The sequence below is a fragment of the Flavobacterium sp. 102 genome (assembly GCF_003634615.1).
GTDB lineage: Bacteria > Bacteroidota > Bacteroidia > Flavobacteriales > Flavobacteriaceae > Flavobacterium.
The window spans coordinates 115,344-346,029 of the sequence record NZ_RBKX01000001.1 but is presented as its reverse complement, the minus strand read 5'-3'; the positions used below and the strand labels follow the sequence as shown (position 1 = coordinate 346,029).

Annotated in this window: 197 protein-coding genes and 6 tRNA genes (1 of these 203 running past the window's edge); 118 read left to right on the top strand and 85 right to left on the bottom strand. The window is 36.1% G+C overall.

The features are described from left to right. From C8C84_RS01600 to C8C84_RS01555, 10 genes are all read right to left on the bottom strand, one after another. On the bottom strand, positions 1 to 174 hold the beginning of the coding sequence (locus tag C8C84_RS01600; RefSeq protein ID WP_121311860.1) for an NADPH-dependent FMN reductase. The gene continues 354 nt to the left of window position 1, outside the view; only the first 174 of its 528 coding nucleotides appear in the window; its start codon is at positions 172 to 174; the stop codon falls past the left edge of the window. Continuing rightward, on the bottom strand, positions 167 to 403 hold the full coding sequence (locus C8C84_RS01595; RefSeq protein ID WP_121311859.1) for a (4Fe-4S)-binding protein: 237 nt from the start codon (positions 401 to 403) through the stop codon (positions 167 to 169). Before C8C84_RS01595 ends, C8C84_RS01600 begins: the two co-directional genes overlap by 8 nt. 1 nt (position 404) lies before the next feature. Further along, positions 405 to 812, bottom strand: a complete 408-nt coding sequence (locus C8C84_RS01590) for an OsmC family protein (protein ID WP_158592541.1) — start codon at positions 810 to 812, stop codon at positions 405 to 407. Between the two features lie 10 nt (positions 813 to 822). Then, positions 823 to 1,107 (bottom strand): GNAT family N-acetyltransferase, encoded by a 285-nt coding sequence (locus C8C84_RS01585; protein WP_121311857.1) that lies wholly within the window; start codon positions 1,105 to 1,107, stop codon positions 823 to 825. 90 nt (positions 1,108 to 1,197) lie between these two features. Further along, complete coding sequence (locus C8C84_RS01580; protein WP_121311856.1) at positions 1,198 to 1,914, bottom strand: pirin family protein; 717 nt, start codon at positions 1,912 to 1,914, stop codon at positions 1,198 to 1,200. A 427-nt stretch (positions 1,915 to 2,341) separates the two neighbouring features. Then, positions 2,342 to 2,917: a Crp/Fnr family transcriptional regulator gene (locus tag C8C84_RS01575; protein WP_121311855.1), complete on the bottom strand. Its 576-nt coding sequence runs from the start codon at positions 2,915 to 2,917 to the stop codon at positions 2,342 to 2,344. Positions 2,918 to 2,996: 79 nt separating this feature from the next. Continuing rightward, a complete protein-coding gene (locus C8C84_RS01570; protein WP_121311854.1) occupies positions 2,997 to 3,356 on the bottom strand; it encodes a DUF6370 family protein in 360 nt (119 codons plus the stop codon). Between the two features lie 2 nt (positions 3,357 to 3,358). After that, positions 3,359 to 4,525 carry a formate-dependent phosphoribosylglycinamide formyltransferase gene (gene purT / locus C8C84_RS01565; protein WP_121311853.1) on the bottom strand — a complete coding sequence of 389 codons (1,167 nt, stop codon included), beginning with the start codon at positions 4,523 to 4,525 and terminating at the stop codon, positions 3,359 to 3,361. Positions 4,526 to 4,654: 129 nt separating this feature from the next. Then, complete coding sequence (locus C8C84_RS01560; RefSeq protein WP_121311852.1) at positions 4,655 to 5,839, bottom strand: pyridoxal phosphate-dependent aminotransferase; 1,185 nt, start codon at positions 5,837 to 5,839, stop codon at positions 4,655 to 4,657. Between the two features lie 57 nt (positions 5,840 to 5,896). After that, the gene (locus tag C8C84_RS01555) at positions 5,897 to 6,991 is read right to left on the bottom strand and encodes an acyl-CoA desaturase (protein ID WP_121311851.1); all 1,095 of its coding nucleotides are present in this window, start codon (positions 6,989 to 6,991) and stop codon (positions 5,897 to 5,899) included. A 107-nt stretch (positions 6,992 to 7,098) separates the two neighbouring features. On the opposite strand from C8C84_RS01555, the gene rsmG reads away from it, so the two are divergent. Next, entirely contained in the window at positions 7,099 to 7,728 is a 630-nt protein-coding gene (rsmG, locus tag C8C84_RS01550; protein WP_121311850.1) for a 16S rRNA (guanine(527)-N(7))-methyltransferase RsmG, read from the top strand. Positions 7,729 to 7,757: 29 nt separating this feature from the next. Here the strand turns inward: rsmG and C8C84_RS01545 are convergent, their stop codons facing one another. The 4 genes from C8C84_RS01545 to C8C84_RS01530 all read right to left on the bottom strand — a co-directional run bounded on the left by C8C84_RS01545 (position 7,758) and on the right by C8C84_RS01530 (position 13,637). Then, a complete protein-coding gene (locus C8C84_RS01545) occupies positions 7,758 to 10,052 on the bottom strand; it encodes a T9SS type A sorting domain-containing protein (RefSeq protein ID WP_121311849.1) in 2,295 nt (764 codons plus the stop codon). Between the two features lie 120 nt (positions 10,053 to 10,172). Next, the gene (gene pruA, locus C8C84_RS01540) at positions 10,173 to 11,801 is read right to left on the bottom strand and encodes an L-glutamate gamma-semialdehyde dehydrogenase (protein WP_121311848.1); all 1,629 of its coding nucleotides are present in this window, start codon (positions 11,799 to 11,801) and stop codon (positions 10,173 to 10,175) included. Between the two features lie 122 nt (positions 11,802 to 11,923). Then, positions 11,924 to 12,310 carry a Co2+/Mg2+ efflux protein ApaG gene (gene apaG, locus C8C84_RS01535; protein WP_121311847.1) on the bottom strand — a complete coding sequence of 129 codons (387 nt, stop codon included), beginning with the start codon at positions 12,308 to 12,310 and terminating at the stop codon, positions 11,924 to 11,926. A 73-nt stretch (positions 12,311 to 12,383) separates the two neighbouring features. Further along, positions 12,384 to 13,637 carry a DUF5103 domain-containing protein gene (locus C8C84_RS01530; RefSeq protein ID WP_121314937.1) on the bottom strand — a complete coding sequence of 418 codons (1,254 nt, stop codon included), beginning with the start codon at positions 13,635 to 13,637 and terminating at the stop codon, positions 12,384 to 12,386. A 188-nt stretch (positions 13,638 to 13,825) separates the two neighbouring features. On the opposite strand from C8C84_RS01530, the gene C8C84_RS01525 reads away from it, so the two are divergent. Then, positions 13,826 to 16,630: a pitrilysin family protein gene (locus C8C84_RS01525; protein ID WP_121311846.1), complete on the top strand. Its 2,805-nt coding sequence runs from the start codon at positions 13,826 to 13,828 to the stop codon at positions 16,628 to 16,630. A gap of 54 nt (positions 16,631 to 16,684) precedes the next feature. Here C8C84_RS01525 and C8C84_RS01520 read toward each other — a convergent pair whose 3' ends face one another. From C8C84_RS01520 to C8C84_RS01490, 7 genes are all read right to left on the bottom strand, one after another. After that, positions 16,685 to 17,455, bottom strand: coding sequence for a class I SAM-dependent methyltransferase (locus tag C8C84_RS01520; RefSeq protein ID WP_121311845.1), 771 nt, complete (start codon positions 17,453 to 17,455; stop codon positions 16,685 to 16,687). A 48-nt stretch (positions 17,456 to 17,503) separates the two neighbouring features. Then, positions 17,504 to 17,881 carry a GxxExxY protein gene (locus C8C84_RS01515; RefSeq protein WP_121311844.1) on the bottom strand — a complete coding sequence of 126 codons (378 nt, stop codon included), beginning with the start codon at positions 17,879 to 17,881 and terminating at the stop codon, positions 17,504 to 17,506. A gap of 45 nt (positions 17,882 to 17,926) precedes the next feature. Next, a complete protein-coding gene (map, locus tag C8C84_RS01510; RefSeq protein WP_121311843.1) occupies positions 17,927 to 18,745 on the bottom strand; it encodes a type I methionyl aminopeptidase in 819 nt (272 codons plus the stop codon). 75 nt (positions 18,746 to 18,820) lie between these two features. Next, a complete protein-coding gene (locus C8C84_RS01505) occupies positions 18,821 to 20,206 on the bottom strand; it encodes a TolC family protein (protein WP_121314936.1) in 1,386 nt (461 codons plus the stop codon). After that, entirely contained in the window at positions 20,206 to 21,552 is a 1,347-nt protein-coding gene (locus C8C84_RS01500; RefSeq protein WP_121311842.1) for an HlyD family secretion protein, read from the bottom strand. The genes C8C84_RS01505 and C8C84_RS01500 overlap by 1 nt, the downstream gene beginning before the upstream one ends. Positions 21,553 to 21,557: 5 nt before the next feature. After that, positions 21,558 to 23,222 (bottom strand): peptidase domain-containing ABC transporter, encoded by a 1,665-nt coding sequence (locus C8C84_RS01495; protein WP_121311841.1) that lies wholly within the window; start codon positions 23,220 to 23,222, stop codon positions 21,558 to 21,560. 2 nt (positions 23,223 to 23,224) lie between these two features. Beyond that, positions 23,225 to 23,899: a TetR/AcrR family transcriptional regulator gene (locus C8C84_RS01490; protein WP_121311840.1), complete on the bottom strand. Its 675-nt coding sequence runs from the start codon at positions 23,897 to 23,899 to the stop codon at positions 23,225 to 23,227. Between the two features lie 146 nt (positions 23,900 to 24,045). Between C8C84_RS01490 and C8C84_RS01485 the strand changes: the two genes are divergently transcribed. Further along, a complete protein-coding gene (locus C8C84_RS01485; RefSeq protein ID WP_121311839.1) occupies positions 24,046 to 25,314 on the top strand; it encodes an acetyl-CoA hydrolase/transferase family protein in 1,269 nt (422 codons plus the stop codon). A 24-nt stretch (positions 25,315 to 25,338) separates the two neighbouring features. Here the strand turns inward: C8C84_RS01485 and gpmI are convergent, their stop codons facing one another. Beyond that, a complete protein-coding gene (gpmI, locus tag C8C84_RS01480) occupies positions 25,339 to 26,865 on the bottom strand; it encodes a 2,3-bisphosphoglycerate-independent phosphoglycerate mutase (RefSeq protein WP_121311838.1) in 1,527 nt (508 codons plus the stop codon). Between the two features lie 44 nt (positions 26,866 to 26,909). Beyond that, a complete protein-coding gene (locus C8C84_RS01475) occupies positions 26,910 to 29,366 on the bottom strand; it encodes a DUF5916 domain-containing protein (RefSeq protein WP_121311837.1) in 2,457 nt (818 codons plus the stop codon). A 191-nt stretch (positions 29,367 to 29,557) separates the two neighbouring features. Here C8C84_RS01475 and C8C84_RS01470 point away from each other — a divergent pair, with 191 nt between their 5' ends. Next, positions 29,558 to 30,265 (top strand): murein L,D-transpeptidase catalytic domain family protein, encoded by a 708-nt coding sequence (locus C8C84_RS01470; protein ID WP_121311836.1) that lies wholly within the window; start codon positions 29,558 to 29,560, stop codon positions 30,263 to 30,265. Here C8C84_RS01470 and C8C84_RS01465 read toward each other — a convergent pair. Next, positions 30,254 to 30,697 (bottom strand): GNAT family N-acetyltransferase, encoded by a 444-nt coding sequence (locus C8C84_RS01465; RefSeq protein WP_121311835.1) that lies wholly within the window; start codon positions 30,695 to 30,697, stop codon positions 30,254 to 30,256. The genes C8C84_RS01470 and C8C84_RS01465 overlap by 12 nt on opposite strands. A 166-nt stretch (positions 30,698 to 30,863) precedes the next feature. Here C8C84_RS01465 and C8C84_RS01460 point away from each other — a divergent pair. Further along, a tRNA-Gly gene (locus C8C84_RS01460) sits at positions 30,864 to 30,936 on the top strand. A 65-nt stretch (positions 30,937 to 31,001) separates the two neighbouring features. Here C8C84_RS01460 and pepE read toward each other — a convergent pair. Then, the gene (gene pepE, locus C8C84_RS01455) at positions 31,002 to 31,712 is read right to left on the bottom strand and encodes a dipeptidase PepE (protein WP_121311834.1); all 711 of its coding nucleotides are present in this window, start codon (positions 31,710 to 31,712) and stop codon (positions 31,002 to 31,004) included. 158 nt (positions 31,713 to 31,870) lie between these two features. Between pepE and C8C84_RS01450 the strand changes: the two genes are divergently transcribed. Genes C8C84_RS01450 through C8C84_RS01420 form a run of 7 tightly spaced genes read left to right on the top strand, consistent with a single transcriptional unit; the run spans position 31,871 to position 38,111 of the window. Next, positions 31,871 to 32,638, top strand: coding sequence for a hypothetical protein (locus C8C84_RS01450; protein ID WP_121311833.1), 768 nt, complete (start codon positions 31,871 to 31,873; stop codon positions 32,636 to 32,638). 36 nt (positions 32,639 to 32,674) lie between these two features. Next, the gene (locus C8C84_RS01445; RefSeq protein ID WP_121311832.1) at positions 32,675 to 33,436 is read left to right on the top strand and encodes a hypothetical protein; all 762 of its coding nucleotides are present in this window, start codon (positions 32,675 to 32,677) and stop codon (positions 33,434 to 33,436) included. Between the two features lies 1 nt (position 33,437). Next, entirely contained in the window at positions 33,438 to 33,938 is a 501-nt protein-coding gene (locus C8C84_RS01440) for a DUF6702 family protein (protein ID WP_121311831.1), read from the top strand. 60 nt (positions 33,939 to 33,998) lie between these two features. Next, the gene (locus tag C8C84_RS01435; protein WP_199717084.1) at positions 33,999 to 36,248 is read left to right on the top strand and encodes a M1 family metallopeptidase; all 2,250 of its coding nucleotides are present in this window, start codon (positions 33,999 to 34,001) and stop codon (positions 36,246 to 36,248) included. Positions 36,249 to 36,293: 45 nt separating this feature from the next. Next, on the top strand, positions 36,294 to 36,617 hold the full coding sequence (locus tag C8C84_RS01430) for a twin-arginine translocase TatA/TatE family subunit (protein WP_121311830.1): 324 nt from the start codon (positions 36,294 to 36,296) through the stop codon (positions 36,615 to 36,617). Continuing rightward, positions 36,617 to 37,186 carry a phosphatase PAP2 family protein gene (locus tag C8C84_RS01425; RefSeq protein ID WP_121311829.1) on the top strand — a complete coding sequence of 190 codons (570 nt, stop codon included), beginning with the start codon at positions 36,617 to 36,619 and terminating at the stop codon, positions 37,184 to 37,186. The genes C8C84_RS01430 and C8C84_RS01425 overlap by 1 nt, the downstream gene beginning before the upstream one ends. A 22-nt stretch (positions 37,187 to 37,208) precedes the next feature. Continuing rightward, complete coding sequence (locus tag C8C84_RS01420; protein ID WP_121311828.1) at positions 37,209 to 38,111, top strand: phospholipase A; 903 nt, start codon at positions 37,209 to 37,211, stop codon at positions 38,109 to 38,111. Here C8C84_RS01420 and C8C84_RS01415 read toward each other — a convergent pair whose 3' ends face one another. Beyond that, positions 38,112 to 38,753: an O-methyltransferase gene (locus tag C8C84_RS01415; protein WP_121311827.1), complete on the bottom strand. Its 642-nt coding sequence runs from the start codon at positions 38,751 to 38,753 to the stop codon at positions 38,112 to 38,114. It abuts the gene before it with no gap. 60 nt (positions 38,754 to 38,813) lie between these two features. On the opposite strand from C8C84_RS01415, the gene rlmN reads away from it, so the two are divergent. Next, entirely contained in the window at positions 38,814 to 39,854 is a 1,041-nt protein-coding gene (rlmN, locus tag C8C84_RS01410; protein ID WP_121311826.1) for a 23S rRNA (adenine(2503)-C(2))-methyltransferase RlmN, read from the top strand. A gap of 54 nt (positions 39,855 to 39,908) precedes the next feature. On the opposite strand, the gene C8C84_RS01405 is transcribed toward rlmN, so the two are convergent. Further along, complete coding sequence (locus C8C84_RS01405; RefSeq protein ID WP_121311825.1) at positions 39,909 to 40,739, bottom strand: hypothetical protein; 831 nt, start codon at positions 40,737 to 40,739, stop codon at positions 39,909 to 39,911. Between the two features lie 129 nt (positions 40,740 to 40,868). Between C8C84_RS01405 and C8C84_RS01400 the strand changes: the two genes are divergently transcribed. The 5 genes from C8C84_RS01400 (at position 40,869) to dnaG (ending at position 46,534) form a co-directional block, all read left to right on the top strand. Further along, positions 40,869 to 41,849 (top strand): polyprenyl synthetase family protein, encoded by a 981-nt coding sequence (locus C8C84_RS01400; protein WP_121311824.1) that lies wholly within the window; start codon positions 40,869 to 40,871, stop codon positions 41,847 to 41,849. A gap of 182 nt (positions 41,850 to 42,031) precedes the next feature. Beyond that, positions 42,032 to 42,592 carry an RNA polymerase sigma factor gene (locus tag C8C84_RS01395; RefSeq protein WP_121311823.1) on the top strand — a complete coding sequence of 187 codons (561 nt, stop codon included), beginning with the start codon at positions 42,032 to 42,034 and terminating at the stop codon, positions 42,590 to 42,592. Then, positions 42,579 to 43,313, top strand: a complete 735-nt coding sequence (locus C8C84_RS01390; RefSeq protein WP_121311822.1) for a hypothetical protein — start codon at positions 42,579 to 42,581, stop codon at positions 43,311 to 43,313. The genes C8C84_RS01395 and C8C84_RS01390 overlap by 14 nt, the downstream gene beginning before the upstream one ends. A 31-nt stretch (positions 43,314 to 43,344) precedes the next feature. After that, positions 43,345 to 44,403 (top strand): hypothetical protein, encoded by a 1,059-nt coding sequence (locus C8C84_RS01385; RefSeq protein WP_121311821.1) that lies wholly within the window; start codon positions 43,345 to 43,347, stop codon positions 44,401 to 44,403. Between the two features lie 139 nt (positions 44,404 to 44,542). Beyond that, positions 44,543 to 46,534: a DNA primase gene (gene dnaG / locus C8C84_RS01380; protein WP_121311820.1), complete on the top strand. Its 1,992-nt coding sequence runs from the start codon at positions 44,543 to 44,545 to the stop codon at positions 46,532 to 46,534. 29 nt (positions 46,535 to 46,563) lie between these two features. Here the strand turns inward: dnaG and C8C84_RS01375 are convergent, their stop codons facing one another. Together C8C84_RS01375 and nadE are read right to left on the bottom strand one after the other, a co-directional pair. Beyond that, positions 46,564 to 47,193 (bottom strand): response regulator transcription factor, encoded by a 630-nt coding sequence (locus C8C84_RS01375; RefSeq protein ID WP_121311819.1) that lies wholly within the window; start codon positions 47,191 to 47,193, stop codon positions 46,564 to 46,566. Between the two features lie 81 nt (positions 47,194 to 47,274). Continuing rightward, positions 47,275 to 48,081 carry an NAD(+) synthase gene (nadE, locus tag C8C84_RS01370; RefSeq protein WP_121314934.1) on the bottom strand — a complete coding sequence of 269 codons (807 nt, stop codon included), beginning with the start codon at positions 48,079 to 48,081 and terminating at the stop codon, positions 47,275 to 47,277. 97 nt (positions 48,082 to 48,178) lie between these two features. On the opposite strand from nadE, the gene gldB reads away from it, so the two are divergent. Both gldB and gldC read left to right on the top strand, forming a co-directional pair. After that, positions 48,179 to 49,141, top strand: a complete 963-nt coding sequence (gene gldB / locus C8C84_RS01365) for a gliding motility lipoprotein GldB (protein WP_121311818.1) — start codon at positions 48,179 to 48,181, stop codon at positions 49,139 to 49,141. Next, positions 49,134 to 49,469, top strand: coding sequence for a gliding motility protein GldC (gene gldC / locus C8C84_RS01360; RefSeq protein WP_199717082.1), 336 nt, complete (start codon positions 49,134 to 49,136; stop codon positions 49,467 to 49,469). The genes gldB and gldC overlap by 8 nt, the downstream gene beginning before the upstream one ends. Positions 49,470 to 49,474: 5 nt before the next feature. On the opposite strand, the gene C8C84_RS01355 is transcribed toward gldC, so the two are convergent. From C8C84_RS01355 to C8C84_RS01345, 3 genes are read right to left on the bottom strand one after another with little or no spacing between them, the layout of a single operon-like run. Then, positions 49,475 to 50,053, bottom strand: coding sequence for a hypothetical protein (locus tag C8C84_RS01355; RefSeq protein ID WP_121311817.1), 579 nt, complete (start codon positions 50,051 to 50,053; stop codon positions 49,475 to 49,477). A gap of 3 nt (positions 50,054 to 50,056) precedes the next feature. After that, on the bottom strand, positions 50,057 to 50,674 hold the full coding sequence (gene yihA / locus C8C84_RS01350) for a ribosome biogenesis GTP-binding protein YihA/YsxC (RefSeq protein WP_121311816.1): 618 nt from the start codon (positions 50,672 to 50,674) through the stop codon (positions 50,057 to 50,059). 41 nt (positions 50,675 to 50,715) lie between these two features. Further along, complete coding sequence (locus C8C84_RS01345; protein WP_121311815.1) at positions 50,716 to 51,480, bottom strand: alpha/beta fold hydrolase; 765 nt, start codon at positions 51,478 to 51,480, stop codon at positions 50,716 to 50,718. A gap of 391 nt (positions 51,481 to 51,871) precedes the next feature. Here C8C84_RS01345 and mraZ point away from each other — a divergent pair, with 391 nt between their 5' ends. The 15 genes from mraZ to C8C84_RS01270 all read left to right on the top strand — a co-directional run bounded on the left by mraZ (position 51,872) and on the right by C8C84_RS01270 (position 68,309). Continuing rightward, positions 51,872 to 52,345 carry a division/cell wall cluster transcriptional repressor MraZ gene (mraZ, locus tag C8C84_RS01340; RefSeq protein ID WP_121311814.1) on the top strand — a complete coding sequence of 158 codons (474 nt, stop codon included), beginning with the start codon at positions 51,872 to 51,874 and terminating at the stop codon, positions 52,343 to 52,345. Then, positions 52,320 to 53,228: a 16S rRNA (cytosine(1402)-N(4))-methyltransferase RsmH gene (rsmH, locus tag C8C84_RS01335; RefSeq protein ID WP_199717080.1), complete on the top strand. Its 909-nt coding sequence runs from the start codon at positions 52,320 to 52,322 to the stop codon at positions 53,226 to 53,228. Before mraZ ends, rsmH begins: the two co-directional genes overlap by 26 nt. Next, complete coding sequence (locus C8C84_RS01330) at positions 53,225 to 53,572, top strand: FtsL-like putative cell division protein (RefSeq protein ID WP_121311813.1); 348 nt, start codon at positions 53,225 to 53,227, stop codon at positions 53,570 to 53,572. Before rsmH ends, C8C84_RS01330 begins: the two co-directional genes overlap by 4 nt. After that, positions 53,563 to 55,572 carry a penicillin-binding protein gene (locus C8C84_RS01325; protein ID WP_121311812.1) on the top strand — a complete coding sequence of 670 codons (2,010 nt, stop codon included), beginning with the start codon at positions 53,563 to 53,565 and terminating at the stop codon, positions 55,570 to 55,572. The genes C8C84_RS01330 and C8C84_RS01325 overlap by 10 nt, the downstream gene beginning before the upstream one ends. Next, positions 55,569 to 57,032 carry a UDP-N-acetylmuramoyl-L-alanyl-D-glutamate--2,6-diaminopimelate ligase gene (locus C8C84_RS01320; RefSeq protein WP_199717078.1) on the top strand — a complete coding sequence of 488 codons (1,464 nt, stop codon included), beginning with the start codon at positions 55,569 to 55,571 and terminating at the stop codon, positions 57,030 to 57,032. The genes C8C84_RS01325 and C8C84_RS01320 overlap by 4 nt, the downstream gene beginning before the upstream one ends. A gap of 4 nt (positions 57,033 to 57,036) precedes the next feature. Then, a complete protein-coding gene (gene mraY / locus C8C84_RS01315; protein ID WP_121311811.1) occupies positions 57,037 to 58,257 on the top strand; it encodes a phospho-N-acetylmuramoyl-pentapeptide-transferase in 1,221 nt (406 codons plus the stop codon). Then, a complete protein-coding gene (gene murD, locus C8C84_RS01310) occupies positions 58,257 to 59,591 on the top strand; it encodes a UDP-N-acetylmuramoyl-L-alanine--D-glutamate ligase (protein ID WP_121311810.1) in 1,335 nt (444 codons plus the stop codon). The genes mraY and murD overlap by 1 nt, the downstream gene beginning before the upstream one ends. Before the next feature lie 7 nt (positions 59,592 to 59,598). Continuing rightward, positions 59,599 to 60,924 carry an FtsW/RodA/SpoVE family cell cycle protein gene (locus tag C8C84_RS01305; protein WP_121311809.1) on the top strand — a complete coding sequence of 442 codons (1,326 nt, stop codon included), beginning with the start codon at positions 59,599 to 59,601 and terminating at the stop codon, positions 60,922 to 60,924. 3 nt (positions 60,925 to 60,927) lie between these two features. Continuing rightward, positions 60,928 to 62,022 carry an undecaprenyldiphospho-muramoylpentapeptide beta-N-acetylglucosaminyltransferase gene (murG, locus tag C8C84_RS01300; protein WP_121311808.1) on the top strand — a complete coding sequence of 365 codons (1,095 nt, stop codon included), beginning with the start codon at positions 60,928 to 60,930 and terminating at the stop codon, positions 62,020 to 62,022. Between the two features lie 24 nt (positions 62,023 to 62,046). Continuing rightward, positions 62,047 to 63,387, top strand: coding sequence for a UDP-N-acetylmuramate--L-alanine ligase (gene murC / locus C8C84_RS01295; RefSeq protein WP_121311807.1), 1,341 nt, complete (start codon positions 62,047 to 62,049; stop codon positions 63,385 to 63,387). Beyond that, positions 63,384 to 64,106: a cell division protein FtsQ/DivIB gene (locus C8C84_RS01290; protein ID WP_121311806.1), complete on the top strand. Its 723-nt coding sequence runs from the start codon at positions 63,384 to 63,386 to the stop codon at positions 64,104 to 64,106. The genes murC and C8C84_RS01290 overlap by 4 nt, the downstream gene beginning before the upstream one ends. 6 nt (positions 64,107 to 64,112) lie before the next feature. Continuing rightward, complete coding sequence (gene ftsA, locus C8C84_RS01285; protein WP_121311805.1) at positions 64,113 to 65,492, top strand: cell division protein FtsA; 1,380 nt, start codon at positions 64,113 to 64,115, stop codon at positions 65,490 to 65,492. Between the two features lie 25 nt (positions 65,493 to 65,517). Next, positions 65,518 to 67,515: a cell division protein FtsZ gene (gene ftsZ, locus C8C84_RS01280; RefSeq protein ID WP_121311804.1), complete on the top strand. Its 1,998-nt coding sequence runs from the start codon at positions 65,518 to 65,520 to the stop codon at positions 67,513 to 67,515. 249 nt (positions 67,516 to 67,764) lie between these two features. Next, a complete protein-coding gene (locus tag C8C84_RS01275; protein WP_121311803.1) occupies positions 67,765 to 68,214 on the top strand; it encodes a GatB/YqeY domain-containing protein in 450 nt (149 codons plus the stop codon). A gap of 21 nt (positions 68,215 to 68,235) precedes the next feature. After that, positions 68,236 to 68,309 (top strand) — tRNA-Arg (locus tag C8C84_RS01270). Between the two features lie 125 nt (positions 68,310 to 68,434). On the opposite strand, the gene C8C84_RS01265 is transcribed toward C8C84_RS01270, so the two are convergent. Beyond that, positions 68,435 to 68,932 (bottom strand): hypothetical protein, encoded by a 498-nt coding sequence (locus C8C84_RS01265; protein WP_121311802.1) that lies wholly within the window; start codon positions 68,930 to 68,932, stop codon positions 68,435 to 68,437. 191 nt (positions 68,933 to 69,123) lie between these two features. On the opposite strand from C8C84_RS01265, the gene C8C84_RS01260 reads away from it, so the two are divergent. After that, complete coding sequence (locus C8C84_RS01260) at positions 69,124 to 69,927, top strand: zinc-dependent peptidase (RefSeq protein ID WP_121311801.1); 804 nt, start codon at positions 69,124 to 69,126, stop codon at positions 69,925 to 69,927. 3 nt (positions 69,928 to 69,930) lie between these two features. Here C8C84_RS01260 and C8C84_RS01255 read toward each other — a convergent pair whose 3' ends face one another. The 7 genes from C8C84_RS01255 to C8C84_RS01225 are packed head-to-tail and all read right to left on the bottom strand — an operon-like array spanning position 69,931 to position 79,406. Further along, the gene (locus tag C8C84_RS01255; protein WP_121311800.1) at positions 69,931 to 71,592 is read right to left on the bottom strand and encodes a sodium/sugar symporter; all 1,662 of its coding nucleotides are present in this window, start codon (positions 71,590 to 71,592) and stop codon (positions 69,931 to 69,933) included. 10 nt (positions 71,593 to 71,602) lie between these two features. Next, positions 71,603 to 72,652 (bottom strand): UDP-glucose--hexose-1-phosphate uridylyltransferase, encoded by a 1,050-nt coding sequence (locus tag C8C84_RS01250; protein ID WP_121311799.1) that lies wholly within the window; start codon positions 72,650 to 72,652, stop codon positions 71,603 to 71,605. Then, the gene (gene galK / locus C8C84_RS01245; RefSeq protein WP_121311798.1) at positions 72,633 to 73,820 is read right to left on the bottom strand and encodes a galactokinase; all 1,188 of its coding nucleotides are present in this window, start codon (positions 73,818 to 73,820) and stop codon (positions 72,633 to 72,635) included. The genes C8C84_RS01250 and galK overlap by 20 nt, the downstream gene beginning before the upstream one ends. 19 nt (positions 73,821 to 73,839) lie before the next feature. Then, positions 73,840 to 76,266 (bottom strand): beta-galactosidase GalA, encoded by a 2,427-nt coding sequence (galA, locus tag C8C84_RS01240; protein WP_121311797.1) that lies wholly within the window; start codon positions 76,264 to 76,266, stop codon positions 73,840 to 73,842. 4 nt (positions 76,267 to 76,270) lie between these two features. Next, positions 76,271 to 77,284, bottom strand: coding sequence for a glycosyl hydrolase 53 family protein (locus tag C8C84_RS01235; protein WP_233549696.1), 1,014 nt, complete (start codon positions 77,282 to 77,284; stop codon positions 76,271 to 76,273). A gap of 2 nt (positions 77,285 to 77,286) precedes the next feature. Further along, positions 77,287 to 78,357, bottom strand: a complete 1,071-nt coding sequence (locus C8C84_RS01230) for a glycosyl hydrolase 53 family protein (RefSeq protein ID WP_121311796.1) — start codon at positions 78,355 to 78,357, stop codon at positions 77,287 to 77,289. A gap of 2 nt (positions 78,358 to 78,359) precedes the next feature. Further along, positions 78,360 to 79,406 (bottom strand): aldose epimerase family protein, encoded by a 1,047-nt coding sequence (locus tag C8C84_RS01225; protein ID WP_121311795.1) that lies wholly within the window; start codon positions 79,404 to 79,406, stop codon positions 78,360 to 78,362. A 103-nt stretch (positions 79,407 to 79,509) separates the two neighbouring features. On the opposite strand from C8C84_RS01225, the gene C8C84_RS01220 reads away from it, so the two are divergent. Beyond that, the gene (locus tag C8C84_RS01220) at positions 79,510 to 80,508 is read left to right on the top strand and encodes a GntR family transcriptional regulator (protein ID WP_121311794.1); all 999 of its coding nucleotides are present in this window, start codon (positions 79,510 to 79,512) and stop codon (positions 80,506 to 80,508) included. A 6-nt stretch (positions 80,509 to 80,514) separates the two neighbouring features. Here C8C84_RS01220 and rpe read toward each other — a convergent pair whose 3' ends face one another. The 4 genes from rpe to C8C84_RS01200 all read right to left on the bottom strand — a co-directional run bounded on the left by rpe (position 80,515) and on the right by C8C84_RS01200 (position 87,126). Further along, a complete protein-coding gene (gene rpe / locus C8C84_RS01215) occupies positions 80,515 to 81,180 on the bottom strand; it encodes a ribulose-phosphate 3-epimerase (protein WP_121311793.1) in 666 nt (221 codons plus the stop codon). Positions 81,181 to 81,596: 416 nt separating this feature from the next. Continuing rightward, on the bottom strand, positions 81,597 to 82,460 hold the full coding sequence (locus C8C84_RS01210; protein ID WP_121311792.1) for an RNA polymerase sigma factor RpoD/SigA: 864 nt from the start codon (positions 82,458 to 82,460) through the stop codon (positions 81,597 to 81,599). 82 nt (positions 82,461 to 82,542) lie between these two features. After that, a complete protein-coding gene (locus tag C8C84_RS01205) occupies positions 82,543 to 86,139 on the bottom strand; it encodes a hypothetical protein (RefSeq protein WP_121311791.1) in 3,597 nt (1,198 codons plus the stop codon). A 24-nt stretch (positions 86,140 to 86,163) separates the two neighbouring features. Continuing rightward, positions 86,164 to 87,126 (bottom strand): hypothetical protein, encoded by a 963-nt coding sequence (locus tag C8C84_RS01200; protein WP_121311790.1) that lies wholly within the window; start codon positions 87,124 to 87,126, stop codon positions 86,164 to 86,166. 103 nt (positions 87,127 to 87,229) lie between these two features. On the opposite strand from C8C84_RS01200, the gene C8C84_RS01195 reads away from it, so the two are divergent. Beyond that, entirely contained in the window at positions 87,230 to 87,985 is a 756-nt protein-coding gene (locus tag C8C84_RS01195; RefSeq protein WP_121311789.1) for a hypothetical protein, read from the top strand. Positions 87,986 to 88,047: 62 nt separating this feature from the next. Here the strand turns inward: C8C84_RS01195 and C8C84_RS01190 are convergent, their stop codons facing one another. From C8C84_RS01190 to C8C84_RS01165, 6 genes are all read right to left on the bottom strand, one after another. Next, complete coding sequence (locus C8C84_RS01190; protein ID WP_121311788.1) at positions 88,048 to 89,496, bottom strand: outer membrane beta-barrel protein; 1,449 nt, start codon at positions 89,494 to 89,496, stop codon at positions 88,048 to 88,050. After that, positions 89,486 to 90,040, bottom strand: a complete 555-nt coding sequence (locus C8C84_RS01185) for an RNA polymerase sigma factor (protein ID WP_121311787.1) — start codon at positions 90,038 to 90,040, stop codon at positions 89,486 to 89,488. The genes C8C84_RS01190 and C8C84_RS01185 overlap by 11 nt, the downstream gene beginning before the upstream one ends. Before the next feature lie 34 nt (positions 90,041 to 90,074). Further along, entirely contained in the window at positions 90,075 to 90,461 is a 387-nt protein-coding gene (locus C8C84_RS01180; RefSeq protein ID WP_147406799.1) for a DUF1566 domain-containing protein, read from the bottom strand. Positions 90,462 to 90,577: 116 nt separating this feature from the next. Beyond that, the gene (locus C8C84_RS01175) at positions 90,578 to 92,725 is read right to left on the bottom strand and encodes a polyribonucleotide nucleotidyltransferase (RefSeq protein WP_121314929.1); all 2,148 of its coding nucleotides are present in this window, start codon (positions 92,723 to 92,725) and stop codon (positions 90,578 to 90,580) included. Between the two features lie 153 nt (positions 92,726 to 92,878). Beyond that, entirely contained in the window at positions 92,879 to 93,148 is a 270-nt protein-coding gene (gene rpsO, locus C8C84_RS01170; protein WP_121311785.1) for a 30S ribosomal protein S15, read from the bottom strand. Between the two features lie 105 nt (positions 93,149 to 93,253). Further along, on the bottom strand, positions 93,254 to 93,709 hold the full coding sequence (locus C8C84_RS01165; protein ID WP_121311784.1) for a GAF domain-containing protein: 456 nt from the start codon (positions 93,707 to 93,709) through the stop codon (positions 93,254 to 93,256). Between the two features lie 70 nt (positions 93,710 to 93,779). On the opposite strand from C8C84_RS01165, the gene xrtF reads away from it, so the two are divergent. The 9 genes from xrtF (at position 93,780) to C8C84_RS01120 (ending at position 101,523) form a co-directional block, all read left to right on the top strand. Further along, a complete protein-coding gene (gene xrtF / locus C8C84_RS01160) occupies positions 93,780 to 94,337 on the top strand; it encodes an exosortase family protein XrtF (protein WP_121311783.1) in 558 nt (185 codons plus the stop codon). Then, a complete protein-coding gene (locus C8C84_RS01155; protein WP_121311782.1) occupies positions 94,312 to 94,758 on the top strand; it encodes an exosortase F system-associated protein in 447 nt (148 codons plus the stop codon). The genes xrtF and C8C84_RS01155 overlap by 26 nt, the downstream gene beginning before the upstream one ends. A gap of 60 nt (positions 94,759 to 94,818) precedes the next feature. Continuing rightward, complete coding sequence (locus C8C84_RS01150) at positions 94,819 to 95,649, top strand: ATP cone domain-containing protein (protein WP_121311781.1); 831 nt, start codon at positions 94,819 to 94,821, stop codon at positions 95,647 to 95,649. Position 95,650: 1 nt separating this feature from the next. Beyond that, positions 95,651 to 97,006: an MBL fold metallo-hydrolase RNA specificity domain-containing protein gene (locus C8C84_RS01145; RefSeq protein WP_121311780.1), complete on the top strand. Its 1,356-nt coding sequence runs from the start codon at positions 95,651 to 95,653 to the stop codon at positions 97,004 to 97,006. A gap of 52 nt (positions 97,007 to 97,058) precedes the next feature. After that, positions 97,059 to 97,478, top strand: coding sequence for a hypothetical protein (locus C8C84_RS01140; protein WP_121311779.1), 420 nt, complete (start codon positions 97,059 to 97,061; stop codon positions 97,476 to 97,478). 79 nt (positions 97,479 to 97,557) lie between these two features. Beyond that, positions 97,558 to 99,579, top strand: coding sequence for a TonB-dependent siderophore receptor (locus C8C84_RS01135; protein WP_121311778.1), 2,022 nt, complete (start codon positions 97,558 to 97,560; stop codon positions 99,577 to 99,579). A 42-nt stretch (positions 99,580 to 99,621) separates the two neighbouring features. Continuing rightward, on the top strand, positions 99,622 to 99,963 hold the full coding sequence (locus C8C84_RS01130) for a heavy-metal-associated domain-containing protein (RefSeq protein ID WP_121311777.1): 342 nt from the start codon (positions 99,622 to 99,624) through the stop codon (positions 99,961 to 99,963). A gap of 60 nt (positions 99,964 to 100,023) precedes the next feature. Then, on the top strand, positions 100,024 to 100,761 hold the full coding sequence (locus C8C84_RS01125) for a DUF2490 domain-containing protein (RefSeq protein ID WP_158592540.1): 738 nt from the start codon (positions 100,024 to 100,026) through the stop codon (positions 100,759 to 100,761). 72 nt (positions 100,762 to 100,833) lie between these two features. Continuing rightward, positions 100,834 to 101,523, top strand: a complete 690-nt coding sequence (locus C8C84_RS01120; RefSeq protein ID WP_121311775.1) for a DedA family protein — start codon at positions 100,834 to 100,836, stop codon at positions 101,521 to 101,523. A 17-nt stretch (positions 101,524 to 101,540) separates the two neighbouring features. On the opposite strand, the gene C8C84_RS01115 is transcribed toward C8C84_RS01120, so the two are convergent. The 8 genes from C8C84_RS01115 to miaB all read right to left on the bottom strand — a co-directional run bounded on the left by C8C84_RS01115 (position 101,541) and on the right by miaB (position 110,695). Beyond that, entirely contained in the window at positions 101,541 to 103,907 is a 2,367-nt protein-coding gene (locus C8C84_RS01115; protein ID WP_121311774.1) for a hypothetical protein, read from the bottom strand. A gap of 131 nt (positions 103,908 to 104,038) precedes the next feature. Further along, positions 104,039 to 105,670: a chaperonin GroEL gene (groL, locus tag C8C84_RS01110; RefSeq protein WP_121311773.1), complete on the bottom strand. Its 1,632-nt coding sequence runs from the start codon at positions 105,668 to 105,670 to the stop codon at positions 104,039 to 104,041. A 56-nt stretch (positions 105,671 to 105,726) separates the two neighbouring features. Further along, positions 105,727 to 106,002 (bottom strand): co-chaperone GroES, encoded by a 276-nt coding sequence (groES, locus tag C8C84_RS01105; RefSeq protein ID WP_121311772.1) that lies wholly within the window; start codon positions 106,000 to 106,002, stop codon positions 105,727 to 105,729. 137 nt (positions 106,003 to 106,139) lie between these two features. Continuing rightward, positions 106,140 to 106,478 carry a preprotein translocase subunit SecG gene (secG, locus tag C8C84_RS01100; protein WP_121311771.1) on the bottom strand — a complete coding sequence of 113 codons (339 nt, stop codon included), beginning with the start codon at positions 106,476 to 106,478 and terminating at the stop codon, positions 106,140 to 106,142. Positions 106,479 to 106,490: 12 nt separating this feature from the next. Then, on the bottom strand, positions 106,491 to 107,315 hold the full coding sequence (locus tag C8C84_RS01095) for a tetratricopeptide repeat protein (protein WP_121311770.1): 825 nt from the start codon (positions 107,313 to 107,315) through the stop codon (positions 106,491 to 106,493). Between the two features lie 92 nt (positions 107,316 to 107,407). Beyond that, positions 107,408 to 107,914, bottom strand: coding sequence for an LPS assembly lipoprotein LptE (gene lptE, locus C8C84_RS01090; RefSeq protein ID WP_121311769.1), 507 nt, complete (start codon positions 107,912 to 107,914; stop codon positions 107,408 to 107,410). 59 nt (positions 107,915 to 107,973) lie between these two features. Next, positions 107,974 to 109,236, bottom strand: a complete 1,263-nt coding sequence (locus C8C84_RS01085; RefSeq protein ID WP_121311768.1) for a sigma-54-dependent Fis family transcriptional regulator — start codon at positions 109,234 to 109,236, stop codon at positions 107,974 to 107,976. Positions 109,237 to 109,246: 10 nt separating this feature from the next. Then, positions 109,247 to 110,695 (bottom strand): tRNA (N6-isopentenyl adenosine(37)-C2)-methylthiotransferase MiaB, encoded by a 1,449-nt coding sequence (gene miaB, locus C8C84_RS01080; protein ID WP_121311767.1) that lies wholly within the window; start codon positions 110,693 to 110,695, stop codon positions 109,247 to 109,249. Between the two features lie 367 nt (positions 110,696 to 111,062). Here miaB and topA point away from each other — a divergent pair, with 367 nt between their 5' ends. The 7 genes from topA (at position 111,063) to C8C84_RS01045 (ending at position 120,782) form a co-directional block, all read left to right on the top strand. Further along, positions 111,063 to 113,579 carry a type I DNA topoisomerase gene (gene topA / locus C8C84_RS01075; protein ID WP_121311766.1) on the top strand — a complete coding sequence of 839 codons (2,517 nt, stop codon included), beginning with the start codon at positions 111,063 to 111,065 and terminating at the stop codon, positions 113,577 to 113,579. A 3-nt stretch (positions 113,580 to 113,582) separates the two neighbouring features. Continuing rightward, entirely contained in the window at positions 113,583 to 114,734 is a 1,152-nt protein-coding gene (locus C8C84_RS01070) for a formimidoylglutamase (protein WP_121311765.1), read from the top strand. A gap of 270 nt (positions 114,735 to 115,004) precedes the next feature. Further along, positions 115,005 to 116,423, top strand: coding sequence for a gliding motility lipoprotein GldK (gene gldK / locus C8C84_RS01065; RefSeq protein ID WP_121311764.1), 1,419 nt, complete (start codon positions 115,005 to 115,007; stop codon positions 116,421 to 116,423). 53 nt (positions 116,424 to 116,476) lie between these two features. Next, positions 116,477 to 117,109: a gliding motility protein GldL gene (gldL, locus tag C8C84_RS01060; protein WP_121311763.1), complete on the top strand. Its 633-nt coding sequence runs from the start codon at positions 116,477 to 116,479 to the stop codon at positions 117,107 to 117,109. A gap of 51 nt (positions 117,110 to 117,160) precedes the next feature. After that, positions 117,161 to 118,705, top strand: coding sequence for a gliding motility protein GldM (gene gldM, locus C8C84_RS01055; RefSeq protein ID WP_121311762.1), 1,545 nt, complete (start codon positions 117,161 to 117,163; stop codon positions 118,703 to 118,705). A 48-nt stretch (positions 118,706 to 118,753) separates the two neighbouring features. Continuing rightward, a complete protein-coding gene (gene gldN, locus C8C84_RS01050; RefSeq protein WP_121311761.1) occupies positions 118,754 to 119,668 on the top strand; it encodes a gliding motility protein GldN in 915 nt (304 codons plus the stop codon). A gap of 67 nt (positions 119,669 to 119,735) precedes the next feature. Continuing rightward, positions 119,736 to 120,782 (top strand): FAD-binding oxidoreductase, encoded by a 1,047-nt coding sequence (locus tag C8C84_RS01045; protein ID WP_121311760.1) that lies wholly within the window; start codon positions 119,736 to 119,738, stop codon positions 120,780 to 120,782. A 117-nt stretch (positions 120,783 to 120,899) separates the two neighbouring features. On the opposite strand, the gene C8C84_RS01040 is transcribed toward C8C84_RS01045, so the two are convergent. Next, the gene (locus C8C84_RS01040; RefSeq protein WP_121311759.1) at positions 120,900 to 121,283 is read right to left on the bottom strand and encodes a DUF983 domain-containing protein; all 384 of its coding nucleotides are present in this window, start codon (positions 121,281 to 121,283) and stop codon (positions 120,900 to 120,902) included. 101 nt (positions 121,284 to 121,384) lie between these two features. On the opposite strand from C8C84_RS01040, the gene C8C84_RS01035 reads away from it, so the two are divergent. Beyond that, positions 121,385 to 123,295, top strand: a complete 1,911-nt coding sequence (locus tag C8C84_RS01035) for an ABC-F family ATP-binding cassette domain-containing protein (RefSeq protein WP_121311758.1) — start codon at positions 121,385 to 121,387, stop codon at positions 123,293 to 123,295. A 200-nt stretch (positions 123,296 to 123,495) separates the two neighbouring features. Here the strand turns inward: C8C84_RS01035 and C8C84_RS01030 are convergent, their stop codons facing one another. After that, positions 123,496 to 124,464: an App1 family protein gene (locus tag C8C84_RS01030; protein WP_121311757.1), complete on the bottom strand. Its 969-nt coding sequence runs from the start codon at positions 124,462 to 124,464 to the stop codon at positions 123,496 to 123,498. Between the two features lie 65 nt (positions 124,465 to 124,529). On the opposite strand from C8C84_RS01030, the gene C8C84_RS01025 reads away from it, so the two are divergent. Next, a complete protein-coding gene (locus C8C84_RS01025; RefSeq protein ID WP_121311756.1) occupies positions 124,530 to 125,399 on the top strand; it encodes a diacylglycerol kinase family protein in 870 nt (289 codons plus the stop codon). A 5-nt stretch (positions 125,400 to 125,404) separates the two neighbouring features. Here the strand turns inward: C8C84_RS01025 and C8C84_RS01020 are convergent, their stop codons facing one another. Together C8C84_RS01020 and C8C84_RS01015 are read right to left on the bottom strand one after the other, a co-directional pair. Then, positions 125,405 to 126,550 (bottom strand): peptidogalycan biosysnthesis protein, encoded by a 1,146-nt coding sequence (locus C8C84_RS01020; protein ID WP_121311755.1) that lies wholly within the window; start codon positions 126,548 to 126,550, stop codon positions 125,405 to 125,407. 56 nt (positions 126,551 to 126,606) lie between these two features. Then, a complete protein-coding gene (locus C8C84_RS01015; protein ID WP_121311754.1) occupies positions 126,607 to 127,095 on the bottom strand; it encodes a DUF1761 domain-containing protein in 489 nt (162 codons plus the stop codon). Between the two features lie 216 nt (positions 127,096 to 127,311). Here C8C84_RS01015 and C8C84_RS01010 point away from each other — a divergent pair, with 216 nt between their 5' ends. Then, on the top strand, positions 127,312 to 128,166 hold the full coding sequence (locus C8C84_RS01010) for a Two component regulator three Y domain protein (RefSeq protein ID WP_121311753.1): 855 nt from the start codon (positions 127,312 to 127,314) through the stop codon (positions 128,164 to 128,166). Positions 128,167 to 128,234: 68 nt separating this feature from the next. Here the strand turns inward: C8C84_RS01010 and C8C84_RS01005 are convergent, their stop codons facing one another. Continuing rightward, entirely contained in the window at positions 128,235 to 128,681 is a 447-nt protein-coding gene (locus C8C84_RS01005; RefSeq protein ID WP_121311752.1) for a KTSC domain-containing protein, read from the bottom strand. A gap of 323 nt (positions 128,682 to 129,004) precedes the next feature. On the opposite strand from C8C84_RS01005, the gene C8C84_RS01000 reads away from it, so the two are divergent. The 3 genes from C8C84_RS01000 (at position 129,005) to C8C84_RS00995 (ending at position 130,696) form a co-directional block, all read left to right on the top strand. Then, entirely contained in the window at positions 129,005 to 129,589 is a 585-nt protein-coding gene (locus C8C84_RS01000; protein WP_121311751.1) for a zeta toxin family protein, read from the top strand. Further along, complete coding sequence (locus tag C8C84_RS17095) at positions 129,576 to 129,722, top strand: hypothetical protein (RefSeq protein ID WP_199717076.1); 147 nt, start codon at positions 129,576 to 129,578, stop codon at positions 129,720 to 129,722. Before C8C84_RS01000 ends, C8C84_RS17095 begins: the two co-directional genes overlap by 14 nt. Before the next feature lie 278 nt (positions 129,723 to 130,000). Then, the gene (locus C8C84_RS00995) at positions 130,001 to 130,696 is read left to right on the top strand and encodes an IS1 family transposase (RefSeq protein WP_121311750.1); all 696 of its coding nucleotides are present in this window, start codon (positions 130,001 to 130,003) and stop codon (positions 130,694 to 130,696) included. A 61-nt stretch (positions 130,697 to 130,757) separates the two neighbouring features. On the opposite strand, the gene C8C84_RS00990 is transcribed toward C8C84_RS00995, so the two are convergent. Further along, positions 130,758 to 131,000: a hypothetical protein gene (locus tag C8C84_RS00990; protein ID WP_147406798.1), complete on the bottom strand. Its 243-nt coding sequence runs from the start codon at positions 130,998 to 131,000 to the stop codon at positions 130,758 to 130,760. A gap of 513 nt (positions 131,001 to 131,513) precedes the next feature. On the opposite strand from C8C84_RS00990, the gene C8C84_RS17005 reads away from it, so the two are divergent. Further along, entirely contained in the window at positions 131,514 to 131,765 is a 252-nt protein-coding gene (locus C8C84_RS17005; RefSeq protein ID WP_147406797.1) for a hypothetical protein, read from the top strand. Positions 131,766 to 132,286: 521 nt separating this feature from the next. Here C8C84_RS17005 and C8C84_RS00980 read toward each other — a convergent pair. Continuing rightward, positions 132,287 to 133,129: a hypothetical protein gene (locus C8C84_RS00980; RefSeq protein WP_121311747.1), complete on the bottom strand. Its 843-nt coding sequence runs from the start codon at positions 133,127 to 133,129 to the stop codon at positions 132,287 to 132,289. A 337-nt stretch (positions 133,130 to 133,466) separates the two neighbouring features. Here C8C84_RS00980 and C8C84_RS17000 point away from each other — a divergent pair, with 337 nt between their 5' ends. From C8C84_RS17000 to C8C84_RS00895, 17 genes are all read left to right on the top strand, one after another. Then, positions 133,467 to 133,655, top strand: a complete 189-nt coding sequence (locus C8C84_RS17000) for a hypothetical protein (protein WP_147406796.1) — start codon at positions 133,467 to 133,469, stop codon at positions 133,653 to 133,655. A 47-nt stretch (positions 133,656 to 133,702) separates the two neighbouring features. Continuing rightward, positions 133,703 to 135,346 carry a hypothetical protein gene (locus tag C8C84_RS00975; protein WP_121311746.1) on the top strand — a complete coding sequence of 548 codons (1,644 nt, stop codon included), beginning with the start codon at positions 133,703 to 133,705 and terminating at the stop codon, positions 135,344 to 135,346. Between the two features lie 7 nt (positions 135,347 to 135,353). Beyond that, positions 135,354 to 136,022: a response regulator transcription factor gene (locus C8C84_RS00970; protein ID WP_121311745.1), complete on the top strand. Its 669-nt coding sequence runs from the start codon at positions 135,354 to 135,356 to the stop codon at positions 136,020 to 136,022. A 130-nt stretch (positions 136,023 to 136,152) separates the two neighbouring features. Beyond that, positions 136,153 to 136,368, top strand: a complete 216-nt coding sequence (locus tag C8C84_RS17220) for an HTH domain-containing protein (RefSeq protein WP_121311744.1) — start codon at positions 136,153 to 136,155, stop codon at positions 136,366 to 136,368. Between the two features lie 114 nt (positions 136,369 to 136,482). Continuing rightward, on the top strand, positions 136,483 to 143,400 hold the full coding sequence (locus C8C84_RS00960) for a PKD domain-containing protein (RefSeq protein WP_121311743.1): 6,918 nt from the start codon (positions 136,483 to 136,485) through the stop codon (positions 143,398 to 143,400). Positions 143,401 to 143,411: 11 nt separating this feature from the next. After that, positions 143,412 to 144,443 (top strand): PorP/SprF family type IX secretion system membrane protein, encoded by a 1,032-nt coding sequence (locus C8C84_RS00955; RefSeq protein WP_158592539.1) that lies wholly within the window; start codon positions 143,412 to 143,414, stop codon positions 144,441 to 144,443. 117 nt (positions 144,444 to 144,560) lie between these two features. Next, positions 144,561 to 145,616: a type I restriction endonuclease gene (locus tag C8C84_RS00950; RefSeq protein WP_121311741.1), complete on the top strand. Its 1,056-nt coding sequence runs from the start codon at positions 144,561 to 144,563 to the stop codon at positions 145,614 to 145,616. Between the two features lie 295 nt (positions 145,617 to 145,911). Next, the gene (locus C8C84_RS00945) at positions 145,912 to 146,772 is read left to right on the top strand and encodes a CsgG/HfaB family protein (RefSeq protein WP_158592538.1); all 861 of its coding nucleotides are present in this window, start codon (positions 145,912 to 145,914) and stop codon (positions 146,770 to 146,772) included. A 4-nt stretch (positions 146,773 to 146,776) separates the two neighbouring features. Next, a complete protein-coding gene (locus C8C84_RS00940; RefSeq protein WP_121311739.1) occupies positions 146,777 to 147,640 on the top strand; it encodes a DUF6175 family protein in 864 nt (287 codons plus the stop codon). Between the two features lie 2 nt (positions 147,641 to 147,642). Further along, positions 147,643 to 148,539 (top strand): hypothetical protein, encoded by an 897-nt coding sequence (locus tag C8C84_RS00935; RefSeq protein ID WP_121311738.1) that lies wholly within the window; start codon positions 147,643 to 147,645, stop codon positions 148,537 to 148,539. 399 nt (positions 148,540 to 148,938) lie between these two features. After that, on the top strand, positions 148,939 to 149,442 hold the full coding sequence (locus tag C8C84_RS00930) for a DUF805 domain-containing protein (RefSeq protein WP_121311737.1): 504 nt from the start codon (positions 148,939 to 148,941) through the stop codon (positions 149,440 to 149,442). A 12-nt stretch (positions 149,443 to 149,454) separates the two neighbouring features. Beyond that, positions 149,455 to 150,258: a vWA domain-containing protein gene (locus C8C84_RS00925; protein WP_147406795.1), complete on the top strand. Its 804-nt coding sequence runs from the start codon at positions 149,455 to 149,457 to the stop codon at positions 150,256 to 150,258. Next, positions 150,258 to 151,547, top strand: coding sequence for a hypothetical protein (locus C8C84_RS00920; RefSeq protein WP_121311735.1), 1,290 nt, complete (start codon positions 150,258 to 150,260; stop codon positions 151,545 to 151,547). The genes C8C84_RS00925 and C8C84_RS00920 overlap by 1 nt, the downstream gene beginning before the upstream one ends. Before the next feature lie 4 nt (positions 151,548 to 151,551). After that, entirely contained in the window at positions 151,552 to 153,330 is a 1,779-nt protein-coding gene (locus C8C84_RS00915; protein ID WP_121311734.1) for a protein kinase family protein, read from the top strand. A gap of 602 nt (positions 153,331 to 153,932) precedes the next feature. Further along, positions 153,933 to 154,736 carry an endonuclease/exonuclease/phosphatase family protein gene (locus C8C84_RS00905; protein WP_121311732.1) on the top strand — a complete coding sequence of 268 codons (804 nt, stop codon included), beginning with the start codon at positions 153,933 to 153,935 and terminating at the stop codon, positions 154,734 to 154,736. Between the two features lie 11 nt (positions 154,737 to 154,747). Next, complete coding sequence (locus tag C8C84_RS17090; protein ID WP_199717074.1) at positions 154,748 to 155,152, top strand: hypothetical protein; 405 nt, start codon at positions 154,748 to 154,750, stop codon at positions 155,150 to 155,152. Positions 155,153 to 155,188: 36 nt separating this feature from the next. Beyond that, a complete protein-coding gene (locus tag C8C84_RS00895) occupies positions 155,189 to 155,401 on the top strand; it encodes a hypothetical protein (protein ID WP_121311731.1) in 213 nt (70 codons plus the stop codon). Here C8C84_RS00895 and C8C84_RS00890 read toward each other — a convergent pair. Next, positions 155,398 to 156,654, bottom strand: a complete 1,257-nt coding sequence (locus tag C8C84_RS00890) for a site-specific integrase (RefSeq protein ID WP_121311730.1) — start codon at positions 156,652 to 156,654, stop codon at positions 155,398 to 155,400. The two genes, C8C84_RS00895 and C8C84_RS00890, sit on opposite strands and share 4 nt — an antisense overlap. Before the next feature lie 56 nt (positions 156,655 to 156,710). After that, a tRNA-Met gene (locus C8C84_RS00885) sits at positions 156,711 to 156,783 on the bottom strand. A 116-nt stretch (positions 156,784 to 156,899) separates the two neighbouring features. Between C8C84_RS00885 and era the strand changes: the two genes are divergently transcribed. Next, the gene (gene era / locus C8C84_RS00880; protein WP_121311729.1) at positions 156,900 to 157,784 is read left to right on the top strand and encodes a GTPase Era; all 885 of its coding nucleotides are present in this window, start codon (positions 156,900 to 156,902) and stop codon (positions 157,782 to 157,784) included. Here era and C8C84_RS00875 read toward each other — a convergent pair whose 3' ends face one another. Beyond that, positions 157,785 to 158,294 carry a hypothetical protein gene (locus C8C84_RS00875; protein ID WP_121311728.1) on the bottom strand — a complete coding sequence of 170 codons (510 nt, stop codon included), beginning with the start codon at positions 158,292 to 158,294 and terminating at the stop codon, positions 157,785 to 157,787. 97 nt (positions 158,295 to 158,391) lie between these two features. Here C8C84_RS00875 and der point away from each other — a divergent pair, with 97 nt between their 5' ends. Beyond that, a complete protein-coding gene (der, locus tag C8C84_RS00870) occupies positions 158,392 to 159,702 on the top strand; it encodes a ribosome biogenesis GTPase Der (RefSeq protein ID WP_121311727.1) in 1,311 nt (436 codons plus the stop codon). Between the two features lie 140 nt (positions 159,703 to 159,842). After that, entirely contained in the window at positions 159,843 to 162,614 is a 2,772-nt protein-coding gene (locus tag C8C84_RS00865; protein ID WP_121311726.1) for an outer membrane beta-barrel protein, read from the top strand. Between the two features lie 75 nt (positions 162,615 to 162,689). On the opposite strand, the gene C8C84_RS00860 is transcribed toward C8C84_RS00865, so the two are convergent. The 5 genes from C8C84_RS00860 to C8C84_RS00840 form a co-directional block, all read right to left on the bottom strand. Further along, positions 162,690 to 163,493 carry a YgcG family protein gene (locus C8C84_RS00860; protein ID WP_121311725.1) on the bottom strand — a complete coding sequence of 268 codons (804 nt, stop codon included), beginning with the start codon at positions 163,491 to 163,493 and terminating at the stop codon, positions 162,690 to 162,692. Beyond that, entirely contained in the window at positions 163,490 to 163,930 is a 441-nt protein-coding gene (locus C8C84_RS00855) for a TPM domain-containing protein (protein ID WP_121311724.1), read from the bottom strand. The genes C8C84_RS00860 and C8C84_RS00855 overlap by 4 nt, the downstream gene beginning before the upstream one ends. A gap of 86 nt (positions 163,931 to 164,016) precedes the next feature. Then, entirely contained in the window at positions 164,017 to 164,610 is a 594-nt protein-coding gene (locus C8C84_RS00850; protein WP_121311723.1) for a LemA family protein, read from the bottom strand. A 65-nt stretch (positions 164,611 to 164,675) separates the two neighbouring features. Next, positions 164,676 to 165,008, bottom strand: coding sequence for a MerR family transcriptional regulator (locus C8C84_RS00845; protein WP_121311722.1), 333 nt, complete (start codon positions 165,006 to 165,008; stop codon positions 164,676 to 164,678). A gap of 55 nt (positions 165,009 to 165,063) precedes the next feature. After that, on the bottom strand, positions 165,064 to 166,044 hold the full coding sequence (locus C8C84_RS00840; protein ID WP_121311721.1) for a M23 family metallopeptidase: 981 nt from the start codon (positions 166,042 to 166,044) through the stop codon (positions 165,064 to 165,066). A gap of 325 nt (positions 166,045 to 166,369) precedes the next feature. Between C8C84_RS00840 and alaS the strand changes: the two genes are divergently transcribed. From alaS to C8C84_RS00775, 13 genes are all read left to right on the top strand, one after another. Beyond that, complete coding sequence (gene alaS / locus C8C84_RS00835) at positions 166,370 to 169,006, top strand: alanine--tRNA ligase (RefSeq protein WP_121311720.1); 2,637 nt, start codon at positions 166,370 to 166,372, stop codon at positions 169,004 to 169,006. A gap of 200 nt (positions 169,007 to 169,206) precedes the next feature. Next, positions 169,207 to 170,004, top strand: coding sequence for a hypothetical protein (locus tag C8C84_RS00830; protein WP_121311719.1), 798 nt, complete (start codon positions 169,207 to 169,209; stop codon positions 170,002 to 170,004). A gap of 126 nt (positions 170,005 to 170,130) precedes the next feature. Beyond that, entirely contained in the window at positions 170,131 to 171,087 is a 957-nt protein-coding gene (locus tag C8C84_RS00825) for a GSCFA domain-containing protein (RefSeq protein ID WP_121311718.1), read from the top strand. 76 nt (positions 171,088 to 171,163) lie between these two features. Then, positions 171,164 to 171,535 (top strand): hypothetical protein, encoded by a 372-nt coding sequence (locus C8C84_RS00820; RefSeq protein WP_121311717.1) that lies wholly within the window; start codon positions 171,164 to 171,166, stop codon positions 171,533 to 171,535. A gap of 26 nt (positions 171,536 to 171,561) precedes the next feature. Continuing rightward, positions 171,562 to 173,403 (top strand): PQQ-binding-like beta-propeller repeat protein, encoded by a 1,842-nt coding sequence (locus C8C84_RS00815; protein WP_121311716.1) that lies wholly within the window; start codon positions 171,562 to 171,564, stop codon positions 173,401 to 173,403. Between the two features lie 67 nt (positions 173,404 to 173,470). Further along, entirely contained in the window at positions 173,471 to 174,898 is a 1,428-nt protein-coding gene (locus tag C8C84_RS00810; RefSeq protein WP_121311715.1) for a hypothetical protein, read from the top strand. 75 nt (positions 174,899 to 174,973) lie between these two features. Next, entirely contained in the window at positions 174,974 to 175,504 is a 531-nt protein-coding gene (locus tag C8C84_RS00805; RefSeq protein WP_121311714.1) for a DUF6252 family protein, read from the top strand. A gap of 158 nt (positions 175,505 to 175,662) precedes the next feature. Continuing rightward, positions 175,663 to 175,878, top strand: a complete 216-nt coding sequence (locus C8C84_RS00800) for a hypothetical protein (RefSeq protein WP_147406794.1) — start codon at positions 175,663 to 175,665, stop codon at positions 175,876 to 175,878. A gap of 50 nt (positions 175,879 to 175,928) precedes the next feature. Next, positions 175,929 to 177,818: a tetratricopeptide repeat-containing sensor histidine kinase gene (locus C8C84_RS00795; RefSeq protein WP_158592537.1), complete on the top strand. Its 1,890-nt coding sequence runs from the start codon at positions 175,929 to 175,931 to the stop codon at positions 177,816 to 177,818. Continuing rightward, positions 177,760 to 179,781: a sensor histidine kinase gene (locus C8C84_RS00790; protein ID WP_158592536.1), complete on the top strand. Its 2,022-nt coding sequence runs from the start codon at positions 177,760 to 177,762 to the stop codon at positions 179,779 to 179,781. The genes C8C84_RS00795 and C8C84_RS00790 overlap by 59 nt, the downstream gene beginning before the upstream one ends. Before the next feature lie 248 nt (positions 179,782 to 180,029). Beyond that, a complete protein-coding gene (locus C8C84_RS00785) occupies positions 180,030 to 180,677 on the top strand; it encodes a response regulator transcription factor (protein WP_121311710.1) in 648 nt (215 codons plus the stop codon). A 102-nt stretch (positions 180,678 to 180,779) separates the two neighbouring features. Beyond that, a complete protein-coding gene (locus C8C84_RS00780; RefSeq protein WP_121311709.1) occupies positions 180,780 to 182,228 on the top strand; it encodes an SUMF1/EgtB/PvdO family nonheme iron enzyme in 1,449 nt (482 codons plus the stop codon). A 73-nt stretch (positions 182,229 to 182,301) separates the two neighbouring features. Further along, positions 182,302 to 185,415: a T9SS type A sorting domain-containing protein gene (locus C8C84_RS00775; RefSeq protein WP_121311708.1), complete on the top strand. Its 3,114-nt coding sequence runs from the start codon at positions 182,302 to 182,304 to the stop codon at positions 185,413 to 185,415. Positions 185,416 to 185,458: 43 nt separating this feature from the next. Here C8C84_RS00775 and C8C84_RS00770 read toward each other — a convergent pair whose 3' ends face one another. From C8C84_RS00770 to C8C84_RS00750, 5 genes are all read right to left on the bottom strand, one after another. Then, positions 185,459 to 185,767 (bottom strand): rhodanese-like domain-containing protein, encoded by a 309-nt coding sequence (locus tag C8C84_RS00770; protein ID WP_121311707.1) that lies wholly within the window; start codon positions 185,765 to 185,767, stop codon positions 185,459 to 185,461. A 61-nt stretch (positions 185,768 to 185,828) separates the two neighbouring features. Continuing rightward, positions 185,829 to 187,592, bottom strand: coding sequence for an aromatic amino acid hydroxylase (locus C8C84_RS00765; protein WP_121311706.1), 1,764 nt, complete (start codon positions 187,590 to 187,592; stop codon positions 185,829 to 185,831). Positions 187,593 to 187,838: 246 nt separating this feature from the next. Further along, positions 187,839 to 188,372 (bottom strand): DUF4136 domain-containing protein, encoded by a 534-nt coding sequence (locus tag C8C84_RS00760; RefSeq protein ID WP_121311705.1) that lies wholly within the window; start codon positions 188,370 to 188,372, stop codon positions 187,839 to 187,841. A 117-nt stretch (positions 188,373 to 188,489) separates the two neighbouring features. Further along, complete coding sequence (locus C8C84_RS00755) at positions 188,490 to 190,472, bottom strand: urocanate hydratase (RefSeq protein ID WP_121311704.1); 1,983 nt, start codon at positions 190,470 to 190,472, stop codon at positions 188,490 to 188,492. Between the two features lie 167 nt (positions 190,473 to 190,639). After that, on the bottom strand, positions 190,640 to 190,819 hold the full coding sequence (locus C8C84_RS00750; RefSeq protein WP_121311703.1) for a DUF5522 domain-containing protein: 180 nt from the start codon (positions 190,817 to 190,819) through the stop codon (positions 190,640 to 190,642). A 719-nt stretch (positions 190,820 to 191,538) separates the two neighbouring features. Between C8C84_RS00750 and C8C84_RS00740 the strand changes: the two genes are divergently transcribed. Both C8C84_RS00740 and C8C84_RS00735 read left to right on the top strand, forming a co-directional pair. Beyond that, positions 191,539 to 192,300, top strand: coding sequence for a hypothetical protein (locus C8C84_RS00740; RefSeq protein ID WP_121311701.1), 762 nt, complete (start codon positions 191,539 to 191,541; stop codon positions 192,298 to 192,300). Positions 192,301 to 192,362: 62 nt separating this feature from the next. Continuing rightward, positions 192,363 to 194,135 (top strand): T9SS type A sorting domain-containing protein, encoded by a 1,773-nt coding sequence (locus tag C8C84_RS00735; protein WP_121311700.1) that lies wholly within the window; start codon positions 192,363 to 192,365, stop codon positions 194,133 to 194,135. 56 nt (positions 194,136 to 194,191) lie between these two features. On the opposite strand, the gene C8C84_RS00730 is transcribed toward C8C84_RS00735, so the two are convergent. Next, positions 194,192 to 199,447 (bottom strand): GEVED domain-containing protein, encoded by a 5,256-nt coding sequence (locus tag C8C84_RS00730; protein ID WP_158592535.1) that lies wholly within the window; start codon positions 199,445 to 199,447, stop codon positions 194,192 to 194,194. 630 nt (positions 199,448 to 200,077) lie between these two features. Between C8C84_RS00730 and C8C84_RS00725 the strand changes: the two genes are divergently transcribed. From C8C84_RS00725 to hemL, 4 genes are all read left to right on the top strand, one after another. After that, positions 200,078 to 201,877 carry a T9SS type A sorting domain-containing protein gene (locus C8C84_RS00725; RefSeq protein WP_121314928.1) on the top strand — a complete coding sequence of 600 codons (1,800 nt, stop codon included), beginning with the start codon at positions 200,078 to 200,080 and terminating at the stop codon, positions 201,875 to 201,877. 110 nt (positions 201,878 to 201,987) lie between these two features. Next, positions 201,988 to 202,890: a 1-aminocyclopropane-1-carboxylate deaminase/D-cysteine desulfhydrase gene (locus tag C8C84_RS00720; protein WP_121311698.1), complete on the top strand. Its 903-nt coding sequence runs from the start codon at positions 201,988 to 201,990 to the stop codon at positions 202,888 to 202,890. Beyond that, entirely contained in the window at positions 202,883 to 203,782 is a 900-nt protein-coding gene (locus C8C84_RS00715) for a glucosaminidase domain-containing protein (RefSeq protein WP_121311697.1), read from the top strand. The genes C8C84_RS00720 and C8C84_RS00715 overlap by 8 nt, the downstream gene beginning before the upstream one ends. 27 nt (positions 203,783 to 203,809) lie before the next feature. After that, the gene (hemL, locus tag C8C84_RS00710; RefSeq protein ID WP_121311696.1) at positions 203,810 to 205,096 is read left to right on the top strand and encodes a glutamate-1-semialdehyde 2,1-aminomutase; all 1,287 of its coding nucleotides are present in this window, start codon (positions 203,810 to 203,812) and stop codon (positions 205,094 to 205,096) included. 53 nt (positions 205,097 to 205,149) lie between these two features. Here hemL and C8C84_RS00705 read toward each other — a convergent pair whose 3' ends face one another. The 3 genes from C8C84_RS00705 to lysS form a co-directional block, all read right to left on the bottom strand. Next, positions 205,150 to 205,521 carry a hypothetical protein gene (locus C8C84_RS00705; protein ID WP_121311695.1) on the bottom strand — a complete coding sequence of 124 codons (372 nt, stop codon included), beginning with the start codon at positions 205,519 to 205,521 and terminating at the stop codon, positions 205,150 to 205,152. A 75-nt stretch (positions 205,522 to 205,596) separates the two neighbouring features. Further along, positions 205,597 to 206,043 carry a hypothetical protein gene (locus tag C8C84_RS00700; protein WP_147406793.1) on the bottom strand — a complete coding sequence of 149 codons (447 nt, stop codon included), beginning with the start codon at positions 206,041 to 206,043 and terminating at the stop codon, positions 205,597 to 205,599. 151 nt (positions 206,044 to 206,194) lie between these two features. Continuing rightward, positions 206,195 to 207,886, bottom strand: a complete 1,692-nt coding sequence (gene lysS / locus C8C84_RS00695; protein WP_121311693.1) for a lysine--tRNA ligase — start codon at positions 207,884 to 207,886, stop codon at positions 206,195 to 206,197. Positions 207,887 to 208,127: 241 nt separating this feature from the next. Here lysS and C8C84_RS00690 point away from each other — a divergent pair, with 241 nt between their 5' ends. Both C8C84_RS00690 and lipB read left to right on the top strand, forming a co-directional pair. Continuing rightward, positions 208,128 to 208,949, top strand: a complete 822-nt coding sequence (locus C8C84_RS00690; protein ID WP_121311692.1) for a hypothetical protein — start codon at positions 208,128 to 208,130, stop codon at positions 208,947 to 208,949. Between the two features lie 2 nt (positions 208,950 to 208,951). After that, positions 208,952 to 209,644: a lipoyl(octanoyl) transferase LipB gene (gene lipB / locus C8C84_RS00685; protein WP_121311691.1), complete on the top strand. Its 693-nt coding sequence runs from the start codon at positions 208,952 to 208,954 to the stop codon at positions 209,642 to 209,644. A gap of 13 nt (positions 209,645 to 209,657) precedes the next feature. Here the strand turns inward: lipB and C8C84_RS00680 are convergent, their stop codons facing one another. Next, positions 209,658 to 210,257: a ribonuclease HII gene (locus C8C84_RS00680; protein ID WP_121311690.1), complete on the bottom strand. Its 600-nt coding sequence runs from the start codon at positions 210,255 to 210,257 to the stop codon at positions 209,658 to 209,660. Between the two features lie 197 nt (positions 210,258 to 210,454). Between C8C84_RS00680 and C8C84_RS00675 the strand changes: the two genes are divergently transcribed. The 5 genes from C8C84_RS00675 (at position 210,455) to C8C84_RS00655 (ending at position 220,888) form a co-directional block, all read left to right on the top strand. Then, entirely contained in the window at positions 210,455 to 213,502 is a 3,048-nt protein-coding gene (locus tag C8C84_RS00675) for a SusC/RagA family TonB-linked outer membrane protein (protein WP_121311689.1), read from the top strand. Positions 213,503 to 213,524: 22 nt separating this feature from the next. After that, positions 213,525 to 215,318, top strand: a complete 1,794-nt coding sequence (locus C8C84_RS00670) for a RagB/SusD family nutrient uptake outer membrane protein (protein WP_121311688.1) — start codon at positions 213,525 to 213,527, stop codon at positions 215,316 to 215,318. 98 nt (positions 215,319 to 215,416) lie between these two features. Continuing rightward, positions 215,417 to 217,273, top strand: a complete 1,857-nt coding sequence (locus tag C8C84_RS00665; RefSeq protein ID WP_121311687.1) for a S8 family serine peptidase — start codon at positions 215,417 to 215,419, stop codon at positions 217,271 to 217,273. 103 nt (positions 217,274 to 217,376) lie between these two features. After that, positions 217,377 to 219,314 carry a putative porin gene (locus tag C8C84_RS00660; protein ID WP_121314927.1) on the top strand — a complete coding sequence of 646 codons (1,938 nt, stop codon included), beginning with the start codon at positions 217,377 to 217,379 and terminating at the stop codon, positions 219,312 to 219,314. A 212-nt stretch (positions 219,315 to 219,526) separates the two neighbouring features. Further along, positions 219,527 to 220,888 (top strand): pyridoxal-phosphate dependent enzyme, encoded by a 1,362-nt coding sequence (locus C8C84_RS00655; protein ID WP_121311686.1) that lies wholly within the window; start codon positions 219,527 to 219,529, stop codon positions 220,886 to 220,888. Between the two features lie 56 nt (positions 220,889 to 220,944). Here the strand turns inward: C8C84_RS00655 and C8C84_RS00650 are convergent, their stop codons facing one another. Both C8C84_RS00650 and C8C84_RS00645 read right to left on the bottom strand, forming a co-directional pair. Further along, entirely contained in the window at positions 220,945 to 221,748 is an 804-nt protein-coding gene (locus C8C84_RS00650; protein WP_121311685.1) for a T9SS-dependent choice-of-anchor J family protein, read from the bottom strand. Positions 221,749 to 221,929: 181 nt separating this feature from the next. Beyond that, positions 221,930 to 223,582 carry a PNGase F N-terminal domain-containing protein gene (locus C8C84_RS00645; protein WP_121311684.1) on the bottom strand — a complete coding sequence of 551 codons (1,653 nt, stop codon included), beginning with the start codon at positions 223,580 to 223,582 and terminating at the stop codon, positions 221,930 to 221,932. Between the two features lie 56 nt (positions 223,583 to 223,638). Here C8C84_RS00645 and C8C84_RS00640 point away from each other — a divergent pair, with 56 nt between their 5' ends. From C8C84_RS00640 to tuf, 11 genes are all read left to right on the top strand, one after another. Further along, positions 223,639 to 224,907: a DUF2851 family protein gene (locus tag C8C84_RS00640; protein WP_121311683.1), complete on the top strand. Its 1,269-nt coding sequence runs from the start codon at positions 223,639 to 223,641 to the stop codon at positions 224,905 to 224,907. 3 nt (positions 224,908 to 224,910) lie between these two features. Next, on the top strand, positions 224,911 to 225,138 hold the full coding sequence (locus C8C84_RS00635; protein WP_121311682.1) for a PspC domain-containing protein: 228 nt from the start codon (positions 224,911 to 224,913) through the stop codon (positions 225,136 to 225,138). Between the two features lie 2 nt (positions 225,139 to 225,140). Further along, positions 225,141 to 226,022, top strand: a complete 882-nt coding sequence (locus tag C8C84_RS00630) for a helix-hairpin-helix domain-containing protein (protein ID WP_121311681.1) — start codon at positions 225,141 to 225,143, stop codon at positions 226,020 to 226,022. Between the two features lie 31 nt (positions 226,023 to 226,053). Beyond that, positions 226,054 to 227,223, top strand: coding sequence for an acyl-CoA dehydrogenase family protein (locus C8C84_RS00625; RefSeq protein WP_121311680.1), 1,170 nt, complete (start codon positions 226,054 to 226,056; stop codon positions 227,221 to 227,223). 186 nt (positions 227,224 to 227,409) lie between these two features. Beyond that, a complete protein-coding gene (gene rpsU, locus C8C84_RS00620) occupies positions 227,410 to 227,604 on the top strand; it encodes a 30S ribosomal protein S21 (protein WP_121311679.1) in 195 nt (64 codons plus the stop codon). A 68-nt stretch (positions 227,605 to 227,672) separates the two neighbouring features. Further along, complete coding sequence (locus C8C84_RS00615) at positions 227,673 to 228,569, top strand: tyrosine-type recombinase/integrase (protein WP_121311678.1); 897 nt, start codon at positions 227,673 to 227,675, stop codon at positions 228,567 to 228,569. 32 nt (positions 228,570 to 228,601) lie between these two features. Beyond that, positions 228,602 to 228,904 carry a ribosome hibernation-promoting factor, HPF/YfiA family gene (hpf, locus tag C8C84_RS00610; protein WP_121311677.1) on the top strand — a complete coding sequence of 101 codons (303 nt, stop codon included), beginning with the start codon at positions 228,602 to 228,604 and terminating at the stop codon, positions 228,902 to 228,904. Positions 228,905 to 228,995: 91 nt separating this feature from the next. Further along, positions 228,996 to 229,069 (top strand) — tRNA-Thr (locus C8C84_RS00605). A 30-nt stretch (positions 229,070 to 229,099) separates the two neighbouring features. After that, positions 229,100 to 229,181 (top strand) — tRNA-Tyr (locus C8C84_RS00600). Positions 229,182 to 229,345: 164 nt separating this feature from the next. Beyond that, a tRNA-Thr gene (locus C8C84_RS00595) sits at positions 229,346 to 229,417 on the top strand. A 55-nt stretch (positions 229,418 to 229,472) separates the two neighbouring features. After that, positions 229,473 to 230,660 (top strand): elongation factor Tu, encoded by a 1,188-nt coding sequence (gene tuf, locus C8C84_RS00590; protein ID WP_121311676.1) that lies wholly within the window; start codon positions 229,473 to 229,475, stop codon positions 230,658 to 230,660. The last annotated feature ends 26 nt before the right edge of the window (positions 230,661 to 230,686 follow it).

Sequence of the window (230,686 nt, the reverse complement as noted above, 5' to 3'; positions counted from 1 at the left end):
CGGAAAGCCGTCTTTCTTTTCGCGGTCTTTGGAATAAATAGGCATTTCGTAATCGTTTAAATCTAAAAGATCAACACTTGCATTTTTAAACTGTTTCGAAGCATAAGAAGCCAATTGTTTATTGATAGAGTCGCTGCTGTTTGAAGCGCCAAAAGCCAGTATTTTTTTAGTCATCTTGTGGTTTATTTAAGTAATAGGTTAAAGCGCCCGACGGGCATTTTTTGATAGTTTCAATAATCTTCTCAGTAGTTGAGTTTTCGGCAATAATCCACGGTTTTTCCTTAGGTTTAAAGACATCAGGATTGTTGCGAACACAATTGGCAGAATGTATGCATTTTCCCGATTGCCACACGATAGTCACTTCGCCATTAGTGTATTCTTTGGTCAGGTTGTTGGCATCCATTTTATATTGTCGTATTAATGGTTATTTTGTTTTTCAGAATCTTCGAAATCGGACATTTTTCCGCAATGACCAATAAACGTTCTTTTTGTTCTTCACTAATGTTAGTTGAAAAAGTGATGGTTCTTGAAATACTGGTTTCCAATTCGGGAGTCATTTCCTGAGCTAAGTTTAGGGAAATATTGATTTCAGGAATATCCCAACCTTTGCGGTCAATGTACATTCGCAAAGTTGATAAAGTACAACCGGCTAGTGAAGCCAAGAATGTTGAAAACGGATCGGGACCAATATTATTTCCGCCAACGCTTTCCGGTTCGTCCATTAATAAGGTTCCGTTACGCCAAGAAATGGTGCATAAATATTTTTGGGTACCAATTTTTCCTTCTACGTTATTTTCTAAAAGATTTGCCATGACTCTACTATTATAAAACGTCTCTAAATTCAGGAACTTTGTCAAAAACGCTTTTCGCAAACGGACAAAGCGGAATAATTTTGATGCCGTTTTCGCGCGCATATTCTACGGCTTTGGTGACCATTTTTTTACCAAAACCTTTGCCTTCATTTCCCGGATTGACTTCAGTATGGTCGATAATGATTTTATCTTCTCCTGCAAAAATAAAAGTCATCATCGCTTCTTGTTTGCCATCAACATCGATGTAAAAAAAGCCTTTTTTACCCTCGATTTTAAGTTGTACTTCGTTGTTCATAGTTTGTGTTTTTTGTCATTTCGACAAAGGAGAAATCTCATCAAATTATTATCATTATGTGATTTCTCCCGTTGGTCGAAATGACAATGATTATTGAATCATTGGAACTTCCATTAATAATATTTCTGCATCCGTAGTAGCTTCAAAAGTTACTTTGTCAAAGTCGGTGATGCCTAAGCCATCTCGTTCTCCTAAATCTTGTCCGTCTACTTTTACGCTTCCTTTGATTACAAAAACATAAAGTCCATTGCCTTCTTTGTTGCGATTGTAATCCAAAACAATTCCTTTATCCAAATTACCCATGTGAAACCATGCGTCTTGGTGAATCCAAACGCCGTCATCGTCTGCATTTGGAGAAAGAATTTGTTGTAATTTATTGTGACGATCGCTAGTGTCTAACGTAATTTGTTGGTAACGAGGTTCTACATTTCTGTATTTCGGGAATACCCAAATCTGCAACAAATTGGTTCTTTTGTCCGGATTCGGATTGAATTCAGAGTGTTGAATTCCGGTACCGGCGCTCATCACTTGCACGTCTCCAAATTTAATCACTTCGGTATTTCCCATACTGTCTTTATGCGCCAAATCGCCTTCCAAAGGAATCGTGATAATTTCCATGTTATCATGCGGATGTGTTCCGAAGCCCATACCAGAGGCAACAATGTCATCATTCAAAACTCTTAAGACGCCAAACTGAACTCTTTCCGGGTTATAATAGCTGGCAAAACTAAAAGTATGGTGTGCGTTTAACCAACCGTGATCGGCATGTCCGCGAGTGTGTGCTTTGTGTAAAACGGTATTTTTCATTTGTATTTAATATTTGCTTTTTAATTGTCAAATGCAGCCGAAACAAGTTTCGGTGTCATCATGTATAAATTTACTGATTATTATGATACAAATTTACAATCATGAAGAGCGTAGCGCACTTAATGTAGATTAAGAAATGTTTTGAGCAGCAATGGCAAAGCAATAAAGTAAGTTTGAAGCTCGTTTGAAAGGCTCCTAAGCTCAATTTCTTATGTACGTAGAGTGTTTGAAGGGGTCAGAAAAGGGTTTGAAGGAGTCCGAAGCTTTTTCTTGTGAGTCCGAAGTATATTTACATCAGTCCGAAGATCGTTTGAGTGAGTCCGAAGCTCATTTGCGTGAGTCCGAAGCTCGTTTGAGGGCTGGGAAGACTTGAAAATGCTCGAAAATTGTTTTTTTGAATTAAATTTACCTCTTTATAATTTTGGCTCTACTTCTTTAGCATCCGTGCTTTCATTTTACTAAAGAATTCCGGCGTGACGCCAATAAAAGAAGCAATTTGTTTTTGAGGCACTTTTTGAATCAATGTTGGGTATTTTTTGCAGAACTTGTCAAATCGTTCTTCGGCAGTTAGGCTTAGGTTGTCCATTAATCTTTCTTGGTTGGCTACCAAAGAATTTTCGATAAGGATTCTGAAAAAACGTTCCAGTTTCGGAATTTCCAAATACAGTTGCTCTTGGTTTTCTTTAGTTAATACAACCACTTCGGCATCTTCTAAGACTTCGATAAAGAGATTGCCCGGTTTTTGAGACAGCAAACTGTACATGTCGCTAATCCACCAATCTTCGCAGGCAAAACTCAGTACGTGTTCGACTATATTGTCATTGATATTGAAACTTCGAAGTAAGCCCGAATTGACAAAATAACCTTCTTTGCAGACTTGACCGGCGTGTTGAAGAATGGTTTTGGCTTTGAAGTGTTTGGTCTCGGTTTTAGAAAGAAAAAGCAACTCTTCTTCAGGAGTTAAAGAGATGTGTTTGGAAATATTTTGTAGAATCAGACTCATGTTTCAAAAATACTATAAAAGTTACTTCCACGAAAGCATAAAAAAAGCGTCCTGATTCAATCGGGACGCTTATCTATTTTTAATGTTTGTGACCATCATGGTCATTATGATTGTGCTTTTCTATTGGAAGTAGTTTGAAATTAGAAGCTACAAATCGGCCATTTTTAACTTCGCCAACTACTTCTGCTTTTCTGATGGTAGAACAAAAACCATCTTCGGCATGGGCATCACCGTGTTTGTTGATGTCGGTTCCGTCTACAAAATACGATTTTCCATCGATACGAACGGCCAAGTCACAGCCGCCTTTTTCTTTCATCCCAAATTGACATTGGCCACAAGAAGCTTCCACGATTTTTGGTTTTTGTTCTTGCTTTTTTTCTTGTGCATTCGTTGCTGTTACTCCTAATGTAAGGAAAGCAACTAAAAGTAATTTCTTCATAATTATAAATTTACGGTTACTAATTTTGCTGTTTCTTTAGCTTTTTCAACTATGGTTTCAATGGGTGTGTTCAAAGAGTCATTTGTCAAAACAACGCCCATTCTTCGGTAAGGTCTGGAGGTTGGTTTTCCAAAGATACGAAAATCAGTTTTAGGTAACGAAGCTACATCCGAAATTCCTGTGTAAGTTAGATTGGTCGAATTGCCATGGGCCAAAATCACCGCACTTGCCCCGGCTTTTTCTAAAGTAATTTCAAAGATGGGTAAACTTAAAATGGCACGCAAATGCAATTCAAATTCGTTAAAATTTTGGGTGCCGGCTAAAGTAACCATTCCGGTATCATGTGGTCTTGGCGATAATTCTGAGAAGTAAACGCCTTCATTAGTCAGGAAAAACTCAACACCGAAAAGTCCGGCACCGCCAATGGCTTCAGTAATTTTTTCGGCCATATCTTGTGCTTCAAATAAGTCTTTATCAGAAACCTGAGCCGGTTGCCAACTTTCCTGATAATCGCCACGTTCTTGACGGTGACCGATTGGAGCGCAGAACAACGTTGGATTGTTATTTTGGGTAACCGTTAGCAAAGTGATTTCAGAATTGAAATTAACGAAAGCTTCAACGATTACTTCAATAATATCGCCACGAGAACCTTCTTCGGCATATTGCCAAGCTTTTGCAATATCGGCTTCAGATTTGATGGTCGATTGTCCTTTCCCGGAAGAACTCATCAATGGTTTTACGACACAAGGAAGGCCAACTTCGGTAACGGCTTTTTGCAATTCTTCAGCCGAAGTAGCATAGCGATAATTGGCCGTTCTTAAACCTAAATCTTTGGCGGCTAAATCGCGAATCGCTTTTCTGTTCATGGTAAAATTGGCCGCTTTTGCTGATGGTACAACTGTGATGCCTTGTTTTTCATAATCGTAAAAACGTTCGGTGCGAATGGCTTCGATTTCGGGAACGATAAAATCGGGTTGGTGTTTGGATACGATTCGGTCTAATTCTGCGCCATCTAACATATTGATGACTTCAAATCCGTGAGCGACTTGCATCGCCGGAGCGTTTTCATAACTATCGACAGCGATGACGGTTTGCCCAATTCTTTGTGCAGCGATGACGAATTCTTTTCCTAATTCGCCGGAACCGAGTAATAATATTTTTTTTGTCATGGTTTGTGATTAGCAGGGATTGCGCGAAGGATTGGAGCAAGTACCGCGTACTGCGGAAAGCCTGGCCCAAGGGGCGCGCCCAAATTATTTATAAAAAAGCCCCAAGTTTCCTTGAGGCATAATATTATATTAAACTAGTGCTTCTTTGATTCTTTTGAATGCTTCGGTTAGTAATGCTTCGCTGGTAGCATACGAAAGGCGAATGCAATTTGGGTTTCCGAAAGCGTCTCCGGTTACGGTCGCCACATTGGCTTCTGACAACAAATACATCGAGAAATCATCGGCATTGGCGATTAATTTTCCGCGCAAAGTTTTTCCGAAGTAGGCTGAAACATCCGGGAACAAATAAAAAGCACCTTCAGGAACATTGATTTTGAATCCAGGAATTTCTTTGGCTAACTCAACTACCAAGTTTCTTCGGTTTTTGAAAGCTGCCACCATTTCGTTTAAAACGCTTGGATCAGCATCAACCGCAGTAATCGTAGCTCTTTGCGCAATGGAATTGGCACCTGAAGTTACTTGGCCTTGCATTTTGGTACAAGCTTTGGCGATAAATTCCGGAGCGCCGATATAACCGATTCTCCATCCGGTCATCGCGAAAGCTTTGGCCACACCATTCACTGTTATGGTTCTGTCGAATAGTCCGGGAATAGAAGCAATGCTGCAGAAGGTTCCCGAGAAATTGATGTGTTCGTAGATTTCGTCAGAAACGATATAAATGTTTGGGTATTTTTCTAAAACTTTACCAATGGCTGTTAGTTCCTCACGATTGTAAACTGAACCACTTGGGTTACAAGGCGAACTGAACCACATCATTTTGGTTTTTGGCGTGATGGCTTTTTCTAATTCTGCTGCGGTCATTTTGAAATTACTTTCTACAGAAGTTGGTACTTCAATTGGAACGCCACCGGACAATCTGATGATTTCGTAATAAGAAACCCAATATGGTGCAGGCAAAATTACTTCATCACCATCGTTCAACATCACTTGCGCAATGTTGTATAGAGATTGTTTTGCACCTGTAGAAACTACGATGTTAGCCGGTTTGTAATCTAAATTATTATCTCTTTTGAATTTTCTGCAAATGGCTTCTTTCAGTTCTCCGTAACCGTCGACCGGAGAGTAAGTGCTGTAATTTTCATCGATGGCTTTTTTCGCAGCTTCTTTGATAAAATCGGGTGTATTGAAATCAGGTTCGCCTAAACTTAAACTGATAATATCTTTTCCTTGGGCTTTTAATTCTCTGGCCAAAGCCGCCATAGCCAATGTTTGTGAAGTAGATAAATTGTTGATTCTGTCTGATAAAATGCTCATTGTGTTGCTGTTATGGTGTTAAATAAAGAGACGCCAATAAAGGCGTCTGTTTTTATGTTATGCTAATTGAGGTTGTCTTCCTAATTCCCTTAAGTGCTTGAAATGCGAGGCAATAGCCGCTCGGGTTGTTTTGAATTCGTAATAAGGCAGTTCACATTCTTTAGCTGTTTGTTTTACGATGTCTGCAATTTTGTCGTAATGAACGTGACTGATATTGGGGAATAAATGATGTTCCACTTGGTGATTTAAACCACCGGTGTAATAATTAACCAACCAGTTTTTAGGAGCGAAGTTAGCAGTAGTAAACAATTGGTGAATTGCCCAAGTATTTTCTATTTCACCATTTTCATCCGGAATTGGGTTTTCGGTTTCTTCAACTACGTGAGCTAATTGGAATACCACACTTAAGATAACTCCGGCAGTGTAATGCATTACCAAAAATCCTAAAACTACTTTCCACCAAGTCACGCCTAAAACAATAGGAATTACTATCCAAATAGAGAAATAAATGATTTTAGTGATGATTAAAGTAGTCCAACGAATTACCGGTTTTTTGAATTCGCCGTAAGATAAGTTTCTTTTCAAATAACGTTTCATTTGAAGGAAATCGGTTGTGATTGCCCAATTGAAAGTCAATAATCCGTACAAGAACACAGAGTAATAATGTTGGAATTTATGGAATTTATACCATTTGGCTTCTTTGGTGAAACGCATGATTCTTCCGGCTTCTAAATCTTCATCGTGCCCTAAAATATTGGTGTAAGTATGATGTAAAACATTGTGTTGTACTTGCCAATTGTAAACGTTTCCGGCCAAAATGTAGATACTTCCGCCCATGATTTTATTGACCCATGATTTAGAAGAATAAGCGCCGTGATTACCATCGTGCATTACGTTCATTCCAACGCCTGCCATTCCGATACCAATTACAACGTTAAGTAAAAGGTAAGCCCAAATAGGCATTTGCATTGCCAATAAAATAAAATAAGGTGTTAGGAAAATAGAAAACATAACGAAAGTTTTCAAATGTAGTTTCCAGTTTCCGGTTCGGTCAAGATTGTTTTCTTTGAAATAGTTGTTTACTCTTGAATTTAGGGTTCTAAAGAATTTTAAACTATCAGTTTTAGAAAAAATGGGTGTTGTGGTATTCATTATAGTATTTCAAATTTTGCCCAAAGATAATTATTATAATTTTTTAAAGATTATAAACAAATCATAATTATTAACCAAAAGCACTATTTTTGTTGAAAAATCAACTTATGGAAGAAATTATCAAACAATTTCCTAATCTTACTGAAAATCAACTCTTACAGTTTCAAAAATTAGAAGCTTTATACCAAGATTGGAATGCGAAAATCAATGTAATTTCCCGAAAAGATATAGACGAATTGTATACCAAACACGTTTTGCATTCTTTGGCTATTGCCAAAATTCAACCTTTTGAACCCGGAACTTATATTTTAGACGTAGGAACCGGTGGTGGATTTCCCGGAATTCCATTGGCGATTTTGTTCCCGGAAACGCGTTTTTATCTGATTGATGTGATTGCCAAAAAGATAAAAGTTGTCAAAGCTGTTGCTGATGATTTGGGGTTAAAAAATGTTAAAGCCGAACAAATGCGTGCTGAAAATGTCAAAGGAGATTATGATTTTATCATTAGTCGTGCCGTGACCAATATGCCCGATTTTGTGTCTTGGATTAAAGACAAAATCAAAAAGCAAAACAAACACGAATTGAAAAACGGAATTCTGTATTTAAAAGGTGGTGATTTAACTGAAGAGTTAAAAGATTTTCTGAAAGCAACAGAATACAACATAGCGGAATTCTTCAAGGATGAATTCTTCGAAACCAAAAAAGTAGTTCATTTGCCTTTGAAGTTTAAAGCATAAAAAAAGCCTCTCGATTGAGAGGCTTTTTTTTAATTTTTTACAATTTTCTTAGTTATGCTTCCTTTTTCATTGCCAATGGTAATCAAATAGACACCTTTGGTCAATGTCACTGGGATTTCTAAAGTTCCGCTGATGGTTTGATTTTTAGTTGTGTAAATGGATTTGCCTAACATATCAGTAACAGTGATATTGGCATTCTCAATAGTATATGACGTATTGATTTCAATATTATCTGCCAAAGGATTTTTGACCCAAAGTGTTTCCAAAGCGGGATTATTTGTGGACAAAACACCATTTATAATTTCATTCAAAGCAAAAGTCACATTATTTTGGTTTAAAGTAACGTGATTTTCATTGACTGTCGGAATAGAAGAGGCAACAAATGGCGTTACCGAAGTTCCGGTTACCGATGAATATAGATTATTCGTATTTGAAATCGCCATTGAACTCCAAGTCGGAATGAAAGTGAAATAATCAGCGTTTAAGTTGGTGAAAAATTCGGTTAATAAAGGATCAGTGCCTAAATCCGCTTCAAAACCTGCCATGTCAAATCTTCCTCCCGGCGCCGAATCTAAACCATCTGTGTCACTAGGTGACTTTGATTCAGCTAAGCTTTCATAGCCAGTAATCCAAACAAAAAACCACTGTTGACCACGAAAACGACTGACTTGATTGGTTTGACTGGCGGCAGGTGTAAATCTCAAATTAATGATGGCTCGTTGTGTTGAGGTTACATTAAAAGTATGATTCATCACTTCAAAATTTGGCGAATAATTCATGGTTCCGTTTCCCGCACCGTTTGAAATAGATACGTTTCGTACTGTTGTTGGGAAACCCATAGTATTTAACTCGTTTTGAAATGCTGCTCTGAAATTAGGAGCGCCGGTCGGAACTAACGATGCTGAAGCGGTGTTAAATTCAAAAGCACTTCCACTTTGCAAATGCCCGTCCATGTGGTCGATTAGCATTTGTCTTGCCGCCGGACTTTTAATCAAGCCGTCGACAATAGGTTGTACTGCCGCACTTCCTAATGGTCCGTATGCCATATAATTGAATAAATGTTGGAAACCAATTGGCACATTCGCCCCTTGATGAGGAGAATCAAAAGAAATGTACAAACGGGTATCGTGGTTTAAATTGTTTATTTCCATATACCGCAAAGCGTATCTTGAAATCAATCCGCCCATGCTTGGACCAATGACTACATTTTTTTGATTGCCCACTTTTTGAGCGTTGATTTGATTGATTACTTCTACTAATATAAAAGCATTTCTTTGGATAAAATCAACACCACCGTCAACAATAGTCGTTGTATTTGGTCTGGTATAAGTCGGGAAGTTTACCAAGACTATATCAAATCCTTGCGATCTTAAATAGTCGGCTAAATTTTGTCCGCTTCCATAATTCAATCCGGCATAAATAGTCGCAATATTTCTTGTGTCTCCAGGATCAAAACCATCTATTAAAAAAACCGGTTTGTCTAAGATGCCATCAACGGTATCCGGAAAAATTTCGTATTGGCCTTGTCCAAAATATGGAGCAGTTTCGCCAAAACCTTGATACGGAATCGTCGCTGTGATTGAAGTTGTTGCATTAGGCTGGAAGTTGTTTTGAGAATTTCTATGGACAACACCGCTGTTTTGGTTATCGATTTCAATTGCAAATGATTGGATGATTGTTTCTCCATTGGTAAACTGAATTTTGCAATTCACGATTTGTTTTCCGGCAGTTTCAAAATCAATTCTGAATGGACTATTTCTTGAAATCGTTTTCCAAGTTTCTTCATCTTTAGTTTGAATAGCGATATTTTGAATTACTCTGTCCGTCGTATTGAAAATCAATTCATTTTTCAGTACAAAATGAACTTGGTTACTTTCTACTTTTGGAAGCAAAGACGAAATCAAACTAATAGAGTGTTTTGTAAATACATTTTGAGCATTGGGTTTCAACTGAAATTGATTATTGGAGCCTAAAAATAAATCACCGTTTTCAGTAGCGGCCGAATTAATTTTTTCAAAATCAGTAATCAAAATACCCAATGGCACTTGATTTTGAATTTTTCCTAAACTTGCCGCTTCACGAAGTTTTTCCAATTTTGGTAAGCGTTGCAAAAAATCGGCACGCTGTATTTCGTGGTAAGCTTGCAAGAAATAGGTTGTGGTTACTTCAGAATTTTTCGGTTCAGAAGCATTTGAAATTCCGAAAACGCGGTCGTACAAAATATTGGTTTCCGTTTTGGCTTTCAATAAATCATAAGATTTGTCTTGAGCAAAAGTGTAAATGGAAAAAAAGGAAAATAATAAAAGGGTAATTTTTCTTTTCATAGTTTTAAGGTTGTTGGTTTTTTGACACCCGAAGATACAAAAAATTCATTTTCAACGGAATAAAAAAGTCCGAGCACAAACTCGGACTTTAGATTTTTTATCAAAATTGAAAAATCGGTATTATTCGCCTAAAAAAGGATAACGATAATCTTCCGGAGTAACCATGGTTTCTTTGATGGTTCTTGGAGAAACCCAACGCAATAAATTCTGCATTGAACCTGCTTTGTCATTCGTTCCTGAAGCTCTGGCGCCACCAAATGGTTGCATTCCAACAACAGCTCCGGTTGGTTTGTCATTGATATAGAAATTACCAGCGCTGTTTTGTAACGCTAAAGTGGCTTCTTGAATGGCGTATCTGTCTTGACTGAAAATCGCTCCGGTCAAAGCATATTCTGAAGTTTCGTCAACCAATCGTAAAGTTTCAGCCCATTTGGCATCTTCATAAACATAAATTGTCATCACCGGTCCGAAAAGTTCAGTTTCCATCGTGGCATATTTTGGGTTTGTAGTAACAATCACAGTTGGTTCAATGAAGTAACCTTTAGATTTATCATAGTTACCGCCAATAATAATTTCTGCATCCGCATCTTTTTTTGCTTGTTCAATATAACGAGCTAGTTTGTCGAATGAAGCTTCAGATATTACTGCGGTAATAAAGTTGGACATATCTTCCGGTGAACCCATTTTCATGGATTTTACATCGGTAATCAATAGGTCTTTAACTGCCGGCCATAAACTTTGTGGAATATAACCTCTTGAAGCCGCTGAACATTTTTGTCCTTGGAATTCAAAGGCACCACGTGCAATTCCGGTTACAACTTGTTTTACATTGGCACTTGGGTGTGCGATGATAAAATCCTTTCCGCCTGTTTCTCCAACAATTTTAGGATACGATTTATAGTTACTGATATTGGTTCCAATTTTTGCCCAAATATCATTGAATACTTCTGTTGAACCAGTGAAGTGAACACCAGCTAAATGCGGACTGTTTAACAACACTTCCGAAATCATACCAGAATCACCCATAACCATATTGATGACTCCATCCGGTAAGCCGGCTTCTTTGAAAATTTGCATAATTACATTGGCCGAATATACTTGTGTTGCCGCTGGTTTCCATACGACAACATTTCCCATTAACGCGGCACATGATGGTAAGTTACCAGCAATTGCTGTAAAGTTAAACGGCGTAATGGCATACACAAATCCTTCTAACGGACGATATTCTACTCGGTTCCAAACGTCTGAAACTGATTTGGGTTGGTCGTTGTAAATTTGTGTCATGAATTCTACGTTGTAGCGTAAAAAGTCAATCAATTCACAAGAAGCATCAATTTCTGCTTGATAGATGGTTTTGGATTGCGCAATCATAGTGGCTGCGTTGATTTTGGCTCGGTATGGTCCGGCGATTAGTTCGGCCGCTTTTAAAAAGATAGCCGCACGTTGTTCCCAAGCCATATTAGCCCATTTTTTTCTAGCTTCCAAAGCAGAGACAATCGCTTTTTCTACATGTACTTTTTCAGCTAAATGGTATTTTCCCACAACGTGTTGGTGGTCGTGAGGCGCCGTCATATTTCGGGTATTTCCGGTGCGAATTTCTTCGGTGCCTATGTAATTTGGAACCTCAATAGTCTCGTTCCACATTTTTTGATAAGCCGCTAATACAGCTGCTTTTTCGGGCGAATTTGGTGCGTATGACTTTACGGGTTCATTAACCGCTTTTGGGACATGAAAAAAACCTTTTGGCATGATATTGAAAGATTAAAAATTTGACAATTGAATAGCTAAAGAGATTCTTTTTTAAGAATTTCTAAATGCGACACAAAAGTACAAAGGAAAATTTGAATTTTTGACAAGAAGTCATTTCAAAATTAATTCAAAGCAAAAGGTGCGCTTAATTTAAATGTTGGCACAATCACTTTAAACGTTTTTGTCGAAGTAAAATTAATCATGTTGAAGTAACCGCTCATCGCTCCAAATGGTGAAGATAGTAAACAGCCTGAATTATAAGTGTGTTTTTCGCCGGGTTTTAAAACCGGTTTTTTGCCAATCACGCCTTCACCGTCAACGATTTCTTTATCATTAAGCGAATCTAAGATTTCCCAATGGCGAGAATTTAATTGAACCGAATCTTTACTGTGGTTTTCGATGGTGATTTCATAACTAAAGGCAAAATGAATCTTGTAGTTTTTGAAGTAAGTACCTTCAAAACTAGTCAAGACCGAAATCTTTATACCTCTTGTTATTTGTGAAACCATGTAGAATTCATTCTATTACGCTGTCAAATTTACAAAAAATACAAATTGATGCGTCAATTCAGTGTTAAATTTTCTAGTTAGTTATATCGATTGAGCTGGCTATTCCTTTTCCGATAATTCTATCGTATCGTTGGTTGTTTTCTCTATAATATACTAAGGCAAAATAATTGTTTTCGGTTTGGATAAAATTGCCATCGATGGCATTTTCTTCATCTACAACACCTTTGCTGTCTGCGATTACATATTGGAAATTGGTAAAACCTTGCTTAATCATAATGGCTTTTTCATAAATTCCTTTTTCGGCATTGTATTCCATTTTGTTTTCTTCACTGATGGCGTAATTGTTAAACATACCATTAACATATATCGGTTTTTTGCCATAATAGTTTGGCGCCGAAAGGCTAAAAAACACCCAAGCATAATCGGCTTCAATCTCGCTGTTTTGAGCCCCGATATTTTTCACAATAAAATTACCGTTGATGTCAGGATAGTAAGTGTAAGGCATATTGGCTCTGGCTTCGGCCCGATATAGATAAGCGTTGTAAATATTGCCTTTTGAATCAATTTTGGCGATACTGTTATTGGCGGCACGAATGTCTTTATTTTCAAAAAACAGAAATTCATTCCCTGCCCAAAATTGGGTTTCCGCATCATATTTATAAATCAAATCGTTGCCAATGGTGTATTGAGGAACAATATTGGTAATCGCATTGTCAAATTTACCGTTTTGTAATAATAAAACTTTGACATTCTTCAGAGGGCTTTGGAAATTTATAGTAGCCGATTTTATGGCAAAATCTAAATTGTGTTTTTGATTGGTTACCGACAAATTTCTGGGTCTTCTGACTTGCATCGGAACACTGACCAGTTCTTCATAGAGAATAAATTTTTTAGTAAAAACGACTTCTTTATCATCGTTTAAAATTTTGATAACATAATTACCGCTGACTCTGAATTGTGTAAATCTATTGGGGAAAGACAGTCGGTAATGGGAATAGAGTTGAAGCGTTGTCAACGAATTGGTATAATCTTGAATTCTTTGGTCGTCAAAACCATTGATGTACTCGGCTTTGGCTAATTGTGAAGGTTTCCAATCATAATCACAATGCGTTATCGTATAAAAATAATTGGCTTCATTGCCATATAAGTCATCAAATTGGACTTCAAAGTTATCGCCCAATCTAAAAATAGGAATCGCATTTTGTCCGTTTTGAACAAAACTAACGGTTTTGATATTGTAAGGTGGTGCGATTTCTTTTTCGACTTGAGAAAAAATATTTCCTGAAATAAGAATAAATATAAAAATGAGTAGGCTCTTTTTAAACATAATTTTCATTTTTTCGAATGGTAAATATAACAATTATTAATACATGAATTGTGCCGTTTGTTTCTCTAAAGATATAGTAACGCTAATATTTCGTTAAATATATTTTTGTAGGTGTTTATTTTATTAGTTTCACAATAAATGTAATCTTTATCCGTTATTATTTTTTATAAACCACAAAACTAATTTTTATGAAACAAATTTTAAAATCGGTACTGTTTCTTTTAGTATTCCCAGCGGTAAGTTTGGCGCAGGATTTAAAAGGGACAGATGCAATTCCTTTTGATGCTGCTGTGAGAAAAGGAACCCTAAAAAATGGCCTGACTTATTACATCAGAAAGAATAGTAAACCTGAAAACAAAGTCGATTTAAGACTGGTCATTAATGCAGGTTCTATTTTGGAAAACGACGACCAACAAGGATTGGCGCATTTTATGGAGCACATGTGTTTCAACGGAACGAAACGTTTTCCGAAAAATCAATTGGTGGATTATTTACAAAGTATCGGGGTTAAATTTGGTCAACATTTAAATGCTTACACCGGTTTTGATGAAACGGTTTATTTTCTTCCAATTCCGTCAGACGATGCTGAAAAAGTGGAAAAAGGATTCCAGATTATTGAAGATTGGGCTTTCAACGCCAATTTAACGCCGGAAGAAATCGACAAAGAAAGAGGCGTTGTTTTGGAAGAATACCGTCTTGGATTAGGTGCCGATAAAAGAATGGAAGACAAATACATCCCAAAAATGATGTACAACTCGCAATATGCTAATCGTCTTCCTATTGGTAAAAAAGAAATCTTGGAAAACTTCACTCATGATAAGTTAACGAGTTTTTACAAAGATTGGTACCGACCGAATTTGATGAGCGTAATTGTGGTTGGAGATATTGATGTCGCTGCAATGGAACAAAAAATCAAAGACCATTTTGAAAAATACCAAAACCCAAAAAACGAAAAGCCGAGAAAAACTTTTGAAGTTCCTAATCACAAAGAAACTTTTGTAGCTATTGAGAGCGATAAAGAAGCAGCTCAAACACAAATTCAATTGCTTTATAAAGATTATGGTGTGCGAAAACCCAAAAAAACCATTAACGATTTGAAAGAACACGTGGTAGAAACCTTGTTTTCAACCATGCTCAACAACCGATTAAATGAATTGGCCAATTCACCAACACCGCCATTTACCTACGGATTTACTTATCACGGCGGAACTTTTGCTCGTGATAAAGAAGCTTTCCAGTCTTTTGCCATGATAGACGAAAAGAAACAATTAGAAGCTTTGAGAGTATTGGTTTCAGAAAATGAAAGAGTGAAAAAATTTGGTTTCACTACCGGAGAATTTGAAAGAGCCAAAAGCGAAATTTTATCCAGATCGGAAAGCCAATTCAAAGACAGAGACAAAAACAATTCAGAAAATTTCGTTTGGGAATGTCAGTCAAACTTCTTGGATCAAAGTCCAATGCCCGGAATAGAATGGGAATATGCTAATATTCAAAAAATATTATCAAGTATCAATTTGGCGCAAGTTAATGGCTTTATCAAAGATTTTATCAAAGATGATAACCGAGTGGTTGTGATTACTTCGCCTGAAAAAGAAGGGCTTAAAAAGGTAACCGAGAAAGAAGTATTGGCGGCAATAACCGTTAATGCCAACGATTTAAAACCTTATGAAGACAAAGCGGTAGCTAGTAGTTTATTGCGTAATCCGGTTAAAGCGGGTTCAATTGTCAAAAAAGAAACCAATGATAAAATTGGTGCTACTACTTTAACTTTATCTAACGGTGCCAAAGTAACTTACAAGAAAACCGACTTCAAAAACGATGAAATTTTATTGGAAGCAGTAAGTTTTGGTGGTACCAATTTGTATTCGAATGAAGAAATCAAGAAAACACAATTTGCCAATGGTGGATTAGCTGAAGCCGGTTTTTCGGGCTTAGATCAAAATGATATCGACAAGTTTATGGCCGGAAAAATCGCCAATGTAATGCCTTATATCAGTAATACTACTGAAGGTTTTAGGGGAAGCACAACACCTAAAGATTTAGAATATGCATTCCAAATGTTGCATGCCTATTTTACAGATTTGAACTTTGATGCAGCCGCTTTTGATGGCTTTAAGCAAAAGCAGTCTAACTTTACAGAAAACATGATGTCGCAACCGAATTTCTATTTCCAACAAGAGTTTTACACTTATTTGAATAAAGAAAACCCAAGATGGAACGGATTGGTTCCAACGGCTGAAAAATGGGCTACGACCGATTACCAATTGGCTTACAATAAATACAAAGAACGTTTTGCTAATGCTGCTGATTTTGAATTTTTCTTCGTAGGTAATGTAGATGATGCTGCCATGGAAGATTTTGCCAAAAAATATATCGCTTCCTTACCTTCAAACGGTACGAAAGAAACCGCTAAAGATTTAGGTTACCGACTGTTGAAAGGTAATCTCAAAAAAGTAGTCAACAAAGGAAAAGACCCAAAAAGTAACGTAACTATTATGTTCTATGGTGATGCCACTTATACCCCAAAAGAAGCAGTGGCTATGACGGCTTTGGGTGAAGTTTTAAGTATAAAATTGATAGAAGAGTTAAGAGAAAACGAAAGTGGTGTTTATGGTGTAAGTGCTCGGGGAAGCATGAATAAAGTGCCGAATGGCTCCTATAATTTCAATATTGGTTTCCCTTGCGGACCGGAGAATGCTGAGAAATTGACTGCTTCGGCTTTGGCGGAGTTAGATAAAATCATCAAAAACGGACCGGAAGAAAAAGATGTAAATAAATACAAAGAAGCTGAGGCTTTAGACTATAAAAAGAAGATTAAAGAAAACCGTTATTGGATGACCAATTTCACCAGATCTTTTATGAATGGTTCAAGCCCGGATGAGATTTTAATGGCTTCTGAGAAGGTAAAAGCGGTAACTGCTAAAGAAATTCAGGAGGTTGCGAAGAAATACTTAACAAAAGATAAAACTATCGGAATTTTAATGCCGGAATAATTTTCGTTGAATTATGCCTGAAAAGCCATCATGCTGAAAAGTATGGTGGTTTTTTTATTTAAAGCAAACCGGAATAATCTCGCCTTTGGCCAAACAATATTTCTCGACCAATTCAGGAGCAATTTTGTTAGTGTAATCTTCTTCGATTACAGTAAAGCCGATGCTTCTCAGTTTGTCAAAATAATCTCGACCATAAACTCTAACGTGGTCATATTGCCCGAAAATCTTAGCGCGCTCTTTTTGATCTACAATTGAATCATCTGAAAAAGTCGTCGCTCTCGATAAATCTTGTGGAATTTGAAAGATTCCCATTCCGCCCGGTTTTAAAACTCTGTATAATTCCTGCATGGCTTTAGTATCATCCGGAATGTGTTCTAAAACGTGGTTGCAAAGAATTAAGTCATACGCATTGTCCTCAAAAGGCAAGTTGCAAATATCCGCTTTCACATCCGCTAATGGCGAAAGTAAATCGGTTGTAGTATAATCGATATTGGTTTGTTTTTTGAAACGCTTGTAAAATTCTTGTTCCGGCGCAAAGTGCAATACTTTTTTCTTGGTGGTTGCCGTAAAAAAATCAGTTTCATTTTGCAAATACAACCAAAGCAAACGGTGTCTTTCTAACGAAAGTGTACTCGGTGACAAAACGTTGTTTCTTTGATTTCCATAACCATAAGGCAAAAACATGCGGAAACTTTTCCCATCAATCGGATCAGTGAATCGGCTTCCTTTTAACAAAAAAGCTAAAATGGGACGAACCACAATACTCAAACGAATTAGGATTGGTCTTGGAATGGTATTTAAGATAAACTTGAATATTTTTTTCATGGTTGTTTCACAAAGATTCGCAGAGTATCGCAAAGGATCACAGAGAATTTAATTGTTGTTAATAAATCGTTTAATGTTGTTTTTCAGAATCTTACTGTCAAAATTCATTAGCAGTCCAATAGGATAATTTCCTAATTTGAGATAAGTTAATACTTGGGCAAAATGAACGTCAGTAAAGTTCTCTACTGTTTTGATTTCGATGACTAATGAGTTCTCAATCAATAAATCAATTCGGTAACCATGGTCTAGTTTTACTTCTTTGTAAACGATAGGTAATGATTTTTCCTTCTCAACTTGTAATCCGGCATTTTTCAACTCATAAAAAAGACATTCCTGATAAGCAGACTCTAGTAACCCGGGACCAAGTTCTTTATGAACTTCAATAGCTAAACCAATAACTTTATATGTCAATTCGTTTATTTCCATCTTTGTGTATCTCTGCGTCTTCTTTGTGTATCTCCGTGTTATAGCTTATAGTGCCAAAGGCTGTTTCCTAAACTCATCTTCTTCATTACTCACAATGCCCAAAGCTTTATAAATGTAAGCGAATGTCGAAAGCAATTCAGGTTTGCCGTCAATCAAAGCTACGTCATGTTCGAAATGCGCGCTTGGTTTTCCATCAGCAGTTAGGATTGTCCATCCGTCTTTGAGTTGTTTGATATTTTTGGTTCCCATATTAATCATCGGTTCAATGGCAACCACCATTCCTTCTACAAATAATTTTCCGCGACCGCGTTTACCGTAATTCGGCATTTCCGGGTCTTCATGCATCTTTTGACCCAAACCATGTCCGACTAATTCGCGAACTACCCCATAACCATGCGCTTCGGTATATTTTTGAATCGCGTTCCCAACATCTTCTACACGGTTTCCGATTTTGAATTCACGAATCCCAACGTACAGACTTTCTTTGGTGACTTGCAATAATTTCTTAACATCTGGCGCAACTTCACCAATTTCAAAAGAATAGGCGTGGTCTCCATAAAATCCGTTTTTCAACGCACCGCAATCTACCGAAATTACATCGCCTTCTTGCAAAGGAACATTGTTAGGAATGCCGTGAACAACTTGCGCATTCGGACTCATGCAAAGTGAATTCGGAAAACCATACATGCCCAGAAATCCCGGTTCAGCACCGTGGTCTCTGATGAAGGCTTCCGCCAATTTGTCTAAATATAAAGTGGTTACTCCGGGTTTGATTTCGGAGGCTATCATGCCTAAGGTTTTGGAAACAATTAAGGCACTTTCGCGCATCAATTCAATTTCTTCTCTTGTTTTTTGGATAATCATGTACTGTAATTTAACTTCTTTCCGATTGGTCTATGACCTCGAATGAGTTTGCAAAAGTAATTATTTTAGCCATACTTACTCAGGATTGGCCATGATTTTAAACAAAGTGGCATTCGAATCCAAAAAGCGATTCTCTAATTGTAATTTTGATAACTGAGCGGCAACCAAGTTGTTTTCGCGTGTATTGATTAAAAAGATAGAGCTTTCGCCAAAAGAAAATAGTCGTTCTTCAGAAGACAACATTGTACTGTAATCGTTCACTAGACTTTCGATTAACTGTTGTTGTCTTTCTAATGAAGCTATTTCGGTTTGTTGCGCTTTTATTTTGTTTTTCAATTGAACTCGTTCCAGATCCAAATCGAATTTCACTTCTTGTAATTTGTATTTAGCTAATTCTAAACTTCCGCGTTCTTTTCGTAAAAACACGGGAAAAGAAAAGTTCAAGCCGACTTTGTAATCCTGAAATCGGTAATTGTCAAAATAACTCGGTTCGGATAAATAGGAATAACCCAAATCTATTTTCGGCAGAAGCATATTGGCTTTGAGTTTTCGTTCTACTTCAAGCATTTCGATTTTGTTTTCCAAGGCATTGATTTTGGGATGGTTTTCTAAGGATGGATTTTCCAACATCAAATCGTTAGTACGCAAGGTTTCTTTGATGGTCGCGGCCAAATTTTCCTCAGGAACAATATCGTCCTGCAATTCGAGAGGCAAGTTGTTTTCCAGCCAAAGGAAGTTAGACAATTCCAATTGGGCTTTCGCCAATTTCAAGCGGGATTCTTCTAAACTCAACTTTCTGTTTCTTACGATGATTCCGGCTTCAACACTGTCAATCGCCGGTTTATCTCCTTGTTCGATGGATTTTGTGATTCCGTTGTAACGGACTTCGGCATTGGTCAAATAATTTTGATACAAGGTAACTTCGTTAAAATTTCGCTTCCAGTTGAAATAAGCCACCGAAGCATCATACAAAACTGAAACCGCCATTAAATTTCTTTCGGCCTGACTTAAATTGAGTTGGATTTTGGCTTTTCGCAAATCGGCCATACGTTGGTTAATAAACAATCCTTGACCCAATGGAATTGAAATGCCCAATGAAGTCAATCCTTGATTCGGAACCGTATTTTCAGGATTCAAATAAATACCATCGTTATTGTCAAATCCGGCTTTGATTTCTACGCCATACCAAGTCGGAATTTTGAAACTGCTGTTCAGTATCGAATAATATTCGTTGTCTTTGAATTTTTTCTGTTCAAAATCGACTTCAATTTTAGGATCAAAGCCACCTCGCGCCATCATCAAATTGGCTTGCGCCTGATTGAGTTCTAAATTAGCGCTTTTTACCAAGGGATGGTATTTTTTAACAAAACCTAAATACTCATTATAGGTGAGTTCTTTAGAGGCGTTTTGACTCCAAACCGACATCCCGAAAAATAAAAAGCTTAAAACGATTAATTTCATTACTTTTTGTCTTTTTGAAGGTTGTTTTTTGGTTGGTAATAATTCGGTGGAAAACCGTTTAGTGTTCGCCAAATTTCAAACCAAACCGGAACATTGTCTAACAACGCCAGAGTTTGCGCTCCGGAACCGATACTGATTTGTTTTGGCCAAGGAATATCATTTTCATCAGGAGCAATTAAGACTCTGAATTTTCCGTTATCGCTGATAAAATTTTCGATAGCTACAATTTTTCCGCCAAAAGTGCCGTAAGACATATTGGGCCAACCCGAAAAAACGATGGTAGGCCAACCGTCGAACCAAATTCTCACTTTTTCCCCTTTATGCAATAGCGGTAAGTCGGTTGGTGTAACAAAAGTTTCAACCGCAATATCATATTTCGCCGGCATGATACTGACGATTTGCGTGCCTTCTTTAATCGTTTCACCAATACCCGATTGCAGTGCTCGATTGACATAACCGCTTTGTGGCGCTTTGATGTAATACATGCCGTTTCGTATTTGGTAATTGGTGTATTGGTTTTTGAGTTTGTTGACTTGTGCTTCCGTGTCATACTGACTGCTAAGTGCTGTGTATTGGTCGCTTCGGGCTTTTTGTTCTTTTTCGTTGTATTCTGCGATGAGGCGATTGATTTCTACTTTGGCGTTGATCAACTCGTTTTCACTGGCTAAAAATTTGTTTTCTTGGGTGATGATTTTGGCCTCGGTTTCTTGTAATTTCAAGCGTTTTTCTTCTACATCGGTCATGGGTTTTAAACCTTCTTTGTTTAAAGCTACCGAACGATTGAATTGTGTGGTCGCGATTTTAATTTGGGTTCTCACGGCAACCAAATCCATACTGTCGCTTTTGACTTTTAACCTTGATTGCTTGATTTTATTTTGGGCTTGTTGCAATTTTAATTGGCGTTCGCTTTGAATGGCAGCAATTTGCGCTTCGAGCGAAGTTACTTTTCCGCCATAAGATTTTCCGGCTTGTTCTTTCGCTTTGAGTTGGCTTTCGGTGTTTTTGACCAAGTTGGGATCAAGGTAATCTTCTTTGGTTTCCGAAATAAAAAGAATGGTATCGCCTTTTTGCACAAAATCACCTTCTTTGACATACCATTTTTCAATTCTTCCGGCTATGGCAGAATGAATAGTTTGCGGTCTTTGGTCGGGTTTTAAAGTAGTAACGGCACCGGTTCCGGAGATGTTTTGTGTCCATGGCAAAAACAATATTAATAAACCCAAGAGAGAAACGCCCACAATTATTTTATTCAAAATTTTGTAATGTGGTCGGTTGCTCAGCGTTTTAAAAGTGCTGTATTTTTCTATGCTATCGCCAATTCGGTTGTTGTTTGAAATGTTCAGCATCTTAGTTATTGTTTGGTGTCTTTAATGATTTTTCCTTCGCTCATGGTAATTTTACGTGAACATTTTTCTTTCCAATACTCATTTTTAGAAGAAACGATTAACGTCCATTTGTTCTCTTTAGAAGTGATAAAATTGATAACTTCCTCAGCGGCATCAGTGTCCATTTTATCTAAAGCATCTTCGTAAAATAGAATTTTAGGTCGGTTGATAATGCTACGTGCCAAAAGAACTTTTTGAGCATTTGACGATGACAGTTGTTTACCTTCGGGATAAATTTTGGTATCCAAACCTTTGGGTAAAGACTTGATAAAATCACCCAAGTTCACACTTTCAATTGCCCATTTCAAATCTTCTTGAGAAATCAACGGATTGTTGAAAGTGATGTTTTCTAAAATTGTCCCTTCAAACGGTGTTTCACCAATGATAATGGTGCTGATTTGTGAGCGGTATTGTTCCAAATCAATTTTTCGGTAAGTATCATCATTAATGTATAACGAACCGGAAGTAGGTTGTAACAATCCGGAAAGTATTCGAATCAGTGTTGTTTTGCCGGAACCGTTTAATCCTTCTAAATATATTTTCTCTGATTGTTCGATGGTTAGGTTTATTTTTTCCAAGACATAATCATTGGCATCGGGAAATTTGTAACTCAGATTTTCTGCCGCCAATTGAATATTGGTATAACAGTAATCTGCCGCCTTTGTGCTAGTTTCTTCAATTTCTAAATCGGTTATCTGGCCAATTTTCTCCACGGCTGTCAAAACATCATAAAGCGTTTCTAAACCGATAATGATTTTTTCTACCGAATTGATGACCAATAATATGATGATTTCTGCTGCTACGAACTGACCGATATTCATTTTTTGGTTCAATACCAAATAACCACCAATCAATAGTAAACCGGCAGTAATGATGATTTTAAAAACAATCAATTGAGTGAATTGTCTTTTGATTACGCCAAAATGTCTTTCCCGATAAGCCAAGTATTCTGAAACCAATCGGTCATTTTTAGTCAACGCAAAATCGAAGTTGGAAGATTTTTTAAAACTGAAATTGTTTCGGGCCATTTCTTGTAGCCAGCTCACCACTTTGTACTTGTATTTAGATTCTTTTAAGCTGCTCGATAAACCGGAATTATAAGAAAATCTAAAGATTACATACAATAAAACAATCAGGAAAATGCCAAAGAAGATAAAAAACGGATGATAAAGCGACAGCAATATAATACCGAAAGCAATTTGTAACAACGCTGAAGAAAAGTCAATCAATAATTTGGATGCGCCTTTTTGTATGGTTAACGTGTCAAAAAACCGGTTGGCCAATTCGGGTGGATATTGGTTGTGCAATGCATCGGTTTTGATTCTAGGCAAACGGAAACCAAATTCAAAAGAAGAACGGATAAATATTTTTTGTTGCAAATTCTCTGTGATACGCAACTGCATTAAGGATAAAATCCCTACCAATGCCACTCCGGCAATAACGATAAATACTAAAACGATCCAAGAAACACTTACTCTACCCGATTGAATGAGGTTGATAATCGCTTGGATGCCCAATGGTAGAGACAAACTCACTAATCCGGCGAAAATGGCGTAAAAAAATACCTGAGAAATGTCTTTTCGGTCTAGTTTTAATAGGTTGATTAATCTTTGAGACGCAGTTAGTGCCATAGTTATTTGCTTAAAGTTTTTTGGGCCAAATCAATGTAAAATTGAGTTGGTGAATTGTTTTCGTTACAATTGGTAATGGTTTTCAAATGGTCTTTTAAAAAGTGTTGGTGGAGCGAACCTTCTACAATAGAAGAAGCGAGGCTTTTAGCATAACCATACTCCGGATTCACTTCTTGAATAATTTCAATGATTCGGTTAATCACTCTTTTGTAAACTAAAAAGAAGCCTTCTCTGTTTTCTTCATCCACCTCTTTGGTCAAAAAAGTTTTGGTAAATTCGGCAATGATGATTTTATTCAAAATCGATTCATTGATGTGAAGCGTGGTTGAATCGTCTTCAATTTTTTCGGTAACCATAGTTATGGCTCTTTTGAGTTTCTCCATCGGGTCGACTATGTTAGAAGTAGAAAACACCAATCGGTATTCCATCCATCCCCAATACCAAGAGGACAAGTAAACTAAAAGTTTGTGTTTGCTTTCAAAATAGCGATAAATTGAACTCTCATTGGAATTAATTCTTTCGCCTAGTTTTTTAAAGGTGAAAACTTCAAATCCAATCTCGTCAATCAGGACGATGCTTTCTTGGATAATTTTCTTTCCAAGGGTTGAAGTTTCCGGGTCTTTCACGTAAATCTTTTCGTTTACTTGAATTTTTATGTTAGAAAGTATAGAGTTCATGTTGATAATATTTTAGGCAAAAATAATAGTAATACTATTGAAAATGAAATTTTAACTTTTATTTATAATAATTTGATGGTTGTCTCATGAGAAATGTCATATTTTTATACAGGTTTCCAATATAATTTTGAGCAAAATTTTAAGTTATGAGCAAATATGTTACGGCTGCAGAAGCAGTCAAAGTAGTAAAATCAAACGATAGGGTTTACGTTCAAGCGGCTGCTGCTACACCGACCATTTTAACCAAAGCACTAGCCGACAGAGCTTCAGAGCTTCGCAATGTTGAGGTTTGTCACTTGCACACAGAAGGTCCGGCACCTTATGCCAACCCTGAGTTGGTAGATAGCTTTCATGTGAATTCGTTTTTTATTGGCGCCAATGTTCGCCATACTTTATCAGCCGGAAACGGTTCTTACACACCGGTTTTTTTGAGTGAGTTGCCGCATTTGTTTCGCAAAAAGGTATTGCTGATTGATGTGGCTTTCATCCATGTTTCGCTGCCCGATAAACACGGATATTGTTCGTTAGGGGTTTCCGTAGAAGCAACTGTGGCAGCGATTGAAAATGCCAAAATTGTCATTGCCCAAGTCAATCCGCAAATGCCGAGAACTTTTGGTGATGGTATTCTTCATGTGTCTGAAATTGATTATTTGGTAGAAGTTAACGAACCGATTTTTGGTCACGCGCCAACCCCTTTTTCCAAAGAAGAAGAAAAAATAGGTGAGTATGTCGCTTCATTAATTGAAGATCGAAGTACTTTGCAAATGGGTATCGGCTCGATTCCGAATGCGGCATTAAGTAAATTGACTAACCACAAAGATTTAGGTTTGCACACCGAAATGTTTTCCGATGGCGTGATCGATTTGATTGAGAGCGATGTTATTAATTGTAATTATAAAGGCACCTTGCGCGGCAGAGTTTTAGCCACTTTCTTAATTGGTTCCAAGCGCTTGTATGACTTTGTCAATGACAATCCGTTTATAGAAATGAAGGAATCTTCGATGGTGAACGATACGGCTCGAATTCGTAAAAATCCAAAAATGGTAGCTATCAATTCTGCTATTGAAGTAGATGTTACCGGACAAGTTTGTGCCGATTCTATTGGTGCTAAAATGTATTCCGGTGTTGGTGGTCAAATGGATTTCATTCGTGGCGCGTCTTTAAGCGAAGGTGGAAAAGCCATTATTGCCTTACCATCCATAACTAAAAGAGGCGAAAGCAGAATTGTGCCTTATTTAAAGCAAGGTGCCGGTGTTGTCTCAACCCGTTCCCACGTGCAATACATCATCACCGAAAACGGCATCGCTGACTTGTATGGCAAAACTTTAAAACAAAGACTCAACGAAATGGTGCGAATTGCGCATCCAACGCATCAGGAAAGTATTGAAAGAAGTTATTATGAACTGTTGAAATAAAAAAGCCCTCGAACGAGGGCTTTTTTATAATCTAACTAAAAGCGATTTTCCGGTCATAACCTCAGGTTTTGGAATGCCCATGAGTTCTAAAATAGTCGGAGCCAAATCACCCAAAACACCATCATGAACTCTAATGTGATCTTTATCAACCATAATAATCGGCACCGGATTTGTCGTGTGTGCGGTGTTTGGTGAACCATCAGGATTTATCATGGTTTCGCAGTTGCCGTGATCGGCTATGATAATGGTGGTATAATCATTGGCTAAAGCCGTTTCGACTACTTCTTTGACGCAAACATCTACTGCTTCGCAAGCTTTGATGGCGGCTTCCATTACACCTGTATGTCCAACCATATCGCCGTTGGCAAAATTCAGACAGACGAAATCTACTTCGCCTTTTTGCAATTCGGGAACCAAAGCGTCTTTTAATTCAAAAGCACTCATTTCGGGTTGTAAATCATAAGTGGCCACTTTAGGAGAGTTTCTTAAAATTCGGGTTTCTCCTTCAAATGGTTCTTCACGTCCACCGGAAAAGAAAAAGGTAACGTGTGGATATTTCTCCGTTTCGGCTATGCGTATTTGTTTTTTGTGGTGTTTTTCTAATACTTCGCCTAAAGTTTCATTAAGATTGTCTTTGTCGAAAATTCTGTAGATATTGTTGAAAGTATCATCATAATTGGTCATTGTAACATAATACAAATTCATTTTGTGCATGTTGAAATCGAGGTGGTCTTTTTGCGAAAGGACTTCGGTCAATTGTCGGCCGCGATCTGTTCGGAAGTTGAAGAAAATAACCACATCGCCTTCTCTAATAGTAGCAATCGGTTCGTCGTTTTCATTGGTCATTACCATTGGCGGAAGAAACTCATCGGTCACATTATTAGCATAGTATTCCTGAATGCTTTTGACAGCATTTTTGGAATGAGCACCATTTCCGTTTACAATTAAATCATAAGCCAACTTTACACGTTCCCAACGTTTGTCGCGATCCATGGCATAATAGCGTCCAATTACAGTAGCCAGTTTGACCGATGTGCCTTTAATATGATTGGCGATATCGGCGATAAAACCCGCGCCTGATTTAGGATCAACATCACGACCATCGGTAAAAGCATGGATGTAAACTTTGGAAAGTCCACCATCATAAGCGGCATCCACTAATCCTTTGAGATGATTGATGTGAGAATGTACGCCGCCATCGGAAACAAGTCCGAGAAAATGCACTGCTTTGTCATATTCTTTAGCGTATTGAAAAGCATCGGCGATGGATTTTTCTTTATTGAAAGTTTTGTTTTCTACCGCCAAATTGATTTTGGCCAAATCCTGATACACGATTCGGCCGGCGCCAAGATTCATGTGACCGACTTCGGAATTACCCATTTGACCTTCGGGTAAACCTACGTTTAGACCGTCAGTTCTTAATTGAGCATTTGGGTATTGTTTATATAAGCCGTTAATAAACGGAACATTGGCATTGTCAATGGCGGATACTTTGGGGTCAGGTGATTTTCCCCAACCGTCTAAAATCATCAGGATTACTTTCTTGTTCATGAGTATAATTTTGAACCACAAAGATAAAGCTAAAAATTTGTTTTTTAGAAGCGCTCTCTGGTTTTGGGTTTGGTAAACGAATTGTAAAAGCGAGAATTTTTCACCGAGTTGTAATCAATAAAATAGCGAATACTAATAGAGAAAACATGATTCAGGTTTTCACTGTCGAGGACATCGTTGAGGTTGCTTTCATATTGGCGACTGAATTCTCTGCTGAAAAGAGAACTGTTGTTTCGGTATAAAATACTCACTTGACTTCCGGGAGCAAACCACCAGGAATAGGTAAGATCGAGATTCCATAAATTCAGGTTTGAATTTTTATTGGTAGTATAAGTCGCGTTGTTTACATAGCTACCGTCATTCATTAGCGTTAAGATTTCATGATTGGTGACATACGACCAATAATGGCGAACATTTAAATTAAAGTTCATCTTGTTGTTGATGGAATATTTACCTTGTAGGGTATTGATATACGTAATTCTGTTTCTTCTGGCGAAAATGGTATTGTCATCGGTGTCAAAATCAATCCAGCCAACATTGTTGTTTTGCCTGTTGGCGCTAAAAACATAGATTAAGGAAAAACGATCATTGAAACGGTATCTGGGACTTATGGAAACACCATAATTCCTTCGGTCTTTTTCATCAAAAACAGTTAGGTAGGGATTAATATCAATGGCAAATTTTCGATTGTAATTGGTAGACCATAAAAAGTAAGTCCTGACGTTTCTCGGAATAGCTACAAAACGTTGTTCTTCAAAAGATCTAGGCTCATAAAAATCGTATACTTTTAAAGGATTGGAGTATATTCCAAAGCCATAAAAATCATTTTGTTTGTCGAAGGCATTAAAATATAAATTCAGGTTTCCGGCTTGAATTCTTCCGGTTCTGTTGTCAAATTCTGTGTAAGAGTTAAGAAAGGCTTGAAAAGAATTGAATATTTTATTCGGATTAACTGTTCTATAGTTTGAATTAATATAAAAACCGTGATAATGTGTCATAAAATTGATGCCCAAATCATTGTTGTCAAAGTCTTTTGAAGCATAAACACTACCAATGCTATAACGGTAATTGCCATTAGTTTCTCCTAAATTAATATTAGCAGCAATTCCTTTTTTGTCTTCAATATCAAAGATGTTGTTAACATAGCTGTATTTAAAAGCTCCCGATAAATTATAAGTATTTTTCTTGGTGTTTAAATCCCAAACCAACGCAGAAACATTAGCGTCTCTGAACTCTCCATTTCGAGTTACATTGGTGTTGATTAGTGAAATAGAAGAGTTTTTTCTGAAGCGTTGGTCTAAAACAAAAACATTGTAATTGGCTAATGGCGCAATATTTTCAATTCGAGTTTCTCCAGTATCGTTGTTTTTGATTAAAATGCTGGTATTCTCTGTTACAGCATTTAAAACCCCGATTCCCAGTCCTTTTTTGGTTCTCCCGGAAACTTTTAAAGCATTGATTAATCTTATGGAACCGGGTTGGTCAATAACGGTTTCATTATCAGCTATGTTAATTTCAGGAGTTTCTCCAATTCTTCGCGTGTAAAGCAAACTTCCTTTGCTGAACAAATCTGTTCCTTCGGTAAAAAAAGGTCGGTTTTCGCTAAATTGTTGTTCGAAAGCGGTGAGGTTTAATTCGACATTGTCAAATTTGGTTTGTCCAAAATCAGGTATTAAAATCGCGTCTAAAGTAAATGCATCGTTGATGCCATATTTTATGTCCATACCGCCTTTAAATTCACCCACTGTTTTTTGAGATTTACTCGAATACAAATATTGTGAAGCATACGGAATTAAGAATAATCGAGTAGGTGTTTCAATATTTTCTATACCTTCTAAAATACCCGCTTGTGTACTTTCGTTTGCGATTTTTCTGTCGAGCATTGACCAAGAATACTGTTGTCTGAAACGGCGAACTTCACGGTAAAAATTTATACCCCAAGTTTGTTTTTTTTCCGATGGAAATCTCAATGCGGCATAAGGTATTTTCATTTCAACACGCCATCCGAAATTGGTCACATCAACATGACTGTCCCAAATAGCGTCCCATGAAAAATCTTCTCCATTGGCTTCGGTATAGACCCCATCTTGTTGAACACCAGACGCACTTACAAAAAAGCGAAACTCTTGTTGCCCATCATTGTAGCCATTCAGAAGAACGCCAAAATGATCTGCGGTAGCGAAAATATCTCTTAAGGTAAGCTCTTTTAAAATTTTTTGAGGTTCGTCATCATACAAGGTTGCGGCAACATAAATAGCCGTGTTGTCGTACACTATTTTTACTTCGGTTCTTCTTTCATTGGGAGCAGGTTTTCCATTGTCAGGTTCAATCATCACAAAATCAGTAGCAATGGCCGCATCCTTCCAAGCCAATTCATCAAACTTACCGTCAATAGTGATTTTGGTATCAGTAGAACGGGTTTGAAGCGTTTTTTTTTGACCAAAAACCAGGCCGGACAAAAGCAAAAAAACATATAGAAATAAGTAGGAAAATTTAGGCATTGATGATTTTGTTAGACAAACAAAAATAACTATTTAATTGATATTTACAATCTTTAGCTCATTAAAAGCTATTGATTTAGATGGAATTAAGAAAATTAAAATTAGCTTAATAAAAGTCAAATAATTTGGTTTTATATAAATATAATATATATTTGCTCAACCCACGTCTAATATTAAACCTATAACAATCAATGAATTATAAAACCTTCTCTTTGTTGTTTTTTGTGTTGTTGATGTCTTTCAACAGCTTACCGGACAAAACAAACCCGACCATTGCAAGCCCTGAAAAAATCGTAAAAACGGTTTCTGAAAATGTATCTGTTTACAGTCAAATAGACGCTAACTCTTTTGCGTTGCCTAGTTTTGAGAGCTTTAATCTGGCGTTAGACGGATTTAATCATCTTAAAGAAAAAGGACTGATTCAAAAAAATATACTGACGATTGTTGATTTTAGTTTGTCTTCCAATGCCAAAAGACTTTGGGTGATAGATTTAGACAAAAATATTGTTTTGTTTCAAACCTTAGTGGCTCATGGTAGAAATACCGGTGAAGAATTTGCCCAAGCTTTCTCTAATCAAGCCGAATCTTTTAAAAGCAGTGTTGGTTTTTATGCCACAGCTGAAATCTACAAAGGCAAACACGGCATGTCCTTGAAATTAGATGGTTTGCAAAAAGGTTTGAATGACAAAGCCAGAGAAAGAGCCGTAGTAATGCACGGCGCTGACTATGTTTCGGAGTCTTTTATCAAGCAACACAGCAGATTGGGTAGGAGTTTAGGTTGTCCGGCTGTTCCGGTTGAACTTAATCAGAAAATCATCAATGTGATTAAAGACAAATCTTGTTTGTTTATTTACCATCCGGCGGCCAAACAAGAAATTGTTTCCAAGTTAGCTTCTTAGTTTTTTCCACATTACATAATGTACACCAACATCAGGAATATCAAAAGGTTTTCCAATGATTTCGTAGCCCATTTTTTCGTAAAATCCTACTGCATTTTCACGCGCATTGAACCAAATTAAAGACACGTTTTGAGTCTCGAGTATCTTTTCAGAATGTTCAACCAATAGACGTCCAAATCCTTTTCCCTGATTGTTTTCTAAAACCGCCATGCCTCTGATTTGGCTTTGGGCTTTATCTTCAAAAAGAGAGTTGTTATTTTCAAAAAGCGAAATTACGCCTTCAATTTTACCCTGTTCATACAAACCAAAATGTTGTGTTGAAACGAAATCATCACCTTCAAAGTGACAACTTTCAAGTGGTTTTCCTTTTCGGAGCACCGGATGGCGCACGGAAAAAGTTTCTTGGGCTGAAATTTTTCTAATATCTAACATTGTTGTTTTTTATAACTTAATGGTTTTCTATGGTTTATCAATCGTAAAAAAATCTTTGGCTTTTTTCTTGAAAAAAATTTGCATCAAAAGAAACTTATTCTTTATATTTGCACTCGCAAACAAGTTCACGGAACATCTTATTTAAATAAGTGCTTTGCGAAGTAATGCGGAAGTAGCTCAGTTGGTAGAGCTCCAGCCTTCCAAGCTGGTTGTCGCGAGTTCGAGCCTCGTCTTCCGCTCTTAAGTTAAAACCTCTAATTAACGTTAGAGGTTTTTTTATGCAAAAAAAAGAGTGGTTTTAATTTTATTCTCCTAAATAAGCCAAATCTGTTTCCGGTGCTAATTCTTCCGGAGTTTGATTCTGCTGAAACAATCTTGCTGTCAAACTTCCTTTTAAAATTATCTTTTCACCGGTAACTTCCAGCCAACTACCTTCTCGCAATCCTAAAACCGGAGTAGTGTTGAAGGCGTGGAATTCTTTGATTCTCGTTTCGCGGGTTTCGCCCATGTGTTTGCTATTCAAATCCGGATCTAAATAATGCGGATTTAAATTAAACGGAATCAATCCCAAAGTTTTAAAACTTGGCGGATAAATAATCGGCATGTCATTCGTTGTTTGCATCGTCAAACCGGTAATGTTGCTTCCGGCGCTTGAACCTAAGTAAGGCGTTCCGTTTTCGACCGTTTTGGCTAAAACTTCCATGACATCATTTTGATACAATTGGGTAACCAATAAAAAAGTATTCCCACCACCGGTAAAAATTCCTTGGGCTTTTTGAATCGCAACTGTAGGATTTTCAAATTCATGTAACCCTTTTACAGTCTTATTAATTTTGGCGAAAGCCAAACGAACATTCGCCGTATAATCATCATGAGAAATTCCTCCCGGGCGGGCATAAGGAATAAAAAGGATTTCACTACAGTCTTTGAAGTGATTTTCCAAGGTTGGCAACAAATAGTCTAAATAACTTCCTCCGTGTACCGTTGATGTGCTGGCTATAATTGCTTTTTTCATTTTTAATTCATTTTACCTGACTGCCACTGGCCGTCCTACTCTTAATATCAAATCTCAAAAGTAGTGTTTTTGCTAATTTTATTTAACAAAAAATTACCAAGACGTTGGCATTTATTTAGGATAGCGGTAAGATATTTTTACCAAATCTAAATCTTGACATGAAACTTTTTATTAAAATAGTATTATTACTTCTGACCGTTAATACCTTTTATGCTCAAAATGTTGAGACAAAAAGTGTAAAGGGAAAAGTGGTTTGCGAGTCTGTTGATTTAGATGGAATTTACATTATCAATTTGAGTAGCGATACTTCTACGGCTACTGAAAAAGAAGGGTATTTCACGATTAATGTTAGTGTTGGTGATACTTTACTGTTTTCTGCGCTACAAATAAAAGGCAAAAAAATAGTGATTTCGGAAATGGATTTTAATTCCGAATTGCTTTTGGTGAAGTTGGAACCGATGATTAACAAATTAGATGAATTAGTCATCAAACAATACAAAAATATCAATGCTGTTTCTCTCGGGATTATTTCTCCCAACACCAAACATTATACTCCGGCAGAAAGAAAATTAAAAACAGCTTCAGGTGTCGATATAGCCGGAAATACTGATGGTTCTAGTGGAGCTTCGGCAGGTCTTGACCCTTTGTTTAATTGGATGTCAGGACGAACAAGTTTGCTTAAGAAAGAATTGGAAGTTGAGCAAAAAGAAACATTACTCAAGAAATTAGAAAGTCAATATGGTCTTGATTATTTTATTCAAAAATTAAAAATACCCGAGGATTATGTCAAAGGATTTTGGTATTATGTGGTTGAAGATACAAAATTTTCTGTAGCGCTAAATGCCAAAAATAGAACGTTGGCAACCTTTATCTTAACCGAGTTAGCAGTAAAATATATCGATCTATTGAAAGTTGAAGATAAATAGTTACTACTTTTGAATAGTAATAAAAAACAATCCAAAATGAAGTGCCTGATACTGATTTTACTTTTTTGTATTCAAAATATCGGATTTTCACAATCTACAGAATTGGTTTTTCTGAAAGGTAAAATTGTTTGTTCTATCAAAGAACTCAACCAAATAAATGTTTTCAATCTTCGCTCAGAATCATCAACAACAACCAATGAGACAGGAGATTATTCGATGTTTGTAAAAGTAGGTGACACGCTTCGATTTAAAAGTTTACAAACAGAAACCAAGGACATTGTTATTCAGCAGGATGATTTAACCAAAAAGCTTTTGGCAACCACACTTATTCCAAAAGTGATTGCGTTGGCAGAAGTTGAAATCAAAGAATACAAAAACATTAATGCCGTGTCTCTTGGTATTTTAGACAAACCGGCTAAAAAATATACTCCGGCCGAAAGAAGATTAGCCGCCGCAGAAGAATTCCATTGGTACAGTCCATTGTTAATTCCGTTAGGCGGGATGAGTTTTGACGGGTTAATCAATTCAATCAGTGGAAGAACGGCTATGTTGAAAAAAGAACTCGAAGTAGAGAAAAAAGAGCTGTTAATGATTAAAATCGAAAACCAATTCGAAACCAACTATTTTACCGAAAAATTAAAAATCCCTGAAGAGAATGTAAAAGGTTTTTTGTTTTATGCGGTTGAGGATTCAAAATTAATGGAATTAATTAATGACAAAAATAAAGAGATGTCAAAATTCAGGATGAGCGAATTGGCAACTAACTATTTAGCCTTGCTAAAGCCTGAGAAAGAATAATATGAAAAGATTACTAAAAATATTTCTTTTGTTTTTGATTTTTGTCGGACTTACGTCGGCTGATTCGCATCGGTTTTACGTGTCAATTTACCAAATAGATTTTGTGCTTCAGAAAAAAAGGATTGAAATCACTACCAGAATTTTCGTGGATGATTTGAATGATGCGGTCACCAAAGCCTATAAAAAACACACCAACATCGGCACTGAAAAAGAAACGCCTGAAGATGTTGTTTTGCTAAAAAAATACCTTGCTGAAAATTTTAAGCTCTCCATAAATGGCAAACCAAAAGCCTATAATTATTTGAGTAGCGAAGTCGAAACCAATGTCGTTATTTGTTATTTAAGCATCAAAGATGTTACTAAAGTTACTTCGCTCGGTGTTGAAAATTCTATCCTTATTGATGTGCATTCCGAGCAACAAAATATTATTCAATTCAACAATAACGGCAAGAAGCAGAACCTTTTATTGTCTTCAGCAATCACTAAAGGAATGTTAAAATAATTTTCGATTTTATTCCTTAAAGTAAATTTATATACATTTATAACCTTAAAAGAAAAGGCTATGAATCCTAAAACTAAGGTTTTATCAATGTTAGTGTTGTTTGTTATGGGTTTAGCCCAAGCCCAAGAAGCGCCAAAAACTACTAAATCAGAAGAGAGAAATCCGGATAAATTCAAGCAAATGTATGATTTATTGGCAACGCCCAATATGTATCGTACAGCATCCGGTGCGCCCGGACCTGAATATTATCAGCAACAAGCCGATTATAAAATCGATGTAGAATTGGATGACAAAAACCAAAAGTTGTATGGTTCAGAAACCATTACTTACACAAATAATGCTAAGGAATCTCTAGATTATTTGTGGGTTCAATTAGACCAAAACGAAAAAGCGAGAAACTCCAATTCGCCTTTGGTAGAAAATAAAAAAACCGATCCGGCGATTTCGGCCCAAGCCTTTTCCAGAAAATATTTAGAAGAAGATTTTGACGGTGGCTTCAGAATCGAATATGTAAAAGATGCGCAAGGAAAGCTGATGAATTATACCATCAACCAAACTATGATGCGTATTGAATTGCCTAAACTTTTAAAACACAAAGAAAAAATTACTTTTTCCATCAAATGGTGGTACAATATTAATAATTACACTATTGATGGCGGTCGTTCGGGTTACGAGCATTTTGAAAAAGATGGTAATAATCTTTATATTTTAGCTCAGTTTTATCCAAGAATGGCGGTTTACAGCGATGTTGAAGGTTGGCAAAATATGCAATTTTGGGGTTCGGGCGAGTTTGCTTTGACTTTTGGAAATTATGAAGTAAATATCACCGTTCCGTCCGATCATATTATGGAAGCGACAGGTTCATTGATGAATAGAAGTGAAGTTTTTACGCCGGAACAATTAAAAAGATACGCCGAAGCCGAAAAATCTTTTGACAAACCAATTGTTGTAGTAACCCAAGCCGAAGCCGAAGCCGCAGAAAAAGGGTTTTCAGACAAGAAGAAAACCTGGAAATTCAAAGCGGAAAATGTTCGTGATTTTGGTATTTCAACGTCAAGAAAATTCATTTATGATGCAATGGCGGTAAAAACAGGCAGCACGACTTCTATGGCAATTTCGTTGTATCCAAAAGAAGGCAATCCGCTTTGGGGTGAATATTCTACCCGAATTGTGGCGCATACACTTAAGAGTTATTCCTATTATACTTTCGATTATCCTTATCCAAAAGCAGTGTCAATCAACGCTAGAGACCAAGGTATGGAATACCCAATGATTTGTTGGAATTATGGTCGTCCTGATGAAAATGGGAAATATTCCGACCAAACTAAATACGGCATGTTAGGGGTGATTTGTCACGAAGTGGGACATAATTTCTTTCCAATGATTGTCAATTCCGACGAGCGTCAATGGACATGGATGGATGAAGGTTTGAATTCATTTATGGAATATTTAGCTGAAAAATCATTTGATCCTAATTTCCCAACGCGTCGTGGTCCGGCCAAAAATATTATCCCTTACATGAGCGGTGACCAAACCGGTCTAGAGCCGATTATGACCAATTCAGAGAGTTTGCGTCAATTTGGAAATAACGCTTACGGAAAACCGGCAACAGCCTTAAATATCTTGCGCGAAACGATTATGGGCCACGATTTATTTGATTATGCATTTAAAACGTATGCGAATCGTTGGAAATTCAAACATCCAACACCGGAAGACTTTTTCAGAACCATGGAAGACGCTTCAGCAGTCGATTTAGATTGGTTTTGGAGAGGTTGGTTTTATACTACTGATTATACTGATATCGGTATTAAAGAAGTTAAAAAATATTTTGTGTCCAATGAAGCTTCGAAAGAAGTCAGCGATTTTTTAAAGACCAGACGTCGTCGTGATTCAAGAAACGGTGCCATGGTTTATATGATTGCCGAAGGAAGTGAAGATTTTAAACCAGAATTGAATAAACCTTTCAAAGTTCAGGATTTTCAAGCTTTGGATGATTATGTAAACAAACAATTCACCGCTGAAGAGAAAGCCAAATTAAATGAACCGAAGTACTTTTACCAAGTTACTTTTGACAAACCCGGCGGATTGGTGATGCCAATTATTGTCGAAATTACTTTTGAAGACGGCACGACGGAGAACCATTATTTTCCGGCTCAGATTTGGAGAATGAATGACAAAGAAGTCATAAGAACTTTCGCCACAAAAAAAGCCATTACTAAAATTGTAGTCGATCCAAAGCAAGAAACAGCCGATATTGATACATCGAATAATTCTTGGCCAAAAACAACCGAAAAATCAAAATTTGATTAGTAGAACTTTGTAACTTTGCAACTTCATAATTAAGCTTTTCAAAATATGTTTGGAATAGGTGGCGGCGAATTAATTTTTATCATTTTTATAGCGTTAATGCTTTTTGGTTCCGATAAAGTTCCGGAAATCGCACGAACTTTGGGTAAAATAATGGCACAGCTGAAAAATGCAACCAACGATATTAAATCTGAAATTCAAAAAAGTGCCGATGTACAAGAAATCAATGAATCAGTTAAAGGTTTGACGGCTACTTTTACCGATGAAGTAGAGAAAGTCAAAAGCAATGTCACAGAAAATATATTGCCGGAAGTCAACAAAGCCGCAGAAGATTTAGATTCCTTAACCGGTCCTATAAAACGCCAATTTTAATGCTTGAAAAAATAATCGATCTCGACAAGGAATTACTGGTATTTCTTAATAGTTTAGGTTCTGAACGATGGGATGGATTATGGATTATTATTACCAAGCAAGCCTATTGGACTCCGATTTTTTTATTCATTTTTTATCTTTTACAAAAGAAAATAGGCTGGAAAAATTTTGGTTATTATGTCCTTTTCACCGCAGTGATGATTCTTATTTGTGATCAAACCGTGAATCTTTTCAAATACAGTTTTGAACGTTTGCGACCTTGCAACGACGAAGAAATCAAAGGCATTATCAGATTGGTAAAAACCAGTAGTTCGTTTAGTTTTTTTTCCGGACATGCGACCAATTCGATGGCGTCAGCCGTTTTTGCTTATATGATTTTAAAGCGATATTACAGACATGCTTATTTGTTGTTTTTATTTCCTTTAATCTTTGCTTACAGCAGAATTTACTTAGGGTTACACTTTCCAACAGATATCATAACAGGCTATACTTTCGGGGCCATTTCCGGATATTTGGTCTTCAAAGGATATCAGAAATTTTTAAAGAATAACTTTTCCAAGGATAACTAAAACCTTCTAAAAAAGACTTAATATGGGTTTACATTTTAAAAAATCGATTTTGGGTCTAAGCTTTTTTTTGTTGTTGTCACCATTGGTATTTTCACAAAATCCATTAGAAACAAAACACGAAATCATCAAAAAAAGCTTTTCGCAGCAATGGGAACTCGACAGTATTGACCGATGCGGAACTTTTAGATTAGTTTCCTACAAACCGATTTATGTTACCGCAGGAAGATGGTCAAGCAAGCCCAATCAGTTTCCGGTAAGTGAAAATCCTGAAAATTCTTCTACAGTTTCTCAAGACTATAACAACTACGAAGCTAAATTCCAATTGAGTTTTAAGACCAAAGTAATGCAATCTATATTTTGGGGCAAAGGCGATTTGTGGTTGGCTTATACTCAAAAAGCACATTGGCAAATTTACAATTCAACTTTGTCTCGTGCCTTTAGAGAGTTGAATTATGAACCCGAATTTATCTTAAATTTTCCTCTCAACATTGAACTCTTTGGCGGAAGATTGAAAAGAACCGGAATGGCCTTCAATCACCAATCCAACGGAAGAGCTTTGCCGCTTTCCAGAAGTTGGAACCGAATCATTTTTAATGTTGGCTACGAAGCCGGCAATTGGCAAGTTGAATTAAAACCTTGGATTCGAATTTCTGATGAAGAAGATGAAAACCCGGAAATTACCAAATATGTCGGAAATGGCGAACTTGAATTAGCCTATGAATACAACAGGCATGAGTTTTATGTCATAGTGACGCACCCGTTTAATACCATGAAATATGGCAGTTTACAACTAAATTATGTGTTTCCAATTGAAGGACATATTAGAGGTCATGTGCAATTCTTCCATGGTTATGGAGAAACTATGATTGATTACAATCACGAGCAAACCACCTTAGGAATCGGAATTTCTTTCGCGAATTGGTAATTATTTTATTCGGCTAACCGTTAAGCCATCGCGAATAGGTAATAAAACGGTTTCTACTCTCGAATCATTTTTCAGGAGTTCGTTATATTCTAAAAGGATTTTGGTGGTAATGTCCTTAGGATTTACTTCTTCCAAAACTTTTCCACTCCATAAAACATTGTCGGAAAGTATGATACCGCCTTTATTCATCATCGGAACAATCATATGAAAATAGTTGATGTAGTTTTCTTTATCGGCATCAATAAAAACCAAATCATATTTTTTATTTAAAGTCGGAATAATTTTCAAAGCTTCGCCAAGATGTTGCGTAATTTGGTTTGACCATTGGCTTCTGTTAAAGTATTTTCTTTGAAAATCGACTAATTCTTCTTCAATGTCTAAGGTGTCAATCATTCCGTTTTCGGCTAAACCTTCGGCCAAACATAAAGTGGCATAACCTGTATATGTTCCAATTTCCAAGATATTCGTTGGATGAATAATTTTGGACAACATACTCAAAACTCGGCCTTGAAAATGACCACTCAACATTCTGGGTTGCAGTATTTTTTGATACGTTTCTTTATTAAGCTGTGCTAACAACTCAGGTTCGTCTTGGGAATGTTGCGTTACATACTGATCTAATTCGTCGGAAAGGAAATGCATGATATTATTTTTTACAAAAATACAAATTAACAACTAACCAAAATACCCTAAATTTGCGCCATGGAAATCGAGAAAAAAGACATCCGAAGTTTGACTAAAGCACAATTGCGTGATTTTTTTGTGGCCAATGGCGACAAAGCATTTCGTGGTAATCAAGTCTATGAATGGTTGTGGAGTAAAGCCTCGCATAGTTTTGAAGACATGACTAATGTGTCAAAAGAAACCAGATTAATGCTAGAAAACAATTTCGTAATCAATCATATCAAAGTCGATACCATGCAACGTAGCGAAGACGGAACGGTCAAAAATGCGGTTCGTTTGCACGATGGTTTAATCGTAGAAAGTGTTTTGATTCCGACCGATACCAGAACAACAGCTTGTGTTTCGAGTCAGGTGGGTTGTAGTTTGGATTGTAATTTTTGTGCGACAGCGCGTTTGAAAAGAATGCGAAATTTGGAACCGGGAGAAATTTACGACCAAGTTGTTGCCATTGATAGAGAAAGTCGTTTGTATTACAATCGCCCGCTTTCCAATATAGTTTTTATGGGAATGGGCGAACCGTTGATGAATTATAACAATGTGATGAAAGCCATTGATATGATTACATCGGAAGAAGGTTTAGGTATGTCACCCAAAAGAATTACGGTTTCTACTTCAGGTGTTTCCAAAATGATTAAAAAAATGGCTGATGATGAAGTGAAATTCAAATTGGCGGTTTCATTGCATTCCGCTATTGAAGAAACCCGAAATCATATTATGCCATTCACCAAGAATTTTCAGTTGCCCGAATTGAAAGATGCTTTGCAATATTGGTACCAAAAAACCAAAAGCAAAGTCACTTATGAATATGTGGTTTGGAAAGGCATCAATGACGATAAAGCTTCGATTGACGCTTTGGTGAAATTTTGTAAATATGTGCCTTGTAAAGTCAATTTAATTGAATACAATCCCATCGATGACGGTGAATTCCAACAAGCGTCAGACGAAGCGATTGACAATTACATCAAAGCTTTGAGTAAATATGATATCGTGGCGAAAGTGCGTCGAAGTCGCGGAAAAGATATCGATGCAGCTTGCGGCCAATTGGCTAATAAATCATAAAAAAAGCTCTCTATTAGAGAGCTTTTTCTTTTTATAACTAAGTCAAAAATAAAACTAATTTCCTAAAGTAATGGTTGTCGTGTTACCATTAATGGTTAAAGTTGCTTGGTTGTCACAATCACCATCTCCGTAATCTAATGTCGCTGTGTTGTCGTTTCTAACAGTAGTTACAACGCCACTAACAATATATGGGCAATTGGCTTCCACTCTCAATGGAGTTGTGATAGTGGAAGTTCTGTTTCCGGCCGGGAAAGTTGTTGACCAACTTCCGGAGATTGAAAATACATTGTCCATCCAAATTATAGGTGTACTAAATCCTTCAATCATTTCTCTTACTCTGTTGCCTTCTCTGTGGTAAACATTTCCGTTTGGAAAAGTCACTGTCATGTCAATTGTCATATTAGCAACAGGATGAACAGCGGTTAAAGTCGCCGTGCTTTGTAATGATCTCACAATAGTCTTGTTGCCTTCGATTAAGATATTGTTATGGTGGAAATCAACAAAACTATAACTTATAGTATGTGAAGGTGTGTCAAAATTCAAACTTCCGCTTACAATGATGGTTCCGTCTAAAACATTGCCGTTTGGTAAAGTGCAATTGTCAAAAACTACCATTCTGGTCCAGGTTGTTGCAGTTAATGCTACGGTTACAGTTGCGCATTCAGGAAGGTCTTGTGTTTCAAGGTCATTTTTTCCGGCACCTGGATTGGCTTGCAGTGCGTATTGGTCTTCTGCAATTTTGGCCACGTCTTCAGTTACCAAATCGATTTTGGCACTTACTTGGGCTTCACTCAATTCCGATGATGGTGAACTGTTATCATCTTTGCTACAGCTTAAGATAAACATAGATAATGCCAATCCTAATACAAGGTTTTTAGTTTTCATAATGGTTATTTTTTGATTCGAATGTTGGAATGTAAAATTTACAAAAGGTTTAATGAAATGTAAATATTTTTTTCAAACGATGGCTTTATTGTATCTTTGAAGACCCGATGGAATTCGGTTGTTATTTTAATGAATATCACTTCGCAAATAAAAAAGCCTATACAAGATGAAATGGAACTTTTCGAGAAAAAGTTCTACGAATCAATGACTTCAAAAGTAGCGCTTTTAAACAGAATCACTTATTATATAGTCAACCGCAAAGGAAAGCAAATGCGTCCGATGTTTGTTTTTTTGGTCGCTAAAATGCTCTCGGAAAATCAGAAAGTCAACGAAAGAACGTATCGCGGTGCTTCGGTAATCGAATTAATTCACACCGCCACTTTAGTTCATGACGATGTTGTTGATGACAGTAATCGCCGTCGCGGATTTTTCTCCATCAATGCATTGTGGAAAAACAAAATAGCGGTTTTGGTTGGTGATTATTTATTGTCGAAAGGATTGTTGCTTTCTATTGATCATGGCGATTTTGATTTGCTTCGAATTATTTCCGTAGCGGTGCGCGAAATGAGTGAAGGCGAATTGTTGCAAATAGAAAAAGCCCGAAGATTAGATATAGTAGAAGAGGTCTATTATGAAATTATCCGCAAAAAAACCGCAACCTTAATCGCTTCTTGTTGTGCGCTGGGTGCCAAATCGGTTTCGGAAGATGAAACTCAAGTTGAAGCGATGCGAAAATTTGGAGAACTCATCGGAATGGCTTTCCAAATTAAAGATGATTTATTTGATTATACCGATGATGCCATTGGTAAACCAACCGGAATCGACATCAAAGAGCAAAAAATGACTTTGCCTTTGATTTATGCTTTGAACAATTGTACCAATAAAGAAAAGAGTTGGTGTATCAATTCGATTAAGAATCACAACAAAGACAAAAAACGCGTTAAGGAAGTCATTCAATTTGTAAAAGACAAAAACGGTTTGCACTATGCCGAACAAAAAATGGTACAATTTCAAGGAGAAGCACTCCAAATCCTCCAAAATTTTCCCCAATCTGATTACAGAGAGTCACTTTCGCTGATGGTAAATTATGTAATTGAACGAAAAAAGTAATTTTTTTTAAAAATAGTTCCTGCTGTAAAGCATTGATTTTACTGACTTTTTTCTTTTTTAAATCTCCAAATTGATTTTTTTTCAAATCATCATGCAACCATTTTTTAACGACTTTCGTCTATGCTAATAGAAATCAATTATTAATCTAACATTCTAAAGATCTAAGCAATCTAACAATCTAAATGAAGGTAATCAACTTACATAAAGATGAAAAAGAATTAATCGAATTGGCTGTCGAAAACAATCGTCACGCGCAGCATCAGATTTATTCCAAATTCGCTCCAAGAATGTTGAGTGTTTGCCGTCAGTACATCAAAGATGTGCATCAAGCGGAAGACATTATGATCACGGCTTTTATGAAAGTGTTTACCCATTTGAAAAATTTTGAAGACAAAGGCAGTTTTGAAGGTTGGATTAGAAGAATTATGGTAAACGAATGTATCTCTTTCATAAGAGTTCAGAAAAAAGTAAAATTTATTGAAGACGAAAATTATTTTGAAGAAAGATATAACAACATCGAAAGCCAGTTTTCGGTTGAAGACATTCAGTTTTTGATTGACAGTTTACCCGATGGATACAAAATGATTTTCAATTTATATGCGATTGAAGGCTTTAAACACCAAGAAATTGCAACCATGTTAGGTATAAGCGAAGGTACTTCGAAATCTCAATTATCACACGCGCGAAAAATGTTGCAGGAGAATGTTAAAAAATTAAAAAATTACAGCAATGGAACCGAATAATATAGAAAAACAGTTCAGAGACAAGTTGAATGCAAGAGAAATTCAACCATCGGCACAAGCTTGGGACCGATTAGATGCGATGCTTTCAGTAGCGGAAGAAAAAAAAACAAGAAAACCTTTTGGCTTTTTGTTTATTGCTGCCAGCATTTTGGTCTTCGTAACACTTGGTTTGTTTTTGTTCAATCAAAATGGGACAGAAGTTAATCCTCAAAACACAATTGTTGGAACAGAAACTAAAATCGATACCGTTCAAAAGGGCATAGAGAAAAATCAAAATCCAATAATAGAAAAAAGTCAAGAACAACAAGTAGTAATCAATAAGTTTCAATCATCACCCGAGACGGAGCCGAACAGTTTGGAGCGTAGCGGAAAAAATCAAAAAACGAATACCAATCAAAATCAAATCATCAAAGACAAACCTATTGAATTTCAAAATTCATCAGATGTGGCTCAAAAAGACCTGCCAAGAATCGCAGAACAAAAGGAAATTATTGTAAAAAAACCGATTGTTCTAAAATCTGACGAAAGTTTGTTAGCCGATTTAGATAAATCAGCCAAACAATCTACAAACCAAAAATCAAGTTTAAAAGTGGATGCCAAAAGCTTACTTTCTCAAGTCGACGGAGAAGTAGAATATACATTCAGAGAAAAAATGCTCCAAAAAATTAATAAAAACTATCAGGAAGTTAAAGTGGCTTTGGCCAATCGAAACAACGAATAATCATTAATCACATTTTTAAATCACAATCAACATGAAGAATTTTATTATTTATGCGTCACTATTGCTATGCTTTTTGGTAAGCAAAGTATCAGCACAGGAAACAGTGAAAGTGTCAAAAGAAGAAACAACTTTTGAATTTCGAGTAAAACTTATTGCCAATAAAATAGAAGCAATAACCAAAGAAGAAAAATCGGCTTTAAAAGCTGAAATCGAATCGGTTAACAAAGAATTGGAAGCCGGTACAATTACCAAAGAACAAGCGGACGAAAAGAAATTGAAGTTTGCTGAAATTCGTTCAAAAAACATCGAAACAAGAGTCGGACAAGCACAAGAAGAGTTAAAAGAATTGGTGAACCAAAAGGTTGACGGCAAAATCAAAGATAATAGAGAGCATTTTGGGATTCATTTTAACTGGGTTAATAAAAACGATTCCATCAGAAAAAGCAAAGGCGAAAGAAGAACTACATCCCAATTTGTTTTCGCGGCCGGTGTAAACAATTTAGTTACGGACAAAGCAGTGGCTCATTCCGATTACAGATATTGGGGTTCGCATTTTTACGAATGGGGTTTTACTTCAAATACCCGACTTTTCAAAAACGACAATTTATTACATTTGAAATACGGAATGTCGGTTATGTACAACAACTTGCGCCCAACGGACAATCGTTTATTTGTTGTTAACGGAAACCAAACCAATCTTGAAACCAGTGCGGTGAATTTGAAAGATTCTCGTTTCAGAAATGTTTATTTAACGGTACCGCTTCACTTAGAATTTGATTTTACAAAATCAAAAGATAAAGATGGAAAAAAAATATTCAGAACCCATGAAAGCGTTCGTTTCGGAATCGGAGGTTATGCCGGAGTTAGAGTAAAATCGAAACAAAAAACAAAATACGAGTTAAATGGGAATGACTTCTCCATCAAAGAAAAAGGCGATTTCAACGCGAATGATTTTATTTATGGTGTCAGTACTTATATTGGATTTAAAGAAACCAGTATTTATTTGAAATACGACTTGAATCCGTTATTCAAAGACAACGCTATCAAACAAAACAACATTTCATTGGGTGTTCGATTTGATTTGAATTAAAAAAAATGTTTAGGTTAGTTTATACTTCGAAAAGATGTTTCCGTAATGGAGCATCTTTTTTTATTTTAAATTTTAAATTATGTATTTTTACGCTCATTCATTTTAGATTTCTAACAATCTAACAATCTAACAATCTATTGTGATTACCCGCGAAACTATAGACAAAGTATTTGAAACCGCACGTGTGGAAGAAGTTATTGGTGATTTCGTCCAACTCAAACGCGCGGGAAGTAATTACAAAGGTTTGAGTCCGTTTTCGGATGAGCGCTCACCGTCGTTTATGGTGTCGCCTGTAAAGCAAATTTGGAAAGACTTTAGTTCGGGAAAAGGCGGAAGTGTCGTGACTTTCCTGATGGAACACGAGCATTTCACTTATCCGGAAGCGATTCGTTTTTTGGCCAATAAATACAATATCGAAATCGAAGAAACCGAAGTTTCTCAAGAAGATAAAATCGAAGCCAATGAAAAGGAAAGTCTTTATTTGGTGTCTGAATTTGCCAAAACCTATTTCCACGAAACCCTTTTAAATACTGAAGAAGGCAAAGCCATTGGGTTGTCTTATTTCAAAGAAAGAGGTTTTACCAATGAAACGATTGCCAAATTTGGGTTAGGTTATTCGCCTGAATCTTGGGATGCTTTTACTAAAGAAGCGTTAACCAAAGGTTACCAATTAGAATTTTTAGAAAAAGTCGGATTGACCATCACCAGAGAAGACGGAAAGCACTTCGACCGATTCAAAGGCAGAGTGATGTTTCCGATTCAAAGTTTGTCAGGTAGAAATTTAGGTTTCGGCGGCAGAATTTTGACCAATGATAAAAAAGCAGCCAAATATCTCAATTCACCCGAAAGTGATATTTACCATAAGAGTAAAGTTTTGTATGGAATTTTCCATGCCAAACAAGCCATTGCCAAGCAAAATAACTGTTATTTAGTTGAGGGTTATACCGATGTGATTCAGTTGCATCAAGCCGGAATTGAAAATGTCGTTGCTTCTTCGGGAACTGCTTTAACACCGGATCAAATACGATTAATCAATCGATTGACTAAAAATATCACGGTGCTTTTTGACGGCGATGCAGCAGGTTTACGAGCTTCTGTTCGTGGAATCGATTTGATTTTGGAGGAAGGTATGAACGTCAAAGTCTGTACTTTCCCCGATGGTGATGATCCCGATAGTTTTGCCAGAAAGAATTCTTATGAGGATTTGGTGCACTATTTAGAGAACGATGCCAAAGATTTTATTCAGTTCAAGGCCTCGCTTTTGATGAATGAAGCCAATAATGATCCAATCAAGAAAGCCGAATTGATTCGCGATATGGTCGTCAGTATTTCCAAAATTCCGGACCGAATCAAAAGAGAAATCTACATTCAGGAAACGGCCCGAATCATGGATATTTCTGAGCAGGTAATTCGTGATACTTTGGCTCAAATAATGCAAAAAGACATTTCGGAAGCAGGCAAAAAGCTCAAAAATTCTGAGACTTCGGGACAAACCGCTTTTGAAGTTGTTAAGAATGAACCAAAAGTTATTCAGGACAAAGTTGATATTATCTATGATTTGGAACGAAAAATAATTGAGATGTTGTTGCTTTATGGTTCGCATGAAGCCGATTTTGATGACTTTATTCTAAAAGCTAATGAGGAAGGTGAAATGTTAGAAGAAAAGGAAACCAACACCTTTAAAGTGTTCCAGCGAATCTATCTGAGTTTGCAAGAAGACGAAGTAGAATTGGCAAATCCAATGTTTCAAGGAATTTATACCGATTTGATTAACTATTACAACCAAAACGAAGAGTTCAATGTTGAGCATTATTTAATGCAATTGTCTCCGGAACATTCTCAAATGGTAACTGATATTTTAATGTCGGAAGAAAGAGAACTGTTGCACAATTGGGAAACCAAACATATTTACGTCAAAACCAAAACCCAAAACGTAAGTCAGTATGTTTCCGAAACCATTATTTCACTACGCGAATATTTAATCAATAAACTGATATTAGACTTGATGAATAATTTCAGCAAAGAAGAAGAAAGTGATTCTGGAGAAATTATGGCAACCATTAATGATTACAACAAATTAAAAGTCAGTTTAACCAATAAAATAGGCAGAATACGGTCAACTTACATATAAAAAAACCCGCATTTTGCGGGTTTTTAGTTTTAAACGATTTCCAAAGTCTTAGCTTTATTAACAAGGTCTACCAAGTTAGTCACATTTAGCTTCGTCAATAAACGAAGTTTATAAGTACTGATGGTTTTCTCATTAAGCGTTAAGATTTTTGCAATCTCGTTGTTTTTCTTGCCGTCGCTTAAGAAACGCAATACCTCAATCTCTCTGTTCGAAAGTTTTCGGTACAAACGCTCTGATTTGTTCTGCTTAGCAATCAACGCTAGGTTTCTCTTGATCTCTTCATTTAGGATAATCTGTCCTTGACTTACTTTGACAATGGTGATCCCTAAATTTTCAAGCTTTGATGTCTTATGAACATATCCTGCACAACCTGCTTTAATAGCGTTAGGCGCATAAATGTGTTCTGACAAACTACTGAAGACGACAACTTTAGTTTTTGGAAAATTTCTGATGATTGACTTGAGTTCATAAATACTCTTTAATCCTTCAAGCTCTAAATCGATGATTAAGACGTCAATTTCTTTGTTTCTTAAAGCATCGGGAACCATAAAAAAATTTCCTACGTTGGAAACGATGCTTATTTCAGGGTGATCCTTGAAGTAGGCTTTCATTCCAAAGTGTACAACCGGAAAGTTATCCGCAATACATACATTTATCATAATTGTGGTATTTGATAAAAATTAATAGAAATTACTGTAAAGTTAAAAAATTATATTCAAAAAATGTTAACAAAATTGATATTATTTTAAAAAAATTGGGATTATACATACAGGAATTGGATTCATTTTGTGTTGATTTATTGTATTTAACTTCTTATAAATCTCAAAAACTTCTTTCTCTCTTCCTGAAAAATCCTCATTTTTTTTGTTGTTTTCTGTTTCTAACATCGCCCATTCTAATTCGTCATAACTCGCTCCCAATTGGTCTTCATCGGTTCTTGAATCGCCAAACAAACCGTCGGTTGGTGCTGCATTTTGTATCGACTTCGGTATTTCTAAATATTCTCCCAAAGCATATACATCACTCTTCATTAAATCGGCAATCGGACTCAAATCAACACCGCCATCGCCATATTTGGTGTAAAACCCAACCCCAAAATCCTCAACTTTATTTCCTGTCCCGGCAACTAACAAGCCATGAATTCCGGCAAAATAATATAACGTTGTCATTCGCAATCGTGCTCTTGTATTGGCTAACGAGAGATTAAACTTGGTTTCATTATCCGAATGAGGGAAGGCTTTCTTGAATGCTTCAAAAACTTCAGTTAAATTGGTTTCTGCATTTTGAACATTCGGAAAACGCTCTTTCAACTGTTCAATGTGTTCTCTACCACGGCTTACTTGATTTGGGTCTTGGTGAATCGGCATTTCGATACACAAAGTTGTTAATCCGGTTTGGGCGCACAATGTTGAGGTTACGGCCGAATCAATACCACCTGAAATACCAATCACAAAACCATTTACTTTTGCTTTTGTAGCATAATCCTTTAACCATGTAACAATATGGGTATTAGTTTCCCCTACTTTGATTTTACTTTTTTTAGCCATTTTTTTATGAAAGTTTTTAGAAACGGAAATGTATATTTGCAAATGTAAAAAAATCACAAACTTTTCAGTCCCATTTTGGTCATATAAATTCTCTGTAATGAAAAAGTATTTTGCAATAATAACGTTGGTTTTTCTGCTGGTTTCTTGTGATAAGAAATCTAAAGTAGAAAAAGCAGTTGAAGAAATTCCGGTGGCTTTAAAAGTCAATCGATTTGATCAAGCTTTCTTTGAAGCTTCTCCAAAAGACCTGCCTAATTTAAAAGCCGAATACCCATTTTTCTTTCCGGAAGGATTTGATGATAAGGTTTGGATTGAAAAAATGCAAAACAAAGATTGGAAAGATCTGTATGCGGAAGTGCAAAAAAAATACCCGGATTTCGGCAAACAAACATCCGAAATTGAAGATTTGTTCAAACACCTCAAATACTATTTTCCGGAAACTGTTTTGCCTAGAGTCTACACTGTAATTGGTGAAATGGATTATAACAGTAAAGCGATTTATGCCAATGATAAATTGATAATTGCTTTGGAATTGTATCTCGGGAAAGATGTTAAATTTTATACTTTTCCGGAATATTTGAGACAGAATTTTGAAGAGCGACAAATGATGCCGGATATCGTAACAAGTTACGCCATGAGAAAAATTCCGCCACCTACTGACAAAACATTATTGTCTGAAATGATTTATTATGGTAAAGAATTATATTTAAAAGATTTAGTACTTCCCAATCATACAGATGCTGAAAAAATTGGTTACTTGCCTGAGAAAATCACTTGGTGTCAGGAAAACGAAAGTTACATTTGGCGCTTTTTTATAGAAGAAGATTTGCTTTTCAGTTCTGATTCACGATTGGCAAATCGCTTTATTAATTTGGCACCGTTTTCTAAATTCTTTCTTGAAATTGATAACGAATCTCCCGGCAGAGTTGGGCAATGGATTGGTTGGCAAATTGTTCGTTCTTTCATGGAAAATAACGAAGTAAGTTTGCAAGACATGCTGAAAATGGACGCTAAAGAATTATTTGAAAAATCAAAATACAAACCTAAAAAGAATGAGTAATACCATAAAATCCGAAATAAAATTCAATGTCGAATTAGATGAAAACCGCGTACCCGAAAAACTAACATGGACAGCCCAAGATGGCGGCGTTGATGAAGAAGAGGCGAAAGCGATGATGCTTTCCATTTGGGACAGCAAAGCGCAAGAAACACTTCGCATTGATTTGTGGACCAAAGACATGCCGGTAGACGAAATGAAATTGTTTTTTCACCAAACCTTAGTGGCCATGGCGGATACTTTTCAACGTGCAACTGCCGATGAAAAAATGGCGGATACGATGAAAGATTTCTGTGATTATTTTGCGGAGAAATTGGAGTTGAAGAAATAAAAATGCTAATGAATAGATTTGCTCGCAATATCTTCCCAAATCTTTTTATAACATCCCATAATTACATTATAAATTGGCCTTGAAGTTGCGCTCATATGTTCGTCAATATTTCCTCTGGCTGTTTGGGTGTAGACTATTTTTTCAAGTTTTAAATCATAAACTTCTAATGTTATTTCGGCAAAAGACATTTGCTTGAGATAATAGTCGTGTTCAATTAATTTGAAATTACTGATATCGTTCCTGTTACTTTTGCATTTAACATTGACAAAGTAATCGTAATTGGTTCCAATCTTCAGCTTTTTGAGTTCCTCTTTACTTGGATTTAGATCAATTTTGACCGGAATCAGTAAAGATTTTTCTTGTGAAACAAGTTTCACTCTTTCACTTAAGCGCGAATTAAAATTGGTGTAGACCAATTCTGTTAGTTTGTCTTTATAAAACGGATTGATTTCGATGTTTCCGATTAACCATTTTCCTTCTTGAAAATCTAGGCCATTTGTTCTATCGCTGTTGTATAAAGTAAAATGATTCAAGTTGCAACCTGTTGAAATAACAAGTGTTAACAGAATGAATATTTTTTTCATAAATTATAAATCCCCACTTTTAAACATTTCTTCATTTACACTGTCAATAAAGCCCAAAACAGCATCTCTACCAGTGGTTTCAGTTGCTGAGGTTACAAAGTGTTGCGGCATTTCTTCCCAGTTATTGGCCAAAAGTGCTTTTCTATACGCAGCAATGTGAGAATCAATTTTGCCTCTACTGATTTTATCGGCTTTGGTAAAAATGATGCAAAACGGTATTTCAATTTCACCTAAATAGGTAATGAATTCCAAATCAATTTTCTGTGCTTCCAATCGGATGTCGATTAAAACAAACGCGCAAACCAATTGTTCTCTTTTTTCAAAATAATCGGTGATAAACTCTTGAAAAACTTCTTTGGTTTTTTTGGAAACTCGAGCATATCCATAACCCGGTAAATCGACTAAGAACCAATTCAAATTGATTTTAAAGTGATTGATTAACTGAGTTTTTCCCGGTTTTCCGGAGGTTTTAGCCAAATTTTTATGGTTGGTCAACATGTTAATCAAAGACGATTTTCCCACATTGGAACGACCAATAAAAGCGTATTCCGGCAAAGGTTCTTTCGGACATTTGCTCACGTCAGAATTACTGATGATAAATTCGGCACTGGTAATTTTCATTGGATTTTATTAAAATAAAAAAGTCCCAAAAGGACTTTTGTTTATAAATGAACTTCTTTTAACCATTCATGTAATAATCGGTTAAATTCGTCCGGATGTTCCATCATTGCAGCATGACCACATTTGTCAATCCAATACAATTCAGAATTGGGCATTAATTTGTGGAATTCTTCAGCTACTTCCGGTGGCGTAACTTGGTCGTTTTTACCCCAAATGATACAAGTTTTTACATGCATTTTAGGTAAATCTTTAGCCATATTGTGGCGAATCGCACTTTTGGCAATCGTCAAGGTTTTAATCACTTTGATACGGTCATTCACCACCGAAAAAACTTCGTCAACAATTTCTTTTGTGGCTACATTTGGGTCGTAAAAAACCGCTTCAGCTTTCTTTTTGATATACTCATAATCACCGCGCTTTGGGTAACTGTCACCCATGGCGCTTTCGTAAAGGCCTGAACTTCCTGTAATTACTAATCCTGCAACTTTTTCTGGGTACATTTTGGAATGGTACAAAGCAATATGTCCGCCAAGCGAATTTCCAAGAAGAATAACGCGGTCAAAACCTTTAAAAGTAATAAAATCTTTTACATATCTGGCAAAAGCCTTGACATTGGTTTTTAAGATGTTTTGGGTGTAAATGGGCAACTCGGGAATAACTACTTTATAACCTAGTGAGGAAAAGTAATTGGCAACACCGCTAAAATTACTCAATCCGCCCATCAATCCATGTAAAACAACGATTGGCGTACCTTCTCCAGCTTCGAAATAGGAATACTTGCCCTCTTTTTTAAAATTTCCTTCCATGTAATTTTTTTGACTTTTTACCTTGGCAACAAATATATGATTTTAAAGATAAAAATAGCTTCATGTCAGGAATATTTACTACTAAAATGTAGTTTTTCATCAACAAATTTTAAAAAAATCAGCTTGTTAATTATAAAAATTTACCCATCTATTCTCAAGCCAATAAAATCAATTTTATGCAATAAAAACCCTTAAAATGAGTTTTTTATATTTTATTTTCTTCTCAAATCTAAATTCATTAAACATTCATCAAGAATTCGTTGAGGATGAATTTATTGCGTTTTTGACCGAAAAGGGAATGAAGTGGTAAAACTTATCAACAAAGTGGTATTTTGTGGTAAATTGTGGTAATTATTTTTATATTTTTGCTGATAACCAAAATTAACTGCAATTGAACTCCATAATCGGAACATATGAGTGCAAAGTTGACGCCAAAGGAAGGTTGATGATTCCTTCGGCTTTAAAGAAGCAACTGGCTAATTCTCTTCAAGATGGCTTCGTCTTGAAGCGTTCTGTGTTTCAACCGTGTTTGGAATTATATCCGATGATTGAATGGAATTTGATGATGCAAAAGATCAACAAACTCAATCGATTTGTAAAGAAAAACAATGATTTCATTCGTCGTTTTACGGCCGGAGTGAAAGTAGTGGAAGTTGACGATTTGGGCCGATTGTTAATTCCGAAAGATTTAGTGGCTTTTGGTCACATTTCAAAAGATATAGTGCTTTCGTCAGCGGTGAACATCGTTGAGATTTGGGATAAAGATTTATACGAGAAATCAATTGCAGGCGATGATATCGATTTTGCTGATTTGGCAGAAGATGTAATGGGAAATATAAATGATGATGACAATGGAATATCATAATCCGGTTTTGTTGAAGGAAACTGTCGATGGCTTGAATATCAAGCCCGATGGAATTTATGTTGATGTGACTTTTGGCGGTGGCGGACATTCAAAAGAAATTCTGAGTCGCTTAGGACCAAACGGAAGATTGTTCGGATTTGACCAAGATGAAGATGCGTTGGCCAATACTTTACCCGATGAAAGATTCACTTTGATTCACGAGAATTTCAGGTATATCAAGCGTTTTTTGAGATTTCACGGGGTGAAAAGTGTCGATGGTATTTTAGCCGATTTAGGGGTTTCGTCTCACCAATTTGATGTTCCTGAAAGAGGTTTTTCTACGCGTTTTGATGCCGATTTGGATATGAGAATGAGCAAAAGAAATGAACTCGATGCGCATAAAGTGATTAATGAGTATGATGATGCCAATTTAAAAAGAGTGTTTTTGGATTATGGCGAATTAAAAGCAGCGCCGGCCATTGCCAGAACCATTATCGAAGCCAGAGAATACAAAAAAATCAATACAACTGACGAATTAAAAATGGTTTTGGCCAAATTTTTACCGGATCAGTTTAAAAATAAAATCTTGGCTCAGATTTATCAAGCGATTAGAATTGAAGTAAACCAGGAGATGGAAGTGTTGAAAGAGTTTTTGGAACAATCACTTGAAATATTAAAACCGGAAGGAAGATTAAGCGTGATTTCCTATCATTCTTTAGAAGATAGATTGGTAAAACGCTTTATGAAAAATGGCTTATTTGAAGGAGAACCGGAACGCGATTTCTTTGGAAATTTTTCAGTACCGTTCAAGTTGGTTGGAAAACTAATTGTTCCTGACGATGCTGAAATCAAAATCAACAACAGAGCGCGTAGTGCCAAATTAAGAATAGCAGAAAAGCGATGAAAAAAGGAGTTTACAGCATATTAAAAGCCCGATTTCTAGTCAATGAAGACGCTACCAAAAACTGGCGATTCATACTGTTTTTGATTCTGTTAGCGATTTTGATGATTGCTAACGAACACAGGTACGATCAAAAGATTTTTAGAATTGCCGAGTTAACCAATGAAGTGAAAGAATTGCGCTCAGAGTTTGTTGACAACCGCTCCGAATTAATGAAATTAAAAATGGAATCGACCGTTTCCGAGAAAATGAAAGAAAGAAATATTTTCCCTTCATCGGTTCCGCCACAAAAAATAAAAATTAAAAAACCGGTAGAAAAAACTTTCTTCCAAAAATTATGGCAGTAGAAGATAAACATATCTCTTACCGAATTTACTTAGTTGCTTTCTGTCTTTTTCTGATGGCTTTCGCAATTGCTTTCAAACTCACCAAAATTCAGTGGGTTGAAGGTGACTATTATAGAAAATTAGCCAAAGAAAGAACAGTGAAGAACTTCGTGATTCCAGCGAATAAAGGGAATATTTATTCCGCTGACGGAAGTTTGCTCGCTACTTCTATTCCGAATTATAATATCAGATTTGATGCAATCGCACCAAAAGTTGAAGATTTTAAAGAAAATGTAAAGCCATTGGCAGATTCATTGGCTAAAATGTTAGGTAAGCCCAGCAGTTTTTACCATTCTCAATTGACTATGGCCAGAAACAACAAAAATCGATATTTACTGATTGCGCGCGATTTAAGTTATACACAATACATAAAAATTAAGAGTTTTCCCTTATTCAATTTAGGAGCTAATAAAGGCGGAATGATTACCGAACAAGAAACGGTTCGCGAACATCCTATAGGGAAAATTGCGGAAAGAACCATTGGTTACGAAAGAATCACTCCTGATGGAAAACCGGACGGAAAAGGAATTGAATGGTCTTTTAGAAAATATTTAAATGGAAAAGACGGCAAAGTTTTAAAGCAAAAAATTGCCAAAGGACAATGGAAGCCTATTCGTGATGTAAATGAAGTTGATCCGCAAGATGGTTATGATGTGATTTCTACGATTGATGTTTATATACAAGACATTGCGCATCATGCTTTGTTAAAGCAATTACAAGAATTCAAGGCAGAACACGGTTGCGTAATTGTGATGGAAACCAAAACGGGTAAAATCCGAGCGATTTCCAATTTGGGAAAACTAAAAGAAAGCGATTCAACTTATTTTGAAACCACCAATTACGCCATAGCGGAATCACACGAACCGGGTTCGACCTTCAAATTGGTTGATATGATAGCCTTGTTAGATGACGGTAAAGTGGATACGAGTAAAGTGTACGATAGCCGCGGCGGTATTGTGGAATATAGAGGGAAAAAAGTACGCGATTCACACGAAGGCGGTTATGGAAAAATTTCTTTAGGAAGAGGTTTTGAGGTTTCTTCCAACACAGTTTTGGTACAAGCCGTTTATGAAAATTATAAAAACAACCCAAAAGAGTTCGTTGACAGAATTGATAGAATGGGTTTAAACAAGCCGTTAGGATTGCCATTCCAAGGAGAAGGCAAACCTTATATACCGCAACCCGGCGACAAACATTGGAGTGCAATTTCACTGCCATGGATGGCTTTTGGATATGGTGTTTCGGTAACGCCTTTGCAGACTTTGACCTTGTATAATGCCGTTGCCAATAATGGTGAAATGGTAAAGCCACAATTTGTTTCAGAAATCAAAGAGTGGAATAAAGTCATCAAAAAATACAACAAAGAAGTCATCAACCCAAAAATCTGTTCGGATGAAACGGTTAAGAAACTAAAAGCGGTTTTAGAAAATGTAGTCAAAAGAGGAACAGGTTCCAAATTGTATTCCAAAGATTTTTCGATGGCAGGAAAGACCGGAACAGCGCAAGCCAATTACGGTAAAAACAGTGGAAACGACAAACATTATATTTCTTCTTTCGTTGGGTTTTTTCCAGCGGAAAACCCTAAATATTCTTGTATAGTTGTCGTTCACAAACCAAATACTTCAGGCAATAATTATTACGGAGCCGATGTGGCCGGACCGGTTTTCAAACGCGTAGCTCAAAAGATTTTTACCGATGCGCCATCAACGAATGAAGTCAAAAATCTGAACCAAAAAATCGCCAAGCAAGAGAAAGCCTATAAGGTTTACGAAGACAAGTCAAACATAGATGGAAAAACGATTCCAAATGTAAAAGGGATGAGCGGCATGGACGCTGTGGCACTTTTGGAAAACATGAAAGTGAAAGTAAAAGTCATTGGGTTTGGAAAAGTGAAAAGACAATCCATTCAACCCGGTTCCGCTTTAAGTAAAAATCAAATCATCATACTCGAATTATCGTGATTATTTTAAAAGACATATTATACAAAGTTGCTATCGAAGTCGTAAAAGGTTCGACCGAAATGACTATTGGCAAAATAGAATTCGACTCGCGAAAAGTTCAAGAGAATGATATTTTTGTGGCGATTCGCGGTTCGGTTTCAAATGGTCATGATTTTATTGAGAAAGCCATAAATCTTGGTGCCACCGTTATCGTTTGTGATACTTTGCCGGAAGTTATTGTGACCGGAGTGACTTACATTCAAGTAAAAGATACTAATTCGGCTTTAGCATTTTTAGCTTCTAATTATTACGGCAATCCGTCACAAAATTTAAAATTAGTCGGAATTACCGGAACAAATGGTAAAACAACAATCGCTTCTCTTTTGTTCCAATTGTTTAAAAAAGCGGGTTACAAAGTTGGCTTGTTATCGACCGTAAAAATCATGGTCGATGAGACGGAATACAAAGCCACACACACAACTCCGGATTCCTTAACCATCAATTATTATTTGGCGGAAATGAATGCGGTTGGTGTTGAATTTTGCTTCATGGAAGTGAGTTCACACGGTATTCACCAAAAGCGTACCGAAGGGTTACATTTTTCAGGTGGAGTTTTTACCAATTTGTCGCACGACCATTTAGATTATCATCCAACCTTTGCAGAATACAGAGACGTAAAAAAATCATTTTTTGACCATTTGCCAAAAACGGCTTTTGCCTTGACCAATATCGATGACAAAAACGGTCTGGTAATGTTGCAAAATACCTTTGCCAGAAAATTGACTTATGCCTTAAAATCCTATGCCGATTACAAAGCTCAAATCTTAGAAAATCAATTGTCAGGTTTGTTATTGAAAATCAATGAAAATGAAGTTTGGGTTAGGCTGATTGGGACTTTCAATGCTTATAATTTATTGGCAATTTTCGGAACAGCGGTTGAATTAGGATTGGACAAATTAGAAGTATTGCGTTTGCTTTCTGAATTAGAAAGTGTTTCGGGTCGTTTCCAGTTTATCGTTTCCAACCAAAAAATCACAGCGATTGTAGATTATGCTCATACGCCGGATGCTTTGGAAAATGTGTTGAGCACCATAAATGATATTCGTACGAACAACGAAAAATTGATAACCGTAGTGGGTTGTGGTGGCGACAGAGACAAAGCCAAAAGGCCAATCATGGCGAACATTGCAACAAAACTGAGCAATCAGGTCATCATAACTTCTGATAATCCTAGATCCGAAGATCCAATTGATATTATTGCGGATATGGAAAAGGGCGTTGAGCCTCAAAATCACAAAAAAACCTTGTCGATTGTCGATAGAAAACAAGCCATCAAAACCGCTTGTCAATTGGCTAGCCCAAATGATATTATCCTAATTGCAGGAAAAGGCCACGAAACGTATCAGGAAATTCAAGGCGTCCGCCATGATTTTGACGATATGAAAATTGTAAAAGAACTATTAGAACAGCTAAACAAATAAACCTATGTTATATTATTTATTTGAATACCTCGACAAAACCATGGATGTACCGGGAACAGGAGTTTTCCAGTACATTACCTTTCGTTCTGCTCTAGCCATTCTTTTATCGCTGATGATTTCGACCATTTATGGTAAAAAAATTATCAACTTCTTGAGAAACCAACAAGTAGGCGAAACGGTTAGAGAACTTGGATTACAAGGACAAAATGAAAAAGCGGGAACACCAACAATGGGTGGATTAATCATCATTATCGCCACATTGATTCCGGTAATTTTGTTGACCAAACTGAATAATATTTACATCATCCTTTTGATAGTGACCACACTTTGGATGGGAACTATCGGATTTATTGACGATTACATCAAGATTTTCAAAAAGGACAAACAAGGTTTAAAAGGTATTTTCAAAGTAATTGGACAAGTTGGTTTAGGACTAATTGTAGGTTCGGTGCTGTATTTTCATCCGGGCGTAACCGTTAGAGAAAAAGCCACAATTGTTACTAACCAAACAGAGAATGTTATTTCTCAAGTGCCGGTTGAACACAAATCAACTACGACAACTATTCCATTCACTAAAAATAATGAGTTGGATTATGCCAAATTCATCGAATGGACGGGCGAAGGTTATGAAAATTGGGCATGGTTAATATTTATTCCAATTGTGATTTTTATCATCACTGCGGTTTCTAATGGTGCCAATTTAACCGATGGAATCGATGGATTAGCGGCTGGAACTTCGGCTATTTCGGTACTCGCATTGGGTATTTTTACTTTCGTTTCGGGTAACGTTATTCTCTCAGGTTATTTGAATATCATGTACATCCCAAATTCAGGGGAAATGACGGTTTTTATTTCGGCATTCGTCGGAGCGTTAATCGGGTTTCTTTGGTACAATTCTTATCCGGCATCGGTATTTATGGGCGATACCGGAAGTTTGACCATTGGCGGAATTATAGCCGTTTTGGCGATTTCAGTTCGTAAAGAAATGTTGCTACCGGTATTGTGTGCCATCTTTTTTGCCGAAAACTTATCCGTGATTATGCAGGTTTCCTATTTCAAATACACCAAAAAACGCTTTGGCGAAGGGAAACGAATTTTCCTCATGTCGCCATTGCACCATCATTACCAGAAGAAAGGCTATCACGAAAGTAAAATCGTAACCCGTTTTTGGATTGTAGCCATACTGTTAGCAATCGTTTCCATAGTGACTTTAAAATTAAGATAATGCAAAGATTGGTAATACTTGGTGGAGGAGAAAGTGGTGTGGGAACCGCCATTTTAGGAAAGAAAGAAGGATTCGAAGTTTTCGTGTCCGATATGGGAAAAATAAAAGAAAAATACAAAGACGTTCTTAATCAATATGAAATTAAATGGGAAGACGAACAGCACACAGAAGATTTGATTCTGAATGCCGATGTCGTTATGAAAAGTCCCGGAATTCCCGATAAATCGCCACTGGTAAAAAAACTGTTGGAAAATGGAATTTCAGTCATTTCCGAAATAGAATTTGCTTATCCGTTTACCAAAGCCAAAACCATCGGAATCACCGGAAGTAACGGGAAAACAACAACAACAATGTTGACTTACCACTTGCTAAAAGAAGGTGGATTGAATGTTGGATTGGGCGGAAATATTGGTAAAAGTTTTGCTTGGCAAGTGGCCGAAGAAAACTACGATTGCTATGTGTTGGAATTGAGCAGTTTTCAATTAGACGGAATAATACGTTACAAACCTGACATAGCGATTCTGACCAACATTAGTCCTGATCATTTAGACAGATATGAGTACAAATATGAAAATTATATCGCGTCAAAATTTAGAATAACAATGAACCAAACTGAAGATGATTTTTTCATCTATGACGCCGATGACGAGGCGATTTCAGAGTGGTTACAAAACAATAAAACAAAAGCACAATTAATTCCTTTTTCACTATTACAAACTTTTGAAAACGGAGCCTTTATAAAAAACAATATTATGGACATCATCATCAACAACGAGGAATTTGAAATGAAAACAGCGGACATTTCTTTAGAAGGAAAACACAACATGAAAAACGCTATGGCTGCCACTTCTGTCGCCCAATTGATGAAAATCAGAAAGCAAACCATTCGAGAGAGTTTGTCCAATTTTCAAGGGGTAGAACACCGTTTGGAAAAAGTACTGAAAATTCAAAATGTTCAATACATCAACGACAGCAAAGCAACCAATGTAAACGCAACTTTCTTCGCATTAGACAGCATGACAGTGCCAACGGTTTGGATTGTCGGTGGTGTCGATAAAGGAAACGATTACAGTGAGTTGATGCCGTTAGTGCGCGAAAAAGTTAAAGCAATTATTTGTCTTGGTTTAGATAACAAAAAAATCATCGATGCCTTTAGTGATGTAGTAGATATGATGGTGGAAGTGGACAACATGCGCGATGCCGTAAATACTGCGAAACATTTAACCGAAAAAGGTGATGCAGTTTTATTGTCTCCAGCTTGTGCCAGTTTTGATTTGTTCCAAAATTACGAAGACAGAGGAAACCAATTTAAAGTAGCAGTTCAAAATTTGTAATAGTAACATGAAAGAGCTAATTCACAGTTTAAAAGGAGATAAAGTCATCTGGGCATTCGTTGCCTTGTTGGCGTTATTTTCGTTTATGCCGGTGTTTAGTGCGAGTAGTAATTTAGCTTACATGCGTCACGGTTCCGGAAATGCTTTGACGTATTTGTTAAAACACGGAGCGCAAGTTTTAGTAGGGTTTTTTATTTTATACAAAATTCACAAAGTACCGTATCACTATTTCCGAACGATTTCACGACTATTGTTGCCGGTCGTTTGGGTGTTGTTAATTTATACATTGCTTAAAGGAACCATTATCGATGGTGCCAATGCCAGCCGCTGGATCCAAATTCCGTTTATCGGAATAACGTTTCAAACGTCAACTTTAGCCTCAATAGTATTGTATGTTTTTGTTGCGCGCTATTTGTCCAAAAGCCGTGAAACACCAATCACATTTCAAAATTCATTGTGGGATTTATGGACACCGGTTTTTATAACGGTAGTTTTAATTTTACCCGCCAATTTATCCACGGCAGCTTTGATCTTTTCAATGGTTTTGATGTTGACGTTTATTGGTAAATATCCATTAAAATATATCGGAATTATTCTGGGCGCTGGAATCATCGGCTTGACCTTTTTTATTTTGGTAGCCAAACAATTCCCTGAAGCTTTTCCAAATCGTGTAGATACTTGGATTAACCGTATTGATAATTTCACCACAGACAAACCCGATGAAGATGATTACCAAATCGAAAAGGCCAAAATCGCTATCGCGTCAGGTGGTGTTTATGGATTAGGTCCGGGGAAAAGTGTGCAGAAAAATTTTTTGCCACAATCTTCTTCCGATTTCATTTATGCCATTATTGTTGAAGAATACGGATTGTTCGGAGGTATTTTGGTATTGTGTATGTACTTGCTTTTGTTGTTCCGATTTGTCGTTGCGGCTCACAAATCCAATTCGCTTTTCGGAAAACTCGTCGTCATCGGTTTAGGGTTTCCAATTATTTTTCAAGCGATGACCAATATGGCTGTCGCAGTAGAATTATTACCGGTAACCGGACAAACATTACCCTTGATTAGTAGTGGAGGAAGTTCCATTTGGATGACTTGTATCGCACTCGGAATTATTTTAAGTGTGACCAAGAAAGAAGAAGAAATTGCAGAAGAATTAGCTGAAAAACAAAAGAGAGAAGATGCTTTACAACGCATGATTGACAAGCAATTGCAAGAAGAGGAAGAAGCTGACTCGAGCCAGAATGGCGAACAGGCGAAGCAAAAAATAGAACTGGAAGGTTTTTCAATCGAAGACAAAGCCAATCCATTGGAACCAATTTTGAAGAAATAACAAATGAGCAAATTAAAATTCATATTAAGCGGCGGCGGAACAGGCGGACACATTTATCCGGCGGTTGCGATTGCCAATGAATTAAAGTCTCGATTTCCGGAAGCGGAATTTCTTTTTGTAGGCGCCAAAGATAAAATGGAAATGCAAAAAGTGCCTCAAGCTGGATATAAAATCAATGGTCTTTGGATTGCCGGTTTGCAACGAAAATTGACCTTACAAAACGCCATGTTTCCCTTAAAATTGGTAAGTAGTCTTTTGACTTCGCGCCAAATTTTAAAAAGTTTCAAACCCGATGTGGTCATCGGAACTGGTGGTTTTGCCAGCGGACCGTTATTGCAAATGGCCAATAGTATGGATATTCCAACCGTGATTCAAGAACAAAATTCGTTTCCCGGAATTACCAACAAACTGTTGAGCAAAAGAGCCAATGCGATTTGTGTGGCGTATGAAAATTTGGAACGATTTTTTCCAAAAGAGAAGATTGTTTTCACAGGAAATCCCGTTCGTCAGGATTTGCTGGATGTGGAAACCAAGACAGAAGAAGGAATAGCTTATTTCAAATTAGATACCCATAAAAAAACCTTGTTGGTTTTGGGTGGGAGTCTCGGGGCAAGAAGAATAAACCAATTAATCGCAAAAGAACTCGATTTTCTTTTAGAAAGCGGTGTTCAGGTTTTTTGGCAATGCGGTAAATTGTATTTCGATGAATACCAACATTTCAACGAAAGAGAGAATGTTCAAGTGGTTGATTTCATTGACAGAATGGATTTGATTTATGCGGCAGCCGATTTCGTGATTTCGCGTGCCGGAGCATCGTCAGTTTCTGAGTTGTGTTTGGTGGGAAAACCAACCATTTTTATTCCGTCACCCAATGTGGCCGAAGACCATCAAACCAAAAATGCGAAAGCCATTGTAGATAAAAATGGCGCCATCCTTTTGAGAGAAAGCGAATTGGATTCAACGTTTGAAACCACCTTTTCAGATTTAATTTCCAATGAAGATTTGCAGCTAACATTAAGCCAAAACATAAAAAAATTAGCCAAGCCAAACGCTACAAAAGACATAGTAGAACAAATAATAAAATTGATAAAAACATAGTATCTCAGCTACTCAGTAAATAAAATGAATCTAAACCAAATCCATAACGTATATTTCATCGGCATCGGAGGCATCGGAATGAGCGCCTTGGCTCGTTATTTCCAAAACATCGGTAAAAATGTTTCGGGTTACGACAAGACGCCAACCATGTTGACCAACGAGTTGATTGCGGGCGGAATGAACATTCACTTTGAAGACAGTATTGGTTTAATTCCAGAAGAGTATTATGTTGAAAATACGTTAGTAATTATCACGCCGGCTGTTCCCGTTTCGCACTCGGAATGGAATTACTTTTTGGAAAGAAATTATACAGTAAAAAAACGTGCGGAAGTGTTGGGAATCATCACCAAAGACACGTTTTGTTTCGCCGTGGCCGGAACACACGGAAAAACAACAACGTCCAGTATTTTGGGTCATATTCTTTATGAAAGTGGTGCAGATGTCACTGCTTTTTTAGGCGGAATTGTAGAAAATTATCATTCCAATTTAATCGGAAACGGAAAAACAGTTACCGTTGTTGAAGCAGACGAATTTGATCGCTCATTTCTGCATTTGCATCCGGATATTGCTTGCGTAACCTCGATGGATGCGGATCATTTGGATATTTATGGCGATGCAAACGCCATCGAAGATTCATTCAGGGAATTCGCAGACAAAGTAGAAAATAAAAATAATTTATTCGTGCCAAAAGGTTTGCCACTCGAGGGCTTAACCATTGGAATCGATGAAGAATCAACCTATAAAGCTTTCAACATCCGAATCGAAAACGGATTTTATGTTTTTGATGTGCAAACGCCCTCAGAAACGATTCGCGATTTGAAATTCGGTTTGCCGGGAAGACACAATTTAATGAATGCCTTGATGGCTTTAGCAATGTCTAAGACTTATGGTACCCCAACCGAGTCCATTGCCAAAGCCTTGGCTTCATTCAAAGGAATCCAACGCAGATTTTCCTATCAAATTAAGACAAACGACTTGGTTTATATAGATGATTATGCGCATCATCCGACAGAAATTAACGCTGTGCATCAAGCCGTTCGTGAGTTATATCCGAACCAAAAAGTACTCGCCATTTTCCAGCCGCATTTGTTTAGCAGAACCAAAGATTTTGCTGATGATTTTGCCAAAAGTTTGTCGCAGTTCGACGAAATTTTGTTGTTGGATATTTATCCGGCAAGAGAATTACCGATGGAAGGAATTACGTCAAGTTGGTTGCTTTCCAAAATGGAAAATTCAAATAAAAAATGGGTTGCAAAAGGCGATTTAATTCCGTCAATTTTGGAAAGCAGCGCTAAAATAATTGTCACCATCGGTGCCGGAGACATTGGTGAATTAGTTCCGAAAATTAAATTGGCTTTATCATGAAAGTTTTTACTTGGATAAATATCAGATTAGTATTGATGATTACCCTCGTAATCTTCCTGTTTTCGTTCACTTCGCACCGAAATGCCATGCGGAAAGTAAAGAAAACAGAGGTTGTTTTTGTGGGTGAAAACAGTCTTTTTTTGAAGTCTGAAACGGTTAATAAATTGTTAATAGAAAAAAATCAGGACCTAAAAACTATCAATAAAGATGGGTTAGATTTGAATAAATTGGAAAAGTCTATCAACAATCATCAGATGATTCAAAAAGCTGATGTTTTTGTGAGTGTTGATGGTGTTTTAAAAGCAGTGGTGGAACAAAAAACACCAGTCGGCAGAGTGTTTGACGAAACAGGTTCTTTCTATATTGATTATGAGGGAAATAAAATGCCTTTATCAGATAATTACACCGCCAGAGTGCCACTGTTATCGGGGGAAATTACAGCAGTAAAAAAAGAAAAATTGTCTGAAGTTTTGAAGAGAATAGCCGAGGATGATTTTTTGAAAAAAAATATCATTGGTGTACAAGTTTTGCCTAACGGTAGCTTAATTATGGCGAACAGAAATTACGATTATCAAATCGATTTCGGTATAACAATTAACATCGAAAGAAAATTTAAGAATTATAAAGCCTTTTTTCAGAAGGCGGTTTTAGATAGCACTTTGGACCAGTACCGAAGAATTAATTTGAAGTTTACCAAGCAAGTGGTGTGCATTAAATAGAAGATTATGGAAAAAGAGAATATTGCAGTCGGATTAGACATTGGGACAACCAAGATTGTGGCCATGATTGGCAAGAAGAATGAGTATGGAAAGTTGGAAATTTTAGGTGTCGGTAAATCGAAAAGTCTCGGAGTGGCTCGTGGTGTTGTAAATAATATTACCCAAACGATTCAGTCAATTCAACAAGCAGTTCTTGAAGCAGAAAATAATTCAGGTTACAAAATAAACGATGTGGTAGTGGGCATTGCCGGACAACACATTCGCAGCATACAACACACCGATTACGTTATCAGAACAAATCCTGAAGAAGTAATCAGCGGAAGAGATATCCAATTGCTAATCGACCAAGTTAACAAATTAGCGATGCTTCCGGGAGAAGAGATTATCCACGTTTTGCCACAAGAATTCAAAATCGACGGGCAGTCGGAAATCAAAGAGCCTATCGGAATGTACGGCGGAAGATTGGAAGCGAGTTTCCATGTAGTAGTTGGACAAGCATCATCCATCAGAAACGTTGGAAGATGTATTCAAAGTTCGGGTATTGAATTATCAGGATTGACTTTAGAACCATTGGCTTCAGCAGATGCTGTTTTAAGTCAGGAAGAAAAAGAAGCCGGCGTTGCCTTAATTGACATCGGTGGCGGAACAACAGATTTGGCCATTTTTAAAGATGGAATCATTCGTCACACCGCGGTTGTGCCTTTTGGCGGAAACGTAATTACAGATGATATCAAAGAAGGTTGTTCGATTATCGAAAAACAGGCAGAGTTATTGAAGGTAAAATTCGGTTCAGCTTGGCCGGGGGAAAATAAAGACAACGAAATTGTATCCATTCCCGGTTTGAGAGGAAGAGATCCAAAAGAGATATCGCTTAAGAATTTGTCGAAAATCATTCACGCAAGAGTAGTGGAGATTATCGAACAAGTGTTCACCGAAATCAAAGCTTACGGCCACGAAGATCCGCGCAAAAAATTAATTGCCGGAATCGTATTAACCGGCGGTGGTTCACAATTGAAACACATCAAACAATTGGTGGAATACATCACGGGAATGGACACCAGAATTGGTTATCCAAACGAACATTTGGCAGGCAATTCGGGAGAAGAAATTTCAAGTCCGTTATTTGCCACCGCAGTTGGATTGGTAATGAACAGCATCGAAAACAATTCGAATAGTGCTTACAAAATTGAATTAAAAGAGGTAGCTCAGGAAGCGCCGAAACCAATAGCACAACAACCGGTTTTTGAACCAAAAGAAGAAGAGGTTTCGAATGAAGTAGTAGTAGAAGAAAAACCCGAGCCAGAGACTACTGAAAGTAAAATCAGGCGCTCGTTTTTTGACCGCTATGTAGACAAGATTAAAGATTTTTTAGATAACGCAGAATAGAATAAATACCTAACACCAAAATAGTATGATAAGCAACTCAGAATTTGGAAGCATCTCATTTGATTTACCAAAGAATCAATCAAATGTGATCAAAGTAATCGGTGTTGGTGGCGGCGGAAGTAACGCTATCAATCACATGTTCAAACAGGGAATCAAAGGTGTAGATTTCATCGTTTGTAATACCGACTCACAAGCACTTCAAAACAGTCCGGTGCCGAATAAAATTCAGTTGGGTGTAAACTTAACCGAAGGACTTGGCGCAGGCGCAAATCCCGATGTAGGACAACAATCCGCATTAGAAAGTGTGGGCGACATTGAAAAAATGTTGGACAGCAATACCAAAATGGTCTTCATCACAGCCGGAATGGGCGGTGGGACAGGAACCGGTGCTGCTCCGGTAATCGCACAATTAGCGAAAGAAAGAGATATTCTAACCGTTGGTATCGTTACGATTCCTTTCCAGTTTGAAGGTAAAGTACGTTCGGAACAAGCGTTGTTGGGTGTTGAGAAATTAAGAAAACAAGTAGATTCTTTGATTGTTATCAATAACAATAAATTGAGAGAAGTGTACGGAAACTTAGGTTTCAAAGCAGGTTTCTCTAAAGCTGATGAAGTGTTGGCTACTGCTTCTCGTGGTATCGCAGAAGTAATTACACACCACTACACACAAAATATCGATTTAAAAGACGCAAAAACCGTATTGGAAAATAGTGGAAGAGCCATCATGGGTTCTGCTACTGCTAATGGCGAAAATAGAGCAAAAGATGCTATAATTTCTGCCTTAGATTCTCCATTATTAAATGATAATAAGATCTCCGGTGCCAAAAACGTATTGTTGCTTATCGTTTCTGGTAATAATGAAATCACCATTGATGAAATCGGAGAAATCAACGACCATATCCAATCGGAAGCCGGTCACAATGCCAATATCATCATGGGTGTTGGTGAAGACGAAACGTTAGGAGATTCAATTGCCGTAACTATCATTGCTACAGGTTTTAATCAAGAACAACAAAATGGACTTTTAAACATAGAAGCCAAGAAAATTGTTCACGCTTTAGAAGACGATCAAAAATTGGTGCGCGACTTAACCCAAAAAACGGTAGAAGTTTTCCAAACCAACACTGACTCGCCAACCCGAGGCGAAGCCGAATTGAACGGAGCTAAAGCGGAAGTAAAAGAAGAAAAAATCGTATTCGAATTAATAGAAGAAGAAGTAGAAACACCAACTGCTCCGACTGCTATTGATGATAACGAATTAATTGCAATGAATCAATTCATCCGCAACTTAGATGTGACTTTCGAAATCGTATCGCCTATCATGGACATCGATTACAAAGTAACAACACCAGAAGTACGTGAGATGAGAGTGGTTGAGCCACAAAATATCATTGAAGAAGAGCAAATCACTTTCACCTTCGATATGCCGGCTGCAACGCCAGTATTTGAGAGAGTAGAAGTTGTTGAAGCTGTTCAACCAGTAGAAGAAAGCCGAATTGTTTTCGACCTTTCTGACGCCAATGACATTGTGGTAAACGAGCCTGTACAGTTTGTTCCGGTAACGGAGTTGAACGAAGGTGGTGTGATTAAATATTCTTTGGAAGAATACATGGAGTTGGAAAACGACTTGCTAAACTCAAAACCGGTTGCTAAAATCGTTGAAGAGCCAATCGCTGAGGAATTAAACATCACCATGAAACCGGTTGCCGAAACCGAAAAACCACAAACAGCTTCAGTAAACTATTTTGACGATGCTTCTCCGGTAGAAATGACCATTGAAGAAACTTTGAAACACAGAGCTGATGAACGCAGAAGAAAATTAAAAGAGTTCAATTACAAATTCCACAACAATCCGTCAAGAATTGAGGAAATGGAAAAAGAACCAGCTTATAAAAGATTAGGGGTTGACCTGTCAAACAACGCCGGCAATACTTCAAATTCAAGAATGTCTTTGGGAACTGATAGTAACGACGATTTGCAAATCAGAACCAATAATTCCTTCTTGCACGATAATGTAGATTAGTCTGCCATTTTTCTAATCAGATGACCCGAAAATTGCTTTGCGATTTTCGGGTTATTTTTTTAACTTCGCAGTGCTTTTTGACTAGTCCTGATTTTAATTGGGAGCGAAAGGTTCGGGCTGTTTCAGTAATCCGTATTCCCGCTTTCCGCAGTATCTCTTCGAGGATACTTGCTACAATCGGGGCTAAAAAGTCATAATTTTTAGAAAAATCTAAAAATCTAATAAGTCTAACAATCTAATAATCTAAATATGAGTTTAGAAACACAAATCATGGACGAAATGAAAAACGCCATGAGAGCCAAAGATACAGTCGCTTTAGAAGCGTTAAGAGCGATTAAATCGGGTATTATTTTAGCCAAAACCGAAGCCGGTGCCAGCGAAACTTTATCTTCTGAAGACGAAATCAAATTATTGCAACGTTTGGTAAAACAAAGAAAAGACAGCGCTAATATTTATACTGAGCAAAATCGCGCCGACTTAGCTGAACCTGAATTAGCGCAAGTAGCCGTAATCGAAAAGTTCCTGCCGGCACAATTATCAGAAGCAGAAGTGGAAGCAATCGTTTCGAAAATCATCACTGAAGGTGGGTTTTCAGGTATGGCTTCCATGGGACAAGTTATGGGGAAAGCCTCAGCAGCCTTGGCCGGAAAAACGGATGGTAAAACCGTTTCGACTATCGTTAAAAAATTATTAACATAATATAGTCTAACTCTCTAAAATGGCTCCGTAGTTCAACTGGATAGAATATCAGATTTCGGCTCTGATGGTTGCAGGTTCGAACCCTGCCGGGGTCACACATAAATAGAATAGCCGATAAAATGTCCAAGTTTACTTGAGCATTTTATTGGCTGTTTTATTTTCAAAGCGGAGCTTTGTCTGGGAAGACGAAGTCAACCCTGCGTATTTTCAAAACGTAAATTTATAATTTGTTGAATAACTTATCAATTTGCTTTTGGGTTAACCATACTGTTGTTCCGCCTTCTTCGCCATTGTTATAACTTATCTTCATCTTCACGCTGGCAATATTCATGGCTTTTGTGAATTGAAGGCTCACTGTTTCATTGGGCAATTCAATCTTAATATCTTCTTTCGGTTGAGCTGTAAGACCATCTTTGATAACAGAATAAAATCCTTCTAAGGCATCATCAATATCTTTAAAGCTGAAGGTTTTGAATTCAGCTATTTGGGGCTTATTGTTATTCTGGTATTTAAAGGTAACTAAGTCACCAGTCTTCGTAATTTCTACGGTACTCAAAGTCGGTGTTCCCACCTTACCGATAAGAACTGGTTTTGCTTCAGTCTTGGCAACCTTTATTTGGGCGTTGGTTGCAAGGACAATAAATAGAAACGATAATAATAGTATCTTTTTACTCACAAGAGTTGATTTTTTTTGGTGTTCGTGAATCTTCGATTTCATAGTGTAGTAAGTTTTGATAAAAGTAAAAAAAAAATCTTATTTGTTGAAATAAGATTCTTTAGTGTTTCATTTTGTTACACGACAGCCGAATCAATCCAATATAAAATTTAAAGTATATTGTTCGGTAGAAACCCTTCGCGTTCATATTAAAAGCTAAAGAATTTCTTGAGCTTTTTTTATATCTTTAGCCAATGGGTATTCTTATTATGGTTTTTGTCTTAGGAGCAGGTTTCCTATATTCTTTCATGTTTATCATGAGTTTTTTGGATGATATTTCGATTGCTATTTTGAATCGACCGCTTTATGTTCATTTGTATATGAATACCAAAAAGATAAACGATGATGAGGAATTTTTCCTAAGGCAGAATTTTCCTTTCTACAGCAAACTTTCAGACAAGCACAAAGTATATTTTCACCACCGCTTGGCCTCTTTTAAGGAGAAATATGAATTTATTCCCAGAGAAGATATTGTAATTACAAGAGAAATGCAAACGCTGATTGCCGGAACTTATGTGATGCTGACTTTCGGAATGCGACGTTACTTGATTGATACTTTTGACAAAATAATAATCTATCCCGAAGAATATTATTCAAATAATACGGAACAATACCATAAAGGAGAATTCAATCCGAGAATGAAGGCGGTGGTTTTTTCATGGAAAGATTTTATTGCAGGATACGAAATCGATAATGACAATTTAAACTTAGGAATCCATGAGTTCTCTCATGTTATTCATCACCATAGTTTGCGAAGCGACGATGGTAGCTCGTTGGCTTTTCGAAAACAGCATAGTCGACTTCATAAAGAAGTAAATCATCCGCCTAACCGACAAAAATTAATAGATTCCGAGTACTTTCGAATTTATGCTTACACCAATCATTTTGAATTCATTTCAGTGATTATTGAGCATTATTTTGAAACACCTAATGAATTTAAGATGCAATTTCCGGAATTATTCCAACATGTCAGTAAAATGCTGAATCATAAACATTAATGGTTACCAAAACTTAGCATATAAAAACACCAAAATCAACATAATGGCAAAAGCACTAATATTAAAAGAAGCACTTGTTTTAAAAGTGTTTTTGTGCAATATGAAACCTTTCGAGTCATCCTCGCCTTTGTTTTGTATCCAACTTATAGCCATAATAATGAGTATAGTAATTAATGTGGTGTAACCCATTTGGTCTAAGAATGGAATGTTGGGAAATACCGATTCTAATGAAGTGCCATTAGCCCAACCTTTTGGCCCGACTTTGAAAAACATTGCCACCGGAATCGATAGTAGAGCACCCCAAATAGCTGCTTGGTTAGTGGTTCTCTTCCAAAATAATCCCAAAAGGAAAATGGCTAAGATGCCCGGACTGACTACTCCGGTATATTCTTGGATGAATTGAAATGCTTGGTTGATTCCGCCTAAAAGTGGCGCTACAATCGCTCCAATCGCCAAAGCTACCGCAGAAGTTATCCGCCCAACTTTAACCGTGTTCTTGTCATCAGAATTTTTGTTGATGTATTGTTTGTAAATATCCATGGTAAAAATAGTGGAAGTGGAATTCAACATAGAAGCAAGTGAAGAAACTATCGCCGCTGTTAAAGCTACAAAAGCCAATCCTTTTAAACCGGCAGGCAAAAATTGAATTAACCAAGGGTAAGCCTTGTCAGCAGCGCCATCACTCGGAATGTTTAACAAACCTTCGGTTCCCAATCGGGCTAACATCTCAGGATCATTAACAATCACAAAGGCGGCAATCCCCGGAATTACTACGATAAATGGGATGATTAACTTTAAGAAAGCGGCTAACACAATTCCTTTTTGTGCTTCTTTTAAAGATTTTGCTGCCAAAGCTCTCTGAATAATATATTGGTTAAAACCCCAATAATAAAGATTGGCAACCCAAAGTCCGCCAACTAAAACTCCAATTCCCGGAAGATTGATATATTGTGGATTTGATTCGTCCAATATCATGGAAAATTTTTGTGGTGCTTTGTCGTAGATGATGCCCAATCCATCTAACATTCCGTTTCCGTTAGAAACAGTATCTAAGGCTAAATAGGTGGTTGCCAATCCGCCAAAAATTAGAAAAATCACTTGTATGGCATCGGTCCAAGCAATGGAGGCCAAACCTCCGTAAATAGAATAAGCTGCCGCAAACAAGGATAATCCTAAAATCGCATAAAACATATCAACACCCATGATGGTATTCATAGCCAAAGCACCTAAATACAATACCGAAGTGATATTTACAAAGACATACAAAGCCACCCAAAATACGGCTAAAATGGTTTTTAAATTAGTGGAAAATCGCTTTTCAACAAACTCCGGAATGGTATACAATCCTTTCTCAATAAAAATAGGTAAAAAGAATTTTCCAACTATGATTAAAGTGATTGCAGCCATCCATTCGTAAGAAGCAATTGCCAAACCAACAGCATAACCAGAACCAGACATACCAATAAATTGTTCAGCCGATATGTTTGCAGCAATCAAAGAAGTTCCGATTGCCCACCATGGAAGTGATTTACTGGCTAAAAAATAATCCTCCGCATTTTTTTGATGTCCTTTTTTATCTCTCGACATCCAAAGACCAACGCCTAGGATTAAAAGTGCATAAGCGATAAATACGATATAGTCAATGGTTTCAAATCCTGTGTTCATATCTGGTTTTTTAGTGGTTTTGTTTGTAGTGAATGTTTGGTAAGTCTCTTAAAATCTTGGCACTTTGTTCCGGTGAAATATCGCGTTGTGCTTCGCCGAGCATTTCGTAGCCCACCATAAATTTCTTTACAGTCGCACTGCGTAATAATGGCGGATAAAAATGCATATGAAAATGCCATTCGGGATGCGAAACCCTGTCGGTTGGCGCTTGGTGAATACCGGAAGAATAAGGAAAAGACATTTCAAAAAGATTGTCGTATTTCACCGTAATCCCTTTGATGATTTCGGCAAAAGCTCTAGTTTCTTCATTACTCATCGCGATGATATTGCCAAAATGCCTTTTGCTGATAATAATCGTTTCATACGGCCAAGTTGCCCAAAAAGGAACCAAAACTACAAAGTGCTCGTTCTCTAAAACGATGCGTTCCTGTTTTTTTAATTCTTGTTCTAAATAATCTTTAAGTAAACTAGTTCTGTTTTTTTCGTGATAGATACGAAGGTTTTTTTGTGTTTTTTCTACTTGTGTCGGTAAAGAAGATTGCGCCCAAATTTGTCCATGCGGATGCGGATTACTGCAACCCATAACGCTTCCTTTGTTTTCGAAAATTTGAACATAATTGATAAAATCGTGGCTGCCCAACTCGATGTATTGTGCTGCCCAGGTTTGGACTACTTTTTCAATAGCTTCGACTTCCATCTCGGGTAATGTCAGGTTGTGTTTGGGGGAAAAACAAACGACTTTATTAATGCCGCGTTCCGGTTTTAATTGGAACAGCGATTGTTCTTTGCTTTCAAAATTTACTTCTTCTTTAAGCAAAGCCGAAAAGTCATTTTCAAAGACATAACAATCGGCGTAATCTGGGTTTTTTATGCCATTGGCACGAACATTTCCGGCGCACAAATAGCAAGCTGTGTCGTGTTCAGGTCGATTGTCTTCATGAACGGTTTCTTTCTGGCCTTGCCACGGACGCTTGGCGCGATGCGGCGAAACCAATATCCATTCGTCAAGCAAAGGATTGTATCTTCGGTGTGGATGCTCGTTATGGTTGAATTGTGTCATTTTCGGTTTTGTAAAGCGAGGTGCCTTTTGATATTTTTACTTTGTAAGCTTTTAATTCGATGCCAAAAGCGTTGCGGTATTGGGCTGAAATTTTTTCGATGAGTTCTTTTTCTGAACCTTTTTCAATTAAATTAATCGAACAACCCCCAAATCCACCGCCCATCATTCTTGATCCTAAGACTGATTTTTCATGCTGAACCGCATCGACTAAAAAGTCAATTTCATCACAACTTACTTCATAGTCTTTGGACAAACCTTGATGGGTTTTCAACATCAATTGGCCTAATCTTTTAAAATCTGAATTCGCTAATGAATCCGCAGCATCTAAAACACGTTGGATTTCTTTGACCACAAAATGACAACGTCTGAAAATAACTTCTCCCAAAGTTGCTTTCAGTCTTAAAACCATGTCTTCCGTACAATCTCTGAAGGTGTTTACTTGTGGAAAATGTTGTTTTATAATCGCTAATCCTTGTTCCACTTCTTGTCTTCTGACATTGTAGCCCGAAGTCAAATGGGTGTGTTTTACATTGCTGTCCAATAAAAGTAACGAATATTTCTTGAAATCAGCTTTGTAATATTGATATTCCAAAGTATTGCAATCGAGTTTGATGACGCTGTTTTTTTTGCCAAAAACCGAGGCGAATTGGTCCATAATACCACAATTCACACCGACAAAAGTGTGTTCCGATTTTTGACCGATAAGTGCGATTTCTTCTTTGGTTAAACCCAAATTGAACAGTTTGTTCATTGCGTAACCAATACCACATTCTAAAGCGGCTGAGGAAGAAAGTCCCGCGCCCATTGGGATTGTGCTGCTGAATACGATGTTGAAACCTTTGGTCAAGCCTTTGCCTTTCAATTGGTGCAATACGCCTAAAATGTAGTTGACCCACATTTTGTCAATAGGTTTTAATAGGTCGTTTAAATCAAATTGGTAAGCTTCGTTTAAATCTTTGGCTACCAGTGTACATTCTGAATTGTTATTTTTTGAAATCGCAAAACAGATGTATTTATTGATAGCGGCGGGCATTACAAAACCATCATTGTAATCAACGTGTTCGCCAATGATATTGATTCTTCCCGGTGACAGGAAGATGGTTTCGGGTGTTTTTTGAAAGATCTTTTCAAAATGTTCCGTTGTATGTTGGATTAATTTCTTCTTCATGAATATTGAAACGAATTTTTTATTTAAGTGTGATTGTGACTGAAGCTGATTTTAAGCCGTTGGCTTTTGCTTCTAAAGTTACTTTCCCTGATGTTTTTCCAGCTAAAATGATTACTTGACATTTTCCGTTGAACGTACTTCTTTGCCAAGCGCCATCTCGGCATTTATCCGGTTCGTGAGAACTTGGATCACCATTGCCCACGCCAATGATTTTCGCATCTCCGGTAAGGTAAAATTTTACCATATTATCGGCAATAGGCACTTCGCGTCCTTTGTCATCCGTAATAGAAATGTTGACTACTGTAGCATCTTTTCCATCGGCGGTTAAAATGGTTTTGTCTGGTGTCAACACTACATTGTAGGCAGTTCCGGTGGTTTCTACTTTTGATGTTATTTTTTTACCTTTTTTGTAGCCAATTGCTTCCAGTGTTCCAGGTTCGTAATTGACTTGCCATTTCAAGTGGCTGTTTCTTGGCATTGTTTTTTTGCCTAAAGTTTTTCCGTTAAGAAATAATTCAACTTCCTCTGCATTTGAATTTACCCAAACATCGATTGGTTTACCCATTTTTTCCGGCCAGTTCCAATGAGGAGAAATGTGTAAAACATCTTCTTTTGTCCACCAACTTTTATAGTAGTAATAAATGTTTTTCGGGAAACCGCAAACATCCATAATTCCGAAATGCGAACTGATATTTGGCCATTTATAAGGTGTTGGTTCCCCGCGATAATCGAATCCTGTCCATACATAACCGCCCAACCAAAAATCATTTTCGGCGGCTAATTTCCACCAGGTTTCGGCTTTACTTGCCCACCATGGATGGGTGATGTCTTGATCGGGTACATAAGCTCTAATGCTGTCTTTTTCATAAATGCCACGAGTCGTTACCGTGCTTCCCATTTCGGTTCCGAGTAAAGGTTGGTTGGGATGATCACGATGGTAATCAGCTACAGCATATTCACGATAATTGAAACCGCGAATTGGAATTACTTCGTTTACTCCTTTGTAATCATTGGCCATATCCGCGGCATAAGTACTGGTTCTTGTTGGGTCTAAATCTTGTTGAATGGCTAAAAGGGTTTGTGCAATTTTTTTACCGTAGTCGTTACCTTGAATATTTTGTTCTTCATTTCCTATGGACCATAAAAATACGGATGGATGATTTCTATCGCGTTTGATTAATCGTTTGAATTGGTCTACATATTCCGGACTACTATTTAACAAACGTTGCTCATCTATAACCAACATTCCTAAGCTATCACAAGCGTCCAAAAGTTCCGGAGTTGGTGCATTGTGGCTTGCTCTATAACTGTTTGAACCCATTTCTTTCAATAACTTTATGCGATAATATTGCATGTAATCGGGTAATGCGCTCCCAATTCCGGCGTGGTCTTGGTGGTTGTTGGTGCCTTGAATTTTGAGGTGTTTTCCGTTCAAGAAAAACCCTTTATTGGCATCGAATTTTACGGTTTTGATTCCGAAACGCGTTTTGGTTTGGTGTATAATTTGGTTTCCTGATTTTACCACTGAAATCACTCGGTACAAATAGGGATCTTCTAACGACCAAAGGCGAGCATTATTCAAATTTAATTTTTGTTTAACGGTTGTGTTTTTATGAATGCCCAAAGCAATTTTTTGCTCTGAAGTTTTGGCTAAAACTTTTCCGTTTCTATCAGTAATATAGGCGTAAACCGAACCGTTTAAAGTTTTTAAATTGTTGTTTTGAACGGTAGTTTCAATGTTTACTATTGCATTTTTTCCTTTTACTTCGGAATGTACAAAAATACCGTCTTCCGGGATAAAAACTTTATCGGTTATGTTTAACCAAACATGTCTGTAAATTCCGGCGCCTTCGTAGAACCAGCCTTCATATTGTGTGGCATCAACTCGAACAACCAATACATTATCGCCTTCAAAATTGATATAATCAGTTACATCATAAGAATTGCCAACGTAACCGCTAAAATTGGTGCCGACATAAAATCCGTTAATCCAAATTTCGGCATTTCTGTAAATTCCATCAAATTGAACTTCGAAGCGTTTGTTGCTTTTTGATTTATCTACTGTGAAATGTTTGCGATACCAACCAATACTAGTTTCTGTATAGATTCCGCCAACTGGTTTGTAACCATGACTGTCCATTTCTACTTGAGGAGAATTTACAAAAGGAAGTTCCACAACCCAATCGTGAGGAACGTTTACTGAAGTCCATGTAGTATCAACAAATTTGGGATTGACCACTGTGGTAGCAAAGACATTTGATTTATGCAACAAAGCAGTTTTACTGTAATCAAAATCTTTTTCCGGATTAGCGGAATGACCAAAATGGAACTTCCAATCTTCGTCAAGACTTATTTTTTCTTGTGCTTTTACAGTTGAAAAATTTAATATCAAACAAGAAATCGATAAGAATACTTTTCCTAAAGTAGGGGATAAAATATTTTTCATATTTTTAATTTTCTTTAAAAGCATCCAAAGCTGGTGAAGGTTTGCCATCCGCTTGCCAAGCACTTAAGGCGTAATGACTCCAGCTTCTGGCACCTTGTGGTTCCCAATATAGAACGCCAATTCCTTTGTTGTTTGGTACATTTTTTACGGCTTTAATGGTAGCTGCTAAAAGTTCGTAGGTGTTTTGCACTTTGTCATCTTCGCCACCAACTTCTACAATCATTACTTCTTTTCCGTAGCGTTTGGCCATATCGTTTAGGTTGAATTGTAAATCGGCTATGGTTTCACTATAATCTTTTTTAATCCAATACGGATAGTAAGACAATCCAATTACGTCATATCGCACTTTTTGTTCCGTAGCATTGTCGAAAAATTTTCTGAATTTGGCGTTGTTGTTTCCTTCATCGACATGCACAATTACTTTGATGTTTTTGTCAACGGCTTTGACAGCATCGTAGCCTTTGTTTAATAACTGTCCGAGTTGTTTCCAATTGTCTGTGCTGCCTTCCGGCCACATCATACCGCCGGGAATTTCGTTTCCGACTTGTACCCATTCCGGGGTAACACCGGCGACTTTTAGAGCATTGATAACGTCAAAAGTATGATTGTAAACATCGTTTAATAATTCAGGGAAAGAATGTTTTTCCCAAGCTTTTGGTTTGAATTGTTTCGCCGGATCAGCCCAAGAATCAGAGTAGTGGAAGTTAATCATAATTCGGAAGCCCATTTTTTGGGCGCGTAATGCCATAACTACCGTTTCTGCTGCACTGCAATGACCGCTGGCTTTGTCATCATTTGGATTCACCCAAACACGTAAGCGAATGGAGTTCATCCCACGGTCTTTTAGTAATTGCAAGCAGTCTTTCTCACTTCCGTCGGAGTCATAAAACTTATAACCAGTAGCTTCCATTTGCGGTAACCAACCGACATCGGCGCCTTTAGCAAAATTGTTGTCTTGAGAATTTCCAGTCACTGTAAATAGTAATGTTACAGCTATGATTTGAAATATCATTTTCATAATTAATTGGCATTAAACACCTCCATAACCGGAAGTGAATTGTTGTTGAAATCCCATAAGGCTTGGTTTTCCCATGAAGAACCATTGGTTGATGTTGGTCCTCTGAAAGCTATCCATTCGCTTCCCCAATAGCAAAACCCAATGCCGTGAGTACTTTGATTTACTGTATTTTTTATAGTGGAAAGGAATCCTTTTTGGCCAGTTTCTGTTGCCGGAAAAGCAGGTAGAATTTGACTTGGTAATCCGATAATGTTGTTGGTATAATCATTGTATCCGAAAGTAAACGGGTAAGCGGTCTCGGCTATTATTACTTTTTTATCATACAATTGACCCAAAGTATTCATGGTATTTTGTAAAGTAACCAAACTGGTTCCGTGCCAAATAGGATAATAAGAAAGACCAATATAGTCATAATCAATGTTGGCTACTTTACTGAAATACCAATCTGAACCTGAAATTCCGGCGTGGTGTAACATGATTTTTGTGGTTGTAGATTTGCTTCTTATGGCTGAACTTGCGCTTGAAACGAGTTCTAAATATTGACTTTCGTTAGTTGATAATCTGCCTTCCGGCCAAAGCATACCGTCATTGGTTTCGTTTCCGATTTGGATTATGTCGGGATTAATTTCGGTCATCACCAAATTGGTGTAATCCGTAACGGCTGTTTTAAGATTGGTAAATGTCATGCTTTGCCAAGCCACTGGTTTGGTTTGATTTCCCGGATCAGCCCAAGTGTCAGAGTAATGAACGGTTAGCCAAACTTTTAAACCTGCGGCTTTTACTCTTAGAGCAAAGGCTTTTACTTCTGCCATGCCACAATGAGCATCTGACGGGTTTTGCCAAAGGCGCATTCGGATTGCATTACAGCCTGCATTTTTTAAAGTGGTAATTGCATCTTCGTTTACTCCGTTGTGTTTGTAAACGGTGCCTTCGCTTTCGATTAAGGGTAAATAAGACATATCGGCACCACGAATAAATTCGTCTTCCACAACAGGCAGTTCCTGTTCTGAGTTGCTGTCAGAGGAACAAGAAAATAACGAGATGGAGAATAAAATAAAAAGTAACTTTTTCATAATTATAGATTTTGAAATTTGAATGTCGTTTGGTGTAAATATTCTTCGTTCTTTCTCAAGACTGAGTTTGGAAAATGATTATGATTTGGTGCGTCGGGAAAATTTTGTGTTTCAAAACAAATAGCACTGGTTGGATGATAATCGGTGTTTTCTTTTCCTTTTATTTGGCCAAAACAATTGCCGCCAACATAAATGTGAACTCCGGGTTGATTGGTGGAAACTATCATTTTTATGTTAGAGTTTTCGCTGTAAAGTGTAGCCGCTTCTTTGCTTTCTAGAACAAAAGTGTTGTCAATGGATGTTGGACAATTTTTAAGACTTGAGAAGTCGAAAGCGTGATTTTTTAAATTAATATAATTTCCGGTTGGGATTAATTCTTTTGTGGTTTCCAGTATGTTTTTGGCATTGATAAAAAGCTTTTGATTGGCTATGTCCTTTGAATGTCCGTCAAGGTTGAAATAACTGTGTTGGGTTAAGTTGATTATAGTGTCTTCGGTTGATTTGGCCTGAAAAGTCACTTTTAGTTCGTTGTTTTCGGTTAAAGTACAAGTAACTTTTACATTTAATTCTCCCGGAAAATTCTCTTCGTTATCAGCACTTGTATATTCTAATGTGATTGAAGGGTTTAATTCTGTTTTAATTGAGCTTATTTCCCAAAGTTTTTGGCTAAAGCCATTTAATCCACCATGAATTTGATGCGAATTGTGATTCTTGGTTAGCTGTATTTTTTCTCCATTCAATTTAAAAGCAGCATTGTTAATCCTGCCGGCATATCTTCCCACAACGCTTCCCAGATATGGAGCACTAGGTAAATCAAATGAATCGATATATTTTTCCAAGGTGTCAAAGCCCAAAACGACATCGATTTTTTCTCCGTTTAAAGTAGGAATTTTTAATGACGTAATCGTTGCGCCATAATTGATTACCGAACATTCCATGCCTTTTTTATTGACCAAAGTATAGCAAAGAACCTCTTTATTGTCAGGAGTTAATCCAAACAATTTCGCATTTTTATTATTGTAAATTTGTGAATAACGATTTTTTATCATAATTTTTTTATCAATCCGATAACGAAATTATTGTTTTATCTTTTTCGTCCATACCACTACCTACCAGTTTTTTTGTAACTTACCACCAGTTAATTGTATTTAGATGAAAATCATTAATATAAACAGTCAATCAGCCCAGCCAAAATACAAACAGATAGTGTTGTCTGTTGAAATGGCTATTGCCGAAACACGATTGAAACGCGATGACAAATTGCCTTCGGTGAATAAAGTAAGTTTAGAGTTTTCTATTTCTCGTGACACGGTTTTATTGGCCTATGACGAACTGAAAAAAAGAGGTATTATTTATGCGGTTTTAGGTAAAGGTTATTATGTGAAAAGTGTTGAGTTTACTCTAGAACAAAGGATTTTTTTGCTATTTGATGAGTTAAATGCGTTTAAGGAAGATTTGTATACTTCCTTTATTTATCATGTGAATAAGAACTTTCAGATTGACATTTTCTTTCATCATTTCAATTTGGAGATGTTTAAAAAATTGGTCAATGATAGTAAAGGCAATTATTCGAAATACATCATAATGCCATCCAATCTTGAAATTCCGAATGATGTTATTAAGGCATTGCCTTTGAACGATACATACATTTTAGACCAAACCAATGAGGCTTTGAGTGAATATCCTACAGTTTATCAGGATTTTGTAACGGATATGTATGATGGACTAATGGATGGATTAGAGAAAATAAAAAACTATGACGAGTTGATATTGATCTTTCCCGGAAATAAAGAACCGGTTGGAATGGTTGCCGGTTTTTACAAGTTTTGTTCTGAAAATAAATTCCAAAATTCAGTTGTGTCGACTTTTGAAAATGACGAGATTAAAAAAGGGAGTTTGTTTATTATTCCAAGTGACAGGCATTTGGTGAATGTCATTGAGCAAGCTAAAACTCAGAGTTTGGTTTTAGGGATTGATTACGGAATTATATCCTACAATGATACTTCGTTGAAAAAGGTAGTAGAAAATGGCATTACTACCATTTCAACTGATTTTAATGAAATGGGAAAAATTTTGGCCGAAATGATTAATACTAATTTGAAGTCGCACATAAAGAACAACTCCAAATTAATATTGCGGCATTCTATTTAAGAAATTTTATAACGTTGTGATTTTTTTCAAATCGGCTATGGTTTGAATAGGATGTTCTGCTTTGAAAACAAAGTTTCCAGCGACTAAAACATCGGCTCCGGCTTGCACCAATTGTTTCGCATTTTTATCAGTAACACCACCATCAATTTCAATGATGGTTGACGCATTTTTGCGGATGATAAGTTCTTTCAACTTCTCAATTTTAGAGTAAGTGTTTTCAATAAAAGATTGTCCGCCAAAACCCGGATTTACACTCATGAGGCAAACCATATCAATGTCTTTGATGATATCTTCCAAAAGCGCCACATTCGTATGCGGATTCAAAGCAACACCGGCTTTCATGCCTTCGGCTTTGATGGCTTGTAAAGTTCGGTGTAAATGCGGGCAAGCTTCGTAGTGAACGGTTAAAATATTAGCGCCTATACCAGCGAAAGTTTTGATATATCGGTCAGGATCAACAATCATTAAGTGGACATCTATTGTTTTTTTTGCGTGTTTAGAAATGGCTTCCAAAACCGGCATTCCAAAAGAGATGTTCGGAACAAAAACACCATCCATAATATCGATGTGGAACCAATCGGCTTCACTGGCATTGATCATTTCGATATCACGTTGCAGGTTGGCAAAATCGGCTGCGAGCACTGATGGTGCAATAATTGTGTTTTTACTCATAGTAGTTATTTTTTTATTAGCATTCGTGAATCGCATAAAAGCGATTTCATTTTAAGAATGATGTTGTGTTGTTGATGCAAAATTAGTTTTTTAACCGCAAAGTTCGCAAGGTTTTTTCGCGAATCCCGAAGTTTCGGGACACAAAGAAAGTTTGGATTGAATTTTAGCAGGGTTTGCGTGAAGGATTGAGCCTTTGTTTGAGCTCTTTTTAGTTATGGAATAACTAAAAAAGCGAGTGGTGAAAGCCTGACCTGAAAGGGCACGCCATAAAAAATAAAACTCCGGAAACCCGAGCGTAGCGAACAGACTGGAGTTTTATTTGCCACGCAAAAAATAAAACTCCGGTAATCAGCCGGAGTTTCAATCATCAATCAAAAAACGAACAGTTAATCAGACTGTTGTTGTCGTTATTAGGATTATCCTAAATATGTTTTTAAAATTTTACTTCTTGAAGTATGTTTTAATCTTCTAATGGCTTTTTCTTTAATTTGACGCACACGCTCACGAGTTAAATCGAAAGTTTCTCCAATCTCTTCTAGAGTCATTGGATGTTGATCGCCTAAACCAAAGTACAAACGTACAACGTCTGCTTCTCTTGGCGTTAAGGTTTCTAGAGAACGTTCAATTTCAGTACGCAATGATTCGTGAATTAATTCTCTGTCCGGATTTGGCGATTCGCCTGAACGTAAAACGTCGTAAAGGTTAGAATCTTCTCCTTCTACAAGTGGTGCATCCATAGATAAGTGACGGCCGGAGTTTTTCATAGACTCTTTTACATCATTTACGGTCATGTCTAATTCTTTGGCAATTTCTTCAGCAGAAGGTGCACGTTCGTTAGATTGCTCTAATAAGGCGTACATTTTGTTGATTTTATTGATAGAACCAATTTTATTCAGAGGCAAACGTACAATACGAGATTGTTCCGCTAAAGCTTGAAGTATAGATTGACGAATCCACCATACGGCATATGAAATGAATTTAAAACCACGCGTTTCATCAAAACGTTGCGCTGCTTTTATCAAGCCTAAGTTACCTTCATTAATCAAATCGGGAAGAGTCAAACCTTGATTTTGGTATTGTTTTGCTACAGAAACCACAAAACGCAAATTAGCTTTGGTCAATTTTTCCAAGGCTCTTTGATCTCCGGCTTTAATTTTCTGTGCTAATTCAACTTCTTCATCGGCAGTAATTAAATCTACTTTTCCAATTTCTTGTAGGTACTTGTCTAAGGAAGCAGTTTCACGATTGGTTACCTGCTTGGTGATTTTGAGTTGTCTCATTTAATGTATCTCCTTTACTTTAAAGTGTTCAAGTGGTTGTACGTGTAAAAAAACAAAAAAGTTACAAAACCATAATGTTTTTTTAATCAAACCGGTCTTTGTACTTCTTGAACAGACTGTTCATTACCAATAATACGACCCCGACACCCAATAAAACCAAGGCTCTAATCAAAAAATCAGTGTTAGATAAATCAAAGAACATTAATCTTACAATACAAAGGCCAACTAAGGATAAAGAAACATAACGGAAATATTTTTCCTTGAGCATGATGCCCAAAATCAACAATCCTAAGGCTTCTAAAATCCAGAAGAAAGTCAGTATGCCTTTGTCGAATGAAAGATATAAGAAACAACCAATACTTAACGTTGCCGGATAGATCATCAGGCTGTTTTTGAGATTGAAATTTTCCATCCATTTGTAAGCTAAATAAATATAAATGCCCAAAAGCACGAATATTAAAAGATAAACCGGCAAGAAGTTAGGTTCGTAAAAATGGAAACTGATGATGCCCAAATGTACATTGGCCAATAAATAATACACAATGCTGATGTTCTTTTGCGGACTGATTTTTCGAAAATGCAAATACAGATTTAAGATAGCAGTTGTTGCCCAAAATACCGGAAGCCATTTGTGTTCTAATTGAGAAAACATGATGATGGATAGCCAAATATTAAGTACAATTTGGTAATTGGATTTTAAGGTTTCAATAGCTTCTTTTTTACTTAAAAGAATAACAAACAAGATTCCCATGACAACACTTCCTAATTGAAGCGTCCAATCGATTACTTCAAAATTGTTGAGTTTGTTAATGCTAAAGAATACGGAAGTTATGATTCCTAATAAACCAATTCCGGTAGCGAAATGAAGTTCTGTTTTGATTTTATTAGAAGTGATTAACCAGAAATTCAGTAACGCCAATCCCATAAATAAGACCGCAAGATATTTGAATTCGACTTGGATGAATAATAAAACTATTATCCAAAGGTTTTGGAGGTAAGGCAATAGTTTTGTGAAAAGTTTGCTTTCTTCTTTTTCGGTTTTTAATAATAAATAGTAATAGCCAATTGATATCAAAATACTAGCGGCTTGAGTGATATAAAGAATAGTTTTGTCAGTCGAATCAATATGGTCAATCGCTTGATGAATAGAGAATGCAACACCTACAATCATTAGTATAAAAGCATAGTTTTTATAGCGTTTAAACTCAATGAATTTTTGGAACGAAAGGAAGCTAATTATAGCTAAAACTGATAAAAGCACCGAACTGTATTCGATTTGTAAACAACAAAAACCAAATAACAGCGAATTGAAAAGTAATAATTCTGAATTCAAAAGATTAAAATGGTTCCAATTGGTAAGCGTTTGCTTCGCCTGTTCGCTAACGCTCGAGTCAGCCGTTTTGTTTTTGATTCTTTTGGCAAACAAAACATAAACTTCGACAATGGAAATTCCTAAACAGGTTAAACCGATTTCAGTATTGGTGAGTTTCCAAGAATGCCACAGCAATGTAAAGCTTCCTAAAAAGGCCAAGAAATAATAGAAAAGATAGAGTAATGTTTCATTTTCGACTACCAAATACTTCTTTTTGAAATTGAACCACAAAAATTCATGATTGAGTAAAGCAATGCCAAACAAACTAAAAATATGCAGTAGGTAATAATCTGATAAATATTTGAAAGACAACACCACCAAAACCGCATTGGAACCCAAAATACACAAGAACGGAATGAGAAAGACATTGTTGTAAAAGCGTTTTAGCGACCAGTTGAAACCAACAACAGCGAACAAACCTAAAGCAAACACTAAATCTGTGTATGATTGCTCTTGAGTGTTTAGTAAAAGTATTCCCGTGAATAAGCTCAATCCTAAAAAGAAGAGTCGTCCAATGTCAAATGTTTTAGAATCATAGGTTCGTTTCAGCAAACACCAAAGGAATCCCAAACCAATTACAATATAATAGAAGGAATTGCCAAATGCATCATCCATTTTCAGAATGACAAACATCGAAAACACTATTGAAAGCAATCCGTTTAAACTCAAACTCTTTTCGCCAAAAAATGAATCGACCGTTAAATATTCTTTCTTAATTACCGAGAAAATCGGTACAGCAAGTGAAATGATGGTCAGGGCAATTAAACTGGCTAAAGCACTCGTGATTTGGGTTTGTTCCAATGAACTACTGTATAGTAAGGCGGAAAAAATGATTAAAGCAAACGCCATAAAATGATTAATGCCGAGGAATATTTTATACAGCAAAGCTTCTTTTTGTTGGTAAACCGCAAACAAGCAAGCAATCGTAATTAGATATAAAATACAAGCAATAATATCAACACCAACATTCCAATCATTCAGCATGATAATACTTAGCGAAAAAAGGATAAAAGCGACCATTCCGTCTAAGTTATAAAGCCAAAATATCTTTTTCTTACGCGCTTTAATCGCCATAAAGAAACAAATAATCGCTCCGGCAAACAAAATAAAAGTTTTAAAATGACTTCCCGTAGAATGTAGAATTAAGCCAATGGCGAATAAAATCCAATTGGTTAAATGTGTAATAAAAGCAGCTTTGTCAAAATGCGTGTTTTCGTAAACACTTCTATATTGCATAAACATGCAACTAGTCGAGACCATTACGATTCCCAGAATAGCAAAGATGTTTTGTGTTGTGGTTAAAGTTGTTCCTTCGGCATTGAACCAAATATCGAAAATGATGAAAGCAATAATCACAATCAGCAAATGATATTCCCATTTTTCTTTATAAGACAACACAATTCCGATGGTTGATGTAATGGCTGCTAAGATAAAAGTGACCAATAATTTTTCGGGAATGACGCATAAAATCAGTAAGCTCAAAACCACATGAAGTGACAAAAATGTTTGCTGCTTGATGATGTAACCAACGTACAAATTGAGCGCAATTCCGAGTCCGATTAAAGAATAACCAAAGCCATTGTTATCAATAAATGTCAAGGCTTCTATTTGTGAAGCACCATAACAACCAAACAAAAACAAACTCGCGCCGGCACTTCGCAACCAAAGTCCGGTTTTGTTCCATTTTTCTTTTTTGGCCAAAATGTAATATGAACCAATGAGTAAACCGGCGTACAACCACAAGATTAAAACCCTGAAAATCGGCTCGACTTTTAATGCCGTATAAATACTCAAATAGCCAATGCCAAGCACCATAATGGCGGTTCCGAGAATTCCGGTCCAATTGTCGGCAAATTGCTTTTCCGCTTTTTTTAACAATAGAGAAAAAGTACTTTCTTGATAGATTTTCTCTTCAATAACTTTTTCAGGATAAACTTCTTCAACAATTGCTTTTGGCTTTTCAAATTTTGGTAATGGATGGCTTTCGTAGTTTAGTACCGGTAATTCAGGAATTTTTATTTCCTCAATTATCGGTTGTGGTTTGGGAACGGGAATGTCAATTGGAGTAATGGTTGTTATTACTTCTTCAGTTACAATTTCCGCTATTGGCTGAATAATAGTGTCAGTGGAAAGGGTTTGGCTTTCAATTGGGTTTTTAAGTGCTGAGACTTCTTTTTTTAAATCAGCGAGGTCTACAGAATATTTCTCCAGAATTGATTTTAAAAACTTATGGTCTCTTCTTAAATTATAGAAATTATTGAATAAGAAAAAAATACAGATTACTAAAATGAAAATGATAAACCCCATAATTCACAAAATTTAGGTTAGTTTTTAGAATAACAAATCGATTTGATTGTTTAATCGTTGCAAATAATAGTCAACTTTTTGATTTGCTTTGTTGAAAAAGAGCTTTCGGTCACGCGTTCCGGAAAGATTGAGTGACTTTGAGTTTTTCATTTGGTATTTAAAATATTCGGAAGCATTTTTGGTGGTATCCAAATCCTCCGTAATGAAATAGCCTAACAACGTATAAGGAATGAAAAGCTTACTTTTGACCTCATTTTTGACCAATACGCTATTGTTTAAAATCAATAAATCATTTTGGTACAAATGGTATTGAATGTCGTTTTGACTCGATTTTTCTTCAATATTGAGCAGCATTCTTTTAACATCCTGATAGAGTTCGGTCGCGTTGTTAATGCTGAGTAAACCTGATTCAAAAAAGTATAATATTTGTTGAATCGTACTGTTAATCGTAGTTTCATTCCAAATTTCATGAACTGTAGCTTTGGCAAAAACGTTTTGAATTAGTGAGGAATGTTCTTGAAGTTGACTGGAAATGGTAAAGCTTTCAAAAGAAGGAATATTCTCTTTTCCGATTAAAAGATTAAGCCATACATACAATTTGAATTTGGAAAGCAAGCTTCCACCAATAGTGTAAAACAACGGAATGTCTTTGGCTGAATAAAAAATGGAGAGATTTTCGGTATTGTTAAACTCACTCAAATGCGCCGCAGAATCTCGGAAGTACTGAACCAAATCGGCTTCCGAATTGACTTCTTTGGTTTTTTCAACGACCATTTTCTTTTCATTGTTGAAAATTGTGTCTAGCGACAAGTTATAATGTTGGCAAAGTAAAATAGTTTCGTCAATAGAAAACTTACTTTTTCCCGAAACCCTTCTGTGTGCCGCATCATAACTAATGTCTAATGCAACAGCAACAGCATCGTTTAAAGAACTCGATGTGGAAATCTGTTTTCGAATCTCGTTAAGAAGTGTTTCTTGGTTGTTCATATTTGCGATAATCACAAATGTAAAAATTATTTTAATTGCTTTTCGTTAAAATTATTGTAAATATCACAATAGTTTTGATTTGAATTTTAAAAATCAAATTATCATGAAAACAAGAATTTTATTGCTTTTGATTTTAACAACTAAAATCATTTATGCTCAAGACACCATTGTTCAACAAAACAGCATTTACCAACAACGATTTACTCCGGTCGAACAACACGCGCAATTTTTTGGCTTTACGCCAATGTCAAAAAAAATAAACAAAGTAAATTTTGCCTTCGGATTTGGCCATGTAGAAAACAGACGAATTGCCAATCAAACAATTAATGGCTTAAATTTAGAAGTAAATCCAGCGCCAATTGCCGGTGTTTTTGTGGCTTTTTTGGCAATTTTGCATTTACCGGATGTCATCGGAAATGCGGATTTGTCATCCCGTGGCGGCGGAGAAGGATTAAGAATAAAAAATTGGGAGCATACGCCACATGTAAAAGTCAACGGTTTAAATCTGAGTACAGGTTGCTTTTTTACGACGGCTAGTATGAATGGTTTGAATATTTCATTAGCCAATAAATTCAATGATTTCAATGGGGTTTCCGTTACTGTTTTGGGTACTATCATAGACCATCAAAACGGTGTTTCTGTTGGGGTATATAATGCTAATAATTCTTTAAAAGGAGCAACTGTTGGTCTTTTTAATCAATCTTACGAATTAAAAGGAGTTCATGTAGGTTTGATAAATGCAACCAAATACAATCGAGGTTTGCAAGTTGGTGTTTATAACCGTTCGTATTCCAAAGGATTTCAAATTGGTGTTTGGAATAAAAATGCCAAGCGTTCGTTTCCGATATTGAACTGGTAAAAATCAAAAACCCCGATTTCAAATTAGAATCGGGGTTTTATCAAATTAACTAACTACCACAATCATTTATTTAAAATGGTATACCGAATGCCCGTATGAATTCCGAAGAAATAAGGTTTCGGATTGCTGTTGTCAAAGGACATGATTTGATAATTGAACATAGGTTCGGCAAAAATCTTAGCGTTTTTGAAGATTTCATAGTCAAGTCCAAATCCGATGTTGGTTGAAGCAGAAGTGTCCATAATGTTATTCATTTTACCAATCTGTTGGCTGTAACCGTTATTTGTTTTGATGGAAACGGAATTTTTATCAAGTATTAAATAACTGAAACCCGCAATACCATACAGTCCTATTTTTTTGTCCCAAAACTTATATTTCAGTTCCAATGGAATTTCGGTATAACTTATTTCTTGTGTGATATCCATTTTCTCGGCATTATTTGAAGCGATGTAGATGGTTTGATTCGTTAAGGTTGGATGGTATTTTATACCGGAATAATTTTGAGTATTAACCGCAACGTTTTTGGTGGTTGACTCCAAAGCAATTTTGCTGTAACCCATACGAATACTCAGTTTTTCGCCTATTTGATAAGTCAATCCCAAACCATAGCTCATCGTAATTGTAGAACTTTTAGAAATACCATCTAATCGACGGTCTAATGTTGATTTTTTGGCAAAATGACCATAAATAGTTGGCGATACAAAAGCATCTATGTCAAACTTTCGATACGTTTTTGCGCTGTCCGTTTCCTTTTTGTCTTCAGGATACATATTGATGTTTTTCGTTTTTTCTTTGTCTTTTTTGGATGCAAGTGAATCCGTTTTTTTAAGATTTATTTCCTGAGTTTGATCTACTGAACTTTTGTTTTGTAATAATGTTGGGTCAAAAAGGACAGTGGAGTTTGGTTCAGTATTGACTTCGTTTGGGTTTAAGGTTTCTTGGGTGGTTTTAGATGCTACTTTTGTTTTTTTAATAGGTTTTTTACTTTTTACATTTGAAAACTGATTTGACTTATTTTTAGACAATCCAGAATTCTTTGAAGCCGAATGGCTATTTTGGCTGTTTTTTACAGAACCTTTTTTGCTTTTGGCACTAGTCGAATTGCTGTTTTTAGGATTTTTTTTATTCCCGACAGTATGAATGTTATTTTCGTCTTCAACGACATTTCGATTGTTTAAATTGGAGTTTAAATTGTCATTATCTGCATTTCTTTCATTAGAATTGTTGGTATTTGTTTCTCTGTTATTGCCATTTACAATGATAGGTTCGTTTGAATCTTCTGGAGATAAAGTATTAAAATCCACATTTTGATTATAGACATATAAAGCCGCAATCGCTCCAACAAGAAGTAATCCGATGGTTTTTGTCCAAAAGAAAAAGAAACCCATTCTTCGCTTTTTTTTCTTTTGAAGTTCGTAACTAATGCCATTCCAAACATTTTCTCTTGGCGTTTTTTCCAGAGAATTCAGTTTATCGCTAATGGCTTTTCCGATATCTTTTCTATTTTCCATATTTCATATTCATATTATGGATTGGGGCAATTGCCTTAATTTGTTCTTTTAAAATCATTTTGGCTCTGTACAAATTTGATTTTGAAGTACCAACCGTGATGTTTAGCATTTCGGCTATCTCGTTGTGCGAATAGTTATCCAATTCATACAAGTTAAAAACCAGACGATATTGATTAGGTAAGTTTTGAATTATAGAAAGAATTTGGTCTAACGTAAATTCTTCTAACTGATTTTCTGTTACATCAGTATCTTGAAAGTCAGTATCTTTAATCGGTGATAGTTGATATGATTTTTTGTAACTGTCAATGGCTTTGTTGATGGTGATTCGTTTGACCCAACCTTCAAAAGTGCCTTTGCCTTTATATTGTTTGATGTTGGTGAAAATCTCAATAAATGCATTGTGCAGATTGTCTTCCGCTTCCGCTTCGTTTTGGCAATACTTTAAACATAGTGCAAAAAGAGTGTTCTTATACAAATGGTATAATTCTTCTTGCGCTTTGCTGTTTTGCTTTTGGCAGGCCTTTATTAAATCTTCTAAATTCAAAAGTGTTTTTTTAAAATAACGAATGCATCTTACTTTATACAGTTTTTGGAGTCGAAACTTTTGAACTCACTACATTTTGCCCATTTGAAAAATCAATAGTTTTTATTGGGATGACATCAATCTCGGTTGAATCCCAATATACAACATTTGTAAAGTTGCCAGGGTTTTGTTGGTGTAAATTGGTATAAAGCAAAGCTAGTTCATTTTCGCTGGGCAAAAACCAATCTTTTTTACCGTTTAATTGATAGCCTAGCGCTTCTTTGGCTATTCGTTCAATCAAGCAGAACAACTTATCGTCTTTATGAATTAAATCTTTAGCATTTGGAATGACAATACTGTCATCGAGGTCTTTGTAACTATTGATGATAAGCATTATAAATAGCAAAGTGGCTATTTTTGAGAGTTGTATTATTTTTTTCATAATAATAGGTTTTTATCTAAAGTCATTAAAAAATGAAAAGGTTGCGTTAGCTACTAAAAATAAAAAACCCAACTCATTACTGAGCTGGGTTTTAGTATGAATTAATATATTCTGAATTAACCTTGTGGAGCGTCTTTTTTCTCTTCTCTTGGAGGTCTTGGTAAAAGTGCTTTTTTCGACACTTTTTCTTTTCTGGTTTTTGGGTCAACACCTAAGTATTTCACCATAAACACATCGCCCATTTTTACAACGTCGGCAACGTTTTCTGTTCTTTCCCAAGCCAATTCTGAAACGTGTAATAACACTTCGTTTCCAGGTGCTGCAGTATATTCTACTACGGCTCCAAAGTCGAGCATCTTAATTACTTTCACTTCGTAGGATTCGCCCATAGTTGGTTTGAAAATGATAGAATCAATTTTCGCCAATACTGCTGCAATTCCGTCCGGATCAGTTCCTAAGATTTCAACAACACCTTGTTCGTCTACTTCATTAATAACGATTGTAGTTCCCGTAGCTTTTTGTAATTCTTGAATCACTTTTCCACCAGGTCCAATCAAAGCACCGATGAAAGCACCAGGAATAGTTCTCATGATGATTTTCGGAGCGTGAACTTTAACTTCAGTTCTTGGTTGTGCTAACGTTTCAGTCAATTTTCCTAAGATATGCAAACGGCCATCACGAGCTTGAGCCAATGCTTGCTCCATGATTTCATATTTCAATCCGTCAATTTTGATGTCCATTTGACAAGCCGTAATTCCTTCAGAAGTTCCGGTTACTTTGAAATCCATATCGCCTAAGTGATCTTCATCACCTAAGATGTCAGATAAAACCGCGAAACGATCACCATCTGTAATCAATCCCATAGCAATTCCTGAAACAGGACGAATCATTTGAACTCCGGCATCCATTAAGGCTAATGTTCCGGCACAAACCGTTGCCATAGAAGACGAACCGTTTGATTCTAATACTTCAGAAACTATTCTGATAGTATATGGATTTTCAGCAGGAATCATGTTTTTCAAAGCTCTTTGAGCCAAGTTTCCGTGACCAACTTCTCTTCTTGAAGTTCCTCTTAACGGACGAGCTTCTCCGGTTGAAAATGGCGGGAAATTATAGTGTAAATAGAATTTTTCTTCTCCTTGTTCTGATGGTGAATCAATTTGGTTGGCTTCTCTGGAAGTTCCTAGAGTAGCTGTTGCCAATGCTTGAGTTTCTCCACGGGTAAATAAAGCCGAACCGTGAACAGATGGTAAATAATCTACTTCACACCAGATTGGTCTGATTTCAGTAGTTTTTCTTCCGTCTAAACGAGTTCCTAAATCTAAAGTTACATTACGAACTGCTTCTTTATTGGTTTTGTAGAAGTATTTAGAAACTAAATCTCCATTTTCTTCCAATTCTTCTTCTGTAAATAATGCTTTTACTTCTTCTTTTACCGCGTCAAAAGCCGCTGAACGTTCGTGTTTAGCCGAACCTTTGCTTGCAATAGCGTAAATTTTATCATAAGCCGCTGCTTTTACTTTAGCGTAAATAGCTTCGTCTTCTTTTTCTTGTTCATACGTACGTACTTCTTTTTTGCCAAAAGCTGTAGCCAATCTTTCTTGAGCGGCAATTTGTACTTTAATATGTTCGTGAGCAAATTTGATAGCTTCTACCATTTCGGCTTCTGAAATCTCTTTCATTTCTCCTTCTACCATTGCGATAGAATCAGTAGAAGCACCAATCATCATGTCGATATCAGACAATTCTAATTGGGCACGAGATGGATTGATGATAAATTTACCGTCAATTCTTCCTACTCTGGCTTCAGAAATTAAAGTTTCAAACGGAATGTCAGACAGCGCCAACGCTGCCGAAGCGGCTAAACCAGCTAATGCATCCGGCATAACATCATCATCATGAGACATTAGCTGAATCATCACTTGAACTTCTGCATGGTAATCACTTGGGAAAAGCGGACGCAAAACACGGTCAACTAATCTCATGGTTAATACTTCATTGTCGCTTGGACGTGCTTCTCTTTTAAAGAAACCACCAGGAAAACGACCTGCTGCGGCAAATTTTTCACGATAATCTACCGTTAACGGTAAAAAGTCGATACCCGGACTTGCTTTTCTTGCGGATACTACTGTTCCTAAAATAACAGTTTTTCCAATTCTTACTACTACAGAACCGTCAGCTTGTTTGGCCAAACGCCCTGTCTCGATTGTGATGCTTCTGCCATCACCTAAATCGATAGTTTCTACAAATAATTGTGGAATCATAAATTTTCCTTTTTTAATTTTACATTGGTCTCCGCCTGTCGACAGAATTAGTTGTGTTGTTGTAGTTGTTGTGTGTAACCCAATGAAAAACCAAAACTTTCTTCGTTGTTTATAAAACAAAAAGAGGCGCGCAAGCACCTCTTTAGATATGTATTATTTTCTAATACCTAATTCTTTGATAATCTCACGATATCTGTTAATCTCTTTTTTCTTCAAGTAGTCAAGAAGGCTTCTTCTTTTACCTACTAAAAGAACTAACGAACGCTCAGTGTTGTAATCGTGACGATTTTTTTTCAAGTGCTCAGTTAAGTGAGAGATTCTGAAAGTGAACAAAGCGATTTGCCCTTCAGCAGATCCCGTGTTTTCAGCTTTTCCTCCGTGTTTAGCGAAGATTTCAGCTTTTGTTTCTTTACTTAAATACATTCCAATATTATTTTAAATGATTATTATGTATGAAATGAGGTTTTCTCAATTCGTGTGCAAAGGTAAAAATAATTATTAATTATGAGTTATGAGTTATGAATTATTTTAAAAAAGTTTGGCAACTTCCTCATTTACAAACTCTAAAAATCTTTCGTCAGCTTTAGTAAAAGGATCAATCACATGGCTGTCGATGTCGATTTGACCTATGTTTACACCGTTCACAAAAAGCGGCACCACGATTTCCGATTTCACCGTAAAGCTACAAGCAATATAATTGTCTTGAGCGGATACATCCGGAACCACAAAGTTCGCATTGGATTCAGCCACTTGTCCGCAAATGCCTTTTCCAAACGGAATTACCGTATGATCTGTTTCAGCGCCAACGTATGGTCCGAGATGCAACGTTTTGTTTTCATGATTGGCAAAATAAAATCCAACCCAATTGTAGTAATCTACATTATCTGATAGGAATTGACAAAGGTTTTTTAATTTCAACTCTCTTTCCGAATTTGCTTCAGAAAGAATTGCAATTACTTGTAGTTTTAAATTTTCGAAATTCATTTTCAATTTTTTATGCAAAAGTAACGACTGCGCTTTTTTTATTTTATATAAATTTGTTAAAAATTCTATTTTGAAGAATCTGCTACAGCAATACAAACCGTTTTTACTTTTTTTGGGGAAATTTTTGCTGACGTATTTGGTGTTGACCATCATTTATCAATCATATTTAAATCGATTCGATGTTTCAAAAAACGAAGTAGATTCTTTTACTCAACTTGTGGCTAATCAAACGAAATCAGTCTTGACTTTATTTGATGCAACAGCTTATAATGAACAACATCCAAAAGAACCCAGTATAAAAATCATTTACAAAGGCCAATACATTTCCCGAATTATTGAAGGTTGTAATGCTTTGAGTGTGATTGTTTTGTTTGTTTCATTTGTGATTGCGTTTACCGGTAAATGGAAACAAACGCTTGTTTTTATTCTCTTGGGAAGCATTTTAATTCATATTCTTAATATCGCCCGAATCGCTTTGTTGTGTATGGCTTTGTATAGTTTTCCGCAGTATGAACATATTTTGCACGGTGTCATTTTTCCGTTAATCATTTACGGAGTGGTGTTTTTATTATGGGTTATTTGGGTCAATAAATTTTCTTTACATGCTACAACTACTGCTAAAAAATAAATCAAAGGTGTTTTGGTCTTTGTTTCTGATTGGATTGTTAATTGGAATCAGACTTTTTGAAGACCATTTGTTTTACGATCCGTTTTTGAACTATTTCAAAAGTGAATACGCTCATGCGAAATTGCCGCAATTCAATGTGTTTAAACTGTTTTTTAGTTTAGGGATTCGATTTTATATCAATTCGGTCATTTCGTTGTTTTTGCTGTATGTGATTTTCGAAGACACCAAAATCGTTAAGTTTTCGATGTTGCTGTATATGATTTTAGGCTCAATTCTAATGATAAGCTTTATTTTTGTGTTGACTTTCTTTGGCGAAGAAAATAAAATGACACTTTTTTATATCAGAAGATTTTTAATCCAGCCGATTTTTATATTGCTTTTTATCCCGGGATTTTATTACCAAAAACAAGTCAAAAAGTAAGCGATTATTCGTAACTTTACTATGGTTCGGCATAGCTGAAATTTAATTTCGTTTATCATCATGAAAATAGTAAAGCATTCCGGAAATATTGTTGATTTCAATCGGGACAAACTTAAAAGTTCTCTACTTAAATCAGGCGCCAACAAGCATGTTGTAGAAGATATTCTGCAAGAGATTGATAAACAAATCTACGAAGGCATTTCCACCAAAAAAATCTACAAATTGGCTTTTGGTTTGCTCAAAAAAGTTTCCAATGCTAACGCAGCGCGCTACAATCTCAAAACGGCGATTCAAATGCTCGGTCCGGCGGGTTTTTTCTTTGAAAAATACATTGCCCGATTATTTCTCTCTGAAGGTTATTTGGTACAAACCAATCTCCTTTTGTCCGGAAAATGTGTTGGACACGAAGTAGACGTTGTTATTAATAAAAACGATTATATAGAAATGGTCGAATGTAAATTTCATCCCAAAAGCGAAACCAATTCGGATGTAAAAGTGCCGATGTACATACTTTCCCGTTTCAACGATTTAAAAGATAAAAATCATATCATTTTTACTCGAAAAGATATAATTTCGGGCTGTTGGATTGTGACCAATAACCGATTTACGGGTGATGCGATGGCTTTTGCCCATTGCTCCGGATTACAATTGCTGAGTTGGGATTATCCTGAAAAATCAAGCTTGAGAAAAACAATTGATGAAGGACAATTGTATCCGGTCACTTGTTTGACTTCTTTGACTCTGGCAGAAAAAGACAAATTATTGGTGCAAGATATTATTTTGGCCAAAGAAATCATAAACAATGTAAGTGTGCTCGAAGAAATTGGCATAAGCCCAATTCGGATAAAAAATGTGATTAAAGAAGCTTCCGAGCTTTGTAAATATATTTAAAATGAAAATCAAATTCTTAGGTGGTGCAGGAACAGTAACCGGTTCCAAAACCTTGATTGAAAGTAACGGCATCCGAATTCTGATTGATTGCGGATTATTTCAAGGGATTAAGCCTTTGCGCGAACTCAATTGGGAACCGTTGCCGATTTTGCCCAACACCATCGATGTTGTATTGTTGACTCATGGACATTTAGACCATTGCGGTTGGTTGCCCAGACTAGTCAAACAAGGATTTGAAGGTAAAATTTATTGTACGAGTCCAACCAAAGACATCACCAAATTGATTTTGTTAGACAGTGCCAAAATTCAAGAAGAAGAAGCGGAACGAGCTAATAAAGAACATTATTCCAAACACGATAAGGCCGAACCTTTATACGATTTGGCCCAAACCGAAAAAGTATTTCCGTTGTTCCGAGTCATAAAACCGAATGAAGTAGTGGCTTTGGATGCGGAAATTTCGGCTAAGTTTACCAATGCAGGACATATCATTGGCGCTTGTTCCATCGAATTGACATTGGAAAATAAAACTTTAGTTTTTTCCGGTGATATTGGTCGTGATGACGACGTGTTGATGTATGCGCCACTGAAACCAAAACGAGCAGATTATGTGTTTTTAGAGAGTACTTATGGCAATCGAATTCATCCTGAAGAAGATGTCAAATTGCTGTTGGAAACCTACATCAACAATACCGTTCAAAATAACGGAACTGTCATTATTCCGAGTTTTGCGGTTGAACGCGCGCAGACTTTGATGTATCTGCTTTGGCAACTGAAAAAAGAAGACAGAATTCCCGATATTCCTTATGTGATTGACACGCCAATGGGCATCAGTGTTTTGGAAGTTTTTATGGATAACCGAAAATGGCACAAATTATCCGAACAGGAATGTGTAGACATGTGTAAAATGTTTACTATGAATTCGGACTATCAGGAAACCATCGTCACTATTTTTGACAAACAACCTAAAGTGATTATTGCCGCCAGCGGAATGATAACCGGAGGAAGAGTATTAAGTTATCTAGAGCATTATATTGGCTTGCCCGAAACTACCGTAATTATTGTTGGTTATCAAGCCGAAGGAACCAGAGGAAGAAAACTACTCGAAGGCGCAACTGATATTAAAATTTATGGTAAATATTATTCGGTTTTGGCGAAGATTATAGAGATAGAAGGTTTGTCGGCTCACGGAGACCAAACTGATTTATTGAATTGGCTTTCGGAATTAAAAAACAAACCAAAAAAAGTGTTTTTAGTTCATGGAGAAAATGAACCTGCAGATGAATTGCGCATCAAAATACACGAAAAATACGGTTTCGACTGTTCGGTTCCCATGATGGGGCAAGAGTTTGAGTTGTAAGTTTTAAGAGCATTTTAAGTTATTGGTATCTGAATATTATTAACTTTGCGCTATGAATTTTAAAAAGCACATTAGTCTTTTAACCGCCTTACTGATATTGGTTTCCAATTCGGGCTTGGCGTTTAGTGTGCATTATTGTGAAGGTAAAATTGCTTCAATATCTTCTGTTTTTTCAGATGAAGAAGTTTGTGATGAGCCTGTTGTAGTCGAAAAAACTTGCTGTGCCAAAGTTGAAACTACTCACAAAGACTGTTGCTCTGATAAGAAAGTAGACTTAAAAAATAAAACCGAAAAAATCATCATTAAGACCATTTCTCTTGATTTTGAACCGGCTTTTTTCTCTGAATATAATAGTCACATTTTTGCGGTAGCTGAAACTCCTAAATTTGTGGATGAAAAAGTGGCATTCTATTGCGATTCAAATGCGCCGCCGCTTTATAAACTCTATTGCCAATACACTTTTTACGCCTGATTTAATCTGAATTCCGTTCTGGTTCTCTTTATTTCTACTGAGAATCATTTGAAATCGAATTAATTTTAAATCAACATCAATGAAAAATATACCGTTATTCCTAACGTTGTTATTTTCTGCTTTGGGATTTTCACAAGAATCTTTGAAACAAGACACTCTGAAAACCGTAACAGTTGAAGGTAGCCGAAAGGGAATAAAAAAATCAATAAAAGGCGCTGCCAATACTACTTTGGTTACTAGCAAAGAATTGCTAAAAGCCGCTTGCTGTAATTTGGCCGAAAGTTTCGAAACCAATCCGTCAATCGATGTGAATTTTTCGGATGCTTTGACCGGAACCAAACAAATCAAAATGCTTGGACTGACGAGTCCATATATCATGATTACCGAGGAAAACATTCCTTCGGTTCGAGGTGCTTCACAAGCTTATGGTTTGTCCTTTACACCAGGAACTTGGGTAGAAAGCATCCAAATCACTAAAGGCGCCGGAAGCGTTGTCAATGGCTACGAGAGTATTTCGGGTCAAATTAACACTGAATTAATCAAGCCTTTGGGCGACATTCCATTCTTCTTAAATGCTTATGGCGATACCGGAAGTCGTTTTGAAGTGAATACGCATTTTAATAAAAAAATTTCTGATAAATGGTCGACGAGCTTATTTGTTCACGGCAATGCTCGTGTTTCTAAAAACGACATGAATGACGATGGTTTTATGGACAATCCTTTGGGAAAACAATTGAATGTAGCCAATCGTTGGCAGTATTACAATCCTGAATCGGGTTGGGTTTCTTTTTTAAATGTTCGTTATATGAATGATCAAAAACAAACCGGAGAACTTGATTTTGATCCCGACAGAGATAAATTGACCACCAATTATTGGGGTTCAGAAATTAACACCGAACGTTTGGATTTCTCTTCTAAAATAGGTTATGTTTTCAAAGACATGCCTTACCAAAGTATTGGTTTTCAAAATGCCTTTACGACACACAATCAAGAATCGTATTTTGGTTTGAACCAATATGATATCAAACAGCAAAGCTATTATTCGAACCTGATTTTCAATTCGATTATCAGCAATACGATGCATAAGTTTGCTACAGGTTTAAACTTTTCATATGACAAATATGCTGAATTCGTAAACTTGTCTGATGTGAGTCGAATTGACAATTCCGTTGGCGCATTCTTTGAATATACTTTTGATGACAATGACAAGTTCAGTTATATTTTAGGCGGGCGAATGGATTATCACAATAGGTTAGGAGCCTTTTTTACCCCAAGATTACACGTGAAATATAATCCTTGGGACAAATCAGTGATTAGGTTTTCTGCCGGAAGAGGCAAACGTGCGGCGAATATTTTTGCCGAAAATCAAAATCTTTTTGCCAGTTCCAGAACGTTTTCAGTTTTGGATACCAATGGAAAAATCTATGGTTTAGATGCTGAAATTGCTTGGAATTATGGATTAAGTTTTACGCAAAACTTTATGCTTTTCGGGTTGAAAGCCGATACAACCATTGACTTCTACAGAACCGATTTTCAAAACCAAGCGGTAGTTGACGTAATGAATTCACCGCAACAAGTTTTGTTTTACAATTTGGATGGAAAGTCATACGCCAATAGTTTGCAATTGGATTTTAACTTAGAAATTATTAAGCACTTGAATTTGAGAACGGCTTATAAATATTATGATATTTCTACCGATTATCTTTCGGGCAGTTATCAAAGACCTTTGCAAGCGAAGCACCGTTTCTTTGGTAACCTGGAATTTGAAACCCACATCAAAGAAAAAGGACAGCAATGGAAATTTGATTACACATGGAATTGGTTAGGCAAACAACAATTGCCCAACACGTCAACCAATCCGCATCACGACCGATTGCCGGAGTTTTCGCCTTCGTTCTCGACAATGAATGCGCAAATTACCAGAACCTTTTCCAGTACTTTTGAAGTCTATGTTGGTGGAGAAAACATTGGAAATTACACGCAACACAAAGCAGTTTTGGGAGCAGAAAATCCTTTTGGACCCACTTTTGATACGTCAATTGTTTATGCGCCGGTTTTCGGTGCTATGTATTATGCCGGATTGAGATTTAAGATAAAATAACAATAGAATCTGAAACAAGTTTAGATTAAAAATTCAACATAAATGAAAAATATAATAATTGGAATGATGTTATTAGTAGTAACATTTTCGGCGCAAGCTCAAGATAAAAAAAGCAAGAATGCCAAACACGATATTGAAGTCAATGGCAATTGCGAAATGTGTAAAAAACGAATAGAGAAAGCGGCTTTTTCCGTTTCTGGTGTTAAAAGTGCAGAATGGCATATTGATGACAGTATTTTACATTTAATCATAAATGAAGAAAAATGTTCTATAACTGATGTGAAAAAAGCGATTGCCAAAGTTGGTCACGACACCGATGATGTAAAAGCAACAGAAGAAGATTATAATAAACTTCATGGTTGTTGCATGTATGAAAGAAAATAATTTTAAAAACTCCTTAACTTTTAAGGAGTTTTTTTATGCTTATTTTTGCAAAAAAAACTTTTGAAAACACTTTACACTTTTATTTGCTTAGCATTTTATGCAGTTGGATTTTCGCAACAAACCACACAAGACCAAAGAGTTTGGTTTGCCTATACCGGTCAGTATAAAGTTTCAGATCATTGGGGTTTTCATTTAGAAGCGCAATTTCGAATGGACAACCAATTGGAACAAAACCAACAAAATTTATTCAGAATAGGAACAATTTACCATCTTTCGGACACTAAAAATATTACGGCAGGTTATGCTTTGGTCAATACTTTTAGTGCTTCAGCAGATGATTTTTTTAAAGAGCATCGATTTTGGGAACAATACCAAGTCAATAAAAAATGGAGCAACGGGAAAAATGCTATTTTGCATCGATTTCGATTGGAACAACGTTGGGTTGAAAAGATTGGTTTAATTGACGGCGATGTGGTTTCTTTCGGAAGCAATTACCAAAATCGATTGCGTTATTTGAATCGAAATTTGTTTCGTTTGGTAAGTTTAAAATCCAATCAAGAAGAAATTTATGCTGTTTTACAAAACGAAGTTTTTTTAAACTTGGGCAATAATGAGGTTAACAATAAGTTCTTTGACCAAAATCGCTTTTTAATCGGACTTGGATTTAACCATAATAACAACACAAGATTTGAAGTTGGGTATCTAAATCATTACCTAACTTCTTCATCTTCAAACAACACGATGAATCATACGGTATCGGTTTCTTTAATTCAAAATCTAGTGTTGCAAAAACCTTAAAATTGGATGTTATCCCAAAAAAAAGCACTAATTTCACGCTCGAATTTTTTACCCATTTTAATTTTATAATCCATGAGTGATTTTGATTGGATGCAATTATTGAATCCTGAGTTTTACATAACCATGACAGTTGGTGGTGTGAAAATTGGGCTTTGGATTGTATTGTTTATTGTATTTGCCGAAACCGGTTTATTCGCAGGTTTCTTTTTACCCGGAGACAGTTTGTTGTTTTTGGCCGGAATTTACAGCCGTGATTTAGTTGAGAATTTCACTATTATCGAAAGTGATTTGATTAATGTAACCTTATTGGCTTTTTTAGTAGCTGTTGCCGGAATTTTAGGGAATATGATTGGCTATTGGTTTGGTTCCAAAAGTGGCTATTATTTATATAAAAAAGAAGATAGTTTTTTTTGGAAGAAAAAATACTTAATCCAATCGAAAGACTTCTTTGAAAGATATGGTGGGAAAGCCATCATCTTTGCTCGTTTTTTACCTGTAGTAAGAACTTTTGCGCCAATTGTGGCCGGAATTGTTACGATGGATAAAAAGAAATTTATGTTCTACAACGTGTTAAGTTCTTTCCTTTGGTCATTTATCTTGATCTTTGCCGGACATTATTTATATGGTTTGTTTTTAGAGAAGTTTGATATCGATTTGAAACACCACATTGAGAAAATTATAATTATTATTATATTGGTTTCTACTTTGCCGGTAGTGCTTAAAATGATTAAAAAACATCCAAAAGAGGAAACGGAAAACTAACTAAAGATAGTTTTGAATTAATCAACAGCCATTTTAAATTCTTTATTGATTAGTTTGCCATCAATGGTAAAACCTTGAATGACGATTTTGTAATTTTTGATGTTGGCGTCTTGAAATTCAAATAAAAAATTGCCTTTTTCGTCAGTCAGAATGGTTTGACACCAATCTACAATTCCGTAATTTTCAAATCCTTTATTGGCAAAACTTTGATACTCATTATTCATAAAACTCGAATTGCTTTCGAAACCTTCTTTAATTAAAAAAGGAACCGATTTTACCATTGATTTTGAAGTAAAGTTTTTTCTCCTGTAAATTTTGATAATTCCTTGTTTGTTTCTGGTTGAAGGCACGATGGCATTTGCGTTGATGTAGATTTCATCAATCTCGACCATGTCCATCATGTCGAGTTCTGCAAACGAAAACAAAACCCTGTCATCAATAAATACTTCGGGTGTTGGTCTGGCTCCTAAAAGGGAAGATACTTGTCTAGTGGTTATGGAAACTTCTCCCGTAGCGGTTCTGTTTACATTAAAACCATTTTGTTCAATAAAAACCAACAAACTGGTGGTGTCATTTTCATCTATTTTGTATCCACGTAGATAAGAATTTCCAAATTTATTTTCATTTACTAAGGTTTTTTTGGGTTTGGCTTTGACCACAACATCTTTTAAATTGATGATTTCTCCGTTGAATTTCGGTAAATCAAACGAAGTGTCATAATCATAAACTTGAGGTTTAGGACAATCACTGAATGGTGCTACAAAAGGTTTTTTAAAGGGTTTATTTCTGTTCAAAACTTGTGTTGCAAAGTTGGTTGAAATAACATTTAATTCAGGAGATTTTAATAGTGATAATTCGACAACAGTAGAGTCACCAACAGCTATGTTGTCAAATTGATATTCGTTTTTCTTATTTACCTCAGACAACACTAAAATAAAGTCTTTAACAGAATATAACCTCACTTTGTAGTCTTCATTATTTTTCAATTCTTGATTTATGGTTCCTTTTAGGGTTAAACCAATATCAAAACTGTAGTTAGATTTCGGCGGGTTTGAAAGAATGTTTTCCCAATCATATTTAGGCTTACTTTGATTTAGTAAAACCAAGTCTAATTCATAATTTTTTTTTCTTGAGGGTTCGGTGAAATAATAGTTTGGGTTTGTAAAATTTTCACTGATGTATGGGTTGATAGTTGAAGAATAAATAAGGTTGTCTTCAATGTCTTGTGCTTTGGTTTCCTCCGGTAATATGGAAATACTTAAGTTCGCATTGGCATATTCTGAATAGCCGGCCATTTTTATTTTACCATCTTTCTTAAAGTTTGACATTATACTCAAAGGTTTATTTTCCTTTTGATGAACATAAGTGATTCTTTCGCACCATTGTTTTGAATCGTTGTCAATTATTCTGATGGTATTGATGCCTTCAAAGAGATATTTGTTGGCAATTGACATAGTTTGTTCATAATTGTCATTATTCAATTGTAACGGTATAATGGATTTTTTATCATCTTGATGAACAACGACATAAAGCTTTTTGTTCTTTAACTGAGAAATAGTTTCCAAATTAGTTTTTACTTTAATAATAGCTTGATCTGCATAAGAAAAATTGTTGACTTCAAGTGCGATACCAATATTTGACGCGATGGATAATTGGGTTTCAATTTTTTTATTGTTTGAATGAAATACCACTTTTATTGGATTATTTGAAGGTATAATTTCAAATTTTCCGTAACCAAACTGATTCAATTTTATGGTTTGTAAAATAATGTCATTGTTGTCTTGAATTGCAATCTCCGCATTTTCAAAAGTTCTTCCGTGACAATCGGCTAATTTGACTCCTACTACATTATTGACGCCTTTAATTAAAGTGCCGCCTTCGGGGTTTAGTGTTATGGTAAGAGATTCGTTGGGATTTTTATTTTCTAAAATAGCGCCTTCAGTTGGATTGATGATTTTTATTTTTTGAATTGTTGATTCGTTTTCCAAAAAATTATTCATGCAATTGGTGTAAACTTGAATATAATAATCACCGGAATGAAAGTTTTTGTCGAGTTCGAAATTCCCTGTAAATGTTCCATTATTGGCAAAAAATAATTTTTCAAACAATTTGTTCCCTTTGTCATCATACAGCAGCGCAAAAACATTGGTGGTGTTAAAAAAGGGTTGCTGTGTTTTTCTATTGACTATGTATCCTTTTAGCCAAATTTTTTCATTGGATAAGAAAGTAGTTTTGTTAAGATGAAGATTGATGTTTTCTCTTTCTAAAAAGAAATATTTTTCAAGAGCTGTTGAGATTTTAGAAACGGTTTCATCATGGGCTTCTTGGCTTTGAAGAGTATTTGAAATAAACAGTATAATCAGTAAAAGCAAATTTTTATACATTTCCAAAAGATTAGAATTTTACTCTCAAAAATATAAAATTTTATTTACAAAAGGGCTAAAAAAAACGTCCCGAAATATCGAGACGTTTTTGGTAGGTGTATTTTGAATATTGGAACTTATTCCAAGGAATTTTACATCATTCCCGGCATTCCGCCACCCATTGGCATTCCGCCACCGGCATTTTCTTCTTTGATTTCCACTAAAGCACATTCGGTAGTTAAAATCATTCCGGCAACTGAAGCCGCATTTTCAAGCGCTACACGAGTTACTTTTTTAGGATCGATGATTCCGGCTTTTAACATGTCAACGTATTCGTCAGTTTTGGCGTTGTAACCAAAATTAGCTTTGCCTTCTGAAACTTTTGCCACAACTACAGAACCTTCTAAGCCTGCATTTTCAACAATAGTTCTCAATGGCGATTCTACAGCGCGAGATACAATTTGGATTCCGGTTGCTTCGTCAGCATTGTCAGATTTTAAATCGGCTAAAACACTTTTGGCTCTTAAAAGGGCAACACCACCACCGGCAACGATTCCTTCTTCTACAGCAGCTCTTGTGGCGTGTAATGCATCGTCAACACGGTCTTTTTTCTCTTTCATTTCTACTTCTGACGCAGCGCCAACATAAAGTACAGCTACACCGCCAGCCAATTTAGCCAAACGCTCTTGTAATTTTTCTTTGTCGTAGTCCGAAGTTGTAGTTTCCATTTGGGCTTTGATTTGGTTGACACGATTTTTAATCATGTCCGCCTCACCAGCTCCGTTTACAATGGTTGTATTGTCTTTGTCGATGGTTACTTTTTCAGCAGTTCCCAACATTTCCAAGGTAGTATTTTCTAAGGTATAACCGCTTTCTTCGGCAATTACCGTTCCTCCGGTTAAGATGGCAATATCCTCTAACATTGCTTTTCTTCGGTCACCAAATCCCGGAGCTTTCACGGCGGCAATTTTCAAGGCACCACGCAACTTGTTTACTACTAAAGTAGATAATGCTTCTCCGTCAACATCTTCAGCAATAATTAATAAGGGTTTCCCAGATTGGGCTACCGGTTCTAATATTGGTAATAATTCTTTTAAAGAAGATACTTTTTTGTCGTACAAAAGAATGTAAGGTCTTTCAAGTTCAACCTCCATTTTTTCTGGATTGGTAACGAAATACGGAGATAAATAACCTCTGTCGAATTGCATTCCTTCTACTACATCAACGTAAGTATCCGTTCCTTTAGCTTCTTCAACAGTGATTACGCCTTCTTTTCCAACTTTCCCAAAAGCAGTAGCGATTAATTCGCCAATTACTTCATCATTATTTGCTGAAATAGAGGCAATTTGCTTGATTTTTTCAGAATCGCTTCCAACTACTTGAGCTTGTTTGCCAAGGTCAGCTACAATAGCTTCAACCGCTTTGTCAATACCGCGTTTTAAATCCATTGGATTAGCGCCGGCCGCTACGTTTTTTAAGCCTTCTTTTACGATAGCTTGCGCTAAAACGGTTGCAGTTGTGGTTCCGTCACCAGCCAAGTCATTGGTTTTAGAAGCTACTTCTTTCACCATTTGAGCACCCATATTTTCTAATGGATCTTTCAATTCGATTTCTTTGGCTACGGTAACACCGTCTTTGGTAACGTTTGGTCCACCAAATGATTTTCCGATGATTACGTTTCTTCCTTTTGGACCTAAAGTCACTTTTACTGCATTCGCTAAGGCATCAACACCACGTTTTAAACCGTCGCGAGCTTCAATGTCGAATTTTATATCTTTTGCCATAATGTTTTGTGTTTGTTTTTAGTCTTAATACTTACTTTTTTAAATCTTAATACTAATTAGATAATTGCTAAGATGTCATCTTCGCGCATGATTAAATAATCTTTGCCATCGAACTTTAAATCGGTTCCGGCATATTTTCCGTATAAAACCGTATCGCCAACTTTAACCGTTAAAGGTTCGTCTTTTTTACCGTTTCCTACTGCTACCACTTTTCCTTTTTGTGGCTTTTCTTTAGCAGTATCGGGAATAATAATTCCGGAAGCCGTTTGTGTTTCAGCGGCAGCCGGTTCCACAATCACTCTGTCTGAAAGAGGTTTAATATTTAATGCCATAATGCTATGTTATTTGTGTTATTATGATTTTGTTTTTCGTCATTTCAGAAATTGTGCCAAGCCTTAAAAACTGTCATTTTTTCCTAAAAAAAATGCCAGCATGTCAGCGCTGGCATTAGGATAAAGATATGTCTTTATTATTTTTTCTCTTCCGCCGGTTTCGCCGGAGTAGTAGTTGCTGGTGTTGTTGGTGCAGCTGTTTTTGGAGCAATTTCTGTTTGGTCAATTACTTTTGAATCTGATTGGCCAACCATACTTGGGAAGCTGATACTTGACAATAAAATCAAAACGATTAAAGTTCCGGCTAAAAACCAAGTACTTTTATCTAAAAAGTCTGTAGTTTTTTGAACGCCACCCAACATTTGAGTTCCGCCTAATGAAGAAGATAAACCGCCACCTTTAGGGTTTTGCACCATCACAGCGATGATTAATAAGAAACAAACTAAAGTTATTGCTGCTAAAAAAATAGTAAACATGATATATTGTAATTAATTGTTATTCTGTTGTAAAATTTTAATATCCGAAATTCGGTCTGCAAAGAAACTACTTTTTTCCGGATATTTCAAAATTAATATTTCATAAGCTTGTATTGCTTTCGAATATTTTTTTTGTTCTAAATAAACTCTGGCCAAAGTTTCGGTCATTAAATAAGAAGTGTCTTCTGCAATTGGCGCTATTACTGGTACTGTAGTGTCTTTGGCGATAGGCGTAATCTTCGGGTTGTTCTCGATGAATTTGTCGATTAAATCGATTTTTTTCTTTTTGTCTTCTTCTGCAGTGGATATATTTTTTGACGATTCTTCTCTAACGATTGGTTTAAATCTCGATAATTGTAACCATTCCTGAAAAGAGTGCTTTTCGTCTTTAGAAAATTCTAAGGGTTTGCCAATGGCTAATTTTTCTTCGGCTTTTTGTTCCTCCGAAGGTAATGATTCTTTAATTGACGTAAGAATTGATTGTTCCAATGGGTCAATGGGTAACGGTTTATAGTCAACAATAACTTCCTCGAGACCAACGACATTCATATTCATTAACTCTTCGAGTTTCTTTTCATACAAACCTTTTTGCACTGAAACAAAAGAATCTGAAGTGATAAAATCAAACAAAATACTTCTATCCGTTGTGTAAGCTGCCGAAATTTTCAGGGCGTAATTATAACTGAAACTATCCTGATTGTACAAATGCTTTAACTTCAACACACGTGCACTTTGAAAATACGGGAAAGCGCTCAGTACATTGTCTAAGGTTTCCGCATACCTATCATTGATGGCTTCGGGTTTGTTGAGTAAGTATGTGTAATCGGTTAAATTCAAATTTGTTCAGTGTTTAGTGTTCAGTGTTCAGTTTCGGTTGGATTGTAAAGTTACAAGAGCTGCCAACTGCGACTGAATACGGTCAACTATTTCTACCATTTGGCTAATGTTTCGTTGAAAATATCTTGAGTGATTCGTTCAAAAATGACATCAAGTGCTTCTGTTAGTTGCGAGCCAACCAATTGGTTTTGTCCGCTGTAATCATAGAAGAAAGAAAATCTTTTTTCGAAGTTATCCGCTTCCTTGTTTTTATTGGTAAAACGAACCATAACCGCAATAGTCAATCGACTTTGTGCTGCTTTTTGATCCGCTGTTGCTGTCATAGGCGTAATTCGGTAATCGGTAATTTCACCCTCATACAACAAATCACCATTGGAATTCGTCAGATTTAAATTGGTTTGATTCTGAATTAAATCCTGCAAGCGCAAAGTGAATGTTCTTTCAATTCCGGGTTCTACTAAATCGGAAGCATTTTGGAAATAATTCACCTGAAAGGTTTTGGCGTTGATGTTTCCGCTAGTTCCGGTAAAATTGTATACCGAACAACTGTTGATGCTGAAAGCGATAAGTAAAAGTAAAATGTAATGTATATTTTTCATAGAAGCTTCAAAGATATATTTTTCAATTGTTAATTATCAATTTTCAATTATCAATTGAGTTACAAATCAAACTGCTTAATCTTTCGGTACAAAGTTCTCTCTGAAATGCCTAATTCATCAGCTGCAGCTTTTCGTTTGCCTTTGTGGCGTTCCAATGATTTTTTAATGAGTTCGATTTCTTTTTGTTCCAATTTCAATACTTCTTCCTCTTCAACGGTTTCGGCATCTAAATAATTTTGATCCTCTTCATCGTCAAATTCTTCTTGTTGTGTTTGATTTTGTGTTGGAATTACATTAACTCTTGGAGATTCTTCAAACGAAATTTCGCTTTCTGTTTCTTTAGCTCCGTAAACTTTCTGAATCAAACTCGGATTAATGTCTTGCACTTTCGCCCCGTTTTTCATCAGTTCCAAAGTCAGTTTTTTCAAATCATTCAAGTCACTTTTCATGTCAAAAAGTACTTTGTATAAAATATCTCTCTCAGTGGCAAAATCACTATCGGATTTCTTTCCGCTAATTACTGAAGGTAAATTGCTTCCTTCAACAGGAAGATAAGATTGTAAAGTCGACAGAGAAATATCACGATTGGTTTCCAAAACCGAAATCTGTTCGGCTACATTTCGCAACTGACGAATGTTACCACTCCAACGGTATTTTTGTAAAAACTGAACCGCATCATCACTCAATCTGATTGGCGGCATTTTGTATTTGTGCGCAAAATCGGCAGCAAATTTTCTGAATAATAAATGAATATCGTCTTTTCTATCGCGTAATGGCGGTAAAGGAATATCTACGGTGCTCAATCGATAATACAAATCCTCACGGAATTTTCCTTTTTCTATCGCGTCAAACATATTGACATTAGTAGCCGCTACAATTCGAACATTCGTTTTTTGTACTTGTGAGGAACCAACTTTAATAAACTCACCATTTTCCAAAACACGCAACAAACGAACTTGTGTTGTCAGTGGCAATTCGCCTACTTCATCCAAGAAAATGGTTCCGCCATCGGCTACTTCAAAATAACCATCTCGAGCATTATTGGCACCCGTAAAAGCGCCTTTTTCGTGACCAAAAAGTTCACTGTCAATGGTTCCTTCCGGAATCGCACCACAGTTTACAGCGATGTATTTGCCATGTTTTCTATGCGAAAGCGAATGGATAATTCTCGGAATACTTTCTTTACCAACACCACTTTCACCTACAACCAATACCGAAATATCCGTTGGAGCCACTTGTATCGCTTTCTCAATGGCACGATTGAGTTTCGGGTCGTTCCCGATAATCTCAAAGCGTTGTTTTATGTTTTGAACTGATTCCATTTTTTAATTGTTAATTCATGTCAGAATAGCCAACTGCTTCTCCAATCAAAGTTGCGGTAGTACAATCACTTATTTTAACCATTACGAAATCACCTACTTTGTAATCGCCTTTCGGGAAAACAGTCACCATATTTTCAGAGTTTCTGCCGCTCCAGTGTTTGTCTGATTTTTTAGATTCTTTTTCAATCAAAATTTCCACCGTTTGACCTAAGAAACGTTTGGTTCTTTTCTCGCTTAATATTTGTTGTAAGTCTACAATGTCTTGTAAACGTCTTTTCTTAACTTCTTCCGGAACATCATCTTCCATTTTTCTAGCAGCCAAAGTTCCAGGTCTTTCTGAATACGCAAACATATAACCGAAATCATACTCTACATATTCCATCAAAGTCAAAGTGTCTTGGTGATCTTCTTCAGTCTCCGTTGGGAAACCTGAAATCATGTCCTGAGAAATCGAACAGTTCGGAATTATTCTTTTGATTTTATCCACCAATTCCATGTATTCTTCACGAGTGTGTTGGCGGTTCATTTCTTTCAATATTCGGGTACTTCCGCTTTGAACCGGTAAGTGAATATAGTTGCAAACGTTGTCATATTTGGCAATCACATGCAATACCTCTTCATGCATATCTTGCGGGTTTGAAGTCGAAAAACGGAAACGCATTTTCGGGAAAGCAATCGCACATTGTTCTAACAACTGCGCAAAATCTGTCGCTGTGGCTTTTTGCATTTCAGTGGCTTTGTCAAAATCTTTCTTCAAACCGCCGCCATACCAAAGGTAACTGTCGACATTTTGACCTAAAAGACAAACTTCTTTGAAACCTCTGTTCCACAAATCCTGAATTTCTTCCATAATACTTTGCGGCTCACGACTGCGTTCACGTCCGCGGGTAAAAGGAACTACACAAAACGTACACATATTGTCGCAACCACGCGTAATCGAAACAAACGCATTTACACCGTTGCTGTTCAAACGAACCGGTGAAATATCGCCATAAGTTTCATCTTTGGAAAGGATAACATTAATCGCATCGCGACCTTCATCTACTTCTTTCAACAGATTCGGTAAGTCCTTGTAAGCATCAGGACCAACAACCATGTCAACGATTTTTTCTTGTACCAAAAATTGGTCTTTCAAGCGTTCCGCCATACAGCCCAAAACACCCACTTTCATCCCCGGATTGATACTGCGTTTTACCGCATTGTATTTCTCCAAACGCTTTCGTACGGTTTGCTCTGCTTTGTCTCGGATAGAACAAGTGTTCACCAAAACCAAGTCGGCTTCCTCTAAATTCTGAGTCGTATTATAACCTTGCTCGGTCAAAATAGACGCTACAATTTCACTGTCCGAAAAATTCATCGCACAGCCATAGCTTTCTATAAATAGTTTTTTAGTATTGCCTTCTTTGTATTCCAGCACCATACTAGTGCCTTGTTTTTTCTCGTCAATTTCCTTTTCCATATCTAATGTTTCGCTTTCGGGACAGCAAAGATAATACTAAATTATAAAATATGACAAGATGGCAGAGGTGGTTTAACAAAAGTTTTGGAGCGAATAACTTGAGCGCACTTAGAATCCTTGTTCCCGCTTTCCGTTACAATAACTTTGTCAAAGTTTAAAACTTTGATAAAGTTGATTTCCACTGCAATCGGGGCTAAAGAGTTGGCGTCTTTTGTGTTGGGAATTTAGGATTCAAAATAACATCCAAAATATATATTATATATTAAGGTATAAATTAAATTTTTTTAAGTCAATCATCGTTAAAAAACTACACTAAATCGGTATTTTAAAAAAAACGTTTACTTTTGTCCGCAGAAACAAACCGAATATGGCAAAGAATTTAGTTATCGTGGAGTCGCCGGCAAAGGCAAAAACAATCGAAAAATTTCTGGGAAGTGATTATCAGGTAGAGTCGAGTTATGGGCACATTGCCGACTTGCCATCAAAAGAAATTGGAGTAGATGTTTTGAATGGTTTTAAACCCAAATATGAAGTCTCCGCAGATAAAAAAGCTTTGGTCACCAAATTAAAAGGATTAGCCAAAAACGCCGAAATGGTGTGGTTAGCTTCCGATGAGGACCGCGAAGGAGAAGCCATTTCTTGGCACTTGGCGGAAGAATTAAAATTAGACAAAAACAAAACCAAGAGAATTGTTTTCCACGAAATTACCAAAACCGCGATTCAAAAAGCGATTGAAAATCCACGCGGCATCGATTACAATTTAGTCAATGCCCAACAAGCTCGTAGAGTTTTAGACCGATTAGTTGGTTACGAACTTTCTCCCGTGCTTTGGAAAAAAGTAAAAGGCGGTTTGTCTGCCGGACGTGTACAATCGGTATCGGTTAGATTAATTGTAGAACGCGAAAGAGAAATACAAGAGTTCAAAGCAGTCGCTTCTTATTCTGTTACAGCAGAATTTACCAACGAAGCCGGAAAAGTGGTGAAAGCCAAATTGCCAAAAAACTTCGCCACCAAAAAAGAAGCAGAAGATTTTTTGCAAAAAAATATCGGTTCCACTTATAAAGTAGCCGATTTAGAAACCAAACCTACTAAGAAAACACCGGCTGCACCGTTTACAACTTCCACTTTGCAACAGGAAGCGGCTCGTAAATTATATTTACCCGTTGGAATCACCATGCAAATCGCGCAACGTTTATATGAAGCCGGATTGATTACCTATATGAGAACGGATAGTGTGAACTTGTCTCAAGAAGCGCAAGCCGCAGCACAAGCCGAAATTACCAGTTACTACGGTGCTGAATTCAGTAAGCCAAGAAATTTCAACACCAAATCAAAAGGTGCTCAGGAAGCTCACGAGGCGATTCGCCCAACCGATATGTCACGTCACACAGTGAATGTAGAAAGAGACCAAGCCCGTTTATACGAATTGATTTGGAAAAGAACTTTGGCTTCGCAAATGAGCGATGCCGAATTGGAAAGAACCAACGTTAAGATTGAAGCTAATAATCATTCTGAAGTTTTTCAGGCCACAGGAGAAGTAATCAAGTTTGAAGGTTTCTTGAAAGTATACTTAGAAGGAAGTGACGACGATGAAGAAGAGCAAGAAGGGATGTTGCCTGCGTTGAAAGTTAATGAGAAGTTGACCAACAATAATATCACTGCAACAGAAAGATACACGCGTGCAGCCTCTAGATATACAGAAGCTTCATTAGTAAAGAAATTGGAAGAATTGGGAATCGGTCGTCCATCGACTTATGCACCAACGATTTCTACTATTATCAATAGAAACTATGTTGAAAAAGGAAACTTGGAAGGCGTAGAAAGAAAATATGTTCAGCTTACTTTGAAAGACAGTAAAGTGGACGAAAAGATTTTAAAAGAAAATACCGGTTCCGATAAAGGGAAATTGGTACCCACAGATATCGGAACCATCGTTAATGATTTCTTGGTTAAAAACTTTGCTGCTATTTTGGATTATAATTTTACTGCGAAAGTAGAACAAGATTTTGACGAAATTGCGGAAGGAAATATCGATTGGGCGACAATGATGCAGGATTTTTACAATAAATTCCATCCGAATGTTGTTGAAGTCGAGAAAAACGCAGATCGTGAAAGCGGTGAAAGAATATTAGGAATCGACCCAAAATCAGGCAAACCGGTTTCGGTTCGTTTAGGAAAATTTGGTCCTATGGCTCAAATTGGCGATGCCGAAGATGAAGAAAAACAGTTTGCAAGTTTGCGTCAGGAGCAGAATATCGGAAACATTACTTTAGAAGAAGCGTTGAATTTATTTTTGTTGCCAAAAAATCTTGGTGAATACAAAGGTGAAGAAGTGGAAGTGAGCAATGGTCGTTTCGGACCGTATGTTCGTTTCGGAAAACAATTCATTTCCTTGCCAAGAGGCGAAGATCCATTGGATGTAACGATGGTTCGTGCACAGGAATTGATTGATGAAAAAGCAAAAGCCGATGCCCCTATTGCGGTTTATAAAGATATGGATGTTCAAAAAGGCGTTGGTCGTTTTGGGCCATTCTTAAAATGGAACGGAATGTTCATTAATGTCAATAAAAAATACAACTTCGATAATTTATCACAATCTGATGTAGCAGAATTGATTGAAGAGAAACTGCAAAAAGACATCGACAAAGTAATCCACAATTGGACAGCGGAAGGCATTTTGGTTGAGAAAGCCCGTTGGGGAAAATCAGTCATTACCAAAGGCAAAATCAAAATCGAATTGAATAAAGATGTTGATGCTACGAAATTGACTTTGGAACAAGTCCAAGAAATGATTGCCAAGAAAACGCCTGAAAAGAAAACTGCTGTTAAAAAACCTGCTACCAAAAAAGCCACTGCTAAAAAAACGCCTGCTAAAAAGAAATAAATTATGGAATTCGATTTTCTGTCGCCGATCAATCAAGAGATGCTACAATTTATAAACGGATTGTCTTCTCAACACTTGGGAAGTAAAGTCGCATTTCATACTGAGAAAGATTTTCCGGATACTGATAAAGTAAAGATTGCTGTTATTGGTGTTTTAGAAAACCGCGGTGATTTAAAAGCTTTTGAAGAGGTTAAGCTGAATGCTATTCGGAAAGAATTGTACAGCTTGTTTCCGGGGAATTGGCAGAGTTCTATAGCTGATTTAGGGGATATACTTCCCGGAAATTCATTGGAAGACACTTTTTTTGCTTTACAGAAAGTTTGTGCCAAATTAATCCGAAAAGGTGTAATTCCCATCATTATTGGTGGAACTCAAGACCTGACTTATCCTTTGTACAGAGCTTACGACAGTTTAGAGCAGATGGTCAATTTGGTTTCTATAGACAGTAAGTTTGATATTGGTAAACAGGAAGAAGGAATCACTTCCAATTCTTATTTGTCAAAGATAATATTGGATGAGCCAAATAACCTTTTTAACTTCAGTAATATTGGCTATCAAACCTATTACAATTCACAGGAAGAAATTGATTTGATTGAAAAATTATATTTCGATGCTTACAGATTAGGAGAAATTTCAAATAACATAGCTCTATCTGAACCGGTTTTTAGAGATGCCGATATTGTTTGTGTAGATTTAAATTCTGTAAAGTCCTCAGATTCAGGAAATTTAATTAACTTTACTCCAAATGGATTTGACGGAAAAGAAATTTGTAGTCTGTCAAGATATGCCGGTATAAGCGATAAGGTTAGTTCTTTCGGACTGTTTAACCACAATAATAGTAAAGAGGAATCTGTGCTGATTGCTCAGATGATTTGGTATTTTATAGAAGGTGTAAATTATCGCTCTAATGAATATCCTTTTGGAACCAAAGAAAATTATCTGAAGTACATCGTTCCTTTGGAGAACGAAGAATTGGTTTTTTATAAAAGCAATAAAACAGATCGTTGGTGGATTGAAATAAACTTTTTTGCAGGGCAACACAATAAACTGAAAAAAAACTCGTTATTACCTTGTTCGCATGATGAGTATTTAGCTGCTTGCAATCATGAAATACCTGAAAGATGGTGGAAAGCACAAAGAAAAAACAGTATTTAGTAGAAAAACAAAATAGATTACAAAATAAAAGTGTACAAAAATATAGTTTATAACTTACAAAAAAACATAAAAAAGGTATTTTAACAGATAAAAAGTGCTTTTTATCGATAAAAAGTTTTTTTAATAACTTTTAAAATTCTATTTTTGAAAAGTCAAATTATACATAGGAGGCAAGCATAATAAAATTTAGTATTATTTAATTGCTTTTTTGAAAAATAATAAATAGGTTTACGCCCTTAAAAATAAAACATTCAAATAACCCCAATTTATATGAAGAAGGTCATTGTATTCGCATCAGTTTTAGCTTTATTAACGAGCTGTGGACGATCAAGCGACAAAGGTGAGTTAGTAGGAGTTAAAGGAAAGAAATGGCATCCTGAGAAGCCGTTTGGTATGACTTTGATTCCGGGTGGAGCATACATTATGGGTAAATCCGATGACGATTTAGCCAATGTACAAGACGCCCCAACTAAAACGGTAACTGTTAGAGCATTTTATATGGACGAAACAGAAATCACAAATAGCGAATACCGTCAGTTTGTGGAATGGGTAAAAGACTCTACAATTAGGGTTCGTTTGGCTATACTCGCAGATGAGGTAGGGCAAACTTCGGGATCAGGTGGAAAAGGAAAGGGTAAAACTGCCGGAAGTATTGGTGATTTTGCTTTCAATGACGCTGATCCTGCGAAAATGACGCCTTACGACAAGTATATGTATGAGAATTATTACAGTGTTGGGACTGACGATGATCCTTATGCGGGAAGAAGATTAAACAGAAAAGTTAAATTGATAAAAGATACTAGTAAATATCCTGATGAGTATTACTCAGAGGTTATGGATACTATGTATTTGCCGGTAGCAGAGTCTTTCAACGGTTTAAGGACTGTTGATGTTAAAAAATTAAAGTTCAGATATTCTTGGATGGATATTCAAGCGGCAGCAAAAGCTAAAGTAGGGAAAAGAAGTTCGTTTATTAGAACAGAACAACAAGAAGTTTATCCTGATACAACGGTTTGGATTAAAGATTTTGAGTATTCTTATAATGAGCCAATGCACAATGATTATTTCTGGCACCAAGCCTATGGAGAATATCCTGTAGTCGGTGTGTCTTGGAAACAAGCAAAAGCATTTTGTGCTTGGAGAACACTAAACAAAAACTCTTATATCAAATCTAAAAAGAAAAAGAATAGGACAGATTTGATCAATTCTTTCAGATTGCCTACTGAAGCAGAATGGGAATATGCAGCTAGAGGTGGTTTAGAATCTGCTACTTTTCCTTGGGGTGGTCCTTATGCTAAAAATGACAGAGGTTGTTTCTTGGCTAACTTTAAACCAAACAGAGGAGATTATGCAGCTGACCAGGCGTTATATACAGTAGAAGCAAAATCATACGAGCCAAACGGTTACAATTTATATAACATGGCAGGAAACGTTGCAGAATGGACAGACTCATCTTATGATGCAGCAGCCTATGAGTATGTTTCTTCCATGAATCCAACAGTACAAGATAACAAAAACATGCGAAAAGTGGTTCGCGGTGGATCTTGGAAAGATGTTGATTACTTCCTTGAGAATGGAACCAGGGATTTCGAATATGCTGACACAGCCAGAAGTTATATCGGCTTCAGAACAGTACAAGATTATATGGGAACTCAAGTGACCAAAAACGGAAAAGCACCTAGAAAGTAATTTCAAAACCAACTTAATTATATTTAACTTAACTAACTAAAATTTTTATTATTATGGCATTATTAAGCAAAAAAGCAATGAATTTCGCTTACGGGATGGGAGCGGCGGTTGTAATCATCGGAGCACTATTCAAAATACAACACTGGACCGGAGCAAGTGAAATGCTTATTATTGGACTTTCAGTTGAGGCATTAATCTTCGGTTTATCGGCTTTTGATCCGGTAGATAATGAATTAGATTGGTCATTGGTATATCCTGAATTAGCAGGAGGAGAAGCAAAAGAAAGAGGGAAAAAAGAAGATCCAAAGGATGCTCAAGGTTTATTGTCTCAAAAATTGGATAACATGTTGAAAGAAGCAAAAATTGATGGTCAATTAATGGAAAGCTTAGGAAACAGTATCAAAAATTTCGAAGGAGCTGCAAAAGCAATTTCTCCAACTGTTGATTCTGTTGCTTCAACTAAAAAATATGCTGAAGAAATGACTAAAGCAGCAACTCAATTAGAAACTTTGAATGGTTTGTACTTAGTACAATTACAAAGTGCTGAAAGAAACGCAAAAATCAACGACGAAGTTGCTGAAAACAACCTTAAATTAAAAGATCAAATGCAATCTTTAACATCTAACTTGTCTACATTGAACAATGTATACGGTGGTATGTTATCTGCTATGAGTAACAAAGGATAATTAGTTTTTGAACTATATTTTTATTAACAAAACAATAACTAATTAGAAAAAATGGCAGGAGGAAAACTAACCCCTAGACAGAAGATGATTAACCTAATGTATTTGGTTTTCATCGCGATGTTGGCATTAAACATGTCCAAAGAAGTATTGACTGCTTTTGGATTGATGAACGAAAAATTTGAAGGCGTAAATAAATTTTCTGAAGATTATAACAACAGTTTATTAGAATCTTTGGAACTGAAAGCAAGTGATGAGCCAAAACGTTATGGCGAGCCTTTTCAGGCCGCTAAAAAAGTGGAGGCTATTTCTAAAGAATTGTACACTTATTTAGGTACAATAAAAACCGATGTTTCTAAGGATTTCGAAAGAGAAGAAAACGGTAAATTACCTTACGAAGCAATGGATAAAGGTTCTTACATAGACGAAAATTGGTTTGAAGGAGATAGATATTCAAAAAAGGGTGATGAAATCATTGCAAAAATTGAAAAATACAAAAAAGACGTAATTGCCGCTTTAGGAAAAGATGTTAAATATCAACCGGTAATTGAAAACATCAAAACGAAATTTAATTTAGATAACGTAAAAGACAAAGAAGGTGTTTCGAAAAAATATCTGTCTTATCACTTTGAAGGTTTTCCAGCGATTGCTTCAATTGCTAAATTGACAAGTATGCAAAATGATGTAAAAGCTACTGAGCTTGATATTTACAATGCGATAATTGGTAATACAGTAACAAAAGCAGCTTCGTTAAAAAATTTCCAAGCAATGGTGATTTTAGAAAAAAATGTTTATTTTGAAGGAGAAACGGTAAAAGGTAAAGTTGTTTTAGGGAAATATGATGCTAATACTGTGCCAACAGATTTCGATGGTCCTGGTAAAATCGAAAACGGACAAGCTGTTATCTCGATGACTGCAGGTGGTGTTGGAGAAAAGACGATCAACGGTACGTTCTCATTTATGGAAGACGGAAAACCTTTGCCATTAAAATTCGAAGGAAAATATGTGGTAGTGCCTCGTCCAAAAACTGCAAATATATCAGCTGATAAAATGAATGTAGTATACAGAGGATTACCAAATCCAATGACAATTTCATTTGCAGGTATACCAGATAGTAATGTTTCTGCTTCTGCTGCCGGTTTAACAAAAGCAGGTGGGAATGGGAAGTATAATCTAAACCCTGGTTCTGGTACTGAAGTAACAGTTTCTGTAACAGCAAAAATGCCTGATGGTTCTTCTGCTTCGGATAAAAAAGTATTCAGAATCAAGAATATTCCTGCTCCTGCCGGTGCAATTGCTGGTCAGGTTGGAATTATCAAAGGTGCCAAATCACGTTTAGAAGTTTCTCAAATTAGCGCAGTATTGCAAGATTTCTTGTATGATTTGAATTTTGAAGTTACTCGTTTCAGTTTTAAAGTGCCAGGTCAAGCTGCTGTTATTGTTAGTGGAAACAGAGTTAATGCTCAATGTAAAGCTGCTTTGGCGAGAGCAACAAAAGGTGATCAAATTTCTATTTTTGATATCAAGTCGAAAATTGTTGGAAATGACGCAAGAATAGAGATTAAAACAGCTGCACCAGTTATTTACGAAATTCAATAATAATTTAAGTTGATAGAAACCTACTTAAATAACTTATATTATAATATTATGAAAATTAAAAATCTTTTATCAGTAGTTTTTGCAGTAGCAATTGGCGCTTCAACTTTTGCTCAGTCAAACTTGTTGAATTCCAAAACTCCGGATGAGATTGGAAAGAAAACGCCTGCTCAGTTAATTTCTGACAATGACAAACCATTGCCTTATGGTTATGTTCACGACAGAGACGTATTGATGGGTAAAACCATTTGGGAGTTTGTGGATGTGGATGAAAGAATTAATTTTCCTTTGTATTATCCTATCGATACTGCGTTTGTGGGTAAAGAGAGAAGGTCTTTATTTGATGTACTTGTTAAAAATATCAAGAACGGAAAAATAACAGAAGTTTATGTAGATGACTATTTCAATACAAAGAAAACTTTCAAAGATATGGAGTCTTCATTTACTTATGTTGACACGATTGAAGCTGGAAAAGACGAGATTAATAATTATTATGACGAATACAAATCAGGTGCTAAAGTATTAGATCCACAGTTTATCAATAAAAAAGAATTGGATGCCAGTTATATTTCTGGCTACAAGATAAAAGGATATTGGTATTTTGACAAACGTCAAGGTGAATTGAAATACAGATTATTGGCACTTTGTCCGGTAACTCCGGAGGCAAGAGATGCCGGAAATGACAATGCAGATGTTATTGATTTATTCTGGGTTTATTTCCCTGCTGTAAGAGACATATTGCATGATGCTAAAGCTTTCAATGATAAGAATTCAGCCATGCCTATTACCTTTGACCACTTATTGAATTCCCGTAGATTTAATGGGGTGATTTATAAAGAAGAAAATGTATACGGTGACAGAGAAATTCAACAATACATGAAAGAGAACTCTCAAATGCAACTTCTTGAATCGGAACGTATCAAAGAAAAGATTCGTAGTTTCGAGTCTGATATGTGGAATTACTAAGAAAAATTTCTAATTACAATATAAAAACTCTCATCTTTACGGTGAGAGTTTTTTTTAGTTTAACATTATGCTTGATTATATAATAGTTGGTTCAGGTTTGGCCGGAATTGCTTTTGCAGAAACCCTTTTGCAAAACAATAAATCTTTCGTGGTTTTTGACAACCATTCTCAAAACTCTTCTAAAATAGCCGGCGGCTTATACAATCCTGTAATTCTTAAAAGATTCAGTCAGGTTTGGAACGCTAATGAACAACTCAATTTAGCCGAAGTGTTTTATAAAAAAATAGAAACTAAACTAAATACACAAGTCGATTTTAAAATACCCATTTACAGAAAGTTTTTTTCAGTTGAAGAGCAAAATAATTGGTTCGCCGCTTCGGATAAACCCAATTTAGCGCCATTTCTCTCAACTGAAATAGTTCACAAAAAGTATACTGCTATCGATTCTCCTTTTGGCTATGGTCAAGTTTTGCATACAGGTTATGTTGATACAGAAGCATTGTTAAATCTTTATCATACTTATTTGAAAAGTCTGGCTTCATTTGTGGAAGAAGCTTTTGTTCACAGTGATTTGAATTTCTTTGAAGATTATTTAGTGTATCAAAATCTAAAAGCCAAACACATTGTATTTGCTGAAGGCTTTGGAATGCATGCTAACCCATTTTTTAAACATTTGCCACTCGATGGAACAAAAGGTGAATTATTCATCATTAAAGCGCCCGATTTGGATTTGGATGTCATTGTCAATACCAGTGTCTTTATTTTGCCTTTGGATAATAATCTTTTTAAAGTTGGTGCAACCTACAACTGGGAAGATAAAACTGATTTGCCAACAGCAGAAGGGAAACAAGAACTCATCGACAGAATCAAAGAAATTCTGACTTGTGATTTCGAAATTATAGATCATTTTGCAGGAGTTCGCCCAACGGTGAAAGACAGAAGACCGCTTTTAGGGTCGCATCATTTGCATCAAAATATCCATATTCTAAACGGACTCGGAACACGCGGTGTAATGCTCGCACCGGCTATGGCTTTAGATTTGTACGATTATATAGAGAACAGTAAGCCTTTGGATAAGACTACGGATATTAAAAGATATGGTTTAGCAAAGTAGTGTTTTGAATGATTGATTTCACACAAGACAAAACCTAATTAGCCCCGATGGCAGTGGCACGAAGTATAACGAACAGCGGGAATAGGGTTGCTCAAAAAATGCCCAAACCATTCGCTCCTACTTCTTAACCGCATTCTTATCAAAATGCACAAAAATATTGATGTAAATATTTCGAGCCAGCCTTGCTGTTATAGGCATCAACGCAATTAAAGCTACTATAATAGCAATAAATGAAGCAATTAAATCTAAACCAATAAATACTTTTGCAATGATAAAAGCGGCAACGCCGATGGCAACCGTTAGCGCATAACTTACATACATCGCACCATAAAAAAAGGAAGGTTCAATTTGATAATGCAATCCGCAATGGCTGCAATTCTCATGCATATTGTAAATATTTTTCAGATTGTACGGATTTGGGTCAACATACATGCTTTCTTCTTGACATTTCGGACAACTTCCTGTTAAAATGCTATTTAATTTGGATCCTTTTTTTAACATTTGCAAAAATTTTATTTTTATTAGTATAAACACTCTAGCTTCGGGTTTACAAAGGTACTTTTTAGAAATCTTTTAACCTGTAACTTTTGTAACAATTCATTATGTTAAACATACACAATTTATCGGTTTCGTTTGGTGGTACATATCTTTTTGAAGAGGTAACTTTTCGATTAGGTTCAGGTGATAGAGTAGGATTAGTGGGAAAAAACGGTGCCGGAAAATCGACCATGCTCAAAATTTTAGCCGGTGATTTCAAACCTGATAGCGGCCAAATTGCTACCGAGAAAGAAGTAAAGATGGGTTTTCTTCGTCAGGATATCGATTTTGAACAAGGAAGAACTGTATTAGAAGAAGCTTATGAAGCGTTTGTGGACATAAAAGTGGTGGAGAAAAAGTTGGAAAAAATCAACCATCTTTTGGTCACCAGAACCGATTATGAAAGTGAGGAATACGCCCAAATCATTGAAGATTTATCCGATTACACGCATCGTTTTGAATTGCTTGGCGGTTACAATTATGTAGGCGATACCGAAAAAATCCTTTTAGGCTTAGGTTTTAAAAGAGAAGATTTCGAAAATCAAACTGATACTTTTTCGGGCGGATGGCGCATGCGTATCGAATTGGCCAAATTGTTATTGCAATCTAACGACATTCTTCTACTAGATGAGCCGACGAATCACTTGGATATCGAAAGTATCATTTGGTTAGAAGGTTTTTTAAGAAATTTTCCGGGCGTAGTCGTAATCGTTTCGCACGATAAAATGTTTTTAGATAATGTAACTAACAGAACCATCGAGATTTCCCTTGGGAAAGCTTACGATTTCAACAAACCGTATTCTCAATATTTAGTATTGCGTGAAGAAATTAGGGAAAAGCAATTGGCTACCCAAAAAAATCAAGCCAAGAAAATTGAAGAAACCGAAAAACTAATCGAAAAATTCCGTGCCAAAGCTTCTAAAGCTTCGATGGCGCAATCGTTGATTAAAAAATTAGATAAAGTAGAACGTATTGAAGTCGATGAAGATGACAATTCAGTAATGAATATTTCGTTTCCGGTTTCCATGACACCGGGAAGAGTTGTGATTGAAGCCGAACATGTAACCAAAGCCTATGGCGATAAAGTGATTTTAAAAGACATTTCGCTTTTGGTGGAAAGAGGTAGTAAAATTGCTTTCGTTGGACAAAATGGTCAAGGAAAATCGACTTTCATCAAAGCCATTGTAAACGAATTCAAGTACCAAGGTTCGATAAAAATGGGACATAATGTGCAAGTTGGTTATTTTGCCCAAAATCAAGCCGAATATTTAGACGGAGAAATTACGTTGTTAGAAACCATGACCAATGCCGCAACGGATACCAATCGTTCGAAAGTGCGTGATATGTTGGGTTCATTTTTATTCCGTGGAGATGATGTTGAAAAGAAAGTTAAAGTGCTTTCCGGAGGCGAAAGAAACCGTTTGGCGTTGTGTAAACTATTATTGCAACCCATCAACGTGTTGCTGATGGATGAGCCAACGAACCACTTAGACATCAAATCGAAGAATGTTTTGAAAGCCGCATTGCAGAAATATGAGGGCACATTGCTGTTAGTTTCGCACGACAGGGATTTTCTTCAAGGCATGTCGAATTTGGTTTACGAATTCAAAGACCAAAAAATCAAAGAATATTTAGGTGATATCAACTATTTCTTAGAACAGCGTAACGCAGCCAACATGCGTGAAATTGAGAAAAAAGACGTAGTGGTGAATAACAATTCGAATAAAGAAAACAAAAGCTTGTCTTATGATGACCAAAAGAAAAGCAAATCGTTGCAAAATCGTCTAAGCAAAATAGAAAGTCAAATCAAACAACTCGAAATCGACATTCAAAATGATGACAAAGAATTGGCTTCCAATTATGACAAACACATCGAAAACGCAAATTTCTTCACGGCTTACAACAAAAAGAAAGCAGAATTAGACAAGCTACTCGAAGATTGGGAAATTGTGCAAGGCGAAATTGATTCGTTGTAAATTACGAATTGCGAATTTGGTAGCGGTTTCAGGCTTGACGTTCTGCTTTGTCATTTCGACCAAAGGGAGAAATCACATAAACCAAGGCTACTCCATGATTTTAAGTTATAAATAGGTCGTTGTTAGAGATTACGAAATGATGTTGTGAATAACATTATGTGATTTCTCCTTCGTCGAAATGACAAAAAATTTTAGTTTTTCTACGAAATCAAGCCTATGCTTTTAGAATGCGCAATGGCCTCTGAACTTTTCTTGAAGTAACACACTTTTACGTTTAGGCTTTCTAAATTTTTTAAAGCCAATACTGCTTTTTCTTTTTTAGAATTACCGGTTTGTCTGATGTAAACCGCTTTGACATTTACCGGGAAAATTTTGCAGATATTTTCATATAAATAGGGGTCGTGTTGCGAGTCATCACCCAAAAGCGTGTATTGCAAATTGGGATAAAATTCTAAAATGTGTTTGATTTTATCAAACTTATGGTTGTGATCGCCGCGTCCGGTTATGAATAAATCAGTTAAACTGGTTTTAATGTCTTTTAGTAACAATACCGCTTTGGGTAATTGATTGATTTCGGCAAATTGGGTAATAAATCGATACAAATTCCATTCACTACTCGAGACATAAAAAAAGGCATTTTTTTCGGTCTTGTCTTTTTTTCCTGCATTACTTAAGGCATGATAATGTTCAGCGACATCTTCAAAAACTTTTCGGTCATAAACATTTTTAAACAACAAAATGTATAATTTTTTTAACGGATTTCTGGTATGCGACACCAAAAAAGTATCGTCAATGTCTGATATAAATCCGTAATCTCCTTTATGAGGTTTTATAAAACTGGCGGTTTCTTGGATTTCTTCGTTATTATAAAAAATACTTACACTATAATTTATCCAACCAAAATCTGATTTTTCGGTAAGCGGAATGCAAAATTTAAAATAACCATCGTCCAATGTTTTGGTATGGATTTTTTCTCCGTTATGCTCGAGATAAACATCTGCATTGGCTTGTGTTTTAATCCGAAACATTTTGATTACTGAAGTGGCATTTTTAAAATTCTTCTTTTGAAAATCGTAATCTTCTTTAGAAGTAGGTTTAAAAACATGACCCATGACAATTAATTCTTGGTCATTGGCATATCCGCGATATAATTTCAGGATGGGCTTCATTAATTGTCTACATTTGAGTTTCGATTGACAAATTACAAATTATTTAGAGAATACCCTTTAGGGCCATGAAGAAGAAGTATATTTTAGTGATAAATCCAATTTCTGGAGATGTAGATAAAAGTGAGATTTTGAATAAAACTTTGGCTTTCGCCGAAGAGTTTCAGGTTGAGATTATAGTTTATGAAACGTCTGGTGAAAATGATGGCGAAGTCATAAAAACACTTTATAATTTGCACAAACCGGAACGTATTTTAATTGCAGGTGGCGATGGAACTATCAAAATGGTTGGCGAAGCTTTAGAAAAACAAGATGTAATTTTCGGAATTCTTCCGGCCGGTTCAGCCAATGGATTGGCAGTAGATTTGAATTTGCCTGCGACTATGGAAGAAAATCTTGCGGTGGCATTTCACAATCATTTTATGGAAATGGACATGATTTCTATAAACGGAAGAAAAAGTATTCATTTAAGCGATTTGGGTTTGAATGCCGAATTGGTGAGAAACTATGAAAACGGTTCAACACGCGGAAAGTTAGGTTACGCTTTACAAATAATTACGACTTTAACGGAACTGGAAGAGCCTTTTACGGCCAAAATTACAGCCAATCATCAAACAATAGAATGTACGGCAAGAATGATTGTAATAGCCAATTCTCAAAAATATGGAACCGGAGTTACCATAAATCCAAACGGTATAATGAATGATGGGAAATTTGAGATTGTCATTTTAAAAAATCTCGATTTAATGGTTTTCGGAAAAATAATTACGGGGAATATGCCCGTTGATTTAGAAGATGTTGAAATTATTTCTACTGATAAAGCCACTATTACTACAACTTCTCCGGTTAGTTTTCAAATTGATGGCGAATATATAGGCGAAGAAACCCATTTGGACATTAGAATTTTACCTTCTCAAATGAAAGTGGCTATTCCTTAAAATCTTTATTTAAAAGGATGACGCTGTTGCCAAGCCAAAGTAGGCTCTAATTGTGGGAATATTTTAGGCATTAATTTATTCACCCATTTATTAGTGTGATAAATAAAACCCGACATCAAAATAGGCTCGGCGCCAATAGAACTCTTGATTTCTAATGCGGTTCTTCCAAAGATAATTTTTTCAAATCGGTTTTCAATACCAAATTTGGTCATGTTGTACAGCATATTCAAATACAGCATTTTTTCCTTTTGGACTTGGTTGTCATAACCTAAGAAATAAGTTTCTAACACATTGCCATTCAAAAGCAGTGTGTGAAATCCAATTAATTCTTCGTTTAAAAAATAACCTACCAATTTAAATCGGTCACCACATTGTTTCTTAAAAGAGGAGAAATGATTTTTGGACAAGAAAAAAGTATTAAAGGGCGCATTTTTGGCAACATGATGATACAATTCGTAGATGCGTTTTTCGCTCTGAATTATTTCTTCCAATGACAATTCTTTAATCGTAATTCCTTCCGCTTTTTTATGGGAGCGTTTGTATTGATCTCGGTATTTTTTGGAAAAGGCGGCAATATAATCTTCATTGGTTTGCCAATTATTCTTCAGCTCAAAAATCATATTAGGTTGCGTGTTGAACTCGTATATATTTGAAAACTGGTGTTTTTTTAATTCGTCTGCACAATGTTGGTAGAAGTCTTTAAAGGAAACAATGTGTATTTTGATTTTTTGCTCTTTAAAGTATTTCGTGATGGCATTGGCACATTCTAATAGTAAATCGCCAATATCTTTAAAATCGATTTCTTTAGTGAACTCATAACCGTTTTGCCCGGTAATCATGTTGTTACCTAAGAATAAAACGTGAGAAGCAAAATTTTTAAAGACAAAATTCCGAGCATAAGTTTTGAAACACTGATCTCTTTCGCCAAACGATTCCAGTTGGTTCAAATTGAGATATTGTGCCAGCGCCACGCCAATAAGTACTGACTTTTCATAAATACCAATGTAAAAACACTGCATGTTTGTAGGTGCAGAATCTTCAAGCACTTTTAAATAATGGGTTTGCAAAAAAATATTCTCGTGAGCAACCTTGTCCCAGGAATCTGGGAGTTGAGTTGCAGAAGAGTAAATCTTAAATGAATGTGTGTCCAAAGTAAAAAAAATCGCTCCACAAATGTAGAGCGATTGGTTTATAATAAAATGTTAAACTATTTCCAGCCACAGATGATAGCGCCCATAATCGTCATCGATACAATCCAATAACCGGCATTTACCAGAATGTATTTCCATGATTTTTGTTCGAATAAACCGTTTATGGCAGTAATCGGCAAGGCTAAAAATAATCCCGACATAAAGCCGTGTAAAGCACCGTGTTTGAAAGTTCTGAATTCATTACCATAATCCGCTAAGAAAGCAGCGTAAGAGGGTTTTGCTGTAGTTACAAATTCTGGTCCGCCAATCATTCCTAGTGCACCAAGCTGATGAACTACCAAAGCCGGCATAAGAAAGGCCAACATTAAGGAATAAAAAATAGTCAAGCCGAAAACTTTTAACATGTTCGATTGTTTGGCTTTTTCTTCGGTCATTCCGGTTTCATTCATCCAAATGGTTCCGAATACTTTCGGGTTGTACCATACAAATCCAACTACAAGTGTAACTAGTGCTGAGACAAAAACTGCGTAAAAATTAAATGGCATAATGTTAGTTTTTAATTGGTTAGTGTTTCAAATGTATAAAATATTTTTTAATCTCATTTCCTCTGTAAGGAATTGTGATGGATTGTTAAATTTCAATAGTATTTGTAAGATAAGTATATTAAAATTAAAACATAAAGTGCATTTCATCGATTATATTTGTTTTTAAACGACAGTTCTTATAGTTTTACGTCGTCATTAACCTCAAATCTAAGTGATATGAAATCTATTTTTACTTGTTTAGCTGTGCTTTTGGTTTCAACCTCAGTATTCGCCGAAATATCTTCAACAGAAAAAAATGCTTTGATCAAATTATACAAAGCGACCAAAGGTTCACAATGGACCAACAAATGGGATTTAAAATCACCAACCACAACTTGGTACGGTGTTGAAATCAAAAACGATAAAGTTATAGGGATAAAATTAATGAACAATAACCTTGTAGGAGAGTTGCCAACAGAAATAGGTGATTTGACTTCCCTAGAAGTTTTAAATTTGTTCAGAAATGATATTTCTGGTGTTTTACCTGAATCTATAGGTAATTTAAAAAGTTTGACTAAATTGAATGTTGCTTTCAATAAAGTAACAGGTGCTTTGCCGGAAACATTAGGTAATGCTTCTCAATTGAAATCAATCGAAATGCATATGAACAGACTGACAGGTGTTTTGCCGGTAAATATTGGAACTTTAACAAATCTTGAAACGCTTTCTTTATTTAATAATGAAATCGAAGGTGCGATTCCAACTTCTTATTACCAGTTGAAATCTTTAAAAGTGTTGTTACTAAACAGTAATAAATTGACTGGGAAATTAGAGAAAGAAGTATCAAACCTTTCTTCTTTAGAAACCTTAAGTTTATTTGAAAACAAAATGGACGGACAAGTACCTTTCGATTTAGAAAAACTACACAACTTGAAAGAGATGAATATTTCTTACAATATGTTCAACGGTTTTGTTTCAAGAAATTTAGCTAAACTGGATACTTTAAATATGACGATGGTCAATGAGCAAGGTGTTGCTACTACTTTAAAAGTGAGTATAGATAAAAACTCAGCATTTGCTGCAGATGAATAAGATGTTTTGTGTTGGTTTATTAAGAAGAAAAAGGTCTCAACTTATTGTTTGAGACCTTTTTTTATGATTTATTCCGCAGCTACTAGTTTGGAAGTGCTTCGGTAAATGAATTCATTATAAATATGTCTTCGGGCAAAACGACTTGGTGATTCAGCGTTTACCATTTTAATGTAAATAGGTCTAAGAACACCAAAGTATTCAAAAGAATTGCCGTCTAAGAAAGTAATATACAAAACACTATTTTCATAATAAAAATCAGCAATGTTAGTGCTTGTAGTGATTCGTGTATACTCAGCTTTGTCTTTTTCCAAAGTTTCAGGGGCTATACTTACCAAGAAATGATAAGCCGCAATGATTTCTTTACTTTTTTCTTCTGCTGCCAGACGTTCAGCATCATCTGTAATAGCATCCGGATGTGAATCTTTCATGCTGTTTCTGTAAATGGTCTTTAACTCTTTAAGAGTTGCTGTCTTTGTAACACCAAGTAACGCTCTGTACTCGACAATTTTTTTCATGTTCATAAGAATACTTTTGATAAAAAAAGAAAGCCACTCTTTTCAGAATGGCTTCTCTTCGTAGCGGGAACAGGACTCGAACCTGTGACCTTCGGGTTATGAGTTGATTTCACAATCAAAAACCCCTCAAAAACAACCATTTTCCGCTCATCCGAAGAGTAAGTTCATTAAAACGTATGCAATTTAGTATGCAATCAGATTAATAAAATTATTCCTGTTTCAGTTGCAAAGATAGCATTTTTATTTTGATTTCTATTTTTGTATTATTTCGAATTGTAAAACGGGATTACTTATAAAAATTGAATTTGCTTATATTTGTTGTAATGAATAAAAACCTATACATAATTGCAGGCTGCAATGGAGCAGGAAAAACCACAGCTTCTTTTACTATTTTACCAGAAATATTAGACTGCAAAGAGTTTGTCAACGCAGATGAGATTGCAAAAGGGTTGTCTCCATTTCAACCTGAGAAGGTTTCATTTGAAGCAGGAAGAATAATGCTTCATAGAATCAATGAGCTTTTTGAGCTTAATCAAAACTTTGCTTTTGAAACAACTTTGGCAACAAAGAGTTATAAGTCAAAGGTAATTAAGGCGCAAAAACAAGGCTATACTGTTACGCTTCTTTTCTTTTGGTTGCAAAATGTTGAATTGGCTATCGAAAGGGTCAAAACAAGAGTTCAAGAAGGCGGTCATAATATTCCAACAGAGGTGATAAAGCGAAGATACCGAAATGGTATAATAAATTTATTTGATATATATTTGCCATTAGTTAACGAGGCTATGATTTTTGACAACTCAGAGGGAAAGCCTGTACTAATAGCAGAGAAAACCTTTGAAACAGAAATAGATGTTATTGAAAATGTTAAATTCGATAAACTAAAAAAATATTACTATGAAAACTTATAAAAGAACACCAACTCAGATTAAAATTTTGGAGGGAATGGATAAGGTTTACGAAAAGTTAATCGAATTCAAAAAGAAGATGAATAGTGATTTAGTTATTTTAAAAGACGATAAAATTGTTAGAATTAAACCATGATTTTTTTTAATATAAATTAATAGCTCTCAATTTGGGAGCTTTTTTATTTTTAGAGATAGCATTCTTTCAGTTAAAAAAATTAGCCCCAAAAATAAATTTTTAAAATTGCTTTAAGAATCACTAAACTTTTGGAGAAACGGTAATGTTCCAAAGTTAGTGATGAACCATTATCCATCGCTTAACAATTTGTAAATCAAAATACATACAAAAATTAATCCCGAAAAGGAGTGCACTATTGCACTCCTTTTTACATTTGAAAATGTCTTAAAACGAATAAAATGATTAAAAATGACACCTCTTGTTTCAGAATTAGTGATGCAGGAATTTGTCCTAATTGTAAATCAAAAAGTATCATTAAAAATGGCTTTGCTAAAAACCAAAAGCAGCAATACGTTTGCAAAAGCTGTGGCAAACGAAGTATTGATTTTTATTGTTATAATTCTTATCAAGTTAAAGATGAGACTATTATTAAATTCATAAAAGAAGGATTAGGAATTAGAAGCACAGCAAGAATATTGCAAATATCAACAACAACACTTTTGAAACGAATTGTTGCCATTGCAAGGCGAATTTCAAACCCAATAATTACAAGTGATAAAACATATGAAGTAGATGAAATGAGAAGTTTTATAACGAGAAAGGATAATTTGGTTTGGATTGTTTATGCGCTAGAACGAAAAACAAAAAGAGTTGTCAGTTTTTCAATAGGAAAAAGAACCAAACGCACATTGAAAAATGTCATTGATTTACTTTTGCTATCAAGACCTAAAGCGATTTATACGGATGGCTTAAGACAATATAAATCAATTATTGATTCAAAGATTCACAAGGTAAAAAGATTTGGAACTAACCGCATTGAAAGAAATAATCTCTCTTTAAGAACACACTTAAAAAGGTTGAACAGAAAGACAATTTGCTTCTCACGAAGTTTTAGTATTCTACTCTGTATTTTGAAAATTTACTTTTGGAGTTGATTATCAAAATGAGATTTATTGGTTTTCATACTTGCAATTAACCATTATACTTTTGCAAAACCTAAACACCAATCTTAAAAACAGTTTTTAATATATATTTCCTAGCTTCCTCATCGGTGATCAATTTCTTTCTAATGGTCTTGCAAGACTTAATTGGTCTCTTGCAAACTCTCTTTTCGAGTAAAGTATATAATCGTTCCAATTCTTTTTCAGGAAGATGGATGGCGATGTTATATACTTCTTCTGCTCTCATTATAATTTTTTGACCAACAAATGGTATAAAATGTATTTTGTCAATTTCCATTTGATTGGGTTTGATGGCGTTTGATTGTGTTTTGTGCCATTTAACTTCGTTTGATGGGATTTGTTTGCATTTTAAAACTTAAGTCAAATGTAGAACAGTGGAAAATATAAGAAATAGGATTTCATCGCTTTTCACCGCATTCCGACACATTTCATAGCTTTTCGGAGGATTTAGGAGGATTTCGAAGCTTTTGCAATGCTAATATAACGAGCGTTGCATTAGCGTTGTACCGTTTTCAACTGGTCGTTGATATAGCGTTGCTCGATTCGTTGAATTAACATTGCATGAGAATGCAACAGTACCGTTAAGTTTACGTTGAAGGTGCGTTGTTAGCGTTGAAGTGGATCTAAATAAAATGATTTATTGATTGCAATTGTACTTATTTAACGTTGTAAGAATGCTGCGGTTATATTCACATTTTATTATTGCAAGACTGAAATATCAATTTTGAAAACAGTTTTCAATATATACAATCTAGCTTCTTGATCTGTTATCAATTTTTTTTTAGTGGTCTTGCAAGATTTAGTTGGTTTCTTGCAAACCCTCTTTTCGAGTAAAGTATACAGTCGCTCCAATTCCTTTTCGGGAAGATGGATGGCGATGTTATATACTTCTTCTGCTCTCATTTATAATCATTTGATTGACAAATGTTATAAATTCGATTTTATCAATTCCGGTTTGCTTGGATTTGCTTGGGTTTACTTGTATTTAATTGTATTTAACTTCATTTGTTCAGGTTTGCTTCGAGCTGAACAAGTTCATTAAAGTTGATTCAAATGTAGAAGAGAGCAAAAAATAAAAAATAGGATTCCACCGCTTTCGTGAGCATTTCATCGCTTTTCATCGCATTCGTGAGCATTTCGGAGGATTCGTGAGGATTTTGCAACGCTCATTGCAATAGCGTTGTTTTACCGTTACATGGCTTTTATGGTAACGTTTACTTAGCGTTGAATGGTTATTGCGGTCACCGTTGATTTACCGTTGCAAAAGTTTCAACGCTACCGTGGAATTTACGTTGATAGAACGTTGTTAGCGTTGAGTAGGTTGTAAAAGGATGGTTTTATTGATGTAAGTGCGTTGAATTAATGCCGCAAAGTGATTTACGGTTATATTATTACAAGACTGATATAAGTTTAAGAAAGAGATTTTAATAAAATTTATAAATTAATACATTCATGATTATTTTTTTAATGTCTTTCTTGCATAACTTCTTTTGAGTTAAGTATGAAGTTATTTTGATTCATTTTCATGAAGATGGATGACAATGTTATATACTTCTTCAGTTCTCATCTACAAGGGTCAACATGATTATGAATCATATGTTGGGTTATCCGTTTTAGTTCTTTTCCATTAATAGGATCAATACCGTCCATATTGTAAAACGCAACTACATTATTTTCTTTGCTGTACCAGATAATAGCTTTTCCATTTTTAAAAAAAGTTGTGGTATCACAGACCTTTAACTTTCTGCGGTTAAATTCAATTTCATTATAGGGTATTGGCTCATTAAACTTTCTTATTCCCAATATCTGACTTTCACATGCTAACTCCACATAATGATCGTCTTGCCATTGCATACATTCCTTTTCAGGCAGCACCAAATCTTTTGCAGTATAACCTATAGAAAAAAGAGCTGTAAAACCAAGTAGACCTAAAATCAGTTTCTTTTTTTTTCTTGGCTCTTTTCCCAGAGGTAAAGCCGAAGTTATTCCTGTCTTAGCTTCATCCTTTTCTACTACAATATCTGTTGTGGCATTTTTTTCGCCGTTATTGGATCTTACAAACTTCAAAAAAGGTCTTGGTGAAAAATCAACTAAAATTGCAGTCAGATTTATGGTTTCAAGATCATTACTGTCTGTACTTCCTTTTAAAAAATTCTCAATAGCTCTGAAACGATCTGTTTCATTTTTAAGCTTATTCATGTTTTCAGGTTTGAATTCAAATCCCATGAATATTTTAAAAGTGTTTGGGTCATCATAAGCTGCATTCTCTTTCAAACGTTCTACACATAACTTTCTCAAATTGGCTCTACTCGGTTGCAATAAAAAACTCGAGTAATTGCCTTTTTTTTCTTTCTCATAATGCTGTTTTATAGCCTTTTTATAAGCTTCAAAGTCATCTTGTTTCATATTGGTTCAGGATTTTTTAGGAAAAGTCAGGAAACATCGGAAATACCGGAATTCCCTATAAACACTCATACAAAAACCACATTCCTTTGCTTCAGAATTAGTTCTTGTTCTATTTCGCGATAAGAACAAATGTACAAAACTACTTCTTAAAAAGTGACGCTTAGCAGGACTGAATTTTTATTCGGGAAGTATAATCAAACGGTTCTGTAACAGCGCACTTCACTTCCCAAAAAGGTATTTCAAATACTTAAAAATCCGCATCGGTTTTAGCCTTTGCAAGGGCTTCGGGCAGTACCCGAATAGCCACAACTATGTCCAATTTTAAAATGTCAAAATCATGAAAAAAATACTTTTATTTTCGTTTTTTATCTTGTCGTCAATCGCGATGACATCTTGTACTGCTGATGAAATGCAGGTACCAACTCAAAACCAAACAGCCGATGATACCGGAGGTCAACATGGTATTCCAACACCACCACCGCCACCACCACCGCCACCGGCAATGGGAGGTGGTAAAACGATGTAATTTAAAGATTTGCATTGCAACTTAAAATTATTTAATAACTTCGGGAAATGATACGTGAAAAGGTACATTTCCCGATTTTGTTTTTATTACTACTCGCATTTACAGGTTCCTGTATAGATTCACCTGTAAGGAACACCGAAAAGTATTATACAGCAAAGGATGAGGCAGAAGCTTTTTACGCTAGAGCACAATTGGATAGTGCCTATCTTTATTACAATCAGGCAAAAGAAGCCAGCCGAGACAAAACCGGTGATGAATATGGGTATGTTTTGCTTCAGATGGCAACTGTTCAACAATATATAGGTGATTTTAGTGGTGCAGAGGAAACCATAACAGAAGGTTTGGCGAATTATTCCGGCGCAACATACCAACCGTATTTTTACCAACTTTTGGCCATTATTTATGATAAGCAGAAAAAGTATGCTGATGCTCTTCCTTATTATGAGAAAGCCTTTGCTACCTTTAAGGACGAAACCGCAAAAGCCATTACAAAAAATAACATCGGGCTGAATTATCTGGAAAGAAAGCAATATCATAAAGCCCTTGAAGTGTTGAAACCGCAATTGAAAGATCCTTTCCTTCAAAATAAAAAAAATGAAATAGCACGTGTTTTGGATAACCTCGGATATGCACAATTCAAACTAAATTCTCCCGATGCCAACGATAATCTTATGAAAGCATTACAATTACGGGATAGTTTACAGGATTATAACGGCTTAATGGCTTCAAACATTCATTTGTCAGAATACTTTCAAAACGATAAGTCAAAATCTAAAAAATATGCGGCAGATGCTCTTCTTGCGGCAAAAAAAAGGAATAGTCCCGATGACAAACTTCAGGCATTACGATGGTTGGCTGAAAGCAGCGATTTTGCTAAGGCTAATAATTATGCCATTGATTACATTAAATTAAATGACAGTTTAAATTTAGCAAGAACATTGGCTAAAAACCAGTTTGCTAAAATTAAGTATGATGCAACAACAGCATTGAAAGATGTTGAGATTCAAAAAGGACAAAAGCAACTCTATTTTATCCTTTTTATTTCAGCAATTATACTGAGTACACTTTTATATTTTTTAATCCGTTCCCGAAACAAAAACCGATTAAAGTTTATTTCCTATGAAACAGAAACACGTCTTGCCAAGAAAATACATGACGAATTGGCTAACGATGTTTTCCAAACCATGACGTATGCCGAAACTCAGAATTTGCAGGATTCCGATAAAAGAGAATTTTTATTGGAAAGTCTGGACAATATTTATACACGAACACGCAATATATCAAGACAGAACAGCGAAATCCCGACTGACGAAAAATACAACACTGCCCTATTGGATTTGCTCAACAGCTTTAATAGTGAAAAGGTGAATGTTATTGTCAATAATTTCCAAAACGTTGATTGGACTTCGATAAAAAAAGAATCCAAGATTACACTTTATAGAGTATTGCAGGAACTGATGGTCAATATGAAAAAGCACAGCCAAAGTTCCTTGGTTGTTATTGGCTTTACTTCATCAGAGAAAATGATTGAAATCAAGTATTCTGATAACGGTCTGGGAACAGAACATTTATCCATTTCAAAAAAAGGACTTCAAAATGTGGAAAACCGTATTCATGACATTAAGGGAACGATTATTTTTGAACCGGAGACTACAAAAGGATTCAGAGTAACTATTGCCATACCCAAATAATCAGATGATGTTCCAAAAAGTTCTAATTGCCGAAGATATAGACAGTATCAATATAGCCGTAAGCCAAACCCTTAGTGAGTTGGGCATTATACAAGTTGACCATGTCAAATATTGTGATGATGCGGTACTGAAAATAAAAAAAGCGATACTGGATAATGTACCATATGATTTATTGGTTTCCGATCTTTCCTTTGAACAGGATCATCGGGAAGTCAAAATCAAATCGGGAGAAGAAGGCATAACTGCCATTCGAAAATTACAACCCGAATTGAAAATTATCGTTTATTCCATAGAAGATAAAAGCTTTCGGGTAAAATCATTATTCGAAGATTTGCATGTTAATGCCTTTGTACATAAAGGAAGGAACAGTATTGAACATTTGAAAACAGCAATACATAGGATTCAAGAAGAGAACGGAACTTACATATCTCCGCATCTTCAACACATTTTCAAAGGAGATGTCACTCGGGAAATCGATGCTTTTGATGTACAGATTATCCAACAATTAGCCCTCGGAATCAAACAAGGCGAAATGGAATCCCGTTTCAAGGAATTAGGCATCACGCCGAACAGTAAAAGTTCTATCGAAAAGCGCATCAGTAAACTCAAAGATTACTTTAAGGCTGCTAATACGGTTCAGCTTATTGTGTTTGCCAAGGACTTTGGCATAATTTAAATTCACTATTTTTTCAATTATTTACTGGCTTTACGGTTTTCCGTAAGGACAGAGGCTATAATGCCTTTATGTTTACAAAATAGTAGTACTGCATTTTGATTGCAGAGTTAATGTTTAAAATTGTACTGTTTTGGATATACGAATCATCATAAAGATACACGACCTCATTAAGGCGAAGCGTGCAGGAAATTCAGAAGATCTCGCTGAAAGATTGGGAATTTCTGTCCGTACCGTGTACAACTATATTACATTCATGAAAACAGAACTAAATGCTCCGATAGCCTATGATTCGCAAAACAAGAAGTACAATTATGAAAGAGAATGCGAATTAAATTTTAGAGGATAAAATTAAGAAAATTTTAACTATGTTTGTCAGACAAGTTAGCTTAAAATTAATTTTAGTTCGTCATCAGTCCCCAAAGCTTTAAGAAATTAAAAATGATAATCATAAAAATACATTATGAAACAGATTTATTTTGTCCTTTTGCTGCTGTTTGGGGTTCAATCCGGATTTGCTAATGAAAACCCGATTGCCGCTTCGGCTACTATTTCCGGACCTTCAACGATTTGTCAGAATGCGACAGGACAGGTTATAACATTTACAGGTGCCGGAGGAACTGGAACTTACACATTTACCTATACACTAAATGGAAATGCCCAACCGCCTATAAGTACTACTAGCGGAAGTGTTGTAACATTACCAATAGTTACTTCCGCAACAGGACAATTTACTTATAATTTGGTTAGTGTACAAGATTCGTCTGGTATTCAGAATCTGACTTTGGCGCCTGTAGTGGTGAATGTAATTCCACTCCCAAATTTGGATTTTAGTTTTAACAACAATAATTCCTGCTCAGGTACATCTATACAATTTACATCATTGGTAACCGGAGGTCCATATACTTATTCTTGGGATTTTGGAGATTCTTCTGCCTTGTCGACACAACAGAATCCAATCCATTCATTTGTATCGTTGGGATGTGGTATAGCTACTTTTAATGTAACATTAACCATTACTGGTGGAGGAGGATGTATAGTAAGTAAAACAAATGTAATTACTGTAAAGCAAAAACCAAATATTAATTTCATCGATGTAATTAATCCCTTTTCAGATCCATTTAATAACTGTTCAGGAGCATCTTCTAATCCTATATATTCAATTACAGTAGGTAATGACGTCAGTACAACATCTTCGTGCATCACATCATTTTCAATAAATTGGGGAGATGGAAATAGCGAGAATAACATAAATTTTCCAATTTCACATACATATCCTTTGATTGGAGCTTATTCTATGGTTATAACTGCTGTAGGTAGTAATGGCTGTGTTAATACAAAAACTTATATAATAAAGAATGTTTCTAATCCTCTCGGTGGCTTAAATAGTCCTGGTTCAACACAAAACTTGTGTGCGCCGACTGCTAATCTTCAATTTTCAATATCAAATTGGGGTGCTAACTCTTTAGATACTACATATTCCGTCGATTATGGAGATGGTACACCAATACTGCTTTTAACTCAAAACCAATTGATAAGTTCCAGTTACTATAATTCAGGTTCTCCTGCTAATTCTGCTAATTATCCTATTCCGCACATTTATACAGCCAGTAGTTGTCCAGCTGCTAGTTATGAAGTAAAGTTGAATGTAACAAATGCATGTGGTACAACACCATTTACACTAGGTAATATATCTATTTTAACAAAACCAACAGCAAATTTTACAGCTCCATTAAATGGCTGTATCAACACAAATATATTATTTACAAATACGACTGTAGCTGGTTATGGTCAAAACTGTGTTCTAAGTTCTATTTATACGTGGAATTTCGGAGATGGAACACCAATTATTACAACACCGCTTTCGCCTCCTCAAAATATCAGTCATACATTTACTACTCCAGGTACATATACGGTAACTTTAACAGCACAAAACTTTTGTGGAATAACAACTAAAACTCAACAAATTTGTATTGAACCACCATTAACACCTCTATTTATTCTAAGTAACACTAGTGGATGCGCACCTTTTGCAATCACTACTAATAACACTACCAGCACAGCAAATCAATGTTCTCCTCCAACTTATAATTGGCAAGTTACTTACGCTAGCGGTAATTGCGGAACTACTTCAAATTACACATTTACTGGAGGAACTAATGCCAGTTCAATAAATCCCTCTTTTAATTTTACAGAATCAGGAACCTATACCATAACACTCACTGCTACAAACTCCTGTGCACCTCCACAAACATCAACCCAGACCGTTACCGTCAAAAAACCACCCACAGTAACCATTGCTTCAATACCGAATGCTTGTGGTTCCGCAACTATAACCCCTACGACAAATGTTACTAATTGTGCCCCAACAGGAGGAGCTTTAACCTATGCATGGACATTCACCGGAGGGATACCTGCAACAGCCAATACCTTAAACCCAGGTACAATAACATATCCATCAGGAGGTCCTTACTCAGTAACCTTACAGGTTACAAATGAATGTGGTGTTTCCAATACCGCAACGCAAAGCTTTTCCGTTGGGACAGCTCCAACATTAACCAACACGACGTTAAATCAAACTATCTGTTCAGGCTCACAAACTACTTTAGTCAACTTAACAGCCAACCAACCGGGAACAACATTTTCATGGAATGCTACAGCAACGGCAGGAATTACGGGTTTCACACCATCAGGGACAACCAATACCATTCCGGTTCAGACCATATCAACAACCAATGCCAATCCGGGTACGGTTACCTATGTGATTACGCCAACTTTTAATGGTTGTGCTGGGCCAACCGTCAATTATGTAATTAATGTAAATCCGGCACCGTCCATTACAGCACAACCGGCTTCAAGTTCCGTTTGCTTAAATGGTTCGGCAACAATCTTATCGGTGACCCTAAGCAACACATCAGTAACGCCAACCTACCAATGGTATTCTAACAGCAGTAATAGCAATTCGGGCGGAACATTAATTAATGGAGCCACTTCAAGTACGTACAATCCTCCAACAAATACACCAGGAACACTCTATTATTATTGCGTCATCACATTGTCATCCGGTGGATGTTTCGGTTTATCTACATTGGCAGCTTCTGTTACTGTCAATCCTTTACCAACAATTACGACTCATCCATTATCAACACAAAATTTATGTGTGGGAAGTACAATCCCTTCAGCGTTATCAATCGTCTCTTCAGGAGGAATAGGCACAGCAACCTATCAATGGTTTTCCAATACGGTTAATACAACCTCAGGCGGAACAGCAATTTCGGGAGCTACAAACGCAACCTATACACCACCAGTTTTTACTGTTGCAACAACTTATTATTTTTATGCTACAGTAACTTTAACTGGGAATGGTTGTGGTTCAGTTACAAGCAACATAGCGGAAATAGTTGTTTTTAGTGATCCCATCATAACGGCACAACCATTAGTAACACAAACCTTATGTCAAGGAGCTACAGCAACAAACCTTGAAGTAACTGCTTCCGGAGGTAATGGTAGTTTTACCTACCAATGGTATAGCAATGCGAACAACAATACGACTTCGGGTACTTTAATTAGCGGAGCTACTAATGCGACTTACAATCCACCAACAACATCAGTAGGAACTGTATACTATTACTGCATCGTTTCTCAGGCTACGCAGGGATGTAGCGCTACTAGTGCAACGGCGGCAGTAATCATAAATGCATCGCCTACCATTCTTACCCAACCGCAATCAAGTACTGTCTGTTCGGGCGGAACGCCAACAGTATTGTCCCTAACGTATAGCAATGGCGCCGGGACGCCAACGTATCAATGGTATTCCAATACGAACAACGATACTACTTCTGGTACACCAATATCAGGCGAAACAAATCCAACATACACACCACCCGCTAATACGGTAGGAATAATGTATTATTATTGTTTGCTTACTTTCCCAAATATTACCGGCAGCTGTGCTACGATTGCCACTAATACAGCAGCCATAAACGTTACCGCAGGAGCAACTATCAATCAACAACCCGTAATTTCACAAAATTTATGTGTGGGTGGAACTATTACTACGCCGCTAAGCGTAAGTTATACCGGAGGAACCGGAACGCCTTCGTACCAATGGTATTCCAATACTTCAAGCTCCAATACAGGAGGAGCATTGATCAACGGAGCCGCAAATGCAAACTACACACCACCTGCTTTTACTTCTGCTGGAAATGCTTATTATTATGTAATAATTAGCTTTTCTGGAAGTGGTTGTGGAACTATTACAAGTGATGTGGCAACAGTAGTTGTAGTTGATGATCCGATAATAACTGTACAGCCAACTCCAACCCAAACTTTATGTCAAAATGCAACTGCAAATACGCTGTCAGTATCAGTCACAGGAGGGATAGGTGGTAATTATACCTATCAATGGTATGTTTCTTCAGTTAACAATACTTCATCCGGTACTGCAATTGTAGGAGAAACTAATCCTATGTATATCCCAACAAACAATAGCCCAGGAACATTATATTACTATTGTATAATTTCTCAACCAAATGGAGCTGGGTGTAGCGTAACAAGTAATATATCAGCTATAACATTTAATTTAGCACCAGCTATTACCAATCAACCAATATCAAGTACTATTTGTCTTGGTCAAAGTCCAAACCTACTATCATTTACAATTACTAATGGTGTTGGGACTCCATCTTATCAATGGTACTCCAACACAACCAACTCAAATTCAGGAGGAACTTTACTTTTAGGAGCTACAAATGCCACCTATAATCCTCCCGCAGCGGTTTCAGGAACAACGTATTATTATTGCGTAGTGACTTTTTCGGCAATAACCGGCGGATGTTCCGTCATTGCTACAAATGCTACCGAAGTAACCATAAACCAAAATCCGGTTATAGCTTCTGAAAGCCTAACCATTTGCAGTGGCGCTTCGTTTACCGTTACACCAACGAATGCCGGAAGCAATATTGTTCCTACTGGCACAACCTACATTTGGTCAGCGCCTACTATAAATCCAATCGGTTCGATTACTGGCGCCACTTCCGAAACTACACCACAAACCACCATTAGCCAAACGTTAATCAATACCACTACAAGTCCCGCGACAGTTGTTTACACGGTCACTCCTACTTCCGGAACTTGTATAGGAAATAATTTCACCATATCGGTAACAGTCAACCCAGCCATAAATCCAAATGTGGTGGTAAATAACAATACTTGTTTTGGAGTCAATAATGCTTCCATTACAACGAACATCACTGGCGGAATTCCTTTTACAACCGGAACGCCGTATGTGATAAATTGGACTGGTCCAAACGGCTTTACATCGTCTGCAGCCAGCATTGGGAATCTGGCTCCAGGAACTTATAATGTAACCATTAACGATGCCGGAGGTTGTCCGTTTTCTAATTCCTACACCATTACAGAACCAACAGATATTGTGATTACTGTAGATGATGAAAACGACATTACCTGTTTCGGCAGTGCCAACGGAAGTATTAACTTGACCGTTAGCGGTGGAACCGGCACTTATTTTTACACTTGGACGCACAATGGAAATCCGCACGCAACAAGCGAAGACATCTCTGGTTTAAGTCCGGGAACTTATGTCGTTTCGGTGACAGATGCCAATAATTGTGGCCCAAAAACAGCGACTTTTACGATTACAGAACCACCGCTTTTGGTAATCACTTTGGTTAATCAAACGAACGTACTGTGCTATGGGGCTTCAACCGGTGCCATAAACGTAAATGTTATCGGAGGAAATCCGGGTACTGGCTATAATTTCTTTTGGACAGGCCCGAATACGTTTACAAGTTCGAATCAAAATGTAAATGCTATTCCGGCAGGAACCTATAATCTTACGGTTACCGATTCAAATGGCTGTGTCAAGAATCTGTCTGTAGTGATAACACAATCTACTGAAATCATTATTGCTTACACAACAACACCCATAACCTGTTACGGTGCAAATAATGCCTCGTTAACCGCTACGATTTCAGGTGGAAACGCTCCATACCAATACCAATGGAATAACTTGGCTACTACATTAACCCAAACAAATCTATCGGCAGGAACATACATCATAACAGTCACCGACAATGTAGGATGTATCAAAACGCAAACGATAATTATTCCGGATGCGCCTGTGTTTACGGTGAATCCTATAGTCGTTCAGGTTTCGTGCTTTGGGGCAAACAACGGAAGCATAAACTTAAACTTAACCGGAGGTATTGCGCCTGTCGCTTTATCATGGAGCGATGGAAGCACTTCGGGTTTGATTCGGAATAATTTAGCACCCGGAACCTACACAGCAACAATTTCAGACGGAACGCCATGTTTTATCGTGCGAACATTTACTATTGTACAACCACAGCCATTGGTCGCAGCTGTCAACATTTCCAATCCTATTAATTGTACCAATACCAATAGTGGAGCCATTGATTTAATAGTGTCAGGTGGAACGCTTCCCTACTCTTATTCATGGTCAAACGGTGCAACCACCGAAGATTTGAGCAATCTGACTTCCGGAAATTATGCAGTAACAGTAACCGACGCCAAAGGATGTACAACAACAGGACAATATACTTTGATTAGGCCAAATCCACTTCAGATCGCAGTCAATACGCAAACTACGTTTAATTGTACAACACACGAAGTAAATCAGAGTTTTATAGCGCAGGGTTCAGGCGGAGTGCCACCTTATAATTACCAATGGTCAAGCGGCAATGTCAGCGGAACCAACAACGAAATAATGAATTCCAATACAAACGGAACAGTAATCCTTACCTTAACCGACTCTATCGGATGCACCACAACCTATTCCGTCAACGTTGATAATCTTGAAATAGGATATGCATCGTTTGAGCCAACATCGTTTGGCTATACAACTTACGGTATCTATTCCATTGGCGACCCTATTCAGTTTAACAGTACCATTACAGGTGATTATGTTTCAGTATCTTGGGATTTTGGAGATGGTACTTTTTCAACTGAATTAAATCCGGAACATACTTATCTTATCCCTAGAGATTATGTGGTAACACAAACAGTTACTTATCCATTTGGCTGTGTGTATGTGCAGACCATAACATTAATAGTTGAAAAAGGATATTTATTAGTGGTGCCAACAGCATTTACACCTAACAACGACACTGTAAACGACACTTACCGTCCAGTAGCCAAAAGACTTAAGGAGGTTCAGTTAGATATTTATGATACTTGGGGTTCCCTCATTTATACAGAGAAAGGTGAAGTTCTTGTAGGATGGGATGGAAAAATAAAAGGCTTCAATGCGGAAAACGGAAACTATTACAGTAAAGTGACTGCTGAAACGTTTTATGGAACTATCGTAAATGAGAATCAAACTTTTGTTTTAATCAAGTAATGCCTAATCCTATGAAATTCAAATTTATCCTGATTGCAGCATTCACTTTGATGACAACGTTCAGTAATGCTCAAGACCCAATATTCACTCAATTTTATCTTGTTCCGGAAACATTAAATCCGGCATTTACAGGAGTTTCCAATACATGGAATGCAGGGTTAATTCACAGACGCCAATGGCCCGATGGGAATCGAAAAATGGATACTCAATTTGGATTCGCTAACAATTTAGTTAGTGACGAAATCGGTGTCGGCATGACAGTTTTAAACCATAGTGAAGTATTTACAGGGTACAATTACTTCAAGTTCAATGGCGCTTTTTCTTATCGAATAGATTTAGACTATGACTGGAGATTACGGTTAGGGCTCGAAGCTGGTTACGGCCGCAAAGATTTTAATTTTAATAACTTATTATTAGAAGACCAAATTAATATTAATACTGGCGCCATTAGCCCCGGAAGTATTGATCCGGGCGTGATGAACTACAGCAACAAAATCAACTTTATGGATTTTTCTGCCGGTTTTGTATTAGACCAGGAAGATACGTGGTTTGGCGTAGCCGTAAAACACTTAAACAGACCTGACATTTCCTTCCGCGAAAATGCTAATGTGCCGTTAGATTTGTTTTTAACGGTACATGGCGGCTATTATATTGAGTTCTTTAATTCGCCATCCAAACTGATTCCCGAAGGGACTAACCTGTTACTGACCGCCAACTACATGCGTCAGGGACAATACAACCGTTTGGATGTTGGAACCGTAATGGAATACAGCCGGATAAGTTTTGGACTTATAGCGGTAACCAACCCCGAAGGAAGAGCCACCAACAGCCATCTGATTACTTCTATAAATCCGGTGTTTTCATTCAAAACCGATGAGTTTACTTTTGGCTATTCCTATGATTGGAACACCTCCAAAATCGGAAGGACACAAGGCGTACACGAATTATCCCTAACGTGGCAATCCAGTTACCGTTGTGACCGCTGCGATAACTATAAAGTTAAATTAAAACGCAACGGAGAATCAGGTTATCAGAAGATGTAACACTCAAGCAGTTATTATATAAACACCCTTTGGGGTGTTTTTTTATGGCTTTACGGAAAACCGTAAAGAACACATTTTTAATGGTTTTAAGTTTGTTCTACATCTAATTCAAGACAAATGGAACTACAAATACAACTCAAAACCCTAGCCGATAAAATCAATCAGCTAAAAGACAAAATCGGTACGGAAGAATCAACGAAGCATGCCTTTGTTTTACCTTTTATAAACATATTAGGTTACGACACCTTCAATCCTACAGAAGTAGTTCCTGAATTCACAGCCGATTTAGGACTAAAAAAAGGAGAAAAAGTGGACTATGCTATTTTTCAGAATGATGAGCCCATTCTAATCATTGAATGTAAAAACTGGAAAGATAACCTATCGATTCATGGGTCACAATTGTTCAGATATTTCCATGTCACCAAAACACGTTTTACTTTATTGACCAACGGTATTTTCTATCAATTCTTTACCGACTTAGACGAGAAAAATAAAATGGATCAAAAGCCATTTCTGGAATTTGACATCACCAATTTAAAGGATAATAGCATCAATGAAATAGCCAAGTTCCATAAATCAAGTTTTGATGTCAATAATATTGTTACCAACGCAAGTTCCTTAAAGTATATCAGGGAAATTAGAAAGCAAATTGATAACGAATTGACCAATCCATCTTTTGATTTTGTAAAGCTTTTTGCTAATAAAGTTTATTCAGGGAGATTAACCGAAAAAGTAATGGAAGAATTCAAAGAGCTTGTTAGCAAAGGATTTAATCAATTCATCAATGAGAAAATCAACGACCGACTAAATGCGGCGCTGAACAAAGAAGCCCAAAATCAAAGAGCCGATCAAATTGAAACTATTGAAGACGAAAGTAAAATTTTCACTAGCGATGAAGAAATGGAAGGATATAGAATTGTTGTTGCCATTTTACGTAGAAAGTTATCAGTAAATAGAATAATTTGTCGTGATACACAATCCTATTTTGGAATTCTTTTAGATGATAATAACCGTAAACCCTTGTGTCGTTTACACTTTAATGGTGGTAAAAAATACATAGGTCTTTTTAATAATGATAAAAATGAAAAGAAAGAACCTATTCAATCTGTTGATGATATTTATATGTTTGAAAAAGAGTTATTGGCAACTGTGAGTTTATATGAAGTGGATTAAATCATCTACATAGTATGGTAAGAGTTTATAATACAGGCGGCAAGGGTGCCTTGGCCACAAGATATTAAAGAAACAATGTGAAAAATGCGAATCCATTCCCAAATTATGCGCCCGAATTTTGGAGAAGAGATATTTGTCGCTTTGCCATACGGTATATCGATTATGGTGATAGATTCTATATATGGTTGGGGAATTGATCATATCTATTCTAATAGTTAGCGTTAAGATTTCCGAACTATCTGCAAAAAAGAGAGAAAACAAAACAGAAATAATCAATAAATTAAAACCAAGAACAATGAGAAACGCTTACTTAACAATTTTAGCATTAATAACATTTACAGGATTTTCGCAAACGAAAACTATTGTTGGTATAATGCCATTCAATACAACTTCAAGCAACAATAGCAATTATTACAATCGAGGAAGTCAAAATCAAAGTGCTAACGTAATTGCAATACAAGATGCAGTTTCTGATGCCTTTTTAAATGCCAAAAGATTCACACTTGTGGAAAGAGAAAAAATGGCTTTAATTAAAGGAGAAAAGAAAACTCAGCAAAGTGAAGATTATATCGATGGTCAAACTGTTGAGCAATCAAAATCAATGGGTGCGAGTTATATCGTAACAGGAAACATAACAGAAGCATCTTTTGAAGAAAAGTCAAGCGCAGTTGGAAGTTTCAATATTCCTAGTAGAAAAGCAAAAATCTCTTTTAATATAAAAGTAATTGATGTTTCTACAGGAGAAATTATGGCTTCAGAAAAATTTTCTGCGGAAGCTAATGGGAAAAATGGTTTTGATGACGCTTTAAAAATTATAAAACCAAACATCGAAAAGTTTATAAAAGACAACTTCAAAATAACTGCTTCAATTGCAAGTATTGAAGAAAAAACCACATCAAATGAAGCTACAAAAGTTTTAATTTCAGGAGGAACAGGAATAGGATTAAAACCACTAACAACTTTAAAAGTTTATGAACTAACTACTTTAATGGTTGATGGTAAAAAAATACCTAGAAAAAAAGAAATTGGACAAATTGTGGTTGAAAAAGTAGAAGATGAAAATTTTTCAATTTGTAATGTTGTTACAGGTGGCTTAGCAATAGCAACTAAATCAGAAGCCGGTGCAAATTTAAAATGTGAAATAATTAGCGAATAAGTATATGAAAAAAATATTTTTATTGTTTGTTGTCTGCTTTTCAACAGCAGTTAATTTCGCTCAAACATCACAACAATTACCAAAAATAATGGTAATTCCATTTACAAAAGATGGTGAAGATTTAAGAACGATTTTAGATCAAAATATAAATCGCCGAATTGCTATTACAAAAATAAAAGAAGGCTTTGACAGTCGTGGTTTTACAACTGTTGACTTTATTGGAAAACTAAAAGCTGCAAAAGACAATCAAATTTTCACTTCTGATAATCAAAGTGATATTAAGTCAAAAGTTATTGAAATGTCAGGTTGCGATGTTTATGTAGTTGCAGAAGTAGATGTGAAAAAAGATAACACAGGTGCAAGCGCCAGCGTTATTATTTCTTCTTACGATACATCAACAGGCAATTCACTTTCAAATAAAGTTAGCAATTCAGGGAAATTTGAGACTGATGATGTTGGAAGACTTGTCTCTAAAGCTGTTGATAAATCAATGGAAGAATTTATTGCTACAATGAATCTGAAATTTGCAGACATTCTAAAAAATGGTCGTTCTGTTTTGGTAGATTTTTCTTTTTCTGAAAATTCAAGTTATGATATGACAACTCCAGTTGGAAATGACAAATTAGCATTATCTGATGTGCTTGAAGAATGGTTTTCTACAAATTCTTTTAACAATAATTATCATATTCAAGGAACAACAAACTTAAAGATGATTTTTGATGATGTTAAAATTCCAGTAAAAGACAAAAATCAAAACAATTACACTACAAATAAATTTGCACTCGAAATTTTCAAATATTTAAAATCTATTGGATTAGAACCAAACAAAGAAATTAAGGGAAGTACAATTTATATAACAATCAATTAGAGATGAAAAATGCAATTTTATTATTATCAATAATTCTGTCAAACTATGGCTTTGCTCAATCTACTGATTTCACAATTGGTTTAATACTTCCCGAGCCAAGTCTTAAAATTAGTGAATCTCAAATTACAAAATTAGAGAGCAAATTATCCAATTTAATAAATAAATCAGGTGTTGTGACTTACGGTTACAATAATGATTTTGTAATTTTTCCAATCATAAATATTGACGACACGAGTGTTGTTCAAGGCGGAATGGAAAACATCACTGTTACGACAATTGATTTAACCTTAAATATTAAGCAAGTTTCATCAAACAAATTCTTTAATATTGTTTCAAAGAAATTGAAAGGAAGCGGAAAAACTGAACAACTTGCTATAACTAATGCATTTTCTTTGATTAAAGTTACTGACAAAGATTTAATTGAATTTATAACAAAAGGTAAAGAAAGTATTTATAAATATTTTAACGAAACCTGTTTGAGTACTCAAAATAAAGCAGCTAATCTTTATACAAAACAAGATTTTGAACAGGCAATAAGTTTGCTTCAATCAATACCAGAAACAGGAAACAATTGTTTTGAAGAAGCTCAAAAAAGTGCCATTGTTTATTATATAGGTTATCAATCAAAACTTTGCAAAGAGAATATAAATAGGGCTAAATCTGAAATAGCTATTAAAAATTATGAAAGTGCTTTATCGTATTTAAATATGATTGACAACAGTTCAAGTTGTTATGTAGAAGTTGAAAAACTAATTAATCAGATTTCTGACAAAATTGAGAAAAATGAAAAGAAAGAGCTTGATTTAGAAATCAGAAGAATCAATGCTATAAAAGAAATCGCAAAGGCATATTATTCTAATTCTGTAAGAACGGTAAAATACAATGTCATAATTAGATAAAATCCTACTGCCAACATCAGTTTGTAGCAATTGCAAGGCTCAGGTTAATTACCGAAGTTTCGCTGAAAATTCAAAAATGAGTTTTGTACTTGGAATCGTCAGTGATGAATCATTGCAACTGCTAAAGCTGAGGAACGTTCGCTATGGGTGGAAATGATTATACAAACAATTTTCAAGTGCTCAATTGTAAAAAAATAATGTAGAAAAGGAGATAGCCTTATTTGGTCTTGTCCAAGATAAAATAATTGTGGTAGTATTTGCACCGGAACGGTATTGTATACAGCTGTTCCGGAAGCAAATGCTTGATAGCTACAATTGTTAATAAAAACCAATGAAATGCATTTTGATTGCAGTGGGAAATGTTAAAATTGTATTAATTATTAATTAAAAAGTTGATTTATGTTTGAAAATGTATTTTCCTTCGATGGAAGAATTAGGCGGACTGAATATGGTATATCTATTATTATATATACAATTTTAGCAGTGATAATAAATTTGATATTACAAGAGAGCAGAGACGCTAGCTTTTTAGCATTCGCATATATTCCTATGTTATGGTTTCTTTGGTCACAAGGCGCAAAAAGATGTCATGATGTAGGCAATAGTGGATGGTGGCAATTAATCCCTTTTTATGGTCTTTGGTTATTATTTCAAGAAGGTGAACCGGGTCAAAATCAATATGGTGATAATCCAAAAGGAAAACAGCAAAATACCTATACTCATAATTCAACAAATACAAGCCATCAACAACCCACTAACTCTTCTGGAGGATATAACCAAGGGAATTATAGTGGTGGACATAATAATAACAATAATTTAGATTATTTAAATAATCAATCTAATCCTAACTACAACAAAAATAATTCATCGGGGGAATATAATAGTGGAGAATTATACAAATAACAATTAAATAGCATGACAGATTTAAGAAATTTTACCATAAGCAGTACAAATCCATGTCTAATAATATTTCTAATTGACCAAAGCGGTTCTATGGGAGAAAATTTTGGGAACGAAACTCATACAAAATCTAAAGAAGTTGCAAACGCAATAAATGAATTATTATATGAAGTTGGTTTGCGATGTTATTCTGGGGATGATATAAAAAATAGATTTGAAATTGGAATAATTGGATATGGCAAAGAAAATAATGTGCAATCTGGTTGGGAAGGTGCTTTATTAAACAAATGGGTAGTTTCAATTAAAAATATTTTTGAGTATCCATTAAGAGAAGAAGATGATAAGCCAGTATGGATTACTCCTATCGCAAGTGGCTCAACACCAATGAAAAGAGCTTTTGAAAATGCAAAACGATTATGTCAAGACTGGATTAATTGGGGGAATCATAGAGAATGTCATCCGCCAATTATTATTAATATTACAGATGGTGAAGCGACAGATGGCGGAAATAATTATCAAAATTTGATAAACGAAGTAAACAAACTAAAACAATTAAGAACTAATTATGGTTTAGTAAATATTTTAAACATTCATATTTCTGAAAAAATTTCTGAAAGAGTATTATTTCCTAATGAAGTTGACAACCTAAATAATAAATTTTCAAGATTATTATTTGATATTTCTACACCATTAAACGAAAATATGGTTAGAATCGCAATACAAAAAGGCTATAATATTTCTAACAATCCTAAAGGATATATTTATAACGGAAATGCAGTTGATTTAATAAATTTCTTAAATATAGGAACTCCACAATAATGGAATTAAAAGTTCTGCAATTACACAAAAAAGCTTCAATCGAATATAAACATATTCAGGATAAGTATAATTTTTCAAATTTCAACAAATGTATTGCACTTTCAGACGGAACAACTCAAAGTTTTAAATCTGAATTATGGGCGAGAATATTGGTGGATAATTTCGTTAACAATCCATTGTTTGATGTTAATTTACTTAAGAAAAATTTAAAAAACTTAGCTGCCGAATTTAAAAGCACAGATTTTGAATTCAGTTCCAACTTTGCTAAAGCATCTTTAGAAAAAGCAAAAAAAAATAAAGGTGGCACAGCCACATTCATAGGTTTGCAGTTCATTAATGATACCTCGATTAAGGTTTTGAATTGTGGAGACACTTGTTTATTTGTATTAAGAAGTAATAAAATCAATTCATTTCCATTCAAAACGCTTGAGGAATTGGATAATAACAACTATTTCATAAACACTAATAAATTGTTAGAAGATGAAATAGAAAATGAATACTTCAGTTTCGCTGAAATTAACATTTTACAAGATGACATAATTATTTTAGCAACAGATGCTATTAGTAGATTTATCTTCAGAAAACCGGAAAGTATTTCCTTGCTACTAAAATGCAATAATTTTGAAGACTTTAAAAGTTTTTGCGAAACAAGTTGGGAAAACAATGAATTAGAAGAAGATGATATTTCGATTCTTATAGTTTCTCCAATTTCCTCAAATAACATTATAGAAATAATTCCGCCAAAAGATTTCTCTTTTCCGCCCATAGTCGAAAATGAATTTATTCCCTCCGCAGAAAATCAAAACTTTATCAACAACATAGATAATTTAGAAATGGAACAATTACACCGGATGATACAACAACTCTCTACAGAAACCAATTTTTTAAAGAACAAATTAAAGCTTACACAAGCCCTATTGATTAGCACATTAGTAATACTAATTTTAAACACTTTACTCCTGTTTTATTTCATAGATAAGAAAAATTCAATTGTTTCAGAAGATAAAATTTCAACACAGTATGAAGAGAAAGAGCCGATTGAAGAGCTTGAAACTGTGAATACAAAAACAGATAAAGAACTAAATGAAACAACAACTGTTGAGAAAACAACTGTTGAAAAGGAAACCGAGAAAAAGGTGAAGACCGAAACGGAAATTACAAAGCCAAATACTATCAAAGAGAAGAAAATTACAAATAGTAAGCTCGAAAATACAATTTCAAAAACAGTAGAGGAAATAAAAAATAATATACCACAAGCTGAAACTAAAAAAGACAGTATTAAACAATAATTTTATGTTTCCAACATTATCAGAATACAATAAAACAATACAAGCACAAGGAGTGAATGCTTTTCGCACTTTAAATAATATATTTTTTATTCCTGCTCGAACTTCACCAATTAAAATTTATAGTTTTGGTTCAGGTTCTTTTGCTGTTGTTTTTAAAGCATTAGAAAATGACAAAGAAATTGCAATTAGATGTTTTATAGGAACTGATATTGATTATGTCGAACGATACAGAAAAATAGATAATTATCTTAAAACTATCAAAGAAAATTGGAAAACTAATATTCAATTTTTAGATAATGAAATTGAAATCAATGGGAAGTTATTTCCAGTTGTAAAAATGGATTGGGTTGAGGGTAAACTATTAGATAGATTTTTAAATATCAACCTTCAAAATAATGAAGTATTATCAGAACTTCAAAAGCAAATATTTAAAACAAGTAGAAATCTTGAAAAAAATAGAATTGCACATGGTGACATACAATGTGGTAATATTATCATTAAAGAAGTTAACGGAAAACCAAAAATCAAATTAATTGATTATGACGGAATGTATATTCCGGATTTTATAGGAGAAAAACAGATTGAAAGAGGAAGGTCAGAATTTCAACATCCTAACAGAAATTCCTTTGCATTTAATGAAAAAATTGACCGTTTCTCGTTTTGGGTAATTTTATGTGCACTTGAAGCATTAAAATTTGACAAAACCCTTTGGAAAGAAATAATGCAAGGAGGATTTAATACCTTGGATAATTTGTTATTTGTTGCAAGTGATTTCAACGATCCAAATCAATCAAAGTTATTTAATAGGCTTGAAAATTTAAACCAACCGTCTTTAAATTTTTATCTTGAACAAATTAAAAATTCATTAATTACTTCAACAGTTGGGCTAGTAAAATTATTTGGACAAATTGAAAATGTAGATGAAGAATTACAAATTATTGAAAATGAACAGCAATTCGATAAATCTACACCTCTAAATATTAGAAGTTCGAATCAAGTTGAACACATCAATATTACAAGCATCCCAAATAGTGCTTCTGTGCGAAATAAGAATTATATAAATATTGGAAAAACACCAATTAAAATTGATAGGAGCAGATATTTAAATGAAGAGATAAAAATCATTTTTGGTACAAAATCAAAAAGTATAATTATTGATGAATTCTCAAATGACATTAACGTTGATTTTGATAAAATTATACTCAGCAAACCAATCATTAAAAAGACAGAGCCAATTATTACACCAATAATTGAAGAAAATCAAAGTAATTCTAATAATCCAATTATTTGGATTGGTCTGATACTAATAGTAATGATAATTTGTGGAGCTATTTATGAGAACGATAAGAATAATTATAATAATGATTATTCAAGTGAAGCTGTAGCAGATAGTACAGCAGCTATTATTGATACTTCAGCAGCCTTTATTGATTCAGATTCAATTCCAACTTTAATACAAGAAGAGGCTGTTGATAGTGCAGCTGCTCCAATTACAAATCACATAGATGTTGCTACAAATTTGTACAGAAATTATTTTGTTGGACGCTGGTCAGATGAAAACTCAACTTTTGTTTTTTATGATGATGGGGATTATTTTATAAAGTGGGATAATGGAAATTCAAAATGGACAAAATGGGAATATTATGACGGGAAATTGTATTTTGGCACAGGCTATAATAATTCAATGATTAGACAGTATGTGTTATCTTTTGAATCCAATTCATTTAGATATATCGAGGATGGTACTGAAACAGTATATAGTGCTTATAGAATCGGAAATTAAAAAGGAATTAGTATGTATAAATATTTACTTTCCATTTTATTATTTTATAATTTTTCATTTTGTCAAACAAACTGGAAAAGCGTGAAATATAATTATCAAGTTGAAATTCCAAAAGGGTTTAAAATTAAAGAAGCAATCGGAGTAAATGTTGATTTCAAAGTTTGTAACAACTTTGGAAGTTCAATTGTTATAGTTGTAAAAAAATACCTATTGAATATAAGAATCAAACAATTTATCAAGTATTAGGAAATTTAGAAGATTATGCAAATTATTGGAAACAAGGAGCAAATGAAATATTTAATACTCCTAAATTAATAAAATATGGTAAAACAAAAATCAATAACTATGATGCATTTTGGTTAGATTATACGACTGATAATGATGCTTATTATTATAAAAATTATTCTATTAAAAACGGGCATTTAGTTTTTGCAATTACCTTTTTTTCAACGAAAGCAGAATGGAATTATTACTCTGCGATTTGGTTTAGGTTTAAAGAGCAAATGAAATTATTAATATGAACTACATCTTAGGATCTCTTCATTAATACCTAATCATCGATTATTTTATCCATAGTGTACACTTTTTAATGATTAAAAGCAATGAAATCTAAACTCCTTTTAATTTTCCTTTCATTAACCACGATACTCAACGCCCAAGTCAAAACCCTAACCTGGAACGTCGAAAACCTCGGTAACTCTAAATCAGACAGTACCATCACTTACATCGCCAACACCGTCAAAGCCTATGATATAGTAGCCCTGCAAGAAGTTGTTGCAGGAGAAGGTGGCGCCCAAGCCGTAGCCAAACTAGCAGCCGAACTCAACCGCAAAGGAGCCAAATGGGACTATGCCATCAGCGACCCAACAAGCAGCTCTGCCTATAAAACAGAGCGTTACGCTTTCCTCTGGAAAACCGCAAAAGTAAGATTGGTCAACAAACCTTGGTTGGAAAAAAAATACAGTTTACTAATTGACCGCGAACCCTATTATGCCACGTTTGAATACAATAAAAAGCAATTCACCTTAGCCAATTTCCACGCCATCACCAAAAGCAAGCAACCCGAAACCGAAATCAAACACTTCAAAAACCTTCCTGCTCAATATCCAAATCTAAATATTGTTTTTCTCGGAGATTTTAATTGTCCACAATCACATACTGTATTCAATCCTCTAAAAAAGATGGGTTATAAGCCAGCTTTTATTGACCAAAAGACTTCACTAAAACGAAGCTGCGAAAATGACAATTGTCTTTCCAATGAATTTGATAATGTCTGGTATAATAGTGATAAGATATTGGTAAAGAATCCTAAAGCAATTCACTTCTACAATGATTTTAATGACTTTGCCAAGGCCAAAGAAGTTTCAGACCACATTCCTTTAACAATAGAATTAGAACTTAAATAAGGTGATAAGTTATGATGAAAAAACTACTAAAATCAATACGAGTAATTCTAATTATTGCACTTCTTAGTTTAAACAGCTGTAGAGAAAAGGAGCAACAACCACCACAAAACTTTGTCCCGGCTAACGCAGAGGATTTAACAGAAGAAGAATTAAAAAAGGTTCATACAGACACTAATTACAAATACGAATACAGAACCGGAACAAGTGGTGATTATGGTTACAGTTATAATGTTTCAGGTTATGATGACAATGGAAATGAAGTTACCGGTAATGTGAGTATGGAAGACAAATACGGAACAGGAACAATTACTAACTCAGATGGTGAAGAAGTCGATATTAATGTTGAATGGATTGGTTATGGTGAATTAAAAGCAACGGACCAAGACGGAAACGAATACGAACTCGCGGTTGATTAAATTTATCTATCTTTATAAAACTTTAAAAGTCGTCCAATGAAAAAAGCCGCATTACTTTTGGTCTTCATGACCTTGACATCATTTGTTGAAATGGCTGATAAGGTATATATCTGCAATAGTAAGGGTGCCAAGAAATACCATCTTAAGGAATTCTGCCGAGGATTAAGCGCATGCAAACATGAAGTTATCAAAGTAACGGTAAAAGTAGCCAAGGAAAAAGGATTGGATTTATGCGGCTGGGAGGATTAATCCAAAAACTTTGAATAATCCTCCGGCAGTACAGCATCAATGTCTCTTAAGTATTTTTCCAATGCATCCATAGTATTATGACCTGTTATTAGCATCAATTTGCTTTTAGCTTCATTAGGTGTCATGGCTTTTGCAAACTCACTATACAGTTTCGTGATGAAAGTATGTCTAAAACTATATAAACCATAATCTTTCCCTAGTTTGAAATGGTCTTTTACCTTTTTAAATCGTTTAGAAAAATAATCTCTTTTATCGGTTTCGGCGGTTTCCCATTCACCACCTATTGCAAGAGGAGTAAACAAGTAATGTTTTTTATCCATTTTGGATAAATCAGGCAAATCATTAATCAAAATCTCAGGGATTATTTTGGTTTTTACCGGACTGTTTTTTGCTCTAACATATAGTTTTCTATCTACCAAGTCTAAATCACCTACTTGCAAGCGGCAAACTTCAATTGGTCTTAGATAATTGTAAGAGATGAACTTTACAAACAGCAACAGAATTTTATCATTCTCTTCCATATACTTGTAGATGTCTGCTTGCAAGGTGTTGGTGTAAGTCTTGTTTCTTTCAGGAGTTGCCTTAAGAACATTTATCTTTTTAATAAAATTCTCTTTAATGAGTTCGTTATCCTCCAATGTTTGAAATAATGACCCTAAATCAATTCGGGTATTATTTCTTGTTCTCGGACTAGTGTTTTCCAAAACTTCATTGAGATATTCAATAACATGCTTTTTGGTTATAGCTGTAATATCTGCACTTGCAAGACCTCTTGCAAGTAACCATTTCTCAAAGCGTTTGATGTTACTGTTAAAACTAGGAAAGGACGTCTTGCTTAAAACACTCTCTTTTATTTTAACTGCCATAGCAAATGCATCAGGAATTGCAATGCCATTCTCTTCATTTGTTTGCGTGTTTTGCAAAACCGGTTTTTCTGAAATAGCACCCAAATTTTTCTCACTATCATCATACGGACTTAATCCATCTTCTAATGCTTGTTTAAGACTTTTGCGATAAGCGTTTAAAATTTCATAACGCTCTTGCTTGGTTTTGAAAGTGTTCGCATTGCCGTAAATAGGGGTTTGCTTTTCGAGTAATCCTGTTTTAGGATTTCTAAAGGAGAAATAAACATACCAACGCTTGGTTAAGTCACCATTGGCGTCATAGATTTTTGGCTCTGAAAAATTCTTCTTGGCAGTCAAAACGTATGCATTTCTGTATTCATTGAGTAAAAATACGTTAAATTTAGGCATAAAAAAAAACGATTTAAATTGCTCTAAATCGTTAGTTTTAAAAGAATTACTCTTCGTAGCGGGAACAGGACTCGAACCTGTGACCTTCGGGTTATGAGCCCGACGAGCTGCCTACTGCTCTATCCCGCGATGTTTCGAGTGCAAATATACAACGAATATCAACACTTGCAACAAAAAAGATAAAAAAATCTTTTTTCTTCTATTGGACTGATATGACTACCTTTGCAAAAATTAAATCAAATTACATGTCACATAAAGCCGGATTCGTTAATATAATCGGTAACCCAAACGTTGGAAAATCAACCTTAATGAATGCTTTTGTTGGGGAAAGATTATCCATCATTACTTCTAAAGCTCAAACTACACGTCACAGGATTTTAGGTATCGTTAACGGAGAAGATTTTCAAGTGGTGCTTTCAGATACTCCCGGAATTATCAAACCGGCTTATGAAATGCAGAAATCCATGATGGACTTTGTGAAATCGGCTTTCGAAGATGCTGATGTGTTGATTTACATGGTCGAAATAGGCGAGAAGGAATTAAAAGATGAAGACTTTTTTAATAAAATAATTCATTCTAAAATTCCGGTGTTGTTGCTGTTGAATAAAATCGACAAATCCAACCAAGAAGAATTAGAAGAGCAAATTGAGTTGTGGAAAGCCAAAGTGCCTAATGCAGAAATCTTTCCAATCTCTGCTTTAGAAAATTTTAATGTTAAAGAAGTATTCGCCAGAATTTTGGACTTGCTTCCGGTGTCGCCACCGTATTACCCTAAAGATGCTTTGACGGACAAGCCGGAACGTTTCTTTGTAAACGAAACCATTCGTGAGAAAATCTTAATGAACTACGACAAAGAAATTCCATACGCAGTAGAAATCGAAACCGAAGAATTCTTAGAAGATGAAAAAATCATCCGAATTCGCTCCGTAATTATGGTGGAACGCGATACTCAAAAAGGAATTATCATTGGTCACAAAGGCGCTGCTTTAAAGAAAGTCGGTATGCAATCTCGTGAAGATTTAGAGAAGTTCTTCGGCAAGCAAATTCATATCGAATTGTATGTAAAAGTCAACAAAGACTGGAGAAGCAATGCGTATCAGTTGCGTCGTTTTGGGTACAACCAAAAATAATTACTCTTTGATGATGTCCAAAAAGATGGCTTCGAGTTCATCCATTTGTTCATGACCTTTTTCTCGAATCTGTCGGGCAATAACATAAAGTAAAAACCAAACAATCACCATGATAAACATCACGATGAAATCCATTAACATGGGTTCGTTAAGCGTGTAATTAGAATAAGCAAACATGCCAAATAAGGTAAAAATACCGGCGACTATGAAATGCAAAAACATAAACATTGTCCACAACGTTTGATCCGGACCAAACAATCCTCTAATGTGAGTGGCGTTTTTTTCATTACCTTCTTTTTCCTCTAACTCTACGCTTAAATGCGGCGACCAATAGTGTTTTTTTTCACTCGAAAAGGTAAACTGAACGTGGTTGTTTCTCACTTTCATTACGAAGTCAGTAGATTGGTTCTTTTGTCTGTAATTGACAAATTTCTCTCTGACGACAGCTATGTTTTGTTCGAGGTCTTTAAAAAACCGTGGACGAAGTCTAACCTCATGTTGGGTATCCATAAAAACGATTTTTTGGATGTTAATACGTTACTAAAAGTAATAAAATAATTGAATTTGTGCTCTTTAATACTACCTTTGCAGCATATTTAAAATGATTATGAACAATATTGTAGCCATAGTTGGAAGACCAAATGTTGGGAAATCGACTTTTTTTAACCGTTTAATCAAAAGAAGAGAAGCTATCGTCGACTCGGTTAGCGGTGTAACTCGTGATAGAAATTACGGTAAAAGCGAATGGAATGGAAAAGAGTTTTCTGTAATTGATACAGGTGGTTATATCAAAGGTTCGGATGATATTTTTGAAGGTGAAATTCGCCGTCAGGTTGAGTTAGCGATTGATGAAGCCGATGCGATTATTTTCGTAGTCGATGTGGAAGAAGGTATCACGCCTATGGATGCCGAAGTAGCTAAGTTGTTGCGAAAAGTAACCAAACCAATCTTATTAGCTGTAAACAAAGTAGACAATGCGATGCGTGAAAAAGACGCTATCGAATTTTATAATTTAGGCTTAGGGGAATATTTTACCATTGCCAGTATCAGCGGAAGCGGAACTGGAGATTTGTTAGATAAATTGGTAGAAGTTTTGCCGGAGTTACCCGAAGTTACTGATGAAGAGGAAGCTTTGCCAAGATTTTGTGTAGTAGGTCGTCCCAATGCCGGAAAATCATCTTTTATCAATGCGTTAATCGGTGAAGACCGATTTGTAGTGACCGATATCGCCGGAACAACTCGTGATTCGATTGATACCAGATACAATCGTTTTGGTTTCGAATTCAACTTGGTTGATACCGCCGGAATTCGTAGAAAAGCCAAAGTAAAAGAAGATTTAGAATTTTACTCCGTAATGCGTTCAGTGCGTGCGATTGAGCATTCTGATGTTTGTATTCTTTTGATTGATGCGACTCGTGGATTTGAAGGACAAGACCAAAGTATTTTTTGGCTGGCCGAAAAGAACAGAAAAGGCGTTATCATCTTAGTAAACAAATGGGATTTGGTAGAAAAAGACACCATGTCAACCCGTGATTACGAAGCCAAAATTCGTGAAGAATTACAACCGTTTACCGATGTGCCTATTATTTTTACTTCGGTAACAACCAAACAACGTTTGCTAAAAGCTTTGGAAGAAACGGTAAAAGTTTTTGAAAACAGAAAACAGCGTATTGCAACCTCAAAATTCAACGACTTTATGTTGAAATTGATTGAAGCTTATCCGCCGCCGGCCTTGAAAGGAAAATATGTGAAAATCAAATATTGTATGCAATTGCCAACACCAACACCACAATTTGTGTTTTTTGCCAATTTGCCGCAATATGTAAAAGAACCATACAAGCGTTTCTTAGAAAATAAAATCCGAGAAAACTGGGATTTTTCGGGCGTGCCGATTGATATTTACATCAGAGAAAAGTAAAGTCAAGTGTTTCCAGATAACACTAATCAGTTAGTATTATCTGAAAATGTTAAATTTTTCGTAAGAAATTTTCACATCACATACTAAAATAAGAATTTAGCCGTTATTAATCTTTCTAACTTAATAACAGCTATTTTTTTATGCCAAAATCTCTCTACCTTGTTTTAGCCTTTTTTATTACCTCTATTACTTTTGCACAATCAACCATTTCACTCAAAGGAAAAGTAGTTGATGAAACCAACAAATTACCTATCGAATCGGCTACCGTCTATTTGACTTCTGTCAAAGATTCTTCCGTGGTTGATTATACCATTACTAATAAAGTGGGTGGTTTTAATTTCAAGATCAAAAAATCGGATAAGCCGGTTTATCTTAAAATCTCTTACGTCAGTTATCAGGATTTTAAAGAAGACAAAGTTTCTTTAGAGGTTGACAAAGATTTTGGAATTATCGAATTAAAAGAAGCGGTAAACGCTCTTAACGAGGTAGTGATAAAATCTGAAATTCCACCGATTAGAATTAAAAAGGACACTTTGGAGTTCAATGCCGCTTCGTTTAAAGTTGGTGCCGATGCCAATGTTGAAGCCTTGCTCAAACAATTACCCGGAGTTGAAATCACACCGGAAGGTAAAATCACAGTCAATGGTCAAGAAGTCAATAATATTTTGGTCAATGGTAAACCGTTCTTTGGAAAAGATGGTAAAATCGCCACCCAAAATCTACCGGCTGAAATTATTGATAAAGTGCAAGTCGTTGATACGAAAACCAAATCGGAAGAAATTTCAGGTGAAGCTTCCGGTTCTCAGGAAAAAACCATCAATTTAACCATACAAGAAGATAAAAATAAAGGACTGTTCGGGAAAGTCGTCGCCGGACATGGTTCAGACAAACGGTATGAATCCAGTTTGTTGCTCAATTATTTTAAAGGCGAACAGAAAGTAAGTGTCTTGGCTTCATCCAATAACATCAATTCCATCGGATTCTCTATGGATGAGGTTTTTGATAATATGGGCGGTGGAAGAAATTCTTCGATTTATTATAACGACGATGGAAGTTTTGGAATCAACAATATGTCATTTGGCGGCAATCGCGGAATTACACGTTCCAATATGGTTGGAATTAATTACCAAGACAAATGGTTGAAAAAAATTGACCAAAGCGGCAGTTATTATTTTTCAAATGCCGAAACTGAGAATGCCAACCGAACGGATAGAGTCAACCTTTTGCCGGAAGGTAGAACATTTACCAATTCTAATGCAATCACCAAAAACGGTAGTAATGGACATAACCTCGATTTAGATTTTGAAATCAAAATTGATTCCTTGTCGACTATTTATGTTAATCCAAGTTTTCAAAGAAATAAAAGCTATAGTAAATCTTCCAGAAATCAAATTACGACTAGTGAAACTTTTGATGAGTTGAATAGCAGTACCAATGAAGATTACAATGATAATGAATTTACTTCTTTTGGTACAGAAGCCAGTTTTAGCAAAAGATTTTTAAAGAAGAACCGTGGTTTATCGGTTAATTTGGAATCAGAATTTCAAAGAAGAAATGATTTTGTCAATACCAATTCGGCTACGCTTTTTGCCGATGCCACGCCGGATGATATCCGGAATCAGAATCGATTTGAAAAAGACAACAATGATTTTATCAAATTGGAAGTACGTTTTGGCGAACCTTTAACCGATTCACTTCGACTGAGTTTAACTTCTGAAGTAACGTATCGAAGGGTCAAAAACAATTTGAATACCTTTGATTTTGACGGTGCAAATTATGATGATTTTAATGATTTGCAGTCAAACGGTACATCGTCAAAAGCAACTACTTTTTTCCCTTCAACCGGATTGATTATCGGCAAATCTAAAACCAACGGTAGAATCAACTTCGGACCTGAATTTGTCACTTTTGATGCTCGTTCCAACTATTTGGGATTGACTACCAATAGAAATAAAAATTACGTTTTTCCTAGAGTGAAAGGTTACATCAGTCACCGAATGGGCAAATCAAAATCGATTTATTCTTTCTATGATTATGGTGTGCAATTGCCACAAGCCAATCAGGTTTTGCCGGTAGAGAATTTGTCAAATCCTTTAAGCACTTTTGTTGGTAATGAAAATCTTCGCCCTACGCAAAGACACAATTTATACTTCAGTTTCAATGATTACGACTATCAATCGCGTTCAGGATATTATATTTATTCCGGATTCAATTTGAGCCGAGATGCCGTAGTTTCCTCGACTGTTTTTGATGATAATTTTAAATCTACAACGACTTATCAAAATGTGGATATGGTTTACAATTCCTATCTAGGTCTTAGCTGGAGTAAATCTTTTAAAAAGGAAAAGAGAACGTTGCGTTTTGGTGCTGGAATTAACTTTAACTATGATTCTAATAAAGGTTTAACCAATGCTGTTGCGTTTGAGTCAAAAGGTTTACAAATGAATCCAAAAGTCAATCTGACTTGGAGTATAGACGAATTGATTACCGTTTCACCTAGCTATCGCTATACTTTAAATAGTACGGATTATAAAAACTATGTTATTGATAAGGCGCAAAATTTTATTCACAATGCCAAATTGGAAATCACTTCTTATGTGCCAAAGAAATTCGTAATCGGAAGCGACTTTGGTTACACTTACAATTCAAATATCGCCGATGGATTTAAGAAAGATTTTTATTTGTGGAATGTGAGTTTAGGCTACAACTTTTTCAAAGACCAATTCTTAGCCAAAGTAAAAGTCTACGATTTATTAGACCAAAACCAAAATGCTACCCGTACGATTTCCCCAACAGCTATTGTTGATGCAGAAAATACGGTGTTAAAACGCTACGTAATGTTTTCACTAACCTATAAACTTGAGAAGTTTGGAGGAAAGAAAAAAGAAGGTGGAATGATATTTATGGATTAAATAAAAAAACTCGGTCAATTTGACCGAGTTTTTTGTTATTAAATCTGCTGACTGCAACTGCGGTCTAGGAATGAACTACCAACCGCCGCTTGCGCCGCCGCCGGAGAATCCACCGCCGCCAAAACCACCACCAAATCCGCCACCGCCGGAAGAGCCACTACCAAAACTTCCGCCGCCAAATCCGCCACCGCCGCGACCAAGACTGCTTAAGATAATTATGTCAGCTAAGTCAAAGCCACCGCCACGATTACCCGAGTTTCCACCGCTACCGCCTTTGCCTTTATTTTTGGCAATGATGAATATGATAACGATAACGATGATGATAATAGGTAATATAGGCGGGCTTCCTTTCTTAGATTTTTTTCTTTCGCCTTTGTATTTGCCCTTGACAACTTCTATAATAGTCTCAGCACCTTTGCTTAAACCATTATAGTAACTGCCGGCTTTGAACTCGGGTGTAATCACATTTCTGATGATTTCACCACAAATTCCTGCGGTGAGTCTGTCTTCTAATCCATAACCCGGACGAATACTTATTTTTCTGTTGTTTTTTGACACTAAAATGAATACACCATTGTCTTCTTTGGCTTGACCAATACCCCAATTTTGTGCCCAATTGGTGGAAACTACATCAATACTTTCTCCTTTTAAATCTTCTATCGTAACAACTACAATTTGGGTCGAAGTAGAATCTGAATATCTAACAAGATTTTCTTCTAATTGAATTTTTTCTTGAGGACTTAATAGCTTAGCATAGTCATATACTGAAGTTTGAAAATCAGGTTTTTTAGGTATCGTAAATTGTGCAAAACCTATTTGTGAAACCAAAAGACAAACAATGAGTTTAAGGAAAACGGGAATAGTTATTTTATAGTTCATTCTCCTTTTGATATTTCGTTTGATAATTCATCAGTGTCACCATCTTGGTAAGGAAAGTATTTCTGAAGCTGTTCTCCGGCTCTGAGTATGCCGTCAATTAAACCTTGTTTGTATTGTCCTTTTTTAAAGTTTTTGGTCATCACATCACGAGTACAATCCCAAAAATCATTCGGAACCAAATCGTTAATGCCCTTATCGCCACAAATCACAAAATGTTTGTCTTTGACAGCCAAGTAAATTAAGACACCATTTTTCAACTCAGTTTCATCCATTTTTAACAGATGGAAAACTTCCATCGCACGCTCGAAAGGATCGATGGAAGTGTGTTTTTCAATATGTACTCTAATTTCACCGGAAGTATTTTTTTCGGCCACGCGAATAGCTTCAACAATTTCTTGCTCTTCTTCTTTGGTTAAAAAATCTTCTACTTTAGACATTGTTTAGTTTTTTAAACATCAGATTTCCAAATTACCGCAAACTTCAATCTGTCTTAATTGGTGAAATCTGTGTTAGATTTATTTTTTTAGAATTTTACTTCTACCGGTTTTTCAGCACCTTCAACAGCTTGGAAATAAGCTTTTTCTTTAAAGCCAAATAGTCCTGCAAATAGGCTGTTAGGGAATGTTTTGATGTGCGTGTTGTAAGGTTTAACCGCTTCGTTAAAACGTGTTCTTGCCGTTAAAATTTGGTTTTCGGTACTTGCCAATTCGTCTTGTAATTTCAAGAAATTTTGATTGGCTTTTAATTCAGGATAAGCTTCAACCGTTACCAATAATCTTGATAATGATGATGTTACGCCTGATTGGGCTGAGTTAAAAGCGGCCAACTGCTCCGGAGTAATGTTTGTAGGATCAATTTTTACAGAAGTGGCTTTTGCTCTGGCTTCAATAACTGCTGTTAAAGTTCCTTTTTCAAACTCTGCAGCACCTTTTACAGTGTTAACTAAATTGCCAATTAAATCATTTCTTCTTTGGTATGCAGTGTTTACGTTACCCCAAGATTCATTGATTGTTTGTTCGTAACCAACTGCCGTATTATTAATTCCTTTAACCCAGCTGTAAATTCCAAAAATTACAACTGCTCCAATAATCCAAGGTAAAAATTTTCTAAAATCCATGTTTGTTTTTAATTTAAGGTTTGTTATTAGTTTTTAATTCTTTTTGTTTGTTACAAAAACCAAACCTAAAGTTGGTTCTTGATATTTAATAATTGCGCTTTCACCGTTTCCAGTTTGCTGATGATTTCATACTTGTCCAAAGTTTTCTTTTGTCCTTCTTTCAAATGTGTTTTAGCACCATCAAGCGTAAAGCCTCTTTCTTTGACCAAATGATAAATCAGTTGCAGATTTTTTACATCTTCGGGCGTGAACATCCGATTGCCTTTGGCATTTTTTTTTGGTTTCAGAATGTCAAATTCCTTGTCCCAAAAACGAATCAACGAAGCATTCACATTAAAAGCTTTGGCTACTTCGCCAATGCTGTAATATCTTTTTCCTTCTTTTAACTCTATATGCATATGTTTTATTTTTTTAACTGAACACTAAAAACTGATCACTGACCACTTTTTTAAATTAATCCAGTGATTGATTTTCCTGATTAGCCAATTTAGAAATAACTGTATACTCTGCCGCCGAAATATTCCCGTAATAAAAATTAATCGGGTTGACGACTTTTCCGTCTTTGTGTACTTCATAATGCAAATGCGGCGCTTCACTTCGGCCTGTACTTCCAACGTAACCAATGATGTCACCACGCTTTACTCGTTGTCCACGTTTGACTTTGTATTTACTCAAATGCGCATATAAAGTTAAATACCCATAACCGTGACTGATTTCAATATGATTACCAAAACCTGATTTCGAATTGTCAGCATTAATAACAACACCATCGCCGGTAGCAAAAATAGGGGTTCCGGTTTTCGCCGTGAAATCCATGCCTTCGTGCATTTTACGAACTTTGGTAAACGGATCACTTCGATAGCCAAAACCGGAAGCAATTCGTTTCATTTGCTCATTCTTTACCGGTTGAATTGCCGGAATCGCCGAAAGTAATTTGTTTTTCTCTTTGGCCAATTTCAAAATTTCATCTAATGATTTTGATTGAATTGCCAATTCTTTAGAAATGATATCTACTCTTTTGGAAGTATTCACTACCAATTCAGAATTGTCAAATCCTTCTAATTCTTTATAGCGATTCACACCACCAAATCCCGCTTTTCTCTGTTCTGCAGGAATCGGTGACGTATTAAAATAAGCGCGGTAAATATTATTGTCTCTTTCTTCAACATCAGCTAAAACTTCCTGAACTTGGTCTATCTTTTTATTCAAAATAGCATAACGCAATTTCATCGTTTCAATTTCACGCGCTTGCAATCGGTCTTTGGGAGTTTCTAAATAGGAACTATTCAATAAAACCACAAAACACAGAAAACCAAATAATCCTGATGCGAGTAAAAATAAACCGATGTAACCCAGTTTTTTGGATAATTTTGGCTTGATTTTTCGGTAAGCCAAACTTTCGGTATCGAAATAATACTTTACTTTTTTCGCCATCTTTTATTTTATACTATTTTTGTGCTTGTTTTAAGAAAACAATGGTTATACGAACAAATTTAACAAATGTTTCAGTCAAACCCTAAATTTTAATTTGAAGTAGTTCAAATTAATTGTCATCCTGAGCGCAGTCGAGGGATTAGGAGCGAATGGTTCGGGCATTTTAGTAAATGCTATTCCTGCTTTTCGCAGTATCTTTTTGTCAAATCGAGCGCAGTCGAGATGCGATTAATAAAAAAGGATACTTGCTTCAATCGGGGCTAAATAGTAAACCATTTTTTTAAAATCTAACCAGTCTAAAGATCTAAACATCTAATAATCTAAAATGAAATCACAAGACATTCGAAAAGCGTATTTACAATTCTTTGAAAGCAAAGGACATTTAATTGTTCCTTCGGCTCCAATCGTCCTGAAAGACGATCCAACCCTGATGTTCAACAACTCGGGTATGGCACAATTCAAAGAATACTTTTTAGGAAACGGCACGCCTAAAAGCAAACGTATAGCCGATACGCAAAAATGTCTTCGTGTGTCAGGAAAACACAACGATTTGGAAGATGTAGGTTTCGATACGTATCATCACACCATGTTCGAAATGCTGGGCAACTGGTCGTTCGGCGATTACTTCAAAAAAGAAGCACTCGATTGGGCTTGGGAATTTCTAACTGAAGTTTTGAAATTGGACAAAGACCGTTTGTACGTTTCCGTATTTGAAGGCAATCCTGCCGAAAATGTGGCATTCGACCAAGAAGCTTGGGACATTTGGAAACAGTACGTTCCCGAAGACCGAATTATTTTGGGGAACAAAAAAGACAACTTCTGGGAAATGGGTGACCAAGGACCATGTGGTCCGTGTTCCGAAATCCACATCGATTTAAGAACCGATGCTGAAAGAGCAGCTGTTTCAGGTAGAAGTTTGGTAAACGCCGATCATCCGCAAGTAGTCGAGATTTGGAACAACGTTTTCATGGAATTCAACCGCAAAGCCGATGGTTCGTTAGAAAGACTTCCGGCACAACACGTGGATACCGGAATGGGATTTGAGCGTTTGTGTATGGCGATGCAAAACGTAACGTCGAACTATGACACTGATGTTTTTACGCCACTGATTGCTAAAATTGAACAAATTACAGGATTAAAATACACTTCCAACGAAGTCAAAAATATATCAGAAGAACAAAACAAAACCAATATCGCCATTCGTGTAATTGTGGATCACGTGCGTGCCGTAGCTTTCGCTATTGCTGATGGACAATTGCCATCCAATACCGGCGCAGGTTATGTAATCCGCAGAATTTTGCGTCGCGCAATCCGTTATGGCTTTACGTTTTTGAATACCAAAGAACCTTTTATCAATAAATTGGTGGAAGTTTTGGCGAATCAAATGGGCGAATTTTTCCCGGAAATAAAATCGCAACAGCAATTGGTTACCAATGTAATCCGCGAAGAAGAAGCTTCTTTCTTAAGAACGTTAGACCAAGGTTTACAATTATTGGAAAATGTAGTGGCTCAAACCAAAGGAACGGAAGTTTCGGGTGCAAAAGCCTTTGAATTATATGATACTTTCGGTTTTCCGAGAGATTTAACCGCTTTGATTCTGAAAGAAAAAGGCATGTCGTTTAACGAAAGTGAATTCGATGCGTCTATGCAAGAACAAAAAAACCGTTCACGCGCCGCTTCAGAAGTTTCGACAGAAGATTGGTCGGTATTAATTCCGGGAAATGTAGAAACTTTCGTAGGTTATGACCAAACAGAAAACGAAGTGAAAATTACTCGTATTCGTAAAGTAAACAGTAAAAAAGACGGGATTTTATACCAAATCGTTTTAGACAACACGCCGTTCTATCCGGAAGGCGGTGGACAAGTTGGTGACAAAGGAACATTAGTTTCCGCCAATGAAACCATTGATATTATTGACACCAAAAAAGAAAATAATCTGATTTTACATTTCGCGAAGCAATTGCCGGAAAATATAAACGGAGCTTTTGTAGCGAAAGTTAATACCGATTTAAGAACATCAACCTCCAAAAATCACTCGGCTACGCATTTGATGCATTTGGCTTTGAGAAATATTTTAGGAACGCATGTGGAGCAAAAAGGATCGTTGGTGAATCCAAACTATTTGCGTTTCGACTTTTCGCATTTTGCTAAAGTTAGTGATGAAGAATTACGTCAGGTAGAAGCAAGCGTAAATGCCCAAATTGAAGCCCAATTGCAATTAACAGAATACAGAAATATTCCAATTCAAGAAGCTTTGGCAAAAGGCGCGATGGCTTTATTTGGAGAAAAATATGGCGATAATGTGCGCATGATTGAATTTGGAGATAGTAAAGAACTTTGTGGAGGAATTCACGTGAAAAATACCGCCGAGATTTGGCATTTCAAAATCGTTTCCGAAGGCGCAGTTGCGGCGGGAATTCGTCGTATTGAAGCGATAACGGGAGATGCCGTTAAAGATTTCTTTACACAACAAGAAAATGCCTTGGCAACAATCAAAGAAACTTTGAAAAATCCCCAAGATACCATCAAAGCTGTCGTTTCGTTGCAAGATGAGAACTCGAAATTGAAAAAGCAAATCGAGTTGTTGTTAAAAGAAAAAATAGAAGGACTGAAAAATGATTTAGTTTCCCAATTTCAAGAAATCAATGGTGTTAACTTTTTAGCAAAACAAGTCGATTTATCTATGAGTTCCACTAAAGAATTGGCGCAAGCCTTAGGAACTTCAAAAGGAAATTCGTTTGTGGTTTTAGCATCGATTGAAGATAACGCACCTAACATTCATTGTTATATTGCTAAGGAATTGGTGGCTGACAAAAGCTTAAACGCCAATGTGGTTATCAAAGATTTAGGGAAATATATCGATGGTAATGGTGGAGGACAACCATTTTTTGCTTCCGGAAAAGGGAAAAATATAAACGGTATCAAAGAAGCATTAGAAAAAGCAATCGATTTTGTGAAATAACACCTAAAATACTCATTTTAAAACCCTTTCATTTTTGAGATGAAAGGGTTTTTTTATTGGTATCATAGGTCAAAAAGTGCTAAACAACAGATATTTTAGTAGTATATCGAATGTTTTTTTGGTTTGGGAAGTGCTTATTTACATTTGAGCCGTATTAACAAAGCCCCAGCAAGTTGATATGATAAACTACTAATGCAATTATGAAAAAAGTTATACAAATTCTTTTAGTTTCCCTTTTAGTTTTAACGTTTACTTCATGTTCTTCGGATGATAATGGAAATCAGCCGGATACTAGTGTTGTATTGCTAAAAAAGATGGAATCTGATGTGATGGGCAATCACGGAGTCTATAATTTTAGTTACAGCGGAAGAAAGTTGACAAAGGTGAACTACGAAATTCATACGCCTGGTATTCAAACAGGTTATGATAAATACTTTTACACTGGTGAATTAATTACTGAGATTAAAACTTTTAACGGTAGCAATCAAAATACTTTCAGTACAGTTTTTACTTATAACGCCAATAATCAATTGGAACAAGTTGTTAAATTGAATTTACAGAACAGTACTGCTACAAAAATGGTATTCACTTATAATTCAAATGGAACGGTTGATGCTTTAAATTATACCGGAACTTTGGAAAGCCAAACAACACTTACTGCAGTTAGTGAAAAGTACTTCATTGAAAATAATGATATCGTACGAATTGAATTTACCGGTTCAATATCACAAACGGCAATGGATTTCGAGTATGATGCAGCCAATAACCCGATGCGCAATGTAACCGGAATGGATAAAATTAAATTGCATACTTACGACAGCGATGGAAGATATGGAATTACTAAAAACCTTAAAAAAGTAACAACTTATTTTGCAACGGTTCAAAGTTCGCAAGTAGATTTCGAATTGGTATACGATGAAAATAATTATCCTTTGACAAGATATTCTTCAGAAACTTCTCCGGGACCTTTCAGCTACAATTTCGAATATTATAAATAAATTAGATCAAACACCATAATCAAACCCAAAACCCTTTCAACTGTCAATGAAAGGGTTTTTTTATTCAGATTTTGTACTTTTGACCCGAGTGATAACGAACAGACGAAGTAAACAAATCAAAAATAAATGAATTTCACCACCAAAGTTCCTGTTGCCGCTTATGAATATCCAATAGATTATAACTCTAAAATATTGTCTCTTGGATCGTGCTTTGCCGAGAATATGGGAGAAAAGTTCAATTATTTTAAATTCCAAATGACAACCAATCCATTTGGAATAATTTTCAATCCGGTTTCGATTGAGAAGTTGGTGGAAAGAATAGTGAATCAAAGACTGTTTACGGAAGTTGATATTTTCTTTCACAATGATTTGTGGCATTGCTACGATGTCCATTCAGAGTTGAGTCATCCTGACAAAAAGGAGTTCTTAGAAAGACTAAATCTAACAATCCAACAATCTAACCATCTAATAATTCAAGCGAGCCACATCATCATTACTTATGGAACTTCTTGGGTTTACCGACATAATCTGACTAATGAAATTGTAGCCAACTGTCATAAAGTACCGCAAAAAGAATTTGCCAAAGAAATCCTATCGCCTGAAATCATTCAGAAATCAATTCAGAATACAATCTCCTTAATTCAAAAAGTCAATCCCGATTGTCGTTTTATATTCACGGTTTCACCGGTACGACATATCAAAGACGGTTTCCCTGAAAACCAACGCAGCAAAGCGCATCTCATTACCGCCATACATAATCTTCTTGCAGATGTCACACTGAGCTTGTCGAAGTGCTACTTTCCTAGCTACGAAATCATGATGGACGAACTTCGTGACTATCGATTCTATGCTGATGACATGTTGCATCCAAGCCAAGCCGCGATCGATTATATTTGGATACGTTTTTTCGAAAATTATGTTGATTCAAAATATTTTGACACGATGCAAGAAGTTTGCAACATTCAAAAAGGATTAGCCCATCGTCCTTTTAATCCTAACACTTCAGCTCATCAGCTGTTCTTAACTTCTCTTAATCAAAAGATTATCAAACTTCAAGAACGGTTCCCGTACATCCAATTTTAACAAAATACGACATTTGCCGTATTTCCTTCTTCAGTATTTCGCAATAGGTTTGTTATGTATTTAACAACCTAAAACCATGAAAACAATTAAGGCATTATTAGTATTCACATTTCTCTTGTTGTCTACTCAAAATGTATTGGCACAAAAACCGGTACTAACAGATGAAGAAGCGGTGACTGAAACCGTGACTAAGGAAATTGATGAGGTTTTTCAAGCAGACGATTTCCAAAAAAAGAAAAGCAAAAAATACGCAGACGTCAAAGGCACAATGGTCGTAGATATTGGCGTAGTGCAAAACGGGAAGGTTTCTTCCTTCTTCAAAGTAGACAGCGACATCAAGAATATCGATTTTATCAATTTCATGTCGGGCTACATCTTAGACCACAAATTCAAATTCAAATTGCAAAAACAACAGCGATATAAAATTCGTTACACGATTACATTTTAACACCATAACAATAAAAACAATAAGTCATGAAGAAAATTACTTTAGTAATGCTGATGCTCTCTCTAGCCATCACATTACCGGCAAACGCCCAGTTTGGTAAATTAATGGGTAAAGGCAAAGGCGCCGGAAAAAAATCAGGAAGTTTTGGTACCGTTTGGGAATCAGAATTTGACAACAAAGCGACGCAATTAGCAGTGGCTGTAAACGGAGGAGAATATGTTTTAGCAACAGATGATAATTCTGCTACGGTATTAGATGTCAATGGAAAACAAGTTTGGAGTGGTGATTACAAAAAAATCACAACCAATAAAACCAACAAATGTGATTACCAATACATTATCCACAAAGGCAAGGGGAAAGGCGGTTATTTATTTCTCTTTGACGAAAGAAAATTAGGAACGGATAGGGTTGCAGTCCTTGATGTTGCCACTGGGAAAGAGCTATGGAATTCAGAAGAATACCAAAATCTTATTCCTAAAGGAACTGCTGCAAAAGAAGGTTCTGACGAAGGCGAATTGGAAACGGTTAAGTACATTTTCGAATTAGATGCTTTTTTAATTTCACAAAAGGCTTCTGTGATTTTGGTTAAAGCCAACACAGGAGAAAAAGTTTGGGAAACCAATCGTTTCAAAGGTGGTGTCGGCAAATATATTTATGATGGTAAAAGAAACGAAATCATCATGATTAATTTTAAACCAACCGCTCTTGGTGCTTTATTTGCCGGTTTTAAGAATCAATTGGTAAAGATTAATGCTACTAATGGAGATATTCTTTGGGATGCAACTTTTCTCGGAACTATCGAAAAAGAATTGGTTACTCGCAGAGCGATTGTCGATTTATGGATTAAAGAGGATAAATTATACATGTACTTAGATGGATTGCAGGTTTACAACATCAATAACGGACAAAAACTTTGGGAAGTGACTTATGAGAATGACATGAAGGGCGCCGGAGGAGGAATGTTCAGCGGTGGAAAACGTTCTAAGATATACAGAACTATAGCGGATCCTTTGTTTACAGACGATGCAGTTTACATTGTAATCTTGGGAACCAGAGACCGAACTAAGTATGTTGAAAAACACGATTTGGCTTCAGGAAAATTACTTTGGGCTTCAGAGAAAATCACGGGTTCATTTTGTATGCCGAATATTTATAAATCAGGAGACAAAGTTTTAGTTCAAGTTGGTGGAAAAGTCCAAGTTCAGGAGTTCAGATTAGAAGAAGTTTCCAATGGCTTCTCAGCCGGAATGGCACTTGGCGGTTTTGGTGGCGGTTCCATGAAACAATGGGTTCCTTATATCTACTGGGATTATAAAGCGCAAAAAAACTCTGTATTGTGTTTGGATGACAAAACCGGAAAAACAGCTTGGCGTTCTGAGAAATTTGACAAACGTATTACCGATTTTATTCTCGAAAATGATAAAACATTATTTGTAGGTGACGGAGATGAATTTTATGGTTATGATATTGCTTCAGGAAATCAATTATTTGATGTAAAACACAACGATGCTAAAGTTGGAAAAGCAACTGATGTTATCGATTTTGGAGATAAAGTAGTTGTACTTTCCGAAAAAGGATTAGCGTCTTATAATAAAAAAGACGGTTCAAGAGTTTATGCTACAGAAAAGATAAGAGGTGTAGATTATTTCTATGAGATTGAAGGAAATTACTATTTGAGAGATCAAAGAAACAGCAAAAATATTATCTATGGTATTGATATGACCAATGGAGAAACCAAAGGTTCTGTTCAATCTAAGGGTAAAGGCGGAAGCCCAAAATATGGCGCCGGTATCGATATTTCAGATGATGGTGAATTCATCTTCGCTTTTAAAGGAAAAAAAGTAGAAAAAATTAAAGTTAACAATTGAGTTTTTTGAGGAAGTTGGTTGGGACTGCAATTCGTTGCGGTCCTTTCTATTTTAAATAACAATCATTATGAGAAAAATACTATTTCTTTATTCATTCTTATTAGTCTTTTATTCTGCCAATGCGCAACAAGTGCAATGGGCCAATAAACTAATTAAATTTTCATCAGATTTAGGAGGTAAACAGCATGGGATTAAAAGAATTTTAGGAAAGCCCGATGCTTTTCCTCAAGGTGGCAGTAGCCCAAATGCTTGGACGCCCAAAAATGCTTTGGATGGTTATGAATGGGTGCAAGTTGGTTTCGAAAAGCCGCAGACTGTAAAACAGGTTGCTGTTTTTGAGAATCTAAATGCAGGTTGTGTTGTAAGTATTTCTGTTGATGACGGATCAGGAAAATACAAACGTGTTTGGTCGAGAAGGCCCAATTATAAAACGGTAATGTTCAAAGCGACTATTCCGGCAGACAGAAACTACTATTTCAAACGCAAAAGAAGAAAGATTCAGGAAAGCCCGGATGTTATTAATCCAGGAGTAGAATATGCTATTCTAGACGAAGCAGTTTCAGGTGTTGTGGCGGTTCGCGTGGAATTTAATTTTGCTTTGTTACCGGGACAAAAAGAAGTTGATGCTATCGGGATTTCCGATACTGAAACACCAATTCAACCTACAGTCAATACTACAGCGGCTTTTGAAAGTTTATCAACTGCCAAAACACTACAATTACCGGATATTGTTCCCACTAGTCCATCGGTGTCTTGTGATGGATTAAAACTTTTTGTAACCGGAATCAGTGAGGTGAAAAATGAGATTTTTTCTTTTACCAGAAATACTTCAGGACAATGGGCTAACAAGCAACTAGAATCTTCGCTCAATACCGGAGAACGTTATAATCACGTAAAATCTATTGGAACTCATTATTTGTTAAAAGGTGGTAATCGCTATACCAAGGGTACGACAGAAACCGGGTTTGAATTGTTTGTAATCAATAATGGAAATTATGAAGCTTTGGAACCAGTAAAAGTGACAGCTTATAACAATTATGACGAAACAGCAGAGGCTTTTCTAACTGCTGACAGAAAGATTTTAATTATGGGTATTGAAACCGATTTTTCTCAAGGCGCCAGCGATTTGTATTTCGCACAACAAAAAGAAGACGGTAATTATGGCTTATTGCAAAATATGGGCAAAGTAATCAATTCAGCGGCTGATGAAGGGATGTGCCAATTGCTGTCTGATAACAAAACGATGTTGTTTAGCAGCGACGGATTCAGCGCTTTTGGTAGTTATGATATTTTTGTTTCTTATCGATTAGATGAGACTTGGAAAAATTGGTCGGAACCCATCAATCTTGGTAGTAAAGTGAATACCACAGATTTTGACGGATTACCTTTTTATGACGAAAAAAATGAAGTGCTGTATTTCATCTCTAGTGAAAATGAAACCAATGTTTTAAAATATGTAAGTGTTCCAAAAGCCAATTTGATGAAAACTAACTAAATACGACAAATGCCTTATTGTTTGCCATTTGATAAAAGTGAAAATTTGCAGTAATAACCTTTAACTTTAAATATTATGAAAACAATTAAACAATTCGGAATCGTTTTAACAGTGGCATTGGCTACTTTATTATCATCATGCAGCGGAAGCGATGATGGCGGTGGCGGAGGTGGAAATGCATCGTTAGGACAAGTAAAAGCCAAAGTAGCGGGTTCCAGTTTTAGCTCTATGGAAGTAGCAACCTTTGCCCAAAAAATCGTTGCAGGCGGAACAACCACTATTATTGTTCAAGGCAGTACAGCGCAGGGCAAGGCAATTCAATTGATTCTTAACGGAACTAACGGTCAGCCGGGAACTTTTGAAATCAGCGATGATGCAGCTATTTCTGCTGTTGCAAGTTATACAGAGCTTAACCAAAGTAATCCTATGAATTCGCCAACTTGGGCAGCTCCTTATGAGGATTCAGGTGTAGTAGGTTCTATTACCATCAGTGAAATAAGCGATACTAATGTAAAAGGAACATTCAACTTTACCGGTAAAAACCAAAACGGAACTGATACGAAAGCAGTGACTAATGGGGCATTCAATGTGAATTTCCAAAACTAATTCATAGAAACATCTCATATGAAAATACGGCAAACGCCGTATTTTTTTTGGCTTCTTTTTAACCGAATTTTGAAATTTATATTCGACTCAGTATGACTTTTTTTCTAATACTCGTTTTTTTAATTCAAATTGGGCTCATCTTCTATCTGAGAAACAAGATGCTCTCAGAGCGAAATGAGTTTCAATCTAAGCTAAAACCTTTAGAGGAATTTATCATTGAATTAAATAGTGAACACCAAAAGCAATCAATTCAGCTCCAACTTTCAGATGATTTAAAAATAAAGATGAAAGAAGTCAATGTCGCTTTGAGCAAAAATGTTTTCGAGTTAAATTATCAACTCTTGGAAGATTTGTATCCAAAAAAAGAGATTTAGCCATTGAAAATTTTAACATTTTTAATACATTTATGCTATACAATCTCCGGATGAAAAAATTTTACTACTTCACAATCATTGCATTGCTGTTTTCGTTTGAGACAAATGCTCAAGATATTCAAAAAATACTGATCAAAGCATTTACTTCGCAGGATTCCTCCGACTACTATTTTAAAGTAGCCAAGAAAAGCATTAAAAACACAGCCGATGAAGCACAATACTATTTTTGTAAAAATGCCCGTTGTTGTGATTATAACCAATTAGACAGCTCGATAGTTTATGGTTTAAAAGCGGAGAAACTTCTACTAAATGGCGATTTAAATTCGCTTTTGACACTTTACAACAATCTCTCTAAAGTATACAGAAAGCAAGGTCAGTATGACAAAGCAATAGATTATTCTCTCAAAGGCATCAGAGTAGCAGAAAAAGAAAAAAAGAACAACTGGATAGCTTTTTTTAACGCCAATTTATCATTAACCTATCACGATTTTGAAAGTTATGAAAAAGGTATTTTCTATGGCAAAAAATCTTTAAAATACTGGGAAAGTCAAAAAAAGAAAGACCCAAGTATGATTAGCAATTCATTAAATGCTATCGCCATCAATTTTGATGATTGGAACAAACCTGATAGTGCGCTTTTTTACCACAAAAAAGTATTCAAATACTATAAAGGAAAAGATACACTTCATATTGGTGAAACCTACAATAATATCGGGAATACTTTGTTGAAGCAAAAAAAATACAAAGAAGCTCAAAAATGGATTAGCACAGCTCTTAAAATCAATGATAAGAACTTTGAAATCAATAATGGTATTAAAGACGGAAATTATTATTACACAAGAGCAACCAATTATACTAATTTGGCAACCATAGCCTATGAATTGGATGATTTTAATAGGGCAGAAAAATTATTTGAAACGGCTCGTGAATATGCTGAAAAAAGCAAAAATGCGGAGAAATTAAGAGATTTTTATTACCACAGAGCACAGTTCAACAAGAAAAGAAATAACTTGTCTAAAGCCGTTCTTGATCAAGAACGTTATATCAATATTAGGGATTCAGTTTTTGACATAGAACGCGCCCAAACCTTTTCTGAACTGGAGGCCAAATACCAAAATGAGAAAAAAGAAAAACAGCTCTTACAGTCCAAAGCACAAGTTATAGAACGAGAATTGGAAATCAAAAACAAGAACACCCAATTCCTAATTCTTGGGTTAATTTCATTGGCATTGTTGTGTATTATTTATTTGGTTTACCGCCAACAAAAGCTAAAAATCAAACAACAAGAGCAAGAGTTTGAACTCAAATCGGCGATTTCCAAAATTGAAACCCAAAACAAGTTACAAGAACAACGATTAACAATATCCAGAGATTTGCACGATAATATTGGTTCGCAACTAACGTTTATTATTTCTTCGGTAGACAATATCAAATATGCTTTTGATATTCAAAATGCCAAACTCGACAAGAAACTTTCCGGGATTAGCGATTTTGCCAAATCCACCATTATAGAGCTTCGTGATACAATTTGGGCAATGAATAAAAGCCAAATCACCTTCGAAGATTTGCAAACTCGAATCCACAATTTTATCGATAAAGCCAAAGAAGCAAAGAACGAAATTCAATTCAATTTTGTAGTCGATGCCGAATTAAAAGAGCGTCAATTCACTTCCATTGAAGGCATGAATATTTATCGAACTATTCAGGAAGCCATCAACAACAGCATTAAATATGCCGATGCCGAAAAGATTGAAATTCAAGTGAAAAAATCCGAGGACAACATCCAAATTACCATTGAAGATAACGGAAATGGCTTCGATTTAAACACCACAGAAAAAGGAAATGGCTTGCTCAATATGCAAAAGCGAATCGCCGAAATCAATGGAAAATTCGAACTGCAAAGTTCAAGTTCAGGAACCAAAATCAGCATATTATTATAAGTTTAAGAACATGGAAAAAGGTTTGGTTTTATTCTTTTTGTTCCTGATTTCAATATCGGTTAGGGCGCAAAATGCTCAAAATGTTATTGATGGTTTAAAGAAAGATTTAAAAGCCAATCCGGATGCCAAAAGAACCGCAACCATCTATTCTGATTTGACTTGGTACTATTCTAAAATCGACATTGATTCTGCGTTACATTATGGTGGAAAAGCAGCTGTTGAATCCAAGAAATTAAATGATTCGACCTTAATGGCGCAGGTTTACAGCGATATAGGGGCGGTTTATTTTATCAAAGGTGATTTTGTCAATTCGAAAACCAATTATTTATCAGCATACAAAATCAGAAAACTCAGAAATGATCAGAAAGGCTTAGCTAAAATCAATAATAATTTAGCCAATATCTACGAAAAAACACATCAGTATAAGCAAGCTATGACTTCTTTTTTAGAAGCCTTAGCCTATTTTGAAAATACAAAAGACGAAAAAAACACGAGTATTATCAAAGGCAACATCGGTCTGATTCATCTCAAATTAAAGAACTATCCAAAAGCGTTGCAATACATCAGCGATGTAATTCAGTATCAAGAAAAAAATGATTTTAAGGAAGAATTATGTGTTTCTTGTTTGAACCTCGGGAATGTTTATTTGCACATGCAAGACACGATTAACGCCTTGAAGTTTTATGACAAAAGTGTAAAAGCTTGCACGGCTGTTGGTAACAAAAAAGGGATTTCGAGTGGATTTAACAACATTGCTTCTATCAAATCGGAACAAAAAAAGTCTAAAGATGCTTTGGCACTCTATCAAAAGTCAAAAGAAGTCAGAGAAGAACTCAATTCCAATTTAGACAAAGCCAATTTCGATTTGAATTTGGCTCTAGAATTTGCCAGGAACAAAAAATATGAGAAAGCCAAAAAGTTGTTATTGACCACCAAACCATTTTTTGAGCAAACCAATCACAACGAAAAACTACAGAAGAACTACAAATCTTTAATCACTGTTTATGCTTATTTAAACAAACCCGACAGCGTTGACTATTATTTGGACAAATTGGCGGTTTTAAATGAACAATTATTACTCAGTAAAGTCGAAAAACAAACGACCGAATTAGAAACCAAATACCAAACCGAAAAGAAAGAAAGATTACTCCAAAAATCAAAAGCCGAAATTGCTACGCGCGAATTGGAAATCAGAAAAAAAGAAACCCAGTTTTTGATTTTAGGCTTAATTTCATTGGCATTATTAATCATTGTTTATTTGGTTTATCGCCAACAAAAGCTCAAAAACAAACAACAAGAACAAGAATTTGAACTCAAATCGGCAATAGCCAAAATTGAAACCCAAAACAAATTACAAGAACAGCGTCTTGATATTTCCAGAGATTTGCATGATAATATTGGGTCGCAATTGACTTTTATTATTTCCTCTGTCGACAATATTAAATATGCTTTTGACATTCAAAATGACAAGCTGGATTCGAAACTTTCCGGTATTAGTAATTTTGCAAAATCGACGATTATTGAGCTACGAGATACGATTTGGGCAATGAACAAGAGCGAAATCACTTTTGAAGATTTACAAGCCAGAATCCATAATTTTATTGACAAAGCACAAGAAGCAAAGGAAAATATTCAATTCAATTTTGAAGTTAATCACTCACTAAAAAAAATAAAATTCACTTCTGTTGAAGGAATGAATTTGTACAGAACGATTCAAGAAGCCATTAACAACAGTATCAAGTATGCGAATGCAAGAAGTATTGCTATAAGCATTCAACCAACTGAAATAGATGTTTTAATTACTATAATAGATGACGGAAAAGGCTTTGAGATAGGAAACACAGAATTCGGAAACGGCATCAATAATATGCGAAAACGCATTGCTGATATCGGTGGTTTATTTGATATAAAATCAAGTGTAGATAAAGGAACAGCTATAAGTATAAAGTTGGAAAAGCATTAAATTCTGAATCCAACGGTCTAAGATAAATACGTCATTTGACGTATTTTTTTTATCCTTTTAAATGGTCAAATTTGACTAATCAAGTGGTATTGATTTTTCAAAGAAAAAAACACTTAGGTTGTTTTTATTGTTGTCCTTTTCATTCTGGGATTTATTCAAGCTAAATCACTGGTTTGAAAAGGACTTTTTTTGCAAATCAGTATGTTACTTGAAAAAAAATAACCAAATTTGTTATACAATCTCAAGCCATGTCAACAAGAATAGCCATAGTAGACGATAATGTTTTTTTACAAAAAGCAGTTGCTGAAAAGCTATCTTTTTTTGACGATTTGATTTTAAAATTTACGGCCATCGACGGCATTGATTTGCAGAAAAAATTAGAGGTCAATAAATGCATCGATTTGATTTTGATGGATATCGAAATGCCCGTTTGTAACGGAATCGAAGCTACCAAAATCATCAAAACCAAATACCCTCAAATTAAAATCATTATGCTGACGGTTTTTGATAACGATGAAAATATTTTCAATGCCATCAAAGCCGGAGCAGACGGTTATTTGCTCAAAGAAGTCAATCCGAAAGAATTACATCAAGGCATTATAGAAACCTTAAATGGTGGCGCCGCTATGAATCCTTCTATTGCTTTGAAAACATTGAAATTACTAAGAAATCCGGTTGATTTTGAACAAAAATCGGAACAAGAAATTAAACTAACCACAAGAGAAGTTGAGGTTTTAGAACAACTCAGCAAAGGATTAAACTACAATATAATTGCCGACAATCTTTATCTTTCACCATCAACCGTTAGAAAGCATATTGAGAATATTTATACCAAATTGCAGGTGCATAATAAACTCGAAGCGATTCAAAAAGCCAAGAACAACAATTTGATTTAAAGTAAATTGAAAGAATATTTTTCTTAAAATACGGCAACTGTCGTATTTTTTTTTGTTTAAAGGCAAGGTAGATTTGTCTCATAACATAAAAATATAAATACAATGAAATCAAAAAATTATTTTTCGAAAATGGTTACGGCACTATTTTTTTTATTGGCATTCAATAGTAAAGCAAATAACGTCGAGATTACGGGAACGTCCGTTTCGGGTTCAAATATTACTTTCAATATCAGTTGGGAAAACAGTTGGAATGCCAGTGTTGCTCCGGCTAATTGGGATGCCGTATGGGTATTTGTCAAATTTCAGGATTGTAACACACGTTTGTGGGCGCATGCAGGTTTAAGTTCGGTTGCAGGGGATCATTCGGCAGCTTCGCCGTTGCAAGTAGATCCAGTAACTGACGGAAAAGGCGTTTTCATTAGAAGAAGTGCTATCGGTGGCGGTAATGTTTCTGCAACAAGTATTACATTAAAAATGACTATTCCGGCAGGAACATATAATTATAAAGTTTTTGGAATTGAAATGGTAAACGTACCTCAAAGTGCTTTCGAAATTGGAGATGGTTTGAGTGTAGCAACATTTAACAGTATAAGTGTTACGGCTACTACTCAATCTGCGGGAGTAACTTCTTCAGTAATCGGAGGTGGCGGACCACCAGTGCCGGCAACTTTTCCAATGGGATATAATTCATTTTATGTGATGAAATATGAAATCTCTCAATTACAATATGTTGAATTTTTAAACTCATTAACTTTTGCGCAACAACAGTCAAGAGTTACCTCAGATCCAACGAGTGCTTCGGGAACGTATGTTGCTTTTGGTAGTTATGCTTACCGAAACGGAATCGTAATTGAAACACCAGGGAATAATGCTGCAATTCCGGCTATTTTTGCTTGTGATGCCACTGCTAATGTGGTCAACAATAATAATGACGGACAAAGTGTAGCCATGAACAATTTGAGCTGGGCAGATTTAGCAGCTTATTTAGATTGGTCGGCTTTAAGACCAATGACAGAGTTGGAATTTGAAAAAATTTGCCGTGGTATAACACCTCGTGTGTCTGGTGAATATCCATGGGGAGATACTAACATTAATCCTTATTACAGTACTACAGTTATTAATCCATTGCAGCCAAATGAAATGGCAAATACTGTTTTGAATGGAAGATGTGCTCACGCTTTAGGAACTTCAAGTGGAGCGTATGGTCCATTGAAAGTGGGTGTTTTTGCAACTGCTTCTTCTGGGCGATCTTCCGCAGGTGCTTCTTATTATGGAGCAATGGAAATGGGAGGAAATGTTGTTGAGAGAACAGTATGTGTTGCTAATGCATCTGGAACTGCTTTTAATGGAACACTTGGAGACGGAACTTTAACTTCAATAGGAGATGCTAATCAGGCAACTTGGCCTTCAGTTACAACAGCAACGGGTATAGGACAAAGAGGAGGAGATTATGTTAATGTGGCAACTAATGTTAGAACTTCTGATAGAACTTATGCCAGTACTACAAATGCTGCCAGAAATTATACTTATGGCGGACGTGGCGTAAGATAACATTCTGATTTGATGTGCATTTCGATTTCTGAAATGTAATAAAATGAATTATAATAATTTAAAATCAAATTAGATGAAAACAACAAAAATATATTTAGTTGTTTGCTTAACATTTCTTTTGACACAGTTTAACACATTTGCTCAATATAACGGAGGAAACTCCGGCGGAGCTACAATTAATGAGTTAAGTGGAGCCAGTTGTTCAATTCCAGCGCATTTTTATGCCTATTTTGGAGGAATTAATGATGGTTCAGGTGTTGAAGAATTAAGTACAACAGCGTGTGGAACTGCGCCATCTCAATATGCCTATATGGGTGGGATTAATGATGGTGCAGGAACAGAAGAATTAAGCGCAATTGCCTGTGGAATTCCGCCTTCTTTCTATGCCTACATGGGAGGTGATAATGATGGTGCCGGAGTAGAAACTATAGAGAATTCAGTTTGTGCATTTCCCCCACATTTCTATGCTTATTTTGGAGGAGATGGCGATGGCTACACTATGGATGTTACGGCACCAATTTGCCCAACACAACCGCCAGTAGCAAGTTTTACTGCTTCTACAACGGCCTTGTGCGTAGGTCAATCCGTAACGTTTACAGATACCTCTACGAATATACCATTTGTGTGGAGTTGGATTTTTGAAGGTGGAACACCAGCAACATCAACAGCACAAAATCCAACGGTTACATACAACACTGCAGGGACTTATGCAGTAACATTTACTGCTACCAATTACAATGGCGGTGACAACGTTACTTTTACTAATTATATAACAGTAACTGCTGTTCCTGTAATTAGTACTACAACTCCAGTGAGTAGATGTGATGCCGGTACAGTAACTTTACAAGCAACGGCTACGATAGGAACCTTAAATTGGTATGATGCACCAACATTAGGTAACTTAGTAGGAACAGGCACAAGTTTTACCACGCCGAGTATTTCAACCACTACCATTTATTATGTAGAATCAGTGGTTGGTTCTTGTACGTCAACAAGAGTTTCAGTTACTGCAACGGTAAATTCTACTCCTTCATTGACTGCTACAACCCCTGCCGCCAGATGTGGAACAGGTAATATTTCGTTAACTGCTACAGCAACAACAGGAACCATAAGATGGTATGATTTACCAACAAACGGAACCCTGCTTGCCACAGGTGGCACGTTGAATTTAGTTGGCCTCACTACAACAACAATTTATTATGTTGAAGTGACGAATGGTTTCTGTACATCGCCAAGAACTGCAGTTACAGCTACGATTAATTCGGTTCCAAGCGTAACTTCAACAACACCAGCGAGTAGATGTGATTCAGGAACTTTAACATTGCAAGCAACAGCTTCTGGTGGAACCTTAAATTGGTATGATGCACCTACATTAGGAAATTTAGTTGGAACCGGAACCACTTTTATAACGCCAAGTATTTCAGCAACTACTATTTATTATGTTGAAACTACTTCGGGTATCTGTAATTCTGTAAGAACAGCAGTCACAGCAACAGTAAATGCTACGCCAATTATTATTTCCACTACACCTAACAGCCGATGTGATGCCGGTACAGTAACTCTACAAGCAAGCGCAAGTGTTGGGGCTTTAAATTGGTACAATGCACCAACATTAGGAACATTAGTTGGCACCGGAAATTCATTTACGACTCCTAGTATAGCTGCAACAACAAATTATTATGTGGAAGCGGTAAATGGTCTTTGTTCTTCTGCAAGAACTTTGGTTGTTGCCACAGTTAATAACAGTCCAACGATTACGTCAACAACTCCAATGAGTATTTGTAGTGGCGACTCATTTACAATTGTTGCTACAGCAAGTGCAGGAACTGTAAACTGGTATAATTTACCTGCGGGAGGAACGTTATTGGCAACCGGTAGTAATTATTCTTTGGGAAGTTTGGGAGCTACTGCTACTTATTATGCGCAGGCCATTAATGGAAATTGTTCATCAGGAAGAACGGCGGTGGAAGTAACAGTGACCAACAGACCTACAAATACATCTTCAACTCCGGCTTCACGATGTGGCAATGGTTCGGTAACGTTATCGGCTACTTTTTCTTCGGGAACAGTTAATTGGTATGATGCGCCAACATTAGGAAACTTAGTAGGAACAGGTTCAAATTTTACCACACCAAGTTTATCTGTGACGACAAATTATTATGCGGAAGCCATTAATGCGAGTTGCACTTCTTTGGTTAGAACTGCGGTTACTGCCACTGTAAATGAACAGCCAATATTACTTTCGACCATTCCGGCAAGTAGATGTGGAAATGGTTCAGTAACATTACAAGCAACGGCAAATGTCGGAACAATAAATTGGTATAATGCTCCAACTGGCGGTACACTAGTTGCTACAGGTGGAAGTTTTACTACTCCTGTTTTAGGCATGACAACACCTTATTATGTTGAAGTAGTAAATGGCACTTGTGCTTCTGCGCGAACTACTGTGACAGCTACTGTTTATATTGTGGCAACAATAACATCAACAACTCCGGGAAGCAGATGTGATACAGGAACTTTGACCTTGAATGCAACTGCTAATTTAGGAACTTTAAATTGGTATGATGCACCAACATTAGGGAATTTGGTAGGAACAGGTACTAGCTTTACCACACCAAGTATCTCTGTTTCTACAAATTATTATGTAGAAGCAACGAATGGAACTTGTACATCATCACGAGTGGCAGTTACCGCTTCGATTGTTCCAACTGATGCTCCGACAGGATTGGCAAATCAAACATTCTGTGCAGGTGAAACAGTAGGGTTAATCAATGTTGTTGGTGCCAACGTCATTTGGTATGATGCGCCTTCAAATGGTAATGTTGTTTCATCAGGAACACCATTAGTTTCGGGAACAGTTTATTATGGTTCGCAAACGGTAGGTGCTTGCGAAAGTCCAACTAGAATTGCTGTTACGATGACTTTAGGTGGTTGTTTGGGAAGAGAAGAATTTGAAGCGAATAATTTAAAGGTTTATCCTAATCCTGTTGTTGATGTCTTAAACATCTCTTTTACAGGTATTATAGCTAAAGTTGAAGTGGTGAATCTACTTGGTCAATTAGTTGACGCCAAGTTTAACAATGCTACTGAAAGTCAAATCGATATGTCAAGACTGGCTAGTGGTACCTATTTAATAAGAATAACAATAGACGATAATGTCAAAACCGTTAAAGTGATTAAAAAATAATTAATAATTTAAATGGAAAAGCCACCTGTAAAGGTGGCTTTTTTTATAACTTATTTTCCAAACTTTGCCAACCACCACCATTAATTACTTCAACGCCGACAGATTTTAAGATTGAAACTGCTTGTGCACTGCGCATTCCGGAGCGACAACAAACAATGACCGGTTTGTCTAATTTTTTGATTTCGTTTAATTTACCGTTAATAGTGTCTAACGGAATGTTTTTAGATCCTTTGATGTGTCCGTCACGAAATTCACCAACGGTTCTTACATCAATAATAACAGCGGCTTTGTTTACAAAATCTTGAATACTTTCTGATTTGCTTCCTAAACCAAACATGCTTAATAGTCCCATATTGTAATTTTTTCAGCAAAGGTATTTGGTTGAGATTTGTTTCGCAGTAACAAAGGTTACATTAGTGCTGTAAACTTACTTTTTCTAAAAAAAGCCCCAGTCCGCCCGAGATTAAATGGGCAATTTCTGGACGATTTTGTTTTACTTTTTCGAGTTGTACTAACACATCATGAAGTAAAGTAGTATTATTGGTTTTATCGCAAAATTCTGCAATTTCAACACCAAGTAACCAATCATTAGGATGCTTTTCTTTTAGAATATCAAATGTTTTTTCGATTGAAATTACCGCAGGTTTTCCTTCGCGAATGTTTCGGATGTTGAGGTATAAGCCTTCTAATTCTTCCCTTTCAGGCGATTTTTTAGCTTTAATAGTATGACTTGAAGGTACATGATTAACCATGTCAAAACTATTCACATCAGCCGGACCTGAAAAAGCAGAAGTTACTTTTTTGCCTACAGCCATATCATAAACACCCCATTCAGGTTGGAATAAAACAATATCGTTGTGTGTTACAGTACAATTTTTAAAACTAATGATGATGATTTCGCCTTGAAGGTTTCTTGAACCGGTAATAATTTCTCCGGTAACGGTAATGTTGCCTTCAAATTCTAAAGTCACTTTTTCGGCTTCATAAATGTCATAAGCTCTTAAATCTCTTGGGCTCATATCTTCAATCGCCAAGTTGATGCCTTTTAGTTTTCCAATTGGAGAACCAAAACCTTCCGCGTGGTATTGTGTGCCGTGGCCTACTAATTCTTTTTCACGATAGGACAAAGCAGTTTTGCCGTTAGTTTGCACATAAACCGGTTTTCCTTCATGTTCAATAACATTGGTAAACAAACCTGAAATCTGAATTCCGGTACTCAATTCAATCGTTCCTAATGACTTGGAATTAATCAATTTTTGAATACCAGATAAACCTCCGGTACGCAATGCCATCGTGTTAGCAAACTCTTCCAAAACCAAACTTAATTCAGCAAAATCAGGCGTTACATACAACTGTGGTTGCGGTTTAGTAATGTCAAAACTTTGGTCTGCTGCCGAAATATCATAAGGGATTTTGGTGACATTGTCTGTCATGCACCAAGCACTTTCGCCTATCGAGGAAAGCAAACCGGCACCATAAATTTTTGGGTTATCAACCGTTCCGATTAAGCCATATTCTACAGTCCACCAATGCAGGTTTCTGATGCGGGACATTTCAGAGAGTTCTCCCATGTTATTTTGCAGAAACTCGACTTGGTCTTCGGCTTTCTTTATGTCGCTGGCAGGTGTTCCTTCCGCTTCTTTTAGGATAGATAATAAACGAATCGCTTCATACATTTCATAATCGCGCGAAGACGAAATGGCTTTACAACCAATTTCCCCAAAACGACGCAAATATTCCGCGTATTCCGGATTGGCAATAATAGGAGCGTGACCCGCGCCTTCGTGAATGATGTCCGGAGCCGGAGTATATTCGATGTGTTCTAGTTGACGAATGTCTGAAGCAATCACCAAAACGTTATACGCTTGAAATTCCATAAATGCATTGGGTGGAATAAATCCGTCCACAGCTACGGCAGCCCAACCGATTTCTTTCAAAATACGATTCATGCCATACATGTTCGGAATATTATCCACTTCCAAACCGGTTTTTTTCAAGCCTTCTAAATAAGATTCATGGGCAACTTTTGAAAGATAATCTACATTTTTACGCATCACATAACGCCAAACAGCCTGATTAATCGGAGTGTAATCGTCATAATCTTGCGGTTTGATAAACTGTTTCAAGTGCTTTGGTAATCTGTCAATCAAAGGGTTGCTTTCAAAATGGGCTTCCATAAATCTGGTTTTGTTGTGTTCGTAAATTTACAAATCTTAGGACAAACAAGTGTGATAAAAATCATAAAAAACTTTGAACAGCAATATTTTTAGGAGCTTAATCCGGCTTTCCATTATATCTTTTTCTTTTGCAAAGAAAAAGGATGCCATTGCAATCCGGGCTAGGAAAATCTGTCGTAATAAAAAAACCGTAACGTCTTGGTTACGGTTTATAGCTTAATCTGCCAACTGAATATTGAACACTGCCTACTTTTTCTGCGGTGGATATTGCTCTAATATTTTAGTCACAAACTCCTTAATCACTTCGTCTTTTTTATTGGTGTCTTTGGTTAAAACACCCTCGCCTTCACCTTGCCAAATCAGTTCTTTTTTCTTGGCATCAATAATATCGATGTAAAGTGTTCCTTCGGTGTGTCTCGATACAGAAGTGTTTCCGCCCCACAAGTAAGGATTCCAACCCCAGCCCCAGCCATAACCCCAGCCGGCATTGAATTGGTTTACATTAACTTCTTCTCTTTCCTTAGTAAAAAAAGAAACTAATAAGTCTGGTGTTTCGCTTTTAGAAAATCCTTTGGCTTCCATGGTTTCGTCAATAGAGCGAAGAATTCGTTTTTTATCCAAATCGGAAATCTCGGCTTTGTCAATTCCGGTTTTGTGAAAAGCATAAGTTTTATAAGGTGCAAAATCTACTTGCTTGTCATAATCGGAATTCACTTTGATGGAACTACACGATGCGAGAACAAAGAGTAGGAGTAACGGTAAAATTTTAATTGATTTCATATTTGTTTTTTTTTAGATTTTAGGCTTAGCTTCGCTCTGTTCGACCTTCGGTCTCGGGTCTTAGATTGTTAGATTCGAAATTAATCATGATTATCTTGTCTAAGTCAGTCCAATAATCTAAAATTCTAACAATCCATCATCAACTATATTAGGGATGGTAACTTTTAATAAAGGTTGCGTCTGCATCGCTCTCTTAATAGCGAAAATGGCACCTTCATTTCGGGCCCAACTTCTTCGGGAAATCCCGTTGTTTACATCCCAGAAAAGCATTGATTCTAAACGCCTTGACGCTTCTTTTGAACCATCAAGAACCATACCAAAACCACCATTTATAACTTCGCCCCAACCAACACCGCCGCCGTTATGAATCGATACCCAAGTTGCGCCACGGAAACTGTCTCCGATAACGTTGTGAATCGCCATATCAGCAGTAAATCTGGAACCGTCATAGATATTGGAAGTTTCTCTGTATGGAGAATCCGTTCCGGAAACGTCATGGTGATCTCGACCTAAAACTACGTAACCAATTTCGCCACGAGCAATCGCTTGGTTGAAAGCTTCGGCTATTTTGATTCGACCTTCCGCATCGGCGTAAAGGATTCTAGCTTGTGAACCTACGACTAGTTTATTTTCTTGTGCGCCTTTAATCCATTGGATGTTATCGGCCATTTGTTGTTGGATTTCTTCAGGGGAGTTTTTCATCATTTTTTCCAAAACATCACAGGCAATTTTGTCAGTCTTGGCTAAATCATCCGGATTTCCTGAAGCACAAACCCATCGAAATGGTCCGAATCCGTAGTCAAAACACATGGGTCCCATGATATCCTGCACATAACTTGGGTATTTGAAATCGATGTGATTTTCTGCCATAATATCAGCTCCGGCACGAGAAGCTTCCAATAAGAATGCATTTCCGTAATCAAAGAAATAAGTTCCTTTGGCGGTGTGTTTGTTGATGGCTGCGGCGTGACGGCGCAGTGTTTTTTGGACTTCTTCTTTGAATTTCTCCGGATTATTCGCCATCAAATCATTGGACTCCTCGAAAGTATATCCGGTAGGATAATAACCACCAGCCCAAGGATTGTGAAGTGATGTTTGGTCGGAACCTAAATCGATGTGTAAATTCTCTTGGTCAAAGCGTTCCCAAACATCAACGACATTTCCTAAATAAGCAATCGAAACTACCTCTTGATTGTCTAATGCCTTTTTAACTCTTGGTACTAAATCTTCTATTTTTTCAATTACTTCGTTGATCCAACCTTGGGAATGGCGAATGTGTGTAATTTTTGGATTGACTTCGGCACAAACGGTTACGCAGCCTGCTATGTTTCCGGCTTTGGGTTGGGCACCACTCATTCCGCCAAGTCCAGAAGTCACGAATAAACCGCCTTTTGGCGATTTTTTTATTTTTCGGAAGCCGTTTAAAACCGTAATGGTTGTTCCGTGAACGATGCCCTGCGGACCGATATACATATAGCTTCCCGCGGTCATTTGACCATATTGAGAAACGCCCAACGCATTCATTTTTTCCCAATCATCCGGTTTGGAATAATTTGGAATGACCATCCCGTTGGTCACTACGACTCTTGGTGCTTCAGTATGCGATGGGAATAATCCCATTGGGTGACCGGAATACATGACTAAAGTTTGTTCTTCGGTCATTTCGGACAAGTATTTCATGGTCAAAAGATATTGCGCCCAGTTCTGGAATACCGCTCCGTTTCCGCCATAAGTGATTAACTCGTGCGGGTGTTGTGCCACGGCGTAATCCAAATTGTTTTGAATCATCAGCATGATGGCTTTCGCTTGTTCGCATTTTCCCGGGTATTCTGAAATAGGGCGCGCATACATTTTGTAATCGGGGCGAAGGCGGTACATGTAGATGCGACCGTAAGTTTCCAGTTCGGCTTTGAATTCCGGAATTAAAGTCGCATGGTGATGCGGTTCGAAATAGCGTAAGGCATTTTTTAACGCTAATTTTTTCTCGTCATCAGAGAGTATTTCTTTGCGTTTGGGTGCGTGATTGATTTCGGGTTCGTAAGGTTTTGGATTTGGTAAAACCGTTGGGATTCCTTGTAGTATTTGTTCTTGGAAAGTCATATTTTTTAGTTGCTGAGGTTCTGAGGGACTAAGGTTCTGAGTTTTTTTGTGTTTCTAAGTTGTTGCGTTAGGGATAGAGGCGATATCCTCGAAGAGATAAAGCCGATAGCCCGACCTGAAAGGGAACGCCATTTTTTTTATTACTGAACACTGCGACTGAACGCTGTTTACTTTTTTTTAATTGTTCCTGTTTTCTTATCAAATCCGTACGGACAATGACGGCAACCGCTTCGGCAGCAATAGCCGCGTTTTAAATGGTATTTTTCAGTGAAACATCGGTAACCTTCGGGTGTTAAGTAATAATCTTCGCCTTCGATTAATTTATTTTCATTATTTTGCTCGTTCATAGGCACAAATTTAAAGACTTTATCAGTAATGATTATAATCGTTTCGAAATATTTAATTCCAAAAGGTTTCAGAGGACTGACTGTTTTTCCGTTTGTGGTTTTGAAGTATCGGGAAAGTACAAGCGATTTGACTTTAATGAATCATGAAAAGATTCATTTGCGCCAGCAATTGGAGTTGTTGGTTTTGCCTTTTTTTATTTGGTATGGACTGGAGTTTTTGATCCGACTTTCATTGCTGAAAAATAGACATCTTGCCTACAGATCTATTTCCTTTGAAAAGGAAGCTTATCAGAACGAGAACAATATAATTTATTTTTCCGAGCGTAAGTTGTTTTCGTTTTTAAAGTTTCTTTAAACACCTCTTTTTTTATAAATTCATAGTTCGATTTTTCCTTTAGTAATAGATTGTATTTGTGAATTTGACATTCGCAAAGTTAAACAAAAATGGAAGTTAAGTTGTTTTAAGAAGTAAAAAATGGTGCATATTGCAATTAAAATAATGTAATTAAACTATAAAAATCGCAATTTGTCGACATTATTTTTGTTTCATTAAATATTATATTGTAGGTTTGTTGAAGAAATCAGAAAGAAAATTATAGGCCAATTGAAGCTTGCTAAAATGAAATATTCAAAAAATGAATCTCCTATTTTAATTCGGCAATAATTGGGCTGTAAGTTTTAAATACCACCTTTTGAATTAACCCCTAAATTTAAAAGACATGAAAAAAAATCTTTACTTAACCTTAATCTTGTTATCATTTCAGGCTCATTCTCAAATAGGAATTGGTACTGACACACCAGTTGCTACTTTAGATGTAAGAGAAATAGATCCTGCCACACCAACCGCCGAAGCGGGCATCGCTATTCCACAGGTAAGTGTTTTGCCTTCCTCGGGAAATAGATCCGGGCAAATTGTTTTTTTAACTTCCAATAATACTTATTGCTTTTATGCCGGTTCTGACTGGAAGCCGATGTATGCTCAGGTTTACAATTTTGGTGATGTCAAACATGGTTTTCAAACGGGTGATCACAATGGATGGGTTTTGTTAGATGGAAGAGCTAAAAGTAGTTTGACTGTCAATCAACAAGCTGCCGCTACCGCTTTAGGTATTGGAACTAACCTGCCTAATCTTGCTGATAAAAGCATTGTTGGTGTTAGTGATACTAAAACACTTAATACTATCGGAGGAAGTTCTTCGGTAACTATCGACCAGAATCAATTGCCCAATGTTACTTTGACAACTAGTACTAATGGAGATCATACGCACAATACAGGAGCGGATGGAAGTGCTCTGTTAACATCGGTTTTGGGGATATCATTAGGATCAGTAGTTCGGCCTACAAGTGAAAGTCGCTCTACCACTTCGAGTGGTTCACATTCGCATACAACATCCTCTATCAACGGAGGTGTTGCTCAGCAATCGGTTACGGTTCAAAACCCTTATTTAGCGATAAACGGATTTATTTATCTAGGCTTATAAAGAATACACTTTCCCCCAAAAGTGTATTTTTTGTAACTTATAAATATTTAAAAAAGTGTATTATGAAAAACCTACTTTGCATATTACTTTTATCTGTTTCCTTTGTGTCTACATCGCAACTTTATGTGAGTGACAACAGCTTTATATACAATAAGGGAAGGCTGATTTATGTGAAAGGAAAAATTGAACTTAACGGTGCAAGTCATTTGTATTTGAGAAATAACGGCCAATTGATTCAGGGAACTACAAGCGCTTCAGTCAACACAGGAACTGGGAAATTGTCTGTTTTTCAAGAGGGTACCGTCAATAATTTTTGTTATAATTATTGGTGTTCTCCGGTGGGTAATGCTTCAACGAATTCCGGCAATGAAGATTTTGGGATAACCATGTTAAATGTGCCGACTTCCAAGACAATGAGCAATCCGGCAACGATGAATAGTGGTTTAAATGGTGTTAGCGGTACAGGAAGTTTGTCGATTGCGAGTTATTGGATATGGAAATTTTTATCTTCTTCCAGTTATTCGCAATGGTTTCATTCAGGTGCCAATACCAATATAAGTGCGGGACAAGGCTTCACAATGAAAGGAACAAGCGGTTATGATCTTACAGACGTTGGTGAAACTGCGGTAAATAATTTTGGAAATGCCCAAAGATACGATTTCAGAGGTAAGCCTAATGATGGAAATATTACTGTTAATGTAGCAGCTAATGGTTTTACTTTGACCGGAAATCCTTATCCTTCAGCACTGCATGTGAATGCTTTTTTATTGGATGAAGCTAATTCGGCTTGTGATGGAGTAGCTTATTATTGGGAACAAGATAAAACGGTCAATTCGCATGTTTTGTCAGAGTACCAAGGCGGTTACGGAACTTATTCGCCTATTAGTTTGGAATCCGATGGCGTTTATGTTCCTGCAACATACAATACTTATAATGTAGATGGAACGTTGAATAATGCCGGAGCTTCTTCCGGATTGAGTGTGGAAAGAAAATATGCGCCTATTGGACAAGGGTTCATGGTGAAGGGTGTTTTTGACGGGAATTTGACACTCAAAAATGAGTATCGCGTTTATAAGAAAGAAGGTGACTATTCGCAATTTCAACGTCAGATGGGTAATTTGACTACAGAGACCAATGAAGTGATTGGTATTCCGCAAATTCATATCAATACGATTATGAACAATCAATATACCAGCCAAATTGCATTAGCATTTGTACCAACGGCAACAGACGGAGTTGATGTTGGTATTGATGCTAAAAGTCCAGTTGATAACAACGTTCCTAATGATGTTTATTTCTTTTTGAATAATGAAAAATTTGTTATTCAGGGAGTGGCTTTTGATGTTGATAAAAGAATTTCTTTAGGTGTTAAATCAACTAATAATGCTACTTTTAAGTTTGATGCTTCTCAGGTTTTGAATGTTGATGAAACCCAACCGATATACCTGTATGATGCGCAAGATGAATCGTATCATGAGATTAGAAATAACACCTATGAACTAGTTTTGCCAACCGGAATTTACAATAATCGTTTTGAGATTACATTTAAAGACAATTCTTTGAATAACAATAATAACGACATTAAATCTGATGTTGGTGTTTTTCAAAATAATAGCGCTCAAATGCTGATCATCTCTAATCCAAATTCGATTGCATTGCGTTCGCTTAGTTTTTATGATTTAAGCGGAAAGTTGATTTTCAATAAAGAAAATTTAGATTCTCGGGAAAACTATCAATTTTCAACCAGCGGATTGAGTAATGGTGTTTATCTGATTGAAGTAACTGCAAGTGATAAAAGGAGAATGGTTCAAAAAGTAATGATTACCTCTTTATAAAAAACAAAAGACCTTAGTTTGTAAGGTCTTTTGTTTTTCTAAGTAAATTTTAAAAATTAGTAAACCACTTTCCGGATTACGGTTTCGCCCGTTTGTAATTTTATCTTTAACAATAAACCTGCATTGTTTTTTCTCAAGTTAAAAAGGGTGAAATAATTGGTATTGATGTTTGGATAAGTATCTAGTTTTTGGCCTAAAAGATTATAAACAATTATGGATTCCATTTGAAGATTGTTAGAACTTACACTTACAACATCTTTAATTACAACTCTGACGTTGTTGTCTGTAGAGAACTCAGGATTCCCAAGTGTGTTGTTAAGATAAACTACTTTGAATCTATCCTTGATCAAACCGTTTGAAGCGGAGAATTGATAAGGACTGGCTTTTAAATTGTGGGTAATATTCAATAAATTATCTTTAAGGTAGATATCTTGTTCGTTGAATAAACCGTCAATGGCTGCCAAGGCAATAGTGTAAATTCCTGAGTTTGGAATGTTTACGCCAATTGGCACTTCGTCATAAATATTGAATGGTAGTGAGCGACCTTGAATAGAGTACAAGCTATCATCAATTAAAGAGTAGATTTGTGTACTCCCGGTATTTTGGGTCTTGCAATCGAAGAAATTATCCTCGTCCATTGTTGCTTCTTGTATATAGCCAAATAAAGTTCTTTCAGACTGACCAGTTGCGCTAATGATGTCTAGCCAAATTCTGTTTCTTTCTAAATTCTCAACATTATTACCGCTTGAACTATTAGTTGTGTTAGAAGAAAATCTGTAAAAAGAACTATTGCTGTAAGTGGCGCTTCTCAAATTATTTGTAAAAGTTACAGTGTCACTTCCGGCAGTTCCGTCAATCATTTGTACAAAGAAACCTTGTCCGGAGCCAATAAATAAATCCGCCGCTGCCGCTGGACAGCAACTGGTGCCGGTAAAATTGTAAGTCAAATAATCTCCAGGACTATAGTTATAAACAAAAGAATCGTAAAACGGATTGGCAATCGCAGTGGGTAAAGTTCCATGCGTCCAAAGTCTAATATTGCCCATAAGTTTGGTGTTGTTATCAAACAAGAACTGACTCCCTCGAATAGCTGATGGGTAAGGGTTTCCGAGTAAATTCCAGTTGTCACTATAGTTGGTTATTTGAACACCATTAGTGCCATAATGCAACCCTGTGTTGGTGTCATTTCCTCTTTCTATAGCTACGGTTATGTTTCCGTTGTTGGGTACTCCTGTAAAAATACCATTTAAAGTTGCCGCAGTAGAAGAACTAAAGCTTGATGGGCCACTGGCGATATATCCTTTTCCGGCTATCATTGTATTACCGGCGGCATTTTCCCAATTGCCTTGACCGCCGTTAGGGTTTACTACTGTTGTGTTCCATTTATAAATTCCCCATGAAGTCAAGGGTGATGCAATATTACTCACGTTGAAACCGGCTACTGGTGATGACCAATAAACATAGTCAAGACTTCTGATAAAAGCATTCCGTCTATAAACAATGTTACCGGTATTAGCATTGTTATTTATTTGAACTAAACTCGCATTATTGTTGATTAAGAAAGTTCCATTGGCTTGGACATTTACCCAGTCAGTAACGGTTATGCTATTGTTTGAATTGATGGTTAATACGGCTCCGTCTAAAACAGTTAGCGAACCTGCTAAACCATTGTAGCCAGTTCCTGAAACAATAGGATCGTTTGCGGTATCAGGTATTACTACACAATCTGTTGCAGTAGGTAATGTTCCTCCTGACCAATTTGAAGTTGCATTCCAATCTGATGAACCGCCGAGCCAAGTTTTTCCATAGGAGACAATTGCACTTCCGCTAACGTTAGCCGCTACAGCAGGACAATTACTGTCACTTGTAGCGGTTAAAGTATAAGAGGTAGTAGTGGTAGGTGAAACAGTAAATGTATAGGGAGTTGCTGTAATTCCGGATACAGTTGTTGGCGTAGTTCCGTCAGTGTAAGTTACACTCCAAGGCTGATTTCCTGTTAAGGCTACACTTATAGTGGTGCTTGTGTCACAAATTGAACCCGCTCCTGAAATAACAGCTGTTGGGCCTTGAATAACAATATTCGCTGCAGTTCTAATACTTGGATAGGCAGAACAAGCTGCGTAAAAAGTATAGGTTCCCGGTGTGTTGGTGTTTGAAAGTCCTGAACCGGATACTCCAACAGGATTAAAAGGTGTTCCTGTGCCTATGGGAGTTCCCCCTGAAGCTGAAGTATACCATTGAAGTATGCCGTTAGTTCCTGATGCTAGTGTTCCTGGTCCAGTGATGTTCCAAGTGTAATTATTTGTAATGGTTGTGTTGCTAAATGAATAAACTGTAGTAATTAAAGTGTAAGTAACTCCTGCAGTTAAGTTTGCGGAGATTTCTGACTCCAAAGAAGTAGCTCCTCCATCATCATCTCCTGCTATCCATGTTCCGGTTGCGCAACTTCCTGGGGTGAAACCACCTGTTACGATATACCCCATTCCATCATAAGCTGATGTGTCAGCCATGGCAAAAACGTATGTGCCTGATACACTAACCTGGAAGTTAAGAGTGGTGTAATTTGCGGTTTCAGTATCAAAAGCGCAAGGATCTTCACTCGATATGAAAATTAGAGGCTGAAGCGCGATTGGATCTGTTGCCGCGTTCCACGAACCATTTATAGTATTCCCTAAATTGGTAGAAGCAGCACAACTAGCAGTAGCGGAAATTATTGTGCTTGCTCCTTGGCATATTGTTGCCCCTGTCGTTATGGGTGGGGCAATTAGAGTAGAAAATGTATAGGGTATCCATATGCCTTGACCGGTTGCACCACCACAATCTGAACGAACCCAAATGAAGTAGTTCGTTCCGGCAACAAGACTTGTTAAATTTACTGAAGTTACTCCGGCCGCTGTATCCCCTGTTGGGGTTGTACCGGCTGTTGGGATTGTAGCAGAGGTTGATAGATAATAGTCATAACCATTTGCCGGAGCAGGTGAAGCGGCAGTCCAAGAGACTGTTGCAGTAGTTGTTGTTAATGAAGAAGCTGTTATTGCAGAAGGATTTCCCGAGCAAGGCAGCGATAAAATTGTTAAAGTGTAATCTTCGGTTTCGCCAAAGCTAATTTCACCACAAGATTCCGGACTTGAATCATCATAGTCTATTCTTATCCTCATTCTATAATTTCCAGGTAATGCAGACGAAGAAACAGCAAAGCTACCTGTTGCATCTAATACTGTGCCAGCAGAGGTGTAAACACGTTCTCCTGCATCATCAAAGTCTAAATCATTATTCCAATCTACCCATATAGAAAAACCATAATAGTCGTAATAAAAATCGGCGGAAAAATTAATCGTACCATAAGGTAATTGACTAACAGTCATTCCTGTAAAGTCACCATATCCGGATGTAGAAAACCCAGTACTGTTATTGGTAATATTCGCTACACCGCCAGTAGTTGAAAAACTATCTATATATTCTCCTGTATAATATGAAGTTGCGGAGCAATATCCCGTTGTTGTTGAGCCTTGAGTATAAGTGCTGTTACAACCATTGGATGCTCTAATTCTATAATAATAAATGGTGTTTCCTGTTAATCCTGCTAAGTTGTAAGATGTAGTTGGGTTACTTATTGTGAATGGTGAACCGACTACGTTTGAGGTATAACCGGCATCTGTGGTTACTTGAAGTGTATATGTTACGGCATTGGCACCACCACCTATTGATGTTGGCCAACTAAAATTGATACTTGTTAATGTAGCAGTTGTAGAAACTGGCGAGGGCGCAACAGGACAAGTAACAGCATTTCCGGATAATGGAGCTGATAAATGATAAATTGGTCCTCCTATACAACTTGAGTTGTTGTAAGCATAGATATAGTAATAATAGCGGGTATTGCCATTTAAGCCTGACGTTGTAATAGAGGTGGAATTACTACTTTGAACAAAAGTCAAACCTGAACCTAATGTTGCAATATTAGTAGCATCGTAAATTGTTCCGTTTGAAGGTGAAGTCGGAGGTGTTGATGAAGTAGATAGTATCACCAAATAGCCACTTGCGGTTCCTGAAAATGTTGCCGGGAAGGTTGAAGAAGTTACTGTGCCTGTTGTAAAACCTGTCGCTTGTGAGCTTGGTGCTGTACAATTGGGTAGCGTTGTCACGCAAATGGCAAACGAACCCTGTGATCCGATAGTATTTGCGTTACTGTGAACTCTAACATAATAAGTGTTGCCAATGGTAAGTCCGCTTAAAGTTGTTGTTTCAACGGAAGAACCTGTTGTAGTATTGACACAAGCTATGTTGGTTAATCCTCCACAATTTCCACTATAAACTTGAAAAACGGCATTGTTAAGTGTGTTTGGTGTAACAGTAACTACATGATTAGTTGAGGTAGCCGTAAAATGATACCATACATCATCATCAGAGTTTCCATCACAGCTCGTAGATGATTGCGTGGCGCCGGAAGTATTTCCATTTGTACTGGTTGTACAAGTAGCAGTTGGGTTTACAGTTAAACCAACAGAAGTACTACAATCGTCATTTGATGGTGGTACTACACAACTTCTTGAAATGGTGAAGGTTCCGGTTGTGGTTGAGCCTGATAAGTAATGTGCAAGATAAACATAATAGGTAGTTCCGTTTACTGAGGTGAATGTGTATGTTTCTCCTGCAGTACTATTGTCTACGCAATCAATACTGGTAAAAGACCCACAGCTTCCCGAAGAAATTGACATTTCATGGTCAAATGAAGCCGTAGATGAAATAGTAGTGGCTTGTCCGTTTCCAACAAAAGTGTACCATTTGCCATAATTACTTATTGAACATCCTAATCCATGTGGAATGTTAGTTGTGCCTACAGTAGTCCCAGCAAGATTTGTAGTTCCGCAAGGTAGTGACACTGCAGCATCACATTGGCTAGTGGTAACGGTTACTGCGCTTAAATTCATTATATTATTTGCTGAATTAACAACTCTAATATAATAGGTGTTAGTTGCGACAAGACCAGTTAAATTCATTACTTCTGTTTGGGGACCAGCAGTCGTATTAGTATTAGAACAGTTGAACTGTGTAAGAGAGCCGCAAGCACCAGAATATGCATATATTACAAGTTGTCTGTTGGTTGAAGTCACAGTCACAGTGGCGATAGAACTTGTGGCTACAAATTTATACCAACCATCTCGTGATGTTGAGCCTCCTGAACAACCAGTGGCAATAGTCGGGTCATTTATAACAGCGTCGGATATAGTTCCTCCTACAGCTGCCCCGTTTACAGTTAAAAGTGTCGCATTTAAACAATCTGCTCCTTGAGACTGTACTTTGCCCGAATGCAAAAGAATTGTTAGAAATGAAAAATAAAAAATAAACCTACAAATTTTAGATTCGGAATTTGAAAAAAAGTATTTATGTTTCATGTTTAATTATTAATGATAAGATGCTAAGCTTATACGGGTGCAAAGTAATAATATTTTGCAAATAGTTTAAATAAAAACATTAAAACTCAATAAATTAACGGATATAGTGTAAATATTCTCAGTTAATTTTATGAAATGTCACAAAAATAATAATTGCAAAAATACATTCGAAATCTGTATTGTTTATATTGAAAAAAACTAAATAAAATTCTGTTAATCAATTTATTGTATTTTTTTTGCTATATCTTTTTTTTAGAAATAATTAAATAATTGTAAAAAAGAAAAGTTAAAGTTAAAAATATAATTTAGTATTCAATACTAATTTGATATGAAGTAACTTAGAATAAAAACTACAGAATAAGTTTGCAAAAAAAAGCATTGGCTTTAAATAAATAATTTTTCAATGTTTTAGAGTGTCATTTTTAAGAATGGTCTTGTTAATTAAAGGAAATCTATTTGGAGTTAAAGGATTTGTTTTTTATTTATTGATGTGTTATGCTTTTTTTATATATTAGTATTTTTAATGCTTGTTTTTATGGTGTTTATATTATGAAAAAGCTTTTTTGTGTATTTATTTTATTCGTTTCAAATGTTCTTTTGGCTCAATTATACGTTAGTTCTAACAGCTACATGTTTGTAAAAGATCGATACGTTTTTGTAAATCAAGATGTCAATCTTCAAAGTGCCGGTAACGTTTATCTAAGAAATGAAGGGCAATTTTTGCAAGGAACCACAAGTACTTCATTAAACAAAGGGGAAGGTGTCTTGTCTGTTTTTCAAGAAGGAACTTCCGATAATTATGATTATAATTATTGGTGTTCTCCTGTTGGAAATGCTTCTAATTCAGATGGGAACGAAAATTTTGGAATCACTATGTTACATCGACCGTCGTCTGTAATTAATAGCAATCCTGCCACTATGCTTTCTTCTGGTTATGATGGTGTTTCAGATAATGGCTCATTATCAATAGCGACTTATTGGATTTGGAGATTTTTGTCTAGTGCTACTTATTCTCAATGGATACATTCCGAAGCCAATACAGATATTGAAGCCGGACAAGGTTTTACCATGAAAGGAACCAGTGGAAGTGATAATACCAATGTCGGAGAAGTAGCTTTAAATAATCCCGGAAGTGCTCAGAGATACGATTTTAGAGGAAAACCTAATGACGGAAATATAACGGTTGGAGTTGCTGCTGATAATTTCACCTTAACCGGAAATCCTTATCCTTCAGCTTTACATGTTAATGCTTTTTTGTTAGATGCTTCTAATGTTGATTGCACCGGGATTGCCTATTATTGGGAACACGATAAAACGGTAAATTCTCATTTGCTGTTAGCTTATCGTGGAGGATATGGAACCTATGCGCCGATTAGCATAAGTCCAACTGAATATGGAGTTTATGTGCCGGCTACTTTCAATTCGTATAATATTGACGGAACTTTAAATACTGTTGGCGCTTCTTCGGGACTGACATCAATTCAAAGAAAATACGCTCCTGTCGGGCAAGGGTTTATGGTTAGAGGAATTGCATCAGGATCACCAACATCCATAACTTTAAAAAACAGCCACAGAACTTTTTATAAAGAATCAGACGCTTATTCTGAATTTGAAAGAAATGGGAATAGTCAAAATAATGTTACTCAGTCCGAACCGATAAATCACATCGCACAGATACGTTTGAATACTATAATGGACAATCAATTTACCAGACAAATCGCTTTGGTTTTAATGCCTACAGCTACTGATGGTATTGATAGAGGAATCGATGCGAAATCGCCTGTTGAAGAAACTATTCCGAATGATGTTTATTTCTTTTTAGACAACAGCAAATTTGTTATTCAAGGCGTAGCATTTGATGTGAACAAAAGAATTCCAGTCGGTGTGAAATCTACTAATAATGCTACTTTCAAGTTTGATGCTTCGATGATATCAAATTTTGATGAGTCTCAGGATGTTTTCATGTATGATGCTCAAGATAATATTTATCACGATATTAGAAATAGTACTTACGAAGTGGTTTTGCCTACCGGTGTTTATAACAATCGATTCGAAATCACCTTTAAAGATGCCAACTTAAATAATGAGTCAAATATAAAATCGGATTTAGTTATTTTTCAAAATAATGCGGTGCAAACTTTTACGGTTTCTAACCCAAATGCATTAGATTTAAAATCGGTTAAGCTATACGATATCACCGGAAAGCAAATTTTTGACAAACAAAATTTAGGGGTTCAAAACAGCTACGAATTTTCAACAAATGGTTTGGCCGGAGCAGTTTATTTGGTTGAGGTTGTAACTAATGACAATCGGAAAATGGCACAGAAAATCATAGTTTCTAACCAATAAGAAATTTTTAAAAGAGATTTATAATCGCTTTTTTATGGAGAGAGAACAGTGTTTCGTACCTTTGTTACCCGAGACCTTTAGGTCGAACTGTACAAAGTAAAAACCACTTTTTGGAAAGTTATAATCAAAAAATTGAAATCGAGAACCCGGATTATTCGCTTTACATCAAGCGCGAAGATTTGCTGCATCCTTATATTTCAGGTAACAAATTCAGAAAACTGAAATACAATTTGGCACAAGCCAAAAATGAAAACAAGCCAACTTTATTGACTTTCGGAGGTGCTTTTTCCAATCATATTTTAGCGGTTGCTGCTGCCGGAAAGGAAAATGGTTTTAAAACCATTGGCGTAATTAGAGGCGATGAGTTGCGAGACAAAATCACTGAAAATCCTACCTTGCAAAAAGCCCAAGATTTCGGAATGGTTTTTGAGTTTGTTTCCAGAGAAGTTTACAGCCAAAAGAGCAACTGTGATTTTATACTGAAATTAGAAGAGAAATTTGGTGATTTTTATCTCTTGCCCGAAGGCGGAACCAATGATTTAGCCATAAAAGGATGTGAAGAGATTTTAACTGAATCCGATGGTATCTTCGACTATATTTGTTGTGCAATAGGAACTGGTGGTACGATTTCAGGAATTATAAATTGTTCAAAAAGTAGTCAACAAGTTTTGGGATTTCCTGCTTTGAAAGGTGATTTTTTAAGGGAAGATATTCGTAAATTTGTTCAGAATCAAAATTGGGAATTGTTCACAGAGTATCATTTTGGTGGTTACGCCAAAGTCACAACGGAATTAGTACAATTCATCAATAATTTTTATCAAACACATCAAATCCCTTTAGATCCGATTTACACCGGAAAAATGGTTTATGGTGTTTTAGATTTAATGGAAAAAGAATGGTTTCCAAAAGGCTCAAAAATACTATTGATTCACACTGGCGGTTTGCAAGGAATTAAAGGTATGAACCGCTTATTAAAACAAAAAAACCAAATCGAAATAAAAACCTATGATTAAGAAACTTTTTTTATTACTCCTTATGATTTTTGTGGCTTCTTGTGGTTCAAACCAATCAGTAGTCAGAACGTCACAACCTGATCCAAGAAAAGCAACAACTCCGGTTGCGCAAAGAGTCAAGAAACCGATTTACAGACCAAATCAACCTAAAAAACCGGAAGCAGTTGCGCAAAAAACAACCACAACTATTCCGAACAATTCTAGTTCTACAGAGATTTTAGAAGCAACAACCAGAGTTAGAGTAACTACTGAAATGGTCTTGGCTTATATAGATAAATACAAAGCCATCGCCAAAGAAAATATGGAAAAAACCGGAATTCCGGCCAGCGTTACTTTAGGACAAGCTATCTTAGAATCAGGTGCTGGAACAGGTCCGTTAAGCATGCAGGCTAATAATCATTTTGGAATCAAATGCCATAAAGAATGGACCGGACCAAGTATAAGATATACTGATGATGAAGAAAATGAGTGTTTTAGAAAATATGATGATCCAAGTGGTTCATTCCGTGATCATTCTTATTTTTTAACTAGTCGTCCGCGTTATGCTTCCTTATTCCAACTGGGTAAAAATGATTATGCGGCTTGGGCGAGAGGTTTAAAAGCTGCCGGTTATGCTACGGATCCTAAATATCCTGAAAAATTGATTGGTTTGATTGAGCGTTATCAGTTGGCTAAATATGATGCTGAAGTTTTAGGCAAAGACTATGTTTCTATGGCTGTTGCCAAAAAAGAAATAGTGTATGCTGAAGAAGTTGAAAGATACACTGTGGTCAAAGGTGATACCTTATATTCATTATCTAAAAAGTTCAATATTTCGATTGAAGAATTAAAAAGAAAAAACAATATGAACGATAATTCATTGTCTCTTGGGCAAACTATTATCGTTAAGTAAATTCCAAATAAAAACCCCATTTAAGATATGATTTATCAAAGAAGCAGTCAGTTGTTTGCTGAAGCTGAAAAAGTGATTCCAGGTGGTGTGAATTCACCTGTAAGAGCATTTAAAGGAGTAGGCGGAACGCCTATTTTTGCCAAAAGTGCCAAAGGCGCTTACTTGTATGATGAAGATGATAACCGATTGATTGACTATATCAATTCTTGGGGGCCAATGATTTTAGGGCATGCTTTCCAACCTGTAGTGGATGCCGTTGTTGAAAAAGCTAAAAAAGGAACTTCCTTCGGAATGCCTACCGAATTAGAAACCAAAATCGCTCAGTTAGCCATTGCTATGGTGCCGAATATTGACAAAATTCGTTTTGTAAATTCAGGAACCGAAGCTTGTATGAGCGCAATTCGTCTCGCCAGAGGATTTACAAAAAGAGATAAAATTATCAAATTTTCAGGTTGTTATCACGGTCATTCGGATTCTTTTTTGATAGCAGCAGGAAGCGGATTAAGTACATTTGGCGTACCAAACAGTCCGGGAGTTACGCAAGGAACAGCCAAAGATACCTTATTGGCGAACTACAATGATTTAGAAAATGTAAAAGCATTATTCGAAGCCAGTAAAAATGAAATCGCTGCTATTATCATCGAACCGGTTGCCGGAAATATGGGTTGTGTACCTCCAAAAAATGGGTTTTTACAATCACTTCGTGAAGTTTGTGATGCCAATGGCGCATTGCTGATTTTTGATGAAGTCATGACTGGTTTTCGCTTGGCTAAAGGTGGCGCGCAGGAATTATATGGTGTAACTGCAGATATTGCTTGTTTTGGAAAAGTTATTGGCGGTGGTTTGCCGGTTGGTGCTTTTGCAGCACGCCATGAAATCATGGATTATTTAGCGCCGCTTGGACCGGTTTATCAAGCCGGGACTTTGTCAGGAAATCCGTTGGCGATGGCTGCCGGTTTGGCTATGTTGGAAGCTTTAAATAACGATGTCGATATTTTTAAAAGACTGGAAGAAAAAACCGCTTATTTGTACAAAGGTATTCACAAAGTTTTGAGTGATAATAATATTGTGTTTACCATTAACAGAGTAGGATCGATGATTTCAGTTCATTTTGATGCGAATCCGGTTGTCGATTTTCAAACGGCTAAAAATGGCGATAATGAAACCTTTAAGAAATTCTTTCACGGGTTGTTGAACGAAGGAGTTTATATTGCGCCATCGGCATATGAAACCTGGTTTATTACTGATGCGTTGACTTATGAAGATTTAGATTTTACGATTAATGCAATCAATAAAGTTGCCCAAAAATTATAAAATAAAAAAAGCCCTTTTCATCGAAAAGGGCTTTTTTGTATCATATATTAACCTTAGTTAATTAATTTTTGAAGTAATTCAGGATTTTTTTCTAATTTTCCCATTTGGTTTTCGTCCAATGAAGCTCTGATTTTAGCCTCTATCACTCTAGCCAATTCAGCTTTTCTTTCTGGAGTTAAGTTGCTCTCCAAAGTTCTGTGCTTTTGTTCAAAAAGTCTATAGAAATCAGCGTTTTGAGTGTCGCTTAAACCTAATAATAGTGTTAACTCTGTAGCTTCTTTTTTTGCTTTTTCAACAGATGTAAATTGTTTGTTTATGGATTCGCTTTTTGCTTTTTCAGCAGCGGTAGCACTCTTTTTATCTTGTGCATTTGCATTGATAGTGAATGCTAACATGATTGTTAAAGCAGCAATTAATTTTTTCATTGGTATAAATTTTTAGTTGAATATCAATACCAAAACTAATTTATTTTAATGGAAACACAAAATTTATTTTCTTAATTAATCATTAGGAAGTTCTTTGGAGTCCTTTTTTCCTCTTCTTTCCTTCATTTTTTCTTTAACATTGGCTTTTTTCTCTTCACGAATTTTTTCCCATTTAGTGAATTGTTCAGGAGTCAGTACTTTTTTCATTTCAGTAGTTAAAGCTGCTTGTTCCTCTGTCATTTTAGCTTTCATTTCAGCCTTTTTTATTTTCATCTCTGCTTTTTTGGCTTCCATTTCAGCTCTTTTTTCTTCCCTTTTTTCTACTTGCTTAGTTACAATAGCGCGAACTTCTTTTACTTGTTTGTCATTAAGACTCAAATCTTGGGTCATTTTTTTGACCTGCAAATCAACTTTTTGTTCTGTAGTTAATTTTTCTCTTTCAGGTCTTCTTTCTTTTTTTTCTTGTGCCATTGCAGTTATGCCAACAAACAATAATAGGGCTAAAAATACATTTTTACTCACCGTTGTAAAATTGTTTTTTTGGTGTTCGTGAATCGTTGATTTCATTTTTTCTATTTTTTAAGATTATGCAGTTAGGACGCCGGCAATTTCAAAAGGTTTAAACGTTAACAAAACTTTATAAAAAAAGGAACTCAATTGAGTTCCTTTAATATTAGTTCAAAACCACCGTTTTGTTATCGCCGTCAACAACTACTTTCGTTAAACCATGCTTAGCTAAACCTTTAATCGCTGCATCCCATTTTTTACCACTCAATTGAGATTGTTCTTTTAATAGTCCTAAAGCTTGGTTGTTTTCTGTTTTCAATAAACCAATGATTACTTTTTCATCTTCGGTTAAATCCAATTGCTTTTTCTCCGGGCGCATTTGTGGGAAGAACAATACTTCCTGAATCGAAGGATTATTGGTTAAGAACATAATCAATCGGTCCATTCCAATTCCCATTCCGGATGTTGGTGGCATTCCATACTCTAAAGCTCTTAAAAAGTCGTTGTCTATGAATTGTGTTGCTTCATCATCGCCGCGTTCTGCCAATTGCAATTGGGCTTCAAAACGTTCTCTTTGGTCAATTGGGTCGTTTAGTTCAGAATAGGCATTGGCAATTTCTTTTCCGCAAACCATTAATTCAAAACGCTCTGTCAATTCAGGATTGTCTCGGTGTTCTTTACAAAGCGGAGACATTTCTTTTGGATAATCAGTAATAAAGGTCGGTTGGATAAAGTTGCCTTCACATTTGGCGCCAAAAATCTCATCGATCAATTTGCCTTTGCCCATCGTTTCATCTACTTCGATATTCATTCCGCGAGCTGCCGCAAAAATCTCTGCTTCGCTTTTGCCCGAAATATCAAAGCCGGTAAATTGTTTGATAGCATCGGTCATCGTTACACGAGCATAAGGCGCTTTGAAATTTACTTTGTGTTCTCCAAAAACCGATTCTGTCGTTCCGTTTACTTCATTGGCACAATATTCCAATAAGTTTTCGGCAAATTCCATCATCCAGTTGTAATCTTTATAAGAAACATAAATTTCCATCGCGGTAAATTCCGGATTGTGCGTTCTGTCCATTCCTTCATTTCTGAAGTTTTTCGAGAATTCATACACACCGTCAAAACCACCTACGATTAGTCTTTTTAAATACAATTCGTTGGCAATTCTCATATACAAAGGAATGTCCAAACTATTGTGATGCGTAATAAACGGACGCGCTGCTGCACCACCGGCGATGGATTGCAATACCGGAGTTTCTACTTCCATATAACCGGCAGCGTTGAAAAAGTTACGCATCGCTGTGAACAATTTGGTTCTTTTAATGAACACTTCTTTCACTTGTGGATTTACGACTAAATCTACATAGCGCATTCTGTATCGCAATTCGGCATCGTTAAAAGCATCATGTACATTTCCGTCTTCGTCTTTTTTGGGTAACGGTAACGGACGTAAAGTTTTACTTAAGAAAGTGAATTTGTCTACACGAACTGATTTTTCACCTACTTTGGTTAAAAACATTTCGCCTTCAATTCCTATAAAATCCCCTAAGTCGGTCAGTTTCCTAAAAACCTGAGTATATAAAGTTTTGTCTTCGCCCGGACATAGCACATCACGGTTAAAATACAACTGAATTCTGCCTTCGCTATCTTGTAATTCTACAAACGAAGCTTTTCCCATATCTCTGTCGCTCATCATTCGACCGGCCAACACAACCTTCTTTCCTTCTTCGAAGTTTTCCTTAACCTGTTTGGAAGTATGATCCACTGGGAATAAATCCGCAGGATAAGGGTTAATTCCTAATTCGCGTAAAGTGTTTAGTTTCTCTCTTCTAATGATTTCTTGTTCCGAAAGTTGCATATCGTATTGTATTTAAGCGTGCAAAGATAGGTATAATTTGAAAATGTGACAATTTGAAAATTTGAAAATGATTTTAAATATTTGGAGCGAATAGTTCGGGCTTTATCGGTTAGCCTTTTTCCCGCTTTTCGTTACAATAACTTTGTCAAAGCTCAAAACTTTGGCAAAGTTGATTTCCACTGCAATCGGGGCTAATTGGTAAATCATTTGTATCTTTGGGGAAAATTTTAAAATCCAAACCATGAAAATTATAAAATTACTTTTAGTACTGACCATTCTCTTTAATTTCAGCAGTTGTACCATTACCGAAAAATTAATCGTTAACGAAAATGGTGGCGGAAAATTTGCTTATGATATCGACGGCGCCAAAATGATGTCGATGATGGGAAGCGCTTTTAAAGGGGATGAAAAGCCAAGTAAAAAAAGCAAGAAGAAAAAAGACAAACCAAGTAAAGATATTGACAGCACTTTTACCTTCAAAGAAATGTTTGCCGATAAACAAGACAGTATTGCCAAGCTATCTCCTGAAGAACAAGCGAAAATCAAAAAAATGGAAAGATTCACTGTTCATATGGTTATGAATGAAGAAAAAGGAATCATGAACTATTCTATGTTTACCGATTTTAATTCGGTTGCCGAATTACAAGATATGATGTCTCCGGTAGAATCAATGAAAACATTATCTCCGACAGGTCAAGCCGGAGGAATGGGCATGGCGCCAAGTGCTTTGGAAGATAATTCTGCTACCCAATTTTTTTATGATGGTAAAATGTTCAAAAAGATAGTTTCCGAAAAAGAGAAGAAAAAAGAAGAAGAACCGACCGGTGAAATTAGTGAAGAAAGTGCTGCGCTTTCTGAAGAATTGAAATTAAAAGAATCGTTAAACATGTTTTTTGAACAATCAAACTACAAGGTAGTATACCAATTTCCAAAAGCAGTAAAGAAAGTTTCCGTTGAAAACGCTTTGTATAGTGAAGACAGAAAAACAATTACGATAGAGTATCCGTTAAAAGATTATATGGACAGTCCAAAGAAATTAAACTTTGACGTGGAATTCGAATAATAATGAACAACATAATCAAGCTCCAAGATTTAGGCAACAAAGACTATAAAGAAACTTGGGATTACCAAGAAAAACTTTTTAAAGAAATTGTCGATATCAAAATACAAAAAAGGAATAATCCTGATTTGATAACACCTAATTATTTCCTTTTTGTAGAACATCCGCATGTTTACACTTTAGGAAAAAGCGGTGATATTTCTAATTTGTTGCTTTCCGAAAAACAATTGGAAGCTAAAGGCGCTACTTTTTATAAAATCAATCGCGGTGGCGATATCACTTATCATGGTCCGGGGCAAATTGTAGGTTATCCAATCTTGGATTTAGAAAACTTTTTCACCGATATACATAAGTATTTAAGGTTTTTAGAAGAAGTTATTATTCTGACTTTAGCCGAGTATGGTATAATCGGTACAAGAAGCGAAGGCGAAACGGGGGTTTGGTTAGATGTTGGTACACCATTCGCCCGAAAAATTTGTGCGATGGGTGTTCGAGCCAGTCGTTGGGTAACGATGCATGGTTTTGCTTTAAATGTCAATGCCAATTTAGGTTACTTTGACAATATCATTCCGTGTGGTATCAAAGGCAAGGCAGTAACGTCACTTCATGTAGAATTGGGGCGAGAAATCGATGAAACAGAAATAAAGGAAAAAATTGTTAAACATTTTGCAATCCTTTTTGATTCTGTTTTTGTCTAAAAATCTAAGAAGTCTAAAATTCTAATTTTAACTGTTCCGGCAATAATCGAAAAGACTTTCGATGGTATTTGCTTACACCATATTTTCTTATCGCCTCTCTATGTTCTATTGTGGGATAGCCTTTATTTTTTTTCCAATTGTACATTGGGAATTCTTCGTGAATTTTATTCATGTATTCGTCTCTGTAGGTTTTTGCTAAAACAGAGGCGGCTGCTATACTGAGGTATTTGCTGTCTCCTTTAACAATAGTGGTAAATGGAATCTCATTTACAGGTTTAAATCGGTTTCCGTCTACTATTATATAATTAGGTAGAGGATTTAGTTTAAGAATAGACTCTTGCATGGCTTTAATAGAGGCATTCAAAATATTGATTTCATCAACAACTGTATGATCAAGATGGGTAACGCTATAGCTGATGGCTTGGGCTTCAATCATGGGCTTTAATAGCTCTCTTGTTTTTTCTGAAAGTTGTTTGGAGTCATTGAGCAAATCCAATTTAAAATCTTCAGGTAAAATGATTGCGGCAGCGGTCACAGGTCCCGCCAAACATCCTCTTCCGGCTTCATCGGTTCCGCATTCTTGAGTGAGAGATGAGAATCTTAATTTTAACATAAAAATTAATTTTGATAAAAATATAAAAACTTACGCAACCATTTGCAATAATGCGCGTCAATTAAGTGTTGAGTTGTTGGCATCAACTTAATCGCGAATTTTTTAACACAAATAAATTGTATTATTCCGAAGTAATATTTGTTTATTTAAGAAAAAATTAAGAAGTTTGCGGAATAACTAACTCAAATAAAATTAATATGAGATCGAAGTTCAAATGGATTTTTACGCTTTTACTAGCGTTATCAATGCAGTTTTCGTTTGCACAAGAGAAAACTGTAACCGGAGTTGTTTCAGATAAAACTGGACCACTTCCTGGGGCAAATGTTGTTGTTAAAGGTACTACTCGTTCTGCGCAAGCAGATTTTGATGGTAAATTCAGCATCACTGCTAAAGCCGGAGAGGTTTTAGTAATTTCATTTACAGGTTACAACAATTCTAGTGTAACTGTAGGTGCGGCCAATAATTATGTCGTTACATTAACTGACGGTATTAAATTGGATGAAGTAGTAGTAGAAGGATATAGAAATACTACTAAAGGGACAACAGTAGTGGCACAAACTACGGTTAACGCTAAAACTATTGAAAACCGTCCAAATGCGTCCTTTATCCAAACATTACAAGGGCAAGTAGCCGGTTTGAATATTACTTCAGGGACTGGTCAACCGGGTGCGGCAAGTTCGGTAGTTATCCGTGGTGCTGGTTCGTTAACTGGTAATACAGATCCGTTGTATGTAATTGATGGGATACCTACCAATGCAATTAACTTTAGATCAATCAATCCTACGGATATTGAATCTGTTACAGTGTTGAAAGATGCTGCAGCTACTGCTATTTATGGTAATAGAGGTTCTGGTGGTGTAATTATTGTTAAAACGAAACGTGGAGGAACTGGTGATGCTAAGACAAGTTTTAGATACTCTTCTACTACAGGGTATACTGAATTGCAAAAAGCGAAATATTCATTTGCGGATTCTAGAGAATTATTGACTTTAGAAAAGAGATACGGTGTAGGTAGAGGTAATTCATTAACAGATGATGAGATTGCTGCCTATGGTATTAATACTGATTGGGTTAACTACTTCTTCAGTCAAGCAAAATCAACAGATCACCAATTGAGTATTGAAACTTCGGGAAAAAATTTAAATTCTTACACTTCTGTAAGTTATTTAGATCAAGAAGGGATTTTGCAGAATACAGGTTTAAAGCGTTTTACTCTAAGAAATAATTTATCAGGAAAATCAAATAATGATAAATTTACTTATTCTCTTAATACGAGTTTAGGTTTTTCTAAAAGCCAACAAGCAGTTAGCTTAGGTACGGGAAGTATCAATCAAAACTATGTGTTAGGCGCTACTTTGGGTGCGCCATATATTAGTCCTGATGAATATGTTAGTTCTCAACAGGTTTTTGATTTGTACAATACTGATGGTACTTTATTGTATACGCCTTTGTTTTTGATTGACAAAGCTAATACTTTCTCTAATGATACTGATGAGGTTAGGATGAGTGCCGGCGTTGATTTAGGTTATAATCTATTCAAAAATGTAACAGCAAGATCTAGAACTTCTTTTGAAAATATTGAAACTAGAATCGTTCAGTGGCAACATCCAATTTCTTTTAACTCGTTTTTGTTTTTAAATCCGGGACAAGAATTTGGGGGTACAGAAAGTATTGCCTTCAGAAGAGAGTTCCGTTTCAACCAATTATGGCAAGTAGAGTGGAAAAAAACATTTGCTGAAAAACACACTGTAACGGCTTTGGGTAATGCGGAATACTATGGTTCTCAAGTAAATACTGACTTCCAAAACCAAAGAGGTCTTGACCCAAGAACCTTTGTTCCGGGTACAGGTGCCGGTTATTTAGCCGACATTACGGCTCATGATTTTTATGGGCCAACTGGAAATGCTTCTAAAATAAAATATGCTTTGCTTTCTTATTTTGGGGTTTTAGATTATGACTTTAATGACCGTTTAGGAGTAGTTGGTACAGTAAGATATGATGGTACCAATAGATTTGCAGAAGACTATTACTGGGGTACTTTTTGGTCTGTAGCAGGTAGATGGAATATCAACAAAGAAAAATTCATGGAAAACAGTGGGTTTCAAGTTTTAAAGTTAAGAGCCTCTTATGGTACAACTGGAAATGAACGAATCCAAGCGGGTACTGAATGGACAAGTTTACAACCACCGCTAACTAGAGATACTTATGCTAATAGTGCTACTGTTCCGGGTCAATACAATGGTGCCGCAAGTTATGCAGTAACTTTAGGTGTTGATGATTTACGATGGGAAACTACTACGCAATGGAATGTTGGTATAGATTTTGAATTTTTCAAAAACAGGGTAAGAGGTACTTTAGATTATTACAATAGATTAACTGTAGATTTGCTTAATACTGAACCTATATCTCCAATTACTGGTCAAACGCTGATTAACAGAAATTCTGATATTGAATTAACTAATAAAGGTTTTGAATTGTCTTTAGCATATGATGTGGTGCGTAATGAAAACTTTAAGTTTACAGTAAGAGGGAATGTTTCCAAAAACAATACTACTGTAAATGGTATACCTGAAGCACAAGGGGGAGAACAGAATCTAGGACTTACTATTAATAGAAATGGTTTGCAACCTTATGAATTCTACCTTTATCCTTATGCAGGTGTAAATCCTGATAATGGTAACTTGTTATTCGAAGCGGCTGACGGGACTTTAACTGAAACACCAAGTATTGCTGATGACAGTAGAGCTACAGGAAAAACATCTACACCGATTTACCAAGGTGGATTTGGGTTTGATTTAGACTATAAAGGTTTCTTTGCTTCTACTAACTTCACTTTTGTTCAAGATGTTTATCGTTTTGATTACGATTTACAAGGATTATACGATCCGGGATCCTTAGGGCAATTTGTAGTGTCAGATGATTTATTAAATGCATGGACGCCTACCAATACAGACACTAATGTCCCTTCGTTAAATGCTACTAATTATGGTGCTGAGGCTAATTCAGACAGATTTTTGAAGGATGCTTCCTATGTTAGATTAAGATACCTTCAAGTAGGTTATAGAGTGCCTAAGAAATTCCTTGATAAAACATTTATTACAGGTTTAAGTTTCTATGTTCAAGGAGAAAACTTATACACTTGGACCAAATGGGAAGGTTTAGATGCGGAAAGTAATAGAGGTAATGATCAAGCTCAATATCCAACACCAAGGATTTTTAGTTTTGGTGTAGATCTTAAATTTTAATAAATAAATAATAATAAAAGATATGAAAAAATATTTAAGTTTTTTTATTTTGGGTGCCGGTTTGCTTGTTACTTCATGTGACGAAAGTTTAATTGAGCAATTTGCACCCGGAGCGCTTACAGAAGAAGTTGCTGTTCAATCCAGTGAGGATTTAGCTAAGTTGATGAATGCAGCATATATACTTTTAGAACCTACCGGTGAAATAGAATTTAATTCTATTTTTACTGATGAGGCAAGTATTGGTTATGCCAATGGAGGACAAGGTTTAGGTGATAACTATGATTTCTTTCTGAATTCAGCTTCGGTTTCACCAAATGATATTTGGACAACAAATTACGTTTGTTTGTCACGTGTTAACAGGGTTATTAAATTTGCTGACAACTTTGTGCCGGTAGATGCTGCCGATCAAATGGTTGTTGATAGATTAAAAGCTGAAGCTTACACTTTGAGAGCTCATTGCCATATGCAATTGATTACTTATTTCTCTACTAATCCAAAAGATAGAAATGCATTGGGTCCAATTTTAGCTGATGATGTGTTTCCGGCTTCATATCTTGGAGTTAGAGCTACAAACGGAGCGGTTTATGATTTAATTGATGCCGATTTAGCAGCAGCTGAAGCATTATATGCTGGAGTTACAGGTACGCCTAATTCCATTTTTGCTAACAAAAACTTTACTATTGCTTTAAAAGCTAGAGTAAACAATATGAGAGGTGATTATGCTAATGCTATCACTTTTGCTGATCAAGTAATCAATACTTCAGGATTGTCTTTGGCATCTTTTGCTAATTATCCATCTGTTTTCCTTACAGATTCTAATCCTGCGAATGTTGAGGTTATTTTCAAATTGAAAAAGCAAACAGGTCAAACAAGAACGGGTGCTATTTGGGCTAGTGTTAATACTACTTTAAATGGTTCTCCTTTCTTTGAAATGGGTAGGTCATTGTTTAATGTTTTGAATACTACTAATTTGACATCTGCAACTGATTTGCAAATTACTGCTATTGCTGGTACTACATTGACTATTCCTGGTAATACTTTAGCAGTTGGAGACATGTTTGTTTCAACTGTAAGCAGACCGGCTAACGCTACTTCGGCTAACGGTACTACAACATCTCCTGCGAATTCATTGTTAGGAGGTAAAGTTTATTATGTTAGAACTGTAGTTGGTGATAATATAACATTGACTGTTGATCCAACGGTTGCTACTCCTGTAGCTGCTAATTTTGCGGGTGCTAACGGTACTGGTCTTGCAGTTGCTGTAAAAGCAAATTATGGTGATATTCGTTACACTACAAATGTTCACCCTACATCAATTATCGATTACAATTACCAAACGAGTACTGATTTTAGAAATACAGATAAAATCACTTTTAGAAAATATCCTGGTACTACTACAAATGGATTATTAGTTAATGATATCAAAATCTGTAGATTGTCTGAAATGTATTTAATTAAAGCAGAGGCTTTAATTGCTACAGGCGATTTACCTGGTGCTGCTGCTGCTGTTAAAGCAGTTAGAGATGCGCGTACTAACAGACTTCAACCATTGCCGGTTTACGCTAATGCAACTGAGGGCTATAAAGACGTGTTGAAAGAAAGAAGACTTGAGTTTTTAGCAGAAGGTTACCGTTTTATTGATTTAAAACGTTTAGGTGCTTTGGCTAATGAAGGAATTCTTAGAGATCCATTAGATTGTGCAGTAAATGGTGCTTGTTCATTACCGGTATCAGATTACAGATTTGCTTTACCAATACCAACGGATGAAACAAATCCAAACGCTGCTATTTTAGCAACTCAAAATCCTGGTTACTAATATCAAAATTCAGTAATTTATAAAAGCTACCCATTGAGGGTAGCTTTTTTTTTAAATTATATTTTTATATTTGCGATATAATTAAACGACTAAACTAAATGAAATATTTATTATTATTACTAGTTTCTATCTCTGGTTTTTCACAAACTGTTTCAGACAGAAACAAAATTATTGCCCGATATGACCAAGAAAAAATCGCTCTTTTAAAAAATAAAACAGAAGCTTATTATCGTTCACAGCAGTTGCTTATTGAACAGTATAAAAAGAATCATCCTTATGTAGAAAGTGAAACCAATTTATTGCAAAAATTTGACAATGGTTTCCCGTTGTTTTACACTGTAAATAATCAAGGCTCTGCTATTACTTTAGCAGCTGATAAATTGTATCCTGGTGGAAGCTTAGGTTTGAGTTTAACGGGAGCAGGAATGGTTTGCGGAATTTGGGATGGAGGAAGAATTAAAGATTCTCATCAAGAACTAACAGGAGGCAAAATAATTTTCGGAGATGAAAACCCTACTAATAGTGATCACGCTACGCATGTGGCAGGAACTATTCTAGCTACAGGAGTTAGTCCAACTAGAAAAGGTATTGCCTATGACGGTATTGCAGTGACCTACAGTTTTGCTGGAGATTATCCAGAAATGATAACATTTGCAGAAAATGGTAATATAGTTTCTAATCACTCTTATGGGTATATTGTAACCAATTTTCCTAATTGGAGATTTGGTTCTTATGATATATCATCAATAGAAATCGATGATGCTTCCAATGCTTTTCCCTATTATCAAATGGTTATTGCGGCTGGTAATGATAGAAATGATAACACTATTCCTCAACTTGGTGTTAAGGGCGGTTATGATATGTTAACCGGTGCCAGTGTTTCTAAAAACAGTATTGTTGTAGCTGCAGTAAATGGGGTTCCTAATTATTTGGATGAATCCAGTGTAATCATGTCAAGTTTTAGCAATTTTGGACCTACAGACGATGGTAGAATTAAACCGGACATTGCAGCAAAAGGAGTAGCAGTAAGTTCTTGTACAGGACCATCAAATTCTTCATACAGTTCTTATCAAGGTACTTCGATGGCTACACCGGCAATTACGGGGATGATTATGTTATTGCAACAACATTATAATGATTTGAACGGCGAATTTATGAAAGCTGCTACCGTTAGAGGCTTAGTATGTCATTCTGCAAAAGAAGCCGGATTAAATCTTGGTCCGGATTATGAATATGGTTGGGGTTTAGGTAATGCTGAGTTAGGTGCCGAAATTATATCAGGTAAAGATGTTACAACTTTGCTAGAGCAAAACACACTTTTGAATGCGCAAGTATTTACAAAGCAAATTTCAATTACTTCAACACAAGACATTACAGCGACTATCTGCTGGACTGATCCTACTGGAAATTCTAATGCTTCAGGTGATAATGATAACAGAACCCCAAGATTAAAAAATAATCTAGATTTAAAAATCTTTAAAGATGGGATTACTTACTACCCATGGAAATTAGATCCGTCTGACCCGGCCGCAGGTGCTACAAATGATTCAGATAATGATGTCGATAATATTGAAAAAGTGCAGTTGTTTGGAGCGGAACCGGGAGTTTATACGATTCAAGTTACTCACAAAGGCACATTATTAGGTGGTCAACAAGATTTTTCTCTCATTGCCAATGGAGTAGATGGATTAAGTTTGAATACCAGAGACTACAATTTGGAGGATAACATTTTTGTTTATCCAAATCCAACTAATGACATATTAAATTACAACATAAAGAATAATATTGAAATTACCTCAATCAATATTCATGACATCTCAGGAAAGGAATTATTTAGAAATGATAGCGTAGTGGATTCAAGTGCTATAAATGTTTCAAACCTTTCTTCAGGAGTCTATTTTATAACTTTCCAATCAGATAGAAATTCTGTAACGAAGAAGTTTATCAAGAAATAATTTTTCTCCCAAAATATTTTAAACCATCTCCATAAAAAGGGATGGTTTTTTTATGATTTTATTACAAATTGTTTTGTGTATTTTTGCCTTGAAATTTATTCGAATGAGAAACTTAATTATCGCTATCTTTTTATTGACTTCTTATGTCGGTTTTTCTCAAACGAGAACAAACGGAACGCCCAAAGAAGGCAATGCTAAAGAAGGAGTTCAAAACGAAACACCGAAAGCCACTTTTGACCAATATAGAATTATCACTTTGCAAAGAGATACAACCTATGTTGATACCTCATTGACCATCAAAAAAGAATACGAATACAATTATCTAAGAAAAGACATCTTCGGTTTGCTGCCGTTCGCCAATGAAGGACAAACTTACACAGTTTTAGATTATGGTTATAAAAGGTTTTCTTCTTTTCCCGAAATAGGTTTCTCCGGAAAACACTTCAATTACATGAAACCGGACGATATAAAGTATTATTCAGTTGCCACACCGATAACCGAGTTGTATTTCAAGACCGTAATGCAACAAGGACAATCTGTTGATGCTTTTATTACCGTGAATACATCCGAACGATTTAACATGTCGGTTGCGTTCAAAGGCTTGCGTTCCCTTGGAAAATATATCAATCAATTGTCAAGCACCGGAAACTTCCGATTCACGTTAAGCTATAATACTTTAAACAAAAGATATTACCTAAACTTCCATTTTACCGGACAGGATTTTCTAAATGGTGAAAACGGAGGAATTACAACTTTGGAGGATTTTGAAGGTGAAGACGCTGCTTTTCAAAACAGAGCTCGATTAGAAGTATATCTCAGAGACGCCAAAACTTTTATGAAAGGGAAAAGGTTTTTCCTCGACCACAACTTCAGAATCAATCCGAAAGCAGGAAACAATAATCTTTATTTAACCCACCAATTCAATTACGAAAATAAATTCTTCGAATACAATCAGCAAACAGTGGTGTCTACGGTAGGAGAAAATGAAGAACAGGTATACCGATTTGGAGACTCATTTGTGTCTTCAGGAGTCAATGACCAAACGCGTTATAACCGAATGTACAACAAAGTCGGAGCAATTTATGAAAATTCACTACTCGGAAAATTCCAATTCTTCGCCGAAGATTTCAGGTACAATTACTATTATAACAGAATTCTGATTTTGCCTTCCGGAGTTGTGCCAAGTTCCATTAATGACGAAATTAATACCGTTGGCGGACAATACCAATACCGTAAAAATAAATGGAACGGGACTTTTCAATACTCCAATTCCATTTCAAATCAATCGCTGTCCAATTTTGATGCCCAATTGAGGTACAAACTCAACGATAAAAATGAGTTTTTGTTCCAATACCAAATGCTGAACAAAATTCCCGACCATACGTATAACTTATACCAAAGCAGTTTCATAAACTACAATTGGTACAACAATTTCAAAAACGAAAAGATTAACAACTTGGAAGCAACCGCCAAAACCCAATGGTTCGAAGCTTCATTACAAGTGAGTTCTATGAATGATCACTTGTATTTCAGCGATGATTCCACCGATCCGCAACAACAATTGATTTCGCCAAAACAATACAATAAAACCATCAATTACCTGTCGGTAAAAGTCAGTCGCGAATTCAAATGGTGGAAATTGGCTTTAGATAACACTATCCTTTACCAACAAGTAGACCAAGAAGACGATATTCTCAATGTGCCGAAAATCGTCACCAGAAACTCGCTTTACTTTACCGATTATTTCTTCAAAAAAGCATTGTATCTCCAAACCGGCTTTACATTCAACTATTTTACAAAATACTACGCCAACGATTATAATCCGGTAACCGCCGAAGCATTTGTTCAGAATCAAAGAGAAATAGGCGATTTTCCAATGATCGATTTCTTTGTTAACGCCAGAATTCGCCAAACCCGAATTTTTCTAAAAGCGGAACATTTCAATTCCAGAATGACCGGTAATGATTTCTATACCGCATCCAATTATCCGTATCGCGATTTCATGATTCGCTTCGGATTGGTGTGGAATTTCTTCCAGTAGTTTGAGATTAAGAGGAGAATGTTCAGTGGTCATTCGTTTTTTATTTTTAGAAACAAAACGTTCGGGCTTTATCAGCTATGGCAATTCCTGCCTTCCGAGTTACACGGTAACTTCTCCAGTCAGGGTTAAAGGATAAATTATTCGAATTTTTGTAAACAATATTATATTCGATACCTTTACAAACTCAAAAAAAATATAGAGCAAACTTCATAATGACATACGCAGAAAACATATTAGGAACTATCGGCAACACGCCTTTAGTAAAATTGAACAAAGTTGTAGAAGGTATCGATGCTTTGGTTTTAGCCAAAGTAGAAACCTTTAATCCGGGCAATTCTACCAAAGACAGAATGGCACTCAAAATGGTAGAAGACGCAGAAGCCGACGGCCGATTAAAACCGGGTGGAACTATTATTGAAGGTACTTCGGGAAACACCGGAATGGGTTTGGCCTTAGCGGCCATCGTAAAAGGTTACAAATGTATTTTTGTAATCACCGACAAACAATCCAAAGAAAAAATGGACATCTTGCGTGCTGTTGGCGCCAAAGTAATTGTTTGCCCAACCGATGTTGAACCAACTGATCCGCGCTCCTATTATTCGGTTTCTAAAAGATTAGGAACTGAAATTCCAAATTCATGGTATGTCAATCAATACGATAATCCAAGCAATGCACAAGCCCATTACGAGCAAACCGGACCTGAAATTTGGGAGCAAACCGATGGAAAAATAACGCATTTCGTAGTTGGTGTTGGAACAGGCGGAACGATTTCAGGTATTGGAAAATATCTAAAAGAGAAAAATCCAAATATCAAAGTTTGGGGAATCGATACTTACGGTTCTGTATTTAAAAAGTATCATGAAACCGGAATCTTTGACGAAAACGAAATCTATTCTTATATCACAGAAGGCATTGGTGAAGATATTTTACCTAAAAATGTTGATTTCTCAATTATAGATGGTTTTACTAAAGTTACCGATAAAGACGCAGCCGTGTACACCAGAAAAATTGCTTTAGAAGAAGGAATTTTTGTCGGGAATTCAGCCGGGTCTTGTGTGAAAGGTTTGCACCAATTAAAAGAACATTTCACTAAAGACGATGTAGTGGTTGTGTTGTTCCACGATAGCGGAAGCCGTTATGTTGGCAAAATGTTCAACGATGATTGGATGCGTGAAAGAGGTTTCTTAGAAGAAGAAATCACCAAAGCGGAAGATGTGATTAAAGACCATAAGGACAAACCATTGGTAATTGTGCGTACCGAAGAATTAGTTTCACATGCTATTGAGCGTTTGAAAAAATACAACATCTCTCAAATTCCGGTTATCGACACAACAGGATTCGTAGGAAGTATAGACGAAACCGATTTGTTCAGAAGCTATGTCGAAGATAAAAACATAGCCGAAAAGCCAATCAAAGAGATTATGGGAAAACCTTATCCAATCGTAAATGCGAATGCGCCAATCGAGGAAATTTCCAAACTAATCAATAAAGACAATCAAGCGGTCTTAGTCGATTTAGGGAATGGAAAACATCACATTATTACCAAACACGATATTATTAGTTCGATTAAATAAATAAAAAAAAGTCTCGTTTTCTGAACGAGACTTTTTATTTGAACGAGATTTTTTCTCTAGATTTTAATGACTTTTTCAGTCTTAACTCTTCCGTCAGTTGCGGTAACTTTCGCAACATACGATCCACTTGACAGTTCTGTTAAATCAATTTGAGTTGACGCTGTAGCTGTTTTGATCAGATTCCCTAAAATGCTATAGATTTCGATTTTTGTAATCGATTCCGAACTATTGACATTTAAAATATTTTTTGTCGGATTTGGGTAAAATGAAATAGTGGCGTTATCGAAGTTTGTAGTAGACAAAGTTCCGGTAACGTTTACATCGTCAACGAACCAATTGTCGCCATCATCTTGTATCATTACAAAAGCAATATAAATTTGTTGACCATCATATATTGATAAATCAACGGTTTTTAGATCGCCCGGTTGTAATGCCGGAATCGTAACATTTGAAAAATCACTCTCTGCATAAGTGCTGACAATCTCAAAAGTTAATGGATCTGTTGCCGATGTTGTAGAAACTCTAATGCTATAATCAGTTGCATAATCATCAGTATATTGCTGACCTCCGTAAAAAGTCAAAGTGCTTTCGGTATAGTTGGTTAAATCTACCAAAGGAGTGATTAACCAGTCTTCTGCTGGTCCACCGGTTACGTTTTCATACCTTACAAAGGCTGAATTAGTTGGAGAATAACTACGAGTGGTTGAAGTGCCCCAGTTTTGAGCAGTTCCTATGCCATTTGTTCCAATGAAACTTGTCCAGCCCGCTGGTAAAGTTGCCGCGGCATCAAAATTTTCGCTTAACTGTGCGTAAGAGAAAAAGTTTGATAAAATAAATGAAATTAAGTAAATTTTCTTCATAGTAAATTGATTTAAAGTTAATTAACTCAAAGGTATTGTTTTTTTTAATTTTATTGAAAAATATGATGTTTTTTTTCCTATAAATTTTGAGATAAATTTGGTTTATTTGTTATTTTAATAAAGATAGTTTTACGAAAATCATAAAAAATATAATTAAAATTAAAGAAATAACGTTTTTGTTTTATTGTTCTCCAATCAGAACGCCCGAAACATTCCACGAACTGAAACTTCCGCCTTCAGGCAAACCTTGTGGGATTTTAATTTGCATCAAATGTGTTCCGGCTTCTAAATCACCCAAATCAATAAAAATAGGATTGGTTACTGTTCCGGGACACCAATTTGACCTGCTGTAATCCGACGAAGATAATCCGTTCGGGAAATTCCCGGAAGCTGGATTAGATAAACGATACGAGCCACAATCTTGTCGCCAAGGTGTAAAGCTGAAAGTTTCCTTATCGTTTAAGTAAATAGAATTTTTCTTCGGTACAAATTCATCACCATTTTCCCATCCGCCATGACCTGAAGTGATGTAGCGCAATTTGCAATTCTTCATCGGTTTTTCTAGTTTGAAAGAGACTTCCAAACCTTTGTCATTGTTAAACATCGTTCCATATTCTTGACCGGCCATTTCCATAATGTTATTGGTGCAAAACAAAGGAATAATTTGAGTTGGTTTTATGATAGATTCGTTTTCGGTATGAATGGTAATATTTGCAGAAACTTTGTGACCGCCTTTGTCATAATTGCCAATGTTGATGCCTAGCCATACTTCCTTTCCGCTCAACAAACTTCTCAAATCCGAAACATCTTGTCGGTACAAAACGTTTTCAGCCCAAGTCTTGTCTTTCAATTGGAGTGTATTGTATTGTTTCACCCCAAAAGGTGTAAAAAAACGCATCAATTCTACCACTGGATTGTAATTATCAGTAATAATTACACCTTGATATTCTTTGCCGTTACCATTAGTGTAAATAGGTAATGTTTTAGCGCCATTTTGTAAACCATTCAAAAACGATATTTCTTTATCCGTCGGAATCATAAAAAGCGAACCGGTTCGGTCATAAGCATCACCATTGGATTGTTCAGTAACATCGACAAAAATTTGACTACCAACTTTAATTTCCGGTAATTGGACTTTCCTTACCGCTATAGTTCCATTGGCAAAGCGCAAAATAGAATCGTTAGATTTTGATTCGTCTGAGAAATTGAGGATTTGATCTTTGAAAACAGAAATTGTCGTAAATCGACTTTTCCACAGCAAGTCTTTATAAGTCAATGCGTCGACTTGTTTTTGGGGCAATTGAAATATTGGGAATGATTTTATCTGTTCTATTTTAGTCGCCGAAATCACAAAGTTGCCATTGCGAACCATTTCCAGAACCAAACCTAAATTTTGACCCAAAACGGTTGGTGAACCTTTCACTTTCAATTCGTCCGTATACCAGAATTCAATTGTATTCGAATTGACAATCGTTTTGGCTTTTTTGCAATTGTAACCCAAGACTTTTTTGGTGTCGTTTGTGTATTCGAATGTTTGCTTGCCCAATGAAACGCTGTCTTTTGTCGCAATGATTTCTGAACTTTTCAAAGTCGCCTTTTGAAAAAAAGAATTAGAGCTTCTATCGACAATAGTTTCCTCAAAAGGGAAATCAGCTTTTTGATTTCTGATGTTTTCCGTGCTCAATAGAGTTTGATTGTTATTGGCAAAAACCCAAACCGCATCTTGGTTTTCAATCAAATTTCCATTGGAACTTTTCAAATAAGTGATTTTATAATTTTGCGAAAAGCAATTTGCTGAAATTACCAACAAAAACAATAAAAGTAAATTTTTCATTACAAAAATTTTGAATATAAAAGTAAATTTCTTACTTTGGTTAAAAATTTAGAATCGTGAAAGAAGATTTTCTTCATTATGTATGGCAATATAAGAAGTTTGGCTTTTCCAACCTAACTACGGTTTCGGGAGAAGAACTAACGATTGTCAATACAGGTCAATATTTGAAGCAATCCGGTCCCGATTTTTTTAATGCCCAAATTATTATTGGGAACCAAAAATGGGCAGGCAATATAGAAATTCATTTGAAGTCTTCAGATTGGTATTTGCACCAACATGAAAATGATGACCATTACAACAATGTTATACTGCATGTCGTTTGGGAACACGATACGCCAATTTTTAGAAAAAACAATGCAGAAATTCCAACCTTAGCACTTAGGAAGTATGTTGCGAACGATAGTTTGAATCAATATTTGTCGTTGATTATGCCTAAATCTTGGATTTATTGTGAAAGTCAGCTAAATGATGTTGATGAATTTGTTTTTAAAAATTGGCAAGAGCGATTGTTTTTCGAACGTCTGGAACGAAAATCCATTCCGATTGACGAACTTTTGCAAGAAACGGATAATGATTGGGAAGCGGTATTGTTTTATATGTTGGCTAAAAATTTTGGGCTAAATACCAATGGCGAAATCTTTTTAAAAATGGCAAAGTCTATCCCGTTTTCAATTATACGAAAAGAGAGCTTTGAAGTGGAGAATTTAGAAGCACTTTTGTTTGGTAAACTGGATTTGTTGCCTATGGTTGCTGAAGATTTTTACAGCAAAGATTTGCAAAACCGTTCGACATATATTACGCTGAAACATCGCTTAAAAAAAGCATTTATAGAACCGGTGCAATTTTTTAAACATCGTCCGGATAATTTTCCAACGATTCGTTTGGCACAATTGGCGATGTTATACCACAAGCAGCAAAATCTGTTTTCCAAAATTATAGCCACACATTCGCTTGAGGATTTTTATAAATTGTTTGAGGTTGGCGTTTCTTCCTATTGGGAAAACCACTATCAATTTGACAAAGAAAGCCCGAAAAAGAAAAAACATTTCTCTAAATCTTTTATTGATTTGTTAGTGATTAATACGATTGTACCGTTTCAATTTGCTTATGCCAAAAGTCAAGGAAAAGAAATTTCAGAGCAGCTTTTACAACTCATGGAAACTATAGCGCCTGAAAAGAATATTATCATTGAAAAGTTTTCTAATTTTGGAGTCAAATCAAAGAATGCTTTTGAAACGCAATCGCTTTTGCAACTGAAAAACAATTATTGCAATCATAGTAAGTGTTTGCAGTGCGTCATTGGAATCCAACTTTTAAAGAATTAGCAAATGTCACCGGTAATACAACTAAAATACTTCTTCGAAAAACACGGTTTTCACGTTTCGTCTCGTTTGGCTGACAAGCTGGGAATGCGTGCGTCGAATGTGCGTTTGTTTTTTATTTATATCACTTTCGTTACTGCCGGATTGTGGTTTGGCGTGTATCTAACCTTGGCGTTTTGGATTAAGTTGAAAGATTTAATTCGTGGCAAACGAACATCAGTTTTTGATTTGTAAATATGACGAATGATAATTCCATCCTGCAATCGATTTTAAGTTATTCGAAAAGTCAACGAATTGGAATTATACTGTTGTTTTTAATTATAGTTATTTGTCAGGGATTTTATCTTTTTAATGATTTTAAAACTTTTGAGACTACAAATAAAGAAGAAGCCAATTGGTTAGCGAATCAAAGCCTGATTGACAGTCTTAAACTTCAAAATAAAAATTACAAACCCACGATTTATCCCTTCAACCCTAATTTTATTACTGATTTTAAGGGATACAAACTCGGTATGTCTGTTGCAGAAATCGACCGATTATTGGCCTACAGAAAGCAAAATAAGTTTGTCAATTCGGCAGCAGAGTTTCAGGTAGTGACTAAAGTTTCTGATTCTTTGCTGAGAACCATTTCGCCTTATTTTAAATTTCCGGATTGGGCGAAGAACAAAAAGGAATACAATTCGACTTATGTCAAAAACGAATTTTCAAGAGTTGAAAAAATCACAATTCTCGACATCAATGAAGCCAGCAAAGAAGATTTGATGAAAATCTATGGCATTGGCGATAAAATTTCGGACAGGATTTTGGAACAAAAAGGCAAGTTAGGCGCTTTTGTATCGATGGAACAAATGCATGATGTTTGGGGTTTATCGCCCGAAGTAATTGAAAAACTGAATCAATATTTTGATGTAAAATCGACTTCCAAAATCAAAAGAATCAACATTAACAATGCTTCAGTCAAAGAGTTATCTCAATTTCCGTTTTTTAGATATGCGTTGGCTAAAGAAATAGTTATTTACAGAAGCATGAATGGCGACATCAAAACTGAGGATTTGTCAAAAATTAAAGGATTTCCTGTTGATAAAATAAAAATAATTGCCTTATATTTGGAATTCTAAAAAAATAGCTTAAAAAAGTAGCCTTATTTATATGAATTCAACATATTTTACAGAAGAACACGAATTGTTTAGAAAAAGTTTGCAAGATTTTTTGCAAAAAGAAGTAGTGCCGCACATTGAAAAATGGGAAAAAACAGGTACTATTGAACGCTTTATTTGGAAAAAATTTGGCGATATGGGCTTCTTCGGATTAAAATATCCGGAAGCTTATGGTGGAATGAATTTGGATTTGTTTTATACGGTAATATTTTTAGAAGAGCTTCAAAAAATAAAATCTTCCGGTTTTGCCGCTGCCATGTGGGCACATGCCTATTTAGCCATGACACATTTAAATGCCGAAGGTGATGAAAGAATTAAGCAAGATTATTTGGCGCCCAGTATCACAGGTGACAAAATAGGTGCTTTGTGTCTTACCGAACCTTTTGGCGGAAGCGATGTGGCAGGAATGAGAACAACAGCCATCAAAAAGGGAGATAAATATGTGATTAATGGTTCTAAAACATTTATCACAAATGGCGTATATGCGGATTATTATGTAGTGGCGGCCAAGACAAGTCCGGAGTTGGGAAACAAAGGAATAAGTATATTTCTGATGGATACTAATTTAAAAGGGATTTCGGCTACCAAGTTGGATAAATTAGGTTGGAGAGCTTCTGATACTGCTGAGATTTCTTTTGATAATGTTGAAATTCCTTTAGAAAATTTAATGGGCGAAGAAGGAAAAGGCTTTCCTTATATCATGCAACATTTTGCTCTAGAGCGATTAATTATGGCCATCAATGCCCATGCGAGAGCTGAATACGCAATCGAATATACTATTGAATACATGTCGCAACGAGAAGCCTTTGGAAAAACCATAAACAAATTTCAAGCCTTACGCCATACGATGGTTGACCATGTTACCGATGTAGAACATTGTAAATTATTTAATTATGCCGCGGCAGCACGATTAGATAAAGGAGAATATGTGGTAAAAGAAGCCACTATGGCCAAATTAAAATCAACCAAAGTGGCCGATGATGCTATTTACAGTTGCTTGCAAATGTTAGGAGGTTACGGTTATATGGAAGAATATCCGTTGGCGCGTTTATTAAGAGATAGTCGTTTAGGACCAATTGGCGGCGGAACTTCTGAAATTCTCAGAGAGATTTTGTCTAAAATGATTATTGACAAACAAAGCTATCAGCCTGCGGTGAAATAATTTTTTGAAAGGATAATTAAGAAAATAGACCAAGAGATGAGAGATTGTTTCTTGGTTTTTTTGTTTTTCATCTGTCATCTGTCTGTCCATTATCTTTTCTCTCATAAAATAATTCACAATTCATAATTCGTAATTCAAAAATTATATTACTTTTGCACCCACTAAATGAGAGGAGGTGTCTAAATTATGTTGATTATACCAATTAAAGACGGAGAAAACATTGATAGAGCATTAAAGCGCTACAAGAGAAAATTCGATAAAACCGGAACTGTAAGACAACTTAGAGCGCGTCAAGCGTTTACTAAGCCATCTGTAGTGAGAAGAGCACAAGTTCAAAAAGCTGCTTATATCCAAAACATGAGAGACAATATCGAAGGATAGTTAAATTCCTGATAAGATATAACCGCTGATCATTAAAGTTTCCTAACTTTGAGGTCAGCGGTTTTTTTATGGAAAATTTTAAAAATAAGTTTCAAGATTATTTACTGTTAGAGAAAAAATATTCTTTGCATACAGTGACCGCTTATATCAATGACATTGGTTTCTTTGAGTCGTTTTTGTCTAGTGCTTTTGATGATAATAATTTAATTACGGTAAATTACAATCAAGTTCGTGCTTGGATAGTTTCGCTTTCAGATGACGGAATTTCCAATTCCTCGATTAACCGAAAAATTTCTTCTTTAAAATCGTTTTATAAATTTTTGCTCAAAACAAAGCAAATCGAAACGAGTCCGCTTTTGAAGCACAAAGCCTTGAAAGCACCTAAGAAATTACAAATTCCTTTCTCGGAAAAAGAACTCGATTTGGTTTTAAATCAAATAGTTTACACTAATGATTTTGATGGCATTCGTGATAAATTGATAGTCGATTTATTTTACACTACCGGCATTCGTAGAGCTGAACTGATTAATTTGAAATTGCAAAATATCGACTTGTCAAACGGAACCTTAAAAGTATTGGGAAAAAGAAATAAGGAAAGGATTATACCGATTCTACCGGTTGTTGAAAATCAAATAAAATTATATTTAACAGAAAGGTCACATTTACAAAGGATTGTGGATGGTGAGTATTTTTTCTTACTGTTAAAAGGCGTTAAATTGAACGATTCGTTTGTTTATCGTTTAATAAATTATTACTTTAGTAATGTCTCCGAGAAGGTTAAAAAGAGTCCGCATATATTGAGACACACGTTTGCAACTCACCTTCTAAACAACGGAGCGGATATTAATTCCGTTAAAGAATTATTGGGGCATTCTAGTTTGGCGTCTACGCAAGTCTACACTCACAGCAGTTTGGCGGAACTTAAAAAGGTGTATGGTAACGCTCATCCTAGAAACAGACAATAATTTTACAATGTTTAATCATTAAAATTTTAATTATGAAGGTAAATGTTCATGCAGTAAATTTCACTGTCGACAGAAAGCTGGTTGATTTCATCGAAGAAAGATTAGGTAAACTTGAAAAATTCTATGACAAAGTAGTTTCGTCAGATGTTTTTTTGAAGGTCGACAATACAAGTGAGAAGGAAAATAAAATTGTGGAGGTTAAAATTCATGTCCCGGGAGATGATTTTATGGTAAAGAAACAATGTAAAACATTCGAGGAAGCGGTGGAGTTGTCTTCTGAATCTTTAGAAAGATTGTTGGTTAAAAGAAAGGAAAAAATCAGAACACATATATAAGAGAAATTTTTTTCTAAAAATGTTTTGATTAAAAGATAAAATCCATACATTTGCAGTCCGTTAGAAATAGCGGACTTTTTTTATTGTGTATGCCAGCGTAGCTCAGTTGGCTAGAGCAGCTGATTTGTAATCAGCAGGTCGTGGGTTCGAGTCCCTCCGCCGGCTCAATTTTAGGGATAAAAGATAAGAAAAGTGGGGGAGATACTCAAGCGGCCAACGAGGGCGGACTGTAAATCCGCTGATTACATCTTCGCAGGTTCGAATCCTGCTCTCCCCACAAAAGTTTTGTTTAGGAAAGCTTTTGAAAATTTATTTTCAAAAAAGACTGAAGAACAAAACTTTAGTAAAGGTTCACCTTTACGGATCACCGAGTGAAGCGAGGTAATCCTGTCGTCGGGTTTGTAACCCGAAGGTTAAAAAGGCAAACGTTTATGGTTCCTTGCCGACTTAGCTCAGGGGTAGAGTGCTTCCTTGGTAAGGAAGAGGTCACGGGTTCAATTCCCGTAGTTGGCTCAAAATTGTAAAATTTGAACACTAATATATAAACTAAGATTAAAAATTAAGTAAAATGGCAAAAGAAAATTTTAACCGTAACAAGCCCCACTTAAACATTGGAACAATTGGGCACGTTGACCACGGAAAAACAACTTTAACTGCAGCGATCACAAAAGTATTATCTGATGCAGGTTACTGTCAAGCGAAATCATTTGATCAAATTGATAACGCTCCAGAAGAAAAAGAAAGAGGTATTACTATCAATACTTCACACGTTGAGTATGAAACTGCTAACCGTCACTACGCACACGTTGACTGTCCTGGTCACGCGGATTACGTAAAGAACATGGTTACTGGTGCTGCTCAAATGGACGGTGCTATTTTAGTAGTTGCTGCAACAGACGGACCAATGCCACAAACACGTGAGCACATCCTTTTAGGACGTCAGGTTGGTATTCCAAGAATCGTTGTATTCATGAACAAAGTGGATATGGTTGATGATGCGGAATTATTAGAATTAGTTGAAATGGAAATCAGAGACTTGTTGTCTTTCTACGATTATGATGGAGATAATGGTCCTGTAGTTCAAGGTTCAGCTTTAGGTGGATTGAATAACGATCCGGCTTGGGTACCAAAAATCATTGAATTGATGGAAGCGGTTGATAATTGGATTCAAGAGCCAGAAAGAGATGTTAACAAACCTTTCTTGATGCCGGTTGAAGACGTATTTACAATTACTGGTCGTGGAACTGTTGCTACAGGTCGTATCGAAACTGGTATCTGTAATACAGGTGATCCTGTTGAAATCATTGGTATGGGTGCTGAGAAATTAACTTCTACAGTAACTGGTATCGAAATGTTCCGTCAAATCTTGGATAGAGGTGAGGCTGGAGATAACGCTGGTATCTTGTTAAGAGGTGTTGCTAAAGAAGATATCAAAAGAGGAATGGTTATTTGTAAGCCAGGATCTGTAAAACCACACGCTAAATTCAAAGCTGAGGTTTATATCTTGAAAAAAGAAGAAGGTGGTCGTCACACACCATTCCACAATAACTACCGTCCACAGTTCTACGTACGTACAACTGACGTAACAGGAGTTATCTCTTTACCAGCTGGTGTAGAGATGGTAATGCCAGGTGATAACTTAACTATTGAAGTTTCTTTGTTGAGTGCAATCGCTTTGAACATCGGTTTACGTTTCGCTATCCGTGAAGGTGGTAGAACAGTAGGTGCCGGTCAGGTTACTGAAATTTTAGACTAATTATCTAATTAAATATATTGCCAGCA

Coding starts and splice junctions, on each gene's coding strand:
- C8C84_RS00760 (WP_121311705.1), bottom strand. CDS start 188,372: ATGAAATCAATTAAAATTTTACCGTTACTCCTACTCTTTGTTCTCGCA.
- C8C84_RS00765 (WP_121311706.1), bottom strand. CDS start 187,592: ATGGAAGCCCATTTTGAAAGCAACCCTTTGATTGACAGATTACCAAAG.
- galK (WP_121311798.1), bottom strand. CDS start 73,820: ATGAAGAAGAAATTAATCCAACATACAACGGAACATTTTGAAAAGATC.
- C8C84_RS00945 (WP_158592538.1), top strand. CDS start 145,912: ATGAGAAACGCTTACTTAACAATTTTAGCATTAATAACATTTACAGGA.
- C8C84_RS00930 (WP_121311737.1), top strand. CDS start 148,939: ATGTTTGAAAATGTATTTTCCTTCGATGGAAGAATTAGGCGGACTGAA.
- C8C84_RS01515 (WP_121311844.1), bottom strand. CDS start 17,881: ATGGAAATAAACGAATTGACATATAAAGTTATTGGTTTAGCTATTGAA.
- C8C84_RS00635 (WP_121311682.1), top strand. CDS start 224,911: ATGTCACCGGTAATACAACTAAAATACTTCTTCGAAAAACACGGTTTT.
- ftsA (WP_121311805.1), top strand. CDS start 64,113: ATGGAAAAAGAGAATATTGCAGTCGGATTAGACATTGGGACAACCAAG.
- C8C84_RS00790 (WP_158592536.1), top strand. CDS start 177,760: ATGGAAAATTCGAACTGCAAAGTTCAAGTTCAGGAACCAAAATCAGCA.
- C8C84_RS01150 (WP_121311781.1), top strand. CDS start 94,819: ATGAAAATAGTAAAGCATTCCGGAAATATTGTTGATTTCAATCGGGAC.
- C8C84_RS00995 (WP_121311750.1), top strand. CDS start 130,001: ATGATTAAAAATGACACCTCTTGTTTCAGAATTAGTGATGCAGGAATT.
- mraY (WP_121311811.1), top strand. CDS start 57,037: ATGTTATATTATTTATTTGAATACCTCGACAAAACCATGGATGTACCG.
- C8C84_RS01495 (WP_121311841.1), bottom strand. CDS start 23,222: ATGGCACTAACTGCGTCTCAAAGATTAATCAACCTATTAAAACTAGAC.
- rsmH (WP_199717080.1), top strand. CDS start 52,320: ATGATGATGACAATGGAATATCATAATCCGGTTTTGTTGAAGGAAACT.
- C8C84_RS17095 (WP_199717076.1), top strand. CDS start 129,576: ATGAAAACTTATAAAAGAACACCAACTCAGATTAAAATTTTGGAGGGA.
- C8C84_RS01140 (WP_121311779.1), top strand. CDS start 97,059: ATGAATTTTAAAAAGCACATTAGTCTTTTAACCGCCTTACTGATATTG.
- pruA (WP_121311848.1), bottom strand. CDS start 11,801: ATGCCAAAAGGTTTTTTTCATGTCCCAAAAGCGGTTAATGAACCCGTA.
- C8C84_RS00895 (WP_121311731.1), top strand. CDS start 155,189: ATGAAAAAAGCCGCATTACTTTTGGTCTTCATGACCTTGACATCATTT.
- C8C84_RS01040 (WP_121311759.1), bottom strand. CDS start 121,283: ATGTTAAAAAAAGGATCCAAATTAAATAGCATTTTAACAGGAAGTTGT.
- rpsO (WP_121311785.1), bottom strand. CDS start 93,148: ATGTATTTAAGTAAAGAAACAAAAGCTGAAATCTTCGCTAAACACGGA.
- gldK (WP_121311764.1), top strand. CDS start 115,005: ATGAAGAAGGTCATTGTATTCGCATCAGTTTTAGCTTTATTAACGAGC.
- C8C84_RS01505 (WP_121314936.1), bottom strand. CDS start 20,206: ATGAAATTAATCGTTTTAAGCTTTTTATTTTTCGGGATGTCGGTTTGG.
- rsmG (WP_121311850.1), top strand. CDS start 7,099: ATGGAAGAAATTATCAAACAATTTCCTAATCTTACTGAAAATCAACTC.
- C8C84_RS00925 (WP_147406795.1), top strand. CDS start 149,455: ATGACAGATTTAAGAAATTTTACCATAAGCAGTACAAATCCATGTCTA.
- C8C84_RS00955 (WP_158592539.1), top strand. CDS start 143,412: ATGAAATTCAAATTTATCCTGATTGCAGCATTCACTTTGATGACAACG.
- C8C84_RS01435 (WP_199717084.1), top strand. CDS start 33,999: ATGAATCCTAAAACTAAGGTTTTATCAATGTTAGTGTTGTTTGTTATG.
- C8C84_RS01210 (WP_121311792.1), bottom strand. CDS start 82,460: ATGAGACAACTCAAAATCACCAAGCAGGTAACCAATCGTGAAACTGCT.
- C8C84_RS00660 (WP_121314927.1), top strand. CDS start 217,377: ATGAGAAACTTAATTATCGCTATCTTTTTATTGACTTCTTATGTCGGT.
- C8C84_RS00785 (WP_121311710.1), top strand. CDS start 180,030: ATGTCAACAAGAATAGCCATAGTAGACGATAATGTTTTTTTACAAAAA.
- C8C84_RS00940 (WP_121311739.1), top strand. CDS start 146,777: ATGAAAAAAATATTTTTATTGTTTGTTGTCTGCTTTTCAACAGCAGTT.
- C8C84_RS01555 (WP_121311851.1), bottom strand. CDS start 6,991: ATGAATACCACAACACCCATTTTTTCTAAAACTGATAGTTTAAAATTC.
- C8C84_RS01585 (WP_121311857.1), bottom strand. CDS start 1,107: ATGAACAACGAAGTACAACTTAAAATCGAGGGTAAAAAAGGCTTTTTT.
- C8C84_RS00625 (WP_121311680.1), top strand. CDS start 226,054: ATGAATTCAACATATTTTACAGAAGAACACGAATTGTTTAGAAAAAGT.
- era (WP_121311729.1), top strand. CDS start 156,900: ATGTCACATAAAGCCGGATTCGTTAATATAATCGGTAACCCAAACGTT.
- C8C84_RS00855 (WP_121311724.1), bottom strand. CDS start 163,930: ATGTCTAAAGTAGAAGATTTTTTAACCAAAGAAGAAGAGCAAGAAATT.
- C8C84_RS01415 (WP_121311827.1), bottom strand. CDS start 38,753: ATGCATTTCCTTTCCGACGAATTAGATCAGTATGTAACGCAACATTCC.
- murC (WP_121311807.1), top strand. CDS start 62,047: ATGAATCTAAACCAAATCCATAACGTATATTTCATCGGCATCGGAGGC.
- C8C84_RS01190 (WP_121311788.1), bottom strand. CDS start 89,496: ATGGAAAATAGAAAAGATATCGGAAAAGCCATTAGCGATAAACTGAAT.
- C8C84_RS01165 (WP_121311784.1), bottom strand. CDS start 93,709: ATGAATTTCGAAAATTTAAAACTACAAGTAATTGCAATTCTTTCTGAA.
- C8C84_RS01195 (WP_121311789.1), top strand. CDS start 87,230: ATGAAAACAAGAATTTTATTGCTTTTGATTTTAACAACTAAAATCATT.
- C8C84_RS00865 (WP_121311726.1), top strand. CDS start 159,843: ATGCCAAAATCTCTCTACCTTGTTTTAGCCTTTTTTATTACCTCTATT.
- C8C84_RS01265 (WP_121311802.1), bottom strand. CDS start 68,932: ATGAAATCGAAGATTCACGAACACCAAAAAAAATCAACTCTTGTGAGT.
- C8C84_RS01355 (WP_121311817.1), bottom strand. CDS start 50,053: ATGAAAAAAATATTCATTCTGTTAACACTTGTTATTTCAACAGGTTGC.
- lysS (WP_121311693.1), bottom strand. CDS start 207,886: ATGCAACTTTCGGAACAAGAAATCATTAGAAGAGAGAAACTAAACACT.
- C8C84_RS01485 (WP_121311839.1), top strand. CDS start 24,046: ATGAGCAAATATGTTACGGCTGCAGAAGCAGTCAAAGTAGTAAAATCA.
- ftsZ (WP_121311804.1), top strand. CDS start 65,518: ATGATAAGCAACTCAGAATTTGGAAGCATCTCATTTGATTTACCAAAG.
- C8C84_RS00935 (WP_121311738.1), top strand. CDS start 147,643: ATGAAAAATGCAATTTTATTATTATCAATAATTCTGTCAAACTATGGC.
- C8C84_RS00975 (WP_121311746.1), top strand. CDS start 133,703: ATGATACGTGAAAAGGTACATTTCCCGATTTTGTTTTTATTACTACTC.
- C8C84_RS01180 (WP_147406799.1), bottom strand. CDS start 90,461: ATGAAAAAAATAATACAACTCTCAAAAATAGCCACTTTGCTATTTATA.
- C8C84_RS01440 (WP_121311831.1), top strand. CDS start 33,438: ATGAAAAGATTACTAAAAATATTTCTTTTGTTTTTGATTTTTGTCGGA.
- secG (WP_121311771.1), bottom strand. CDS start 106,478: ATGTTTACTATTTTTTTAGCAGCAATAACTTTAGTTTGTTTCTTATTA.
- C8C84_RS01595 (WP_121311859.1), bottom strand. CDS start 403: ATGGATGCCAACAACCTGACCAAAGAATACACTAATGGCGAAGTGACT.
- C8C84_RS00775 (WP_121311708.1), top strand. CDS start 182,302: ATGAAAACAACAAAAATATATTTAGTTGTTTGCTTAACATTTCTTTTG.
- C8C84_RS01400 (WP_121311824.1), top strand. CDS start 40,869: ATGAATATCACTTCGCAAATAAAAAAGCCTATACAAGATGAAATGGAA.
- C8C84_RS01465 (WP_121311835.1), bottom strand. CDS start 30,697: ATGTTAGATATTAGAAAAATTTCAGCCCAAGAAACTTTTTCCGTGCGC.
- pepE (WP_121311834.1), bottom strand. CDS start 31,712: ATGAAAAAAGCAATTATAGCCAGCACATCAACGGTACACGGAGGAAGT.
- C8C84_RS00705 (WP_121311695.1), bottom strand. CDS start 205,521: ATGAAAAAATTAATTGCTGCTTTAACAATCATGTTAGCATTCACTATC.
- C8C84_RS00800 (WP_147406794.1), top strand. CDS start 175,663: ATGCTCTCAGAGCGAAATGAGTTTCAATCTAAGCTAAAACCTTTAGAG.
- C8C84_RS01570 (WP_121311854.1), bottom strand. CDS start 3,356: ATGAAGAAATTACTTTTAGTTGCTTTCCTTACATTAGGAGTAACAGCA.
- C8C84_RS01070 (WP_121311765.1), top strand. CDS start 113,583: ATGGAATTCGATTTTCTGTCGCCGATCAATCAAGAGATGCTACAATTT.
- C8C84_RS00820 (WP_121311717.1), top strand. CDS start 171,164: ATGAAAACAATTAAGGCATTATTAGTATTCACATTTCTCTTGTTGTCT.
- C8C84_RS00680 (WP_121311690.1), bottom strand. CDS start 210,257: ATGTTAAAATTAAGATTCTCATCTCTCACTCAAGAATGCGGAACCGAT.
- C8C84_RS01450 (WP_121311833.1), top strand. CDS start 31,871: ATGAAACTTTTTATTAAAATAGTATTATTACTTCTGACCGTTAATACC.
- C8C84_RS01200 (WP_121311790.1), bottom strand. CDS start 87,126: ATGAACAACCAAGAAACACTTCTTAACGAGATTCGAAAACAGATTTCC.
- C8C84_RS01005 (WP_121311752.1), bottom strand. CDS start 128,681: ATGAAAAAAATTGTCGAGTACAGAGCGTTACTTGGTGTTACAAAGACA.
- C8C84_RS00960 (WP_121311743.1), top strand. CDS start 136,483: ATGAAACAGATTTATTTTGTCCTTTTGCTGCTGTTTGGGGTTCAATCC.
- C8C84_RS01425 (WP_121311829.1), top strand. CDS start 36,617: ATGCTTGAAAAAATAATCGATCTCGACAAGGAATTACTGGTATTTCTT.
- gldM (WP_121311762.1), top strand. CDS start 117,161: ATGGCAGGAGGAAAACTAACCCCTAGACAGAAGATGATTAACCTAATG.
- C8C84_RS01230 (WP_121311796.1), bottom strand. CDS start 78,357: ATGAAAAAGTTACTTTTTATTTTATTCTCCATCTCGTTATTTTCTTGT.
- C8C84_RS01175 (WP_121314929.1), bottom strand. CDS start 92,725: ATGATTCCACAATTATTTGTAGAAACTATCGATTTAGGTGATGGCAGA.
- C8C84_RS01520 (WP_121311845.1), bottom strand. CDS start 17,455: ATGAAAAAAATATTCAAGTTTATCTTAAATACCATTCCAAGACCAATC.
- gldC (WP_199717082.1), top strand. CDS start 49,134: ATGAGTAATACCATAAAATCCGAAATAAAATTCAATGTCGAATTAGAT.
- C8C84_RS00615 (WP_121311678.1), top strand. CDS start 227,673: ATGGAAAATTTTAAAAATAAGTTTCAAGATTATTTACTGTTAGAGAAA.
- C8C84_RS01390 (WP_121311822.1), top strand. CDS start 42,579: ATGGAACCGAATAATATAGAAAAACAGTTCAGAGACAAGTTGAATGCA.
- C8C84_RS01325 (WP_121311812.1), top strand. CDS start 53,563: ATGGCAGTAGAAGATAAACATATCTCTTACCGAATTTACTTAGTTGCT.
- C8C84_RS01255 (WP_121311800.1), bottom strand. CDS start 71,592: ATGAACACAGGATTTGAAACCATTGACTATATCGTATTTATCGCTTAT.
- C8C84_RS00755 (WP_121311704.1), bottom strand. CDS start 190,472: ATGACTTTCCAAGAACAAATACTACAAGGAATCCCAACGGTTTTACCA.
- C8C84_RS01580 (WP_121311856.1), bottom strand. CDS start 1,914: ATGAAAAATACCGTTTTACACAAAGCACACACTCGCGGACATGCCGAT.
- C8C84_RS01475 (WP_121311837.1), bottom strand. CDS start 29,366: ATGCCTAAATTTTCCTACTTATTTCTATATGTTTTTTTGCTTTTGTCC.
- alaS (WP_121311720.1), top strand. CDS start 166,370: ATGAAATCACAAGACATTCGAAAAGCGTATTTACAATTCTTTGAAAGC.
- C8C84_RS00770 (WP_121311707.1), bottom strand. CDS start 185,767: ATGGGACTATTAAGCATGTTTGGTTTAGGAAGCAAATCAGAAAGTATT.
- C8C84_RS01025 (WP_121311756.1), top strand. CDS start 124,530: ATGAAGAAGAAGTATATTTTAGTGATAAATCCAATTTCTGGAGATGTA.
- C8C84_RS01000 (WP_121311751.1), top strand. CDS start 129,005: ATGAATAAAAACCTATACATAATTGCAGGCTGCAATGGAGCAGGAAAA.
- C8C84_RS00630 (WP_121311681.1), top strand. CDS start 225,141: ATGACGAATGATAATTCCATCCTGCAATCGATTTTAAGTTATTCGAAA.
- C8C84_RS01525 (WP_121311846.1), top strand. CDS start 13,826: ATGAAACAAATTTTAAAATCGGTACTGTTTCTTTTAGTATTCCCAGCG.
- C8C84_RS00715 (WP_121311697.1), top strand. CDS start 202,883: ATGATTAAGAAACTTTTTTTATTACTCCTTATGATTTTTGTGGCTTCT.
- C8C84_RS01250 (WP_121311799.1), bottom strand. CDS start 72,652: ATGACACAATTCAACCATAACGAGCATCCACACCGAAGATACAATCCT.
- murD (WP_121311810.1), top strand. CDS start 58,257: ATGCAAAGATTGGTAATACTTGGTGGAGGAGAAAGTGGTGTGGGAACC.
- yihA (WP_121311816.1), bottom strand. CDS start 50,674: ATGAAAATTACCAGTGCCGAATTTATCATCAGTAATTCTGACGTGAGC.
- C8C84_RS01030 (WP_121311757.1), bottom strand. CDS start 124,464: ATGAAGCCCATCCTGAAATTATATCGCGGATATGCCAATGACCAAGAA.
- C8C84_RS17090 (WP_199717074.1), top strand. CDS start 154,748: ATGATGAAAAAACTACTAAAATCAATACGAGTAATTCTAATTATTGCA.
- gldB (WP_121311818.1), top strand. CDS start 48,179: ATGAAAAAGTATTTTGCAATAATAACGTTGGTTTTTCTGCTGGTTTCT.
- C8C84_RS01155 (WP_121311782.1), top strand. CDS start 94,312: ATGCTACAACTACTGCTAAAAAATAAATCAAAGGTGTTTTGGTCTTTG.
- C8C84_RS01530 (WP_121314937.1), bottom strand. CDS start 13,637: ATGTTTAAAAAGAGCCTACTCATTTTTATATTTATTCTTATTTCAGGA.
- C8C84_RS00780 (WP_121311709.1), top strand. CDS start 180,780: ATGAAATCAAAAAATTATTTTTCGAAAATGGTTACGGCACTATTTTTT.
- C8C84_RS01405 (WP_121311825.1), bottom strand. CDS start 40,739: ATGAAAACTAAAAACCTTGTATTAGGATTGGCATTATCTATGTTTATC.
- C8C84_RS00815 (WP_121311716.1), top strand. CDS start 171,562: ATGAAGAAAATTACTTTAGTAATGCTGATGCTCTCTCTAGCCATCACA.
- apaG (WP_121311847.1), bottom strand. CDS start 12,310: ATGGTTTCACAAATAACAAGAGGTATAAAGATTTCGGTCTTGACTAGT.
- C8C84_RS00970 (WP_121311745.1), top strand. CDS start 135,354: ATGTTCCAAAAAGTTCTAATTGCCGAAGATATAGACAGTATCAATATA.
- C8C84_RS01225 (WP_121311795.1), bottom strand. CDS start 79,406: ATGATAAAAAATCGTTATTCACAAATTTACAATAATAAAAATGCGAAA.
- C8C84_RS01385 (WP_121311821.1), top strand. CDS start 43,345: ATGAAGAATTTTATTATTTATGCGTCACTATTGCTATGCTTTTTGGTA.
- C8C84_RS01305 (WP_121311809.1), top strand. CDS start 59,599: ATGAAAGAGCTAATTCACAGTTTAAAAGGAGATAAAGTCATCTGGGCA.
- der (WP_121311727.1), top strand. CDS start 158,392: ATGAACAATATTGTAGCCATAGTTGGAAGACCAAATGTTGGGAAATCG.
- C8C84_RS01470 (WP_121311836.1), top strand. CDS start 29,558: ATGAATTATAAAACCTTCTCTTTGTTGTTTTTTGTGTTGTTGATGTCT.
- hemL (WP_121311696.1), top strand. CDS start 203,810: ATGATTTATCAAAGAAGCAGTCAGTTGTTTGCTGAAGCTGAAAAAGTG.
- rpsU (WP_121311679.1), top strand. CDS start 227,410: ATGTTGATTATACCAATTAAAGACGGAGAAAACATTGATAGAGCATTA.
- C8C84_RS01010 (WP_121311753.1), top strand. CDS start 127,312: ATGAAATCTATTTTTACTTGTTTAGCTGTGCTTTTGGTTTCAACCTCA.
- C8C84_RS01420 (WP_121311828.1), top strand. CDS start 37,209: ATGGGTTTACATTTTAAAAAATCGATTTTGGGTCTAAGCTTTTTTTTG.
- lipB (WP_121311691.1), top strand. CDS start 208,952: ATGAACAACATAATCAAGCTCCAAGATTTAGGCAACAAAGACTATAAA.
- C8C84_RS01035 (WP_121311758.1), top strand. CDS start 121,385: ATGTTAAACATACACAATTTATCGGTTTCGTTTGGTGGTACATATCTT.
- C8C84_RS00840 (WP_121311721.1), bottom strand. CDS start 166,044: ATGGCGAAAAAAGTAAAGTATTATTTCGATACCGAAAGTTTGGCTTAC.
- C8C84_RS01375 (WP_121311819.1), bottom strand. CDS start 47,193: ATGATAAATGTATGTATTGCGGATAACTTTCCGGTTGTACACTTTGGA.
- tuf (WP_121311676.1), top strand. CDS start 229,473: ATGGCAAAAGAAAATTTTAACCGTAACAAGCCCCACTTAAACATTGGA.
- C8C84_RS00890 (WP_121311730.1), bottom strand. CDS start 156,654: ATGCCTAAATTTAACGTATTTTTACTCAATGAATACAGAAATGCATAC.
- C8C84_RS01490 (WP_121311840.1), bottom strand. CDS start 23,899: ATGAACTCTATACTTTCTAACATAAAAATTCAAGTAAACGAAAAGATT.
- C8C84_RS01120 (WP_121311775.1), top strand. CDS start 100,834: ATGAGTGATTTTGATTGGATGCAATTATTGAATCCTGAGTTTTACATA.
- gldN (WP_121311761.1), top strand. CDS start 118,754: ATGAAAATTAAAAATCTTTTATCAGTAGTTTTTGCAGTAGCAATTGGC.
- C8C84_RS01345 (WP_121311815.1), bottom strand. CDS start 51,480: ATGGAAGGAAATTTTAAAAAAGAGGGCAAGTATTCCTATTTCGAAGCT.
- C8C84_RS00810 (WP_121311715.1), top strand. CDS start 173,471: ATGAGAAAAATACTATTTCTTTATTCATTCTTATTAGTCTTTTATTCT.
- galA (WP_121311797.1), bottom strand. CDS start 76,266: ATGAAAAATATTTTATCCCCTACTTTAGGAAAAGTATTCTTATCGATT.
- map (WP_121311843.1), bottom strand. CDS start 18,745: ATGATTATCCAAAAAACAAGAGAAGAAATTGAATTGATGCGCGAAAGT.
- C8C84_RS01330 (WP_121311813.1), top strand. CDS start 53,225: ATGAAAAAAGGAGTTTACAGCATATTAAAAGCCCGATTTCTAGTCAAT.
- C8C84_RS17000 (WP_147406796.1), top strand. CDS start 133,467: ATGAAAAAAATACTTTTATTTTCGTTTTTTATCTTGTCGTCAATCGCG.
- C8C84_RS00830 (WP_121311719.1), top strand. CDS start 169,207: ATGAAAAAAGTTATACAAATTCTTTTAGTTTCCCTTTTAGTTTTAACG.
- C8C84_RS01445 (WP_121311832.1), top strand. CDS start 32,675: ATGAAGTGCCTGATACTGATTTTACTTTTTTGTATTCAAAATATCGGA.
- C8C84_RS01430 (WP_121311830.1), top strand. CDS start 36,294: ATGTTTGGAATAGGTGGCGGCGAATTAATTTTTATCATTTTTATAGCG.
- C8C84_RS00860 (WP_121311725.1), bottom strand. CDS start 163,493: ATGAACTATAAAATAACTATTCCCGTTTTCCTTAAACTCATTGTTTGT.
- C8C84_RS00670 (WP_121311688.1), top strand. CDS start 213,525: ATGAAAAAATATTTAAGTTTTTTTATTTTGGGTGCCGGTTTGCTTGTT.
- gldL (WP_121311763.1), top strand. CDS start 116,477: ATGGCATTATTAAGCAAAAAAGCAATGAATTTCGCTTACGGGATGGGA.
- C8C84_RS01590 (WP_158592541.1), bottom strand. CDS start 812: ATGGCAAATCTTTTAGAAAATAACGTAGAAGGAAAAATTGGTACCCAA.
- C8C84_RS00950 (WP_121311741.1), top strand. CDS start 144,561: ATGGAACTACAAATACAACTCAAAACCCTAGCCGATAAAATCAATCAG.
- C8C84_RS00690 (WP_121311692.1), top strand. CDS start 208,128: ATGAAAATTATAAAATTACTTTTAGTACTGACCATTCTCTTTAATTTC.
- C8C84_RS01015 (WP_121311754.1), bottom strand. CDS start 127,095: ATGCCATTTAATTTTTACGCAGTTTTTGTCTCAGCACTAGTTACACTT.
- groES (WP_121311772.1), bottom strand. CDS start 106,002: ATGGCATTAAATATTAAACCTCTTTCAGACAGAGTGATTGTGGAACCG.
- C8C84_RS01545 (WP_121311849.1), bottom strand. CDS start 10,052: ATGAAAAGAAAAATTACCCTTTTATTATTTTCCTTTTTTTCCATTTAC.
- rlmN (WP_121311826.1), top strand. CDS start 38,814: ATGGAAATCGAGAAAAAAGACATCCGAAGTTTGACTAAAGCACAATTG.
- murG (WP_121311808.1), top strand. CDS start 60,928: ATGAGCAAATTAAAATTCATATTAAGCGGCGGCGGAACAGGCGGACAC.
- C8C84_RS01135 (WP_121311778.1), top strand. CDS start 97,558: ATGAAAAATATACCGTTATTCCTAACGTTGTTATTTTCTGCTTTGGGA.
- C8C84_RS00920 (WP_121311735.1), top strand. CDS start 150,258: ATGGAATTAAAAGTTCTGCAATTACACAAAAAAGCTTCAATCGAATAT.
- C8C84_RS00980 (WP_121311747.1), bottom strand. CDS start 133,129: ATGAAACAAGATGACTTTGAAGCTTATAAAAAGGCTATAAAACAGCAT.
- C8C84_RS00675 (WP_121311689.1), top strand. CDS start 210,455: ATGAGATCGAAGTTCAAATGGATTTTTACGCTTTTACTAGCGTTATCA.
- C8C84_RS01260 (WP_121311801.1), top strand. CDS start 69,124: ATGGGTATTCTTATTATGGTTTTTGTCTTAGGAGCAGGTTTCCTATAT.
- C8C84_RS00795 (WP_158592537.1), top strand. CDS start 175,929: ATGAAAAAATTTTACTACTTCACAATCATTGCATTGCTGTTTTCGTTT.
- topA (WP_121311766.1), top strand. CDS start 111,063: ATGGCAAAGAATTTAGTTATCGTGGAGTCGCCGGCAAAGGCAAAAACA.
- C8C84_RS00735 (WP_121311700.1), top strand. CDS start 192,363: ATGAAAAACCTACTTTGCATATTACTTTTATCTGTTTCCTTTGTGTCT.
- hpf (WP_121311677.1), top strand. CDS start 228,602: ATGAAGGTAAATGTTCATGCAGTAAATTTCACTGTCGACAGAAAGCTG.
- C8C84_RS01205 (WP_121311791.1), bottom strand. CDS start 86,139: ATGGGGTTTATCATTTTCATTTTAGTAATCTGTATTTTTTTCTTATTC.
- C8C84_RS00990 (WP_147406798.1), bottom strand. CDS start 131,000: ATGGAAATTGACAAAATACATTTTATACCATTTGTTGGTCAAAAAATT.
- C8C84_RS00740 (WP_121311701.1), top strand. CDS start 191,539: ATGAAAAAAAATCTTTACTTAACCTTAATCTTGTTATCATTTCAGGCT.
- C8C84_RS01115 (WP_121311774.1), bottom strand. CDS start 103,907: ATGTATAAAAATTTGCTTTTACTGATTATACTGTTTATTTCAAATACT.
- C8C84_RS00645 (WP_121311684.1), bottom strand. CDS start 223,582: ATGAAAAATTTACTTTTATTGTTTTTGTTGGTAATTTCAGCAAATTGC.
- gpmI (WP_121311838.1), bottom strand. CDS start 26,865: ATGAACAAGAAAGTAATCCTGATGATTTTAGACGGTTGGGGAAAATCA.
- C8C84_RS00750 (WP_121311703.1), bottom strand. CDS start 190,819: ATGAACGAGCAAAATAATGAAAATAAATTAATCGAAGGCGAAGATTAT.
- C8C84_RS00905 (WP_121311732.1), top strand. CDS start 153,933: ATGAAATCTAAACTCCTTTTAATTTTCCTTTCATTAACCACGATACTC.
- rpe (WP_121311793.1), bottom strand. CDS start 81,180: ATGAGTAAAAACACAATTATTGCACCATCAGTGCTCGCAGCCGATTTT.
- C8C84_RS01145 (WP_121311780.1), top strand. CDS start 95,651: ATGAAAATCAAATTCTTAGGTGGTGCAGGAACAGTAACCGGTTCCAAA.
- C8C84_RS00655 (WP_121311686.1), top strand. CDS start 219,527: ATGACATACGCAGAAAACATATTAGGAACTATCGGCAACACGCCTTTA.
- C8C84_RS00725 (WP_121314928.1), top strand. CDS start 200,078: ATGAAAAAGCTTTTTTGTGTATTTATTTTATTCGTTTCAAATGTTCTT.
- C8C84_RS01500 (WP_121311842.1), bottom strand. CDS start 21,552: ATGCTGAACATTTCAAACAACAACCGAATTGGCGATAGCATAGAAAAA.
- C8C84_RS00825 (WP_121311718.1), top strand. CDS start 170,131: ATGAATTTCACCACCAAAGTTCCTGTTGCCGCTTATGAATATCCAATA.
- C8C84_RS01395 (WP_121311823.1), top strand. CDS start 42,032: ATGAAGGTAATCAACTTACATAAAGATGAAAAAGAATTAATCGAATTG.
- C8C84_RS00665 (WP_121311687.1), top strand. CDS start 215,417: ATGAAATATTTATTATTATTACTAGTTTCTATCTCTGGTTTTTCACAA.
- C8C84_RS01235 (WP_233549696.1), bottom strand. CDS start 77,284: ATGAAAATGATATTTCAAATCATAGCTGTAACATTACTATTTACAGTG.
- C8C84_RS00805 (WP_121311714.1), top strand. CDS start 174,974: ATGAAAACAATTAAACAATTCGGAATCGTTTTAACAGTGGCATTGGCT.
- miaB (WP_121311767.1), bottom strand. CDS start 110,695: ATGGAAAAGGAAATTGACGAGAAAAAACAAGGCACTAGTATGGTGCTG.
- C8C84_RS00845 (WP_121311722.1), bottom strand. CDS start 165,008: ATGCATATAGAGTTAAAAGAAGGAAAAAGATATTACAGCATTGGCGAA.
- C8C84_RS00650 (WP_121311685.1), bottom strand. CDS start 221,748: ATGAAGAAAATTTACTTAATTTCATTTATTTTATCAAACTTTTTCTCT.
- groL (WP_121311773.1), bottom strand. CDS start 105,670: ATGGCAAAAGATATAAAATTCGACATTGAAGCTCGCGACGGTTTAAAA.
- C8C84_RS01085 (WP_121311768.1), bottom strand. CDS start 109,236: ATGGAATCAGTTCAAAACATAAAACAACGCTTTGAGATTATCGGGAAC.
- C8C84_RS01130 (WP_121311777.1), top strand. CDS start 99,622: ATGAAAAATATAATAATTGGAATGATGTTATTAGTAGTAACATTTTCG.
- C8C84_RS01275 (WP_121311803.1), top strand. CDS start 67,765: ATGAGTTTAGAAACACAAATCATGGACGAAATGAAAAACGCCATGAGA.
- purT (WP_121311853.1), bottom strand. CDS start 4,525: ATGACAAAAAAAATATTATTACTCGGTTCCGGCGAATTAGGAAAAGAA.
- nadE (WP_121314934.1), bottom strand. CDS start 48,081: ATGGCTAAAAAAAGTAAAATCAAAGTAGGGGAAACTAATACCCATATT.
- lptE (WP_121311769.1), bottom strand. CDS start 107,914: ATGAAAAATATACATTACATTTTACTTTTACTTATCGCTTTCAGCATC.
- C8C84_RS00915 (WP_121311734.1), top strand. CDS start 151,552: ATGTTTCCAACATTATCAGAATACAATAAAACAATACAAGCACAAGGA.
- C8C84_RS01575 (WP_121311855.1), bottom strand. CDS start 2,917: ATGAGTCTGATTCTACAAAATATTTCCAAACACATCTCTTTAACTCCT.
- C8C84_RS01560 (WP_121311852.1), bottom strand. CDS start 5,839: ATGAGCATTTTATCAGACAGAATCAACAATTTATCTACTTCACAAACA.
- C8C84_RS00875 (WP_121311728.1), bottom strand. CDS start 158,294: ATGGATACCCAACATGAGGTTAGACTTCGTCCACGGTTTTTTAAAGAC.
- C8C84_RS01045 (WP_121311760.1), top strand. CDS start 119,736: ATGCTTGATTATATAATAGTTGGTTCAGGTTTGGCCGGAATTGCTTTT.
- C8C84_RS01290 (WP_121311806.1), top strand. CDS start 63,384: ATGAAAGTTTTTACTTGGATAAATATCAGATTAGTATTGATGATTACC.
- C8C84_RS00850 (WP_121311723.1), bottom strand. CDS start 164,610: ATGGATTTTAGAAAATTTTTACCTTGGATTATTGGAGCAGTTGTAATT.
- C8C84_RS01220 (WP_121311794.1), top strand. CDS start 79,510: ATGAAAATCATTAATATAAACAGTCAATCAGCCCAGCCAAAATACAAA.